At 61.8% G+C, this 230,686-nt stretch carries 183 protein-coding genes, 2 tRNA genes and 1 pseudogene (2 of these 186 only partly in view); 45 read left to right on the top strand and 141 right to left on the bottom strand.

Annotated elements, in window-relative coordinates:
* The 8 genes from LAN61_05975 to LAN61_05940 all read right to left on the bottom strand — a co-directional run.
* A protein-coding gene (locus tag LAN61_05975) for a S8 family serine peptidase (GenBank protein ID MBZ5540054.1) crosses the window boundary here: on the bottom strand, nt 1–509 show its 5' portion. 280 nt of this gene lie to the left of the window's left edge; 509 of the gene's 789 nt are visible here — the first part of the coding sequence; it begins with the start codon at nt 507–509; its stop codon lies off the left edge, out of view.
* Complete coding sequence (locus LAN61_05970) at nt 506–2,305, bottom strand: ABC transporter ATP-binding protein/permease (GenBank protein MBZ5540053.1); 1,800 nt, start codon at nt 2,303–2,305, stop codon at nt 506–508. Before LAN61_05970 ends, LAN61_05975 begins: the two co-directional genes overlap by 4 nt.
* A gap of 36 nt (nt 2,306–2,341) precedes the next feature.
* Entirely contained in the window at nt 2,342–3,316 is a 975-nt protein-coding gene (locus tag LAN61_05965) for a hypothetical protein (GenBank protein MBZ5540052.1), read from the bottom strand.
* A 143-nt stretch (nt 3,317–3,459) separates the two neighbouring features.
* A complete protein-coding gene (gene qhpC, locus LAN61_05960; GenBank protein MBZ5540051.1) occupies nt 3,460–3,789 on the bottom strand; it encodes a quinohemoprotein amine dehydrogenase subunit gamma in 330 nt (109 codons plus the stop codon).
* Nucleotides 3,786–5,213 carry a quinohemoprotein amine dehydrogenase maturation protein gene (peaB, locus tag LAN61_05955; GenBank protein MBZ5540050.1) on the bottom strand — a complete coding sequence of 476 codons (1,428 nt, stop codon included), beginning with the start codon at nt 5,211–5,213 and terminating at the stop codon, nt 3,786–3,788. Before peaB ends, qhpC begins: the two co-directional genes overlap by 4 nt.
* 201 nt (nt 5,214–5,414) lie before the next feature.
* The gene (gene peaA, locus LAN61_05950; protein MBZ5540049.1) at nt 5,415–7,013 is read right to left on the bottom strand and encodes a quinohemoprotein amine dehydrogenase subunit alpha; all 1,599 of its coding nucleotides are present in this window, start codon (nt 7,011–7,013) and stop codon (nt 5,415–5,417) included.
* Between the two features lie 156 nt (nt 7,014–7,169).
* Nucleotides 7,170–10,472 (bottom strand): TonB-dependent receptor, encoded by a 3,303-nt coding sequence (locus tag LAN61_05945; protein MBZ5540048.1) that lies wholly within the window; start codon nt 10,470–10,472, stop codon nt 7,170–7,172.
* 40 nt (nt 10,473–10,512) lie between these two features.
* Nucleotides 10,513–10,668 carry a hypothetical protein gene (locus LAN61_05940; protein MBZ5540047.1) on the bottom strand — a complete coding sequence of 52 codons (156 nt, stop codon included), beginning with the start codon at nt 10,666–10,668 and terminating at the stop codon, nt 10,513–10,515.
* 153 nt (nt 10,669–10,821) lie between these two features.
* Here LAN61_05940 and LAN61_05935 point away from each other — a divergent pair, with 153 nt between their 5' ends.
* A complete protein-coding gene (locus tag LAN61_05935) occupies nt 10,822–11,733 on the top strand; it encodes a phenylacetic acid degradation operon negative regulatory protein PaaX (GenBank protein MBZ5540046.1) in 912 nt (303 codons plus the stop codon).
* A 28-nt stretch (nt 11,734–11,761) separates the two neighbouring features.
* On the opposite strand, the gene LAN61_05930 is transcribed toward LAN61_05935, so the two are convergent.
* From LAN61_05930 to LAN61_05915, 4 genes are all read right to left on the bottom strand, one after another.
* Nucleotides 11,762–13,486 carry an AMP-binding protein gene (locus LAN61_05930; GenBank protein ID MBZ5540045.1) on the bottom strand — a complete coding sequence of 575 codons (1,725 nt, stop codon included), beginning with the start codon at nt 13,484–13,486 and terminating at the stop codon, nt 11,762–11,764.
* Nucleotides 13,487–13,561: 75 nt separating this feature from the next.
* Nucleotides 13,562–14,647: a hypothetical protein gene (locus LAN61_05925; protein MBZ5540044.1), complete on the bottom strand. Its 1,086-nt coding sequence runs from the start codon at nt 14,645–14,647 to the stop codon at nt 13,562–13,564.
* Nucleotides 14,644–15,660, bottom strand: coding sequence for a U32 family peptidase (locus tag LAN61_05920; protein ID MBZ5540043.1), 1,017 nt, complete (start codon nt 15,658–15,660; stop codon nt 14,644–14,646). The genes LAN61_05925 and LAN61_05920 overlap by 4 nt, the downstream gene beginning before the upstream one ends.
* Before the next feature lie 4 nt (nt 15,661–15,664).
* Nucleotides 15,665–16,594, bottom strand: coding sequence for a hypothetical protein (locus LAN61_05915; GenBank protein MBZ5540042.1), 930 nt, complete (start codon nt 16,592–16,594; stop codon nt 15,665–15,667).
* A 183-nt stretch (nt 16,595–16,777) separates the two neighbouring features.
* Between LAN61_05915 and LAN61_05910 the strand changes: the two genes are divergently transcribed.
* Both LAN61_05910 and LAN61_05905 read left to right on the top strand, forming a co-directional pair.
* Nucleotides 16,778–17,665 carry a phenylacetic acid degradation operon negative regulatory protein PaaX gene (locus LAN61_05910; GenBank protein MBZ5540041.1) on the top strand — a complete coding sequence of 296 codons (888 nt, stop codon included), beginning with the start codon at nt 16,778–16,780 and terminating at the stop codon, nt 17,663–17,665.
* 55 nt (nt 17,666–17,720) lie between these two features.
* On the top strand, nt 17,721–18,482 hold the full coding sequence (locus tag LAN61_05905) for an enoyl-CoA hydratase/isomerase family protein (protein ID MBZ5540040.1): 762 nt from the start codon (nt 17,721–17,723) through the stop codon (nt 18,480–18,482).
* Between the two features lie 62 nt (nt 18,483–18,544).
* Here LAN61_05905 and LAN61_05900 read toward each other — a convergent pair whose 3' ends face one another.
* From LAN61_05900 to LAN61_05865, 8 genes are all read right to left on the bottom strand, one after another.
* On the bottom strand, nt 18,545–19,114 hold the full coding sequence (locus LAN61_05900; protein ID MBZ5540039.1) for a 2-oxoacid:acceptor oxidoreductase family protein: 570 nt from the start codon (nt 19,112–19,114) through the stop codon (nt 18,545–18,547).
* A 6-nt stretch (nt 19,115–19,120) separates the two neighbouring features.
* The gene (locus LAN61_05895) at nt 19,121–19,939 is read right to left on the bottom strand and encodes a 2-oxoacid:ferredoxin oxidoreductase subunit beta (GenBank protein ID MBZ5540038.1); all 819 of its coding nucleotides are present in this window, start codon (nt 19,937–19,939) and stop codon (nt 19,121–19,123) included.
* Nucleotides 19,932–21,077, bottom strand: coding sequence for a 2-oxoacid:acceptor oxidoreductase subunit alpha (locus LAN61_05890; protein MBZ5540037.1), 1,146 nt, complete (start codon nt 21,075–21,077; stop codon nt 19,932–19,934). Before LAN61_05890 ends, LAN61_05895 begins: the two co-directional genes overlap by 8 nt.
* Before the next feature lie 23 nt (nt 21,078–21,100).
* Nucleotides 21,101–21,949 (bottom strand): 2-oxoacid:acceptor oxidoreductase family protein, encoded by an 849-nt coding sequence (locus LAN61_05885; GenBank protein ID MBZ5540036.1) that lies wholly within the window; start codon nt 21,947–21,949, stop codon nt 21,101–21,103.
* Nucleotides 21,950–21,959: 10 nt separating this feature from the next.
* Nucleotides 21,960–23,783, bottom strand: a complete 1,824-nt coding sequence (iorA, locus tag LAN61_05880) for an indolepyruvate ferredoxin oxidoreductase subunit alpha (GenBank protein MBZ5540035.1) — start codon at nt 23,781–23,783, stop codon at nt 21,960–21,962.
* Nucleotides 23,784–23,927: 144 nt separating this feature from the next.
* On the bottom strand, nt 23,928–24,827 hold the full coding sequence (locus LAN61_05875) for a phenylacetic acid degradation operon negative regulatory protein PaaX (GenBank protein MBZ5540034.1): 900 nt from the start codon (nt 24,825–24,827) through the stop codon (nt 23,928–23,930).
* A gap of 273 nt (nt 24,828–25,100) precedes the next feature.
* On the bottom strand, nt 25,101–26,075 hold the full coding sequence (locus LAN61_05870) for an alpha-ketoacid dehydrogenase subunit beta (GenBank protein MBZ5540033.1): 975 nt from the start codon (nt 26,073–26,075) through the stop codon (nt 25,101–25,103).
* 3 nt (nt 26,076–26,078) lie between these two features.
* On the bottom strand, nt 26,079–27,095 hold the full coding sequence (locus LAN61_05865) for a thiamine pyrophosphate-dependent dehydrogenase E1 component subunit alpha (GenBank protein MBZ5540032.1): 1,017 nt from the start codon (nt 27,093–27,095) through the stop codon (nt 26,079–26,081).
* A 507-nt stretch (nt 27,096–27,602) separates the two neighbouring features.
* Between LAN61_05865 and LAN61_05860 the strand changes: the two genes are divergently transcribed.
* Nucleotides 27,603–27,679: transfer RNA gene (locus LAN61_05860), tRNA-Arg, on the top strand.
* Between the two features lie 337 nt (nt 27,680–28,016).
* Here LAN61_05860 and LAN61_05855 read toward each other — a convergent pair.
* From LAN61_05855 to LAN61_05845, 3 genes are read right to left on the bottom strand one after another with little or no spacing between them, the layout of a single operon-like run.
* Complete coding sequence (locus tag LAN61_05855; GenBank protein MBZ5540031.1) at nt 28,017–30,407, bottom strand: response regulator; 2,391 nt, start codon at nt 30,405–30,407, stop codon at nt 28,017–28,019.
* Nucleotides 30,404–31,189 (bottom strand): YfiR family protein, encoded by a 786-nt coding sequence (locus tag LAN61_05850; protein MBZ5540030.1) that lies wholly within the window; start codon nt 31,187–31,189, stop codon nt 30,404–30,406. Before LAN61_05850 ends, LAN61_05855 begins: the two co-directional genes overlap by 4 nt.
* Before the next feature lie 21 nt (nt 31,190–31,210).
* A complete protein-coding gene (locus LAN61_05845) occupies nt 31,211–33,319 on the bottom strand; it encodes a TonB-dependent receptor (protein MBZ5540029.1) in 2,109 nt (702 codons plus the stop codon).
* Between the two features lie 964 nt (nt 33,320–34,283).
* Between LAN61_05845 and LAN61_05840 the strand changes: the two genes are divergently transcribed.
* Nucleotides 34,284–35,459 (top strand): response regulator, encoded by a 1,176-nt coding sequence (locus LAN61_05840; protein ID MBZ5540028.1) that lies wholly within the window; start codon nt 34,284–34,286, stop codon nt 35,457–35,459.
* A gap of 809 nt (nt 35,460–36,268) precedes the next feature.
* Here the strand turns inward: LAN61_05840 and LAN61_05835 are convergent.
* The gene (locus LAN61_05835; protein MBZ5540027.1) at nt 36,269–37,945 is read right to left on the bottom strand and encodes a GMC family oxidoreductase; all 1,677 of its coding nucleotides are present in this window, start codon (nt 37,943–37,945) and stop codon (nt 36,269–36,271) included.
* A gap of 6 nt (nt 37,946–37,951) precedes the next feature.
* A complete protein-coding gene (locus LAN61_05830; GenBank protein MBZ5540026.1) occupies nt 37,952–38,566 on the bottom strand; it encodes a gluconate 2-dehydrogenase subunit 3 family protein in 615 nt (204 codons plus the stop codon).
* A 301-nt stretch (nt 38,567–38,867) separates the two neighbouring features.
* Between LAN61_05830 and LAN61_05825 the strand changes: the two genes are divergently transcribed.
* The 5 genes from LAN61_05825 (at nt 38,868) to LAN61_05805 (ending at nt 44,808) form a co-directional block, all read left to right on the top strand.
* The gene (locus LAN61_05825; protein MBZ5540025.1) at nt 38,868–40,220 is read left to right on the top strand and encodes a Gfo/Idh/MocA family oxidoreductase; all 1,353 of its coding nucleotides are present in this window, start codon (nt 38,868–38,870) and stop codon (nt 40,218–40,220) included.
* A gap of 93 nt (nt 40,221–40,313) precedes the next feature.
* Nucleotides 40,314–41,300: a DUF1080 domain-containing protein gene (locus LAN61_05820; protein ID MBZ5540024.1), complete on the top strand. Its 987-nt coding sequence runs from the start codon at nt 40,314–40,316 to the stop codon at nt 41,298–41,300.
* 39 nt (nt 41,301–41,339) lie between these two features.
* Entirely contained in the window at nt 41,340–42,404 is a 1,065-nt protein-coding gene (locus LAN61_05815) for an SIS domain-containing protein (protein ID MBZ5540023.1), read from the top strand.
* A 53-nt stretch (nt 42,405–42,457) separates the two neighbouring features.
* Nucleotides 42,458–43,405: an ROK family protein gene (locus tag LAN61_05810; GenBank protein MBZ5540022.1), complete on the top strand. Its 948-nt coding sequence runs from the start codon at nt 42,458–42,460 to the stop codon at nt 43,403–43,405.
* 137 nt (nt 43,406–43,542) lie between these two features.
* Nucleotides 43,543–44,808, top strand: coding sequence for an MFS transporter (locus LAN61_05805; GenBank protein MBZ5540021.1), 1,266 nt, complete (start codon nt 43,543–43,545; stop codon nt 44,806–44,808).
* A gap of 84 nt (nt 44,809–44,892) precedes the next feature.
* Here LAN61_05805 and LAN61_05800 read toward each other — a convergent pair whose 3' ends face one another.
* From LAN61_05800 to LAN61_05780, 5 genes are all read right to left on the bottom strand, one after another.
* Nucleotides 44,893–45,750: a glycoside hydrolase family 16 protein gene (locus LAN61_05800; GenBank protein MBZ5540020.1), complete on the bottom strand. Its 858-nt coding sequence runs from the start codon at nt 45,748–45,750 to the stop codon at nt 44,893–44,895.
* Nucleotides 45,751–45,810: 60 nt separating this feature from the next.
* Nucleotides 45,811–48,327 (bottom strand): glycoside hydrolase family 3 C-terminal domain-containing protein, encoded by a 2,517-nt coding sequence (locus LAN61_05795; protein MBZ5540019.1) that lies wholly within the window; start codon nt 48,325–48,327, stop codon nt 45,811–45,813.
* 85 nt (nt 48,328–48,412) lie between these two features.
* Entirely contained in the window at nt 48,413–52,066 is a 3,654-nt protein-coding gene (locus tag LAN61_05790) for a carboxypeptidase regulatory-like domain-containing protein (GenBank protein MBZ5540018.1), read from the bottom strand.
* A gap of 176 nt (nt 52,067–52,242) precedes the next feature.
* Entirely contained in the window at nt 52,243–52,875 is a 633-nt protein-coding gene (locus LAN61_05785; protein ID MBZ5540017.1) for a response regulator transcription factor, read from the bottom strand.
* Between the two features lie 7 nt (nt 52,876–52,882).
* Nucleotides 52,883–54,961, bottom strand: a complete 2,079-nt coding sequence (locus tag LAN61_05780; GenBank protein MBZ5540016.1) for a hypothetical protein — start codon at nt 54,959–54,961, stop codon at nt 52,883–52,885.
* A gap of 244 nt (nt 54,962–55,205) precedes the next feature.
* Between LAN61_05780 and LAN61_05775 the strand changes: the two genes are divergently transcribed.
* The 4 genes from LAN61_05775 to LAN61_05760 all read left to right on the top strand — a co-directional run bounded on the left by LAN61_05775 (nt 55,206) and on the right by LAN61_05760 (nt 60,848).
* A complete protein-coding gene (locus tag LAN61_05775) occupies nt 55,206–56,651 on the top strand; it encodes a twin-arginine translocation signal domain-containing protein (GenBank protein MBZ5540015.1) in 1,446 nt (481 codons plus the stop codon).
* 329 nt (nt 56,652–56,980) lie between these two features.
* The gene (locus LAN61_05770; protein MBZ5540014.1) at nt 56,981–58,666 is read left to right on the top strand and encodes a sodium:solute symporter; all 1,686 of its coding nucleotides are present in this window, start codon (nt 56,981–56,983) and stop codon (nt 58,664–58,666) included.
* Nucleotides 58,667–58,681: 15 nt separating this feature from the next.
* Entirely contained in the window at nt 58,682–59,245 is a 564-nt protein-coding gene (locus LAN61_05765; GenBank protein MBZ5540013.1) for a hypothetical protein, read from the top strand.
* Nucleotides 59,246–59,948: 703 nt separating this feature from the next.
* A complete protein-coding gene (locus LAN61_05760; protein MBZ5540012.1) occupies nt 59,949–60,848 on the top strand; it encodes a substrate-binding domain-containing protein in 900 nt (299 codons plus the stop codon).
* Between the two features lie 201 nt (nt 60,849–61,049).
* Here the strand turns inward: LAN61_05760 and LAN61_05755 are convergent, their stop codons facing one another.
* The 28 genes from LAN61_05755 to LAN61_05620 all read right to left on the bottom strand — a co-directional run bounded on the left by LAN61_05755 (nt 61,050) and on the right by LAN61_05620 (nt 93,660).
* On the bottom strand, nt 61,050–61,928 hold the full coding sequence (locus LAN61_05755; protein ID MBZ5540011.1) for a hypothetical protein: 879 nt from the start codon (nt 61,926–61,928) through the stop codon (nt 61,050–61,052).
* A 28-nt stretch (nt 61,929–61,956) separates the two neighbouring features.
* Nucleotides 61,957–64,575 (bottom strand): hypothetical protein, encoded by a 2,619-nt coding sequence (locus LAN61_05750; protein MBZ5540010.1) that lies wholly within the window; start codon nt 64,573–64,575, stop codon nt 61,957–61,959.
* Between the two features lie 74 nt (nt 64,576–64,649).
* Nucleotides 64,650–65,711: an LLM class flavin-dependent oxidoreductase gene (locus LAN61_05745; protein ID MBZ5540009.1), complete on the bottom strand. Its 1,062-nt coding sequence runs from the start codon at nt 65,709–65,711 to the stop codon at nt 64,650–64,652.
* A gap of 33 nt (nt 65,712–65,744) precedes the next feature.
* A complete protein-coding gene (locus LAN61_05740; GenBank protein MBZ5540008.1) occupies nt 65,745–67,322 on the bottom strand; it encodes an acyl--CoA ligase in 1,578 nt (525 codons plus the stop codon).
* Complete coding sequence (locus tag LAN61_05735) at nt 67,319–67,807, bottom strand: nuclear transport factor 2 family protein (GenBank protein ID MBZ5540007.1); 489 nt, start codon at nt 67,805–67,807, stop codon at nt 67,319–67,321. The genes LAN61_05740 and LAN61_05735 overlap by 4 nt, the downstream gene beginning before the upstream one ends.
* A gap of 14 nt (nt 67,808–67,821) precedes the next feature.
* Nucleotides 67,822–68,628, bottom strand: coding sequence for an SDR family oxidoreductase (locus LAN61_05730; protein MBZ5540006.1), 807 nt, complete (start codon nt 68,626–68,628; stop codon nt 67,822–67,824).
* Nucleotides 68,625–69,161 carry a hypothetical protein gene (locus LAN61_05725; protein ID MBZ5540005.1) on the bottom strand — a complete coding sequence of 179 codons (537 nt, stop codon included), beginning with the start codon at nt 69,159–69,161 and terminating at the stop codon, nt 68,625–68,627. Before LAN61_05725 ends, LAN61_05730 begins: the two co-directional genes overlap by 4 nt.
* Nucleotides 69,162–69,212: 51 nt before the next feature.
* Complete coding sequence (locus LAN61_05720) at nt 69,213–70,283, bottom strand: LLM class flavin-dependent oxidoreductase (protein ID MBZ5540004.1); 1,071 nt, start codon at nt 70,281–70,283, stop codon at nt 69,213–69,215.
* Nucleotides 70,284–70,350: 67 nt separating this feature from the next.
* Entirely contained in the window at nt 70,351–72,432 is a 2,082-nt protein-coding gene (locus tag LAN61_05715; protein MBZ5540003.1) for a hydantoinase B/oxoprolinase family protein, read from the bottom strand.
* A gap of 2 nt (nt 72,433–72,434) precedes the next feature.
* Nucleotides 72,435–74,684, bottom strand: a complete 2,250-nt coding sequence (locus LAN61_05710; protein ID MBZ5540002.1) for a hydantoinase/oxoprolinase family protein — start codon at nt 74,682–74,684, stop codon at nt 72,435–72,437.
* Complete coding sequence (locus LAN61_05705) at nt 74,681–75,019, bottom strand: acetone carboxylase subunit gamma (GenBank protein ID MBZ5540001.1); 339 nt, start codon at nt 75,017–75,019, stop codon at nt 74,681–74,683. The genes LAN61_05710 and LAN61_05705 overlap by 4 nt, the downstream gene beginning before the upstream one ends.
* A gap of 9 nt (nt 75,020–75,028) precedes the next feature.
* Nucleotides 75,029–76,981: a hydantoinase/oxoprolinase family protein gene (locus LAN61_05700; GenBank protein ID MBZ5540000.1), complete on the bottom strand. Its 1,953-nt coding sequence runs from the start codon at nt 76,979–76,981 to the stop codon at nt 75,029–75,031.
* Nucleotides 76,982–77,019: 38 nt separating this feature from the next.
* Complete coding sequence (locus tag LAN61_05695; protein MBZ5539999.1) at nt 77,020–77,790, bottom strand: hypothetical protein; 771 nt, start codon at nt 77,788–77,790, stop codon at nt 77,020–77,022.
* A 16-nt stretch (nt 77,791–77,806) separates the two neighbouring features.
* Entirely contained in the window at nt 77,807–79,006 is a 1,200-nt protein-coding gene (locus tag LAN61_05690; protein ID MBZ5539998.1) for a thiolase family protein, read from the bottom strand.
* A 188-nt stretch (nt 79,007–79,194) separates the two neighbouring features.
* Nucleotides 79,195–79,956 (bottom strand): SDR family oxidoreductase, encoded by a 762-nt coding sequence (locus tag LAN61_05685; protein ID MBZ5539997.1) that lies wholly within the window; start codon nt 79,954–79,956, stop codon nt 79,195–79,197.
* Nucleotides 79,957–80,018: 62 nt separating this feature from the next.
* The gene (locus tag LAN61_05680) at nt 80,019–80,987 is read right to left on the bottom strand and encodes an alpha-ketoacid dehydrogenase subunit beta (GenBank protein ID MBZ5539996.1); all 969 of its coding nucleotides are present in this window, start codon (nt 80,985–80,987) and stop codon (nt 80,019–80,021) included.
* A gap of 27 nt (nt 80,988–81,014) precedes the next feature.
* Nucleotides 81,015–81,989, bottom strand: a complete 975-nt coding sequence (locus LAN61_05675) for a thiamine pyrophosphate-dependent dehydrogenase E1 component subunit alpha (GenBank protein MBZ5539995.1) — start codon at nt 81,987–81,989, stop codon at nt 81,015–81,017.
* Nucleotides 81,990–82,018: 29 nt separating this feature from the next.
* Nucleotides 82,019–82,780: an SDR family oxidoreductase gene (locus tag LAN61_05670; protein ID MBZ5539994.1), complete on the bottom strand. Its 762-nt coding sequence runs from the start codon at nt 82,778–82,780 to the stop codon at nt 82,019–82,021.
* Nucleotides 82,781–82,834: 54 nt separating this feature from the next.
* On the bottom strand, nt 82,835–83,068 hold the full coding sequence (locus LAN61_05665; protein ID MBZ5539993.1) for a biotin attachment protein: 234 nt from the start codon (nt 83,066–83,068) through the stop codon (nt 82,835–82,837).
* Between the two features lie 38 nt (nt 83,069–83,106).
* Entirely contained in the window at nt 83,107–84,966 is a 1,860-nt protein-coding gene (locus tag LAN61_05660; GenBank protein MBZ5539992.1) for a PQQ-binding-like beta-propeller repeat protein, read from the bottom strand.
* A complete protein-coding gene (locus tag LAN61_05655; protein ID MBZ5539991.1) occupies nt 84,947–85,984 on the bottom strand; it encodes a hydrolase in 1,038 nt (345 codons plus the stop codon). Before LAN61_05655 ends, LAN61_05660 begins: the two co-directional genes overlap by 20 nt.
* Before the next feature lie 41 nt (nt 85,985–86,025).
* The gene (locus LAN61_05650; GenBank protein MBZ5539990.1) at nt 86,026–86,475 is read right to left on the bottom strand and encodes a nuclear transport factor 2 family protein; all 450 of its coding nucleotides are present in this window, start codon (nt 86,473–86,475) and stop codon (nt 86,026–86,028) included.
* A gap of 64 nt (nt 86,476–86,539) precedes the next feature.
* Nucleotides 86,540–87,262, bottom strand: a complete 723-nt coding sequence (locus LAN61_05645) for an EthD domain-containing protein (protein ID MBZ5539989.1) — start codon at nt 87,260–87,262, stop codon at nt 86,540–86,542.
* A 50-nt stretch (nt 87,263–87,312) separates the two neighbouring features.
* Nucleotides 87,313–88,044 carry an EthD domain-containing protein gene (locus tag LAN61_05640; protein ID MBZ5539988.1) on the bottom strand — a complete coding sequence of 244 codons (732 nt, stop codon included), beginning with the start codon at nt 88,042–88,044 and terminating at the stop codon, nt 87,313–87,315.
* A gap of 24 nt (nt 88,045–88,068) precedes the next feature.
* Nucleotides 88,069–88,530: a nuclear transport factor 2 family protein gene (locus LAN61_05635; GenBank protein MBZ5539987.1), complete on the bottom strand. Its 462-nt coding sequence runs from the start codon at nt 88,528–88,530 to the stop codon at nt 88,069–88,071.
* Nucleotides 88,531–88,620: 90 nt separating this feature from the next.
* Nucleotides 88,621–89,097 carry a nuclear transport factor 2 family protein gene (locus LAN61_05630; protein MBZ5539986.1) on the bottom strand — a complete coding sequence of 159 codons (477 nt, stop codon included), beginning with the start codon at nt 89,095–89,097 and terminating at the stop codon, nt 88,621–88,623.
* Between the two features lie 39 nt (nt 89,098–89,136).
* The gene (locus tag LAN61_05625; GenBank protein MBZ5539985.1) at nt 89,137–90,102 is read right to left on the bottom strand and encodes an alcohol dehydrogenase catalytic domain-containing protein; all 966 of its coding nucleotides are present in this window, start codon (nt 90,100–90,102) and stop codon (nt 89,137–89,139) included.
* A gap of 171 nt (nt 90,103–90,273) precedes the next feature.
* Nucleotides 90,274–93,660 carry a TonB-dependent receptor gene (locus LAN61_05620; GenBank protein MBZ5539984.1) on the bottom strand — a complete coding sequence of 1,129 codons (3,387 nt, stop codon included), beginning with the start codon at nt 93,658–93,660 and terminating at the stop codon, nt 90,274–90,276.
* Nucleotides 93,661–94,331: 671 nt separating this feature from the next.
* Between LAN61_05620 and LAN61_05615 the strand changes: the two genes are divergently transcribed.
* The 3 genes from LAN61_05615 to LAN61_05605 all read left to right on the top strand — a co-directional run bounded on the left by LAN61_05615 (nt 94,332) and on the right by LAN61_05605 (nt 98,595).
* Nucleotides 94,332–94,964 (top strand): methyltransferase domain-containing protein, encoded by a 633-nt coding sequence (locus LAN61_05615; protein ID MBZ5539983.1) that lies wholly within the window; start codon nt 94,332–94,334, stop codon nt 94,962–94,964.
* Nucleotides 94,965–95,617: 653 nt separating this feature from the next.
* Nucleotides 95,618–98,443, top strand: a complete 2,826-nt coding sequence (locus LAN61_05610) for a cation-translocating P-type ATPase (GenBank protein MBZ5539982.1) — start codon at nt 95,618–95,620, stop codon at nt 98,441–98,443.
* Nucleotides 98,413–98,595, top strand: coding sequence for a hypothetical protein (locus LAN61_05605; protein ID MBZ5539981.1), 183 nt, complete (start codon nt 98,413–98,415; stop codon nt 98,593–98,595). The genes LAN61_05610 and LAN61_05605 overlap by 31 nt, the downstream gene beginning before the upstream one ends.
* Before the next feature lie 46 nt (nt 98,596–98,641).
* Here LAN61_05605 and LAN61_05600 read toward each other — a convergent pair whose 3' ends face one another.
* From LAN61_05600 to LAN61_05575, 6 genes are all read right to left on the bottom strand, one after another.
* On the bottom strand, nt 98,642–99,109 hold the full coding sequence (locus LAN61_05600; protein ID MBZ5539980.1) for a MarR family transcriptional regulator: 468 nt from the start codon (nt 99,107–99,109) through the stop codon (nt 98,642–98,644).
* Between the two features lie 91 nt (nt 99,110–99,200).
* Nucleotides 99,201–101,594: a glucan 1,4-alpha-glucosidase gene (locus tag LAN61_05595; GenBank protein MBZ5539979.1), complete on the bottom strand. Its 2,394-nt coding sequence runs from the start codon at nt 101,592–101,594 to the stop codon at nt 99,201–99,203.
* Nucleotides 101,595–101,647: 53 nt separating this feature from the next.
* The gene (gene pgl / locus LAN61_05590) at nt 101,648–102,439 is read right to left on the bottom strand and encodes a 6-phosphogluconolactonase (protein MBZ5539978.1); all 792 of its coding nucleotides are present in this window, start codon (nt 102,437–102,439) and stop codon (nt 101,648–101,650) included.
* A gap of 15 nt (nt 102,440–102,454) precedes the next feature.
* Nucleotides 102,455–103,981, bottom strand: coding sequence for a glucose-6-phosphate dehydrogenase (zwf, locus tag LAN61_05585; protein ID MBZ5539977.1), 1,527 nt, complete (start codon nt 103,979–103,981; stop codon nt 102,455–102,457).
* A gap of 64 nt (nt 103,982–104,045) precedes the next feature.
* Nucleotides 104,046–105,065 carry a decarboxylating 6-phosphogluconate dehydrogenase gene (gnd, locus tag LAN61_05580; GenBank protein ID MBZ5539976.1) on the bottom strand — a complete coding sequence of 340 codons (1,020 nt, stop codon included), beginning with the start codon at nt 105,063–105,065 and terminating at the stop codon, nt 104,046–104,048.
* Between the two features lie 379 nt (nt 105,066–105,444).
* A complete protein-coding gene (locus LAN61_05575; protein ID MBZ5539975.1) occupies nt 105,445–107,049 on the bottom strand; it encodes a choice-of-anchor D domain-containing protein in 1,605 nt (534 codons plus the stop codon).
* Nucleotides 107,050–107,941: 892 nt separating this feature from the next.
* On the opposite strand from LAN61_05575, the gene LAN61_05570 reads away from it, so the two are divergent.
* Complete coding sequence (locus LAN61_05570) at nt 107,942–109,003, top strand: aldo/keto reductase (protein MBZ5539974.1); 1,062 nt, start codon at nt 107,942–107,944, stop codon at nt 109,001–109,003.
* Between the two features lie 21 nt (nt 109,004–109,024).
* On the opposite strand, the gene LAN61_05565 is transcribed toward LAN61_05570, so the two are convergent.
* Nucleotides 109,025–109,627 carry a class I SAM-dependent methyltransferase gene (locus LAN61_05565; protein MBZ5539973.1) on the bottom strand — a complete coding sequence of 201 codons (603 nt, stop codon included), beginning with the start codon at nt 109,625–109,627 and terminating at the stop codon, nt 109,025–109,027.
* A 269-nt stretch (nt 109,628–109,896) separates the two neighbouring features.
* Between LAN61_05565 and LAN61_05560 the strand changes: the two genes are divergently transcribed.
* Entirely contained in the window at nt 109,897–111,576 is a 1,680-nt protein-coding gene (locus LAN61_05560) for a hypothetical protein (protein MBZ5539972.1), read from the top strand.
* A 94-nt stretch (nt 111,577–111,670) separates the two neighbouring features.
* On the opposite strand, the gene LAN61_05555 is transcribed toward LAN61_05560, so the two are convergent.
* The 5 genes from LAN61_05555 to LAN61_05535 form a co-directional block, all read right to left on the bottom strand.
* Nucleotides 111,671–112,135 carry a hypothetical protein gene (locus tag LAN61_05555; GenBank protein ID MBZ5539971.1) on the bottom strand — a complete coding sequence of 155 codons (465 nt, stop codon included), beginning with the start codon at nt 112,133–112,135 and terminating at the stop codon, nt 111,671–111,673.
* Nucleotides 112,136–112,379: 244 nt separating this feature from the next.
* On the bottom strand, nt 112,380–112,835 hold the full coding sequence (locus LAN61_05550) for a DNA methylase (GenBank protein ID MBZ5539970.1): 456 nt from the start codon (nt 112,833–112,835) through the stop codon (nt 112,380–112,382).
* A gap of 137 nt (nt 112,836–112,972) precedes the next feature.
* Entirely contained in the window at nt 112,973–114,124 is a 1,152-nt protein-coding gene (locus LAN61_05545) for a P1 family peptidase (protein ID MBZ5539969.1), read from the bottom strand.
* Between the two features lie 86 nt (nt 114,125–114,210).
* A complete protein-coding gene (locus LAN61_05540; protein MBZ5539968.1) occupies nt 114,211–115,233 on the bottom strand; it encodes a zinc-dependent alcohol dehydrogenase in 1,023 nt (340 codons plus the stop codon).
* Nucleotides 115,234–115,430: 197 nt separating this feature from the next.
* Nucleotides 115,431–115,913, bottom strand: coding sequence for a hypothetical protein (locus LAN61_05535; GenBank protein MBZ5539967.1), 483 nt, complete (start codon nt 115,911–115,913; stop codon nt 115,431–115,433).
* Between the two features lie 407 nt (nt 115,914–116,320).
* On the opposite strand from LAN61_05535, the gene LAN61_05530 reads away from it, so the two are divergent.
* The 9 genes from LAN61_05530 (at nt 116,321) to LAN61_05490 (ending at nt 127,635) form a co-directional block, all read left to right on the top strand.
* Nucleotides 116,321–117,136, top strand: a complete 816-nt coding sequence (locus LAN61_05530; GenBank protein MBZ5539966.1) for a hypothetical protein — start codon at nt 116,321–116,323, stop codon at nt 117,134–117,136.
* 247 nt (nt 117,137–117,383) lie between these two features.
* Nucleotides 117,384–117,890, top strand: coding sequence for a bidirectional hydrogenase complex protein HoxE (gene hoxE, locus LAN61_05525; GenBank protein MBZ5539965.1), 507 nt, complete (start codon nt 117,384–117,386; stop codon nt 117,888–117,890).
* Complete coding sequence (gene nuoF / locus LAN61_05520) at nt 117,880–119,523, top strand: NADH-quinone oxidoreductase subunit NuoF (GenBank protein ID MBZ5539964.1); 1,644 nt, start codon at nt 117,880–117,882, stop codon at nt 119,521–119,523. Before hoxE ends, nuoF begins: the two co-directional genes overlap by 11 nt.
* Nucleotides 119,493–120,239 carry a bidirectional hydrogenase complex protein HoxU gene (gene hoxU, locus LAN61_05515; GenBank protein MBZ5539963.1) on the top strand — a complete coding sequence of 249 codons (747 nt, stop codon included), beginning with the start codon at nt 119,493–119,495 and terminating at the stop codon, nt 120,237–120,239. Before nuoF ends, hoxU begins: the two co-directional genes overlap by 31 nt.
* Nucleotides 120,236–120,766 (top strand): NADP oxidoreductase, encoded by a 531-nt coding sequence (locus LAN61_05510; GenBank protein ID MBZ5539962.1) that lies wholly within the window; start codon nt 120,236–120,238, stop codon nt 120,764–120,766. Before hoxU ends, LAN61_05510 begins: the two co-directional genes overlap by 4 nt.
* Nucleotides 120,767–120,775: 9 nt before the next feature.
* Nucleotides 120,776–122,200, top strand: a complete 1,425-nt coding sequence (locus tag LAN61_05505) for a Ni/Fe hydrogenase subunit alpha (protein ID MBZ5539961.1) — start codon at nt 120,776–120,778, stop codon at nt 122,198–122,200.
* Nucleotides 122,197–122,676: a hydrogenase maturation protease gene (locus LAN61_05500; protein MBZ5539960.1), complete on the top strand. Its 480-nt coding sequence runs from the start codon at nt 122,197–122,199 to the stop codon at nt 122,674–122,676. The genes LAN61_05505 and LAN61_05500 overlap by 4 nt, the downstream gene beginning before the upstream one ends.
* A 355-nt stretch (nt 122,677–123,031) precedes the next feature.
* Nucleotides 123,032–126,265 (top strand): acyl-CoA dehydratase activase, encoded by a 3,234-nt coding sequence (locus tag LAN61_05495; GenBank protein MBZ5539959.1) that lies wholly within the window; start codon nt 123,032–123,034, stop codon nt 126,263–126,265.
* 62 nt (nt 126,266–126,327) lie between these two features.
* The gene (locus tag LAN61_05490; protein ID MBZ5539958.1) at nt 126,328–127,635 is read left to right on the top strand and encodes a hypothetical protein; all 1,308 of its coding nucleotides are present in this window, start codon (nt 126,328–126,330) and stop codon (nt 127,633–127,635) included.
* Nucleotides 127,636–127,745: 110 nt separating this feature from the next.
* On the opposite strand, the gene LAN61_05485 is transcribed toward LAN61_05490, so the two are convergent.
* From LAN61_05485 to LAN61_05455, 7 genes are all read right to left on the bottom strand, one after another.
* Nucleotides 127,746–128,288 carry an Hsp20/alpha crystallin family protein gene (locus LAN61_05485; protein MBZ5539957.1) on the bottom strand — a complete coding sequence of 181 codons (543 nt, stop codon included), beginning with the start codon at nt 128,286–128,288 and terminating at the stop codon, nt 127,746–127,748.
* A 315-nt stretch (nt 128,289–128,603) separates the two neighbouring features.
* Nucleotides 128,604–128,822 (bottom strand): hypothetical protein, encoded by a 219-nt coding sequence (locus tag LAN61_05480; GenBank protein ID MBZ5539956.1) that lies wholly within the window; start codon nt 128,820–128,822, stop codon nt 128,604–128,606.
* 36 nt (nt 128,823–128,858) lie between these two features.
* Entirely contained in the window at nt 128,859–130,352 is a 1,494-nt protein-coding gene (locus tag LAN61_05475; GenBank protein ID MBZ5539955.1) for a CoA-acylating methylmalonate-semialdehyde dehydrogenase, read from the bottom strand.
* A gap of 111 nt (nt 130,353–130,463) precedes the next feature.
* Complete coding sequence (locus LAN61_05470; GenBank protein ID MBZ5539954.1) at nt 130,464–131,012, bottom strand: hypothetical protein; 549 nt, start codon at nt 131,010–131,012, stop codon at nt 130,464–130,466.
* 86 nt (nt 131,013–131,098) lie between these two features.
* The gene (gene glk / locus LAN61_05465) at nt 131,099–132,085 is read right to left on the bottom strand and encodes a glucokinase (GenBank protein ID MBZ5539953.1); all 987 of its coding nucleotides are present in this window, start codon (nt 132,083–132,085) and stop codon (nt 131,099–131,101) included.
* A 46-nt stretch (nt 132,086–132,131) separates the two neighbouring features.
* A complete protein-coding gene (locus LAN61_05460; protein ID MBZ5539952.1) occupies nt 132,132–132,653 on the bottom strand; it encodes an HAD-IA family hydrolase in 522 nt (173 codons plus the stop codon).
* A 199-nt stretch (nt 132,654–132,852) separates the two neighbouring features.
* Nucleotides 132,853–134,592, bottom strand: coding sequence for a hypothetical protein (locus LAN61_05455; GenBank protein MBZ5539951.1), 1,740 nt, complete (start codon nt 134,590–134,592; stop codon nt 132,853–132,855).
* A gap of 204 nt (nt 134,593–134,796) precedes the next feature.
* On the opposite strand from LAN61_05455, the gene LAN61_05450 reads away from it, so the two are divergent.
* Nucleotides 134,797–135,066: an oxidative damage protection protein gene (locus LAN61_05450; protein MBZ5539950.1), complete on the top strand. Its 270-nt coding sequence runs from the start codon at nt 134,797–134,799 to the stop codon at nt 135,064–135,066.
* Here LAN61_05450 and LAN61_05445 read toward each other — a convergent pair.
* Together LAN61_05445 and LAN61_05440 are read right to left on the bottom strand one after the other, a co-directional pair.
* Nucleotides 135,063–136,394, bottom strand: coding sequence for an ATP-grasp domain-containing protein (locus tag LAN61_05445; protein MBZ5539949.1), 1,332 nt, complete (start codon nt 136,392–136,394; stop codon nt 135,063–135,065). The genes LAN61_05450 and LAN61_05445 overlap by 4 nt on opposite strands.
* A gap of 88 nt (nt 136,395–136,482) precedes the next feature.
* The gene (locus tag LAN61_05440) at nt 136,483–137,859 is read right to left on the bottom strand and encodes a radical SAM protein (GenBank protein ID MBZ5539948.1); all 1,377 of its coding nucleotides are present in this window, start codon (nt 137,857–137,859) and stop codon (nt 136,483–136,485) included.
* Between the two features lie 84 nt (nt 137,860–137,943).
* On the opposite strand from LAN61_05440, the gene acnA reads away from it, so the two are divergent.
* Nucleotides 137,944–140,634 (top strand): aconitate hydratase AcnA, encoded by a 2,691-nt coding sequence (gene acnA, locus LAN61_05435; protein MBZ5539947.1) that lies wholly within the window; start codon nt 137,944–137,946, stop codon nt 140,632–140,634.
* 81 nt (nt 140,635–140,715) lie between these two features.
* Nucleotides 140,716–141,996 (top strand): amidohydrolase family protein, encoded by a 1,281-nt coding sequence (locus LAN61_05430; GenBank protein MBZ5539946.1) that lies wholly within the window; start codon nt 140,716–140,718, stop codon nt 141,994–141,996.
* A gap of 71 nt (nt 141,997–142,067) precedes the next feature.
* Here LAN61_05430 and LAN61_05425 read toward each other — a convergent pair whose 3' ends face one another.
* Genes LAN61_05425 through LAN61_05415 form a run of 3 tightly spaced genes read right to left on the bottom strand, consistent with a single transcriptional unit; the run spans nt 142,068 to nt 146,157 of the window.
* Nucleotides 142,068–143,987: a glycosyltransferase family 39 protein gene (locus tag LAN61_05425; protein ID MBZ5539945.1), complete on the bottom strand. Its 1,920-nt coding sequence runs from the start codon at nt 143,985–143,987 to the stop codon at nt 142,068–142,070.
* A gap of 12 nt (nt 143,988–143,999) precedes the next feature.
* On the bottom strand, nt 144,000–144,779 hold the full coding sequence (locus tag LAN61_05420) for a prolipoprotein diacylglyceryl transferase (GenBank protein MBZ5539944.1): 780 nt from the start codon (nt 144,777–144,779) through the stop codon (nt 144,000–144,002).
* 52 nt (nt 144,780–144,831) lie between these two features.
* Nucleotides 144,832–146,157 carry an APC family permease gene (locus tag LAN61_05415; GenBank protein MBZ5539943.1) on the bottom strand — a complete coding sequence of 442 codons (1,326 nt, stop codon included), beginning with the start codon at nt 146,155–146,157 and terminating at the stop codon, nt 144,832–144,834.
* 389 nt (nt 146,158–146,546) lie between these two features.
* Between LAN61_05415 and LAN61_05410 the strand changes: the two genes are divergently transcribed.
* Both LAN61_05410 and aksA read left to right on the top strand, forming a co-directional pair.
* Entirely contained in the window at nt 146,547–147,389 is an 843-nt protein-coding gene (locus LAN61_05410; protein ID MBZ5539942.1) for a fumarylacetoacetate hydrolase family protein, read from the top strand.
* Between the two features lie 10 nt (nt 147,390–147,399).
* On the top strand, nt 147,400–148,605 hold the full coding sequence (aksA, locus tag LAN61_05405) for a homoaconitate hydratase (GenBank protein MBZ5539941.1): 1,206 nt from the start codon (nt 147,400–147,402) through the stop codon (nt 148,603–148,605).
* 90 nt (nt 148,606–148,695) lie between these two features.
* Here the strand turns inward: aksA and LAN61_05400 are convergent, their stop codons facing one another.
* The 10 genes from LAN61_05400 to LAN61_05355 form a co-directional block, all read right to left on the bottom strand.
* Complete coding sequence (locus LAN61_05400) at nt 148,696–149,778, bottom strand: LLM class flavin-dependent oxidoreductase (protein MBZ5539940.1); 1,083 nt, start codon at nt 149,776–149,778, stop codon at nt 148,696–148,698.
* Nucleotides 149,779–149,854: 76 nt separating this feature from the next.
* On the bottom strand, nt 149,855–150,784 hold the full coding sequence (locus LAN61_05395; protein MBZ5539939.1) for a 2-dehydropantoate 2-reductase: 930 nt from the start codon (nt 150,782–150,784) through the stop codon (nt 149,855–149,857).
* Nucleotides 150,781–151,917, bottom strand: coding sequence for a M24 family metallopeptidase (locus tag LAN61_05390; protein ID MBZ5539938.1), 1,137 nt, complete (start codon nt 151,915–151,917; stop codon nt 150,781–150,783). The genes LAN61_05395 and LAN61_05390 overlap by 4 nt, the downstream gene beginning before the upstream one ends.
* 20 nt (nt 151,918–151,937) lie before the next feature.
* Complete coding sequence (locus tag LAN61_05385; protein MBZ5539937.1) at nt 151,938–153,179, bottom strand: M20/M25/M40 family metallo-hydrolase; 1,242 nt, start codon at nt 153,177–153,179, stop codon at nt 151,938–151,940.
* Between the two features lie 45 nt (nt 153,180–153,224).
* Nucleotides 153,225–154,400, bottom strand: a complete 1,176-nt coding sequence (locus LAN61_05380) for a Xaa-Pro peptidase family protein (GenBank protein ID MBZ5539936.1) — start codon at nt 154,398–154,400, stop codon at nt 153,225–153,227.
* A gap of 11 nt (nt 154,401–154,411) precedes the next feature.
* Nucleotides 154,412–155,359, bottom strand: coding sequence for a ketopantoate reductase family protein (locus LAN61_05375; GenBank protein MBZ5539935.1), 948 nt, complete (start codon nt 155,357–155,359; stop codon nt 154,412–154,414).
* Nucleotides 155,360–155,390: 31 nt separating this feature from the next.
* Entirely contained in the window at nt 155,391–157,937 is a 2,547-nt protein-coding gene (locus tag LAN61_05370; GenBank protein MBZ5539934.1) for a xanthine dehydrogenase family protein molybdopterin-binding subunit, read from the bottom strand.
* Nucleotides 157,938–157,952: 15 nt separating this feature from the next.
* Nucleotides 157,953–158,393, bottom strand: coding sequence for an SRPBCC family protein (locus LAN61_05365; GenBank protein MBZ5539933.1), 441 nt, complete (start codon nt 158,391–158,393; stop codon nt 157,953–157,955).
* A 3-nt stretch (nt 158,394–158,396) separates the two neighbouring features.
* The gene (locus LAN61_05360) at nt 158,397–158,891 is read right to left on the bottom strand and encodes a (2Fe-2S)-binding protein (GenBank protein MBZ5539932.1); all 495 of its coding nucleotides are present in this window, start codon (nt 158,889–158,891) and stop codon (nt 158,397–158,399) included.
* Nucleotides 158,878–159,729 (bottom strand): xanthine dehydrogenase family protein subunit M, encoded by an 852-nt coding sequence (locus LAN61_05355; GenBank protein MBZ5539931.1) that lies wholly within the window; start codon nt 159,727–159,729, stop codon nt 158,878–158,880. Before LAN61_05355 ends, LAN61_05360 begins: the two co-directional genes overlap by 14 nt.
* Before the next feature lie 264 nt (nt 159,730–159,993).
* On the opposite strand from LAN61_05355, the gene LAN61_05350 reads away from it, so the two are divergent.
* Nucleotides 159,994–160,587, top strand: coding sequence for a nucleotidyltransferase family protein (locus LAN61_05350; GenBank protein ID MBZ5539930.1), 594 nt, complete (start codon nt 159,994–159,996; stop codon nt 160,585–160,587).
* Nucleotides 160,588–160,620: 33 nt separating this feature from the next.
* Here the strand turns inward: LAN61_05350 and LAN61_05345 are convergent, their stop codons facing one another.
* The 4 genes from LAN61_05345 to LAN61_05330 all read right to left on the bottom strand — a co-directional run bounded on the left by LAN61_05345 (nt 160,621) and on the right by LAN61_05330 (nt 166,472).
* Nucleotides 160,621–161,112 (bottom strand): hypothetical protein, encoded by a 492-nt coding sequence (locus LAN61_05345; GenBank protein ID MBZ5539929.1) that lies wholly within the window; start codon nt 161,110–161,112, stop codon nt 160,621–160,623.
* The gene (locus LAN61_05340; protein MBZ5539928.1) at nt 161,109–162,239 is read right to left on the bottom strand and encodes a hypothetical protein; all 1,131 of its coding nucleotides are present in this window, start codon (nt 162,237–162,239) and stop codon (nt 161,109–161,111) included. The genes LAN61_05345 and LAN61_05340 overlap by 4 nt, the downstream gene beginning before the upstream one ends.
* A gap of 124 nt (nt 162,240–162,363) precedes the next feature.
* On the bottom strand, nt 162,364–165,387 hold the full coding sequence (locus LAN61_05335; GenBank protein MBZ5539927.1) for a TonB-dependent receptor: 3,024 nt from the start codon (nt 165,385–165,387) through the stop codon (nt 162,364–162,366).
* A gap of 290 nt (nt 165,388–165,677) precedes the next feature.
* On the bottom strand, nt 165,678–166,472 hold the full coding sequence (locus LAN61_05330; GenBank protein MBZ5539926.1) for an RDD family protein: 795 nt from the start codon (nt 166,470–166,472) through the stop codon (nt 165,678–165,680).
* Here LAN61_05330 and LAN61_05325 point away from each other — a divergent pair.
* From LAN61_05325 to LAN61_05315, 3 genes are all read left to right on the top strand, one after another.
* Nucleotides 166,471–167,433: a stage II sporulation protein M gene (locus tag LAN61_05325; GenBank protein MBZ5539925.1), complete on the top strand. Its 963-nt coding sequence runs from the start codon at nt 166,471–166,473 to the stop codon at nt 167,431–167,433. The genes LAN61_05330 and LAN61_05325 overlap by 2 nt on opposite strands.
* Before the next feature lie 787 nt (nt 167,434–168,220).
* Complete coding sequence (locus LAN61_05320) at nt 168,221–168,505, top strand: GIY-YIG nuclease family protein (GenBank protein MBZ5539924.1); 285 nt, start codon at nt 168,221–168,223, stop codon at nt 168,503–168,505.
* Between the two features lie 752 nt (nt 168,506–169,257).
* The gene (locus tag LAN61_05315) at nt 169,258–170,223 is read left to right on the top strand and encodes a protein kinase (GenBank protein ID MBZ5539923.1); all 966 of its coding nucleotides are present in this window, start codon (nt 169,258–169,260) and stop codon (nt 170,221–170,223) included.
* Nucleotides 170,224–170,438: 215 nt separating this feature from the next.
* Here the strand turns inward: LAN61_05315 and LAN61_05310 are convergent, their stop codons facing one another.
* The 8 genes from LAN61_05310 to LAN61_05275 all read right to left on the bottom strand — a co-directional run bounded on the left by LAN61_05310 (nt 170,439) and on the right by LAN61_05275 (nt 178,818).
* Entirely contained in the window at nt 170,439–171,845 is a 1,407-nt protein-coding gene (locus LAN61_05310) for a putative DNA binding domain-containing protein (GenBank protein ID MBZ5539922.1), read from the bottom strand.
* A gap of 603 nt (nt 171,846–172,448) precedes the next feature.
* Nucleotides 172,449–173,846, bottom strand: a complete 1,398-nt coding sequence (locus LAN61_05305) for a DUF58 domain-containing protein (protein ID MBZ5539921.1) — start codon at nt 173,844–173,846, stop codon at nt 172,449–172,451.
* Nucleotides 173,847–173,872: 26 nt separating this feature from the next.
* Nucleotides 173,873–174,826, bottom strand: coding sequence for a MoxR family ATPase (locus LAN61_05300; GenBank protein MBZ5539920.1), 954 nt, complete (start codon nt 174,824–174,826; stop codon nt 173,873–173,875).
* Nucleotides 174,823–176,016 carry a DUF4350 domain-containing protein gene (locus LAN61_05295; protein MBZ5539919.1) on the bottom strand — a complete coding sequence of 398 codons (1,194 nt, stop codon included), beginning with the start codon at nt 176,014–176,016 and terminating at the stop codon, nt 174,823–174,825. The genes LAN61_05300 and LAN61_05295 overlap by 4 nt, the downstream gene beginning before the upstream one ends.
* Nucleotides 176,001–177,035, bottom strand: a complete 1,035-nt coding sequence (locus LAN61_05290; protein MBZ5539918.1) for a DUF4129 domain-containing protein — start codon at nt 177,033–177,035, stop codon at nt 176,001–176,003. The genes LAN61_05295 and LAN61_05290 overlap by 16 nt, the downstream gene beginning before the upstream one ends.
* A 40-nt stretch (nt 177,036–177,075) precedes the next feature.
* Nucleotides 177,076–177,939 (bottom strand): hypothetical protein, encoded by an 864-nt coding sequence (locus LAN61_05285; GenBank protein MBZ5539917.1) that lies wholly within the window; start codon nt 177,937–177,939, stop codon nt 177,076–177,078.
* Nucleotides 177,940–178,087: 148 nt separating this feature from the next.
* On the bottom strand, nt 178,088–178,624 hold the full coding sequence (locus LAN61_05280; protein ID MBZ5539916.1) for a hypothetical protein: 537 nt from the start codon (nt 178,622–178,624) through the stop codon (nt 178,088–178,090).
* The gene (locus LAN61_05275; protein ID MBZ5539915.1) at nt 178,621–178,818 is read right to left on the bottom strand and encodes a hypothetical protein; all 198 of its coding nucleotides are present in this window, start codon (nt 178,816–178,818) and stop codon (nt 178,621–178,623) included. Before LAN61_05275 ends, LAN61_05280 begins: the two co-directional genes overlap by 4 nt.
* Nucleotides 178,819–178,957: 139 nt before the next feature.
* Here LAN61_05275 and LAN61_05270 point away from each other — a divergent pair, with 139 nt between their 5' ends.
* Nucleotides 178,958–180,256 carry an FAD-binding oxidoreductase gene (locus LAN61_05270; GenBank protein MBZ5539914.1) on the top strand — a complete coding sequence of 433 codons (1,299 nt, stop codon included), beginning with the start codon at nt 178,958–178,960 and terminating at the stop codon, nt 180,254–180,256.
* Nucleotides 180,257–180,438: 182 nt separating this feature from the next.
* Here the strand turns inward: LAN61_05270 and LAN61_05265 are convergent, their stop codons facing one another.
* The 10 genes from LAN61_05265 to LAN61_05220 all read right to left on the bottom strand — a co-directional run bounded on the left by LAN61_05265 (nt 180,439) and on the right by LAN61_05220 (nt 189,624).
* Nucleotides 180,439–181,743, bottom strand: coding sequence for an APC family permease (locus LAN61_05265; protein ID MBZ5539913.1), 1,305 nt, complete (start codon nt 181,741–181,743; stop codon nt 180,439–180,441).
* 178 nt (nt 181,744–181,921) lie between these two features.
* Nucleotides 181,922–182,164 carry a hypothetical protein gene (locus LAN61_05260; protein ID MBZ5539912.1) on the bottom strand — a complete coding sequence of 81 codons (243 nt, stop codon included), beginning with the start codon at nt 182,162–182,164 and terminating at the stop codon, nt 181,922–181,924.
* Nucleotides 182,165–182,194: 30 nt separating this feature from the next.
* Entirely contained in the window at nt 182,195–182,506 is a 312-nt protein-coding gene (locus LAN61_05255; protein ID MBZ5539911.1) for a cytochrome C oxidase subunit IV family protein, read from the bottom strand.
* 30 nt (nt 182,507–182,536) lie between these two features.
* Nucleotides 182,537–183,166, bottom strand: a complete 630-nt coding sequence (locus LAN61_05250; GenBank protein MBZ5539910.1) for a cytochrome c oxidase subunit 3 — start codon at nt 183,164–183,166, stop codon at nt 182,537–182,539.
* Between the two features lie 22 nt (nt 183,167–183,188).
* The gene (locus LAN61_05245) at nt 183,189–183,803 is read right to left on the bottom strand and encodes a cytochrome c oxidase subunit 3 (GenBank protein ID MBZ5539909.1); all 615 of its coding nucleotides are present in this window, start codon (nt 183,801–183,803) and stop codon (nt 183,189–183,191) included.
* Nucleotides 183,804–183,879: 76 nt separating this feature from the next.
* Nucleotides 183,880–185,655, bottom strand: coding sequence for a cbb3-type cytochrome c oxidase subunit I (locus LAN61_05240; protein MBZ5539908.1), 1,776 nt, complete (start codon nt 185,653–185,655; stop codon nt 183,880–183,882).
* Between the two features lie 68 nt (nt 185,656–185,723).
* Entirely contained in the window at nt 185,724–186,527 is an 804-nt protein-coding gene (locus tag LAN61_05235) for a cytochrome C oxidase subunit II (protein ID MBZ5539907.1), read from the bottom strand.
* 98 nt (nt 186,528–186,625) lie between these two features.
* Entirely contained in the window at nt 186,626–187,339 is a 714-nt protein-coding gene (locus tag LAN61_05230; protein ID MBZ5539906.1) for a carboxypeptidase regulatory-like domain-containing protein, read from the bottom strand.
* A gap of 38 nt (nt 187,340–187,377) precedes the next feature.
* The gene (locus LAN61_05225; protein MBZ5539905.1) at nt 187,378–188,208 is read right to left on the bottom strand and encodes a cytochrome c; all 831 of its coding nucleotides are present in this window, start codon (nt 188,206–188,208) and stop codon (nt 187,378–187,380) included.
* Between the two features lie 12 nt (nt 188,209–188,220).
* Nucleotides 188,221–189,624 carry a hypothetical protein gene (locus LAN61_05220; GenBank protein MBZ5539904.1) on the bottom strand — a complete coding sequence of 468 codons (1,404 nt, stop codon included), beginning with the start codon at nt 189,622–189,624 and terminating at the stop codon, nt 188,221–188,223.
* A gap of 544 nt (nt 189,625–190,168) precedes the next feature.
* Here LAN61_05220 and LAN61_05215 point away from each other — a divergent pair.
* Nucleotides 190,169–191,101: a hypothetical protein gene (locus tag LAN61_05215; protein ID MBZ5539903.1), complete on the top strand. Its 933-nt coding sequence runs from the start codon at nt 190,169–190,171 to the stop codon at nt 191,099–191,101.
* Between the two features lie 41 nt (nt 191,102–191,142).
* Complete coding sequence (locus LAN61_05210) at nt 191,143–192,489, top strand: hypothetical protein (GenBank protein MBZ5539902.1); 1,347 nt, start codon at nt 191,143–191,145, stop codon at nt 192,487–192,489.
* 93 nt (nt 192,490–192,582) lie between these two features.
* Here the strand turns inward: LAN61_05210 and LAN61_05205 are convergent, their stop codons facing one another.
* From LAN61_05205 to LAN61_05180, 6 genes are all read right to left on the bottom strand, one after another.
* Nucleotides 192,583–193,875 carry a hypothetical protein gene (locus tag LAN61_05205; protein MBZ5539901.1) on the bottom strand — a complete coding sequence of 431 codons (1,293 nt, stop codon included), beginning with the start codon at nt 193,873–193,875 and terminating at the stop codon, nt 192,583–192,585.
* A 60-nt stretch (nt 193,876–193,935) separates the two neighbouring features.
* The gene (locus LAN61_05200; GenBank protein MBZ5539900.1) at nt 193,936–194,850 is read right to left on the bottom strand and encodes a serine O-acetyltransferase; all 915 of its coding nucleotides are present in this window, start codon (nt 194,848–194,850) and stop codon (nt 193,936–193,938) included.
* A 39-nt stretch (nt 194,851–194,889) separates the two neighbouring features.
* Entirely contained in the window at nt 194,890–195,846 is a 957-nt protein-coding gene (cysK, locus tag LAN61_05195) for a cysteine synthase A (protein MBZ5539899.1), read from the bottom strand.
* Nucleotides 195,847–195,953: 107 nt separating this feature from the next.
* Nucleotides 195,954–197,150, bottom strand: coding sequence for a DEAD/DEAH box helicase (locus LAN61_05190; GenBank protein MBZ5539898.1), 1,197 nt, complete (start codon nt 197,148–197,150; stop codon nt 195,954–195,956).
* A 507-nt stretch (nt 197,151–197,657) separates the two neighbouring features.
* Nucleotides 197,658–198,167: a hypothetical protein gene (locus LAN61_05185; GenBank protein MBZ5539897.1), complete on the bottom strand. Its 510-nt coding sequence runs from the start codon at nt 198,165–198,167 to the stop codon at nt 197,658–197,660.
* Between the two features lie 200 nt (nt 198,168–198,367).
* Complete coding sequence (locus tag LAN61_05180) at nt 198,368–198,838, bottom strand: nuclear transport factor 2 family protein (GenBank protein MBZ5539896.1); 471 nt, start codon at nt 198,836–198,838, stop codon at nt 198,368–198,370.
* Between the two features lie 266 nt (nt 198,839–199,104).
* On the opposite strand from LAN61_05180, the gene LAN61_05175 reads away from it, so the two are divergent.
* Nucleotides 199,105–200,262 carry a pyridoxal phosphate-dependent aminotransferase gene (locus LAN61_05175; protein MBZ5539895.1) on the top strand — a complete coding sequence of 386 codons (1,158 nt, stop codon included), beginning with the start codon at nt 199,105–199,107 and terminating at the stop codon, nt 200,260–200,262.
* Nucleotides 200,263–200,382: 120 nt separating this feature from the next.
* On the opposite strand, the gene LAN61_05170 is transcribed toward LAN61_05175, so the two are convergent.
* Nucleotides 200,383–201,807, bottom strand: a complete 1,425-nt coding sequence (locus tag LAN61_05170; protein MBZ5539894.1) for an aspartate kinase — start codon at nt 201,805–201,807, stop codon at nt 200,383–200,385.
* Nucleotides 201,808–202,049: 242 nt separating this feature from the next.
* On the opposite strand from LAN61_05170, the gene LAN61_05165 reads away from it, so the two are divergent.
* Nucleotides 202,050–202,616: a rhodanese-like domain-containing protein gene (locus LAN61_05165; protein ID MBZ5539893.1), complete on the top strand. Its 567-nt coding sequence runs from the start codon at nt 202,050–202,052 to the stop codon at nt 202,614–202,616.
* A 219-nt stretch (nt 202,617–202,835) separates the two neighbouring features.
* On the opposite strand, the gene LAN61_05160 is transcribed toward LAN61_05165, so the two are convergent.
* The 5 genes from LAN61_05160 to LAN61_05140 all read right to left on the bottom strand — a co-directional run bounded on the left by LAN61_05160 (nt 202,836) and on the right by LAN61_05140 (nt 211,146).
* Nucleotides 202,836–205,997: an efflux RND transporter permease subunit gene (locus tag LAN61_05160; protein MBZ5539892.1), complete on the bottom strand. Its 3,162-nt coding sequence runs from the start codon at nt 205,995–205,997 to the stop codon at nt 202,836–202,838.
* Nucleotides 205,998–206,003: 6 nt separating this feature from the next.
* Nucleotides 206,004–207,380 (bottom strand): efflux RND transporter periplasmic adaptor subunit, encoded by a 1,377-nt coding sequence (locus tag LAN61_05155; protein ID MBZ5539891.1) that lies wholly within the window; start codon nt 207,378–207,380, stop codon nt 206,004–206,006.
* The gene (locus LAN61_05150; GenBank protein ID MBZ5539890.1) at nt 207,377–208,786 is read right to left on the bottom strand and encodes a TolC family protein; all 1,410 of its coding nucleotides are present in this window, start codon (nt 208,784–208,786) and stop codon (nt 207,377–207,379) included. The genes LAN61_05155 and LAN61_05150 overlap by 4 nt, the downstream gene beginning before the upstream one ends.
* A gap of 127 nt (nt 208,787–208,913) precedes the next feature.
* The gene (locus tag LAN61_05145; GenBank protein ID MBZ5539889.1) at nt 208,914–210,389 is read right to left on the bottom strand and encodes a HAMP domain-containing protein; all 1,476 of its coding nucleotides are present in this window, start codon (nt 210,387–210,389) and stop codon (nt 208,914–208,916) included.
* Entirely contained in the window at nt 210,382–211,146 is a 765-nt protein-coding gene (locus tag LAN61_05140; protein MBZ5539888.1) for a response regulator transcription factor, read from the bottom strand. Before LAN61_05140 ends, LAN61_05145 begins: the two co-directional genes overlap by 8 nt.
* 338 nt (nt 211,147–211,484) lie before the next feature.
* Here LAN61_05140 and LAN61_05135 point away from each other — a divergent pair, with 338 nt between their 5' ends.
* Nucleotides 211,485–211,901 (top strand): Rrf2 family transcriptional regulator, encoded by a 417-nt coding sequence (locus LAN61_05135; GenBank protein MBZ5539887.1) that lies wholly within the window; start codon nt 211,485–211,487, stop codon nt 211,899–211,901.
* Between the two features lie 16 nt (nt 211,902–211,917).
* Here LAN61_05135 and LAN61_05130 read toward each other — a convergent pair whose 3' ends face one another.
* The 10 genes from LAN61_05130 to LAN61_05085 all read right to left on the bottom strand — a co-directional run bounded on the left by LAN61_05130 (nt 211,918) and on the right by LAN61_05085 (nt 224,294).
* The gene (locus tag LAN61_05130) at nt 211,918–212,241 is read right to left on the bottom strand and encodes a carboxymuconolactone decarboxylase family protein (GenBank protein MBZ5539886.1); all 324 of its coding nucleotides are present in this window, start codon (nt 212,239–212,241) and stop codon (nt 211,918–211,920) included.
* A gap of 306 nt (nt 212,242–212,547) precedes the next feature.
* The gene (locus LAN61_05125; protein MBZ5539885.1) at nt 212,548–213,786 is read right to left on the bottom strand and encodes an ABC transporter substrate-binding protein; all 1,239 of its coding nucleotides are present in this window, start codon (nt 213,784–213,786) and stop codon (nt 212,548–212,550) included.
* 5 nt (nt 213,787–213,791) lie between these two features.
* Nucleotides 213,792–215,129 (bottom strand): ABC transporter substrate-binding protein, encoded by a 1,338-nt coding sequence (locus tag LAN61_05120; protein ID MBZ5539884.1) that lies wholly within the window; start codon nt 215,127–215,129, stop codon nt 213,792–213,794.
* Between the two features lie 106 nt (nt 215,130–215,235).
* Complete coding sequence (gene aroF, locus LAN61_05115) at nt 215,236–216,132, bottom strand: 3-deoxy-7-phosphoheptulonate synthase (protein ID MBZ5539883.1); 897 nt, start codon at nt 216,130–216,132, stop codon at nt 215,236–215,238.
* Between the two features lie 38 nt (nt 216,133–216,170).
* Nucleotides 216,171–216,689, bottom strand: a complete 519-nt coding sequence (locus LAN61_05110) for a hypothetical protein (GenBank protein ID MBZ5539882.1) — start codon at nt 216,687–216,689, stop codon at nt 216,171–216,173.
* Nucleotides 216,664–217,767 carry a regulator gene (locus LAN61_05105; GenBank protein ID MBZ5539881.1) on the bottom strand — a complete coding sequence of 368 codons (1,104 nt, stop codon included), beginning with the start codon at nt 217,765–217,767 and terminating at the stop codon, nt 216,664–216,666. Before LAN61_05105 ends, LAN61_05110 begins: the two co-directional genes overlap by 26 nt.
* Before the next feature lie 86 nt (nt 217,768–217,853).
* Nucleotides 217,854–219,764, bottom strand: a complete 1,911-nt coding sequence (locus LAN61_05100; protein MBZ5539880.1) for a beta-propeller fold lactonase family protein — start codon at nt 219,762–219,764, stop codon at nt 217,854–217,856.
* Complete coding sequence (locus tag LAN61_05095) at nt 219,761–221,470, bottom strand: CRTAC1 family protein (GenBank protein MBZ5539879.1); 1,710 nt, start codon at nt 221,468–221,470, stop codon at nt 219,761–219,763. Before LAN61_05095 ends, LAN61_05100 begins: the two co-directional genes overlap by 4 nt.
* Before the next feature lie 100 nt (nt 221,471–221,570).
* Entirely contained in the window at nt 221,571–222,989 is a 1,419-nt protein-coding gene (locus tag LAN61_05090; GenBank protein MBZ5539878.1) for a hypothetical protein, read from the bottom strand.
* 615 nt (nt 222,990–223,604) lie between these two features.
* On the bottom strand, nt 223,605–224,294 hold the full coding sequence (locus LAN61_05085) for a Crp/Fnr family transcriptional regulator (protein ID MBZ5539877.1): 690 nt from the start codon (nt 224,292–224,294) through the stop codon (nt 223,605–223,607).
* A gap of 419 nt (nt 224,295–224,713) precedes the next feature.
* On the opposite strand from LAN61_05085, the pseudogene LAN61_05080 reads away from it, so the two are divergent.
* Nucleotides 224,714–225,022 (top strand): annotated as a pseudogene (locus LAN61_05080) (site-specific integrase).
* A 181-nt stretch (nt 225,023–225,203) separates the two neighbouring features.
* Here the strand turns inward: LAN61_05080 and LAN61_05075 are convergent.
* Nucleotides 225,204–225,280: transfer RNA gene (locus tag LAN61_05075), tRNA-Ser, on the bottom strand.
* 359 nt (nt 225,281–225,639) lie between these two features.
* Here LAN61_05075 and LAN61_05070 point away from each other — a divergent pair.
* Nucleotides 225,640–226,002 (top strand): hypothetical protein, encoded by a 363-nt coding sequence (locus LAN61_05070; protein MBZ5539876.1) that lies wholly within the window; start codon nt 225,640–225,642, stop codon nt 226,000–226,002.
* A 245-nt stretch (nt 226,003–226,247) separates the two neighbouring features.
* On the opposite strand, the gene LAN61_05065 is transcribed toward LAN61_05070, so the two are convergent.
* The 4 genes from LAN61_05065 to LAN61_05050 form a co-directional block, all read right to left on the bottom strand.
* Nucleotides 226,248–226,931, bottom strand: a complete 684-nt coding sequence (locus LAN61_05065; GenBank protein MBZ5539875.1) for a hypothetical protein — start codon at nt 226,929–226,931, stop codon at nt 226,248–226,250.
* 93 nt (nt 226,932–227,024) lie between these two features.
* The gene (locus tag LAN61_05060) at nt 227,025–227,177 is read right to left on the bottom strand and encodes a hypothetical protein (GenBank protein ID MBZ5539874.1); all 153 of its coding nucleotides are present in this window, start codon (nt 227,175–227,177) and stop codon (nt 227,025–227,027) included.
* A 27-nt stretch (nt 227,178–227,204) separates the two neighbouring features.
* Nucleotides 227,205–227,597, bottom strand: a complete 393-nt coding sequence (locus LAN61_05055; protein ID MBZ5539873.1) for a nuclear transport factor 2 family protein — start codon at nt 227,595–227,597, stop codon at nt 227,205–227,207.
* 64 nt (nt 227,598–227,661) lie between these two features.
* On the bottom strand, nt 227,662–230,686 hold the 3' portion of the coding sequence (locus LAN61_05050) for a carboxypeptidase-like regulatory domain-containing protein (GenBank protein MBZ5539872.1). It continues 473 nt past the right edge of the window; 3,025 of the gene's 3,498 nt are visible here — the last part of the coding sequence; its start codon lies beyond the right edge, outside the window; the stop codon is at nt 227,662–227,664.

Here is a 230,686-nt window from a genome sequence, read left to right as displayed (position 1 = left end):
TCATCCCCGGCCACGGGGATCACGCCCGGCAGACAGGCGGGGAACAGTTCCGCATCCGGACTCTCGCACGCGGCCACAACGAGGACGCCCTTCCCCGCGGCATATTCGCAAGCCCCTTGCAGCAGTGGCCGGTGGGCTGCTTCCGCCGTGCCCAGACTGCAATTGGCTATGTCCATCCGATTGTCGGCGGCCCAGCGGATGGCCGCAGCGACGATCTCCGCCTGCGTCCGCAATTGCCTGTCGAACACCTTCACGCTGTAGAGTTCCACGTCCGGCGCCTTGGCCCGCAAAACTCCCGCGATGGCGGTGCCATGTCCCAGGGAATCGCGCCAGTCAGGCAGGAACTCGAGCGCACCCCCGGAGCCGAGGAGAATGTGCACTCCACCGGCCACGCGCTGCACGTGCGAATGCTGCGCGTTGATGCCGCTGTCGATCACGGCGACCTTGACGCCCTTGCCGCTGCCCGCGCCGAGGTTTATCGGCGGTGGATTGGTCCGCAGTTCGGTCATGTCCATCTCGGCTCGACTGCGGAGATGCCGGGCAAGCCGGCCGCTTGGTACAGACGCTGGTAAAGGCCGGCTTCCCCGACGAGCCCCGCGTGGCTTCCTTGTTGCACGATTTGCCCGCGGTCGAGCACGAAAATCTGGCTCGCGCCGAGCACTGAAGAGAGGCGATGGCTGATCGTCAGCGTCGTGCGGCCGGCCAGGCATTTTTCGAGGGCCGTCCAGATGTGCGATTCCGTGAGCACATCGAGCGCTCCCGTGGCTTCATCGAAGACCCAGACCCGCGCATCGCGGAGCGCCGCGCGCGCGATGGCCATCCGCTGGCGCTGCCCCGTGGAAAGCTTCAAGCCCCTTTCGCCGACCATCGCCGCCATGCCGTCCGGCAGGCCGCGGATGAATTCCTCGAGGTCGGCCAATCGCACCGCGGCCCAGACGTCTTCCTCGCTGGCGCGCGGGTTGGCGTAGCGCAGGTTCTCTTCAATACTGGCGTGGAACAGAAACGGCTCGGCGCTGATCACCGCGAAGGACTCGCGCAGGCTGCTCAACTGCACATCCTTCAGGTCGTGCCCCGCGAACATCACCCTGCCCTGCTGAGGATCGTAGAAACGCAGCAGCAGATCCACCAGGGTGGACTTGCCGGCTCCGCTGGGCCCGACGATGGCCACGCGGCTGCCTTCCGGTATGCGCAGATTGATGCTCCGCAGAACCGGCTCCCCGCTTTGATAGGCGAAGGAGACATCGCGAAATTCGATCTCGCACTTGGGCGGCGAAAGCCGGAAGGCGTTTTCCCTTTCCAGCACTTCCGGCTGGAGGTCGAAAAATTCGAAAACGCGATTCAGCGAAACCCTGGCCCTCTGCACACTGAGGTAAAGACCGATGATATTCTGCACCGGATTCAACACGCGCGCCTGGTAGGCGGCAAAGGCCACCAGGCTGCCCAGGGTCATCCGCCCGGCAATGACCTGATTGCCGCCGTAGAGCAAAAGCACCAGCGTGCTCAAGCTGAGGAAGGCCATAGGGAGGGCATTGGCATAGGCGGAAACAACCTGGTAACCCAGAAGGGCCGCAACGTAGTCCTCGTTCTTCTGCTTGAGTTTATCCGCCTCGGCGCCTTCCGCCCCCACCGTCCGGATCCACTTCATCCCCTGCAAGGATTCGACCAGGGTGCTGCTAACTTCGGCGTTGCGCTCGCGGACAGTCCGGGCCTGCCCGGCGATCCGCTGGCGGAAGCGAACCAGGAGCTGTCCGCTCAGGGGCAGGAAGAAGGTGCACAGGAGGAACAACTTCCAGTTCAGGTAAAGTTGTATGCCGACCGTGCCCACCAGAGTGAGCAAGCTGAGAGCCAAGCTGAACACCCCATCGGTGGCGAGCGACTGGATCTCCGACACGTCGCTGCTCAAGCGCGACAGAATTTCGCCCGTTTTCGTTTTGGCAAAAAAGCGCGGGGAGAGGTTCTGCAGGTGCCGGAAAAGAGACAGCCGCATGTCCATCAGGATGCGCGCGGAAACGAGGGTGTACAGATAACGGGTCAGAGCACTGAGAAGAAAGCCCAGGAGCACTATCCCCGCCAGCACAAACGTGACTCCGACAAGCAGGCGCAGGTTTCGCGCGCCCAGCACATTGTCGATGAGGAACCTTGCTCCCAGCGGATAGACCAGCCCAATCAGCGAGGAAAAAACCGTCAGGAGAAAGACGAGGGAGAGTTTCCGGACATACGGACGCACGAAAGGCAAGAGACGGCGAAACTGCGGCAGCGGCGGCAAGCCGGGATTCTGACTGCCTGGATTGGGAATGCCTTGCACTCCGTTTGGCCCCTCCTGCTGGCGATTGGCGACGCCTTACTGCATAGCGTTCGCAGGCAGGGCGCGGAACGAGGATACGCCGGGATCGCCGGAAAGCTCCACAGTTTTGATCCGTTTCATCGTGGCCGTGTCGAAGACTTCGATGCTGCGCCCCGCCCCGGCCGCGTAGAGCTTCTTGCCGTCCTTGCTGATATTGAGAACATAGTGCGTGCGATTCACGTCCAAAATCTGCAGCACCCGTTTTTGCTGGAGATCCACGACGACAAGCACGTTCATCACGGCATAGGCGCGCTTGCGGTCGGGAGATACGACCGACGAATAGAGCGGGACCGGCGCCCCCAATTCCACCAACTGCATCTTTCCGGTATCCACATCCAGTTGCGCCAGCCCGAACAGTTCTTTCTTCGTGACGGGATCGACCGTGTAGTACGGCACGCTGGCGATCCCGCTGCGCTCATACAGCGGCCAGACTGGCAGGGTGTTGTATTCGCTGTGACCCGCTTGGCGGACGGTCATCAAGGGAAAGGTATCTACGATGCGCTTCTGGGCAAGGTCAATGTAGTAGAGGTCGCGCCCCCAGGCGACCAGACGGCGATCGTCAGGGGTCAGAGTCAGCATGCAGATTCCATGCGGCACTTCGAGGACCTTGCGGGTCTCCCCGGTGTTCACGTCCACCGTCCATATTTCCGGGGGAAGCACCTTAAATTCGTCGGCCAGCAGCTGCACGGGTTTCACATGAACGTACAGCCGGTCGCCCTTGTGGCTGAGGACCATCCCGAAAATGATCAAGCGCTGCCCCGGGGGCGTTATCTTGAAGACCTTTTCCACCTTGCGTTCCTGCAAATTCACGACCTCGATCTGCGTGCGCGCTTCGGAGGTCACATACACACGCTTGCCGTCGGGGGAGGGCTCGATATCCTTGACGGTACGACCCTGCGTGGGAATCTCGGCCAGGATTTCATCCCGGCTGCCATCCAGAATGGCGATTCCGCGAGGATGGATGCCGATCACATACAACTCAGGAGAAGAGCTCTGGGCGCTTGCAAAAGGAGCGAACAAGACGAGAAAAATAAGAACGAGCAACACTGCGCCGCGCCATGGAGAAGGAGCAGTGGCAGGCATCATGGGAATCACGAAAACCTCCCTCACTTCGACTATGGATAAATCAGATCCAGCTGGCGCCAATCCCGTTCTGCCGCCGCACACTTGTCCGCCCACTCCAGGTAGTTGGTGAGCTGGTCGGGCAGCTGAGCCGGCCACCAGCAGTCGTCATAACAACCGTACAGATCGGACTCCACCGGCTGGCACAGGCCGGTCACACCGCCGGTGGAATCGGTTTCCCACCCGGGATCGAAGACCAGGGAGCAGCCCAGCGTCTGGTTCTGCATGGCGCGCACGTCGCCCTCTTCGGCCGCCGCCGCGCGTTCCTGCTGCTTCTCTTCGAACATTCTTGCCTTCTTATTGAGCGCCTTCACGTGTTTCATGATCTTCCTGCTCCTCGCTTCTCGATATACCGCTCGATGAACCCGGGATTCTTGTCCATGATTTCCACGTAGCACTCCAGCCCCAGGTTGATCCAGGTGCGAATCCATTCACAGTAATGCGAATTGGCCTCATACATCCGCCCGTGGCGGGTGTACGCCTCGTGGTGGCAGCCACCGGAACAGATATGCCGCACCCAGCAGGTCTGACAGCCGGTCTTGTTGCTCAAATGGGCGCGACGCAAGAATTCGGACTGTTTCTCGAGGTCCAGGCCCTCGCGCACATTGCCCATGCGGTGCTCACTCGACTCGAGAAAGCGGTGGCACAGATGCAGGTCTCCGCTGGCGCCCACACCCAGCAGTCCGAGACCCGCACCGCAGGGATAGGCCTTTACATAGCCCGCGTGCAGTTCCGAAAGGAGATTGGTAAGGTTGGAAAAGCCCAGGTACTCGTTACGGAGCGCGCGTTGCACGTAAATTCCGGCGAGGTGCCGGAATTCGTCCAGCACGTCCCACAATTCCTCCGGTGTCAGGGCATAGTCCTGCTGCGCGGCAGAGGTGACTGGAGCGAAGCCCGCTTCGTGGAACCCCATCTCCATGAGGTGCCAGAAACATTCCCGCACTGCGGTAACCCCATGGGTGAGGGTCGCACGCGCCGCAACCTGGCGGGTCTTGTGGTTGCGCAGCAGGTTCAGAATGCGCGGGTGGATAAAGTCGTAGGACCCGTGCCCATCCTTATAGGTCCGCCGCAGGTCATGGTATTTTTTCGGTCCATCAATGCTTACGCTGACGCCGATGGCATTGTCGCTTAGAAAGCCGATGACCTCGGGGGTGAGATACGTGGCGTTGGTGGTCATCGTGAATTCCACCTGCTTGCCAGCCTTGCGTCCGGCCTCGTTCGCGTAAGCCACCAGCCGCTTGATCTCCGCCAGATTCATCAGCGGTTCTCCACCGAAGAAAACCAGCGTCACGGTCTTGTGCTCGCCGGAATTGGCGAGCAAAAAGTCCACGCTGCTCCGCGCAGTCTCCTGACTCATCATGCGCCGCGGTCCGCCGTAGTCGCCCTGCGCGGCGAAGCAGTAACTGCAGCCGAGATTGCAATCATTGGCCACGCTGAGGACCAGGGTGCGCTGCGGGAAAGGAAGCGGCGGAAGCTGCGGGGGCGGCTCTTGCAGTCCCTGATCCCGAAAGCCCAGAAAGCGCAAGGCCCCGATCCCGCGGAGTTCCTTCAACGTTTCCACGATCTGCTGCCGTGTGTAGCGCGCCCGGAATGTGGAAAAGATTTCCCGGAGAGAAACGTGCCGGGACGCGGGCACCTGAATTGCCGCGGTCGCCGCCAGTGTCCCGCTCTGCGGCCGCAGGAATTGCAACAGTTCCGCACCCAGCTCATCCAGGCCGAAGATCGCCGTAACCGACGCAACAAACACGTACGGCTTCCCTCCTGCGCGGAACTCCCGAACTTCACCCAGCTGCACGCCGGGTTGCGAAGGTTCTTCCAATTGGGACAAGCCGGGGATCTTTTCGGCAGGGAGGACAGGCTCCGCCGGCGGCATCCGGGGGACGAGCCCCGAGAGCGGAAAAAATCCCTGGGGAATGTGCGCTCTCAAACTCATCAATTGCGCCTCGCGTCAGGGTATGAGGTTCATCCGGTAGACAGGAACGCTGACCAGCAGGAATGCCCGGGCCTTCAATTCCTGACTAGCGCCCACCGGTGTATAGCTGGCCTCCGCCCAGACATCGCCGGCATTGTTCGTACTGCGCCGGCGCGCCGGGTTCGGCCCTTCGACCGCGGGGGTGAACAGGCCGTTCTGGTCGATGCTGCCGACAAAAAGCAGATCGTTGTCATCGTAGGAAGTAAAGGCTTCCCCCAGTTTCCAAGAAGCCTTCACCGGGCCCAGGTCCAGATCGTCGGCCGATCCGGCCACACCATCGGCCCCATTGCTGAACGCATGCGCTTCGAACTGCGCGAACTTCTTTGGATAACGCTCACCGCCCACTCGGGCCAAAATGCTCTGCGGGGAAACGCGGAGGTAATCCACGGCGTCATAGACGGCCAGCAATCCCGCGCCGGTAACCGCGCCGGCGCGCACGTCCCGTAAACCGATCTTGGCATCGGGCGAGACTTTCGCCTGAACGATGATCTTCTCCGCTGACGCTTCGCTGATTTTCTCGATTGTGATGCCATCGCCCAAGTTCAGAGCGCCGGGTTTCATGACATCCGGCAGGTTTGCGCCGTAGATCATGAGCGCCACAGTGGCTCCCCGCTTCACCGCCTGGGGGAAAACTGCCGCAAGGCGCGCTTGGCCCTCCTCGATCCGGTAGCGAACCTCCTCCGCGCCCAATTCCGTGTGTTGCAGGATAAACCACCGGCCGCGCAGGACCTTCCCATCCGCGGAGAGATGCATCACCTCGCGCGCCTTGCGCCCGTCCTGCCATTCGGAGCTGCCTCGCCAAGAATAGCCGCCAAACCACCGCCCCTTGCCGGAGCTGCTCATCCTGGTGCCGTCGGCAAACTCCACGGAGGTCTGCGTCTGCCGGCCTCCATCGGGGGTATCCGTAACACGGATGATACCGGCGTAGTCACCTTGACCCGGCTGGTGGCCGATTACCAGCCAGCGGCCCGCGCCGGGAGGAGGCTGTCCCTTTTCGCGCCGCCATTCCGGGGTCTCCAGAGGGTACTGATCGGCCAGCCAGGCCAGGGCTTCGTCGGCCGTGTGCGTCCAGTCGATTTGCCGGTGCTGGTAAACAATGGTGGGAAACATGGCCAGGAGGAAGTCCTTCAGCTTGAACCATTCCTCCCTGCTGCGCCGCTGCGCCGCTATTTTGGCGTAGCTATGGCACGTGGCGCAGGCGGCTTTCACGGCATCGTTCGGAATTTGCTCGGTCTGCTCACGGAACTCCAACGCGTAGGAGATCTTGTCCAGTTCGGAAGCAGTCAGGCCTTGATTGTCCGCAAGATACTGGACAACCTGACGGGCGTCTGCCGGCGAGATCTGCAGCTTGTGAAGCCGCACCATGCGCCTGATCGTCTCCTCCCATCCTTCCGGTGTTTTCCGGACGTAGGAGATGCGGCTCATGCGCTGCTCGGAATCAACCTGGTGACACGCGCCGCACGTATCACGAACCAACTGGCTCTTAATAGGTAAGCCCTCGGCCTGCACCGCAACGGCACAGGCGAGCAGACTCCAGAGAAGCGTGAGCAAACCAATCCCTTGCTTCCGGTTCATGAGGTTACTCCGGCTTTGAAGATTCCGAATCGTTCCGGATCACTCCGCTGCATCTTCCCGGAAGGAATCTGAAACTTAGCCATCTTGGCGGTGGAACTCATGAGATTCTCCCTGCTCTGCAAAGTGCCGCATGCGCAGCAAATAGCGCTTCGCGCGTTACCAGGTGAGCTTCAATCCGAACTGCAGTTCGCGCGGCGTGTACGCCTGCGTGGACTTGCCAAACGTGGTTTGGGTCGCCTGCAACAGGGCGACGCCCAAATCAGCATCCGGCAGAAACAGGTTTACGCGATTGAAGGCATTGAACGCTTCCGCCTTGAATTGAATCTTGCCCCGCTCGCCCATGAAGGGGACATTGAAATTCCGCACCAGGGAGAGATCCAAGGATTTGAAGTTGGGACCGCAGAATGTGTTGCGTCCCAGGGTCCCGTTCGAACCGTTCCCGTTGATACTCACCGGCGGCGTTGGAAAATCGGCAGGGGTAAAGAGACCATTCACGTAATCGTGCGGCGAACGGCATCCCACGCTATTGCCAAAGGCCGGGGTGTCCGGGCGATCGTAGGCAGATCCCTGAGGAGGGGCCTGCGCCGCTCCTCCGCCATCGGTGTTGTAATCCACGACCGAGCTGGAGACCGTAAACGGTCTTCCCGACTCGTACGAGGCGATGGCGTTGAGCTGCCAGTCGCCCAGGATGGTGTGCACGACGGATCCGTACTTGGAGAGCGGTCCGATTTCCCACACGCCATTCACGGTGATCCGGTGCCGGACGTCAAAGCTGGAACGCCCGTAGTCGAGATGCACATTCGAGGCGTCCTGCGTCCCGTTGTATCCGGTTCCCGCGCCGCTGAAGTCGCCGGCATTGGCGTCGTCCTGAATATTCAGCACTTTCCCGAAGGTATAGCTGCCCTGCAACAGGTAGCCATGGCTGAAGCGCTTCTTCAGCTGCACCGAAGCCCCGTTGTAGTTGGAGTATCCGGTGGTACTCAGGTAATAGAGATTGGCCATGGTGTTGTTGGGACGGTTGTACGGAAACCCCCCATAACCTCCGGTTACGCGATTGGGGTCGTTGCTGAAGGCGAGCCTGTGGCCCTGATTTCCAGCGTAACTCAATTCCAACATCCAGTCGTTCGCCAAACCATACTGCAGGGTGAGGTTCCACTGCTCCACGTAGGGAGTGCGGAGGTTGCGGTCAATCAACATCAACCCGCCGGACAAGCAGGAGCCCAGGAATCCGTTTGCATCGAGTCCCCCGCCAAAGCCGGCAGGCAAGACCGGCGGATACTGGAACACATTGCTGATCGTGTAATCGGGCATGGGACAGGTTACTGGGTCTGTATAATCAGCGACGCTCACCGCGAACGCGCCGTAGGGCGGCGTAAAGCGGGCCGGCTCGCTCATCAGATCGTTATGGATGCGGTCGAAGTTGATGGCCCACCCGGCGCGCACGGAAAATTTCCCCTTGCCCGTGGGGTCCCAGGCCAGGCCGAGCAGAGGACCGAAATTCTTGTAGTTGGGAGAGTACATTTCGCTCAATGGGCCGACACTGGCCCCGACGAGCTGATCCTGGATGTTATTCCCCGGTCCCAGGGTCATACCGGCTTGCTTGCCGTTGGTCTCTTTGATCACGCCAAAATATTCCCAGCGGACCCCTGCGTTGATCGTCAGGTTCTTCATTGGCTTCCAGTCGTCCTGGAAGAACCAGGCCACGTCATTGCGCCGGAAATTCCGCACGTCATTGGGGCTATTGACGATGCTGGTTCCGGCCACCGGATCAATTTGGACCAGGTAGGCAAGGGGAGAGTCATTCACCAGGTCGGGAAGCCCCAGAAAGACGAAAACACCGCGGCCGGCCGCATCGAAAGTGCCGTTTTCCCGATCGTTGTTAAATTCCACTCCCATTTTCAATCCGTGGTTTCCGCGCGTGGCGAAGAGGTTGTCTTTGAAGTTGATTTCATTGTTCCGGAAGCTGATCGGCAAAAAGAAGTCCGAGCCAAAGCCCAGCGTGAAGTCCAGCATCACCATGTTGGGGACTGTTTCGGGATAGGCGCTAGTGGTGGCTTGATTTCGCAGGTAACCAAAACGGAAATCGTTCACCATGCTCTGGCCGAACATGTGCGTGTAACCTACCGCCAGGTTGCGGACAGTGCCGTCCGCCGGGCGCCGAAAGCCGCGCATCTGCCGCCCCAGCCCGCCGATGGTGGTGAGTTCACCCGCACCGCTGGTCCGGGGGTAGAAGTCCGCCCAGCGGACAAACACTTTGTCCTTGATCCCGAAGTTGTGATCGACACGGATGATGTATTCGTCATTGGTGGTGTAATTGACAGCCTGGCCCACGCCAGTCCCAAGATCGGGAAGGCCACCGCCCTGGATGTCCAAGCTTACGCCGGTGCCCGGAAGAATAGTGGAGGGCCCAGGAAAATTTGTGAACAGATAGTTGGCGACGCTATTCGGAGCGTTCTCAGCCACCCATTGGCGCAACTGCGGGGTTTCCACCTGCACATCGCGGGTCGTGCCACGTTTTTCGCGAAAGCTTTCATACGCCATGAACCAGAATGTTTTATCTTTCTGAATGGGCCCGCCCAGGGTGAATCCAAACTGGTTCTGGATCAGCGCCGAGGGGTTCTCTGCGTCAAAAAAGTTTTTCGCGTTCAGGGCGGCATTGCGGTGGAATTCCCACGCCGAACCGTGGATCAAATTGGTTCCCGACTTGGTGGCCACGTTGATATCGGCGCCAAAATTGCGCCCGAACTCGCGGGCGAAATCGTTGGTGGAAACCTGAAACTCCTGCACCGCATCCAGGATGGGGGCAATCGCCGGCACCCCTCCGAGGCCATTGTCATTGTTGGGCGCGCCGTCCAGCATGAAATTGGTCGCCCGGATGCTCTTCCCGTAGGTGACGAAGCTCATGTCGTAGGAGGAGTTGCTGTAGTAGGTCGGCACCTGAACGTGCGTCGGGGTCGTCCCCGGCTCCATCACCGGCAACTGGTAGATGTTGCGGCGCATCAGCGGAAGCTCTTCCACCTGCTTCTGTTCGACGATATCCGTCGTGCCGGCGTCCTCCGTATTCACCAAAATCGCGCCCCCGGTCACCTCCACCGTCTCCGCCACGGTACCGACCTGCAGGGTCACATCGACTCGCGAAGTCTCCCCCACGTGCAATGTGACGCCGGACGTGATCACATTCTTGAAACCAGCCTTACCCACGCGCAGTTCATAGACCGCGGGCGGGAGATTGGGAATGCGATACATTCCGTCGGCATTCGTGGTGTCGGAACGGCTTTCGTTAGTCGCCGTATTGCGAGCGCTCACGGTGGCGCCAGCAACCGGCGCCCCGCTCGTATCTTGCACCGTCCCCACTAGCGTGGAGTTGGTCAACTGCCCGTGGCATACATCGCCCCAGAACAAAATCACAGCCAGTGCAGCAATTACACAGGTGAAGCTCCGACGATTACACGAAGGCATGAGTTCCTCCTCTGGCAAGCATTCCCGGGTATGGAAAGTTTCAGGCGCACATGAATTGCGGAGAGATGGGGTTTGACGAGCGCGGATCGAGGGCCACGGGTGTCAACCAGGCCGTTGGCTTGCGGCGGTGCAACCACTCCACGCCCCCCATGTCCGAAGCAGCCGGCGAGGGCGGAGCTTCGGTCTGACGTTGCATTTGGTACACGCTTCTCGGTTGGAGCGTAATGCTATGGAAAGCGCCTAAACATGTCAAGAGGCATCTTAGGCTTAATTTTATTGCTGATTTTCCTTTCCCTGAAACAGGGAGGATGTATCATGGGTGCGCTTTTCTCGTAGCGTGCATTGCGTAATGAACACGACCTCGTCCGTGACATCATACAAAGCACACCGGGCTATTTTCGAAGTCTATTTCGACTACGTGCAACATTACGGCGGCTCCATCTACATCGCCAGCTTGCTCCAGCTGACCTCCGAGCTGGGCCTGCCCGTAAGTACGATTCGCAGCGCACTGTGCCGAATGACTTCCCAAGGTTGGTTCGAACGGAGCGTCGAAAACAACCGCAGTTACTACGCACTGACAAGAATGGGGCGTGAGCGACTCGAGGAGGCGCGTCCCAGAATCTTTGCTCATCACAGCAGCCGGTGGGACGGGCAGTGGACGATTCTGACCTACTCCCTGCCGGAGAGGCTGCGCCATCACCGGGACCGCCTTCGCCATGAATTGAACTGGCTGGGCTTCGGTCCTCTAAACTCGGCCACCTGGATCAGTCCAAAAGCTGTCGTCGAGGTCACCTTGCGGCACCTGGCCATCCGCAAGCTGGATGCACACGTACAGATCTTCCGCGGCCACCAAGTGAGCGGCCTGACAAATACCGCGTTGGTTAGAAGGTGCTGGGATCTGGACGCCATACAGACTCAGTACCGTCACTTCATTAATGCTTGGGAACCTCGCAGGCAGGATTACGCGGCTAAATTCCGCCGCGGCCAGCCCCCGCCAGAGAACGTCTGCTTCGCCACCCGAATCCATCTGCTGCACCAGTTCGGCGAGTTTCTGCACAACGATCCCGAGCTCCCCTCCGAACTCCTGCCCGAAGGCTGGTTAGGCGATGAAGCCTGGCACATCTTCCGTGATTGTTATCTTTTGCTCGCCGAGCGGGCGTTGCACTATTTCGAACACATCTTTGTGGGGCCGTCTCATACTCAGAAAGAGCAGCAAGAGGGGCGCCAAAGGGTGCTACAAGGATTTTACGAGGCGGTATAGCCGGAGAGATCGGCTTGTCGTATCCTCCTCAGGAACTCCCCGTATTAGCCGTTCCCTTCAACTGTAGTTCCTGGATGGTCATTTCGCGCATCTTGAACTTCTGGATTTTCCCGCTCAGGGTCATCGGGAAAGAATCAACAATCTTGACGAACTTGGGAACCTTGTACGCGGCGATTTTGCCTTCGCAGAACTTCATGATCTCTTCCGCGGTCAACTTGGCCTCGGGTTCCAGTTTTACCCATGCGACGATGCGCTCTCCATACTTCGCGTCCGGCACGCCGATCACCTGCGCGTTGCTGACGCCGGGACATGTGTACAAGAACTCCTCGATTTCCCCCGGATAAATATTTTCCCCGCCCCGGATGATGACGTCCTTGGCTCGTCCGGTGATCCTGAAATATCCGTCATCGCCCAGCGTGGCGAGGTCTCCCGTATGCAGCCAGCCGTCTTCGTCAATCGCCAGCCGGGTGGCCTCGGCGTTCTTGTAATAGCCTTTCATCACCATGTATCCGCGAACACACAGCTCTCCCTGCACGCCAACCGGGACAGTCATCCCTGTCCCTACATCAATAATCTTCACTTCGGTGTGCGGCAGCGCCTGGCCCACAGTCGTAACCAGGAGTTCCACGGAAACGCCGGTGCTGGTTTGTGTGATCAGGGGAGAAGCCTCGGTGAGGCCGTAGGCAATCGTTAAGTCCCGCAAGTGCATGGACTGCACCACGCGCTTCATCACCTCGATCGGACAGGGGGAAGCGCCGACAATTCCAGTGCGCAGCATGCTCAGATCGAAGCGGCTGAACTCGGGGTGCTCCAGTTGCGCGATAAACATGGTCGGCACACCATGCACTGCCGTGCAGCGTTCCTCGGCTATTGCCCGCAGAGTTTCCAAAGCGTCGAAATGCGCGGCGGGAAGAACCATCGTCGCTCCGGACAACACGCACAGCAGGTTGCTCAGGACCATGCCGAAACAATGGTAGAAAGGGACCGGAATGCAGAGCCGGTCACGGTGTGTCAAGTTCATGCTGGCACCGGCAAAAAAAGCATTGTTGACCATATTATGGTGGGTGAGCATGGTCCCTTTGGGCATGCCGGTAGTGCCTGAGGTGTACTGGAGGCTGATGGGATCGTCGAACTCCAAGGATGCTTCGCGTTCCTGCAGCTCTCCGGCGGGTAAAGCTTTCCCCATATCGGACAGTTCTTCCCAACGATACATGCAGTTCGGGACTGGCCCCTCTCCGATCAGGATCAGATTCTTCAGGCTGGGCAGCCTGGCGGACTGCAAGCCACCGGGCCGGCTGCGAACCAATTCCGGACAGAGACGCCACAACGTCTCCAGGTAGTCGCAATCGCGAAAACTCCGGGCCAGCACGAGTGTCTGGCATTCGGAGTGCCTCAAGACATGTTCCAGTTCGAATGCACGATTGGCGGGATTGATGCTGACCAGGATCGCCCCAATCTTGGCCGCGGCAAACTGTGCCACCACCCATTCCGCACAGTTGGTGGACCAGATTCCAATCCGATCACCCTTCTGTACTCCCAGCCGCAATAGTCCTCTTGCTGCCTGTTCAACCTCGCGCAGGAGTTCCCGGTAGGTAAAGCGCTTGTTCTGGTGCCGGGCGATGAGCGCCGGATTGTCCGGGTGCGCTTGGACCGTATCGTCCAGCACCTGCCCCACACAAAGCCCCAGGAGGGGAAGCGGCCCCGTTCCGTGACAATAGCTCAAACGATTATTGGTTGAGTTTCCCACCGTCATAATTGGCTCATCCCGCACGCAGATTTATTACTTCTTTCCCCCGCGGCTTTCTTTCCAGGATGAAAACGCCGCGCATCAATGCACCGCGGCCGCTGGTATGGCGCTGAAAGCGATGCTGGCATCACCGGACAGTTTAATTGTCTTGATCAACTTCAATGTCCCGGTATCGTAGACATGGATGAAATAGGATGCACCGGAAACATAGAGTTTCTTGCCGTCCCGGCTGATATTGGTGATGTACTGGGTGCGCTCCAGATCCTGCACATTCAGGACTCTTCCTGCAGGCAAGTCCACCGCCACCAACTGGTTCATCACCCCGTAGGCCCGCTGGCGGTCCCCAGACACCACGCTCGAATAGAGCGGGATGGCCGGGCCCAGTTCTACCAGATCCAACTTGCCGGTGTTCAGATCGAGGTTTGCCAAACCAAAAAGAGTCTTCTTGAGAATCGGATCCGTCGTGTAATACGGGCAGCTCAGGACGCCGCTGCGCGCATATTCAATGAACAGCGGCAGGGTGTCGAGCGGTCCCTGGCCGGGCAGATTGCGGTTGAACAAAGGAACTGTTTCCATGATGCGGCCCTGGGCCAGATCAATGTAATAGAGATCGCGCCCCCACGCGATGAGGCGCCGTCCGTCTCTTGTCATGACCAGCGCGGCCACGCCCTGCGGCACTTCCACGATTTTCTCGCTCTTTCCCGTATGCACGTCCAGCGACCAGATCTGGGGAGGATCCACTTTGTACTCGTCCACCAGTTCGCGCACCAGTTTGACGTGCAGGTACAACCGGTCTCCCTTGCTGTTGATCGCTACTCCATAAATCGTCAGCCGGTAACCTGGAGGCGCGAGGTTGAAAACCCGCTCCACTTTGCGAGTCTGCAGATCGATCACCTCCAACTGGGATCGCCCTTCTGTGGTCGTATACACAAACCTGCCATCCGGGGACGGGACAACCTCTCTCGGATTGCGCCCGCGAGTCTGGATCTCCCCGATAATTTCATCGCGGCTGCCGTCGAACAGGAGCAGGGAGCGAGGATGCATGGCGACCGCGTACAACTCCGGTCCTTGCGCTTGCGCCGGCGTCCCCGCGGAGACGAAGAAGAACGTGAGCATCACCGCCAGCAAGGCAAACACCGTTGAATAGTCTCCAGTTCCCCTTTTCATGCAGTTTCTCCAAGGTCGTAATAGCACATTTTGCCTGGGACGCACGCTGACGCTCCGCCGCGAAGGGCCTGCGCATATTGCTGCACGGCCGCTTCGGGAATCCCGCGCCGCACCTTATCTACAACGGCCCGCACCAGTTTCAGGCTCATCAACTTTCGCAAGGCGGAGGCTTCGCGTCCGACAATCTTGAGAGAGGAGATACCGGCACGCTGAAAGAAGGGAATCGCACATAGCCCGCAGGGCCCGGGGAGTCCTGCTGCCTGGGTGGCATCGGCATTGGTAAGCATATGGATTTGCTGATGAAACTCTTCGAGGAGCGCGTCGACGATTTCCTTCTCCCCGGGAAGCCAGGGGGCTCCGGAAATCTTTACCGGCCGAGAATCCATCCGGGCCAGGCCGGTGCAGAATGCGCCGACGGAGTGATGATGCGTGGTGAGGCAGTTCCCTTCCTCGAAAATGCATCCATCGTTCAGAATAAATGCTTCGAGCTCAACTTCCGGACCGACACTGGAGGACATTTGCCTGATTTCCCCCAAGGTCACAGAACGCGGCAGAATGACACGGCGGATACCCAAGGAGCGGAAGAAGCGGATGGCTCCCACATTCAAGGACGCAGCAATAGAGCTGAGATGCAGGGCACAGGCCAGGCTCTCTTCTGCCAAGGCCACGATTAGTGCCGGATCGGACACGATCAAAGCATCGACGCGGGCTTCTTCGACATAACGGCGGGCCAGCTCCAGGACCTGGGGCAATTGTCCCGCCGTGTAGCCCTGCGCGTTCAGAGTCACGAAGACGGGAACGGACCACGCATGGGCCTCTTCAACCACTCGCGCGAGATCGGAAAAACTGCGCAGGTTGCCACCCGCCGGGCTGCGCCGGTTCAACCAGAGGGCACCGGTGTTGCGGGCCACCCATTCCTCGGGCACCAGTCCGCAATAGAGCTCCTCGGCGCCGTTGGCCAGGAGCATCTGCGTCTCGTCAGGGGAATTCAAAGGCGCCAGGATTTTCATCATCCACTCACATGGGCAAGCCAGGTTCATACACCACACGGCTCACCCCATTTTTCTCAGCCCGTTCCAAGAAATTCTCGAGCACATCTGGCTGGGGGCAATAAAAAAACGTGTTTCCGCGCTGAAAAAACAATGTTCCATTGGTCTCCAGCGTGGTACCGGAAAACCGATGTTCCGTGAGGTACAGCCGGCACTCACGCTGGCAGGAGAGGCCGGGCTGAAATCGCCCGGCAGTCTTCAGGCGGAGCGAACCCGTCATGCATTGCCGCCCTGTCGTAACAAAACCGTAAGGAAAGTAGAAAGACACTGCAAAGGGCAGGTGGCGAAAGTCCGCATCCGGGCTGAGCACCAGGATGTCCAACTCCACGGTTCGTACTCCGTACCGGCTCATCAAGTGCTGCAGAAACGGCGTATCGAGACTGCCTGGCTGCAAAGCGGCTCGTATCCCCGCAGGTGCAGCCGGCGAATTGTACAGAGGAGTAACACGAGGATCGCGCAGAATTTTGTTCAGGAGGCGGCCGCGAACGGGGTCCAGCTTTTGAAATTCCTGATGCAGCAGCTCCAGCGCGCCCCAGTCGTTGAAGACAACTTCGATGGGGTGTTCCTGCCGGACCAGCCAGGAAAATAAAATTCGCAATTTATTCAGGCCTTCATCCGTGACCGGAGGGGTCAGAAAGGTTATGTCCACGCCCGACTTCCAGAGAGTGCGGCAAATCCGGGAAAGATGCTCCGGCGTGGGAATCAAGCTCTGGCAGAATTCGTTCCCGACATAGGCGCGCCGCGGGGAAATTCGGCCGGCCACCCGCTCCAGCAATTGGGCAACAGCTGCTGGAGACTCCAGTAGCGGAGATTCCCACGAGCGCGGGGGCCGGCCAGGGAAAAGTTCGCCCCAATCTTTCGCCCGACTGCCGTCGCCGAGGTGGATGGCCCACTCCATCGTTTCACACCCACAAGCCTGCTCAAATTTGTTACAAACTTTATGTGTACACGTGGAGGAATGCAACGATATAATTCCGAGCATTTCGTGTCAAGGAGCTTCTCTGCGGTGCCGGTACTGGAATGCTGCGAGGCACGCGGGAGCTGGAATGCCGGCTGGTGTTGCACGCGTTGAAGGAGAGTCATGGTGAAGGCGCGCAGGGCTGTTTTTGAGATCTATCTCGATTACGTCCAGCATTACGGCGGCGCCATCCACGTGCGGAGCCTGCTGCGGCTCTGCGAAGAGATGGGATTTTCTGCGGTGGCCGTACGTGCCGCCCTCTGCCGCCTGGCCCAGCAGGATTGGCTGGAGCGTTCCGTGTTTGACAAGAAGAGCTACTATGCGCTGACGCAAATGGGCCGGGACCGGGTGGAAGAAGCCGCCCCCCGGATTTTTGCTCCCCGGGCCGAGAAGTGGGATGGCCAGTGGACAATCCTGAGCTATTCGCTGCCGGAAAAGCTGCGCCAGCATCGCGAGCGGCTGCGGCGGGAATTGATCTGGCTGGGCTTTGGTTCGCTAACCCCGGCCAGCTGGATCATACCGAAACCCGCGGTGGAGCTTACCCTCAAGCATCTCGCGGAGCGGCGTCTCGATAAGTACGTCAACCTGTTTCGAGCACGACACGTCAACTCGCAGGCCGGCACGGATCTGGTCGCCAGATGCTGGGATCTGAGCGCCGTGCAGGCGTGCCACCGCGACTTCATCAGAGCGTGGAAGCCCGTGTGGCGGTCTTACCAATCGCGCTTCAACGCCGGTCACCCGCCCTCCGACAATGTGTGTTTCGCTTCCAAAATGCGGCTGCTCTATGAATATGGCAGATTCCTCTATCTGGACCCGGGACTGCCTTCGGAACTTCTGCCCGAAGGCTGGCTGGCCAACGACGCTTGGCGGGTCTTTCGCGACTGTTACTTCCTGCTGGCCGAACGGGCTCTAGCCTTTTTCGAAGAGAATTTTCAAGGTCCACCTCACACGGAAGCGGAAAAGCGCAAGGGGCACGAGAGGGTTATGCATCGTGTGCTCGAACTGACCTAGCGCAGGCCTGCCGAGAACTTACAGGAAAGCTAAAAACCACGAGGAGTGACAGACGATGGAACTGACCACCATGCACTGCAAGATTGAAGGCGCTGTCGCGCAGCTAACCTTCAATCGTCCGGAAGTCATCAATGCCATGAACGTACCCTGGCCACAGGATTTCCTGAAGATTACGGAAGCGCTGGCCCGCGAGAAGCAAGTGCGGGTCCTGGTCATTTCCGGAACCGGACGGGGATTTTCCAGCGGGATCGACCTGAAGGTTCTCTCGCAAGGCGGGTTTCCCCTGGAGTGGTTTCGCGATGTCGAGCGCGCCCTGCGCTCCTTGGAATTGCTGGATAAGATCGTGATCAGCGCGATCCACGGTTACTGCATCGGCGGCGGCATGCAGGTGGCCCTGGCCAGCGACATCCGAATTGTTACCGAGAACACGAAGTTTGCCTTGACGGCCGTCAAGGAATGCCTCGTTCCCGGAATGGGGACCTATCGCCTGGCCCGTTATATCGGCCTGGGACGAGCCAAACGCATCATCCTGTCCGGTGATTTCATTGACGCAAGAGAAGCGCATACCATGGGCCTGGTGGATTATCTGGTTCCCGACGCCGATTTCAAGCGCCGCGTGGAGGAAATCACGGAAGTCTACCTGCGGGCGGCCTCGGAAGGGCAGCGGCAGTCCAAGCGGCTCCTCGACCTGGCATTCAAACTGGACTGGGCCTCTTTTCTGGAAGAGTACATGATCAGCCAGATCGCGGCGGTATCCTCGGAAAACCACAAAGAGGCCATGCTGGCGCAACGCGAAAAAAGGGAGCCCCGCTATTAAGAGCGGTATTAAGAGGGGGAGGGCCGCGCGGTAAATACGGAGGGCGATCTTGGCCGGCGGAACTACGGGAGAGGTGCGTGTGTCAGCGCGGGGGTAAGAGCACCGGTTAGTCCATATCCCGCTTCCAACGCGCGCTGATTGATCTGTTCGGTCCCTTTGGGAATTCTTTCCAGAAGAGCTTTCTGGAGCGCCTCGCGGGGGATGAGGCCGGAAAGATTGGCGATCACGCCGAGGCATACCATGTTGGCCACGACTTCCCGCCCCAGCGTGACACTGGCCGTCTGCAAGATGGGGACACTGGCCACTTCGAACGAACCGGAGGGCAAGCGGGTCACCCGCGTCGAATCAACGATGAGCAACCCGCCTTTCTTGAGCTGGACCCAATATTTGTCGCAGGCCTTCTGCGTCAGGCATAAAAGCAAGTCCAGTTGCGAGCAGATCGGATAATCAATGGGCTGATCGCTGATGACCAGATCGGAGCGGCAGCCTCCACCACGGGACTCCGGCCCGTACGACTGGGTATAAGCCACATGCTTGCCGCAATGGATGCCCATTGCTTGGGCCAGTATGGCCCCCGCCAGGACCAGACCTTGTCCGCCTTCTCCACTCAGTCGAATTTCGTAGCGATCCATATCCCCTCACCGGGCCTGTGCGCCCAGATGCGCGAAGCTCTCCTGGTAACTCGCCGCATATTCGGGCCGGGGTTCGTGATGCAGGATGCCCGTCAGCATTTTTCCTTTGAGTCTCTCCGGAGGCAGAGTGGCCGCGGTCTTGGCATCCACGACGTTCTGCTTCTGGGCGAGAATTTGATCCGCCGGGTTGCCCATCCGGTTGAAGCGCCCGAAGAATTCCGGACAGTCGCTGATGATTTCCAGGAAAGAGAACCCCGGATTCTGAATGGCGGCGACGATCAGTTTTTCCAGTGTAGTCGGCTCATAGGTGATGCCCCGCGCCACAAAACTGGCTCCCGCCGCCTCCACCAGCCGGCAGGAATCAAAGGGAGTCTCAAAGGGACTCGTTGGACCCGTAGTACTGTTCTTTCCCTGGGGGGTTGTGGGTGCAGCCTGACCGCCCGTCATTCCGTAGATTTCATTGTTCAGAAGCAGGCAAGTCAGACCCACATTCCGCCGGGCCGCATGGATCAGGTGGTTGCCGCCAATAGACAAGCCGTCGCCGTCCCCCGTGATGACAATCACGGTGAGCTCCGGCCGCGCCATCTTGATGCCCGTGGCAAACGCCAGGGGCCTCCCGTGCGTCGTGTGCAGGGTATCAAAGTCCACATAGCCGGAGAGCCGGCTGGAACAGCCAATCCCGGAAACGACCACGACTTCATCCTGACTGAGCTTCAGGGAGTCGATGGCCCGCAACAGAGCTCCCAGTACAATGCCGTGTCCGCATCCCGGACAGAGCATGTGCGGGAACATTTCCAACCGCAGGTACTTTTGAATATCAAACATGGCAGGCATCCTCGGCTTGCAGTGCGGAAAAAATCTCATCGGGGGTGATGGCTTCTCCGTTCGCCTTCAAGCAGGTCTTGACCGCCTTCTTCTTTCCTACCGCCCGCTCCACTTCTCCCGCCATTTGCCCCAGATTCATTTCCGCCACCACGATGCGGGTGGCGGGCTTCACCGCGGCGACTAACTCTTCCCCCGGAAACGGCCACAAGGTGATGGCGCGAAACAATCCCGCCCGAATCCCCCGTTCCCGCGCCTGCCGCACCGCCTGTCGCGCCGCCGCGGCCACAATTCCGTAAGCAAAGACGATTACCTCGGCATCCTCGCACTGCAGGAGCTCGTAGCTGACAATCTCCTTGCGGCAGCGGTCCACTTTCAGCTGCAAGCGCCTTTGCGTCGTCTCCACAATTGCGGGATCCTGCGTCGGATATCCCCGCGAGTCGTGGGCCAGGCCGGTCACATGGTAACGATAGCCCTCTCCAAAAGGCGCCATCGTTGGTACTCCATCCTCTCCGGCGGCATAGGCTTCCAGCTTCCCCGGCGAGCCGTTTGGTTTCCTGCGATTTTCCACGGGAAGCCCGGCCAGGCGGCCCAGGTCCACCTTCTCGTACATGTGCGCTACGACTTCATCGAGGAGCAAGATCACCGGCGTGCGCAGCCGCTCGGCCAGATTGAATGCGCGCACGGTGAGTTCGTAGACTTCGCTGGGCGAGCTGGCGCACAGGGCGATTGCCGGATGGTCGCCGTGCGTCCCCCAGCGCGCCTGCATGACATCGGCCTGGGAAGGAGAGGTGGGCAATCCGGTGCTCGGGCCGCCCCGCATCACGTCCACCACAACACAAGGCACTTCGGTATAGCAGGCAAAACCAATATGCTCCTGCATCAGGGAAAACCCCGGACCGCTGGTGGCCGTCATGGCCTTCATGCCCGCCAGGGACGCGCCGATGACCGCGGCCAGGGAAGCAATCTCATCTTCCATTTGAATGAACTTGCCGCCCGCCCGCGGGAGAAGCTTGGCCATGGTTTCCGCGATTTCCGAGGAAGGACTGATGGGGTAGCCGCCATAGAAGCGGCATCCCGCGGCGATCGCCGCCCGCGCACAAGCCATGTTCCCCTGCAGCAATTGAACTGGTTTGGTCATCTTCTCCATGGGACTCTCGGTGACTAGTGGACGCTGACCGCCAGATCCGGGCATAACCATTCACAAAGCATGCACCGGATACAGGTTTCGGCCTTGACCACTTCCGCAAGTTTACTGCCGTTCATTGCCAGACAGTTCTGCGGGCAGATGCGCACGCAGATTTCGCATCCCTTGCACCAATTCTGCCGAATTTCAATGAACGGAGCTTCGGCGTGGGCCGCTTCCCTTCTCTCGAAGAGCGGCTCCTCGGCTTGCGGCTCCCCGGCACAGGGAAACTCCACGCTGCGGCCAGCCAGGAACGCGCGCCGGTTCATTTCCGCGGTTTTTGGCTTTACGCTTTTTTCAATGGCGGAAAGCCATTCCTCGGCGGAAAATTCGCAAACCCGGGAGAGCGCGCCAAGAAGCACGGTATTGCACATCCGGAGGTCGCCCAATTCGAAGGCCAGCGATTCCGCATCGAACCGCCGCACATCCTCAATCTGGCTTCGCAGCGTCTGTTCAATCCCTCGCGGGTAGCGCGTGAGCGCGTCGGGACGGCGATCCTGACAAGCGGCCGGGGGGATGCGCTTCTGGGTGTTTACGATCACCGTGCCGGTCGGCTTTACGTACTTGCTCCAGCGCAGGGCTTCGGCCGGCTCGAAAGCCAAAAGCACATCGCTGGTACCCGGTTCGATCGTCGGAGAAAGGACTTGGGTGCCGTAGCGGACATGGCTGTAAACCACACCACCCCGCTTGGCCATGCCGTGCACTTCGCTCTTCTTGACCTGATAACCGCGCCCCAGACAGACGGTTCCCAGGATGTCGCTGGCCAGCAGAACTCCCTGGCCTCCGACGCCTACGATGAGCACGTTTTGTGTTGCCGGGCTTTCCATACTCTCCTGCTCAGACGGCGCGCCGTGCCGGATCATTCGCAAGGGCCACAATGGCTTCGGTGGGACACAGCAACGCACAGACCGCGCAGCCCATGCAGGTCCGCGCGTCAATCGTCACCTTGTGCTGCCCTTGGTAGATCTCTTCGGTCCAGACGATCGCCGGGCAGCCGAGATTCATGCAGATCTGACAGGCATCGCAGTCTTTCGCATTCACGGCATACGGTATGGTTCGTATGGTTACCGGAGATACCACACACGGACGATTGGTGATGACCACGGAAACGCCGTCATGGTTGATGGCTGATTTCAATGTACGGTAGACGGTTGCGACATCGTAAGGGTCCACCACCTGGACGTGTTCCACACCCAGCGCTTTGCAGAGCTTGGCAATCTCGATGGTACGGACCTTTTCTCCCCGAATGTTCTTGCCCGTTCCCGGATGCTCCTGGCCACCGGTCATGGCCGTGGTCTGATTGTCGAGAATGAGAACGGTAATCCTGGCGTTGTTGTAGAGCGCATCGATCAGAGGAGGGATGCCCGAGTGAAAAAACGTGGAATCGCCGATCGTGGCCACGATCGGCCGGGCACCATCCCCGCCTTTTTGCAGACCCACGGCCATGCCGATGCTGCAACCCATCGCCAAAGTAGTCTCGATGGCGGCCAGAGGTTCGTAAACCGCCAGCGTGTAACACCCGATATCGCCGACCACCAGCGCATTCAGCTTTTTCAAAACCAGATACGGCACGGTATGCGGACAGCCGGGACACAGAGCCGGAGGCCGGAACAGATTTTCCTGCACCGCCAGGCTCTTCTCCGGTTCCGCATTTCTGGGGGGGCTAGGGAGCACGCCGGCCTTCTGAAATCCCTGGCGCACGCGTTCCGGACTGAACTCACCCAGGCGCGGGAAAAACTCTTTCCCTTCCACCGCGATGCCGGCGGCCTTCAATTGCTCTTCAATGACCGGTTCCAGCTCTTCCACGACCAGCAGGCGCTGCACGCTGCCGGCAAACTTCCGCAGAAGATCGAGCGGCAGCGGGTGGATGAGTCCGAGTTTGAGAATACTGGCCTCCGGCAAAACCTCCTTGACGTACTGGTAGGCCATGCCGCTGGTGATCACGCCCACGGCGTTGCCACCCCGCTCCCAGCGGTTCAACGAACTCTCTTCGGCAAACTCGCGCAAGCGCGCCGCTCGCTCCAGCACCTTTTCGTGCCGGACCCGCGCATTGCTGGGTACCAGCACGTTTTTGGCGAGATTCCGCTCATAGCCGAGTACCGCGGGAGGTGCGATCGGTCCCAGAGTAACCATCCCCTTGGTGTGAGAGAGTCGCGTGGTGCTGCGCAACAGCACGGGAGTATCAAAGCGCTCGCTAATCTCGCAGGCCTGCTGCACAAAATCTTTGGCTTCCTGACTGTCGGAGGGTTCCAGCAAGGGGATTTCCGCAAACCGGGCATAAATGCGGTTGTCCTGCTCGTTCTGGGAACTATGCACGCCGGGGTCGTCCGCCGTGACGATGACCAGGGCGGCGCGCACCCCGGTGTACGCTACGCTCATCAGGGTGTCCGCAGCCACGTTCAGGCCCACATGCTTCATGGTGACCAGTGTCCGGGAGCCTGCCAAAGCGCCGCCTACCCCGACATCCAGCGCCACCTTCTCGTTCGGCGACCAGGAGACGTAGTGTTCCGTATCGTACCGCGCCAGGGTTTCCAGAATCTCCGTGCTGGGCGTCCCGGGATAGCCGGTAGCCACGCGGATTCCGTTTTCCAGGGCTCCCCGCGCTATGGCCTCGTTGCCGGAAAGCAGCTCTTTAGCCGGTGTCAAAGTCGTGGTCGCCATCGCCTGACATTCCCCGAGAAGAGCGTTTAGTATATTACACTTTTCTATTTGTACTTATATTTCTGTAACATACTTTCGCGCAGAGCATCCCCCTTGTCAAGTACAAATTCACTCTCCAGCCTTTTCCAGAACATCGCAGCCTGCTCAGCGTACGGACACGGTTTCTGCTTTTTCCCAGGAGGTTTCAAATGGGTTCTGGAGGGCCCGCAGGCGTGCCTGTGTGGCATCCCAGCGGGTTTCGGAGGGCGCTTTATAGACCTGCTCAAAAAAACCAAGGGCCCCGTCGACGAGAAGTTGGTAGTAGTCCCGGAACAGGCGCCAGGCAGCAGCTCCGGCCCATGCTTTGGGCAGCAATTCGGCAGGCAAGCCGGGGTCTATGAACAGAAATTTGCGATACTCGTGCACCAGCCAGGTCTTGTCCGCAAAGCAGATCCGATTGGACACGGAAGCGCCGCGAGCCACCTCCCCCTGGCAGGCCTTCCAGCGCGGCTGCCAGGTTCGGATGAACTGTTCGTAGCTGCGGTTGATCGCCGAAATGTCCCAGCATCGCCGCACCAGTTCTTCGCTGCTGGCATTGCCAATGTGCCGGGCGGTGAAGACCTCTACGGAGGCCTTCATCCCCTGTAAGCGAAGGTGGTTCAGGGCAATCCGCCCGAGCGGATTGGGCGATATCCACACTCCCGGAATCAAACGGCCGAATCCCAGCCACTGCAGTTCGCCCCGCAAGCGCCCGCGCTGCGCCGACTTTGTTTCCGGCTGGCCATAGGTGATGACGGTCCATTGCCCATCCCAAACGCCCGAGCGCGGATGAAAGATTCGCCGGGCTGCTTCTTCCATGCGCTCTTCCCCAAGTTTGGTCAGACTGTAGAAGCTATTCTTGCCGTCGCGGACGGCTTTGAGCCAGCCCTGCTGGCAGGTCCTCGACAGCGCCGTTCGAACCGCACCGGAGGAAAATCCCAACTCCCCCATGAGGGTGACCAGACTCCCGCTCCAGATGGTGCCCCCAAAGTGGCGGATGTAATCCCCGTAGAGAGTAAACACCATAGAGCGGGCTTTCACGTAGTTTCACCTCTGCGATTTCAGCCCAATAGCCCCTTTCTTTGGCCTGCAAAAAAAAGGGCCCGGCTGAAGCGGCGCCGAACTCCGCTTCTTAAAATCAATATAGCATTATCTTAGCTCTAGTTCATACGGTGTAATACGTGCGGCACTCGCAGCGGGCAAGAGACAGGCCGGTTCCAAAGAGCGGCCGGGAAGCCTCGCAAGTTGCAGTGATCGTTTCTGCCAGCGAGGACCGCATTCCTGATCCGGCGTATGGCTCTAATAGGCCTTCAGCTGGCGTGCGGCCTCGATGACATCCTTCGCTTGCGGAAGAAAAGCTTCTTCCAGGGGAGTGCTGAAGGGCACGGGGCAATCCGGCGCGGTCACGCGCATCACCGGCGCTTCCAAATCCGCAAAGGCATGCTGCGCGATCCGGGCAGCGAGCTCTCCGGCAAACCCGCCATTCCGGGTATCCTCGTGCAACAGGATCGCGCGATTGGTTTTCCGGACACTGGCCAGCACTGCCGCTTCATCCAGTGGAACGAGGCAGCGAAGATCGATGACTTCCACGTCCAGGCCTTCCCGCGCCAGCGCCTCCGCCGCTTCCAGGGCAACAAATACCATCGCGCCGTAGGTGATGACAGAAACGTCTTTGCCCGCACGCGCAATCCTGGCCTTGCCGAGAGGGACTACGAAGTCCTCGCGCGGAATCTCTTCCTTAATCCTGCGGTAAAGCAGCTTGTGTTCAAAGAAGAGCACCGGATCGGGATCACGGATGGCCGCCTTGATCAGTCCCTTGGCGTCGCAAGCACTCGCCGGAACCACCACCTTCAAACCGGGCGTATGCACAAATGGCATTTCCGGGTTATTAGAGTGAAATGGTCCGCCATGCACTCCCCCGCCAGAAGGACCGCGAATCACCATGGGAACGCCCGCACCCCAGCGATAGCGTGCTTTGGCGGCATAGTTCACGATCTGGTCGTAGGCGGTGGTAATGAAGTCCGCAAATTGCAATTCAACGATGGGACACAACCCCATCATGGCGGCCCCAATGGCCGCTCCCAAAAAAGCATTTTCCGCCAGAGGAGTATCTACAATGCGGCGCGGACCAAAACGCTCCAGCATTCCGGCAGAAAGTTTGAAGGCCCCCCCATAGGCCCCGATATCCTCGCCCAGCATGAAGACGCGGTCATCTCGCTCCATCTCCTCCCAGATTCCCTCGCGGATTGCCTCCAGATAGGTAAGCTCCGACATACCTCAGTTCCCTTCTGCCTTCGGCATGGCAACCGGCGATTGCGTCTCACTTCCATCCGCAAAAACGTTTAGCAACAATTCCGCGGGATCGGGGTAAGGAGACAGTTCGGCTCGGCGGACCGCTTCCTCCACATCTGCTGCCACGCGCTGATCGATCTGCTCTATTTCGGCGCGGGAAAGGACCGACGCCTCCAGCAGAACCTTCTCGAAGTGAACAATCGGGCACTTTCGGGCCCATTGCTCGAACAGTTCCTTGGGCACGTATTCCGCTCCGTCATGTGCGGAATGCCCGCTCATGCGAAATGTTTCGCACTCCAACAGCGTCGGCCCTTCCCCGCGGCGTGCGCGCGCCATCGCTTCCTTGGTCGCTTCGTGAACCGCCAGCACATCGTTGCCATCCACGCGGTGACAGGGGAAACCATAACCAGCGGCCCGGTCCGTAATGTGTGGAACCGCCATCTGCCGGCTGACCGGCGTCGAATACGCATACTGGTTGTTATTGCAGATGTAGACGATGGGCAAATTGAAGACGGCGCCGAAATTCATCGCTTCGTGCCATTCTCCCCGGCTCGTTGCTCCGTCGCCGAAGTAGCAAAGCACGACATTGGGTTGCTTCCGATATTGGAAGGAGAAGGCCACTCCATTGGCCACCGGAACGATGGCCGCCATCGAGCTGATATAGGAAATGATATGGTGCTTTAGCGATCCCATGTGCGTGTTGCCGTCGCGCCCGCGGGTCGGCCCGTCGCGCCGCCCCAGATAATGGGCGACGATCACCCACGGTTCCATGCCGCGAATCAAGAACGCCGCCAGATCCCTGTGCGAAGGACAGACGACGTCGGCGGGCTCGGTGAGAATGGCACTGCCCGCGGAGATCGCTTCCTGACCGCGTCCAAAGAAGACGCCGCCTACGATCTTTCCTTGGCGATAAAGCTTTTCAATCCGATGCTCCAATGCCCTCATGAGCTTCATGTAGTAAAGCAGCCGACTGCCCAGCTCGCCCGAGACTATTTGCATCATGGCACCTTAACCTGCACAAGTTGACCGGAGACTTCTTTGTCCGCCGCAGCGAGCAGCAAACTGGGAAGAAGACCGCCGGTCCCGTGAAGCAAGGAGTATAAGCCGCAAGAATTCGCGACGCTAGTGAGGCGCATTGAACCGCAGAGGATGACGGGTGTAGTGCTCCTCCATAATTTGGACAGTCAGGGCCTCGGAAGTCGGTACCGCTGCAAGAACCAGGAGCGCCTCGCGCCGGGTGCGATTCCCCATGCGGCGATGAGGGCGGCCGTGATTATACTTCTCGATCCACCGGGCGATCGCACGCTTGTTGGAACGCTCATGAATGTACGGAGAAAGGCTACAAGCAGAACGTGAAGTTCCGCGAGGAAATCGGGGAAGCAATTGGGTAGGGTTCAAACTACGCGACTTGTTTTCGGCTTCAGATGTACCGAAGGTACCGAAAACGGGGGTTTATGAAGCAGAAGAGGTTCTGGTGTAAGTGCTTGTAATGTGAGAAATTAAGGGAGAGCGCCCGTAGCTCAGCCGGAAAGAGCGTCTGCCTTCTAAGCAGAGGGTCGGGAGTTCGAGTCTCCCCGGGCGCGCCACTTCCAACCTTTGCCAATGATGGAATTACGACTTCTGCCTCTGCCCGTTGCACTTCGGATTTGGGAGCAGAACGGAGCAAAACGCTGGAGATCTTACATGCCAGCAGCTTCTGCGCTTCCGGCATCGGTTGCGTATACACCGAAAGCGTGAGTCGCGAATCCGTATGCCCCAACTGCGCTTGTAATGCCTTGATGCTCTCGCCAGACGGATTCGCCCAAGTGGAATACGAGTAGCGAACATTATGCCACGACACCCGGGGAATCCTTGCCCCCTTGTCTCCGGCACAACTTCTACGTGCCCCAGTGTGTAGGGATCTGGAGGCCCACAGATTGCAGGCTACTTGGTATTGAGCACCTCAGGCACTGAAATCCGCCGATTCACATAACTCTCCAGGATCTGATCGAGTTCCTGCGGCCGGATGGGTTTCGTCAGGTAACCATCCATTCCCGCGGCCAGGCATCGATCGCGGTCGCCTGTCATGGCATGGGCAGTCAAGGCGATGATCGGTTGGTGCTTCCCGGTCTTTTTTTCTTTTTCCCGGATGATCGCGGTCGCCTCAAGCCCGTCCATCTCCGGCATCTGCACGTCCATTAGAACCAGGTCAAAGCTTCCTTGGTTGAGTGCCTCGATGGCTTGTCGCCCATCGACCGCCAACACGACGCGATGTCCTCTCTTCTCAAGCAAACGTATCATCAGCAGTTGGTTCACGGGGTTGTCTTCCGCGGCCAATATTCGCAGGACCGTCATGGGGTCGCGCGCATCTTGCAAGGAGTACCGCGTGACCAGTGGAATCGCGCCAGTCTGTTCGCGCGCGCCCAGGACTTGGGCAATGGCTTCGCGCAATTCCGATTGGCGGATGGGTTTCAATAGGTAAGCCGCAACACCCAACTGTTTGCACCTCTCCGCATCTCCTCGATGACCCGCGGAGGTCAACATCATGATCGTTGCCGTGGCCAGCTCCGGCCTCTGCCGGATCCGCTCTACCAAGGAAAAACCATCCATTTTCGGCATATGCATGTCCGTCAAAATTAGCCCGTATGGCTCCACAGCTTCTCGCGCAGCAGACAATTCCGCGAGCGCTCCTTCTCCCCCTTCAACCAGAGTCGGCCTCATCTCCCAGCGCCTCAGCATCCCATCCAGAATTCGCCGGTTCGTGCTGTTGTCATCTACGACCAGGACCTTTACCCCGCGCAGGATCTCAGGCGGAGCGATGTTTCCAACCGCGCTTGGCATTTCTGAACTCTTCAGCTGCACGGTAAAGAAGAAGTGAGTTCCTCGCCCAACTTCACTTTCCAGCCAAATCCTCCCCTCCATCAGTTCTACAAGGCGCGCCGAAATCGTCAAGCCTAATCCCGTTCCGCCATACTTCCGTGTCGTCGAGGTATCCGCCTGGGAAAACGGAGCAAAGATTAGAGCTTGCTTCTCCGGGGGAATCCCAATCCCTGTGTCAGACACAGTGAATTGCAGTGTGCGGTTGTCGTCGCCTTGCGACTTTACCTCAACTTTCATCGCCACTTCACCTTCATTCGTAAACTTGATGGCGTTTCCTACCAAGTTAGTCACAATTTGTCGAAGCCGGCTGGAATCTCCCCGCACCACCTCCGGAACTTCCGGAGCTATCTCGCACAGTAGCTCCAGCCCTTTTTCATCTGCACGGAAGGCGAGCATCTTCATTGTAGATTCCAGGCAATTGCGGAGATTGAAGTCGACCACTTCAAGATCGGCTTTCCCCGCTTCGATCTTGGAAAAGTCCAGGATGTCGTTAATGACAACCAGCAGTGAATCAGCTGATTGTTTGACCGTATCCAAATATTCGTGCTGTTCCGTGGTAATTTCTGTTCCGAGCGCCAAATCCGTCATTCCCATGATGCCGTTCAACGGCGTCCGGATCTCATGGCTCATGTTGGCCAGGAATTCACTCTTTACGCGGCTGGCTTCTTCGGCGGCGTCCTTTGCCCTTCGCATCTCTTCTGTTCTCTTCAAGACACGATTTTCCAGCTCTTCATTCGCACTCTGCAGGGCAGCATCTCGCTGCTGAATGTCCTCTAACATTTGGTTAAATGAGCTTACAAGCGTGCCGACTTCGTCATTTCCCCGTGGCACCGCCCTTAATGAGTAGTCTTTCTGTGTGGAAACCCCGCCGGCAATCCTGGCAAGCTCGAGAATTGGCGCCGTGATCACCCGGAGAAGCTGGGAAGAAACAACAAACGCCAGGAATATTGACACCACGAGAACGAGCGCGGAAATTCGAGCATATTGCCGAAATGCGGTATGAAGCAGACCAAGATCCGAAATGATGGTGATCGAACCCACCTTAGTCCCCTGGAGTGAAACATTCCGTGACAGCCTCAGATGCTCCGAGTCAAACTGCGCGCCATCTCCCTGCGATGCCGGCATCTCAAAAGAATCTGCGAGTTCCGGTCGGCGGTATTCTGTAAAAATCTTTCCTTCGTTATCGTATAAGCAAGCGGCAATAATATGTTTCTCACCTCCCAGCGCACCAAGCATGTCGTGAGCCGACTTCCGGTCGTTAAACATTAGTGACGCAGCCGTATTGGCACCCAGAGTGTCTGCCAGCGTTGAAAGCTCGCTAATCATGGTGGTGCGAAAGCTGGCACGTTGGTAAATCACAAATCCCACGCTCGCCAGAGCAAGTGCCAAACAGCTCGTCGCTAAGATCACTGCTGCTAATTTCCGCTGGATCGACAAATTCCGGAACAATTTCATTTTTGTTGGCTCCCGGGCGTCTTACCTGCAGTGTTCGCGAACGTCTCGCCACCTGCCCCATGTTCCGGCCCGGCGGATGGCGGGAAGAAGGCGCTTGCCATTGCCACTGGCGCGGCAGCCGCGAGTTCTCCCGTGCCATCGGGATCATGCCCTTGGTCTTTGATGATTCGCGCCAGCACCAGCAGCCTTGAGCTGATCTTGAGCTTCGCCTGGGAGGCCGCATTCAGGTTGATATCGAAGCGCACCTGTTGATCTTCCAGGGAGAATTGAATCATGCCGCCATGCGCAGCGAACTGCGTCATCTCTCCGACCGTGAGGACGCTGGATCCTTTCAGAGTTGAGAAGATCTGAGCGGTGGTTTTCCTCTCGGAAGAGCTGATGTAGAGGACGTGGCAACCCCGGACTTCCTTGCCATTTTGAGGGTGGCGAATCAGCACAGGCCTGCCGTTAAGGGTTTGTTTGGAGACTATGGATGTCAAAGAGCTTCCGAATGGATCTCTCCCAAGGATGCACAGAAGGATCGGGGCTTGCGGATCGAGGTAGGCCGAGGGTGGCCATTCAACGAAGCGCATTAGATTATAGAGCATAGCAGCTTTCAATTCGTACTCACCCGCGTAGTCCCCCTGGCCGGCGGCCATCCTGGGAGCCATGACCTGCACCAGAAGCAGGCAGAAAACCAGGGGCACGCGGAGCAGTCCACGTATCGGGCGGGCAGGAAGTTTGCCCGCTGGCCGTGCGCGCGGCTTGTTCACTGGGTTGCTTTGCTGCTGCATTTTGCTCACGTGGCTGATATTTTTCCGTTCCTATTTCGTACGCAAATGAGGCCGATAGGTCAGTTTTATCCGAAAGCTTCGCCCGTCTTGAGGAATCGAGGTTTGCACATGTTCGAGGCCCCCCGAGTCGGCGTACCGCTTATCAAGAAGATTGTAGAAACCGCCGGAAAAGTCGAACTTCTCCGTTATTTTGCGGGTGAAAAAGGTCAGGTTTATGATGAAGAAGCCGCCCAATTCTGTTTGCGCGATCGTTCTTCTCCGGCTCACGTATTGGGCATCGACGCTGGCAAAGAGCTTCTTCTTCACCAGAGGAACGCTGAGATTCACCTTGGCCAATTGCTTCGGAGAATTAGTCAGCACGTCTCCGGTCACTACGTTCCGCGAGTCTTGTAAGGAATGCGATATTGCACCTTCCAGACCGCCCGGCCATTTTGCTCCCAGCTCGACTTCGATTCCCTTCGTTTGCACTGGGGCTGAATTCGTATAGACAGGGCGGTCTGTGACTAGGTCCTCTTCCTGCTCGATCAGATCGTCAATCCGATTCAAAAAGCCCGCACCCGACACGTAATACGTCTTCCCGAACCGATGCTCGACGCCCAATTCCCAGCTGCGAATCCTCTCCGGTTTCAATGAAGGGTTTGGTGTATTGCTCTTGTTGCCGGCATAGAAGCTTTCATAGTTGTTAGGTGCACGGAACGCCCAGCTGTAGCTCGCCTTGACGTCCGTGTTCGGCTTTGGCGTAAAGAGTAGACCTACTCGTGGACTCAGTGTGTTTTCAAATTTTTGATGCCAGTCGCTGCGCAGGCCCGCCACCAAGGCCAGGTTCTTGCGAATGGAGTACTTGTCCTGAAAATACAATGCCCAGACCCGGGCAGAACGGTGATCGTCAAGGTAGAGATAATAAGGCTGGATATCGTAGTTCACCTGCTGCTGCTGAATATCCTGGCGGAGTTCGGTGCCGAGCGTGACCTTATGTCGTTTGAAAAAGACTCTGGAAGCATCGCCCTGAAAATCCCACCAGCTTCCGCTGGCAGCGTCGTAGTTCTCCGTGTACGGCGGGATGCCTTTGCCCGCATAGTCGTAAATGTAGATTCCGTGATAGTCGTACCAATCGTAGGAGGCCCGTCCCAGCGTCTCCCATGATCCAAACGTGTGGTGGTACTGGAGATCGACATAAGTACGGGCATCTGTGGTTCGGGTCCGTGAATCGTTGAAAACGGTGCCGAATGAGGCGGTCGGAATGTGCTTGGTGCGAGAGACTTGAACGACATGGATGTTGAAATCCCGGTAGATGATGTCAGCAAACATGTTGTAGGACTTGTCTCCGTCGGCGTTTTCAGCAATCCCGTTGTTGGTGGTAGGGCTGTCAAATTCCGGAAAGAAGAGTCGTCTGTGCCCTTGGCTGTTGACGAAAGAGCCGGAGAGGAGCGTTTCAAGGCCGTTGTCAAAACGGCCGCCGTAACTCACTCGGCCTTTGTAGGAATTCCAGCTTCCGGCTTCGGTAGAAAGTTCGATGGCGTTCAAATCGCGGCCTCGCATTGTGATCACGTTGATGACCGCGACAAATGCTCCCGTGCCATAAACCGAGGAATTAGGTCCCCGAATGATCTCAATGCGCTCAATCAGATCGACATCGACCGGGAATTCTGTACCTACATAAGCTCCATCGAAAATATTGTCGTTTACCCGATGGCCATCAAGTAGGAAGAGAATGCGCGCGTTGTAATCCCCTGGCATTGACAATCCGCGTACCCCTACATAGCTGTAATTGCGGTCGTTAATCACGTAGAAGCCGCGAACGCTCCGCAGCACGTCTGCCAGGGTCCGATACCCGTGTTTCTGGATCTCCTCGGCCGTGACCACGGTTATCGAGGCGGGCGCATCCGCAGCCTTCTCGAGAAACTTAGAAGCACCGTAAACCGACTCCACCTTCAACTTCGCAAGATCTTCGATGCTCAGTCCGCCCAGGTCGACTTGGCCTGATTTCTGCGCCGCGACTGAGCCAGCACAGAGCATCACGAGCGAGAGAAGCCAGTAGGCTGCGCGGATTCGCCGCGAAAGTCGGCTTTCGGAGCGATGGGGAGCCCCGACAGCGATGCGGCTCTGGTCCCTTGAGTCAGATACTCGAACGGGGTCCACCCTCCGCCTGCTAGTTCTTTGGTTCCTGATGCACATCATGACGATTGCTCCGCCCTCGTATCTGGGCACGCAAATGCCCGAAGTGCACTCCGGAGCGGCTAATTTGAGCTGTAAAATCAAGAATTTAACTGGGTTCAACACGAGATGACGGAGTCACCCCTTAATGACTGTTCCGAATCCGCCCATGTGTGCCTGAATCGAACTCTGTCTGCCACCTCATGCTCGGATCGGTGAGAGCGTGTGAGTGTCATCGATTCGCCCATCTTGAGCTGCAATCCTTTCTCTGGCCGATGGTTATTACGGATTATAAACTTAACGTTTGGAGAGACCTGAACCGCTATAATAGGTTTTCGCTGATACTGGGAATTTAAGATCTTGTGACCACTGAGCGCGTTCGAGAAGCAAGCGAAGCGAGCGCCTCCACGTGGCGGAGACAATTCGCTGCAGCGGGACACGAACTCCCGCTGCGATGCGTAGTACACGCGGGGCTTCAATGATGGCTTCACACACAAAGCATACAGTTCCTGTCCATACTGATGCGTTTGGGCCAAGCCCACCATGTTCGACGGCTTTTCGGCCCGGCCCTCTCAAATTTGATCTAGGGAATCGCTGCGATTTTGGCGCTGGCGCGCGTAATCGCGAAAAGGACGTATTTACTGCGATCCAGAGCGATCAAGAGGTCTATCAGAGTTTCCTCGAACTCTGAGGTTGTTCCAAGTCTGCTTGACTGAACCAGATCGAAACATCCCCTCCAAAGCTTCCTCTGATTCTGAACACTTTACAAGCACACCCGTGGTTTGAGAATTGCTCCATCTCCCCACAAGTATGTCTTCTGCACTTCGGCCTATGGCCTTCTTCGGGATCGCTGCTTTGCCGTTGCTGGCAGTAGTTCTGACATCCCGTTCCGAACACTTGCGCCCAGCACAGTCCCTCGCCCTTTTCCCACAAATTGGAGGTCGCGCGCATGACCACCCTTGACGAAGTTATGGCCCCGGGACCGGAAAACGCAACGAACAAAGCCACCTTGGATCATTGCCCAGCCGAGCGTGTCCTGATCGTTGATGATGAACCCGCAGCCTGTAAGCTCTTGGCCACCTTGTTGTCGGCGGCCGGTTTTGCCTGTGGAACGGCGTCGAGTGGTGAAGCAGCGCTCGGTCTCTTGCAGAGGGAGAAACCAGACGCTGTGATCTCGGACCTCAACATGCCCGGGATGACCGGCATGGAGCTTCTGGCTGCGGTTCGCCGTCAGTATTCCTACCTGGCTTTACTGGTCACCACCGGAGTGGATGATGTGCGGATGGGCATACAGGCGATGAAGTTGGGAGCCGACGACTACCTCGTAAAACCCCTCCAAGAGGAAGTGGTCATCGCCAGTCTCAAGCGCGCCCTGCAAAAAAAGCGTCTGGAACAAGAAGTCGAAGGCTATCGCCATCACCTGGAAGAGATAGTCACCGAACGTACCCAACAGATCGAGCGCAGCTATGAGGACACGCTGGGAGCGCTCGGCGCAGCCATTGATCTCCGCGATGCCTCAACCGAGGGCCACTCACGGCGCGTATGCCGTTATTCTCTCGAAATTGCCAAAACCTTGAGCCTTTCCGACCTGGAACTCAGAAATATCGCGATGGGAGCCTACCTTCACGACATCGGAAAACTCGCGATCCCCGATGGCATTCTTCTCAAACCAGGACCCCTCACCCCGGAAGAGCGAAAAATCATGCAGAAGCACGTGATGACGGGATATGATCTGGTCAAGCAAATCCCTTTTCTCGTTGCTGCAGCAGAGCTCATCCTGAATCACCATGAGCGATGCGACGGCAGTGGCTATCCACGGGGCCTAAAGGTGGAACACATTCCCGTTAGTGCCAGAATCTTCGCCATCGCGGATACCTTCGACGCAATCACTTCCGACCGGCCTTATCGTCGCGCCCTTTCTTTCGAGGCAGGACTCAGTGTGATCCGCCACGCGTCAGGACGCTTGTTCGATCCGCAGGTCGTCAGTGCATTCGTGGGCATCCCGCCGGAAACCTGGCTGACTATAGCTCGCCATCAACGCCAAATCGCCGCACTACCCTCATGGGTGCGCGGTGGCGGCTCGATGGGGCCGTCCACCTCACGGGAGTCCCCATCGCACAGCTAGCCGCTTTTCTCGCAACAAGATTCCGCCGCAGGCACTTCTCGCGCTGCTTCTCTGCCCATGGACGAACGGTTTCGAGTTCTTTGCGCGTTCGCGGTCGTATACTTCCTGGTGGGTTCGATTATCCTGAGTTCCTCGAAACTGGCAAATCCGCGTGGCTCATAGATATTTTCCTGGTTTATGAGGACTAACCACCTCAAGTACCGCGGCAAGTTGACGTATAAAAGGCTACTCGTAGATATGAATGCCGCGAAGCGAGCCAGAAGTCCGAGTCTGGGAAGTGAGGGTGACCGGCTGCGCCCCCGGCTCGGTTCCAATCGGATTACGGCGTACTCGGCAGTTGAGCTGTTTGAAAATCACATGTATTCCGAACCCTGAAAAGCCTTCTACCTCGACCTGGAATTTCAATCATTTCCAAGCCGCCCCGCTCTAGGGTTTTCTGAACGCATGGTGATCGGACGGGATTTGTAAACAGGAGCGCGTTATCGAGAACCTATCTGCTGGTAGCCAAGTGAATCTTGCATTTCCCACAACGGGACTTCTGGACCGTTTCGCAGAACTGGCAGCCCAGTGCCGAGCGAGTGCGCCGTCATCCGTTCAAGTGGACAGAGCGTTGTGGCGGAGAGCGATTCCAAACGCTGGGCCACCCGCGCATTTTTGACCGAGCGCGGTTGCTTTGAAGAAAATTGCGCCCAATCACGACCTTTATGCGGTCGCCAAACCAGCATGGGGTCAAGGAAGACTACTGCGAGTAGTTTTCGCATCGGTCGGTACCACTCACTCCAGTCTTGAGCAGATCGGAGAATCTTGACTCAGGTGCGTTTGTGCGCTCCCCGGCGAAAGTTTTCGATCAGGTGGTCGCACGTTCGCAGCGTAAACGCCATTATGCTGATCGTGGTCGTTTTGTCCGTACAGTTCAGAAATACGCTCGCGTCGCACACATAGAGATTGGACACGTCGTGAGTCTGCCCAAAGCGGTTGGTCACAGCGCCCTTTGGATCGTTGCCCATCCGGCAAGTTCCGGTCTCATGCAAGCTCCAGCCGGGAATGTGGGGCTCGCTCGCCGATCCCTCGTACACTCCTCCAGCCGACCGAATTACCTCCGCGCATACTTCTTTTGAATGCTCCCACATTTTCAGAACATTTTCATCCCATTGGAAATGAATGCGTGCAACGGGAATTCCATAGGCATCCTTTACTTCGGGATCGATGTCCACGTAGTTGGTATCTGTCCGCAGTGTCGGCGCCTGAATGGTGAAACTCACAGGAGTGGGATACCGTCGTTTGACTTCGCGCTTGTACCCTAAACCGAATCCCTCCGCTTGGATTGCGTACCACGGAAATTCCGTGCAACCACCCCCGGGGTACACTGAATACCCACGAATAAACTTTTCTTCCCGCGGATTCTTCAGGTTCTGCCAGCGCGGCATCCACACCACGGTGTTGTCGCCGACGCTGTCCGGGAAGCTCGGTTGCCCCAGCAATTGCGGCAAATAGCCGCGCGCTGACTCTCCATAGAGATGGTCGCAGAGGTTTCGTCCCAACTGGCGGCTCGAGTTAGCTATGCCGTTCGGCCATTGACGTGATTTCGAATTAAGCATAATGCGCGTGGATTCAATGCAGGACGCGGCCACGATGACTGCTCGGCCGTAGACCTCGACTTCCTGCTTCGTTTTGCGGTCGATGTACGCCACGCCCTTGGCCATTCCGTTCTCATCCACGAGAATGTTTCTTGCCAGCGCATTCGTCCGCAGTTCGAGATTCTTGGTCGCCTCAGCCTTCGGCAGAAAGCGCCAGGGCGTGGAGAAGAACGAGCCGGTATCGCATCCAAAGGTGCACGCCCCGCAGAAGTGGCACTGCGGATGTTCGTCATGATCTTCCGTGAGCTGTGCGATGCGGTCCGGCAGGTACGGCACTCCGATCTTTTCCGCGCCCTTTTGAAGAATGTGATCCAAGCAGCGAAAGTTGAACGGCGGCAGGTACTCGCCATCGGGGTTGCTGGGCCGGTTCTGCACTGTGCTGGACACGCCGATCATCCGCTCCACACGGCTATAATAAGGAGCAATCTCCTCATACGTAACCGGCCAGTCCACGTCGTACCCATCGAGCGACGCTGCACGGAAATCGATATCGCCGAACCGCGCCGACGACCTTCCCCAGAAGTTTGTCTTTCCACCGACGGCGAAACACCTTGGCCACATCCACACTGTCCCCGGAGCCGTGGTGAAAGTAATTTCGTGTTCCCAGACACCTTCCCCCCACTCGGCGTCCACGAACCCGGGGTCATCAGACCGCTTGTCGGGATTGCCGAACCCGCGGAACTTCATCTCCCAGGGCATGCGGTGATTGCGGAAGTCCTTCTGCGGATCGAGTCTCCGTCCAGCATTCAGGGCACAGACCTTCAGGCCTGCTTCGCACAGCGTCTTGATCGCCATGCCGCCGCCAGCCCCTGTTCCAACCACGATCACGTCATACAGTTGATTCGGCATGCCGGTTCACCATTTCGGAGGTGGAAGATGTTTGTGCTCCGGATCGTCCGTATGCGGGCACGCCGGAGATATCTGGTAGAACTTCAGCGCGGGATTGTCCAGTTCTTTGTACCCGATTTCGCTACTATAGAAACCCATCGCCGTCAGCTCCTTGATGCTGCTAAAAAACTCACGCCCATCTTCCTCCCTCTCCCGGTACTTTGCCTTGTACGCGAGCGGTTCAAGAATTGACACTTGCTGTTCCTCAGAAAGCTCCACAAACGGTTGACCCCGCAGCCGCTCCGAATGCGCATTCAGCCACGTGATTCCGGTGCGGAACTTGTATTGCCTTTCGCGGTCATATGCCACCATGAAGTCCACAAATTCGGCCACGCCGGCCTCGCGCGCTCCTGGCCTCTCATCACTCGGAATGATCAGCTCCGTTAGACGCTCGACCAGGGCGTACTCCTGCGCGGAGCAGAACTGTGGCGTGTACTTCGCCGGCTTGATCTTCTGTGTGCCCGCCGCCCCCGGGTGGGCGCAGGCAAACACCCATTTCGTGAACCCGGGATAGTGTGACGCGACCGCAGCTATAGCCAGGATGCGCAAGATTTCACGGCGTTGGAGGTCCTGCCCTGCCATTCGTCACCCCTGAACCGAATCATCTTGAGGAATGGGCCGGACAGATTCTCTCCAAAAGCCCTGAACCGTGCAAGCGGTTGGCTCGTCGCGCACCGGGAGCGGGCCCTGCTGGGTGGCCCGTCTGCGGATGCAAACGTTGGTAGAGGAGCCTTGACAAGCCATGGCGAGTGCCTATAAAAAGAGCGAAAGAAACCGGTTTTCGAGACCGATTGCAAATTTTCAATTCAAACATTAGGCGAATATCACCGGTGTGCGCGCAAGGAGCACTGAAGCCGCAAACAGCGCCAAAGGAGATCGCAGGATGACCAAGTCTGGTTACTCGCGCCGCGAATTTTTGCAAAGAAGTGCAGGATTAGCTGGTGCTTCACTTGTCGGCGGCTCCGCTCTGCTGGAACCTGAACCCGTGATTGCTTTACCTCGATTGACTGCCCCCAGTGACAGAGTTCGCTTTGGGATTGTAGGAGTTGGGATGGAGGGCACTGGGCTCCTGACAACTGCCGTTCAGCTCCCCGGGGTAGAGTGCGTAGCCGCTTGCGATCTTTACGATGGCCGTCACGAACTGGCGAGGGAAATTGTCGGAAAACCCATACGGACAACAAGACGCTACAAAGAGTTGCTCGACGACAAAGAGATAGACGCTATTATTATTGCAGTTCCCGACCACTGGCATAAACAGGTTGTGGTGGACGCCGTAGGCGCGGGTAAGGATGTGTACTGCGAGAAGCCCATGTCGCACAGCCCTGCGGATGGCGTGGCAATGGTCGCAGCCGCAAAGAAGACTGATCGTATCGTGCAGATTGGCGCACAGCGGACGAGTTCCGTGTTGTGCGCCAAAGCTAAAGAGCTTTACGCAAGCGGAGCCATCGGTGAACTAAGTCTTGTCGAAGGGAGCTTGGGCCGCAACGATCCCACCGGGGCTTGGGAATATCCACCACCCGCAGATTTGTCTCCCGAGAACCTGGATTGGGAAACGTGGCTGGGTACCGCACCGAAGAAGCCGTTTGACCCGTATCTATTCGCGCGCTGGCGTTGCTGGAAGGAATATGGAACCGGGGTGGCTGGAGACTTGCTTGTTCACTTGATCAGCGGGATGCAATTTGTCCTTGGAATCAATGAAGCTCCCGAACGAGCGTCGGCGTTTGGCGGCATTTACCGCTGGAAAGACGGGCGCAACACGCCCGACGTCCATCCGGTTCTCTTTGAGTACGCCAATGTCCCGGTGTATATGCGCTTGACGCTGGGGACGGAAACTCCCGAAGTCACCCGGTTCATGGGATCCAAAGGCATCATCGAACTTACGGAGTTTGGCCTGAGCTACACCCCTCAACCTGGGATTGACCTGGCGCCCAGCTATTACTGCTACGGACTTCCGAGTCGTCTGAGGAATGCCTATTTCAAGCAGTGGCATAAGGAGCACGATCCCAAACCCGGGGATGAGCCTGCTCCGCAGACGTTAAGCTATCACGGGAACGACTATGACGATCTGCGGCCGCATCTTTGGAATTTCTTCCAGGCCGTCAGGTCGCGGAAACCGGTTGTACAGGACGCTGTGTTCGGTCACAACGCAGCGCTCGGCTGTCACATGGCGAACGAGTCTTACTACCGAAAGAGTCCGGTATATTGGGATTCCGTTTCGCAGACTATTAAGTCCTAATGCGCTGACAAGCACAGCTTGATTGCGAAGTGGAATGGAAGCAAGCTGAATCGGCAGCCATAGTCCGGCGCTAAAGAGAAGGGATTCATCGTTATGAAGCTTCGGAGAGTCGTCTTCTTCGCGCTAGTGCTGGGCGTATTGTCATTGTCCGCTGGGCGGTATTCCCATCGCCGCAATTCCGAGATGAGTTCCTCCTCGGCGTCAGCCGAGTCCATTAATGCGTTTCTGGGCCGCTGGGATTTGACGTTGAAAGCACCCGATCGGGAATACCCCTCCTGGTTGGAACTACGTGAGGAAGAGGGACAGTTGAAGGCCCAGATGGTGAGCCGTTGGGGGAACGCAAGACCGCTTCCCAAAGTTGAGCTGTCGAATGGCCACCTCACTTTCGTTTCTCCCAAAGAGGAGGAAGCCCGGCCCGAGGATATGGTCTTCGAAGGAACGCTAGTTGGGAAGACGCTGTCGGGGACTACCAACGGGCCGAACGGAATCACCTGGCAATGGACCGGCCAGAGAGCGCCGGCTCTAAAGAGAACCGCTGCCCCGGAGTGGGGAAAGCCGATCCAGTTGTTCAACGGAAAAGATCTGGCCGGATGGAAGATGAACAAATTAGGTGCGGCAGTGTGGAAGGTCGAAGACGGTAACTTGGTGAGCCCTGGGAATGGTTCTGAACTGATCAATGATTCCAAATTCCAAGATTTCAAGTTGCATATCGAATTCAACTGCCCTGCCAATTCGAATAGTGGCGTCTATTTGCGGGGCCGATATGAAATCCAGGTCGAAACAGACTCCATCGAGGAACCACCCAGTCACCACATGGGTGGCGTCTACGGTTTCTTGGCTGCTTCGCCGGAACTGCCTCGCAGACCCGGAGAATGGCAGAGCTTCGATATCACGCTGGTCGGACGCTGGATTACCGTCGCCCAAAACGGCCAGACTATCATCGATAACAAGGAAATCCCGGGTATTACGGGTGGTGCCCTTGACAGCCACGAAGAATTGTCGGGACCCATTTACCTTCAGGGAAGTGAAAAAGGACGCGTAGCTTATCGAAATATCGTCATCACACCAGCGAGGAACTAGCAGGGGCGGCACGCTCCTAAACGACCAATGACTCATTTCTTGCGCGACATTCTTCGCCAGCCGAGAGAGTTGCAGCGGACGGTCGACTTTCTTTTGGGAGCGGGCCGGCCCGCTTTAGACAGGGCGGCAACTGCAATTCGTAACGCTCGCCACGTCTATCTGACTGGAATGGGCAGCAGTTGGCACGCGGCTCTGGGTGCTGGGCCCCTATTTCACCTCGGTGCCCGTCCGGTTTATATGCAGGACGTTTCCGAGTTACTCCATTTTCCTACTCTTCCGCCGGATTCGGTAGTTATCGTAATTTCGCGCAGCGGTCGCAGTATCGAGGTTGTCAATCTGCTTGCCAAAGTGCACAACAGCCGCGTGACCGTCATCGGCATCACCAATTCGGAGGACGGGCCGCTTGCGCGAGAGGCCCAGATTTCGATTGTGGTTTCCACCGAAATGGATCACGCAATTTCTGTTAACACCTTTTCCACATTAGCCGCGACAGCAGGGGTTCTGGCCAGCGCCGTACGGGGCTCCTTTGATGCCCATCTCGCAACCTTGCTAACACGCGCCGTCGAAAAAACCGCCTGGGCCATTGCAGGCTGGCAGGCACAGATTGCACACACACCTTGGCTTGCACCCCGAGCCGTTCCTTACTTTCTCGCTCGTGGTTCAAGTCTTGGGAGTTGCCATGAGGCCAAGCTCCTTTGGGAGGAGGGCGTCAAATCGCCTGCGACCGCTATGGGCACAGGCAGCTTTAGGCATGGCCCGCAGGAAATGGTTACCAAAGATGCGCGTTTTGGCATGTGGATAGACGGAGAGCGTATGCGCGGCCAAGACTTGGCCGTGGCGAGGGACCTGAGGCGACTTGGAGCCTCCGTCATGCTGATAGGCCAAGATCTGCCAAAGGATGCTGCGGATTTGGTGTTCCAACTTCCTGCTACGCCACCCGATTGGCAGTTCCTGATCGACATCATCCCGGTGCAACTCGCGGCTGAACGCCTGGCGCAGCTCTCCGAAGTTGATTGCGATTCCTTTCGTTTTTGTTCCTTCATTGTGGAAGACGAGTACGGGCTGTTACGCGAAGAAGGCAGGGCCCCCAAGGATGAGAAGTAGCACACGCGCCCTCGGGGGGACCACTGAATAAGACGGAATGAGACTCAAAAAGGATGATCGTGATTGGAGCCGTTGATATCGGTGGAACAAAGATCGCGGTTGGCATGGTGGATGACACCGGGAGGGTGTTGTCCAAGTTGGAGTCTCCCACCGATGCCGAACATGGCTACTCAAACGGACTCGAGCGAATTGTTGGCATGCTCCGAGAAACGGCGCGAGATGCCGGCGTCGAAATCTCCGGCGTCGGAATTGGATCCACTGGTATGGTGTACCCCTTCAGCGGCGCGTTTGGCGATGTCGACTTTCTACCGGGATGGAAGGGGAACAACATGGTGGAAGATCTGGCGCGGGCATTCCACGTGACCGTGGCCCTGGAAAACGACGCGGATGCCTCGGCCCTCGGGGAGGCAGGCTGGGGCGCTGGAAAGAATAAGTCGCGATTGGTCTATGTGACGGTCGGTACGGGTATCGGCGGCGGGATCATCTTGGATGGGCAGCTTTACCGCGGCGCGGATATGGCCCATCCCGAAATTGGTCACCATGTGGTCGACCCGTCTGGGCCGCTTTGCACTTGCGGTTTCCGGGGGTGTTGGGAATCACTAGCGGCCGGTCCGGTCCTGGTTGCATGGTTCAAAATGAATGCAGCAAGTAATCACGGATATCCCGCAGAGCTCACCTCCAAACAAATTTGCCAGCTTGCGCAACAGGGAGATGAGCTGGCCCGCCGGGCGGTTGAGCGGGAAGCTTACTACTTGGGTCTCGGTCTGGCTAATCTGATCAATCTCTTTGTGCCGGACATGATTGTCTTAGGTGGCAGCGTAATGAAGAGCGCGGCCCTTTTTCTTGACGGCATCCGAAGGGTAATTCGCCGAGGATGTCGATTCGTTCCGTTTGAAAAGACGGAACTGGCTCTGGCTTCGCTGGGCGAAGACGCCAATCTCATTGGAGCAGCGCGCGTCTGGCACCATCGGTTCAGGAAGGGAGTCGGCCGAGCTTCCTGATTTCCAGTTGCGAGCGACGAGCATTTGCGAGACATAATTCAGTCAATCCCCGGCGTTGCTGGACACGCCGCAATCCGTTGGCAGAGCGTCACGACGTTGGACCGCACTTCCACGAACGATGAGGTAAAAGGTAGCAGATGGCGAGAAGCCGGTATACGGTCAGCTTGGTCTTCCTCACTTTTTTCGTGATCTCCTTGCTGACCAATATTCTTGGTCCCCTTGTGCCGGACATCATCAGCAGCTTTTACGTGAGTCTGACTGCAGCGGGATTTCTGGCCTTCGCTTTCTTCATTGCTTATGGAGTGATGTCCATCCCCGCCGGTTTCTTAGTGGAACGATTCACTGAAAAACCCGTGATGGTGCTGGCTTTTTTGGCTGGGACGCTGGGATCGCTGAGTTTCGCTCTATTCCCCGGGTACCGCGTAGCCATCATTTCCTACTTCACGATCGGCGCCGGGATGGCCGTTCTGCAGGTGGCCATCAATCCGTTGTTACGGGTCGCCGGCGGGGAAGAACACTACGCATTTAATTCGACTTTGGCCCAACTGGTTTTCGGCAGCGCATCATTTATTAGTCCGCGCATTTATTCGCATCTTGTGCTCAACCTCAAGGATCCTTCGCCCGATCAGAATATCGTTTTGCGAATCCTGCAAAAGCTGACCCCGGCGGAGTTGCCGTGGGCCTCGATTTACTGGATTTTCGCTGTTTCCGCAATGCTGATGGTGGTTGTTTTGTCCTTTTCCAGGTTTCCAAAAATTCAGTACACCGCCGAAGAACACGTGGGCTCTTTGGACATGTTTCGGGCCTTGGCGCGCCAGCGGGTCGTGTGGCTCTACTTTGCAGCGATGTTTGCTTACGTCGGTTGCGAACAAGGAACCGCTGACTGGATGTCGAGTTTTCTGCGCCAGTATCACGGTTTGGACCCCCATTCCGCGGGTGCGGCGGCGGTATCCTGGTTCTGGGGCTTGCTCACGGTTGGGTGTCTGGCAGGAATGTTATTGCTGAAGATATTCGACAGTCGTCATGTGCTCATCGGTGCATGCGTAGGGGCTCTGTTCTGTCTGTCTGCAGCTTTGTTTGGCCCCGCAAAGATTTCCGTCATTGCGTTTCCCGCAGTCGGCCTGTTTGCTTCGGTGATGTGGCCTATCGTAGTGTCGCTTGCGCTCAATTCCGTCGCGGAGTACCACGGTTCCCTCTCTGGCATTTTGGGTACGGGAATCATAGGTGGCGCCGTGGTACCGGTGATCATTGGACGCATCGGAGACTATTGGGGACTACGCAGCGGCTTGGCCTTTCTCTACGTCACGTTTGGGTTTGTCCTCAGCGTTGGCTTCTGGGCACGACCGATGATCAACAATGCCACCGTTCGTCTCAAGAAAGCGTCTGCTGAGGTTGCTGATTGATCGAGGCTGCTCCGTGGAGATGAGCCCAGAGACCAACCGTGTTGACCTGACCCGGGATTCTTGTACCCGTCCCCGGCGCGTGTGCTACCGGGCCGATAGCTGATACACGCGCACATAATCCACGAGCATGGCTTGCGGAAAGACGGTGGAGGGGTCGGGATTCCCCGGCCAGCCCCCGCCCACGGCCACATTGAGGAGCAGGAAAAAGGGATGATCGAAAACCCACTTTTGGCCCGGGTGGAGGTCGGCGCGGAGGCGCGTGGCATAGAGGAGATCGTCCACATAGAAGCGGACGACACCGGGCTCCCACTCCGCGGCAAAAACATGGAACTCATCGGCGAAACGCTGAGTGCCAGGCAGGGTGTAGGGGGCTCCGAGGCCACCCGCTCCGGAATATCCGGGTCCATGGATGGTTCCATGGACCCGGGAAGGCTCCTTGCCGACATTTTCCATGATGTCGATCTCGCCGCAATCGGGCCAGCCGGTTTTATCCATATTCTCGCCCAGCATCCAGAAGGCCGGCCACATTCCCTGTCCGAAGGGGAGCTTGATGCGCGCCTCGAAGCGCCCGTAGGCTTGCGTGAATTTACCGAGGGTTTTCAGTCTGGCTGAAGTGAAGTTCCAGGTCACGCCATCGGCCGCGGTGTAATTTTCCCGATCCGCTTCGATCACCAAGTGGCCGTTCTCGAGGTGCGCGTTCTTCAACCGGTCCGTATAGTATTCGAGTTCCTGGTTTCCCCAACCACCTCCGCCGAGGTCGAACACCCACTTGGAGGGGTCCACGGGCGAGCCATTGGGACCATTGAACTCATCGCCCCATGTCAGGGCCCACTTGCCATCGCTGGGACGGGCACCGTCTTGGCGGGCCTGGCAGACAATGCCCAGAGATACGGAGAGAGCAAGGAGGCTGGTGGCGGCCGCGTGAGCGGATGGGCGTCTCATGGAGACCTCGAAGGCAATCCGGGCTGCCGTGGCCGCCCGGAGGAACTGCGTTGCAGGGCCTCAGGGCGTGCGCAGCGTGAGCTTGCCGGTCAACTCGATCTGCGCGGCGGAACTCCCTATATAAATGTCGAAATCGCCCGGTGCGGCGGTCCAGCGATGTGCTTTGACATCGTAGTAGGAGAAGGCCCGGCGATCGAGCAGAATCGAGATGCGGCGGGTCTCCCCCGGCTGGAGATAGACTTTGGCGAAGCCCTTGAGTTCCTTGACGGGCCGGGGGACGCTGGCGTGGCGGTCGCCCACGTAGAGCTCGGCCACTTCCGCGCCGGCGCGCTTGCCGGTATTGCTCACATCGAAACTGACCGTGACCGTCTGTTCGCCTTCAACCGTCTGCGGGGTCACGGAAAGATTTTTGTAGGAAAAGGTGGTGTAGGAGAGCCCGAAACCAAAGGGAAATAAGGGCTTGGTAGCAGATTTGTCGAAATGCCGGTAGCCGAGAAACAGTCCTTCGCTGTACGCGACTTTCTTCTCGCTGCCCGCGGGGTAATAGCTGTGGTAAACGGCGCTGTCCTCCCAGCGGCGTTCGAAGGAGATGGGCAGTTTTCCCGAGGGGCTGTAGTCGCCGAAAAGTAGTTGGGCGAGGGCCGTGCCGCCCTCCTGTCCGGGGTACCAGCAATGCAGCAGGGCCGGAACATGGTCGAGCCAGGCATTGGTGTCCACCGCGCCGCCCGCGGTAACCACCACAATGGTATTTTTGTTCGCCGCGGCGACGGCGTTGATGAGCTCGGCTTGACCGGGAGGAAGCTGGAAGGTGCGATCGCCGCCCTCACTCTCGCTCTCTGGATCGAAGCCCACCGCGACGACGGCGGCATCGGAATGCGCGGCCAGTTCCCTGGCTTCGGCACTGATGAGTGTTTCCGGGCGCACAATGCCCAGTCTTACGCTGGGCCCGCCCCAGCTCCAGTGCACAAAATATTCGAACTTGATTTTGTGCGGGCCAGCCCGCAAAGGCACGCGGATCTGGCTGAGCAGCGCATTGGCCCGTTCCCAATTGTCGATGACCAGCTTGTCGTCCAGGTACAGCCGGGTGCCGCCGTTTTCCCCCGGTCCCTGCACGAAGATCAGGTACTCCCCTGGAGTGCTCGGCGTGAAATAACCCGCCCAGCGCGCCGACACTTCGTTCTGGGACGTGCCGTCGCCAAAGCTGTGGTCGGCGTTGATGTGCTGGTCGGTCCGACGGATTGCCGGGGCGCCGCTGAGATTGGGATTGTTGAAGTACTCCGCTTCGATTCCGGCCTGTCCGCCGCTCGCAGCGATTGTGAATGTGGTCCCATCGGCCATTTCCGAGGGAGTGGGTAGGCCGCGCTGGTAATACACTTGGGCGCTGCCGTCGAGGTAACTCGTCAAACCCTCCAGGAAACTCACCGCGGCGAAGGGTTGCACTGCTGCGCTGCCCCCGCCGACAACCTGAGCGGGATAGGCGTCCGGTCCAATGACGGCGACGGATTTGATGGTCTGCTTACTCCACGGGAGGAGATTGCCATCGTTCTTCAAGAGGACCATGGCGGAACGGGCCGCCTCGAGGGCCACGTGGCGGCCCTCCATATTCAGGAGGGGAATGGACAAGTCGGTCTGCTCGTGGTCGAGCCAGCCGAAGCGGGCGGCGGTGCGCAGGATGCGGCGGACCTTGTCGTCGAGGGTGGCCAGGCTGAGCTTGCCGGAGCGCAGCGCTGGCAGCAGCGTCTCCCGGTTCATGAATTTTCCGGAGGGCATTTCCAGATCGAGTCCGCCATTCGCGGCCGCCACGCCATCGTACGTGGAATCCCAGTCGGACATCATGATTCCGTCAAAGCCCCATTCTTTTTTGGCGACATCCGTGTTCAGGTAGCCGTTCTGGCTCATGTGGATGCCGTTGGTGAAGTTGTAAGAGTCCATGATGGCGCCCACGTGGGCTTCCTTCACGGCGGCCTCGAAGGCGGGGAGATAGATCTCGCGCAGGGTGCGCTCGTCGATCTGGGAATCCATATTGTGGCGGTCATATTCCTGATTGTTCCCCATGTAGTGTTTGATGGTGGCGCTCACGCGCTGGCTCTGAACGCCGCGGATGTAGGCGACGGCGGTGCGCGCGGCCAGGAACGGGTCTTCGCCGAAGTATTCGAAATTCCTGCCGTTCATGGGAGCCCGGTAAATGTTGACGCCCGGGCCAAGCAGGAAATGCACGCCGCGGGCGCGGGCGTCCTGACCGATGACGGCGCCCAGACGCTGAGCGAGATCGGTATCCCAAGTGGCGGCCAGGCCGATGCCGCCGAAGGTGGTGGAAGGGCCGTAGTTGCGGACACCGTACGGGCCATCCGCCATTTTCAACCGTGGCAGGCCGATGTGTTTGATCTCTCGAATGTAAAAGTCATCCACGCCACCCAGCAGGTCAACTTTCTCTTCCACGCTCATTTGCTGCAGCATGGAGTCGACCCGGGCTTCGATGGCCGCTGGCGCCGCTGAAGGCGTCTGCGGCGCCTGGCAGTGGGCCGGCCACGCAGCGAAGAGCAGGAGCACAAGAACCGACTGGAGTATGCGTTTCATAGAAGGCCTCGATTGTTAGAGCGCGCAGGAGTAGCAGGCCCGCAGGGGGTGGCTGCGGGCCCGTGCTGATAACAGCGACTACAGGTTAAAAGTACAGCTTGGCGCCAAGTTGAACGACGCGCGGGCCGCCGAGGCCACTGTAAGTGTCCACGTTGGTCCCCCAGTTGGAAGCCTTCGATATGGAGAAAGAGTTCGGCGACCATGAGGCCGGCCCGCTCCCCGCCTGCGAACCGTACGCCCACTGCCACGGCCCGTCGACGTTCAAGTTGTAGCTCTTGTTGTTGAAGTTGGGATGATTGAACGCGTTGAACGCTTCCAGGCGGATCTGGAGGTAGCGCCGTTCATTGGACCCGAGCGGGATGTTTTTGAACAAGGACAAGTCCCAGTTCTGCATGCCGCCGGTTCGCAACAGGTCCCGCGTTCCCCGTACGACGGTGCCGATTGCAGGCAGGACCGGGTTTCCGCTGCTGTCGAGCGAGTAGTAATACTGGATGGCTCCCCACATGTTCGAGCCATCCGCGGCACCCGACTCCCACCCCCAATGATTGGTCATATCAATCGGCGTTCCGCTCATGAACTGCGTCACGCCGCTCAACTGGTAGTTATCCGTGATATAGGACAACCACTTCGATCCGCCAAAGCGTTTCGCCAATTTCGGCAGGTCGTAAACATAATTGGCAGCAAAGACGTGCGTGCGATCCCAACCAGCGGCCCGGTAATCGACCGAGCGGGGGAGGAAGGGATCCTGCAGGTCCTCGTCGGAATTGGCCGTGGTCAGCGCTTTCGACCAGGTGTAGACCGCCCCGAAGGTCAGACCCTTGGTGAAGCGGCGCTGCAACGAGACTTGCAACGAATTGTAATTGGAAGTGCCGTCGAACTGGAGATATTCAATCTGGCCATACCCCTTAAAGGGGACCAGCGGCGCATTCGAGTACGACTGTCTTCCGTAAGCGTAAGCGCCGCTGAAATTGTAACCCGCCGCCGCGTAGACCGGCGGAAGCCCCGGCTCCACCGCGGGAATCCCGTTCGTGCAGGGATCGCCCGGCAGCGGGCTTGCACAGTAGTCCGTATAGTTAGCCGGATCCTGAGCAGCGGCAGTGAATGCATAGCCGTAGGGAATGGCATTGATGTCGCGCGCAGTCACCAGGTGGCGCGAGAGCGTCCCAACGTAGGCCACATCGAGAGTGGTGCCGCGGGCGATTTCGCGCTGCACGCCGAGGCTGAAACTGTACACCGTGGGAACCTTGCCGTCCCGGGCGGCGCCATAGACGTTGCTGAGGGGCTGCGTAGCCAAGCCAGCAGCAGCGGCGGCGGCCAAGGTGGGTAGGTCGGCGATGTTGCTGCCATACACGACCGGAGTTTGCACCAGCGCCGCGTTTTCGAAAACGGTGTTATAGATCAGATTGCCCTGGGTGCGGTCATGCATCATGCCGAAGCCGCCGCGCAGGATGGTCTTGTGAGTGCCGAACAGGTCATAGGCAAAGCCCAGGCGCGGCTCGGGCATGATGCCGTGGCTGTTCCATCCACCCACGGGGGCAGTGCCGTTATTGGTGAAGGTCATGCCGTTGAGCGGATCGCCGCCGGCCGCAGTGTTGATCGAGCCGTCGGTATTGATCGTGACCGCGTTGGCCGGAATATAGGAGGCCGGGTCGAAGAGGGCGATCTGGTTCTTGGCATCGGTCTGCGGGGGGATCCAGGCAAATCTCATGCCGTAGTCCAGCGTGAAACGCGAGGTGACCTTCCATGTGTCCTGGACGTAAAACTCCAATTGATTGTAGCGGAAGTAGCCCACTGGACGCGCGTTAGTCTGGATGAATTTATCGAAACTCCCCAGCAGCATACTGGCAAACGCATCGCCACAGGAGGTATTCGCCGGGCAGGCTCCCGGGGAGGTGGGGCCATTTCCAAATTGGAACTCGCCGTTGTTGTTGCCCCAGGCGACTTGATCCTTACGGTTGCGCTGGTAGAAAAGACCAAACTTGAGAGTGTGAGAATTCTTCACCCAGGTCAGGTTGTCGTTGACGTTGATGGTGGTATTGGCCTGGTACCAGGGAGTGGCGCCCAGATAGTTCCAATTCCATTGGCTGTTCTTTTCATCCCACCATTGCACGTCCGGAATGTTATCGCCGGTCGTGAGCGGATAGAACAGAGGCATGGTGATGTTGTTCACGCCGCGCGACAAAAAGTCGCTATCGGCGCCCGCACGGGTCTTCGTCACGCTCGGTCCGACAGAGAATTCATTCAGTAAGTTCTGCCGGATCGTGCTCACCAGGTTCACCGAGAGGTTCCAGCCGGGATGCTTCGAAGAGCAAGTGCCGGTCATGGAGTAGCCGCTGGCGCAGCCCAATACGCCAAGCCCCCCGGGGAGAAGACCGGAGGTCGCAGTGTCGGAGTTGTGGATCCAGCGGCCAAAGAGACGGTGGTTGGAGGTGATCTGATAGTCCACGCGAAGAATGTCTTCGCGGCGCGGGTTGCTGTAGGACGGATTGACCGAGTAATTGTAGTTATTTCCGTTGCTGCCATACCCTGGAACGTTGGGCAGGGGAAAAAGGTTCAGCAAGGTCAGCATCTGGTCAAACACCACCTGTTGCGTGGGATCGAGCAGATTGCGATCAATCTTGTTCGTGCCGGGAACGATTCCCGCTCCCGCGATCGCCACAGGATTCCCGCCCTGGTCAACCGACTGCGAGAAGTCACCCGTACGCTCCAGCGCCGTCGGCGTGTAAAAAGAAGAACGCCCCACCGGAATGAGCTGACGGTAGAACTCCTGGTTCCAGAAGAAGAACAGTTTGTCCTTGTTCTTGTTGAAATCCGCGCCGGGAATGAGCACTGGGCCGCCCAATTGATAGCCGATGTAATTGTAGCGGTACTTGGCGATGGGCGTTTGATCTCTATTGGCGAACCATTCGTTGGCGTTCATGCCTTCGTTGCGGTGAAAGAGGCGCACATTGCCGTGAAAGTCGTTGGTGCCACCCTTGGTGACGATGGCGATCTGGCCGCCGGCGGCCTTGCCGAATTCGGCCTGGTAGTTGGAGGTCAGAATTTTCACTTCTTCAATGGCGTCCGGGTTGATGGTGACGTGGGTGCCGCCGTTGTTGCCGGTGTCCACGTTGGAGGCGCCGTCAATGGTGAACTCGTGCTGATTGGCGCGGGTGCCGTTAATGTTCATGGAGTCCAGGCCGCCGGTGCCGGAGGCGTGGCCGTCAAAGCCGCTGATGACTCCGGGAATCAGCTTCATGTAATCCAGCACGTTGCGGCCGTTCATGGCCACATCATTGAGCTGCTTGCTGGAAATCAGGTCGGAGCGCTCGCCGGAGTTGGACTGCAACTGCATCTGGGCGGCTTCGGCGGTGACGACGACCTCTTCCGTAGCCACGCCCACCTCAAGCACAAATTCACCGGCGTTGAGGCGGTCCGCCGCGCTCAGAACGATGCCGGTCTTTTCCATTTTTTTGAATCCCGCCGTTTCGACCGTGATGGCATAGGTGCCCGGGGCGAGATTGGGCAGCACGAACCCGCCCTCCTCGTTCGTGGACACGGTGCGGGTGATGCCCGCCGCGGCATTGGTGGCCGTAACCGTGGCATGCGGAACCATGGCTCCGCTGGGATCCTTGACGGCCCCGAAAATCGTGCCGGAAGTAACCTGCGCGAACACGACCGCTCCGCAGGCGCTCAGCACCAATGCCAGCACCAGGCTTTGACGGACGATCCGTGTAATTTTGCTTTGATCGCTGAACATCCCACCCTCCTATGAATGCTTGCGGCGAACCGCGCGGGAATTGCCACCAAGCGCTCGCCAGCCCCACCCGTGCCTTCGAATGGCGCATCCTATTGCGGGGGGAAGGGGAAAGTCCATAAGGCAGTGGGCGTGGTTGGACATACTACTTTCGTATAGGTCGAAAATCAGGAGGAAACCTATCCCAGGGAGATAATGCCCCGCTGCAGGGCGGCCGTGGCCGCTTCGGTGCGGTCTTTGACATTCAACTTCTCCATGACGTGGCTGACATGGAGCTTCACGGTGGCTTCGGCGATGTCCAGGGCCGCAGCGATCTCCTTGTTGCCCAACCCTTTGGCGACCATGCGCAGGACCTCAATCTCGCGGCTGGTCAGGGAGCGATGCCCGGCGCGGGAAGCCAGCACGGAAGCCACGCTGGGGTCGACATAGCGGCGGCCCGCAAACACCTCCCGGATGGCATGGAGCAGCTCCTCGCGCAAAACGCTTTTTAGGACGTAGCCGCGGGCACCCGCCTGCAGGGCGCGATAGACCTCTTCTTCCCCGGCGTGCGTGGAAAGCATCAGGATGGCGGCGTCCGGAAACTCGCGGAGAATGGCGGCGGCGGAATCACCACCGCTCATCACCGGCAAGCGAACATCCATGAGGATTAGAGTGGGACGGAGTTTGCGATAGGCGCTCAGGGCCGCCTCGCCGCTGCTCACCTCGCCCACAACCTCCATGTCGGCTTCGATGTTGAGGGAAGCCGACAGCCCCATACGGACCATGAAGTGATCGTCCACCACCAGAATGCGGATTGGCTTGGCGCTTTTCATCGAAGGGCTAGTGTTCCTTCACGGGAACTTCCACGGCGATCTTGGCGCCCTGGCCGGGCCGACTGTCCACGCGCAGGGAGGAGCCCATGGAGTGGGCACGCTCGCGCATGTCCAGAAGACCGAAGTGACCCGTGGAGGAAGACTGCTCGGCGCTGAATCCGCAGCCGTCATCACTCACGCACAGGCGCACCGTGGCGGTATCGTAGTCGAGGGAAATGGTGATGTTGCGGGCCTGGCCGTGCTGGACGGCATTGGCCACGGCTTCCTGCCCGATGCGCAGGAGGTTCATTTCGACCGAGCCGGGCAGGCGCACGGGACGGCCGACAATGCGAAGGTCGAGCTGGGAACCGTTGCGGGCGAGCAAGGGTTGCACGATTTCGGTGAGTGCGGAGCCCAGGTCGCCTTTCTCCAGCAGGTGGCAGCGCAGGTCCCATACGGAACGGCGCGCCTCAATCATGCTGTGGCGGCTCATGTTGCGGGCCGCATCCACGGCCTGGCGGGCAATCTGCGGGGCCTGCTGAAAGCAATCGGCGGCCAGGTCCAACTGCATGCTGATACCGGCCAATTCCTGTTCCAGGTTGTCGTGCAGCTCGCGGGCGATGCGGTTGCGCTCCTCGAGCACCGCCCCATGCTGCAATTTCTGGCGCAGGACGGACATCTGCTCACGCAAGCGCCCGCCCAGCACGACCACCCAGGCCATCACCAGCAGCAGCCCTGCCGTGGTGATTCCCAGGAGCCAAAGGGTATGCCGCAAGTTCCACCAGGAAGGCGCGCGCAGAACGAGGGCGTCCTGTGGAGAGCGCAACAGCACGCGGAAGGACTGCGGCAAGGACCACAGGCCCCCGCTGCGCACTAGGCAGATTCCGGTGATACGCACTTCGCTGTTGAGCGGGATGGAGGAGAGACGCACGGCCAAATCCGCGGGCTGCACGGTGGCGTCGAAGAGGTTTTCGCCCGTGCGCAGCACCAAGCGCAAACCACCGGTCTGCAACTGGCGGCCGAGTAGGGTGGCGTCCGTGGTGATTAGAGCTCCGTCGTACTGCTCCCAGGGAGAACTCAGGTTCAGCTTGACCGGATCGGGAGGCCCGCTGTGTTCGATGCGATGGAAAACCGCGTCGGTCAGGACCGGAGCGGATTCTCCCATCACGGGGAAACCCATCGCGTCCACGATGTCGCCAATTTCCAGACGCGTGTCCTGGGGGCTGAGCACACGCAGGCCCCTGCCCTGCGACTGCAGGAATAGGGCGGTGCCGACCTGCTGATAGCTGACCACACCGCGCACGCGCACGCGGTGCCGGACGCCTTCCGTGGGGGAAAAGCGCAATAAAGCCGAGAAGGGGACCTCCTGGGCAGGCGCATCCACTTTGATGAAGCTCAGGCGCGGCACATAAAAGAGTACGCCGCTGAGCTGGCGCTGGTAATTAAAGAGGCTGCCGCAAACGCCCTCCAAGAGTACTTCCCTGTCCGTCCATGAAGAGAAATCGCCTTCCTTGGAAATGGGCACGCGGACGGTGAATTGCCCGGCTCCGGAGACGACGCGCATGGCCAGGGTGATTTCCTGCCAAGAGGTGCGGTCGATGGAAACCGAACGGACAATTCCGCGCACTTGCACCCATTGGCTGTCCATCTGGCCATCGGCCAGCTCACTGAAGGAATAGAGCCTGGACTTGGGCAGGGCACCCTTACCCAAGACACGCAACTTGCGCTCGCGGATGACCGGAGCAAACTTCCCGGGACCGGTGATGCCATCGATTTCAACCCGGTCGCCGAGGTGGTGCGGGAAAAGATGCGACTGGTCGCCCTCGACGTAGACGCCGGCGGTGGAATCCTGGACAAAAAAATCGGGCGAGGGCACATCGCCGGTAATGACGCCGCGGACGTGCACGGGATAGCCGCGCGCGGCTTGCTCCGGGCTCAATTGGCGCACTTGACCGGCCTGGGTCAGGACCGGGAGCGATTTCGGGGCCAGTTGCGCCTGGGCAACGCGTCCCGACGCGCACAGCAGCAGGACAAGTTGCAACAGCAGACGCGCCGCGGCCGCACGCGTGTGAAGGTGCGCTCTTCGCGCTGCTTTCTGCTTCACCATGAATCGAGACCGCGGGCCGTTCATTTTGGATGTGTTGCCTGATTCCAACACCGTAGGGCTAGGGTAGCCGAAAAGCATGACCGCGGAAAAGACTAAACCTTGCTTCAGCTTCGCAGCCCCAGCCGGTCCTCCTTTCCGGGATCCCCCCGAAAAAAGGCTCAGGAAGGCCTCCGGGATTTCAAAGCACCGTTGCGCTTTGAAATCTTTGCATGTAATGTGCTCCGTCTTCGGGGAAGGAGGCAAAATGGGCAGAGACCGTACGCGACGCGGATTCCTGAAAGCATCGGGTGGGGGGATCGCTGCCCTCGCAGCCGCGCACGCCTTCCCGGAATTCTCGCCGGCAACGGAACAGGCCGGAACCAGCCCGGCCCCGAGCGACTTGGCGCTTTGGGTGACAAGTGAAAATCGGAGGTTCTCGCGCGCTCCTTCGATTTCCTGGCGGCCGGCCTCCGGCCCGGCGGCCGGTGATGCTGTCGTTCTGGATCCCGGCAGAAAGTTTCAATCGATACTGGGCTTCGGCGCCGCATTCACCGATGCCGCCTGCTACATGTTCAGCCAGCTCTCTTCTTCCGCGCGGGAGCGCTTGTTTCATGAACTGTTCGACCCTTCGGAAATGGGGCTGACCGTCTGCCGCATCTGCATGGGAGCGAGTGATTACTCGACCGCGCTCTACAGCTACGACGATGGCGATGCGGATCCCGGCTTGGCGCGCTTTTCCATTGACCACGACCGCGCTTACATCCTCCCGGCGCTGCGCGAAGCACGCAAGGTGAATGCGGATTTATTTCTTTTTGCCTCCCCGTGGAGCCCTCCGGGCTGGATGAAGGCCAATGGCACAATGCTCGGCGGCTCCATGCGCCGCAAATACATGCCATCCTATGCCGACTATTTCCTGAAATTCCTGCAGGGCTATGAAGCCGAAGGCGTCCTGGTGCAGGCGGTCACCATTCAAAATGAAGTCGATACCGACCAGGACGGCCGCATGCCAGCCTGCATCTGGCCGCAGGAATACGAGGCCGATTTTGTCCGCCATTATCTGGGCCCGCTCTTTGAATGCAATGGCGTCAAGACGAAGATCTGGCTGATCGACCACAACTACAACCTGTGGGGGCGCGCGATCGCGGAACTGGAGACCCCCGGGGTCCGCAAGTATGCCAGCGCCATCGCCTGGCACGGTTATGCTGGCCAGCCGGAATGGATCGGTAGGGTCCACGATGCATTCCCTGATGTGGAGATGCACTGGACCGAAGGCGGTCCGGACTACACCGCCGAGGATTATTCCAAAGACTGGAGTGAGTGGAGCAAGACCTTCACCGGCATTCTCCGCAACTGGTCCCGATCGGTCACCGCCTGGAACTTCGCCCTCGACGAAAAGGGCCGCCCCAATATCGGGCCATTTGACTGCGGGGGACTTCTCACGATCAACTCAACTACCAAGGAAATCTCCCATAGCGGCCAATTCTGGGCATTGGCCCATTATTCGCGGCTGGCTCGACGCGGCGCCCACCGCTTCGACTCTCAGAGTGCCGCGGAAGACTTATCTCACGCCGGCTTCGAGAACCCGGACGGACAATGTGTGCTGGTACTCACCAATCCCGGGCCCACCAGAAATTGCGAGGTTCGCATGGGGCACTGGGCAGCCGTCGTTCCCCTCGAACGAGATTCTGTAAATACCCTGGCTTGGCGCTGACACGCACATCACGGCGGGAAGATTGCCCTGAGGTAACTTTCCATGAACGGGCTACGTCATGAACTTTGAGAATTCTTGAATCTCTTTCAAACACCCGTGGAGAAATCCAGAAAAGCTGTTCCGCGGCGGGAATCGGGGATTGAGCTTGCTGCCCAGTTGGTATAGAGTTCGGGAACTTTTGGAAAAGCCTGCATGCGCGGAGAATCGGCAACTGAAGCGTCACTCCGCGCGGGCCCTCGAAGGCCCGGAAACGTCCGGGAAAATTCCTTTCTCCCGAGCGCAACGGAACCCAGCCGGAACAGCGACCGGCTGATGGGAAGGAGGTTGGCATGCTTGCAGCTTCGGCGGTGGCCATCACCCACAGGACTCTCGCCCCTGTGGACCTTACAATCATCGGAATCTACTTCCTGATCGTCTTCGGCATTGGCTTCTATTTTTCGCGGAAGGAGCGCACCTCGGAAGACTATTTTCTGGCGAGCCGTAACGTGGGCTGGTTCGCGATCGGCGCCTCGCTCTTCGTGTCGAACATTTCGACTGAGCATTTCATCGGGCTGGCGGGCTCCGGAGCGAGCTCCGGCCTGGCCGTCGGACACTTCGAATGGCTGGCGTGCCTGATTCTTCTGATTCTCGGCTGGGTCTTCGTCCCCTTTTATTTGCGCTCGAATGTTTTCACCATGCCGGAATTTCTGGAGCGGCGCTTCAACCGGCACTGCGCCACCTACCTCGCCAGCATTTCCATCATCGCCTACATCTTCACCAAGATTTCCGTGCACCTCTACGCCGCCGCCATCGTCCTCGAGCGCGTCGTCGGCTGGAGCCCTCTCACCGCCGCCGTCATTCTGGTCATCGCCACCGGCGTTTATACCATCGCCGGCGGCCTCGCCGCAGTCATCTACACCGACCTGGTACAGACCCTGATCCTCATCGCCGGCGCCGTCATCCTCACCGTCATCGGCATGGACAAAATCGGCGGCTTCGCCGGCCTGCGCGCCGCCGTCCCCGCCGATTACTTTCACATGATAAAGCCCGCCGCCAATTCGGAATTCCCCTGGACGGGTATCTTCTTCGGCGCGCCCATCCTCGGCATCTGGTACTGGTGCACCGACCAGGTCATCGTGCAGCGTGTACTCTCCGCCAAGGATGAGGGCCACGCCAAAGCCGGCACCATCTTCGCCGGCTTCCTGAAGATCCTCCCGGTGTTCATCCTGGTCCTCCCCGGCCTCATCGCTTTCGCCCTCTACCCGGCCCTTTTCCATCTCGATCACGGCCACGTCACCAACGGCGACATTGCCTATCCCACGCTCATCGTCAACCTCCTCCCCGTCGGCCTCGTCGGCCTGATGATCGCCGCGCTTCTGGCCGCCCTCATGGGCGCCATGAGCTCGGTCTTCAACTCCGCCTCCACCATGGTCACCCTCGATTTCTACAAGAAGTTCCGCCCCCAGGCCACCGAGGTGCAGCTCGTCTTCTTCGGCCGCATCGCCACCGGCGTCATGGTCGTTCTCGGCATTCTCTGGGTGCCCTTCATTCACCTCCTCAGCGCCCAGCTCTACATCTATCTGCAGAGCGTGCAGGCCTACATCAGCCCGCCGATTGCGGCGTGCTTCATCTTTGGAATCCTATGGCCCCGCCTGAACGGACAAGGAGCAATCAGCTCGCTCCTTTTCGGCTTCGTGCTGGGGGCAACGCGCTTTGTTCTTGAGGTGCTGGATAAGACGCACCACTTCACGTCGCCGCTGGTGCGCTGGACCGTGGATATGAATTTCCTGCATTACGCCATTTTCATGTTGGTGGTGTGCGCGGCGGTGCTGGTCGGTGTGAGCCTGCTCTATCCGGCGCCGTCACGACAGAAGATCGCCGGATTGACTTTTGCCACCATGAATCAGAAGCTGGAAACTACGGATCTGCGCACGGTTTATCTCGCGAAGGAGACCCGCCGGGAACACACCTTGAATCTGGCGTTCACCGCGCTCCTGATCGCGGCCGTTTTGGGTCTGTGGATCTATTTCCGGTAGGTACGGGTCCGCGCGATGCAGCCAGCGACGATTTACACCCTAAAACCGAACGTCACGCGGGAAGAGGCCATTCGCATCCTTGAACCGCGCGGCTTGCGCCGGCTGCTGGCTCCGGCACTGCGGAATTTTCTGCTGCAGGTGGCCGACGCGTACGTGCCCTACCGCCTCTATCAGGTGCGCCTGGCAGGGATGAGCGGGAAGGCGCCCGCGCAGACACGCCTGTTTGCGCTCGACGCGGCCCAAGGCACGCTCGATCTTTTCGAGTTTCCACGCATTCCCGGCGAAGAAGACCTTCTCCGCGTGGAGACGCGAAACCGGCTGGAAGCAAGCCTCGAGGAAGCCCGCGGGCAGGCGTTGCTGGCGGAAAAAGTGCTCCGGATCGTATTTCAGCAAGGCTTTTTCCGTGTGCGCGAGCCGAGGCTTGAAATCCAGCGGATGCCGCTGGATTTCCACATGCCCTACTGGCTGGGTTTCTACGGCGCGGACGGCGCGCTCAAGTGCCACGTGCTGGACGCGGTGCGGCGCCGGATGGAAGGCGCCAAGGCACGGACCCTATTCGAAGACTGGCTTGCCGCCTGACAGCAGCGTTCCCTCCGCCCGCCGGGCTTACGGCTTGGCTTCCTTGCTGATAGGCTCCCTGACTTGCCGGAGCGATGCAATTCCGGCTTCGCCTTCATGGACTCAACTCAGCGGCTGTCTCAAAATGCGGGGCAGGTCACAACGGCAAGTGTGCCCCTCGAAATCTGTCTCATCCGAGGGGTGCAGTCGGCCAACTTGAAAACAACTTGAGAACAAACAGTGCCAAATACTGTGCCAAACCGTGATGCAAGACATAGGAAAATGCTAGACGAACCAACTACTTAGCGTTTCTGCGTCTACCTTCTAGGCAGAGAGTCGGGAGTTTGAGTCTCCCCGGGCGCGCCACTTCCTTGCGCAGTTTGTTTCAACGATTTTCGTTGATACCCTTTGGTTCGTTTCGAACTCAAAATCCACCCTCCACCCACATGAAAACAATCCAGCATTCAATTGTCCGGTTTGCGCGTTAACCAGGACTCAATTCGCTTCAAGCCAGAGGTCCAAATCGCAAATTCCGGCATACTTCTAGGTACAAACCCGAGGGTTTATGTCTAGTCCGCCATCTTCCAAGTTCAGGCAGCGGCACGGCACGCTCGTTTTCAGCAGCGAGCACGTTAACTTTTTCGCGGCGATGACGTTCCAGAGTTCAGGATGATGCAACCGGACGACCTATACTGTCGATGTTGACTGCCTTGCGGAACAGCAAATGAAAAAACTGCGAATCGTCGTTTCACTTCCCAATGACAACGCGTACCAGCGCGAGCAGGGAGTGGTCGCGAAGTCAGCCGGAGAACGCCTGGGGCTCGATCTGCAAGTCATCCACGCCGACGATGATTCCATAACTCAAAGCCAGCAGTTACTGGAAATAATCCAATCCAGTCCGGAAGCCCGGCCCAGCGCATTTTTGGTTGAGCCCATGACCCGAACGGGGCTGCGCCTTGTCGCCGAAGCGGCGGTTGCAGCGGGGATTGCATGGGTGATAAGTAACAACGATGTTGATTATGTCAAGCAACTCCGCAAGAGCCCCCTGGTTCCAGTATTCACGGTGACCCAAGCACAACACGAAATTGGCCGGCTTCAAGGCAAACAGCTTGCCGCACTGTTGCCTCAGGGGGGATCTGCCTTATACATTCAGGGGCCGAGCATGAGTTCCGTTGCGGCCCAGCGACACGAGGGCATGGAAAGCACCAAGCCGCGGAATGTGCAGCTAACAGCGCTCCGGAGTAAATGGAGCGAGGAGGGCGCTTGTCAAAGTGTAGGCACCTGGCTGCGGTTGGCGACTTCGCGCGCAGAAAAGTTTGACTTGGTGGCCGGCCACTCTCATGAACTTGCGTTAGGGGCCAGGAAGGCATTCCAAAATATCGACAATCAAGAACAGAAGAAAAGATGGCTAGGATTGCCATTCGTCGGCATTGGTATTTCAAGCCAAGTGAAACCTTTGGTAGACGAGCACGTCCTGGCCGCCGCCGTGATCACATCACTCACTATGGAACTTGCTCTTAGGATGTTGGTTCGCGCAATCGAAACACAAGTCCAGCCGCCCGAATGCACCTTCGTGGAAACGTCGTCATATCCCGAGTTGGAGAAACTGAAGGCAAGGCGATAAAAGTTTTTTCCTCAACTGGAAGCGGGGCAGAAGATCTTCTCTGCTATGGCGATGGGTGGAATCTCAAAAAAACTGAAGAGAAGGCCCTCCGCAAGGTTTCCGAATTGCTCTCCGCTGTCGCCGACAAAGAGTCATCGACCCATCCACCCGGGCCGGATTGTGCGGTCCCTGACAACGACGAAGGCTCTCCTTCGCTTCATATCATCGACTTCGCGCTGTAAAACCGTACTCGATGATGCCTGCCGTGGTGACGCCTCCGCACGTAAAGGTGCCGAAGGACTCTCCCACCGTGCATCTCCCAAAGGCCAGCGGAGCAATCACGCGCACTTCCCCCACAACCGGAATGATGTGCCCCTGGACGTCTTCGATCCTCATGAGAAAGCGGTGGGGAAATCTGCGTCCTGCCAGGAAATCGAGCTCGATATCGGCATCCTTCAACGCTATGTTCTTTCCCTCATGGTAGAGGAAGCCGTGCCGCGTCAATCCGGTGTTCTGCTCGTCGAACTGTTCGACGTGAAGAAATGATCCTCCTCCGAAGGGCGCCATGAAGGCGATCCAAGAACGAAATCCCTCCCAGTCGCGCACCCCCCAGGAATGATCGCGATGACCGGCGCCTTCGATGGCGTAGCTTCTGCCTTCATAGAGGAGGTTGCCGGACACCTGCCCCGACTGCTCGTAATGAGCACTGGCCAAGGAAGGCGGCAGAGGCGCAAAGCAGTCCTTGTAGTCGAAAACGGGGGTAGCCGCCTGCCAGGTGACATCGAACTGCAATTCGGGATTGTGGAACGAAAGGGCATACTGTTTCATGGTCTTCAGCGTGCGAATCGAGAAGCCGCTAACCTCGATCGCGTCCCAATCCGAGTCGGGGAGAGACAGGTTCACAGCGAGATCCTTGTAAATGACCGTGCCATGATTGGCGACCACCAGCCAGCGATTTGCCGTGCGCCGGTTCGGCTCCAATCCGATTCGGGAGGATATCCAAATGTCCCTCGCCTGGTCGTAAAAAGAGAACCATTTGCTCTCGCTGTAATTCTGCTCCGGAGAAGGCGGGTGCCGTAAGTCGTCGGTCAGTCGGATCATAGTTGCTCTGCCTGAATCAAGCCGGGGGTCAAGCGGGCAGGGTTACAGTGCCCTGGGAGCCGTCCACGGTAATCAGTTCTCCTTCCTTGACGAGAGCAGTTGCGTTTTTCACCGAGGTCACGGCGGGGATGCCATATTCCCTGGAAAGCACCGTGCCGTGAGCGAGGATGCCACCCGTTTCCAGAACCAGGCCACGGATCAGCAGAAAGACAGGAGTCCAGCCGGGATCTGTGCTATTGGTAACCAGGATGTCACCGGCGCGCACGCGGCTCAGTTCGCGAATATCGCGAACAATACGCGCCACTCCAGAGGCTCTACCTGAACTTGCCGGAACACCCGTGAGGAATTTGGCATCTACGGCATTCACGGCTTCCGGAGCAAGATCCCACTCCCGGTCTCCCTGCAAAAACATCGGAGGCGGAGTGTGCAGATAGCGGCGATACTCGGCCTTGCGGGGCAGAACCCTGATACGGGCATCCTGCGGCGTCATGCGGCGGCACATCAAGTCGAACACCTCTTCCTTCGCAAGGAACCAGATGTCATCCGCATCCGCCAGAAGGTTCATTTGCACAAGCCGCCGGCCGATGGCCAGGAAAGCTTTCCTCTGGCCATAGAAGACGCGGTCCACCTCGAATCGCTGATTTTCCCGGAACAGCGAGTAAATCTGTGCGTATTTGAGCAGGAAGCCGAAGACCCGCTTTTTCAGAAATCCCCACGGCCGGTTTGAAAGCTGCTGCACAACGCTGCGCGTGGTCGCCTCACGCCGCCGGTGGTTCTTTTCCAGCGCAGCATCGGGCGCCGCTTCGTCCCCCGCCTGCACGAACAACTTCAGCATATTCAGCAGCAACTCCGCATCGTCCCCCCAGCGAGGGAAGGACAGCTCCCGGTCCTCCGCGCCGCGGAAATCGTACGTCCGACAGAGGCTTTTTAGCTCGGCGGCGAGCGCTCTACCTTTTTCCGAGTCTTTCAGCCGCGCGAAAATCTCTGAGACCGGATAGTCGGTGAAAGCACCCACCAGCTCCGGTGCATGCTTGATGCGCCGCGAAAGATTCCACAACTCCTGATTGAGCTCCACCGTGCTGTTGCCCGGAAGTCCGCTGAGCAGCGTGCTGGCTGCGGCATCATCGCCCAGCCAGTGTTTCAGCAGCGTGCTCAGCAGGGAAACCGACGCGAAGGTATGCACCATCACGCCGATGCCGATCGGCTCGCAGTGCTGCTTCATCAGCCGGTCCATGCCCTCGAAATAGGTCTGCAGCTGCTCTGGCGCGGCGCTTTCCAGGTCGAGTGCGTTCAGCTCCTGGACGCGGCGGCATAACTCTGGAAGCCAGTCTTCGTAATAGGTTTTGTGGCACTTCGTGAAGGTGTAATTGCGGTGCAGAACGGCGAGACGCAACTCGCTCATGATCTTGCGCCATACCAGGAAGGGCATGGTTTTGACGTCGTCTTGCTGCTCGGGGGTGAAGAATTTCAGCGCGTCGTTGGTCCGCGCGAATTGCGGCGCGTAACGCAGGCACTCCTTCAAGTACCGCGTGCTGAAGTAGCCGCGGTTCTTGTGGAAGCGCATCAGCTTCAGTGGCAGGAGGTCTGTCAGGCCGTAGCAGCGATAGATGAAGTCGTAGGTGACGGTGATGAGGTCGGCCTGCACGGAGTAGAAGAGCGGCGTGATGGCCCGGGTGAGCACTTCATCGCTCCACGCCCGCGTCCAGACGATCTCCGCCTCATCGGCCTCCGTCGGCTTGTTCCAGCGCTCCAGACCCGCATAATCCGGATCCGCATCTTTCTTCTTCACCGCGCGCGACTGCAGCGCATACAGCTTTCCCCCGGCGTAGGCCCACTCGACGTCCTGCGGCTTGCCGTAGTGCTTTTCGATCTCCCGCGCCATCCGCGCGACCTCCAGGATTATCCCTTCCGGCACTCCGGACTTCTCCGGCCGGCTGGTCAGCTGCAACTGCTCCTTCGAAACCACATACGCGTCGGGGTCCACTTTGCCGGAAACCAGAGCCTCGCCCAGCCCGGGTATCGCTTCAATCACGATCTCTTCGGCCAGCGTCACCGGATTCACCGTAAACGCCACACCGGAGAATTCGGAAGGGATCATTTTTTGCACCAGCGCGCAAACCTTCACCCGGAAATGATCGATACCTTTGTTCCAGCGGTTGGCCGTGGCACGCGCCGTCCACACCGACGTCCAACAGAGCTTCACTTGCTGGAAAATCTCTTCCAGCCCGCGCACGTCGTAGAACGTGTCCATCTGCCCCGGAAAGGAGCTCACCTGCATCTCCGGCACCGCCGAGGACGAGCGCACCGCCACCAGCGCGTTGGATCCCAGCTTTTCGTACGCCTGTCGGATCTCCGCAGCCACCGCTTCTGGAAGCGTTGCGGCAGCCATGCGCTCGCGGATCCGCGCCGTAATCTCCTCAACGCTGCTCTGATCGGTGAAATCAATGGATGCGGCCAGTTGCCGCAACGGCGCATTCAGCTGGTTGGCCGAGAGAAATGTCTCGTAAGCGGCGGAGGTCACTCCGAATCCGGGGGGCACGGGAAAGCCGGCGGCGGAGAGTTCGCCCAGATTCGCGCCTTTGCCGCCCATCAACGCGACATCCTTCAGGCGGCACTCATGAAAAAACAAAATATAGGGTTCGGGCATATCTTGATCTGTTTATCCGCCCTTCGGGCGTTCACTTCCCTGCTTGCCCCGGCTACTCGGCTTGCGGCCGGTCCTCAGCGAAAGCGGCTGAGCACCGATTCGCCGAACCGTTCCATGCAGCGCCGAGTTTCCTCGCGCGATGGGCCCCACGCCGAGCGGAAGCGCATCACGATGTAATCCGCCTGATACTCCGTGCGGAAGCGCTCGATGGCCTCCACGCAGTCCGCTGGGCTGCCCACCACCAGATGCCGCCGCATATTGGCAATAGATACGTCGCTGCGCCCCTGAATCGTAGGATCCTGCTGGCTGAGCACCCCGGCATCGAAGTAGTACAGCCATTCCGGCATGTACGCGCTGCTGCAGATGCGCTCCGCCTCTTCCCTACTTTTGGCCACGAACCCGTCGCGCATCAGAACAATCTTCGGGTTCTCCACGCCGTGCGCGCGCGCCTCGTCCCGGAACAGCTTCACTTGCCAGTCCCACACGTCTTTCCTGATCGGAAACGGCGTGCTGCACCAGCCCGTCGCATACGTTCCCACACGCTGGATGGCCGCATCGCTAAGCCCGCCGCCCCAGATCGTCGGGTGCGGGTCCTGCTGATACGGCTTCGGCGTGAGGAAGACGTTGTCGAACTGAAAGCGCTTCCCGGCAAAACTGAATGGATCGTGCGAGGTCCAAGCCTTCTTCAGAATCTCGATCGATTCGACAAACGTCGAGAGCTTCTTCTTCGGGTCCACCCCGAACATCCGGAACGATTCCTCCACCAGCCCTTGCGCCACCACCAACGTCAGACGCCCTTTCGAAAGCTGGTCCACCAGCGCCGTGGACTCCGCAAGATGCATGGGATTCCAGCCGTAGGTCGGAATCAGCGCGTAGGTGGCCAACCGCAGCCGACTGGTCCGGCCCGACAGCGCCGCCAGCAGCATCAGCGGATTCGGAAAAATGGTCTCCGTGCGCATGTGACTTTCCGGAACGAACACCCCTTCAAATCCCACCTGCTCGGCTAGCACGCCTTCCTCAACGAGTTGGTCCGTGGCCTTCTTGACGCGCTCGCGCCCAGGCACCGGCTGGTTGAACGGCCCGAAGTTCGTGTCCAGCAGGCATCCAATTCCGAAATTTACCAGTTTGTCTCGCATTCCACTTTTCCCGGCCGCCAGATTTATTCTTCTTCAATCCCCCGCAGCAGAAGGCGCACGCGTCTTTCGCAATTCCTGCCGCTGGATTTTCCCCAGCGGCGTCTTGGGCAGCATTTCCACGAAGTGGATCACCTGCGGCACCTTAAAGTCCGCCAGCTTCTCCGCCGTCCACCGGCGAAGCTCCTCGGCATCCACTTCGGCGCGATTGCTCTTTACCACATAGGCTTCCACGCGCTCGCCCAGCAGCCCGTCTTCGGAGCGTACCCCGATCACCGCGGACTCCAGGACGCCCGGGTGTTCGTTGAGCACACGCTCGACCTCAGCGGCGGCCACGTTCTCGCCCCGCGTCTTGATCATGTCCTTCTTGCGGTCCACGAAGCTCAGATACCCGCTGCCATCCATGCGCGCCAGGTCGCCCGTGCGCAGCCAGCCTTCTGCGGTGAAGGCATTGCGCGTCGCTTCCGGATCGTTCAGGTAGCCGGCGAACAGGCTGGGCGAGCGGTAGAGAATCTCGCCCGGCTCCCCCGGCGCAACGTCGGAGCCGTCCTCCCGCACCACACGGATCTCCTGCCCCAGCGTCGGAAAGCCGATGGCCGTGGTCGTCGGAATGGGCAGCGCACGCAGATTTGGATGCAACGTGCCTAGGCTGACTGTCTCTGTCATGCTCCAGGCGGGAAATAGTCTCACCCCGAAACGCGCCGTGAACTCTTCTACCTCTTCCAGGCTGAGAAACGTTCCGCCCACCGCAAAGCGCAGCTTGTGCTGTCCTTCCTCCGCGCTCTTCGCCTGGCGCAACAGCAGGCGCATCAGCGGCCCGGTAATACCCGGCGTCCAAGTGGCCCCCGCTTCGCCGACCTGTTCCCAGTAGCGCGACACGGAAAAACCCGGCAGCAGTCCGATCGTGCCTCCGAGCACAATGGCCGTGAGCACGCCATAGAAGAGCGAATTCGCGTGAAACAGGGGAAACGCCAGCGCCGGCACGTCCTCCGAACAAAGGCTCAGGCACCGGATCGTCACCTCGGCCGAATACAGCAGGTTGCCGTGCGTGATCATCACGCCCTTCGGCCGCGCCGTCGTCCCGGAGGTATAAAAGATGCCGGCGATATCCTCCGGAGCGAGTTGCGGCTCGGCCACCCCGCTCCTCTGCGCGGGCATGCTTCCATCCTGCGCGCGGAATTGCAGCGCCGCGTCGTCGCTCGCCAGAAACAGCGGAACAGGCGTCCGAGTGCGTTTGCAGACGCCGGCGAGCGCGGTTGCGAACGTCGCCTCCGTCACAACCACGCAGCAGCCCGCATGATCCAGCGCATACAGATATTCGTCGGCCTTGTAGGAAGTGTTCAGCGGCACCGCGGTCGCGCCGCAGCGCAGGATTCCCAGAAACGCTGCAAGAAAAGCGGGCCGGTTAGCCATGGCAATCGCCACCCGGCTGCCGTGGCCCGCTCCGGCGGCCTGCAATACCCTGGCAAACTCCGCCGAAGCCTGCTCCATTTCGCCGTAGCTAATCTCGCGCCCCGCAAAACGTAAGAAGGCCCTCTGCGGAGAGCTCCGCGCGGTCTCCCGCAACAGATCCACGATCGTGTGTCGGCCCCAGCTTTTTAGGATCGCACTCATAGCGGCATGATCTTGTCCGCCATCGCCCAGCCCCGCGTGATCGGCGTCAGCGCCATGACCGTGATTAGCCGCCGCCCGATCTTCCAGCGCCCCTCCTCGAGGACGAAGCGATCTTCCCACGTGCCCCAGCCCATCACCGAATCCTCCCCGCGCGCAAGCGTTTCGTGGAAATAGCAGAACGAGTGATACCCCTCGCCCTCGGGGGTGATGCTTTCGTTGGCGCAGTTGTGCCGCGGCTCCTTCCAATCCGACCGGAAGTACTGCACGAAAAACTCCATGACCCCCTTATGCCCCTTGATGTCCACATTCCAGGGAACGACCACCAGTTGCACATCGCGGCTCAGCAGTCCACCCATGGCCTGCGCGTCGCGCGCATCCAGCGCCTTGCAATACTGACCCAGCACCCGGCGCACCTCTTCGATGTTCTCCAAGTTGCGCACCCGCGCTTCCATCTGCTGCAGCCGTTCTTCAATCGGTGAGCTCACGGGCTTCTCTCCGTCTACGGAATCAATCCAGTGGACGCTCCCACCAGCAGGCTGCGCCCAGTGATGTATCGCGCGTCCTCGGACGCCAGCCACACAACGATCTTGGAGATATCTTCCGGCGGAATGACGCCGCTCGCCAGCCCGCTTCCGCCCCACTCCTGCTCCGCCTGCTCGTGCGTGATCCCCAGCAGCTTGTAGCTTTCATTGAGCATGGGCGTATTCACCGCGGCGGGGCAGATGGCGTTCACGGTGATGCCATGTGGCGCCAGTTCCACGGCCAGCGTCCGCGTCAACCCCACTACCGCGTGCTTCGAGCAGTTATACGGCGCCAGCGTGGCGATCCCCACCAGCCCGCAGTGCGACGACATGTTGATGATCCGGCCGCCGCGCTGCTTGATTAGGTGCGGCACCGCATATTTGGAGCACAGCCACGGCCCCTTGGCGTTCACGTTCATCATCCGGTCCCACTGCTCTTCGGTGACGTCCTGCACCGGCACGCCGATCAGCGCCACGCCGGCGTTGTTCACCAGAATGTCCAGCCGCCCGAACTCCCGGACCGCTGTCTCCATCAGATTGCTGGCGTCCGCAGCCTTGGTGACGTCGGCAACAACGGCGATCGCCTTGCCACCCTGGGCCCTTACCATTTCCACAGTTTCATCCAGCTCGCTTTTCTTCGCGAGCGAATACGGGACAGCGGACATGTCGTGACAAATGTCGCTGGCGACGACCGACGCACCCTCGGTCGCCAGCGCTAGGCAATCCGTCCGGCCCATGCCGCGGGCCGCTCCAGTGACCACAGCCACTTTCCCTGTGAATTTCACGGGTTGGCCTTTCCCGCAACCTTGCGCTCAATCTGGTAGCCGCAGTGCGATTGCCCCTTGGTGAGCCAGCTATCCTGCACGATCGTGCAGCCCATCTTCCCGTAGAACTTCTGCCCGATGTTGTGGCAGTAGATGGTGCACAGCGCAGTCGGCCCTTTGTCCTTGAATTGCTCCGGCGTTGTGGCGTGAATCGGGCAGTGGTTGATGGATTCGTGCCCCTTGTTCACGCCGTCCATCTTCCATTCCGGCGTGGACCCGCGCGTCTTGCCTTCATAGGCCACCACACGGTGCACCACGTCCAGCGCGCGTGTCATCTCCTGCAGGTTGTTGAACTCCCCACCCCATAACGCCTTCATCGCCGTCACTTCCAGGTCGGAAAAACTGTCGGCCAGTTGATCGAGAATCTTGTGCGTCGCCGCTTCCCCTACGGTCTTCAGCGAAGCCTCGTACCAGGCCCAATACGCCCCGCCGAAGAAGTCCTGGCACATCCGCAGCAGCTCTTCCGAGCTGTATTCCTTGGCATCCTTGAACATGGCTTCCTCCTCCTAACTCTTCCTCACCGCGAAGACCACTGCGTTGGCACCCTAACGGCCGCCGTGAAAATGCGGAAGAACAGTCTCCCCGAACATCCGGATGCAATTCCGCGTGGCTTCCCAGGACGGCCCCAGCGGCATCCGAAAGCGCATCACCACATAGTCCACGCGATACTGGTCGCGGTACATCTCCAGCGCCTCGATGCAGTCCTTCGGGCTGCCGATCACCAGCGACTGTCGCAGCTTCTGCATGGTCACGTCGCTGCGCGACTGGATGTTCGGGTCGTGATGCGCGAGGATCCCTAGGTCGTAGTAGTACAGCATTTCGGCGACAAACGCTTCGCCGTAGATCTTTTCTGCCTCTGCCCGGCTGTCGGCCACAAACCCATCGCGCATCAGGATGACCTTCGGGTTTTCCACGCCGTTGGCCCGCGCCTCTTCCCGGAACGCATCCGTCTGCCGGTTCCAAGTCTCCATGTTCAGCGGGAAAGGATCTCCGCACCATCCGCTGGCGAAGGTGCCGCAACGTTTGATCGCCGGCGCCGCCTGCCCGCCGCCCCACAGCGTCGGATGCGGATCCTGCTGGTAGGGCTTGGGCGTCAGATAGACGTTGTCGTAGTGAAAATGCTTGCCGTGGAAGCTGAAGGGTTCGTGCGACGTCCAGGCCTTCTTGAGCACCTCGACGCATTCCAGAAAGCGCGACAGCCGGTACTTGCCGTCCACCCCGAACATGCGCCAGGAATCCTGCAGCACGCCCATGGCCAGCACCAGGCTGAGCCTACCTCCGGAGAGCTGATCGATCAACGCGGACGATTCCGCCAGGTGCATCGGATCCCAACCGTAGGTGGGGACAAGAGCGTAAGTTCCCAGGCGCACACGCTTCGTGAGAGTCGCCAGAGTGGCAAGAAGAATGAGCGGATTGGGAAACATAGTCTCCGTCCGCATGTGACGCTCCGGAATGAAGACCCCTTCAAACCCCGCCTGCTCCGCCAGCAGCGCCTCGGCCACGAGCTGGTCCACGCAACCCTTGATGGTCTCGGCATCGGGTTCCGGCCGTCCATACTGCCCGAAGTTCGTGTCCGGCATATAGCCGATGGAAAACTTCTCCAGCCGATCTCGCATCACGCAGCTCCTCGCTTCGCGTCGAACTGCTCTCCCGGTTTTGCCGGCGAGCTCTACCGCCCGGTGATCAGGTGGTGACCTCTTCGATCTCCAGCTCTTTATGCTTGTCTTGGGGAATGGGCCACGTACCGTAAAACTTCAGCGCTTCCGCGGGAGGCTGCAATCGCGAAAACTCCCGCACGAACTCCTCGTATGGCTTGGCCTCGGCCAGCCGTTTCCGCCGCTCTTCGCTGTGGCGCTTTTCGGTGGCCTCCTTGTCCAGCGTGCCGTCCTCGCGCAACTCCACGCAATAGACATGCTCCGCCGTCCACCGCGTGACGATTCCCCGCACCACATCCCGCGCCACGGCCTCCGGCTCGCGCTCCAGCACATCCCCGTACCCGGAAGCTCCGGACCCCACCACTCCCACGAAGTCCCCTTCCTTGAACAGCGACCCGGGAATCTGGATGGGCGTGAGCTGCACCTCCATGCCTAGCTCCCGCGCCACGCGCAACAGTTCGAAGTCGTTGCGCGGAGGCGGAACCTTGGCATTCTCGTCCAGCTTCTTCCAGTCCGCCCTCACAATGCGGATCCCCGGCCGCACATTGGCAGCGTAGCCCCCGAACAGCCCCGGATTCGCCGGGAAGCGGCTGGCCAGACCGAACGTCTGTACATAAAACGCCGGCGTGTTGTGCATCCGGATGCCGTAGGTCAAGCTCGAACCCCCGCGGAATTTCCCCGGCCCGGAATTATCGGGCGCAAAATTGCAGTACTCCCCCATGTAGGGATAGAGCAGCTCTTCATGCTCCACATCCACCGCGTTGCCACGCCCCACCCACCAGAACGAACCGCAATCCACGCCGTCCTTGTCCGGACGGGCGCCGATTCCCGCAGTGTTGCCGGGCCGGAGAGAAACGCCCGCCACTTCCTTGCCGAACTGGTTGATCCCTCCGAAGAAAAATGCGCGCACGCTGGCCCCGGGCGGCACCGCGATATTCGCTGAAATCTCCGGCTGATTCGCAGCGTACATGGCCTTGTTCAGACAAAGCATGAAAGTGTTTCCGGTGATCGGTGCCATGGCCGTGCAGCTAGAGATGGCCGCTTGCGAATTGGCGTTAAGGAAGGAGTCCTTCGGACAGGTGACGTCGAAGGGCACCAGCGTCCCCGAGCTGCCGGGCAGATCCGAGAAGTAATACTGGAAGAGCATGCACGTCAGGTGCGCGTAAATGATGTGCTCGAAGGCGTTGTACGGGCCGGGCAATTCCGGCGACGCTCCGGAGAAATCCGCCACCATCGAATCATCTTTCTTGATCAGGGTGCACGGCACACGGATCAGAGCTTCCGCCGGGCCATAAGTATCCAGAAAAGTCACGCAGCGATACTTCCCGTCGGGCAGGCTCTTCACCCGCTGCCGCGCGGCCACCGCGCTGTCCTCGATCACCTTGCGGCACAGCCCGATCACGAACTCCTTGCCCCGCTCCTCGGCGATCTCCAGCAGCCGCGTGCGCAGCCGCAGGCATGACGACAGCTTCACCGCCGTGTCGATGGCAATCATCTCCGGATAGCGCACCATGTTCTCGAAAAACTCGATCATGTCCCGCCGCAGCCGAAACTTTTCCCCGATGCGCACCGGAGGCACCTTCAATCCCTCGGCGTAGCGGTCGCGCGCGTCGGCCGGCTGCCCCCCGGGTTCGGTCGCTCCGGTTTCTGGCTCGTGCCCGGCGGAAGAGACCCAGGCGATGAGTTCTCCTTCATAAAACACGGGCAAAAAGACGATCTGGTCGGGATTATGCAGCCCGCCATACACCGCCTCATTGCAGAAGAACACGTCGCCGTCGTGGATCCCCACCGTGGGCTCATCGCGATAATGCTTCAGCACGAACTTCATCGGCACGGCCGCGGTGATAGCGTGCAGAAACGTGCCCATTTCCGCCAGCGCCAGGTCGCCCTCCGCCGTGTGAAAACTCAGGCATACATCCCCGGACTGCAGCGGCCCGGAGATTCCCAGCCGGATCAGGATCTCCTTCCCTTCCTCGCAGGCGCTCGCCAGCCTCTGTGTGAAGATGCTGTAGTCCTCGTGCGAAACAAGCTGGATGGCCCGCGCCTGCCGCACCGTGATCGGTTCCGGCTTATACCGCCGGTTCAGCAGAAAACTGATGTCCAGGGCCATGGCTAACGCCCCCTCTTCCCGGTCGTTTTGGCTGACTTGCTCTTCCCGGCGGCGCGTTTCGCAGATCCTACGGACGCCAATGGCTTCCCGCCGGCGAGCGGTGTCATCTCGCAGACTTCGTCCTTCAGGATTTGCATCTCCCAGCCGGGCGGTACGACGTAAGTCGTGTCGCGGGCCTCGCCGATTGCCGGGCCGGTGAGAACGTCGCCTTCCGACAATCCTCCCACCGCAAATACCGGAGTTTTCACTCGTTGCAGTGTGGCATCCCAGATCGCCTCGCGGTGCCCGACCGGCGGAGGCTGCTGCCTGCGCCGCTTCGCCGGCGTCGCGTCGCGCGCAACGGCAGCACGCCCCGGCGTCGGGATGCTTCCGTGCAGCACGAAGGTTTCGATGCGCACCAGCGCTTCCGGAAGGTCGATCCCCAGGCTGAGCCCCAACAGGTGCTCGCGGAACTCCTGGTAGAGCTCGCGCGCGCTCTCCTGGTCCCGCAGCCGCAACTCCTTGCAGTGGATCCTCTGCGTGACCGGCGAAGAGCCGTAGCGCAACTCCAGTTCCAGCGACATCTTCATCCCGGAGAGATCCAGTCCTTCGGCCTGCATGTCGCGCCGCAGGTCGCTCTCCAGTTCCTCCACCGTCCGGTTAAACGCTTCCAGATCGCTCAAGTATGCCCGGGACATTGGATCGTAGAGCGGCATCGGTCGGGCCCGCTCGTACACGTGCGTCACGTCCAGCGTCGAAGCCCCATATGCGCAGAACACCGAGGACTCCGAAAACAGCAGGATCCTCCGGATACCCAGCGCTTCCGCGTACCCGCAGCAGTGCGTTGGTCCCGCTCCACCGTAGGCAAACAGCGCGAATTCCCGCGGGTCGAACCCCTTCAGCACCACTTCCTTGAAAATCTCCATGCCCATCTTCCCGTCCACCACACGCTTGATCGAGTACGCCGCTTGCTCCACGGAAATGCCGGCGGGCTTGGCGATGTGCCGACGAATGGCTTCCGTGGAGCGCTCCGGCTCCAGTTTCATGCGACCGCCGAGAAAATTGTCCGGAGGGACGTAGCCCAGCACCACGTCGGCATCGGTCACCGTAGGACGCGTGCCGCCCATGCCGTAGCAGGCTGGACCGGGCATCGAACCGGCGCTCTGCGGACCGACCTCCAGGCGGTTGCCGAATGCCGTATTGAGCCAGGCGATGGAACCCCCGCCCGCACCGATGGACTTCACCTCGAGGAGCGGCAGATCCACCGCCCAGCGGTCAATCACCGGGCGCACGGAATAAAAGCGCGGCTGGCCGCGAACGATCAGGCCGAGATCGAAGCTCGTGCCGCCCATATCCGTGCAGACGGCACTTTCAATGCCTAGCGAGCGGCAGCGGTAGGCGCCGCCCATGACGCCCGCCACAGGACCCGATTGGTAGGTATCCACCACGCGGGTGCGCGAGAGCTTGGCCACGCCGCCCGTGTTCTGCACCATCTGCAACGGTTTTTTGTAACCGCCATCCCGCAGGCGATCGCCAATGCCAAGCAGTTGGTTGGTGAGCTCGGTATGCAGGAAGCCAGTCAGAAGAGAGGTCGTGGCCCGGGTGTATTCGCGCCACTTGGGGACAATATCGCTCGAGAGCAGCACCGGAATGTTTCCGAGGTAAACGTCAGGGTACTCCTCGCGGATGATCTCGCGTACCTTGCGTTCGTGATCGGGATTGGCCGAGCTCCAGAGAAGAACAACCACAATGCCCTGCACGCCGCGGTCGACCAGATATTGCAGTGCTTCCAGCACGTCGTTCTCATCCAATGGACGGATGATCTTGCCGAACGAGTCCACGCGCTCGCGAAGCCCCACCACCATATCGCGTTCGACCAATCCTTCCGGCATGCGCGCTTGCGCGACTTTCCGCTGCTCCGCGATGGGCAGGCCATCGCCCCAGGCGCGGCCATTGCCGATAAAGAGCATATCTTCATGTCCGCGCGTGGTGATCAGCCCGAGCCGCGGGCCACTGCGTTGCAGAAGTGCGTTGAGGGCCACGGTCGTGGAATAGCGCAGGATATCGGTGGCAGTGAGCATCGAGCCAACCCCGATGCCCAGAAGCTTGCAGGCATCCAGAAGTGCGTTGAGGAAGCCGCGCGAGAGGTCATCGGGGGTCGTCGCGGCTTTACCCCAGGAAACACGTCCGCCGCAGGTGACATAACAGTCTGTGAAGGTTCCGCCGACGTCGATACTGATTGTGGCGCCGGAGTCTGTCTTCCGCATGCTCATCGCTTGCTCCGGGCCTGCTCCGCCGCTTTCAGCACGTCAATATCGATTTCAATGTCGTACGTGATGGGATGGCCGGGCGGCAGGTATTCGACTTCGATCAGCGTCGCGCATCCGGGGCAGAACATCTCCACCAGCCGGCACCACTGCGGGTCCGGCGTGTAGCGCACTTCACCCAACCCGGAAGAGTGCACTTCCCCGGGATCGCGCTGGCGAAAGACCAGCCCCAGCTTGTAGTTCTCCCGGGCGCTGCCCAGGTCGCGCTGGCAACGCCGGCACATCCAGCGCTCTTTCTCCAGGTCGATCGCCAGGTATTCGGTGATGACTCTCTGGCTCATGGTTGGGCCTCAATCCCGCTGCACGCGTATCGCGCCGTACGCATCTTTCTCCGCGCTCCATCCCGCCGGCACCACGCACGTCGTTTCTCCGGTCTCGATGGTCAGTGGCCCTTGCCGCTTCTTCCCCGCCTCCATGGCCCTCAGCGAAACGACCGGCGTCATCTTTCGTCCGTCGGCCCACGCGATATCCCGCTGCCCGGAGCCCGTGTGTCCTCCGCCGGACCCCTGTACCGGCGCGATCGCCTCCTCCCGCTCGGAGCGCGGCAGTGTGACCGTCAGCCTCACAATGGCGTCTTGCAGCCCGCCGAGTTCAGGCCCGCCCCCGCTCCCATTCAGGGGAATGATCTTGCCCTGCATGGTTTCCACCACCGCGCGCACCGTGGCCTGTTCCGGATTGAATCCTTCGCCGCGAATGTCCCGCTGCGCGCGGAGCCTCAGCCCGCGGACCGTCTCCTCCAGCACCTGCGTAAAGCTGCGCCCGGAATGTGCCCGCACCCGGCTCTCATACAGGTGCTCGACGTTCATCGTGGAAGAGCCCGCCGCGCTGAACACCGGGCTTTCCGGGAACATGTAGAACGTGCGGATGCCCAGCGCCGAGGCGATATCCATGGCATGCAGCGGCCCCGCACCTCCGTAAGCGAACAGCACCGCCTCCGCAAGCGGATACTTCCGGCTCTTGGCTTCCTCGCGGATTTCTTCCGCCAGCGTTCCCGCCAGCACCTGCCGCACGCGCAGCGCCGCTTCGTCCACGCTCACGCCCAGCGGACCTGCCAGCGCACTCTGTAGCGCCTGCCGCGCGCGCTCGGGATTGACCCGCCGCCGGCCCCCCAGAAAATTCCCCGCGTCAATCAGCCCCAGCGCGAGATCCGCATCGGTGACCGTGGGCCGCTCGTTCCCTAGGTCATAACACGCCGGCCCCGGAACCGCACCCGCGCTGTCCGGCCCCACGAGCAGCTTGCCGTTCTCGATGCGCGCCAGCGACCCGCCGCCCCCGCCCAGCCCCAGCACATCGATCATCGGCAGGTTCACCGGAATCCCTTCGATCTGGACGTCGAAGGAAAGCCGGACCGTGCCGCTCTCGATGAACGCCACGTCCGTGCTCGTTCCGCCCATGTCCATGGTCACCACGTGCGGAAACGCATAGCGTTGGGCGATGCGCGACGCCCCGAAAACGCCCGCAGTCGGCCCCGAGTTGTAGGTATTCAGCGCTTTGGTCTTGGCCACCCGCGCCAGCCCGCCGCTCGAGTGCACCACCAGCAGCGGATGCCGGTACCCGCGGCTGCGCACCGCGTCGTCGCACTTGTAGAGATACACCACCAGCTGCCGGTGCAGGTAGCCGGAGATTACCGCGCTGTTCAGCCGCTCCGCATCGCCCGAGCGCGAACTCACTTCGTGCGACAGCAGCAGAAACGGCGTCCCCAGGTAATGGCTCGGAAACCACTTGCGAAAAAGTTCGTGCGCGCGCCGTTCGTTGGCCGGATTCAGCGCGGCGTTGCGGAAGGCGATCACCAGCAGCCGCGCTCCGTTGTCCAGAAGCTCCTCGGCCGCGCTGCGGAAGCTGTCCGCATCCAGCTCCGTGCGCAGCGTTCCGGAACCGTCCACCGTCTCGCGCACCCCGCGCACTAGCGTCTTCTCCACCAGCGGCCAGATCGGCGAGCCGCCCTGCCCTTCGAAGTACAGCCCCTCTTCCGCCCCCGCCGTGACCAGCAGCCCGATGCGCGCCCCCTTGCGCTGGATGATGGCATTGGTCGCTGCCGTGGTCGAATAGCGGATCAGGTCGGTGGCCTGCAGCAGATCCTGTATGTCCTTGCCCATCAGCCCCGCGCCCGATTCGATGCAGTCCACAAAACACTGCACGGGATTGTGGGGCGTCGTGTCCACTTTCGTGGTTACCACCGTGCCCTCGAAGCGAAAAACTCCGTCCGTGAATGTTCCGCCCGTGTCCACATCAATGGTGTTCATGCTCGCTCCGCAAGGCCCGCTTGTTTGGCTTCCATCCTTCACCTGCTGTTGTGCAGCACTTTCTCGCGCAAATCCTTGAGCTGCTCTAGCGGCGTATCCGCGGGCACATCCCCCGCCGTCGTCACCGGCGTCTTTCCTTCCGTGGGGCCAGTGCCCTGCACCGCACGGCAGGCATCTCCGCCGGATTCCAGAAAAAACGTGCAGTGCGCCGCGGTCGCCGCCGCTTTTTCTGTCCCCGGTAGATGAAACACCATCTGTGTGCCGTCGTAGAACTCCGCCAGCTTATTTGCGCTTCGGTACAGAGCCGAGAGCTCCGGTGGAATCTCCGGCATGCGCTTCTCCATCACCGCTATGCCGTGCGCCTCCGCATCGAAGGCCGCCCGCACCGAGCTCAGAAACACGTCGCCGGCGTAGTCCGCATCCACTGCGTCACCGCCATTCTCCCGCTTGGCCAACTCGGAAAGCAGCAGCCTCGGACCCGCGAAGGTAGCGAAGACCGAGATGCTCGGCGGCATCTGCCGGCGCAGCGCGCGCACTGCCTCCAGTACCACCGCCATCTTCCCGGAGCGCGGCACGTCGTCCGCCGCGCGCAGCCGTAGCGGCCCAGAGGCAGATTCAATGCATGCCTCCACCAGCACCGGCGGGTGAAACAGGCACAGCACTCCGTCGTGGCCGACCACCTTCTGCGTGTCTAGAAGCGCCCGCGCGAGTCCCGCGCTGGAACCCAGCAGCGGTTCCAACTCCCGTCCGCTGACGCGGACTGCGTACGAGGTCAGGATGGGCACGAATTGTGGCAGCGCGCACGCCATCGTCCACAGATCCCGCTCAGGCTCCTTCCGAATGAACCACCAGCGCGACTGCGTCCGCCTGCCCCAACGCTCCGCAGATCGAGGCCACGCCACGCCCGCCGCCGCGCGCGCGCAACTCCAGCGCCAGCTGCAGCACCAGCCGCGCGCCGCTAGCGCCCGTGGGATGTCCCATGGCCACCGCCCCGCCGTTCGGATTTATGCGCTCCAGGATGGCCTGCTCGATTTTCTTGTCGCCCTGCGCCAGATGCCGCGCCGTGACCAACGGTACCGCGGCAAACGCCTCGTTCACTTCCAGCGCATCCAGGCCCTCAGGTTGCCAGCCGAGCTGCGCCGTCACTTTGCAGATGGCGGGACCGGGTGCCACGGCGATCTCCCGCGGCGCACAGGCGATGCTCGCGAGTCCCACAATCGTGGCCAGAGGTTTCAGGCCCTGCTGCAACGCCGCATCGCGCGTGCTCAGCAGCAGCGCGGTCGCTCCCGTATCCAGCCCCGGCGCGTTCCCAGCGGTTATCGTGGGGCTGTCGTAGACCGTCTTTAGTTCGGCCAACGATGCCGCCGTCGTTTCCCGTCGCGCCAATTCATCGTGATCGAGACTCGCCTTGAACTCCGGAAACGAGACCGGCTCGACGTGGTCGGCATAGAAGCCCCGGGCTTTGGCTTCGAAATACTTGCGATGCGAGCCGGCCGCCCACTCGTCCTGCATCTCGCGACTCACGCCCCATTCCAGCGCGACTTCACCCGTATCCACGGCCACGGGCTTGCTCCCGATATCCGCGCCGAGCCGATACAACGGATCCTTGAAGGTGATAGGCCCGCTCTTATGGCCGAAGCGCAGACCGGGAGGCGCCAGGAACGCCGCGCGACCCATGTTCTCCGCCCCCGCCGCAATCACCCACTGCGCCTCCAGGGAACGCAGGCTGCGCGTGGCCAGATGCACCGCGGTCATCGACGAGCAGCAACCGCGATCGATCGTCAGCGAGAGCGTGGTATCCGGCAAGCCTGCGCGCAGCATCGCCTGCCGGCCGGACGTGGGGCCCTCGAGCGCCACCTCCGCTGGCAGCGTCACCCCGTAGTACACCTCGTTCACCGAAGACCCCGGCAGTGCCGTGCGCGCCAGCAGCCGCCGGATCGCATGGCTGCCCAGCGTCACGCTGGGGACGCTTCGCAAGGCCCCGCCCAGCTTGGAGAACGGCGTGCGCACGCCAGCAACCAGCACTATGTCCTTCGCGTTTGGCGATGGAAGGGATGACATCCTGTAGCCCCTGTCTGCAAAGCCTGCTTCAACGCAATATACTTCTTTGGTCTACCGCGCACATTTATCTGCTAAACCGCATGTCCATTCACGAAAGTCCAAACAGAATCAAGCAGCCGACTCTCCGGAAAGGTTCGCAGCATCCCGGCACCTCAGCGGCCGACCGCCAGATTCCCGCCGTCCAGAATGAAAATCTCCCCGTTCGCGAAAGAAGCCTGATCGCTGGCCAGATACAGCGCTAGCCAGGCGACATCCGCGGGCTGACCCATGCGCCCCACGGGAATCCCGGCAATCATCTGCCGGCGAACTTCCTCGCTCGGGATGTGGCTCCGCGACAGCGGCGTATCGCAATGGCCCGGCGCGATGCAGTTCACGGTGATACCATGCCCCGCCAGTTCGATGGACATTGCGCGTGTCAGCTGCCGCACCCCACCCTTGCTCACCGCATAGACCGAGGCCTGGGGGAATGGCGATTCGCCCGCAGTCGAACCGATGTGCACGATCCGTCCGCACGTCCCGGCTTCCACCATGGCCCGCGCCACTGCCTGCGAGAGAAAGTACATCCCGCGGATATTCGTGCGCATGACCCGGTCATACTCGTCCTCGGAAACTTCAAGGAACGGCTTGACCACCGCGATCCCCGCGCAATTCACCAGGATGTCGATTCGCCCGTACTCTTCGACCGCCCGGGACACGGCCGCTCGCGCCGCTGCCGTGTCCGCGAGGTCCGTCTGCAGCGGCAGCCGCTGGCGGGCACTGCCATCCAGGCGCCGTTCCGTTTCCGCGAGGCCTTCCTCGCGGAGATCGAGAAGCGCCAGATCCGCGCCGGCGCGGGCGAACAGCACGGCCACGCCCTGCCCGATGCCCGATCCAGCGCCGGTGATCATCGCAACTTTCCCGTCCAGCCGAATCATCGCTTCACGATCTCCAGACTCGCGGATGGGGCCTGCCGCCAGGCCCCATCCGCCGCAGGACTCTAGGCCAGCACCTGCTTGACGGCCGCGTAAATCTTCTCTGCACTGGGAATGACGAAGTTTTCCATCGTCGGCGCGAAAGGGATCGGCACATCGTGGCTGGCCACGCGCCGGATCGCCGCGCGCAACGAGGAAAACGCCTCTTCTGCGACGATGGCGGCGATTTCACTGCCCGCGCTGCCGGTTTTATGCGCTTCGTCCACCATCACCAGCCGCCCGGTCTTGTGGACCGAACCCAGAATCGTCTCGCGGTCCAGCGGAGCCAGACACCGCACATCAATCACTTCCGCGGAGACGCCCTCGCCTTCGAGCTTCTTCGCCGCTTCCAGCGCCAGGTCCACCATCCACCCGATTGCTATGATGCTCACATCCTTCCCTTCCCGCACCACGGCCGCCTTCCCGAGCGGCACCAGATACTCGCCTTCTGGAACCGGCCCCTTCTTCCCTCCCAGCCGCATATGTTCGAAGACCAGCACCGGGTTGTTGTCGCGAATCGCCGATTTCAACATCCCTTTCACGTCGTACGGCGTCGTCGGAACCGCGATCTTCAGTCCCGGCACGTTCAAAAACGACGAGTACAATGTCTCCGAGTGCTGCGCCGCGCCCGAACCGATCACCCCGTAGAGCGAGCGAATCGTCAGCGGCAACTTGGCCTGCCCGCCGGACATATAGCGGATCTTGGAGGCCTCGTTGCACACCTGATCCATGGCCACCCAGAAGAACGACGCAATCTGGATTTCCACCACTGGCCGGAACCCCGTCAGCGCCGCTCCTACTCCCGCGCCCACAAACCCCGCCTCGCTGATCGGCGTATTGCGCACGCGAGCTGCTCCGAACTTCTCCACCAGCCCGGACGTCGAGCCGAAAGCCGAAAGCTGCACGTCTTCACCCATCACGAAAACGGTGGCATCCCGCTCCATTTCTTCGCGAAGGGCCTCATTGACCGCTTGTATGTAAGTAATCTCTCGCATGATTTTCTCCTTGGCTCCCTCCGGGGCTTATGCCTCCGCGAACAGATCTTCCAGTGCGTTCTCGCCCGTCGGCATCGGGCTCTTCTGCGCAAACTCCACCGCGGCGTTCACCTTGTCCGTGGTGATCTTTTCCAGCGCCGCTATCTGCTCCGCCGTGAGCACCTTCTCCTTCTCCAGCTTGGTCTTGTACCGCGCGATCGGGCAGAGCTTCTTCCAGCGCTCGATCTCCTCCGTCTCGCGGTACTTGCGGGTACCCAGCAGCGCCTCTTCGCCGTGAAAGTGGCCGTGCCACCGGTAGGTCATGCACTCCAGAAGCGTGGGCCCTTCCCCGCGCCGCGCGCGCGCCACGGCTTCCGACGCCGCCTGATAGACGACCTCCACGTCGTTGCCGTCCACCGTCACGCCGGAAATGTCGTAGGCTGCCGCGCGCTGCGAGATCTTCGCCACCGCCGTCGCTTCCTTCAGCGGCGTGAATTCCCCGTACTGGTTGTTCTCGCACACATATACCACCGGCAGCTTCCAGACCGCGGCGAGGTTCAGCGCTTCATGGAACGTTCCCTCGTTGCTCGCGCCGTCGCCGAAAAAGCACATCGCCACACGGTCCTTCCCCTCCAGCTTCGCCGACAATGCACCGCCCGTGACGATGGGGATCCCGCCGCCCACGATGCCGTTGGCCCCCAGCACGCCCTTCGATTTGTCGAAGACGTGCATCGACCCGCCCTTCCCGCGGTTGAACCCGTCCAGCCGCCCAAACAGCTCGGCCATCATCCGGTTCAGGTCCACTCCCTTGGCGATGATGTGCCCGTGCCCGCGGTGCGTCGTCCCGATGTAGTCCGTATCTCGCAGCGCCGCACAGGAGCCCACCGAGGTTCCTTCCTGCCCGATCGAGAGATGGATGAATCCGGGAATCTGCCCCTTGTAAAAAAGCTTGCCGATCGTGTCTTCGAACGCGCGGATCGTCATCATCCGTTCGAGAAGCAACTTACGGAAATTTGCGTCCATGGCTCTCCTCCGGTCCTCTGCAGTTTTCTTCAGCTGGCCGTCAGGCCGCCGTCAATCAGAAGCGCCGCGCCGTGTACCACGCGGGACTCATCCGACGCCAGAAAGACGGCCATATCGGCGATGTCCTCCGGCTGCTGCATTCCTCCGAACTGATTCTGGATGAAACTTTTCACCTCGATGCCCTTCTTCCGGAACTCCGCGTCCAGATATTCGAGCATCGCCGTATTCACCCCGCCCGGTGCAATCGCATTCACCTTCACGCCCGCCGCTCCGCATTCCAGCGCCAGCGCCTTCGTGAACTGGTGCACGGCCCCCTTCGAAGCGCAATATACCGTCTGAAACGGGGCCCCGATGTAGCCCGCGGAAGAGCCCATATTGATGATGTTGCCCTTCCCGGCCTTCTTGAAGTAGGGCAGGGCGTGTTTGCAGCACAGGAATACCCCGCGGACGTTCACGGCCATCACCCGGTCCCATTCCGCCACGGTAATCTCTTCGATGGATTTCAGCAGCTCCACGCCCGCGTTGTTCACCAGAACGTCGAGCCGGCCCATCATGCCCACGGCCCGCCCGATCATGGCTTGCACGCTGGCCTCGTCGGTCACGTCGCACTGATCGGCATAGGCTTTGCCGCCCTCGGCCTGAATCAGCGCCGCCGTGGCTTCCGCTCGTTCCTTGAAGTAATCGGGAACCCACACCACGGCGCCGTGCGACGCGAATTTCCGTGCTATGGCCCGCCCGATGCCCTGCCCGCCTCCGGTAACGATTGCTGTCTTTCCTTCGAGTCGCTTCATCTCCGCTCTCCCGGGAAACTCCATCCTCTGGAATTCCGCAACAATCTATTCGTCCTATCCGATGATCGCCATCGCGCCGCCCACCGGCACAACCGTACCCGCGGGCGTCAGTATCTTCTGCAGCCGACCGCTGGCCGGCGCAGGGATCTCTACGGTAATCTTCTCCGTCTCGATCTCCACCACCACTTCGTCCGCCTGCACCGCGTCTCCCTCGTTCTTCAGCCAGCGGACAATCGTGCCTTCCGCCATCGTTAGTCCAAACTTGGGCATCGTAAGTTCAACGGCCATCCGGTCTCCTCGTTCCTAAAGTCCCGCGCAGGGACCTCTTATTTCGGCGCGGCCGGGGCAAAAGCCAGAAATACATTCCCCGCCATGCCCAAACCGTACGCAGCATAACCCGCGGTCTGATACACAAATCCATTAGCCAGCGTCACACCCGCGGCATCCACCGACCCGCCACGCCCCACAATCCCATTCAAGCCCGTGAAATCCTGCACCACGTCGAAATCCCACAAGACGCCTCCGGAACCCGCATCATAAGCACGCAAGTGCCCGTCGAGCGACCCTACGAAGACCACGCCGGGCATCACCGTGACCGGTGCGGCCATGGCGATCGAACAGCCCCTCGGGCGATCCTTGCACGTCTCCGGCGGGTTCGGCGTCCGCCACAGCAGTTTCCCTGTGCCAAGGTCCACGGCGTTGAGCGCCCCGTCGGCCTCATAGCTGCCAACATCCTGATCCGAAATGGCGACGTAGGCGCGCTCCCCGTCCGCTGCAAATCCCCACAGGATACCGCCCACCGAGCCGCCCTTGCCCAGCCGCCGCTCCCACAGCAGTTCACCGCGCCGCTGCGGATCGAGCGCGTAGAGCACTCCGGATTTTTGCCCGGCGAGAACCATGTCGCGCCCGCCGGGCCTGTGCACCAGCACGGGCGAAGATCCGAAATCAAAATCGGGTCCTTCGTTCTCCGGACAATTAGCGCTTTTCTTACCGAGACACGCGGCGTTCCACACGTCGCTCGGACGCAGGGCGCGGTGCCAACGGATCGCGCCCGTGCGCAGATCGAGAGCCAGAATCGCATCCGCGGTCTGGCTGTCCGGATTCGAATAGTTGTTGCCCGTCACGGCGTAGAGCACGCCGCGCTTTTCATCCACCGTCGGTGCCGACCAGATCGCCGCGCCGGAGGGCCCTCGCCACTCCACGCCGCACGCGTTCACTCCCTGCTTCGCCGCCGGCTTGGCAATGCTGTACGTCTTCCAGACCTGTTTCCCCGTGGCCAGCTCCAGCGCGACGATGCTTCCCCGGAACGTGCAACAGACATACGCCGGATCCGCTGCCACGCCCTCTTCCAGCGAAGAGACCGGCACGTATAGCAGTCCGCCGTGCGCCGTCGGCGCGCCCGTAATCCGTGCGTTCACGTGCTCTTCCACCTTTTGCTTCCAGCGCAAGGCGCCCGTCCGGCCATCCACGGCGTAAACGTTCGCCTCGAAATCCCCGAAGAACACCAGGCTGCCTTCGATTCGCACCGCGGTGCGCACCCCTGTGCCGGCCTTGTAGGTCCAGCGCGCGCAACCTGTCCGCGGATCCAGCGCGTAAATGGTGCCGTCCTGTGCCGCCAGGAACAACCAATCGCCCGTCACGGTCACTTGATTGGCCAGCGTCGACGCGTTCGGAATGACTAGCGCCCAGCGCAGCTCCAGCCGCTTCACCTCCTCTGCCGTCAGACCCGCCACCTTTGCGTTCTGGAACCGCGTATTCTCCTCATCCGGCGACCAGCCTTTCCACGCAGCCCCTGGCCCGCTTCCCGGAAACTCCGGCACGGCACCCGCGCACGCCGGGACCGGCGGCGCAGCAACCGTCTTCTCCGCACCCGCCAGGAATTCCGCGATTGCCCGGCGCTCTTCCTCCGTCAATCCGGCAGCCTGCTCCTTCATCACTCCGGTGCTGATCGACTGATAAATGGCTTCGGCGCCCAGCTTGGCCAGCGCCTCCCGATGCGTCGCCCGGCCCGCCGGACCGTGGCAAATTAGGCAGCGGCCTTCGAACAGTCCTCCGCCGTCCGCCTTTGCCGCGCCGGAGGCCATTCCCGGATGCTCCTGCCCAAAAATACCGGCAGCTCCGAGAAGCAGCACCGCAATTCCGGCCCATGTGCCGGCACGAAAACGGTCAGCGCGATGGAGGAACATAGACTCCTTCCTTCTGCAGTTTCCGTATGTTCTCGCGCAGAATTTCGCTTTCTTTCTCGTACAGCGCCGCCGCATCCGGCATCTTGCCGCCCATGCGCGTGTTCATCGGGTAGATGGGTTTGTCGTAGATCAGCCGGAACTGCTCTGTCCGCAGGTCCTTCACGAAGTTCCCGATGCCCAGATTGTTCTGCCGGTATTCGCGCAGCGCTTCCACGTTGATCGTCGCGCACACGAAGGAATCATCGGTCGTTTCGTGCCGCCCGATCACCATTCCCTTGTAGTCCACGATGAGATTCACGCCGCCGCAAATATCGAACGGCGCATCGAAATGCGGAAATTTGTACGGTCCCGAGTTCGGCGAGATCACGTAGCAGGTATTTTCAAACGCCCGCGTTCGCGTCACCGCCTCATATACCCCGTTCCCCACAAACGGCTCGTGATACGTGGAGAGATACAGGATCTCCGCGCCGTTCATCGCCAGCCCCCGCGCGATCTCCGGATACCCGCGCTCCATGCAGACGCAGCACCCGATCTTTCCGATCGCCGTGTCCACTACCGGATAGAACGAGTTCAAGTCGTCGCCGTACGCCTTCACCCAGGCGTCCCACACGTCGTGCGGCACTGACGTCCACTGCGCCTCGATCCGCTCCAGCTGCAGCTTCGCCCGCCGGTAGATCATCTTCCCTTCGGGGCTGACGATGAACAGACAGTTGAACAGCCGGTCTTCCGGTATCCCCGGTATCTTCACAAACAGCAGCTCGCCGATGATGTACGCGTTCAGCGCCTTGGCCTTGGCCGCGAAAAACTCCGTCTCCGGCCCGGAAATCTCCGTGATCGGCGGTTTGTCCACCGGGAAGCCCTGTATCGCGGATTCCGGCAGGCAGATCAGCCGCACCGGCAATTCCTGTGACGCCAGCGTGTAGGCCATGTCGATGCAGTTCGACAAATGCTTCAGGTTCTGTTGTACATCGCAGAACTGGCGTACCTGCAGTCCGATGGCGTTATATTGCGGAATCATGCTGGCTCCTCCCCGGCGATCACACAGCCGTCCGCGCCGGCCTAGGCGCGGTTTTCCTTTGCACAGAGCACGTCCATGATCAACTGCGTATCGTTGTACTCCACGAACTCCACGATCTTCCCGTTGCGCACCCGCCAGAGATGGCAGTAATGGTTGTCGTAGTTCTTCCTGTGCTTCGTCACCCCGTGCCCGTCCGCACGCGTCACCACCCACTCTCCGGCCGCCAGAAAAAAAGTCGCCCGGATCGTGATCAGCACACTCAGGTACCCGGCCACTTTCGTCACCAGCTCCGTAAAGTCCTGCAACCCCTTCGTTTTCCCCGAGACCGGCGTGTACCCCGGCATTTCGAAATGCAGATCATCGGAAAAGCTGCCGAGGAATACGACAGCGTCTCCACGATTCAGCGCGTCGATCGACATTTGCACCACGCGCCGGCTCTCCTCGGTCTGCGCTTTCCAGGCTTCATACTCTGCGGCGGATGAAACACTCATGGCAATTCTCTCCTGACTGCTGTTCGTGTACGCCGCGCAGCGCGCGCACCCGCGCTGCCCCGGTTCAACGCGTGCATGAACGCAGCACATGCCGCCGCGCCAGCACGCTTCCTAGCTTCTTCTGATCCGTAAATTGATCCTCGGCCTGGAAGGCGTCCCTGGCCACGATCGGCAGTGACGCGCACGCAATTAACTGCGCCACGCTGTGATAATACGCAAATCCCACTCCGTCGAACGTCTTCTGATCAAAGCCCAGCGACGCCGCAATCGCCGGATCCAGATCCACGATCTGGTTCTGCAGATATCCGGGCATCAGTCCGGTCTTGTATATTTTTCGCCCGAAATCCCCGTGTACGCTCAGCCACGAGGCATGAAAATCCGCCCGCGTCTGTCCCGCCCGGTGCATGTGACATTCCACCAGCGCCATCTCCGCCGGCGGCTCCAGCTCCACGATCACCTTCTCCGCGACATACGCGGTGAATGAGCGCTGCGCATCCATAAACAGTTTCTGGTCCCGCTTCGCCGCAATGTAGTTTTCATCCCCCGCCGCCACTTCCCGCAAGGCATCCAGGCTGTCCCAGTAGAACACTTCGAAACCGTCAAACGGTTCTGCCGCTCCCACCTTGGGGCGGGACATCGGGTTCGTGCCCGCGGTGTGGTACTGCACGTAGGCGCGCAGCACGGGAATCTCCAGCAGCAGCTGCGCATAACGCTCGATGAAATGCGCCTGGAACTCCTCCCGGGAGAGAGACGGCAAGCGGTGCAAGCAGGAAACAACTTTAATCATCTTGCTTTGTCCTTTTTGAAAAACTGGAGTTTCTCTTCGCTCCCGCTCTGTTACCTCTCTACGTCCCGGATCACATGCCGCCGCGTCAGCATGTCCACCGAACGGCTGTGATCAATGAACTTCTTCTCGTCCTCGTACGATTCCTGCGACGCCAGGGGCGAGGCCACCAGCGCTTTGAATGCCGCCACACTGTGAAAATAAGCGGTCACGACTCCGTCGAAGGGTTCCTGCCCGGTGCCCAGTTCGGCCACGCGCCCCGCATCCCCGAGCAGCGTATCGTTCTGGATGTAACCCATCAGCAGGCCCATCTCGTGGGCCCGCCGCCCGATATGCTGGTGGTGCCGCCAGTGTTCGCGGAACTTTTCCCGCGTGATGTCCGCGCGCCGCTGCAGGCATTCAATCAGCACAACCGGCGTATGCGCGTGCGGTTCGACCACCACATGTTCTTCCGTGACGCAGGCTAGCGACCGCGCATGATCGATAAAGTGCTTCTCATCCTCGAGCGCGGCCTTCACGATCGGGTTGCCTTCCAGCAGCTGGCGCATGCTCTCCATGCTGTCCCACCAGGCGATGGCGATGCCGTCAAACGGTTCGACCTTGCTCACCCCGGCCTGGGCCATCGCTTCCCGGATGGGGTCATTCCCGAGGACGTGGTATTGCACGTAGCGCCGCAAGCCCGGCAACTGCCTCCCGAACCGCGCGTGCGCCTCGATCCAGTGCTCCTGAAATTCCCGCAGCGACAATGTTTTCAGTCGCCGCAAGCAATAAACAAGTTTGATCATTTTCCATCTCCCGCGTGCCGGCGCTCATCCCGGCACTTCATACTTGATGGATTCGTGGTAGTGCACCACAAACCAGCGACTGCCCCGCTTGCGCAGCACAAACGTCGCCCGCGGATGCACCACATATTCCTTCCCGTTCACCACAAATCCGATGTCGATGTCGCAGGTGGAGTACGCCGCCGTCCCGACCGGCACGATCCGCACATTGCGAATCTCCATGCTCGTGATCGGATACATCCCCAGCGCTTCCCGGTAGTACTTGCGCAGCGCGGCCATTCCATAGATCGGCGCGGGCTGCTCGGAAGCCTGATAGGAGATCGTCCGATCGTCCTGCATCCACGTGGACTCCAGCACCGCCGCGTCCGCCTCCCGCCAGCCCCGCGCAAATTCATCGAGCACCGCGGCTACCTTGGCGTGATCCGTCTTGCTCAGCTGCGCACCTGCCCGAGCTTTCTTTCCGCGCGTCTTCTTGGGATGCCTCTTCATCGCTGCTCGCTTCCTAGTCTGGCGGAAACTGGCTTTCCGGACCGTTTTTCTGCCTGCCTGCCCCGCTCCTGCCGCGGCAACCCTTCCCGCTCAGCCCATCTCCTTGCTTAAATCCAGAAACGGCGTGCGCGCCCATCCTTCTTCCAGCGGCGAGAGGTAGGCGATCGGCGCCTTGCGCGCCGCGCACAGCCAGCGCCCGTTCAGATTCACCCACTCATCCTCATACTTTCCGGAGCTGATCAGCGCCCGGGACTGGAAGATGAGATGCGCCTGCCAGTAGCAGCGTACGCTAGCCTTGTCGCCGCGCAGCTCAATCACCAGGTTCGACGTGCGGTGCTCCCGCAGACGGAAGCTCGCATACACCTGCTCGAAAAACTTGCGCAACTCCTCCCGGCCGCGAAAGACGCCGAACGCGCCCACATCGTACGCCACGTCTTCCGTGTAGAGCGCCGCGTGCCCCACGGCGTCCCCCGCGTCGGAGAGCCAGTTCATCCGCGCGATCGTTTCGCGAATCGCTTCGCGGTCTTCCTGCGCGCAAACCCGGGCTTGGAGCTCCTGAAGATCCATCGTGTCCCTCTTCTGGGTCAGCTTGCTGTTCACGGCCGGTTACCGCGGACGGACCACGATTTTCACGTTGGTATTGTCCACAGCCGCAAAGGGCTCGAACCCGCGCGGCACGATCTCATCGATGCCGATTATCGCGGAGATCAGCGGCTTGGCGTTGATCCGCCCGTCAGCCACCAACACCATACACATTTCGAATTCCCCGAAATAGCCCGCCGTGCCGATAATCTCCCGTTCGTGCAGCAACATCTCCAGAAAGCTGAATGGCTGCGCTTCCACCGACACGCCGACCACCACCGTGCGTCCATGCACCCGCGCCGCGCGCACCGCCAGGTCTACCGTCCGGCTCGACCCCACGCATTCGAAGCTGAGGTCCACCCCACCTCCCGTGGCTTCCGCGATCTTCAGCGCCACGTCGCCATCGGCCGGGTCCAGCGCCATCTCCGCGCCCAATTCCAGCGCCAGTTTCCTCTTCTGCGCAATGCGCTCCACGGTGAACACCCGGCTGGCCCCCGCCGCCCGAGCGCAGAGCAGCGTGCACAGCCCGATCGTGCCGGTCCCCACGATGGCCACCGTCTCTCCGGCCAGGATCCGCCCGCGCCGAACCGCATGCATCGCCGAAGCGAGTGGTTCGATCATCACCGCGTCTTCGCCCGTTAGCTTGTCCGGAACCTTGTGGCACACCGCCGCCGGCAGCGTGCAGGTGTCCGCAAACGCGCCGTCCCAGGCAAACCCCAGGTACGCCGCCTGCCGGCACAGAATGTATTCGCCTTTCAGGCAGTGGGAGCAGACCCCGCAGGACAGGCTGGCTTCCGCCACGATGCGGTCCCCCGCGCGCAGATGCTTTACCGCGGACCCGGCGTCAACAATGCTTCCGGTGAATTCGTGACCCATGGTCACCGGCGCACACCGCCCCGTCAGCGGATGCGGTTTTGTGGCAATAAACTGGGGGCCGTGCGTGTATTCGTGCAGGTCCGTGGCGCAGATGCCCGCAAGGTCCACGCGCACGCGTACTTCCTGCGGACCCGGATCACGGGAAGAAACCTCTTCAATGCGGATGTCTCGCCGACCATGCCACCGGGCTGCCTTCATGCAAGTCCGTCTCCTGTGGGTGCCCGGAAATTAGGGGTGAAGCGGGAGGAGGCCGGGTGTTTCTCCTCCCCCCGCTCCGGGGGCAAACTAGAAGGTGTACTTCAGACCAAACTGGATCTGCCGCGGGATGCCCACGGTCGCGGTGATCAGCCCCGCCTGCGGGTTGCACGACGTGGTCAGCGACTGCACAGCCGTCAACACACACGGCAGCGCATCCAACTGTGCCTGCGTCGGCAACGACGCGAACTGCGGCGTAGGTACATAGAGCTGGTTAGCGGGCAGCCCGAAGTTCGGGTGGTTCAGGAAGTTGAAGATCTCCGCGCGGAACTGCAGGCTCGACCGCTCGCCGATCTGGAATTTCTTCCCGAAGCTCATATCCCACTGCATGAATCCGGGGCCGACAACCGAGTTGCGGGTTGCCGTGCCAAGGTAGCCCGGGGCCTGCAGGGCATAGGCTTTCGGATCGAAATACATATTTGGATCCCCGATCACCGGATTCGGCCTCAACTGGTTTGGCCGGTCCGGGTAGGTCAGGGCGTCACCCACATTGGTGATCCCAAAGCCAGCCAGGACGGAGAAGGGCGCGCCATCACGCACTTCCGCCAACATATTGAACTGCCACCCGCCGAAGATCCCCTGCGTGATGCCGTGCGCATCCTTCAGGTACCGTTGGCCACTTCCGAACGGCAGCGAATAGACCATGTTCCCGGTAAACCGGCGGCGGAAACTGATCAGCGATTCCGAGCGGTCCACGTGCCGATTGAGCGGGTCTTCACTGTGCGACGCGTTCCCCAGCAGGATGGCGCCGCTGTTGTTGGTGTCGGATTCGGAGATCGCCTTGGCCCACGTCAGGCTGGTATTGAACCCCAACGACTTGCCGAAGGTACGGCTCAGGCTTAGCGTCCCCGCATGGTAGAACGAATGCGCGTCAAACACGACGGCATAGAGCGTAAATGCCTTGCTGAGAATTGCCGGGGCCGCCGTCCCGCACGCCCCAACCGTCGGGCCGAAGTACGGATTGCCATTGGCATCCACGCTGCATGGCAGGCTGGAATTGCCTTCGACACCGCGCATGATGTTCCACGTGGACGAGCCCGTATACGTCAGGCCTACCTTCACTCCTCCGGGCAGCTGCCGTTCCACTCCCAGGTTCCACTGCGCCGAGGTCGGTGCGCGCACCGGCTCCAGCACGCCAACCAACAACCCCGGGTAGCCCGTAGCCGCGGTGCAGTTAAAGGTCAACGTCACGCAATTCGGGAACGGGATCTCCGGAAGATATCCCGGAGCAATCGGCGCCCCGAAAAATGCGTTCAGCGTGGGGTTCGGGTCGTTGTAGCTTAGCTCGCCCGCCACCGCTTCCAGCGGGATGAAGTCGTTGAACAGACCGAAGCCCGTCCGCACCACCGTCTTCCCGTCCTTGAACGGATCCCAGGAGATCCCGATGCGTGGCTGGAACTGCTTCAGCGAGTAGTTGTGGTACGGCGCTCCCGCGACGACGTCCGCGGATGTGCGTGAACTCGTATTCCCAAGCCGCCCGTGCGTTTCCGAAAGAACCGGCGCCTGGAATTCGTGCCGCAATCCCACCGTAACCGTCACGTTGGATTTCGCTCTCCAGGTATCTTCTGCATACCAGGCGAACTGCTTGGTCCGGAACTTCCAGTGCGGGTTGGCCCCATCCACGCGGATAATCAGCACCGCTGGATTTCCGGCGAGCAGATCGTTCAGTGAGTTAAACGTCCAGCCACCGCCGATCAGATTGCCCTTATCCCAATTCCACTGGTGCGGCACGATTTCGCCACCCACCCGCACCGTGTGCTTCCCGTGCGTATAGATCAGGTCGTCGTTGATCGGGAACGTGTTATTGGCCCCCCGGAATGGCCCCCAGTTATCCAAGCCAATCGTCGAGACCGACCCGCTCGTATTTCCCGATGTGGCGGAGCCTACGGAAATCGTCCCCACCACTTCTCTTGCCGGATTCCCCGTGTACGCGTTGGGATCCAGCGGCGAGGTCGGCGTCACCACCGCTTGCGTCAGCGAGCGCACAAATCCGAAGCTCGCCGTGTTCGTCAGGTTGTTGGTGATCGTCCGCGTCCATTTCAAAATCAGGCTCTGCAGCCGGTTGTACTTGGCGAACGAATAGCTCGGCAGGAAGTACACATTCGAGCCTTCCGCGTCGGTCACCGAGTACCGGCCCATGAAGTTATCCTTGTTGCTGATGGCATGGTCAAAGCGGATCAGTCCGAAATCCTGCCGCACCGGCTGTGCATTGGCGAAAATATACTGCGCGATACCGTTCCCGAAGTCTGTCCCGTTGGCATGCGGATACATATTCAAGATGGATTGAACTCCAGGGGAAATGGCTACCGGATTGCCCAATTCATCCACAACCGGGAACGCGCAGGTGCCGCCCACCCCGCCATTCCGCGCGCAATCTGTCGGCACGTTGCCGATACCCGTGGTCGTCAGCCGTTGCCGCAGCGCTTCGTAATTCGTGAAGAAGAACGTCTTGTCCTTCTTGATCGGGCCGCCGATCGTGCCTCCGAACTGGTTGCGCTTGAAGGGCGGCTTGGGGATCTGCTGTCCGTTGATTACCTGATGATCGAAGAACGCCAGCGCATCCAGTTTGTCGTTGCGCAGGAATTCATACAGGTTGCCGTGGAAATTATTCCCACCGCTGCGCGTCGCGAAGCTGACCACCGCTCCCGCCGACCCGCCGTACGCCGCACTGTAGTTGTGGCTCAGGATCTGAAATTCCTGGATCGATTCCACGCCCGGGATGTCCCCGCCTGCCGCCGTGCCCGGCGCTCCGAATCCCGTGTTGTTGATGTTTACGCCGTCCACCAAGTACGCCATGGACTGCGACACCTGCCCGTTCGCGCTGATCTGCGAGCCCTGCGCAAACGCCACGCTCGTCGGCGTCTGGTTCGAGTTCCCCGACGTGTTGGTCAGCGATACGATCCCCGCTTCCTGCGTCACCAGCGCCGTGAAGCTCCGCTGGTTCAGCGGCAGCTCGCGCACCTGCTGCGACTGGATCACCGTGCTCACTTCCGTCTTCTCTGTCTCGATCGGCGCGATCTGCTCCGCGCTCACTTCCACGCTCTCGGTCACTCCGCCGATCTGCAGAGCCTCCGGCAGCGTGATCACCGAGCCCACGTTCACCACGGTGTCGCGAATCACGGCCTTCTTGAACCCTTTGGCCTCAATCGTAATCTCGTACCTTCCCACATTCAGCAGGGAGAAGACCGCCCGGCCATCCTGGTCGGTCGTGCCTTCGCGCGTCTGGCTGGTTTCCTGATTTTTTGCCGTCACCCTGGCGCCGGCTACCGCCGCGCCGTTAGGGTCCGTGACGTCCACGCTGATCGTGCCGGTCGTGACGGAACCCTGCCCTCGGGCAGATGGCGCTGCTCCGCATAGGATCACGAAGCACGCAAAAACCGGAAGGACCATTGCGGCGAACGATTTACTCAATCTCATTTGCATACCCCCCTCTTACGCATCAAGAATCTGCACGCTGATCGAATTGGCCCCCGCCCAGACAGGGAGCAATAGCAAAGCCCAAGTGAGTACACCTGTAGGGAAGACCGCAGAACTGAACAGCCAACTGTGTTCGGAAAGTTTCCGTGCCAAACAGGACCGTACCCCCCACTTCCAAGGACCGGCGGAACTCCCGTCTAAAAACCACTGCTCCATATTCAAACAACCGTTTGGATGGTGCTGTTTATACCCGAAAGATAAATGATGTCAAGCATTTTTTGCTGGCGGGAAAGGCGTTCACATCTATCAGGCTGATAACACAGACATTAGCGCCACAAAACAACCGTCTGGTAGAGCCATTGCCAAAACGGAGACTTTACTTTGTGGGTCTTTTTTCAATCACTCTGCGTTGGCCCGAATTGGGTCTAGTCCTAAAGCGGCACTCCGGAACTTCTGCACTCGATAGCGCCTATGCGGGCGTGGGGAAAGCGACCGGCGTGGGAGAAAGCGCCACTCGGCAGAGGGTCGGAAGTTCGCGTCCTCCCGGACGCGCCACTGTGCCTTCCCGGAAGGCCGCATCAAATCCAATTTCACAACCTCGATTGTGATGTAGACTCTCACTCACGCTGATTCAATATTGTGGTCAGTGCAGGCGGGATGGCCATACGAAGATGGATCTGACGACTTTTGCCATGGAGGCTGTGGCTGACTTTCGCACCGTTGGCGCGGTTGCTCCCAGCTCGCGTTACCTCACTCAGGCCATGCTGGGACCACTTCCGTTGGAGAAGGCGCGGGTTGTTGTGGAAGTAGGCCCCGGCACCGGGGCTATGACGCAAGCATTGCTCAACCTGATTCCATTTGACGCTACTCTGCTTGCCTTCGAGATCAATTCCCGTTTTTCCCGGTACCTGAAGTCAAATGTCCATGACTCGCGCTTGGATGTCATCAATGCCAGTGCAGAGATGCTGCAGAAGGAGGTACACCGCCGCGGGTACAAGCGTGTCGACGCGGTAGTCTCCTCGCTGGCCTTGGGTCTTATGACCGACTGGCAGAGGCGCGCCTTCCTGGGTGCGCTCGGGAGTCTTCTTGGCGATGCGGGCGTCTTCACCCAATATCAATATTTCCACCGCTTGCAGCTGAAGAACGGGCAGGTGAGGAGGTTCGATCTCGCCCAAGTCCTGCACCGGTATTTCAGCTCAGTGCAACGGAAAATCATCTGGCGCAATCTGCCTCCCGCGTTCGTTTTTGCGTGTCGAGGACCGTTGTCCTCTGGAACTAGACGCTTATCGCGCCCAAGAGTCTAGCCGCCAGGGCCAGGCTGAATCAAAGAATACAAAGGGCGAACTCTCCGGAGACCTGGCAGGAGCGTCTGCGGAGACGGACCCCTTTGTGGATATCAATCTTCGGCGGACTTCCTGTAGGTCTCCAGGACGTTAGGGAGGGAGATGACTCCTTCCAGGCGTTGAAGATTTGCGCGGCTTACAACCGGCAGCAGCGGCCGGTCTCATCCTCGACCTGCAAGTGGATAAACTAAGATACGGGCGGGGAAATCGAGAGCGAGGGAGCTCCTTCTCCTTGGCGACGAAATCGGAATCTGTCACAATGCCGGAGAGGTCGCCCTTCTCGTTCACGACCGGGAGGCAGCCGATGTTGCCGATCCAGCACGAGCTTGGCGGTATCCTCGAGAGGGCAGTTCTCGCGAACAGCGATCACCGGGCTTACCATGATTTCCCGCACGATCATCGGAAACAGTCCCCATCCAAATCAAGCAGCAGAACTAGCGGCGGGTTTCAAGTTATTCCAGCGCATATCATTCCCGCAGATTTCAGGACCGCGGGCAGCAGCTTCCTCCGCCTGGAACAGTGATGTGGCCTAGAGAATACGCCACCGATGCGTCAACCCTCTCGCGGCCTCTTGCGTAACCCTGAGAACAGTTCCCAGCTGGGCAGTCACGACCATGGCAACCATCCCGCCGTCCCGCAACAAATCGGATTCAACTGACGCGCAAAGGCACGCCCCGCCCAAAGCAGTGCGGGAATCCAGCCTGTCACCGGAGCCTATCAACTGGCATCAACTGGATTTCCAGAAAGTGTTGCAGGAGCTCGGAGTCGACCCAGCCGCGGGACTGAACGATGCGGAATCCGCGCGCCGGCTCGCGGAACACGGGAGCAACGATCTGGTGGGAAGCGGGATCAAGAGCTGGTGGCTGATTTTGGGGGAACAGCTGACGGCGCTGATGGTGGTGATTCTAATCGTCGCGGCCGCGGTGTCCGCGCTGCTCGCGGATTATAAGGACGCCATCGCCATCATCGTGATCGTGGTTCTTAACACCATCCTGGGTTTCACGCAGGAGTACCGCGCGGAACAGGCCATGGCTGCGCTGAAAAAACTGGCCGTGCCTTCCGTGAGGACTCGGCGAAATGGAGGAGAAGTCCGGGAGATCCCGGCCATTCATGTAGTGCCGGGGGATATCGTTCTGCTTGAAGCCGGAAGTCTAGTGGCCGCCGATTGCCGCGTGATCGAGAGCGCAGATCTCCAAGCGCAAGAGGCCACGCTGACCGGCGAGTCACAGCCGGTCCGGAAGATTTCCGGGGCGCTCGAGGAGCCAGACCTGCCGTTAGGGGACCGGCGGAACATGGCCTACATGGGCACGTTCATCACCTCAGGGCGCGGACAGGCGGTGGTCACAGAGACGGGCATGCGTACGGAACTGGGACGGATCGCCAGAATGATCCAGAGCGTCGAGCGGGAACCGACCCCGCTGCAACGGCGTCTCGCGCAACTCGGAAAGGGATTGGCGGCAACCGCGCTGATGCTGGTGGGGATGATCTTTCTCCTCGGGTTGCTCCGCGGGGAGGGGCTGAAGCTCATGTTTTTGACTGCGGTGAGCATCGGCGTTGCCGCGGTTCCCGAAGGACTGCCTGCCGTCGTGACCATCGCTTTGACTCTGGGCACACAGCGGATGCTCAAGCGAAGAGTGCTCATCCGCAGGCTGACAGCGGTTGAGACGCTGGGATCGGTAACCGTCATCTGCTCGGACAAGACAGGAACGCTCACTGAAAATCGGATGACCGCCGTAATTCTGCAAACCGCTGGCGCCGAGCTGGACCTTTCCCTTTTGCCAATCAGCGATGGAAACAACAAGGTTGCGGGCTTCGCCCAATCTGGATTGGGCCTGCTGCTGGCCGGCAGCGCACTCTGCAATGACGCCATGATGCAGTCCACGGGAGGCGAAGGTAATTCACCGACATCTCTGGGTGATCCTACCGAAGTTGCATTGCTCGTGGCTGCAGCGCGTTTCGGATTATCGAAGCTGGACTTGGAGCGGATATTACCGCGCATAGCGGAGGTCCCTTTTGCATCGGAACGAAAGCGGATGACCACGGTTCACCGCGTTCCTTCAGATTCCACCAGGATTCCCGCAGAAATCAGGATCGCTGTCGAAAGGGAGCAGCCTGCGTATCTTGCGTTTACGAAGGGAGGTGTGGAGGCACTTCTGCAGGTGTGCACGACAGTGTGGGTCAACGGAGAGAAGGAGCCGCTAACACCGGAATGGCGCGATCGTCTTATAGCCGCGAACGAGAATCTCGCGAGGAATGGCATGCGGGTTCTCGGCGTCGCATTTCGCTGTTTGGAGTCGGCGCCGGCCGCGGGCGACGAGAAAACGACAGAGCGGAAGCTCACCTATGTTGGGATCATCGGCATGATTGACCCGCCGAGGCCGGAGGCAAAGGCCGCAGTGTCCACGTGCAAGGCTGCGGGGATTCGTGCAGTGATGATCACCGGAGACCACCCGCTGACGGCGCAATACATCGCCGGACAGCTGAGCATCCTTGGGAATGGGAAAAGTCTCACAGGGGCGGAGCTGGAAAGCATTTCTGCTAGCGAATTGGAGCACGCGGCTGAATCGGCGGCACTCTACGCAAGAGTTTCTCCGGCGCACAAACTGAAGATCGTTGAAAGTCTGCAACGGCTGGGCCACATCGTGGCGATGACCGGAGACGGAGTGAACGACGCACCGGCGCTCAAGAAAGCGGACATTGGGGTCGCCATGGGACTGAGCGGCACGGACGTCACCAAAGAAGCCGCCGACATGGTTCTGCTGGATGACAATTTCGCCACGATCGTTGCGGCGGTAGAAGAAGGGCGAGTCATTTATGACAACGTCCGCAAATTCATCCGGTACATTCTGGCAACCAACTCCGGAGAGATCTGGACCATGCTGCTCACGCCCTTTCTCGGAATGCCGTTGCCATTGCTGCCGCTGCAGATCCTGTGGATGAACCTGGTGACCGACGGCCTGCCCGCACTCGCGCTGGGAGTGGAGCCCGCGGAATCCGGCACGATGCGCCGGCCGCCTCACCGCCCAAATGAGAGCATATTTGCGCGTGGCCTGGGGCGGCACGTGATGTGGGTAGGCTTGCTGATGGCGTTTCTTTCGCTGGGCACAGGCTACTGGTATTGGCATGCGCACGATGCAAAATGGCAGACGATGCTTTTCACCACGCTGACCCTGTCGCAAATGGCGCATATTCTTGCGATTCGATCGGAACGCAGCTCGCTGTTCCGAATCGGCCTATTTTCAAACAAGCCTTTGCTGGGCGCGATCACTGTGACAGTACTGCTTCAACTGGCCCTGGTTTACGTGCCGTTTTTGCAGGGGGTCTTCAAGACCACATCGCTTTCCCCCCGAGATGTGGGTATCGCAGTGACCGCCTGTGCCGCCGTTTTTTGGGCCGTGGAGCTGGAAAAGTGGCTGATGCGCATCAGCAAAAAGGAGTGATGAGAAATGTTCGCGCTGGCAGCCTGGTTTTTCAGGCGATTGCCGGTTTTTGGGCTGGCTCTGTTCGCGAGCCGCTGGCAGGACTGATGGTCCGGCACGCTTCTGCTGATCCTGTATGCAGCAACCTCTTTTTCCTGTTCGCCCGTTCCTGAGGAGCCCGGTATGCTAACGGGATTGTGTGAGGGGATTGACCGCCGATCAGCGGCTGACTTTGTGCTTTCGAGCGCGTTTCTTCACCCGCTGTATTTTTCCACTGCTCTCCAGCAGAGCCGTGAGCGCCTTGACCAGGATGAGTCCGGACGAGCGCAGCTCTTCGAAACGCAACCGGGCGACATGTTCAAGCAGGCGTTCCCCGCGCGGGAGCAGGGAGACCAGCACCTGGCGGCGGTCCTCACTGCTGCGGGCACGGACAATGTATCCCTTGGCTTCCAGGCGGTCGATCAATTCGACCGCGCTATGGTGCCGCAGGAAAAGCTGTTCGGCGAGGGTGCGGATGGTGGCCGCCTGCCCCGGGGCGAGCCCGCGGATTGCCAGAAGCATTTGATACTGCCGCGGCTCGAGCCCCGCCTCTTCCGCAGCAGCATCGCTTCCGCGCAGAAACTGGCGAATGCGGTAGCGGAACTCGGCGAGCGCCTGGTACTGCCCGTTTTCTACAGTCTTCCCCACATCATCACTATATCGTATTACGATATACGTTGCCAGCGAAAAGACAACCTGCGTGACAGCGGGCTTCGTGGCGGCGCCGATCTACATCGGATCATTCGACAGCTACCGCATAGTCTTGACCCTCCCAGCGGTTTTCCCCTGGCCAGAAGAAGGTAAAGCGAATCGGTGCCCGCCGGGCAGAGAGAATGGGGATGTCCGCGAAATCAATCCCTAGAGACGTAGTGGAAGAGGGGGCATCGTTCGCGGTTTGCCAGTCGTCATCCGACCAACGGACCCGGAATGGGGCTGGAAGCTGAATGCGGAGGGTGGCACCTCGCTTCACGCTGCGCACCTGCCGGCTACGCTTCCAGATTTCGAGCAACCGGCGTTTTTTGCGGTTTGTGCTGTAGCGGCTTGCGACGTCAGGGAGCAGATCAAATACTTGTCCATCGGAAACCGAGCGAAGCAACTTGATATACTCGGCATGAGCCCACATCAGGGGCATGGCCGAACCCGTCGGCTGGCCGAGAAACATATAGGCTTCCGGGCGGTCGGGTTGGTCCCACACCTGTTCAGGCAAGAGACCAGTGGCCGAGGCGAAACTTTCTATGGCCCGGATAAACGGCTTTACGTCCCGTCCAGCAGAAAATTCGTAGTGAGCGCGTTCTCCCGTCAGGAGCGGCCACGCCCTGCCTTTGCCCCATTCGTCGAATGAGCTTCCGTCTTCTCGCTGGCCGTAGCCATCGTGGTTGTAGCGGCGCCAGCAAGGACCCGAGGGCGTCTCGACTTTCAGCACGGCATCAACGACTTTGAGCGAATCTACGATAAGCGGATCATCGAACCTTCTGATTCCATAACGAACCAGCTCAAGGAACCCGGCGTCAACGATGTCCTTTGCGGGGAATAAATTTGGTGCGCCCGGAGGAAGGTTTTTGATTTGAACGAATTGCGAATCCGGCCCTTCCACCGGAATTGGGTTACCGGCATCCTCGGGCAAGATCCGTATATAGTGCCGGGGGATTCCCGGGACAAGTGAGCTCTTTGTTGTGACCGTCCAGGCTTCGAGGTGCGCTTCCAGAAAGTCAGCGTATTCCTCCAGGAATGTGGCCGTTGCCTCATCGCCTCGTTGGCGGACAAACCATGCCGCACCGACGAGGCCAGCAATGTTGGATGCCAGCGTGGAAGGCGAATATCCGCTTACTTCCTCCCAGCGTTCCTGCTGAGTGACAGGTCCGTGCCGGACCAGGTAGCCAGCGGCCCGGAGGACCAGCGGGTAGGGATCGAAATCCTGAAGGGCGTCCCGCCGCCGGAGCTGCCACGCGAGCAGGATCGGAAAAGCCACTTCATCTAGTTGGATTCCCTTCCAATAGGGCTCCCCGTCGATCCAGAAGTTCTGCGAGAAGCCTCCATCTTCCTGCTGAGAGGCAGCCAGATAGATCAACGCTCGCAGGGGGGTGATCGTATTCCCGGCAGCGAGCATGGCGGAAGCGCTGTTGACCAGATCGCGAGTCCAGACCAGATGATATCCGCCCTGGTCATCGTCACTTTTTGCTTCGCCCCAGGGGATGGAGAGCGAAGCGATAAAGGCGCCCGGATAGGACTTGTCCTCGTGAGCGAGGAGCAGGCTGAAACTGCAGTGATACAGATTGCCCTCATCGCCGGAAACCTTGCCCAAGGGGAGGATGTTCGCGCAAGCGCGATCCCACTGATCGGTGTATCGCTTATGGTGCTCTTGGAAGGGCACTGCCAGTGCCTGCAGAAGAGTTGTAATCGCATGGTGCTTGGTATCACCAAGGGCCAGTCCCAGGGTGAACTCGCGGCGACCGCTCAGGTCTAGTTCGCCCGTAAGGGCGATGTTGCCGCCGGTGGCTTGGTCGAACTCCCAGTCCATCTGGAAATTGTCAGCCAGGTCCGTCCAGCCATCGCTCCGGCCTACATAGCCGCACGAAAGGCGGGAAAAGGGTACCGTAGCGGCGAGGGCCAGCCATCTTCCTTGTTTCTCCGCCATGAGGATCTTCCGGCCGTCTGCCTCGACCACGTAGCCGTTGTTCCCCCACCCACCAACTTCCAGATGAGGCGCACAGAGAGCATAAAGCCGCAGCTTGGAAAGAAAGGATTCGTCTCCGGTGAGCCGCGTGCGCTGAAGAATGCAGGCAAAGTGAGGCTCGGCGATGATCTCTTTTTCGATGGCGTAGCGGCCGTCGGGATCGCGGTTCGTGCTGCGGTAACCCAAAGTATGATCGGAAAGACGCACGAGCTCGGATTGCAGATGCCGCTTTTCCTCATGGAAGAAGCTTTCCCCATCGGTGATCAGATACTGAAGGTCCCTAAGTTGCGGGCGATCTACCGTGGGATAGTAAACCTCGGTCACGATGCCATTCCAGAAGGTAAACCAGATCCGGCTGGAGGAAGCGTATGCGGTTCCCACACCGTCTTTTCCGCCATGAGTCCACCGGGGCTCGATGCCGGGTCGTCCGAAAGCTTCTCCTCTGTTCCCTGGGATCAAACTGCGCCTCCCTGACACCGAAACCTTAGGCTGGATTCATTTCTCTTAGACACCTATGGCTTTTGCTTTCCTGACAGGACCGGTGCAGTTTGCTGTGCGGCAGGGGAGAGAAGGCGGGCGGCCGCCTTGTCCACCAGCCACAGCAATTGACCATTTGCTGGATGAATGAGCTGTGCCGGAAGGTGTCCGGGATTGCGGGGGCCGTCCAAGACGGCTTTGAGCGCGGAGGCCTTTTCCTCGCCCTGCACGAGGAAGAGGATGCGCACGGCGTTGTTCAGGACCGGTACAGTCATGGTGATCCGGTCGGTACCGAGCTTCTCCACCCAGTTCGAGACGACCAGGCGCTTCCCTTCCCGCAGTGCTCTCGTGCCGGGAAAGAGGGAGGCGGTGTGTCCATCTGGTCCCATGCCGAGAAGCACCAGGTCGAAGCGCGGCAGTTGTCCTGCGGCAAGGTGGAAGAAATCGCGCAGTGTTTGCTCGTACTCGCCCGCGGCCTGCCGGGCATCGGGGTATTCGCCCTTGATGCGGGCCGCCTGCTGCGGCGCAAGAGAGACTTTGGAAAGCATGGCCTCTTGCGCCATGCGGAAATTGCTATCGGGATGGTCCGGGGGAACGTGCCGCTCGTCGCTAAAAAAGAAATACAGCTTGTCCCAGGGAATCCGGGCGCGAAGTTGCGGATCGGTTGCGAGCATCGCGTAGAGGCCCCTCGGGGTGGAGCCGCCGGCCAGCGCGACGCGGAACGATCCGTGTTCCCGCACGGCATCCGCCACCGCTGACAGAAACTCCACCGCGGCGGCTTCGCAGAGTGCGTCCGTGCTTTCCAGAATTCGAAGGATGCCCTTCATGTGCTGCGTTTCCCCCTAGGCGCCAGAGACTTTTTCGGAAACAGGCAGAGGGCCCCGGCGGTCCAATTCCTCTTCGCCGATACGTCTCCATGCGCGCTGTTCACGCTGGAGGAGGTCCTCCGCCGCGTCCGGACCCCAGGAGCCCGCCGCATAGTTGGGAAAGGCGCCGGCCGGCTGCGCCCTCCAGGCATCGAGAATGGGCTGGACCACGCTCCAGCCGGCCTCGACCATGTCCGCGCTGCGGAACAGCGTGGCGTCTCCGGCCATGCAATCGTGCAACAGGCGCTCGTATCCGGTGCTGTGCTCGCAACCGAAATAGGTGGCGTAGTCGAAATCCATGTTCACTTGTCCGATGCGCATCACCGCGCCGGGTATTTTGGCGCTGAGGCTGAGCGAGATGCCTTCCTCCGGCTGGATGTGAATAAGCAGGCGATTCACATCGAGATCCCGAACTCCCGTGTTGCGGAAGAGCACGAACGGAGTCCGCCGGAACTGGATGGCGATCTCCGTGACGCGGCGAGCGAGGCGCTTCCCGGTGCGCAGGTAGAAGGGCACGCCAGCCCAGCGCCAGTTGTCGATCATGAGCTGGAGCGCGACGAAAGTCTCGGTGTTCGAATCCGGCGAGACGTTCGGTTCGCTCCGGTAGTCCGCGGCACGCTCGCCGGCGATCATGCCTACGCCGTACTGGCCGCGCACGGCGGCAGTGGGCACATCTTGCGGACGGAACGGCTGGATGGCGTGCAGAACATCGGATTGTTTGTTGCGCACCTCGTCCGCGGCGAAGGAGATGGGCGGCTCCATGGCGGTCAGGGTCAGGAGCTGGAAGAGGTGATTGGGCACCATGTCGCGTAGCGCCCCGGCGGTCTCATAGTAACCGCCGCGGTGTTCAACGCCCACGGTTTCGGCGGTGGTGATCTGGACGTGGTCCACATAGTTGCGGTTCCAGAGCGGTTCGATGATGCTGTTCGAAAAGCGGAAGATCAGCAGATTCTGAACGGTCTCTTTGCCCAGGTAGTGATCAATACGGTAAATCTGCTTTTCCTGAAGGACCTCCTTCAGTTCGCGATTGAGCCGTATGGCGGAATCCAGGTCATGGCCAAAAGGCTTTTCGACGATGACCCGCGTCCAGCGGCTATTTTCTTCCTGCGCAAGGCCGGCCGCCCCAAGTTCCCGAACAATCGGAGAGATGAACCGCGGGGCGACGGCCAGATAGAAGAAGCGGTTGCCCTGCGCGCTGTGGAGCTTGTCCGCTTCCGCGATCTGTGCACGAAGACTCTGGTAGTCGGCCGCATCCTGGAAGTCTCCCCGAACGTAATAGATGCGCTCGAGAAACCAGTTCCAGAGCTTGGCTTCGAGCGGCGCGGACGCAAAGCGCGGAATCTCTTCGGAGAGCGTCTTGCGGAAAGATTCCGTCGTGAAATCGTCGACGGCGAATCCGATGATGGCGAACTGCTTCGAAAGGAGCCCTTGCTGCGCGAGATTGTAGAGCGCCGGGAGGAGCTTGCGCTTCGTGAGGTCGCCGGAGGCGCCAAAAATTACCATGACGCAGGGAGCGGCATGATCGTTGTTGTTCACGGGATTCGAGTCCACGGGGTCCTCGCTGACCTTAGTCTCCGGATGGCTTTTCGATGTGGCCGCCAAACTGAAAGCGCATGGCCGAGAGAACCTTCCCGGCAAAATCGTCCTCGCCGCGCGAGGCGAAGCGCTGGTAGACCGCGGCACTGAGCACAGGCGCGGGCGTCGCGGATTCGATCGCGGCAAGAATCGTCCAGCGACCCTCCCCGGAATCCGAGACGCGGCCGGAGAAGCCATCGAGCGCCGGCTGCTCGAAGAGGGAGGCGGCCGTCAGATCCAGCAGCCAGGAGGCCACGACGCTGCCTCGACGCCAGACCTCCGTGATGTCCGCGAGATTGAAGTCGTATTGGAAGTGCCCGGGATTGCGCAGCGGAGCCGTCTCCGCATCCGAGGCGTTCGACTGCTTGCCGGCGTTGGCGTGCTTGAGGATGTTCAGGCCTTCGGCATAAGCGGCCATCAATCCGTATTCGATGCCGTTGTGGACCATCTTGACGAAGTGGCCCGCCCCCCAGGGTCCGCAGTGCAGATAGCCCTCTTCCGCCGTGCCGCTGTCCTTTTGGCGGCTTGGTGTGCGCGGCAGGTCGCCGCGGCCGGGGGCCAGCGTCCTGAAGATAGGGTCGAGATGCTGCACGATGCCGGCTTCGCCGCCGATCATCTGGCAATAACCGCGCTCGAGTCCCCAGACGCCGCCGCTCGTGCCGACATCCACGTAGTGAATGCCTCTTGCGGAGAGCTCCTTCGCACGACGGATATCATCGATGTAATAGGAGTTGCCGCCGTCGATGAGCAGATCGCCCTTCTGCAGCCTGGGCGCAAGTTCGGCGATCGTGGCGTCCACGGCTGCTGCAGGAACCATCAGCCAGATAGCGCGCGGGGCGTTGAGTGCCTTTACAAATTCGTCGAGCGAGTTTGCGCCTCTGACGCCAGCACCGGCAAGCTGTCGGACTGCGTCCGCGTTGCGGTCAAAGACTGCGCACTGATGACCGCCGCGGGTCAGACGCCGCACCATGTTCGAGCCCATCCGGCCGAGACCTATCATTCCAAGCTGCATGTGAGAGAAAGCTCCTTCCCGGAAATACGAAGGCTTGCGGGCTCCGAAGCGCACGACTTCCGGTAGCCCGGTTTTTCTACCCGCTCAAGCTATACTCCTCACCCGGCCAGCGCAAGCCATAGAGGGAACGCTCGTTTTTATGAGATGCAAACGGGGGGAAACGCGATGTCCGGTGCGGGAAGACACCGAGGACCGTCTATCGTATTACGATATATCGGCCAAGGAGCGCTGGCGCGCGGCGCCAGGAACCGCGTGCAGGTAACTTTCGTGCTGTTGTCAGCGTCAAGCCCACCTCACGGCTGCCCGCAGACAGCCGTCCTATCCCGGCCAGCTCCACCGCAGGTGGAACTGGCCGGCCAACTTTCTCCGAGTACTGCGATTACGGAATTGTTGCGAAGGCTTCGTTTGAATAGAGACTCTCGACCCCGGAGGAATCCACGTCCGTGGTCACATAGTAGTAGGTCAGCCCCGAGAGGACATTCGTGTCCGAATAGGTCATGGAGGTCTCCAGACTGGAGTTCAGTCTAGTGTATGGCCCGCCTGCCTGCGTGCCGCGGTAAATATTGAAGCCCACCACGGAATACGTGCCAGCCGACCAGGAAAGATTGACCGAATGGGTCGCTAGAGCGGCGCCCGAACCAGAGAGCGGGATCGTTGTGGGTGAATTGGTCGCGTTGCTGACTACAGTGGCCGTACCGGTCAGGCTGCCGGACGTGGCCGGGGCAAATGTCACGTTGAAGCTTGTTGACTGTCCGGCAGAGAGAGTGATGGGCAGCGCAAGGCCACTGTAGCTGAAGCCTGTGCCGGCCACGCTGATCTGAGAGACGGTCACCGCGGAGTTTCCTGTATTTGTGACCGTTACAGTTTGCGTTCCGCTGCTGCCGATGGTGACGCTGCCAAAACTCAACGCAGTCGGACTCGCCGAAAGCTGCAGAACCTGGGACACGCCCGTGCCGGAAAGCATGACACTGAGAGGCGAATTCGGCGCATTACTGACCAGCGTTAAAGCACCCGTGGTGCTGCTGGCCGAAGCCGGCGTGAAGCTCACGGTCAAAACAGCGGAACTGCCCGGCACCAGTGTAAGGGGCAAAGTTACTCCGCTCAACGCGAAGCCGGTGCCGCTAACCGTCGCTTGCGTGATGCTCAGATTGGCGCTGCCGGGATTGCTCACGGTTACTGATTGCGTGTTGGTCATGCCGACCGTGACATTGCCGAAATCAACGCTTGTGGGGACAACGGAGATCTGGGGCTGCACACCGGTGCCGGCTAGCGAGATCGTTGCAGGCGAGTTGCTCGCATTGCTCACGACGGTCACACTTCCGGTCGAGGCCCCCGCCAGGCTGGGAGAAAATCCGACAAGCAGCGAAACGCTCTGGCCGGCCGACAGGGTAACGGGCGGGGTGGCTCCGCTAACGGCGAAGCCGGTCCCACTCACGCTAATCTGCGAAATGCTCACGCTGGAGTTTCCGGTGTTTGTCAATGTGACGGTTTGAGAAGCGGAGTTACCGACGAGGATATTCCCGAAACTCAGACTGCTCGCACTTGGCGTAAGCAAATAGGTCGGGCTCGACGTCCCGGAGGAGGCAGTCAAAGCGACACCCGTCCCGGTGACTGGCACCGCCAGTGTGCCGCCAGAGCGACGGCCCATCGTGAAGACAATGTTTGCGGAAAACAAAGTCGCCGCATTTGGCTGAAAGAACACTTGGAAGGAAACGCTTTGCTTGCCCTGCAGAGTGAGCGGCAGAGACGGGCCTGCCACGATGAATTGCGCGAGGGTGCTCGAGACTTGCTGGATCGATACGTTTCGATTTCCGTTGTTGGTCAGTACGAGGACAGCCGGGGAGCTCAAGGAATTGACAGTTACTGAGCCGAAATTCCAGGAAGAGGGACTGACTCCGACGCCCGCCACTGCCGGCGAAGCAAAAAGACCGCAACCCATCAGGAAAATCAAAACTCCGGAACACACCAATCCCTTTTTGTGCATGCGCTTCCTTATCTTTCGGATTCGAACTAGGAGCGGAACCACAAGGGGCCGGGGGCGTGGGGTTCAGTGCTCTCTACATTTCTGTGGTCAGGATATGCAATCCACCGATTTCAAACTACTGGTCTGAAGTCCAGTTTTGGTGTAGGGACTTGACCGGATAGGGATTGTGTACCAGCGGGCGTGAGAGAAAATCTTCTGAATTTTGTTCGCTAGAACTTTGGGGGCGTAAACCGATAATCGTCGGGAAATCCCCTGGTCATCCGCGAGCTGACCGGGCGGACTCGCCTAACGCTTTGGGGAGCAAAGGGGGAGAAACTTACGTCCGCTAACGCTTGCGCTCAGGAGCCCGGCGCGCCTTCCTCGTGCAGAGGATTATTGGAATCGTGCTCGTCCCGGCACTCTAAGCACACGAATGCCTGGCACCAGCTGCATATCTCAATGTGATTGTCGCAGAAGTATCGGGAGCACTCGACACATTGCCGAGGCGCTTCTTGCGAACAGCCCGCGACGGTGCACTTCATAGCACGATGCTACACTCCCAGCGTGAAAACAGTCTATCGAAAACTTCCCCATGCCCCCTGTCGGCGTATCGGTCCGCTGCATCCAACCGAGCGAGCATGCCGTTCCGGACGCGCGGGCGCAGAGGTGCTCGAAACTGTCGTTGCAACGGCCCGCGGCCCTCTCAGGACGGTAGCGGATCCTGCAGCGGCTGCCCGTTTAGATGGGGTCGCATGGGCCGGGCGCAGGGAATCATGCATATTGCATTTGCAACGCATACCGACACGTCTTATCCTGTGCACAGTGCCCCGGGATTCCTGCGCAGGAGAGGGTCAGGGCTTGAATTTTTCCGGGCGCGTTACTTCTTCCTCGTTGTGCTGGCTGGAGGTCCGTCATGCAAGACAACTCCGAAGAAAAAACTGGATCATCGCGGCGGGATTTCCTCAAAAAAAGCGGGGCGGTGACCGCGGGCATTGTTGCGCAGGGACTTCTGGACAAGGGGGCAAGCGCGGCACCGGCGCCGCCGGCATTTCCCGACAACCCGGCTACGGCGGAGGCCATGCCCACACGCAACCTGGGACGTACGGGCTACCGCACGGGAATTTTCAGCCTGGGTGGGCAGGCGGCGATCGAGGAGCCGCACAACGAAGAGACGGCCGTAGCCATCGTGGAGCGCGCACTGGACCTGGGCGTGAACTACATCGACACGGCCGCGCAGTACGGCGGCAGCGAACGCTGGAGCCAGCGCTACATCGGGCAGGTGATGAAGCGGCGGCGCAACCAGACATATCTGGCCAGCAAGACGCACGAGCGCACGCGCGACGGGTCGTTGCGGCTGCTGGAAGAATCGCTGAAACTGCTGAACACCGATCACCTCGACGCCTGGCAACTGCACCACGTGACCACGCAGGACGATGTAGACCGTATTTTCGCGAAGGGCGGGGCGATCGAGGCGCTACAACAGGCGCGCGAACAGAAGCTGGTGCGCTACCTGGGCGTGACGGGGCACACGGACCCGGAGCTGCTGATGGAATGCTTGCGCCGCTTCCCTTTCGACCAGATCCTGCTGGCGCTAAACGCCGCGGACAAACACCACCTCAGCTTTATGGAGAAACTCCTGCCCATGGCCGTGGACAGGAAGATGGGCATTATCGGCATGAAGATACCGGCGCGGGGGCGCATCCTGACCGCGTGGAAGCCGCACCCGGGCGGGTACTCGCCCTTCGAGGGCCCGGCCAAGGGGCCTGGGACGCTGACGATGAAGGAAGCGCTGTACTACGTTCTTTCGCTGCCGGTAAGCACGGTAATCATCGGGTGCGATAGCGTAGCGCAGCTGGAAGAAAACGTGAAACTGGCGCGCGAGTTCACGCCGCTGAGCGAGCAGCAGCTCGCGGCACTGGCGGAGAGGACCGAGGCGATTGCGCGGCAGGCGCTCTTTTTCCGCCGGTGGGCGTAGAACGGGCGGCGCTGCGCGCCGCTACCCGTCTTTCTTTTCCAAAAGTGAAATGAAGTGCAAGCCTCTGCCGAAGAGCCAGGAAAGAGGGGGCGGGTAAAGATCCAGGTGCGTCTGCGTGGAACCCGGCACTAGGGAGGACTGGTGAAAGGCGCCGTCCCACTGCGCGCGCGAGAAGTAGTTATAGGGGAGGGACACGCCGTGGGGCGCATTCCCCACCCAATCCATAAGGCGCAGGGTCCAGTCGTCGAAGCGAGATTCCGAAAGATGGTCCTTGATGAGAACGAATTTGCGGCTGACCCGGCAGGCATCCTGCAGGATGGTGACCGGCGCCGGCGAATGATGAAGAACATCGACGAAAAGGCAGACGTCGAAAGAGTTGTCGGGAAAAGGCAGATGCCGGCCGTCGAAGAGCTGGAAAGGAACGGCGCAGTCCGGGCGAGCATGGACTTCGACGCCCTCCACGTGCAAGCCGGGGACCAGGCTGCGGAGCAGCGCCCCCAGAGAACCGTCGCCGCAGCCCACATCCAGAAGACGGCTGCCGGGGGGAAGTAGGGCGGCGAGTCGCCGCGCCAGAACGTTTCTGCGCCGGTCAAAAATCAGGCGCGAGTGAATCCTGCCCGCCAAGTGCGTGAAAAAACTGCTGGCTTTGCCGTCGATCGCTGTCACCTGTGTATGTGCCCCCGGACGCAAGCAACTGTCTGTTCCCTATCCGGTGGACTCGCTGCTGCGAAAAGGAAATCGAGAAAAGTCAGTATGGGCATCAGGAAGGCCGCCGTCAAACCACCATGAACATCTGGCATTCAGACGGAATTGGTGATACCACATTCCAACGCAGATTTTCCACCGCGATCTGATGTTGCAGTTCTGCAGCTCCCGGGGAACGAACAAAAAGAATGTTTCGTTATTTCTCTCGACTCGATCTGGTGCTTGACCTGGCCTTGCTGGGCTGCCTCGCAGCAGCCTGCTGGGTCCCGGATTTCGGCGGGCGCACGCTGCGCGCGATCGAGAGAATAGGGGCAAACCTGGCCCGGAGAAAAGGACTGGCGATTCTCGCGATTGTACTTGCGGTGCCGCTGGTACGGATCAGCCTTCTCAGCGTCAGCCCTGCGCCCGTCCCCGCGGTGCACGACGAATTTAGCTACCTGCTGGCCGGAGATACGTTCGCGCACGGGCGGCTGAGCAATCCCCCACACGCGATGTGGAGATTTTTCGATACGTTTCATGTGAACCAGCAGCCGACGTACATGTCGAAATACCCGCCGGCGCAGGGCGCGCTGCTGGCGGTGGGGCAATTGTGCGGGCATCCGTGGATTGGCGTGGTGCTGAGCGTGGCGTTGATGTGCGGAGCGCTGCTGTGGATGCTGCAAGGATGGATGCCGGCGCGATGGGCTTTTCTCGGTGCGGTGCTGGTATTCCTGCGGCTGGGAATCTTCAGCTACTGGATAAACAGCTACTGGGGAGGAGCGGTCCCGGCTGCAGGGGGAGCGCTGGTGATGGGGGCCCTGCCGCGAATTGTGCGGCGGCTGCGCATCGGCGATGCCTTGCTGTTGGGAGTGGGCGCAGCCATCCTTGCCAACAGCCGTCCGTTGGAAGGACTTCTCCTGTGTCTTCCCGCCGCAGTGTTCCTGGCGGTGCAGTTGTCACGGCGAGGAACCGCGACTGGGCGTGCCGTGCTGGCACGAGTTGTGCTGCCGCTGTGCGCGGTGCTGTTCCTGACGGGCGCGTTCCTCGGCTATTACAACTGGCGGGGCACAGGCAACCCGCTTCTCTTCCCGTATGTGCTGAACGAGCGCACATATATGAGCACGCCCCCGTTTGCGTGGCAGAGCTTGCAGGCTCCCCGCCATTACGAGAACCCGCAGATGGACTATTTCTACAATCAGTGGGCGCGGGAATACTGGTCACGGATGCGGTTCGCGGTGCAGTGGCGCGTGGCGAAGTTCGGCTATTTTTTCCTGTGGCCGGAACTGTGCATCCCGTTCCTGGCGCTGCCGTGGCTGCTGCAGGAGCGAAAATACCGCTTCCTGGTGTGGCAGTTTCTCTTCTGTTTCGCGGGCATGATGACGATCGTCTGGTTTGAACCACACTATGCGGCGCCATTAACCGCCACTCTGTTTGCGCTGGTGATCCTGGCTCTGCGGCACGTGCGCCTATGGAAATTCCGCGGCCAGCCGGCGGGGATTGGGGTGACGCGGGTTCTGGTGCTTTTTGCGGTGGCCATGAATCTAGTGTACGTCGGCGAGGCAAGGAGCAATCCGCGGGCCAGCTCGCTGGTCGCGCCAGCGGGAGTCTGGGGAACGCCGGGCAACTGGGCCCGGGCACGGATCGAGGCCCAGCTCGAGGCTCTTCCCGGGCAGCACCTGGCCATCGTGCGCTATTCGCCGGAGAGCAGCGGGGGCGAGTGGGTTTACAACCATGCGGAGATCGATCAGGCCCGGGTGGTATGGGCGCGGGAGATTCCCGGTGTGGCGATCGAGCCGCTGCTGAACTATTTCCGGGGCCGCCACGTCTGGCTGGTGGAACCGGGAGCTTCCGGTGCGCGGCTCAGTGTCTATCCTGGAACGCACGAATAGATGATGGGCTGCCTGCCGGTACCGAGAGCAGGTTCCGGAGGTTTGCGGCCATCCCGCAATCCTTGCACCTGCGTTGGGAAGCGGAGTCGGTCTACTACTGCGCGGTGGCTTTCGCGCCAGTAATCTTGAACTTGAACCAAGCGGTGCCGTTGGGGTAGAGGGCGTCGCGAACTTCGCGGTTTAGTTCTTCGCCGGGGCCGATCGTGATGGGGATGGTGCCCTGGTTGACCAGGATAGGCTTGCTGTCGGCGCCGATGTAAGTCGTCTCGTACTGGATATTGCTGTAGGCATAGGAAGAGGAGCGGTTTTCGATGCTCACCAGCCACACGGCGACGGTTCCGGTGGGATCCTTGTCCATGGTGGCGCGCTGGATCTTCAAATCGTGCACCGGATCGGCAGGGCCCGTGGCCGCAACGGGCGCCGTGGCCGCCGGAGCCTTACCGCCATGCTGGGACATATAAAACAGCGCTCCGCCGGCTAGGACGGCTACGACCACCGCCACGCCGATCCAAAGCGATTTCGAACTATCTTGCTGCTGTTCCTTCGGTGCCTCGAACATGGACCCTCCATATTTTGGCTTCCTGCACAGGAAGCCTCGATCGTCTTCGGGCAAAACAGTCGAGAGGAAGTTACGGTCCTCACTCCTGCGCTCACTCCGCGCGGAAAGAGACACCCTCCACTCCTGCAGGCCGCGCCGCCAGGGAAAAGTGATAACAGAGAAGAGCCGAGAAGTCCATACGCGAGGTGCCACTCACATTGATCTTGAGCCGGGCCGTGCCGGATACGTCCCGCGGCCGTCAAGTCTATTTCTTCCTGGGCGGTGCGGACCGCGGATACCAGATGGGACGGACTTCGCGCAGGAAAATGCGCGCGGTGACCGGACCGATGTGCTTGAACTCCTGCAGCTTGTGCAAGAGATCCGCTGCGGTCTTTGCCTGCGCCAGGAGATTGGTCAGAGTGCCGTAACGGCGCTGCAGCTCCCGGCAGACCTCCAGAAGTTTAGTCGCCGTGGAAAAGTCGTACCGGACGTAGTGCGCCTGATCCAGCAGGAACACAAGTTTGTCCCAACCGGCGCGGAGAATCGCGCCGGGACTGGTCAATCCCGCAGCCACAAGCGCCTGGCAGGCCTGTCCGGCAATCTCCGCCTGAATTGGTTTGCCGAAGAGCAGACACGCCAGAAACCATTTGAAGAGCTCGCTCTCCCGCTTGGATGCCAGGTCGATGCGCAAATCACGGGCCGATGTTGCTGGCTTGCTCATGAACGGCGCGAATGCGGGAGCCTGCCGAAAGATCGACGAAACGCCCTGCTCGGCCAGGCAATTCCTCATTCTAAATGGATTATGAAGGACGGCGCAGAGCAATACAAACACGGCTCGCGCGGAAGCCCGTTTCGAGGCTACCGCGGGTGTCGGGGTAGGAGTTCGCGAACTCTGGCGATGGGGAGAGCTTCGGCGGTGTGGCCATCGCGGCCGCGCACTGTGGTGGCACGGAGAAGGGAGTTGTCGATGGCTTCCTCGGTGGCTTCGATGGCGGCTTCGAAGAGCGGGGAGAGGTCGTCGTCGCGGAGAAGCGTAATGGGCTGGGATACAGCGTCCGTGGCGATGCGGTTCGTGGTGGAGAAGGCGATAACGAAGTCGCCGCTGCCGTTGCTGCCGGAAGAACCGGCGCGGGCCATGCCGAAGACGGCGCGGGCCGCGAGGCGACGGAGCTGGCGGGCGTCGAGGGGCGCGTCGGTGGCCACGACGATCATGCAGGAGCCATCGCCGGACTTTGCGGGCTGTTCTGAAGAGCGGTGCAATGCCGCGCGCTCCTGCGGCGGCTGGAGTTCGCGCCAGACGGGGACGCCGTCGATGGTGAACGAGCCGCCGAAGTTGGTCTGCACCAGCACGCCGACGGTATAGCTGCTCTTTGCGGCCGCGATGCGGCGCGAACTGGTGCCGATGCCCCCCTTCCAGCCGAAGGCCATGGTGCCCGCGCCGGCGCCAACCGAGCCTTCCTCGACTGCGCCGTCGCGGGCGCTTTCAAGGGCCTGGCGGACGTGTTCGGGCTTCACGTGGCGGCCGCGGATGTCGTTGAGCCAGCCGTCGTTGGTTTCGCCAACGACGGGATTGATGCTGCGCACCTCTTCGTTGCCGGGGCGGGCGAGCATCCAGCTGGTCATGGCCGCGGCGGCGTCCCAGACGCTGAGGGTGTTGGTGAGAAGGATGGGCGTTTCGAGCTGGCCGAGCTCCTGCACCTGCGTCGAGCCGACTAGTTTTCCGAAGGCGTTGTAGACGTAAACCGCCGCAGCCACTTTTTCGCGGAAGAGATTGCCGGGATGCGGGAGGATGGCAGTGACGCCGGTGCGGACGCTGTCGCCCTCGGTGACGGTCACCTGGCCGACGCGCACGCCAGGCACGTCGGTGATGGCGTTGAGCGGGCCGGGATCGAGGACGCCGGGGCGGATGCCCAGATCGCGGGCACGGGGACGCAGCTCGGCGGCGGGTTTGGCCTGCGCCGCAGCGCGTGCGGGCAGAAGCAGAAGGAACGTAGAGGCGCAGAGTGCGATCCATTTGATATTCGTCGAAGTATCCAAGGTGCCCTCTCCCGAAACAGCGAATTCCCTTTCCAATAAACGCACCCCGACGCGGTGGCTCAGGCGCGGACAACGACGCGGCCGAGGATGCGGCCGTGGCGCATGTCGTCGAAGACCTGGTTGATTTGCGCGAGGGGGCGGGCTTCGCTGCGGCAGCGGACTTTTCCGGCGGCTGCCAAATCGAGCAGTTCGCGCAAGTCGGCACGCGTGCCCACCGACGAGGCCACGATGCGCGTCTCGCGGGCCACCATGACGATGGTCGGAAACGTGAGATCTTCGGCGGGCAGGCCGATGACGGCCAGGGTGCCGTCCGGGCGGAGCGAGGAAAAGGCCAGGTCGTAGGCGGCTTTGGCGGCCGAGGTGACCAGAGCGATGTGCGGACCGCCCACTTTCTTGAGCTGCGCCGCAAAATCGCCGGCCGCGGCATTCAGCACGTGGTCCGCGCCGAGAGATCGCGCCAAGGCCAGCTTTTCCTCCGTGACATCGATGCCGATCACCTCGGCCTGAAAACTTTTCGCGACTTGCACGGCCAGGTGGCCGAGCCCGCCGATGCCGAAGACGGCCACGCGCTGGCCTGGGCGGATGCCCGCCTTCTTGCTGGCGCGATAGACGGTCAGACCGGCGCAAAACAGCGGGGCCGCCTCCTGCGCAGAAAGAGTTTCAGGAACCCTGGTGACATGGCTGGCCTTGGCCTTGACGAACTCCGCGTAGCCGCCATCGACGGTGACGCCGGTGATGATCTGGCGCGGGCAGAGATTCTCCAGGCCTTCCTTGCAGAGCCGGCACTGGCCGCAGCTCCAGTAGATCCAGGCCACGCCCACGCGGTCGCCAAGCGCGACCTGCGCGACGTCGCGCCCCTTCTCCACCACGCGGCCGACGGCTTCATGGCCCATAATCAGCGGCATCTTCACGGTGACCGCGCTGAGCAGTTGCGGCCAGCCGCCCTCGGCGAGATGCAGATCGGAGTGGCAGACGCCGCAGGCTTCGACCTGAATCAGCACTTCGTCCGCGGCGCATTCGGGCCGGGGGACGTCCTCGATGCGGAGCGGCTGATTGTAGTCGTGCAGGATTGCGGCCTTCACGATGCGCCTCCGGTGGGGCGCAGAGATGCTATCCGATTTCAAGGGGATGCGGAAATAGGAAGAATCTCACCTGCGTGGGGGGGGCTGCACAAGCCCGAATGCGGGTGCAGTTCCGGGCGGAGGTAGCCTCGCATCTGAAACCTCCGCCCGGACTGCTTTCCCTCTCCGCGTGGTCCTGCGAAGAAGCGGCTGGGGGGCTAGCCCTTCGCGGCGGGATTGGGAATCATCTGCCAGAACCAGACCACCAAAATGCCGTAGTAGACGATCACGACGCCGAAACTCACCAGGAAGGTGCTCAGGCCTTTGCCCAGACCGGCAAAGGAGCGCTTCCAGTGGTAGGCACAGACGCCGAACATCGCCACGGCCAGGAGCGCGGTGAAGGCGGCGAGCAGGCTTACTTGATTGCTGGGCCACTGCCTCTGCGCCAGACGGAAGAGCTGGCGCAAGGCCCCGCCAAGCAGGCCCGTGGCAAAGGCCATGACCAGCCACGCGGCCGGAGCCAGCATGCCGATCATATATGCCCAACGGTCCTCCATGTAGAAGAGCATGAGCAGGATGGCCATGTAGATGATGGTCTGATAGAGGTGCAGGAGGAAAAAGTCAGGTTCCAGATAGGTGAGCAGAAGAAAACAGATCACCTGGAGACTGGCCAGGGTAGCAACATCTCGATAAGCTTTCATAGAAAACTCTCCCTATCTTTCATCGGTCAAAAAGGTACAGTCCTTTAGGCCTCCGGTGCCTTTCTATGGCGCAGGCTATAGGGCGAATGCACCGTCAACCTGCAGAGATATGGGGCAACTCTCATGCCACAGCCCCCTTAGGCTATGTTACAGATAAGCAAGAGGATGCTAGCGGTGAGGGCTCTCTCGGGGACTTCCACTGCGCCAAATGGCCCTTTCGCAGCGGTCTATGCCACACTACGGCCTAAGCGAATGGAAATGCTCGTGCTTCTTGGAAAAATGGCTGGTATGGGAAGGATTACCGTCTGCGCCAGCTTCACATTCAGTTTCGCGGCTCGCTTCGAGTAGAATGACCCGCTTGAAGTACGCAACTCAAAACACTTGGCGCTAACTGCCCCGGAGGAATTTTGAAGCGTTCAGGGATACCGCAGGCCGCGATCGCGATTCTTCTCCTGGTTGCGGCGGCACAGGCTGGCGCGCAGGCTCCTGTGCAGCCGGGCCAGAGTCAGGAGCCCGCAGCAAAGAAACAGGAGCCGCCAGCGAAGTCCGGCGAAGCGCCGGCGGCGAACCCGCCGCAGCATGAGGAAAATCCCACGCATATCTTCGGGATCATCCCCAACTACACGACTGCGAACGACGTTCCCGGCAAGCAGCACCCCCTCACTGCCCGGCAGAAATATGTCCTGGCCTGGCACCAGATGTCCGACTTCAGTGCGCATGTGGGAAATGCGTTTCAGGCCGGCATGCAGCAGGCCTTCAACGGCTCGCCGCACTACGGCCAGGGCTGGGACGCCTACGGCAAGCGCTTCCTGGCCGCGGAAGGCGACCAAGCTACTTCGAGCCTGTTCATCGTCGGCGTGCTCCCGGCCGTCCTGAAGGAAGATCCGCGCTATTTTCGGCGCGGCAAGGGCTCGCTGGGCGGGCGCATGTGGTATGCGGCGGGGCGCACGTTCATCACGCGGCGGGATTCCGGCGGAGCAACCTTCAACACCCCGCAGGTGCTCGGGCAGCTCATCTCCGGCTCGATTTCCACGGCATATTACCCGCGCCAGGACCGCTCGGCTGGCAGGGTCTTCCGGAGTTGGGGCGTGGGGCTCGCGTACACCAGCGGATACAATATGCTGCGCGAGTTCTATCCGGACATCCGGCGCACACTTTTTCACCGCCGCCGCAAAGCCCCCGTCGCCCCGACCGCCGCGCCGGCACCCCCTCCAGCGCATTAGCCCGCCTCCAAAGAAAGCCTGCGCCGGGCGCGGCCAATGCGCGCTATAATTAAGACGTATCCTAGCGAGCTCGCCACCCCGGGCGGACTGGGAGTACGGAGCCGGGAACGAACCCTTCGCCCTTCCTGTTGTTAACCGCAGAGTAGCAATCCCGGCCGCGCGTAGTGAACTGTTGCTCTACGCGCATGAGACTCGCCTCTCAAGTGAAGCGCCTGCTTCGCGGAAAGGGAGCGAGAAGGAGGGGCCGATGAGCGTCCACGTGGCACCACCGCCACTGCCCTCGGACGACCAGCGCTGGCAGATCGTGAACGGCACCATGCGGCGCCATGGGCACGCGCGCGATGCGTTGATCGAAACGCTGCACACCGTCCAGGAATTGTTCGGATATCTGGACGAAGAATCTCTGAAGTTCGTCGCCAACTCCCTGCGTGTCCCCCTCAGTCAGGCCTACGGCGTAGCCACTTTTTATCACTTCTTCAGCCTGCAGCCCCCCGCCAAGCACACGTGTCACGTGTGCATGGGCACGGCTTGCTATATCAAGGGCGCAGCCCAACTGCTGGCGCGGGCGAAAAAGATTCTCGGCATGAAACCGGGGGAAGCGACGCCTGATGGCAGCGCTTCCCTGCGTGCCGAACGCTGCATGGGCTCGTGCAGCCTGGCGCCGGTCGCGATTTTCGACGGTGAGGTGACCCGCGAAGCCACGGCGAACGAAGTGCAGGAACGCCTGGAGAGGTGGCTGGCCCATGACGCGTGAAGGGCTGGAACGTATTGCGGCGGGCGCGAAAAGAGCGCGGGCGGAAGGCGGCCACGAGGTGAACGTCTGCCTGGCCGCGGGCTGTCTCTCGCAGCACAGCGACGCGCTGAAGGAAGCGCTGGAAAAGGAAGCGAAAGAGGCGGGCGCGTCCTGCCGGGTGCGGGGAACGGGCTGTATGGGATTGTGCTCAGCGGGTCCACTTGTCAGCGTGGAACCCGATGGCGTTCTGTACTGCAATGTGAAGCCGGAGGATGCTCCGGCGGTCGCCCGGAGCGCCGGGGGCGAGCCGGTGCGGCGGCTGCAGTGCTCGCGCGACCAGGCTTTTTTCCAGCGGCAAGTCCACATCGTGACGGAAAACTCCGGAAGGCTGGATCCGGAAAAAATCGAGGAATACATCGCGGCGGACGGCTACAAAGGAATGATGCGCGCGCTCACGGAGATGACGCCGGCCGCGGTGATTCAGGAGATTTCGCGCAGCGGCTTGCGCGGGCGTGGCGGAGCAGGCTACCCCACCGGGCTGAAGTGGGGGACGGTGGCAAAGACAGGCAGCGGCGTAAAGTACGTCGTCTGCAATGGGGACGAAGGCGACCCGGGCGCATTCATGGATCGCAGCGTGCTCGAAAGCGATCCGCAGCGGGTGTTGGAAGGAATGATCATCGCGGGATACGCCGTGGGTGCGAGCCGCGGATACCTGTACGTTCGCGCGGAGTATCCGCTGGCCCTGAACCGTCTGGAAACGGCCATCCGCGAGGCCCGGCAGTTCGGCCTTCTGGGAAGCAATATTTGCGACACCGCATTCAGCATCGACATCGAATTGCGGGTCGGCGGGGGAGCGTATGTCTGCGGCGAGGAAACCGCGCTCATGGCCTCCATCGAGGGGAAGCGCGGCACGCCGCGGCCGCGCCCGCCGTACCCGGCGCAGTCCGGCATCTGGGGCATGCCCACGCTGATCAATAACGTGGAAACCTTTGCCAGCGTGCCGGCCATTCTCCGTCGTGGCGCGGACTGGTATGCGGCCCTGGGCACGCCGAAGAGCAAGGGCACCAAAGTGTTTGCCCTGAGCGGAAAAGTGAAACACAACGGCCTGATTGAAGTGCCGATGGGCATGACCCTGCGCGAAATCATCTTCGAGATCGGCGGCGGCGTGCCCGAAGGGCGGAAGTTCAAGGCGGTGCAGACCGGCGGCCCCTCTGGAGGCTGCATCCCGGAGCAGTTTCTGGATCGTCCGGTGGACTACGAATCCCTCCGCGAGCTCGGCTCGATCATGGGTTCCGGGGGGATGGTGGTGATGGACGACACGTCGTGCATGGTCAACGTGGCGCGCTTTTTCATGGAGTTCTGCATGGCGGAGTCCTGCGGGAAATGCATCCCGTGCCGCGCGGGAACCGCGCAAATGCATGAACTGCTGACGCGGATCTGCGACGGGCGCGCCACACACAAAGACCTGGAGATGCTGATCTCCCTGTGCGACATGGTGGGCGCGACGAGCCTCTGCGGGCTGGGCCAGGCGGCCCCCAATCCCGTTCTCAGCACCCTGCGCTATTTCAAGGACGAGTATATCGAGCACATCGAAGCGAAACGCTGCCGTGCCGGCGTCTGCGAATGCGCAGCGGCCACGGAGGTGGGTGCGTGACTCCTGCAGCGGACGTCAAAACCCTGGTCATTAATGAGCGGGACGTCAGCGCCCGCGCCGACCAGACGATTCTGGAGGCCGCGCGCGAAATCGGCGTTTGGATTCCGACGCTCTGCCATCTGGACGGCCTGGGCGATGTCGGTGCCTGCCGCATGTGCCTGGTGGAGATTAAGGGCAGCCATCGGCTGCAGCCTGCTTGCGCCACTCGCGTGGAAGAAGGCATGACGGTGACCACGCACTCCGAGCGGCTGGAGAAATACCGCCGGATGACTCTGGAACTCCTTTTCGCCGAGCGCAACCACGTGTGTGCCGTTTGCGTAGCCAACGGCGCCTGTGAGCTGCAGGCGCTGGCACAGTTGCATGGCCTGGACCATGTGCAATTCCCATACCGCTTCCCCGCTCTGTCGGTGGATGCCAGCCATGAGCGCTTTTCGAAGGACCACAACCGCTGCATCCTGTGCACGCGCTGCGTGCGCGTCTGCAGCGAGGTCGAAGGCGCGCGCACCTGGGACGTAATGGGCCGCGGCGGGGATTCCCAGGTGATCACCGACCTGAATCAGCCCTGGGGAACCTCGGAGACGTGCACGAGCTGCGGGAAATGCGTGCAGGTCTGCCCCACCGGCGCTCTCTTCGAAAAGAGCAAGGTCGGCACGCTCTTTCCGAAGAGCCCGGAGTTTCTGACGTACCTCAGCTTGATGCGGGATGGAAGGCGATGAACAGGATGAAGCTGGCCACCGTCTGGCTGGACGGCTGCTCCGGCTGCCACATGTCGATTCTGGACATGGATGAACGGCTGCTGGAGATCGCCGGACAGTGCGAGTTGGTCTATAGCCCGCTGGTGGACCTGAAGACCTTTCCGGCGGATGTGGACATCACGCTGGTGGAAGGCGCGGTGAGCACCGATGCGGATGCGGAGAAGATCCGGCGGATCCGCGGGCGGACGCGGACGCTGGTTTCCCTGGGCGACTGCGCGGTGACCGGAAACGTGCCGGCGATGCGCAATCCCTTCGCCGCGGACAAGGTGCTGCACCGCGCGTATGGAGACGCGGCGGCGCTGCTGTGGATCTCGGGGCAGGGCGTGCCGCACCTGCTGCCGCAGGTGCGGCCGGTGCATGAAGTGGTTTCCGTGGATGTCTATGTGCCCGGCTGCCCGCCTTCCGCGGACACCATCTACAGCGTGCTGCGCGAGCTTCTGGCGGGGCGCATGCCGGATGTGACCAGCGCGACGCGGTTCGGGGCATAGGAGAACGGAATGGCGCAGAAGATTGTCATCGACCCGGTGACGCGAATCGAGGGGCACGCGAAGATCACGCTGCAGACCGACGACCACGGCGTGGTCCAGAAAGCTTATTTTCATGTGACGCAGCTGCGCGGTTTCGAAACCTTTTGCGAAGGGCGCCCATTCTACGAAATGCCCAACCTGATGTCGCGCATTTGCGGCATCTGCCCTGTGAGCCACCTGCTCGCTTCGGCCAAGGCCTGCGACGCGCTCCTGGCCATCCGCGTTCCGCCCGCGGCGGTGCAGCTGCGGCGGATTCTGAATCTCGCGCAGGTGATCCAGTCTCATGCGCTCAGCTTCTTTTACCTCGCCTCCCCGGATCTTCTGCTGGGAATGGATGCGGACCCCGCGGAGCGTAACATCTTGGGCGTGGCGCGCGCCAATCCGGAACTGGGCCGCAGCGGAATTCGCCTGCGCCAGTTCGGGCAGCAGATCATCGAGCTGCTGGGCGGAAAACGCATTCATCCGGGCTGGGTGGTCCCCGGGGGTGTGAGCGAGCCGCTCTCCGCAGAGAAGCACGGGCGGATGCTGGCGATGATCCCGGAAGCACTGGGAACGGCGCAGAGGACGCTGGTGTGGTTCAAGCAGAACATCGAAAAGTACCGCGAGGAGATCCGCACGTTCGCGAATTTCCCGAGCCTGTTCCTGGGGCTGGTCACGGCAGAGGGCCAGGCGGAATACTACGATGGCAAGCTGCGGCTCACCGACGCGCAGGGCGCGATTGTGGCGGATCAGCTCGATCCCGCGCGCTACGCGGAGTTCATCGAGGAAGCGGTCGAGCCCTTCACCTTTCTGAAGTTTCCCTTCTACAAGCCGCTGGGCTATCCCGGGGGGATGTACCGCGTGGGCCCGCTGGCGCGGCTGAACATCGCGGAGCGCTGCGGCACGCCGCTGGCGGAGCAGGAGTGGGTGGAGTTCCGGGAGATCGAGCGCGGGGCGGTGCTCAGTTCGTTTCACTATCACTATGCGCGGCTCATCGAGATCCTGCACGCCATCGAAAGCATCCGCAGCATTCTCGACGACCCGGAGATTCTCAGCCCGCACGTGCGCGCCAACGCCGCACTCAACAACGCCGAGGGCGTGGGCGTGGCGGAAGCCCCGCGCGGCACGCTGCTGCACCATTACCGGGTGAACGAGCAGGGGCTGATCACCTGGGCCAACCTGGTGATCGCCACCGGCCACAACAACCTGGCGATGAACCGCGGCATCCTGCAGGTGGCCAGACAGTATGTGCGCGGCGACAAATTGACCGAAGGGATGCTGAACCGCGTGGAGGCGGTTATCCGGACGTTCGATCCTTGCCTGAGCTGCTCGACACATGCGGCCGGCGCCATGCCCCTGGTGGTGCGGCTGGTCGGTCCGGATGGCGCGCTGCTCCAGGAAGTGCGGCGGGATTGATGGAACGCGTGCTGCTTCTGGCGTGCGGCAATCCGCTGCGCGGCGACGATGCCGCAGGCTGGTGGATCGCCGAAGCGGTCAGAGAAAGGCTCTCGTCTGCGGAGATCGAGGTTGCGGCCTGCCAGCAATTGACCCCGGAGATGGCGGAACGTGTAAGCCACGCCGAGTGCGTGATTTTTGTGGACGCCACCGCCAGCGCACAGCCGGGTTCCGTGTCATTCGAGCCCCTCGCTGAGGCCCGCGCCGCTCCGGCAGCGCTAACTCATCATCTGCATCCCGCGGCGCTACTCGAACTGGCGCGCTTGCTTTATGGCCGGACGCCGCGCCGCGCCTTCGCCTTGCTCATTGGCGGGCAGTCCTTCTCGCTGGCGCAAGAGTTGTCTGAACCCGCGCGGCGCGCCCTGCCCGAAGCGATTAGGAAGATAGAAGCCTTTGTGACGCAGCGCACAGCAAAAAGCCTGGCAGATGGGATTTGATTCCAGGGAGCGCATTGTTCCCCTGGGGTCAATCGGTTTGGAATCAGTCAAATGCCACACTCGTGCGCAATTCGGCGCAGCCGCGACGCGGATGCGGTCTTGGGCCTGCCCAGAAAGCCCGCAGAGGGCTTCGTTGGGGCAATAAACCACGTCTTTCTATCATCGGGGTACCAGCAGGCAGACGGATTGATTCTCCGCATAGAGAACTTTTGGCCTACAAGTTGCTGCTTACTTCTATGGGCATTCATAGTCCTAGTACCGGGACTCGTGGCCGGACCTGGATTTCATAATTTTCCATTCGCTCCACCTACCTTGATGCCATTACGCTGCGACTTCTGAAAGTGAGGCCACTGCGATGGGCATTTTCCTCGGACTGGATCTCGGCAGCGTCAGCCTCAAATGGGCCGCCGCCGCACCGCCGGAAGATGCAGACCTGCTCGGCGCACTGCTGGCCGCGGGGTGCGGATTCCAAAGCATCCCCGGCCAATCCGCGGACGCTCCGGAATTGTCCCTGGCCGTCTCCAGCTATCGCCGCACCCTGGGCAATCCGGTGCAGTGCGTCAGCGAATCGTTGCAGGCGATCTACCGTTGCGTGCCGCGTACGCGTCTGAGCGGCATCCGTGTGACCGGTTCGGGTGCGCGGCTGGCCGCGCGCGTGGCGCACGCTCCCGTGGAAAACGAATTCAAGGCCATCGCCTGCAGCGTGGCCCGGCTGTATCCCGGCGTGCGCACGGTGTTCGAAATTGGCGGGGAAAGCTCCAAATACCTGCGGCTGGGTGGAGTGGGTGCCTCCAGCGGCAATGGCGGCAACCACGGGGACGGCGCGGCTTCCGCGGGCATTGTGGACTATTCGACGAGCGGAGAGTGCGCTGCGGGCACGGGCTCGTTCCTCGACCAGCAGGCGACGCGGCTGCGCTACCGCGTGGAAGAGATCGGCGCAGTGGTGGGCGAAGCGAAGCGCGCGGCGCAGATTGCCGGGCGCTGCTCGGTCTTCGCGAAGTCGGACATGATCCACGCGCAGCAGCGCGGCTACGGCACCGGGGAGGTGCTGAAAGGGCTGTGCGAGGCGGTGGCGCGGAATTTCAAGAGCAACATCGTGAAAGGTAAGCCGGTGGTGCCGCGGGTAGCGCTGATCGGCGCGGTCTCGCAAAACGCCGGGGTAGTGCAGGCCCTGCGCGACGCCTTTCATCTGGCGCCGGAAGAGCTCTTCGTGCCGGAGTGGTATGCGTGGCTCGGTGCGCTCGGCTGCGCGCTGCTGGAATACGAGGAGAGCCGCAGGCCATCCACCGTGTGGAGCAGGCATACAGCAGGGGGAGACAGCACCACGGCGGAGGCCAGCGCGCCGCTCGAGCCGCTTTCCATGCAGCGCGTGCTGCTGCTGCGCGATCATCCCGAAGCTTCGCGCACCGAGCCGCTGCCGGAAGCGGGCCGCGGGCGGCTTCCCGCCTATCTGGGGATCGACATCGGCTCGGTGAGCACGAATCTCGCGGTGCTGGACGAAGACGGGCGCCTGCTGCACCAGATCTACCTGCGCACTGCAGGGCGGCCGATCGAAGTAGTGAACGAAGGGTTGCACGAGATCGACGGCCTGCTCGGCGCGCGCATCACCATCTGCGGCGTGGGCACAACGGGCTCCGGGCGGGAGCTGATCGGCGAACTGGTCGGCGCGGACACCGTGAACGATGAGATCACCGCGCACAAGACCGGCGCGCTGTACGTGCACGAGCGGCTGGTGCGCGGCCGCGCGCTGGGTGAAGTGCGCGAAGAAGAGCGCAACGCCACGGTGGACACCATCTTCGAAATCGGTGGGCAGGATTCCAAGTTCATCTCCATCGACCGCGGCGTGGTCGTGGACTTCGCGATGAACGAAGCCTGCGCCGCGGGCACCGGCTCGTTTCTGGAGGAGCAGGCCGAGCGCATGGGCATCTCCATCAAGGAGGAGTTCGCGCGGCTGGCGCTGGCTTCGGCCGCACCGGTGCACCTCGGCGAGCGCTGCACGGTGTTCATGGAGCGCGACGTCACCGCCTGGATGCAGCGCGGCGCGCGGCTGGAGGACCTGGCGGCGGGGCTGGCCTACTCCATCGCCCTGAATTATCTCAATCGCGTGGTGCGCAACCGCAAGATCGGCAAGGTGATCTATTTTCAGGGCGGGACGGCGTACAACGACGCCGTGGCCGCGGCCTTCTCGCAAATCCTCGGCCAGCCCATCATCGTGCCGCCGCACAACGGCGTGATCGGAGCCATCGGCATGGCGCTGATCGCGCAGGAGGTCTGCCGGGCAAAACCGCGCGCCGTAGCGGTTGCCGCCTCGGCCGGAGCCGCCGGTGCCGCGCGCGGGGGTCCGCGCATTGACTCCGTCTCTACTTTCCGCGGCTACGACCTGAACCAGGCCCATTTCGAAACCCGGGAGTTCACCTGCAAGGCCTGCTCCAACTATTGCGAGATGAAAGAGATCAAGGTGGACGGGCAGAAGACCTACTGGGGCGACAAGTGTTCGGACAAGTTCCGCAAACGCACGCGCACCAGCCACAAGCCGGTCCTGGAAGACTTGCTGGCCCTGCGCGAGCGCCTTCTGGACGACGGGCATCCCGAAGCAGAGAACGGCCGGCGGCCTGGTTCCGTTCGCGGAGTGCGCATCGGGATTCCCCGCGCGATGTATTTCTACGATCGCTTCCCGTTTTGGCGGCGCTACCTCGAAGAGCTGGGCTTTGCGGTGGTCGTTTCCCGGCCGGTGGAGCGGCAGAGCGCGGAGCTGAGCGTGGCCGAGCCATGTTACCCGGTGCAATTGGCGCACGGCCATGTGCACGCTCTGCTGCACGGCTGCGCGGACTATGCGCCCGCCGACTACGTTCTCCTGCCCAACGTACTGGACCACGAAGCGCCGAACACCAAGGTGGCCTCGCACCTCTGTCCGTGGAACCAAACGCTGCCCTTCGTCATCCGTGCGGCGCCGGACTTCGCGCCGCAGGCCGAACGCTTCCTCGCGCCCACGCTTTATTTCCGGCTAGGGCGCGGGCACGTCAAGAAGCAGCTCGGCGAATATTTCTCCCGGCTGGGCGTGCGGCGCTGGGCCAGCGATGCCGCCGTGGAAGCGGCCTATGCGGCGCAGGCGGAGTTCTCGGAAAGGATGCTGGAGGCGGGCCGCGCGGCCTGGGACACGCTGGAGCGCAGCGGGGAACCAGGCGTGCTGCTCGTGGGGCGGCCGTACAACCTGTACGACCGCAACAGCAATTGCGACATCCCGCGCAAGCTGCGCGATCATTACGGCGTGAACGTGTTGCCGATGGACTTCCTGCCGCTGGACGCGCAGCCTACCGACACTCTTCACCCCAACATGTTCTGGAACTCCGGGCGGCGCATCCTGGCCGCGGGGAACCTGGCGCGCCGGAATCCGCGCCTGCACATCATCTACATCACCAATTTCAAATGCGGCCCGGACTCCTTCATCAAGCATTTCCTGCGCGAAGTGGCCCAGGCGCCGTATCTGGTCCTGCAATTCGACGGGCACGGCAACGACGCCGGCTACCTGACGCGCTGCGAAGCCTATCTGGACAGCAAAGGAATCCTGCGATGCGCAACAGCCCACTGAAAAACCCAAGACAAATCCCGGCATCCCACCCCCTCGCCGGAAAGAAAGTGTGGATTCCGCGCATGAGCGACGGCAGCACGCAGATTTTTGCGGCCATGCTGCGCTCGCTGGGGCTGGATGCGGAAGCGACTCCCCCGTCGGACGAACGCACGCGTGCCCTGGGCGCGCGCCACACCTGCGGCGATGAATGCTATCCCGCACGGGTCACCATGGGCGACTGCGTGAAAATTCTGGAGCAGCCGGGAACCGATCCGGACAAAGTGGCTTTTTTCATGGCCACCGGCCAGGGACCCTGCCGCTTCGGGCAGTACGTTCCTCTGATGAAGTCGACGTTCGCAACCCTGGGCTACTCGGGCGTCACCATCCTGGCCCCGACCTGCGAGACCGGCTACAGCGACTTCGGGCCGGCCTCCAACCTGTTCGCGCGCAGCGCCTGGCGCGCCCTTGTCGCCGGAGACCTGCTGCTGAAATGCCTGTTGAAGACACGCCCGTACGAGACGATGCCGGGCGACGCTGACGCGGCGCACGAGGCCAGCGTCGCGGACGTCTGCCGCTGCCTGGAAGTTCCCTGGCCGAACGACGGGATGCAGATGCGCAAGCTGCAGGCGAGCCTGCGCCGGGCGCGCCGCCGCTTCCGCATGGTGCCGGTGCGCTTCGATCCGGAGCGGCCGCTGATCGGCGCGGTGGGCGAGATCTACTGCCGCCTGAACATCTACAGCAACCAGGAGCTGGTGCGCCTGCTGGAGCGCTTTGGCGCGGAAGTATGGATGAGCGACATCTCGGAGTGGATCTGGTACACGAATGCGGACGAGCGGCGCGTGCTCAAGCTGAAAGGCAAGCGGATTTCCGGGCAGATGCTCCGCTCAACCATCCGCACGCATTTCCAGCGCAAGGACGAAGAGGAGCTGCGCGCGCTCTTCACCGCAGATTTCCGCGGCTATGAAGAGCCGGAAGATATCGGCGAGGTGCTGGAGCTTGCCGAGCCGTATCTGCCCGCGGACGGCGCGCTGGGGGAGATGACGGTAAACGCCGGGCGGAGCATCTACCTGGCCAAGAAGGGCGTGGACGGCATCGTGGATATCAGCCCGTTCACGTGCATGAACGGAATCGTCGGCGAGGCCATCTACCCGCTGATCAGCAAGGAGCACGCCGAGATCCCCATCCGCAACTTCTACTGCGACGAGACGCAGTCCGACCTGGAACGCGACATCGGCATCTTCCTCGAGCTGGCGCGCAACTACCGCCGCCGCAAACCCTGGCCGCGCACTCTCCCGCACTTCCCCGCCGAGGAGAGCGGCGGGGAGCGGGCCTCCGGAACGAGCGCGGCCCCGGAAATCGCCGAGTGCTATCCGCGGACCAGCTCCGTTTGACGCGAAGAAAAATCTGCCCTCTGAAGAGAGCGGCTACAAAAACACACACCCTATAGGAAAAAGGGCGCAGCCCCTGACTGCGCCCTTCGAAGCACTCTGTTTTCCGGTTTTTATGCGGTCTTCACTTCCACGTGAACCTTTTTCACTGGGGCCACCTTGGGCAGTGTGAGCTCCAGGATGCCGTTCTTCAGCGTGGCCTTCACGCCTTCCGCCCGGATATCCATCGGCAGTTTCACGGAACGATAGATCTGGTTGACGTACCGTTCCTTGTAGTAAGGGGTCAGTTCCTTCTTCTCTCCCTTGGTTTCCTTGAATTCCTTCTCTTCCTTGTGCTCGCGCTTGCCCGCGATGATTATGCGGCCAGGCTCGACCGTGACGTTCAGATCCTTCTCGGTGAAACCCGGGACTTCGGCGTGGAGCACCAGATCTTCGTCAGTCTCAAACAGCCGGACGTGCACGGGATGCAGCACTTCCGCATCCGGCCGGAAAAAGCTTTCGAACTCCCGCCACATACGCGGCCGTGTCTCCAGAAGCTCGAACGGCCTGCGGGCGATCATGTCAAAAAATTCCTGCATGCGTGCCGGCCAATCTTCGATTTCCTCGAAGGGCACCGGCAACAAGCTGGCAGACTTCCTTTCCGTGGTCTCGATCATGGCAACCTCCCTCGCTTCGGGGAGTATCTGGGAAAGAAAGAGGCAGGCAGGACAACTCGTGCTGCGAGTCGGCTTTTCCTGAGTTCGTATGGGAAGCAGAAGCCGCGGGTGTACGTACCAGCTGCTCCATCATTCCATAACTCCCCATAATATTTCGAGCATGCCGCGTACCGAACCGGGCAGTACGGAAAAGGATTGAACCTGCGGTAGATAGACAATGCCGGCGCAGGGCCTCACGCCGTGGGTGGGTGATTTGGCCCGTTCCGGCTGAGAACTTTCACCCAGTCGCAGTGCTTTTCCGCAAAAGGCACGGGTTCAGCGCGGTCCGAGGAACTCGCTCAGCAGCGAGTGGAAGTGGTGCATGCCGTTCTCGCGCTTGACGGAGTAGCGCCCGCGGTCATACGTCGCCGAGCGCAACCCGCGCTGCACGGATTCGCAGAGGAAAATATCCTCCTGCTGGACTTCGTCGCGGAAGGCCACGGCGCGGCGAATGCGTTCGCGCGCCGGCTCCGAATCCGCGCCGTGGAAAACCATTCAAAGAGAGACAATCGTCACTCATTGGGCGGCTGGCTAGAACTTGCGCGTCTCTTGTCGCGACCAGCGCTCGATCACGACCTTGGACTCGGTGTAGAACTCCACCGCGTCGCGCCCCTGCCCGTGCAGAATCCCGAAGAAGCTTTCCTTCCAGCCGCTGAACGGGAAGTAGGCCATGGGCGCGGCCACGCCGATGTTGATGCCGATGTTTCCGGCGGGCGCTTCGTAGCGGAAACGCCGCGCGGCGGCGCCGCTGCCGGTAAACAGGGACGCCTGGTTGCCATACGGGCTGCGGCGGAGGAATTCGAACGCTTCGTCCATGGAGTTGGCATGGATCAAGCTCAGCACCGGACCGAAAATCTCCGTGTGCGCGAGGCTGCTGGTCGCGGAAAGGCCGTCGAGAACCGTGGGCTTCAGAAAATGTCCTTCCTCGTGGCCGGCGACTTTGGCGTTGCGTCCGTCCACCAGCGGCTTGGCGCCTTCCTGCACGCCCGTGCCGATGAGCGACTCGATGCGCTGTTTGCTCTCTTTGGAAATGACCGGCCCCATCTGCACGCCGGCGTCAAGGCCGCTGCCGATGCGGATGGCCGCGGCGGCATCCGCGATGGCGTCGCGGAACGTCTTCTGCGCTTCACCGATGGTGACGGCCACGGAAACGGCCAGGCAGCGCTGCCCCGCGCAGCCGAAGGCGCTGTCACTGATGATCTGCCTGGCCAGGTCCATGTCCGCGTCGGGCAGGACGATGACATGGTTCTTGGCTCCGCCCTGGCACTGCATGCGCTTGCCGCTGGCCGCGGCGCGCAGGTAGACGTGCTTGGCCACCGGCGTGGAGCCCACGAAGCTGATGGCGCGCACCTGCGGGTGATCGCACAGCGCGTCCACGACGCTCCGCCCGCCATTCACCAGATTGGCCACCCCCTTGGGCAGGCCGGTCTCTTCCAGGAGCTCGTAGGCGCGGATCATCGTGAGCGGCACGCGCTCCGAAGTTTTCAGCACGAAAGTATTGCCGCAGGCAATGGCATAGGGCAGAAACCAGAACGGAATCATCGCCGGAAAATTGAAAGGAGTAATAGCCGCGACGACACCGAGCGGCTGGCGGATGAGCGTCTCGTCCACGCCGGGAGTGACGTCTTCCAGGTTGTAACCCTGCATCATCATGGGAATGCCGCAGGCTACTTCCACGTTTTCGATGCCCCGGCGCAGCTCAGCCTTGCCTTCGGCGAAGGTCTTGCCGTTTTCCAGCGTGATGAGCCTGGCCAGCTCGTCGATGTGCTCTTCGAGCAGGTTTTTCAGCTTGAAAAGGTACTGGATGCGTTCGCCGGGGGGCGTGCGGCGCCAGGCCGGAAAGGCCGCGGCGGCTGCCTCCACCGCGGCGTCCACGTCGGTGGCGGTGGAAAGCGGGGTGCGCGCGAGGATCTCGGCGGTAGCCGGATTGGTGACACTGGAATATTCGGCGGCGCTGGAGCGCTGCCAGCTCCCGCCGATGTAATTCTGCAGTTCTTTCACTTGCGTGGTAACGGCACTGCTCATGAATGACTCCCGGACGCGCACCGGTAAACGTGCGATAGCGGCGAACCGCAAAAGAGTAAAATCACCTTAGTTTATCAAAGATATGTAAGGTTTGAATACGCCCGCGGAGGGTTACAACTCCGGCCCGCCCTGTTCCCCACGCGGGCTTTGCCACAAGCGCCACCCCAGCCAGGCCGCCGTGCCCAGCATGCCCGCCCAGCCCACGGCGGAGGTGAAGCTGCCGATGGCGCGGTCCTGCGGCAGGAGTCCCCACTGGCTGAACAGGATGTTCCAGTCGTGCTCACCCGAGCCGACCAGCGGCAGGGCCTCCGCGCGCGCGTCCGCCATGTAGGTGCCGATGTAGGGGAAATTCTCAAAGAACCAGAAACTGCAGAAGGCCGCGCCGGTCGTCTCGCGCTGCCAGGCAAAATAGGCGGCGCAGAGCAGTGGCACGAGCAGTTCCCCGAGCGTTCCGCCCAGAATCATGACGGTGTAGCCGGCCCAGCCGAAAAACATATGCCCAGCTTCGTGGATCAGCAGGTTCACGTAATCCAGAAACAGGAAGCCGCTGCGGTCGTTGGCGGCATAAAGAAAAAACAAGCCATAAACGCAGAGCCAGGCGATGCCCGCGATGCGCGAGACCGGTTTCCACTCCCCCAATTTTTGGCGCAGGAAGCTCACGCGGACAGCCTAGCAAGCACTCGGGAAAACGGAAAGGCTTGCGGCGCTCCGGTTTTCCGGGCCGCCACTTCCCTTCCCCTGCGCGGCTACTTCCGGGCGGCCGCCAGGGCCTGGTAGGCCGCGCCGAGCAGCGGCGCATCCTCATTGAGAACGACCGAAACGGGAATATCTCGCATCATCTCGTCAAACTTCTCTTCCCGGTCGCAGAAATTCTTCAAAAACGTCCCATCCTTGATTTTTTCGATGATCTTCGCGGCAATGCCGCCGGCCACATACACGCCGCCGAGCGCGAGCACCTTCAGCGCCAGATTGCCCGCTTCGCAGCCATAGATGGCGGTCCAAAGATCCACGGTGGCGACACAAACGGGACAGGACTTCTCGAGGCCCCTTCGGGTGATGCCCGGCGCCGGGTCGGCGGCTGGATCGTCGAAGGATGGATGCCGCACCCCCGAATTCAGAAACTCGTGAATTGTCTTGAAGCCGCGCCCGGAAAGAATCAGCTCCCAGGTAACGTGGGAAAAGCGCTGGCGCATGAAGCGGAGCAGTTCGATCTGCTGGTCGGTGCGCGGCGCAAAGTCGCTGTGGCCTCCCTCGCTGGGGGCGACGCGGTAGCGCGCGCCATCCCAGAAAAGGATGGCCTGCCCGAGACCGGTGCCCGCCGCAAGCAGGGCCTTGGTGCCTCCAGGCTCCGGGGTCCCGGCGTTGAGGATACAGAAGTCCTCCGGCGAAAGATGCGCGAGGCTGTGCGCGGTCGCGCCGAGGTCGTTCAGGAGTACGACATGCTCGAAGCCGAAGGTTTTCTGCAATGCGGAGCCGTCCACCACCCACGGCAGATTGGTGGCATGAACGCAGTTGTGCACTACCGGGCCGGCCACCCCGAAACCCGCCGCGACGATGGGTTCGCCGGCGCAGTGCGCCGCCGCCTGCTTGGAAAAATCCGCAACCAGCTTGTCGAATTGCGCGTAATCCTTGCTCGGAAACCGCCTCTGCAAGACGGGGGTGAGTTTGTCGTTCTTCTCCGCAAACAGCGCGAGATTACACTTTGTACCGCCAACATCGCCCGCCAGAATCACGATCCCTCCCTTTTCCAGCAGCAGGGCATGCCGCGCGCTGCCGCGCTTAGCGGTGCGGAACCTCGACGCCCAGCCCGGCCAATTCCGTCCGTAACTGCCCGGGGTTTTGATAGTGAATCACGTTCAGTCCCATGCGGCGCGGGCTTTCCAGGTTGAGAGGACGATCATCGATGAATACGCATTCCTCGGGCGAGCGCTGGCTTGCCTGGAGCGCCACCCGGAAAATGGCCGGATCGGGCTTGCGCACGCCGATGAAACACGAGCTGAAGAATACAACGAAATCCTTCCGGAGTTGAAAAGTCTCGATGCGGTACTGGTTCAGCTCCAGAGGCTCGTTATTGATCGCACCGATGAAATAGTTCCCCGTGGCCGCTAATGCGGCCAGGATTGCGCGGCTCTCGGGATACTCCTTCGACTGGGCAAACATGAAGGCCGTGAATTCTTCCCGAGTGAAGGGACGCGGACGATAGAACAGGGTTTGATCGAGATATTCGTTTAGAGTTGTCCCTCCGCTATCGAAGGCGGGGAAACTCCGCTCGTGGCGCTCCTGAAAGTCCTCCCCGTCCAAGTGGAATACCTCCGCTGCCTCCCGGCGCGAAACAGCATCCCACCCATTGGTGAGGATAACTCCACCGATGTCCCAGAACAGTGTTGTAATCTCAGTCGAGATGGTCCATTTCCTTTTGCCGGCGGGCGCCCCTTCCGGGAAACGAAAAACCGGCCAGGCGTTCCCGTTTTCCTGCGCTGATTTCAGCGGGTCGCGCGGACTATCCCTGGGCGCGCCGGGCCTGCGTCAGGGCGCGGTTCACAACTTTCTCCACTTGCGCAAGCCCTTGTTCGGCTCCCTGCGTTAGATGCAGCCGGATGACAGGCCGCTGCAGCCGCACCAGCGAGTCCAGATCGCCCAGCGCCTGGGCCATTTGCAACTGCCCGAAGGTATAGCCGGCCCCGGGAATGGGCACATCCTGGTCGTGGGCCGCTGTCAGCATCAGAAACAGGCCGCTGGGCGGACCGTCTTTATACATCTGTCCGAGGGAATAAAGGTAGCGCGGACCGAAACTAAGCAGGACAGGAATGTCCAGCGTTCGGGAGAGCTGCCCGCGCAGAGCCCATAGGCTTTCGGCGACCTGGGCACCGTTCGGGAGGAAGCTGAGGATCGCCAGGTAGGAGCCCGGCTGGCGCAATTTGAAAAAGGTCTGCAGGGCATCGACCAGGCTGAGCGTCGAAATCTGCTGGCGCGCCACACCTTCCGCGTAAAGCTCAAGGCTGCTCTCACAAACGCGCGGCGTCGCCGCCGGAAGTCCGCGGTTCGTCTGCACGCGCTCCAGCATCTCGGTGGTCCGCGCTTCACTCTCCCGCACAGCGGGGATTTCGAATGGCGCCACGCCCAGCAGGTAAGCCGCAAGCGCCGTGGCTACCTCCCACTTGTAAAATTCAGCTCCCACTTCCAGAGGCGAGTTGAGGAGAATCTCCACGAAGGGCTGCCTGGATTCCCGTGCGCTGGCCATGCGGCGTTCGAGTTCCGGAGAGCCTTCTTCTTGCAAGCGCAGAAGCGCCGTGATGCCCCGCGTAGCGATGGAATCCCCATCGATTTCGCAATCCCCCACTACAGGCACGATTCCGCTTCCCTGCTTCCCTGTGCCGGCCGCAATGAGCTGTTCGATTCTCTGGCTGAGCCAGGCGATTCGCGGACTCGCAAAAAGCAACAGCTTGTCGCGCCCGGCCATGACTCCCGCGGCAAGCAGCGCACCGAGAGCCAGTGCCGGATTCTGATCCGGGGGGGAATCCGGACCGCATGCCTGATGCATGGCGGCCCCCGCGGCAAGATAAGCCGGCAGGTCCAGTCCCCACAGCGCCGCCCGCACGAGCCCAAAATAGGAAAAGACGGAATAACGCACTCCCAGCCCTGGTGGGTCCAGAAACTTTTTTCGAAACCCATACTGCGTGGCAATTTGATCCAGATATGAGTGTTCTTCCGCAACGGCCGCGAAGTGATTGCCCGGGCGTTTCACTCCAGCCGACTTGAGGCGGTCCAAAAAGTAGAGAAAATGAATATGGGCGTCGGGGGACTTCCCCGATTTTCCGGCCACGAGGAACAGGGTCTTCCGAAGATCGATGGTCTCGGCTACGTCACGAACGGAAGCGGGATCGGTGCTGTCCAGCGCGAAGAACCTGCGTCCGGCTGGCGCTGGAAAAACCAGCGTAACCACTTCCGGGGCAATATGGGAAATGCCAAATCCGAGATTGACGATGTCGTGGATACCGTCCTTCTCGATTTCCGCGGAAAACTCCGCCAATTCCCGCAGCTTCGTCCCCATGCGCACCGGCAGGTCCAGCCAGCTCAGCCCTTCCTCGGTCGTTGCGCTTTTTTCAGAAGGAGGCGGCCAGAGCGTGGAATCTCTCGCCCAGAGCCGGGCGAGAACGTTTTCCGCGAGAAGCGCTTCGAATTCGCGGCGAAAAACGGATTCCAGAACTCCAGGAATGATCGTCTGCGTGGGAAGTGCCACCACAGCCTCCTGGGGCCCCGCGGGGAAATACCCGTTCTTTTGTCTCAAAATCGGGCTCCCGGCGCAAGTCCGCCCGCGCGCGGGCTAGGAATTTTGGCCCAGTTGCAGTATGTTCAGAGTTTGGGTCCCCAGGAGGAGAGCATGGCCAACGATTGTTGCGGTTCGCAGCCCCCCGCGCCGGAGCCGGTCAAGCCGGGCACGCGCATGGTGAAGTGCGTGAAGATCGGCAAAGAATTGCCGGGGCTGGATCGCGTTCCCTGGAAGGGCGAACTGGGCCAGCGCATCTACGAGAACGTTTCGAAAGACGCGTGGAAGATGTGGGTAGAATATTCCAAGATGCTGATGAACGAGTACCGGCTGAATCCCCTGGACCCCAACTCCCAGAAGATCATGGAAGAACAGATGGAGCAGTTTTTCTTCGGGGAAGGCGCCAAACTGCCGGAAGGCTACGTGGCCCCCAAGGCCAAGGGCTAATCCTGCTGCCCGGCCCCGGTCGCTGTTGACCGTGCGGCCGGGTGCTCCACCGGCAGGCGCGGCGCCAGCGTGAAGTGCAATCGCGCATGCGCCTGGCGCAATGCGGCTTCCGCATCGGCCGCGCTGCCGCCTCGCGCGAAGAGAAATCCCAGATAGCTCGACCCTTCGGGCCATGCGGCGATGTAGTCGTACAGCCGCGCGGTGATCTGCAGCTCGGTAATTCCCGGGGTGGCCCGCGCCGCCTCTTCTCCCTCCACCTTCCCCAGCACGCCGCTCTTTGGCACCGGAATCATCATCACCCCGGAGGCTGCGCGCTCGCGCGGCCAGTCACTTCCCGGCAAGCCCAGGGCATGGCGCAGCAGCAGTTCCTCCAGGAAAATGGGTTCGGCCGCGGCGTCCGCCTGAAAGCGCAGAGCGCGCGAGCACAGGCCGCCGATCGGCCGCGGCGCCACTTCCAGCGGCCATACCCCATCTTCATTCACGCGCAACTCCACGTGCACCGGCCCGTGCAGCAGCCCCAGGGCGCGCACGGCTTCCTGCGCGGTGCGCGCGATGGTGCGCTGCTCGTCCGCGCTCAGGCGCGACGGCGTCACGTAGATCGTCTCTTCGAAGAAGGGGCCTTCCAGCGGCTCCGGCTTGTCGAAAATGGCCAGGACGCGCAACGCGCCCTCCGTCAGCAGGCCCTCGACGGAAACTTCCCTGCCCGGGATGTAGCCTTCCACGAGTATGCGGTCGAGATGCGGCTCGTGGGTGGCCTGCACCTCCGGCGATTCCAGCAGGCGGCGGATGCGTTCCGCCGCGGTGAGAAACTCCTCGCGCGAATTGGCGCGGATCACGCCGGTGCTGGCGGAAAGCGAGAGCGGCTTGAGCACGCAGGGAAACGTAATACCCGCCAGCGCGGGCTCCGGCGCCGGCGTGAGCGGCAGCGCGCGGAACCACGGCACGCGCATCCCCGCCTCGCGAAAAACTTCGCGCATGCGCTGCTTGCTGCGGCAGGCTTCCACCGACGCGGGGTGGTTGTGCAGCACGCCGAGGCCCCGCGCGGCATACGCCGCGGCCAGCGCGGGGCGGTCGCCCAGCGCCAGCACCCCGTTCAGCGCCTGCCCGCGCTGCGCTTGCAGTACGGCTGCCGCGGCGGCTTCCGGCTTTTCGAAATGCACGGGAATAGCGTGGTCGCCCCAGGGATCATCCAGCCGGCCGCAACGGTCGGTCACGAAGACCAGTTCCGCTCCGAGCTTTTGCGCGGCTTCGGCGAAGCTGCGCGTCTGGTAGCCCAGCTTGCTGGTGAAGAGCAACAACCGCTTCTTGTTGTTTGCGTCCTGATGCATCGGTGACCTTCTAGACGAACGACTCGGCCTTACTCAACGCTTCCCTGGCTTGCGCGATGGGGACCAACTGGTCCCGCGACGGCTCGGCTCAACAGTACCAGGGCTCGTTGAGATAGGGGATGGCGGCGCGGGCCACAAGCACCGGCTGGGCCGCCTCCGCTGCCCGCACGCCCGCCGCAGCTTCCGCCGCGCGCAGGACGCGTTCGAAAATGGCGTGGCGCGGCCGCTTCAGCTTCTCGCTCGCGGCGACGATCTGCTGCAACTCATCGCACAGCGCGTCCACGCGCGGATCGCGATGCCGCCAGGGATGCACCAGGGCCTGGGCATCGAACGGCGTGACGAGCTGCTGGATGTCCCGCAGCTCGAGCAATCGCGAGCCCGCCGGGATCAGCAGGCGGATGGCCAGCTGGATCGGGGCGACATGCGCGGCGAGCTCCTGCTCGCGCAGGACCTGCAACATGTGGAGATAGCTTTCCAGCGTCGTCCAGGGCGTGAACGGCACAAAGGTGGGCTGCAGCGCCAGGCCCAGCCGGCGAAACACCTCTACCACGCGCAGGAACTCCGCGCGCGTGTGGCCCTTGGCCAGCTTTTCGAGGACAGCGTCATCGAGCGATTCGACGGCGCTGGTGACGAAGAGGCAGCCCGTATCGCGCAGCGTAACCAGATGCCGCTCGTGCTGCAGCAGGTGCTCGACCTTGATGGTCACGTCGTAGCTGAGCTGCGGGAACTCGCGGTGCAGGCCTTCGACCAGAGCCAGGGCGTGGCCGGGGCCATTGAAAAAGTCGGGATCGCCGAAGGTGATGTGCCCGGCGCCCGCGGCCACCTGCTGGCGGATGTCGGCCAGGACCACGTCGCGGTCCACGACGCGGAAAACGCCATTGTAGACGGGGACAATCGGGCAGTGGCGGCAGAGATGTTTGCAGCCGCGGCTGGCTTCGGTGTAGCCGGCGATGCGGTGCTCGTCTTCGGAGAGCACGACGTGGGCATAGCCGCGCAGCGGCGGGAGACTGCTGCGGTCCGGCACAGCGAATTGCTGCCGCGCCCGGGAGATTACCGGCTCGGCTTGCGGTTCGCAGCCGGCCGCCGCGCCGCTCCGCATCTGCGCAAGGCGCTTCGCTAATTGGGTCAGCCCTTCCTCGAACTCTCCGCCAAGGATCGTCGCGACGCCGAGTGCGCGCAGGTGCGCTTCGTTCATCGGAGCGTAGAGGCCGTAGAAGCAGAGATGGGCCCCCGGATTCAGCCGGCGCACCGGTTCGATCAGGGGAATGGCCAGCCGCGCTGCGGTATGCATGGGCACATGGAAGGCGACGAGTTCTGCCGCGCGAATGGCCTCCTCGTCAAATGCTTGCCGCGACAGATCCAGGCAGGCGACGCGATGGCCGCGCTCGCGCAGCCAGGCCGCCGGGGAGGCCAGGCCAAAGGGCTGCCGCCCCAGCTCATACGTGGCGATGAGGACGATGTTCACAACAGATTCAGTATAGCTCGCCACCCGCGGAAACGTTTTCGGTTATGATAGGGGGCTGCTGACCCGACCGAAAGGATATTGCGGATGCCGCTGCCAGGAAACTCGTTTGGAACGCGCGACAGACTGAATGTCGGCGCACGGACGTTTGAGATTCACCGGCTGGAACTGCTGGAAAAACAGGGCTTCACCGGCATCGCGCGCCTGCCCTTTTCACTGCGCATTCTGCTGGAAAACCTGCTGCGCATCGAGGACGGCCGCTTCGTGCGCGCGGACGACATCAAGGCGCTGGCCACCTGGAAGCCCGGCGCGCCGAAGAAGGAGATCGCCTTCATGCCGGCGCGCGTGCTGCTGCAGGACTTCACTGGCGTGCCCGCGGTGGTGGACCTGGCGACGATGCGCGAAGCCGTGGTGAAGATGGGCGGCAATCCCAAGCGCATCAACCCGCTCTTCCCCGCCGAACTGGTCATCGACCACTCCGTGCAGGTGGACACCTTCGGTAACGTCCACGCTTTCGAAACCAACGCCAATCTCGAATTCGAACGCAACGTCGAGCGCTACGCCTTCCTTCGCTGGGGGCAGAAAGCTTTTCAGAACTTCAAGGTGGTCCCGCCGGACACCGGCATCTGCCACCAGGTCAACCTGGAGTACCTGGCGCGCGTGGTCTGCACCGTGCCTTCCGGCAGCAAGTTTCAGGCCTATCCCGATTCCCTGGTGGGCACCGATTCCCACACCACCATGGTCAACGGCTTGGGCGTGTTCGGCTGGGGCGTGGGCGGGATTGAAGCCGAAGCCGCCATGCTGGGCCAGCCCTTCTCCATGCTGATCCCCGATGTGGTCGGCTTCAAGCTGCGCGGACGGCTGCGCGCAGGCGCCACCGCCACCGACCTGGTCCTCACCGTCACGGAGATGCTGCGTAAGAAGGGCGTCGTCGGCAAGTTCGTGGAGTTTTACGGCCCCGGACTCTCCAGCCTCAGCGTGCCGGACCGCGCGACGATCGCCAACATGGCCCCGGAATACGGCGCCACCATGGGCTTCTTCCCGGTGGACGCGGGAACGCTCGCCTATCTGCAATTCACCGCGCGCGGCGCCGAACAGATTGCCGTCGTCGAAGCCTACTGCAAGGAGCAGGGACTGTTCCGCTACGATGAAACGCCGGACCCGGCTTTCTGCGACACGCTGGAGCTGGACCTGGCCAACGTCGAGCCGACCATTGCCGGACCGAAGCGCCCGCAAGACCGCGTCGCGCTGAGCCAAGCCAAGGCCTCGTTCCAGAAAGTGGCCGAAGGCGCCGGGGCCAAGCAGGTCGCGGTGCAAAGCGACGGCGAAAAGTTCGAGCTGGCCAGCGGCGCGGTGGTCATCGCGGCGATCACCAGCTGCACGAACACCTCCAACCCCTCGCTGATGCTCGGCGCGGGCCTGCTGGCCAAGAAGGCCGTCGAACGCGGGATACAGACCAAGCCTTGGGTAAAGACCAGCCTGGCGCCGGGCTCGAAAGTCGTCACCGACTACCTGAACGCGGCGGGGCTGACGCCGTATCTGGACAAGCTGCGCTTTAACCTGGTGGGCTACGGCTGCACCACGTGCATCGGCAACAGCGGACCGCTGCCGGATGCGATCGGCGCGGCCATCAAGGAGAACAACCTCATCGCGGTGGCCGTGCTCAGCGGCAACCGCAACTTCGAAGGGCGCATTCACCCGCTGGTGCGCGCCAATTACCTGGCCTCGCCCGCGCTGGTGGTCGCCTACGCCCTCGCCGGGCGCATGGACCTGGACCTGACGACCGAGCCCCTGGGCACGGACAGCGCGGGCAAGCCCGTGTATCTGCGTGACATCTGGCCGGCGCCGCAGGAGATCGAAGCGACGGTGCGCAGCGCGGTCACCACGGAGATGTTCCGCAAGGAATACAGCGAGGTGTTCGAAGGCGACGCGCACTGGAAGTCCATGCCCACGCCCGAAGGCGATCTCTACCAGTGGGACGCCAAGTCCACCTACATCAAGATGCCGCCGTATTTCGACAATATGCCCAAGACCGCTCCGGCGCTGGCCGATTTGCACGGGGCGCGCGTCCTGGCCATGCTCGGCGACAGCGTCACCACCGACCACATCTCCCCCGCCGGCTCGATCCCCGCGGATTCCCCGGCCGGAAAATACCTGATTGCCAACGGCGTGAAGCCGCAGGACTTCAATTCCTACGGGGCGCGGCGCGGCAATCATGAGGTAATGATGCGCGGCACGTTCGCCAACATCCGCCTGCGCAACCAGCTGGCGCCCGGAACCGAGGGTGGCTGGACGCTGCACCTGCCCGCTGGCGAGAAGTCGGCCGCTTCGCGGCCGCCTGAGAAAATGACCATCTACGACGCCTCGGTGAAATACCGCGAAGCCGGGGTGCCGCTGCTGGTGTTGGCCGGGAAGGAATACGGCTCCGGTTCCTCGCGCGACTGGGCGGCCAAGGGCACGCTGCTGCTCGGTGTGCGCGCGGCCATCGCCGAGAGCTACGAACGCATCCACCGCAGCAACCTGATCGGCATGGGCGTGCTGCCGCTGGAGTTCACCCCGGGGCAGAACCGCGAATCGCTGGGGCTGACCGGCCACGAAGTCTTTGACGTCACAGGCATCGCTTCGCTGGCCCCGCGCAAGACCCTCACGGTGAAGGCCCGCTCCGCCGACGGGAAGGAAAAGACCTTTTCGGTGATCGCGCGCGCGGACACGCCGGAAGAGGTCGCTTACTATCAAAACGGCGGCATCCTGCAGTACGTGCTGCGGCAGATGCTCTAGGGCTGTTTCCTTACGCTGGCTTTCCGGTTGCCTCGGAGAGTCCGCCTTTCCATCACCTGGAAATCAGAAGAGGAGCTTCGCATGAGCAAGAGCAGAATTGGCCGGTCTTTGCTTCTGGGTCTGACGATGGCGGCGCTGGCGGTGCTGCCCGCGGCGGCGCAGCAAACGGAAAAGCCGCCCGCGCCGCAAATCACGGCCATCAAGGCCGGAAAGCTGGTGGACCCGGAGACCGGGAAGACGGCGGCGAATCAGATCATCCTGGTCGAGGGCAGGACGATCAAGGCCATCGGCGAAAAGGTGGCCATTCCGGCGGGCGCGAAGGTCGTGGACCTGTCGCAGGCCACGGTGCTTCCGGGCCTCTTCGACGCGCACACCCACCTGTGTATGTCGGTGCAGCCCAAGCGCGACGCCGGCAACTACTTCATCACCACGCTGCTGGACACCACGGCCTATCGCGCGATCGAGGGCGTGGCCAACGGCCAGGCCATGCTGGCCTCCGGCTTCACCACGGTCCGCGATATCGGCAATGCCGGCAACTACGCGGACACCGACCTGCGGCGCGCCATCGAAGCCGGCGTGGTACAGGGGCCGACGGTCGTCAACGCGGGAATCATCATCGCCCCCTATGGCGGACAGTTTCACCTGCAGCCGGAAAAGAAGGACCTGGCCACGCCCGAATATCTCTTCGCCGACACCCGCGACGAGATGCGCAAGGCCGTTCGCCAGAACATCCACTTCGGCGCGAAGTTCATCAAGATCGTCGTGGACGACCAGGACTACATCTACTCGGTGGACGACATCCGCTACCTCGTCAGCGAGGCGCACGCCTCCGGATTGAAGCTCGCCGCGCACTGCTGGACCCACGCCGGGGCGCACAACGCCGCGGAAGCGGGTGTGGACTCGATCGAGCATGGCTTCCAGATGACCGACGAGGATCTGCAACTGGCAAAAAAGAACAACGTGACGCTGGTGGGCACGGAGTTCAGCGAGAAGCTGACGCAGGCGCTGGGCAATCCCTGGGACCACAAAGTGTGGGTGGACCGTCTGCGCCGCGCCTACAGGATCGGCGTGAACCTGGCTTTCGGCACGGACGTGGACGTCGAGCTGCCCGGGGAAACGCGCGGAACGCTGGCCATTGATTACATCAACAGCTGGGTGGAAGCGGGCGTTCCGGCCGCGGACACCCTGCGGGCGATGACCATCAATGCGGCGCGCCTGCTCGGCGTGGACAAGGAACGCGGTGCGCTGAAGCCGGGGATGGCGGCGGACATCATCGCCACTCCGGAAAACCCCCTGGACAACATTCAGACGCTGCGCAAGGTTGCCTTCGTGATGAAGGATGGCGCCATCGTCAAGCAGTAGGCGTTTCGAACGGATGTGTCAATTCGACTCCCGGAATCCGGAAAAATTCCGAGGAAAGGCAGCCGCTGGCTTTATCGAGGCGGAGAAGGAATGCGGCAATAGCTGCGGATAAAGAAGACCGGGCTGCCGATGGACAGGCTCGGGTCGGGGCGCGGCCCGAAGACGCCGCACAGCCGGTAATTCTGCTCAATCCACGAGAACAGGCGCTGGTTGTAGTCCACCCCGAAAATGGTTTGGGCGTACTCACGCGTCGGACGGTTCGCGATGAGCACCAGCGGAACGCGCTGGCTGCGCAGCCGCTCGATGGCCCGCTCTTCGCCCGCCGCGTCCACATAGCCGGGCACGATGATCTCCTCGCGAAGCGGATTGCGGCGGTCGGTGAGGAAGTTGAGCGCGGAGCCTTCCGGCAGAATGGCGACGGCGTCTCCACGCGCCGTGTTCTTCTCGATGAACTGCAGCGCCTGATCCATCGCGAGACCCAGTTCAGGATACGTGCGCCAGGTTCCCCGGGGCGTCACGATGGGATAGGTGAATTTGCGCCGGTAGCGCACGCAGAGCGTGCCCGCCGTAACCAGCAGGGCCGCTACCAGGACGGAAGAAGCCAGCTTCCCGGCCAGGCGGCGGCTCTCCGGCTCGGGTAGAAATAGGGGGAAGATCACCAGCCAGGCATAGACGAAAAAGAGCACCGCGCCCGGCAGAAGGAACGAGCTCAGCGCTCCTCCCGTGGACACGCGGAGGACAATGCGCGCCAGGCTGCCGAACGAGAACACAGCCAGGATCACCAGCGTGCCGGCATTGCTTCGTGCTTCCAGGGCGCCCTCGCACGAGCTCTGCACAAAGGCGGCAAGTCCGGCGGCGATGAACGCCAGCAGGATAAAAGGCATGGCCATGAAGGGTCCCAAGTCCGACAGGCCGATGCTGGTCACCACAATCCCCGCCAGGGAAACCGCGAGGAGCTTCCACGCCCCGCCCGGCCCCCCGGACGTAGGAGCGCTCGCGCCTTGCGCGTCCTTGCGGCGCTTTTCGAGCAAGAGAGCGGCGGAAGCCAGAAGGCCGGCGAAGGCGATTAGGCGCGCGAGCGTGGCGGCCATCAGCCCCAGCGAATGCCAGGGGCGGTCCAAACCGAAACGCCATTTATTGAAATACATGATTTGCCACGGCACGTGGCTGAAGAAGAGATAGCTTTCGTTCGCGAGCGTGTGCCAGCCCACTCGCGCGGCGAGCCACGTGTAGACCACCGCCGGTATGCCCAGTGCGGGCAGCAGAAAGACCACAAGCCACGCCGCGATTCTGCGGACGCGCGGGTAGCCAGCGAGGGCGGTGGCCACAAAACCCGTGCCCACCGCGGTGATTCCCATCTCCGTCTTGGTCACCACCGCGAGCGCTGCCAGTACACCCGCGGCGAATAGCCAGCGAAGCCTCTCCTGCCGCAGAAAGATGATCAGCAGCGCCGTGGTTGCCAGGGCGAAAATGTTGCCGTCGAGCCCCGCGTAGGCGTAGGGCATGATGTAGTTCCCCTGGGACTTCAAGGCGCAGACCCAGGTGACCGCCAGGCAGGTGAGCGTCGCGGGGAAGCGGCCGGTCACCTGGCGTCCCAGCCAGTAGACCAGCCCCAGAATAATGAGGGTCGAGACGATGCCGCGGCCCCAGAGCACCCACAGAGAGGGCTCGAATATCCGGTAGAGCGCGGCGTCCACGTAGGGAGAGAGCGGGCCGTAGTGGTAGCGCACATCGGAATAGAGCATCTCGCCGCGAAGCAGACGCAGCGGCGCATTCAATTCGCGCCCGCTATCCACCAGCGGGTTCCCCCAGCGTTGCCAGGTGGAGGCGAGCCCCGCGGCAAAGGAAGCAAGAATTAACAACAGGCCCGGGAGATCTTTTCGTCCCATGGCTTGCTGCGGAGCGCCGGAAAGGGCGTCGAGAACGGCGCGCCACACGCGGTTGGCGTAAGAGAGATTCCGGTTCCCTGCTTTTGCCTGGCTGGCATCCATGGAACGGCGGCCCTACGAATTCCCGGAAGCGGCAGGAGAGTCCTTCAGCACACTGCGAATTCGCCACAGCAGCAGCGCGCCGAAGAGCATGGAGAACAAACTGGCCGCCTGAGCGTTCGAAAGGCCGAAGAACGAGCGCGGGTTGATGCGCAGAAATTCCACCAGGAAGCGCGCCAGCCCCGTGAGCAGCAGGTAGTAGCAGAAGATCTCGCCGCGGACCTTCCGGCCGCTCAGGGCTTTGGTGCCCAGATGCCAGAGAAAGGCGGCGATGGCGCACCAGACCAGGAATTCATAGATCGGCGTGGGATGCACGCGCTCGGTGGTCGGCACGAGGCCGTTCGGGAAACTCATCCCCCAGGGCAGCGAGGTCGGAATGCCGTAATCGCCGTCGCCGGAGAGCAGGCAGCCGATGCGTCCGATGGCATAGCCCACGGCCCCGGCGGGCGAGCAGGCGTCGAGAAATTCCAGCAGCGGCAGGTTCTCCCGCCGCGCCAGGAACAGCAGCGCCGCGAAGCCCCCGAGGAAGCCGCCGAACCAGGCGAACCCAAAGCGGCTAAAGAGCAGCGGCCAGGGATCGGCAAAGAGCTGCGCCGGGCGCTCCAGCACGTGATAGAGCCGCGCTCCCGTAATCCCCGCTAGGCCGGCGATCCCGATGATCATAAAGGCGTCGGCGCGCAGCCGGCGGCGGCGAAAATCGGCGTCCAGGATGTAGGCCGCGGCAAGCAGTGCGGTCGCGACCATAAGGCCAAACGTCGGAATCGCCAGCGGACCTAGATGGAGAAATGGAAGCATGGAGAGACGTCGCGAATCTGCCGGGAGCAGTATACACGAGCGCGGCGATGCTTTACGCGGCTTTGCGGGCAAACCCCCGCAGGAAGAAGCCCAAAGCCAGCCACAGCGCCAGGGAGACCCATTCCCACTGCGTAAAGTGGCCCGGGACGCCCGGCAGAAACTTCATGAGCACCAGCGCCAGCGAAGCCAGCGCACCCGCCGAGGCGATAAGCCGCAACCGCACGCGCGGCTCGACCAGGAAAAAGGAAACGCAGGCCGCCAGCCAGCCCAGCGCCGAAGCCGCCGAGCCGACCTCGGTGACCGGCACCAGGATGGCGTCGCCGAGGATCAGCCCGGCCAGCGTCCCCGCGCCAATCGCCAGCACCGCCACGCCCGGAGTCTGAAACCGCGGATGAATCTGGGCGAAGCGCGGGCTGACCGTATTGCGGCGGCCGTAGGCAAAGAGCAGGCGGCTGGAGGCCACAAAATTGCCGTTGAACACTTCGAACAGCGCGAACAACGCCATGGTCAGGATCAACTGCACGGGCCAGCGCGCTCCCACCGCGTGTTCGAAAGCGACGGCCGTCGCGAAGCGCTTGCCCAGCAGGCTCTGCCACGGCGTGATGTAGGCCACCGCAGCGATGGCCAGGGCGTAAAAAAATGCGCCGACCAGCAGCGCCAGCGCGATGGCATGCAGAAAGCTCTTCTGCCGGAACTCCGGATGGGCCTCCTCGGCGGATTTGGCCACGGATTCGAAGCCGGTCATGAAGTACGGCACGATCTGCAGCGTCAGCAGGATGGAAAGCGCTGGCGCCGCATGAAACAGGGGGTGGAAATTGGCCGGGGCTCCGTGGCTGGCGCTGATGCCCAGCACAAATACGAAGAGAAACAGGACCATGCCGGTGCTCCAGTTCTGAAAATTGGCGCTGAAACGGATGCCGCGATAGTTCAGCAGGGTGAGGAACACTGTCAGGCCCATGCCCAGCAGCAGCCGCGGCAGGTAGACGGGATGACCGCCGATGCGGTACAGCTCCAGCGAATCGAGCGCAGGAAAGATGTACGCCGCGATCTTGCCGAAGGCCACCGCTTCCCAGGGGCAGACGATGAAGTAGGCCAGCAGCATCAGCCAGCCGGTGACAAAGCTGACCAGGGGCGGAAAGACCTGCGCCGTGTACGCCGCTTCCCCGGCGGCGTCCGGCAGCCGCAGCACCCACTGGCCATAGACATAGCCGACCGGCAGCAACAGCAACGCGCCCAGCAAAAAGCCCAGAATGGCCCCCAGCGGCCCGCCGCGGCCCAGCCAGTCGTCCATCAGCACCAGCCAGCCGACGCCGATCATGGTGCCGAAGGCCAGCGTGAAGTAATCGCCAAGACGCAGCTTGCGCGCGAGTGTGGTCATTTCACCCCGCCCGGCGGAAGTGTAAGCCGCTCCTCCGGGAACTGGATTCTTATCACATCTGGCCCCCTTGCAGCAGGCGATTGCACCCCGCGCTTCTCCACGGGGCGCGGGCCGCATTTCGCTGCGGGCTTTCCCGTAGACAGCCTCGCGCTGGACAGTTAAACTTTTTGGTTGCGGTCCTGCGCGATTCGCCGCACATAGACCGAGAGACGAGGAACCCAAGAATGAAACTGGTCACTTTCAATGCCGGCAGCCGCGAGGACCGCATCGGCGCGGTCGCTGCGGACGGGCAGATCGTCGATTTGAACGCGGCCTACGCCCTCTACCTGCGGAACGTCCAGCAGGAAGGGGCCTTCTACGCCCTGGCCGATGCCCGCGTTCCCGCCAACATGCGCGGTCTCTTCGAAAACGGCGACCGCGGTCTAGACGCCGCCCAAACCGCTCTGGAATACGCGCGCCAGGAAGGCCCGGAGGCCCGGGGCGCGTCCGGCGAGGCCATCTTCTTCCGCCGCGACGCAGTGCAGATCAAGGCTCCCATCCAGCCTAAGAAATTTTTCCACACCGCGGGCAATTTCCGCGAACACCATGAAGAGGCCCAGAAGTCCGGCTTCTCGCACCCCGTGCTTCCGTGGATCGTCTTCTTCCAGAACGTGGACGCCATCATCGGCCCCGATGCGCCGATCATTTACCCCGAGCACCTGACCCAGGAGCTGGACTACGAGCTGGAGCTGGCCCTGGTGATGAAGAAGAGCGGCAAGCATTTCGGCGAGAGCGAAGCCAGGGACTACATCGGCGGCTACGTCATCTTCAACGACATCACCGCGCGCGACATCCAGCGCCAGGAGATGAAGTCCGGCGTGTTCAGCTTCTGCAAGGCCATTGACACCTTCTGCCCGCTGGGGCCGCACATCGTCACCGCCGACGAAATCCCCCAGCCCAACAACCTGAGCATGGAGCTGCGCGTCAACGGCAAGATGCGCCAGAAGTCGCACACCAGCAAGATGAGCGTGACCGTGCCGGAGATCATCGCCCACTACTCCTCGATGGGCTACACCGCGGGTGACGTGCTGTCTACCGGAACGGTTTCCGGCGTGGCTGCCTTCAGCGCAGACCCCAAGGCGCTCTACCTGAAGCCCGGCGACGTGGTCGAGTGCGAGATCGAAAAGATCGGCGTGCTGCGCAACCCCGTGATCTCCTGGAAGCAGGGGCACCCGGACAAGGCCAAGGCGTAAGCGGGAAACCATGAGCGCAAACGGACGGGACAAAGGCATCTGGATCAGCGCGCTGAACGAGCGGCCGGAGATTCGCGGACCTTTCGCGAAGAGCGGCGCCGTGCACTTCTACGACACCACGCTGCGCGACGGCGAACAGACCGTCGGCGTGGTGCTCACGCCCCAGCAGAAGCTCGAAATCGCGCAGGGGCTGGACGCCCTGGGCATCGAGCGCATCGAGGCGGGCTTCCCGCGCGTTTCCGCGGACGACGCCGAGGCCTTCCAGCGCATCGCCAACGCCGGGCTGAAGGCCGAAATCTGGGGTTTCGCCCGCGCCGTGCGCGCCGACGTGGACGAACTTCTGCGCCTCGGCTCGCGCGCCGCGGTCATCGAGACGCCCACCAGCGCCCTCAAGCTCAAGGCCTACGGCCTCTCTCCCGACGAAGCCAAACGCCGCGCCGCCGACGCCATCAGCCACGCCGTGAAAAACGGCGTAAAGGTGGCCTTCTTCACCGTGGACGGCACGCGCACCGAGCTGGAATCGCTGCGCAGCTTTTACCAGAACGCGCTGGATGCCGGCGCCAGCGAACTGGTCGTCGTGGACACCATCGGCGTCTGCGGCCCCGAGGCCGTGGAGTTCCTGATGCGCCAGGTGCGCGCGTGGGTCGGCCCCGGCGTGCCGCTGCACTTTCACGGCCACGACGACTTCGGCCTGGCCACGGCCTGCGCCATTGCCGCCGTGCGCGGCGGTGCGCAGTGGATCCAGGGCACCATCAACGGCATGGGCGAGCGCGCCGGCAACGCCGACCTCGGCGAGATCGCCATGGCCCTCTACGGCCTCTACAACGTGCCGGTGGCGCTGAACCTGAAGAAAATCCGCGAGGTCTCCGCGCTGGTGCGCCGCGCCTCCGGCTACGCCATGGAGCCGTGGAAGCCGGTCGTCGGCGAAAACCTCTTCATGCGCGAAAGCGGCGCCGTGGCCAGCCAGTTCCACATCCCGGAAGCGATCGAGCCGTTTTCCGCGGACCTGGTGAACGCCGAGCGCCGCATCGTCCTCGGCAAGAAGAGCGGCATCGACAGCATCGCCATCAAGTGCCAGGAACTGGGGCTGGATCTGAGCGCGGAGCAGCAGCAGGCGGCGCTCGCCGCTGTGAAGCGCCTCGGCACGGAGCAGCGCCGCCTGGTCACCGACGACGAACTGCGCGCCATCGCCACCCGCGTCAAGCGGCCTGCCTGACGCGCCCTCGCTTTAACGAAACACGCTGCCACAAAAAAGTAGGGGCACGATGGTTCGTGTCCCTCTTTTCTTTCCGGCTTGACTGAAAACCTAACGCTTCTTCTTGCGGAAGTGCGGCAAGACTTTTTTGCCGAAGAGCTTGGCCTGGGCGGGACGATCCTTGCCCCACAGCTCGAGCATCATCTGCGTGCAGCCCGCCGCGCGGTACTCTTCCAGCTTTTCGATGCACTGGGAGGGCGTGCCGGCAACCGGGCAGACCTTGTCGAGAATAGCGTCGCTCACCGCCTTCGCGGCGGCCTTGCGCCCGCCCTGCTCCATGGCTTCGGCGATCGGCGCGATCTCCTCCATGGTCAGCCCGGCGCACTCGAGCAGCGTATCGGCGGAGCCCCGGATGTTCTGCACCTTGTTGGCCAGGTACATGGCAGCCATTTCGCGGGCGCCTTCCCGCGCGGTCCGCGGATTTTCGCCGATGCTGCCGACCACCACGCAGCCGAGGTCCAGCTTCGCGGGGTCCTTGCCCGCCGCGATCGCTCCCTCCTCCATCGCCTTCTTCGAATACGCGGCGAATTTCGGCGTCGTGATGCTGGCGGTCAGCAGCCCGGCGGAATGCGAACCGGCAAGGCGCTGCATCACCGGGCCGGTGCCCGCCACGTAAATGGGCACGGGCCAGCGCGGCACGTGCGCGTCGGCCTTGATCGGCGGGGCGTAGGTCTGGAAGGCCTTGCCCTCGTACTTCACTTCGTTGCCCGCGAGCAGCGCCTGGATGATTTCGATGCTCTCGCGCATCACCGTCGCGGGGCCGACCTCCTTGCCCTTCTCGCCCTCGCCGATCTCCTTCATGAAGATCTTCGACGCGCCCAGCCCAAGCAGGAAGCGCCCCTTGCCGGCGGCTTCTTGCAGAACGCGCGCTTCCATGGCGATCTGCACGGGATGCCGCGTGTAGGGCGAGATGATGCCCCAGCCGATGGCGATCTTCTTCGTCTCCCGCGCGATGATCGCCGTTTCCGCCGTGGACGAACGCGCTTCCATGGAATGCTTGCGCCACCACGGGTAGGCCTCCGCCAGCCAGAATACGTCGAAGCCCGCGGCGTCGCAGGCCTGCGCCATGTGCACGGTTTCGTCCAGCGGCTCCATGCTCAGTTGCAATACTCCGATTTTGAACGGCATGCTCATATGTATTTGCCTTCCCTTTCCCTGAATAAAAAACCAAAAGTTTCCGGCAGATAGCCGGCGCTGCGCAACCACCCGCTCAGGCCGGGTCCGTCCAGGAATGCTCAAGCCCCTTGATCAACTGCCACACCGCGCGGTTGAGCGGCGTGGGCACACCCGCCTTCTCGCCCCAGTTCGCGATCGCGCCGTTCATGAAATCCACTTCGGTCTGGCGCTTCGCCAGAATGTCCTGCAGCATGCTGGCTTTGTGCTTGCCTGGCGCGCTGGCGCCCTTCTGCACCAGCGCCCGCGGATCGCCGTGCAGCGTGATGCCCAGGGCCTTGGCCACGGCTTCGCCTTCGGCAATCAGCGCGTTAAAAAGCGCGCCGGTCGGAGCGAAGCGCGTGGCCGCTCCGTGATGCAGCAGCGTGAGCGCGCCCACAGGATTCGTCGCCGCGTTGAAGATCAGCTTGGTCCACTGCGCCCCGCGGGCATCCTGCAGCGGCACGACTTTCATCCCCGCGCGGTTCAGCAGCTCGGCGAGCTTCTCGACGCGCGCATAGGGGGTCTTGGTCGGCTCGTACGGCCCGATCCAGGTGTCCCCGTTGATGTCGAAGCCCACGTGGCCCGGCTCGATCACGTGCCCCGCGGGAAACGTCGTGCCGCGAATCACGTATTTCACCTGCTCGGCGATGATCTCTTCGTTGCCCACGCCGTTCTGCACCGAGCAGACGGCGCTGTTCTCCCCGAAGAGGTGCGCGGTCTGCTCGATGGCGCCGCGCGTGTGCGTGCTCTTGGTGGCCACGATGCCGAATTCGCACGGCGGAATTTCCCGCGCGTCGGTCGTGGCGTGCAGCTTGGCGGTAAAGTCCGCCGCGCCGCTGATGCGCAGCCCGCGCTCGTTGATGGCCTTGGTGTGCTCCTTCGAGACGTCGTAGGCGTGCACTTCCACGTCCGCGAGCTTGGCCAGGTGCGCTGCGAACAGGCTGCCGATGGCGCCGCAGCCGACGATGCAGATTTTCGTGCTCATGCTTTCCCCACCGTTTCTGAGCCGTTATAAAACTTCCACGGAATGTTCACCAGGCACTCGCCTTCGCTCTTGCCCACGCGGAAGGTGTCCTGCGTGTACAGGCAGACCTGGCCGTCCTGATCCACTACCTGCGGATGAAAGCTGAGAACCATGTTCTCCTTCAACTCGACCTTGGTGTTCGCCCCGATGGACGGATACTCGAGCATCGTCAGGCCGATGGAGTGCCCGGTGAGATGGCCCAGGGTGAATCCCGCCTTGGCGAAAATGTCCGCGGCGGCCTTGTGCACGTTGCAGGCCAGCTCGCCCTCGCGCATCAACCGCCGCGCGGCCTCCATGGCCTCGGGATAGACGTCGCTCATGGCCCGGGTGCGCGGGCTGGGGTTGCCGCGGATCAAAGCGCGCGAAAACTCCACCCAGTAGCCGTCCACGCCGGTGATTTCCAGCGAGTAGAGCAGCAGGTCGTCGGCAGCCACCGCGCGCAGCGACGGCACCTTGAAGTGCGCCTCGGCTTCCCCGCGCGTTCCGCACAGAACGATGTTCATCATGCGCGGCCCGGCTCCGCGCGCGAAAAAGCGCTCGACCGCCGGGGCCATGATCTCCGCCTCGCTCTTCCCCGGCTCGTAACCCTTCAGCAGCGCGCGGAAGCCGTCGAGGATGATGTCCATGCTGTCGCGCACGCCGGCCAGCTCTTCCTCGCTCTTCACCGCGCGGGCCATGTCGAAAGGCACGTCGAAGGGCACCAGGTCGAACGAGCCGATCTCCAGCTCGCGGTAATCGCGCACGGCCATGACGAAGTCCAGGCCGTGGACCGCGACGCGCGACCACTGCTTCTCCTCGGCCTTTTCCCGCAGCCACTTCCCGGGAATCTCCGCCCACACGTGCTCGCGCACAAAGGTTTTCTTCTTGTCCCCGATCCAGCGCGCCTCGCGCGGAAACACCAGCGTCGGGTCGCCCTCGAGGGGGATCAGCACGTAGACGTAGCGGTGCACGATTTCGAAGTCCGAGGTGTAGCGCACGGCGCCTTCGAAACCGGCGTACTGGTTGCCGCACACGATAAGCGCGTCCACCTTCTCGGCGGCCATCGCGGCGCGAATGTTCTTGTAGCGGCGCTCGATCTCCTGCGGACTAGGCATGGTGTCCTGCGTCTCCCTCCTCAGCGCGCGCCGCAGAGTTCGGCGACCGCCAGCGCGTAAACTTTCGTCGTGTTGACCAGCGTTTCGATGGCCACCTTCTCGCCTTCCGCATCGCGCGGGCCGCTCGAAGGGCCGTAATTCAGCGTTTCGATGCCGAAGCGCGTCATCACCGAAGCGTCGGAATCCCACAGCACGGTGGTGTGCTTCGGCGCCGTGCCCAGCACCTTCTGATGGCACGCCTCGATGGTCTTCACCAGCTCGTGATCCTTGCTGATCTCCGCGCCGGGCACGGAAACGAAAATCTCCTGTTCGATGCCGTAGTCCGGATGCGCCTTGCGCAGCTCCAGCACCAGCTGCTTCAGCGCCTTGCGCGCTTCCTTCAGCGGCATGGTCGGCGGCACGCGCACGTCCAGGAACACGTCGGTGCGATCCGGCGTGCGGCTCACGCGCCAGGGGTAGCCCCCGCGGATGCAGCCCACGTTCACCACTCCCGGCTGCCCCTCGTACACGGCCTTCTTCTCCCACGCCGCGATCCAGTCATAGACCGCGGGGAGAATCTTCGTCATGCGGAAGACCGAGCTGTGGTCCTGCTTGCCGCGCGTGAACGCCGTGTGCACGTAGTGGCCGTGCGTCGAAATGCGCGCCCACATCGTGCCGTAATGCCCCAGAACCAGTTGCAGGTCCGTCGGCTCGCCGAGGATGCACATGTCCGGCGTCACCCCGTGATTCACCAGGTGGTGCGTGCCCACGCCGTAGCCGCGGTACTCCTTGCCGAGGAACTCATCGCTCCACTGCGTCTTCTCGATCTCCCCGGCCACCGCCGCGATGCTCACATCGCCGTCCAGCTTCACCCCCGCGCGCATCAGCGCCTTCACCGCCTGCGTGTAGCAGACTAGCGCGCCCTTCATGTTGTAGATGCCCAGGCCGTAGATCAGGCCCTTTTCGATGATGGCCTTGGCCTTGTAGCCTCGCCCGGTCAGGTACGTCTCCCGGCCGGTGTTGGAAGTGTCCATGTGCCCGTTGAACATCACGCTCTTGCCGTTTGCCGTGCCTTCCCACAGGCCCACCACGTTGGCGCGGCCTTCCTCGACCTCCTGCCAGGCCACCTGCAGTCCGGCCTCTTCGAAGGTGCGGCGCATGTAGCGCGCCATCTCGCCTTCTTCGCCCGTGGGGCTCTGGATATTTACCACGTCACAGCTCATCGCCACGATCTCTTCCTCGCGGATTTGCGCGAGGATTGTTTTAGCCAGGTCGGGATTCATTTCGTCATCCGTCTCCATTGTATGTGTGCCCGCGAAGCAGTCAGTTCAGCGGCGAAAATCGTCCGGGTAAGGACAGAGTCGTTCGCAGCCGTTCGCGGTCACTAGAAAATTGTCTTCCAGACGCAGCCCGCCGCCGCCTTCCCAGTACAGGCCCGGCTCGATGGCCAGCACCATGCCCGCGCGTATCGTGCCCGGCGCGGCCTGGTGCGAATACGGCGGCTCGTGCGCCCGCGCGCCCACGCCGTGCGCCACGGGATGCGACGGCTGCCCCGGATAGCCCGCGGCGGCGATCCCTTTGCGGATACTGCGGTCGATCTCCCCGAGCGGCGCGCCGTCGCGCACGCAGCCGATGGCGTCCTGGTAGATCTTCAGCAACTGGTCGAGCAGAGTATTGTACTCGGCGGTGAGCCGCCCGGGGCACAGATTCTTGGTCAGGTCGGTCCAGTAGCCGTCCGCGCACACCCAGATTTCCACCAGCGTCGGCTCGTTTTCGACGACCGGGCGGTGGCTGGTGGCCGTGAACGTGGCGATGCCCCGCCCGGACCACACCAGCGTGAACGCCCGCGCCATCTCCACCTTGTCCTTGTAGCCCACGCCCACGGCGTGGATGTGGCCTTCGATCATCGCCGCCACTTCACTCTCTTTCATTCCCGGGCGGATGTTGTCGCGCGCGTGCTCCATGCCGATGGCCGCCAGCTCGTTGGCCAGACGCATGCGCTCGATCTCCTGCGGCGTCTTGATCATGCGCAGCTCGGCGAGGATCGTCGCGGCGTCTACCACCTCGCGGCAGGCCGCAAAGAACGCGTCGTAGAAGCCCTTCCAATACACCGTCGGCTCGCCCACCATGCGGTCGCAGATCTGCGAGCTCTGCGAGAGCTCAATGCCCACCCGCCCTGTGAGCTTGCGCTCACGCAGGACGTCGATGGCCATCTCCAGCGAGCGGATCATCGGCGGGCGGGGATCTGCCGGATTGTAGAAGCGGAAGAACCGCACATCCTGGTTCCAGGCGGTGCGCTGCGCCTCGCGAAACTGCGGCTCCACCACCACCAGCGTGGGGTCGCCCTCGCGCGGGAAGATCGCCAGGTCGTAGCCCTTCATCGTCCAGTAGTTCGTGAGGTAGAGGACGTTATCCGGCGCGCGTACCACGATCGCGTCCAGATTTTCCTTCGCCATCCGCTCGCGGATGCGCCGCCATTTTTCCTGGTCCAGTGGAAACGCCATCGCTCCCCCGCTCATCCCGCCGCCCCCTCTTTCTTCCCGCGGTAGGTCCAGGACGCTTCCTTGCCCCGAATCAGCCGGTACAGCGCGCTGTGCAGCGGAGCGGGAATGCCGGCACGGTGCGCCTCGCGGGCGATGGCCCCGCCGAGAAAATCCACTTCGGTGCGCAGCTTGTGGCGGATGTCGTAGAGCATCGAAGGCGGGTGATCGGTCCGCGCGCCGATCTTGTTCATCTCCCAGGGATCCTCGCGGAGCTTTACGCCGAGGCCCGCGGCGACGCACTTTCCTTCCTCGATCAGGTCGTGCAGCAGATGCCCGAGGTCGTCGAACTTCTTCTCTTCGGCATAATGAAAGCTGTGCACCAGCTCCGTCAACGCAGCGACGGAATTGACCGAGGCGTTGAAGATGAGCTTGGACCACTGCGCCGGCCGCGCGTCTTCCAGCGCGACAGCTTTCAACCCGGCCGCATTGATCAGGTCGGCGGCCTCTTGCACCAGCGAAAAAGGTGTGTTGGTCGGCTCGAACGGCCCTATCCAGGTCTCAGTGTCCAGTTCGAGCTGGACGTGGGTGTCGCTGTGGCGGGTGCCGCTCATGAACGTCGTGCCGCGGATGACATAACCCTTGGTCAGCGCGGCGATGATCTCTTCGGAGCCCAAACCGTTCTGCGAAGAGAGCACGGTGCCGTTGCGGAACAGATGCGCCACCGGCCGCATCGCGTCCTCGGTTTGCGTGGCCTTGCAGCAGACGATGCCCAGGTCGAACTGCGGCATCTCGGCGGGCTCGTTCGAAGCGCGCAGTTTCACGTGGAACTCGTGCGTGCCGGTAACGCGCAGCCCCTGCTCGTTCAGCGCGCGGGCGTGCTCGGGGCGGCGCACAAAGGCCCACACCTCCGCGACGCGCGCCAGATGCGCGGCGTACAGGCTCCCGATTGAGCCCACACCAATGATGCAGATGCGCTTCATCCGAGGATCACGATACGGCTTCCGGGCAGTGTCACCGGGCGCGCGCTGCCTTGCGGTGCTCGACGCGCACCACGGAGGCATATTCGCCGGCGCGGGCGCGCTCCAGCGCGCGGTAGATGGAATCGCCGTTGTTGTGCGACTCCTCGATGATGACTCCGTTCGAATAGAGGGCATCCTGCAGTGCCGCGGAGATGGTGTGCACCGGCGCCGCTCCGCCCTCGCCCATGCCCTTGGCGCCGTTAAACGAGAACGGCGAAGGCGATTCGATGTGCCCGTACAGCAGATCGGGCATGTTCATCACGGTGATCGGCGTGTAATCGCTGAAGGTGGATGCCAGAAGGTTGCCGTCGGCGTCGTAGGCGCAGTTTTCCATGAGCGCCGCGCCAATGCCGTGCGCCGTGCAGCCATGCACCTGCCCCTGCACGATGCGCGGGTTGATGGCCCGGCCGCAGTCGTCCACGCAGGCATAGGCCAGAATCTTGGGCTGGAACGTCTCCCGGTCCACTTCGACGACCGCGAGGTGGATCTGCGCCGCGTAGGTCAGCGTCAGGTTGCCGAATTTCCGCTGGAGATCCGGCACGTGGAACGGCGCGTGGTAGACGTGCCGGCAGTTCAGCGTCACGTCCCACAACTCTTCCGGCATATCGGCGTTGTTGACGTTGACGATGTTGGCGAGCGCCCAGTAATTGATCGACTTCCCCTTCTTCCCTTTCACCCGGACTTCCGGCCCCTGCTCCCCGACGCCGAACTCCAGATTTTTCTCCTTGGCCTTGAGCACCCACGCCGCCAGCCGCGCCATTTCCTTCTTCAGCTTCTCTGCCGCGCCGTTGATCGCGGAAAGCCCGGTGACCGCGAACTGGCTGGCATACGTGCCGGTGTGCCCCGTGTAGACGTTCTGCTCGGTGTCGAAGCCCGGTTTCACCTTCACCAGGTCCGGCGGAATGTTCAGCACTTCCGCGACGGTCTGCGCCGCCGTGGTTTCATGGCCCTGCCCCTGCGGCACCGAGCCCATGCTCACCACCACTTCGCCGTAAATGTCCAGCTTGGCGATGGCCGCCTTGGACTGCCCGGAAAACGGTGCGCCGGCGTTGATGATGCGCGCCTGGCCGAAGTTGTTCGTGCCGGAATCGAGCGTCGAGCCGATGCCGATGCCCAGCCAGCGCCCTTCCTTGCGCGCCGCGGCTTGCTTCTTCTTCCACTCGTCCCAGCCGATCAGCTTCTTGCCCAGCGCCAGCATCCCGGCGTAGTCCCCGGAATCGTAGACGCAGCCGTTGGGCGTCTCGTAGGGCATCTCCTCCTTGCGGATGTAGTTGCGCACCCGCATTTCGTCGGTGGGAATGCCCAGCGTGTGCCCGCAGATGTCCAGCACGCGCTCCATGAACCACAGTTGCTGCATGCGCGAATAGCCGCGGTTCGGGCCCACCGGGCACTTGTTGCTGACGATCTGGTTCATGTCGATGCGCACGTTACGCAGCCGGTAGGCCCCGGGCAGCACCTGCGCCCAGATGACGCAGCCCAGCGGCTCGTAACGCGGGTAGGCGCCGCAATCGTCCACGTGCCGCGAATCGAGCGCGGTGATCACCCCGTTCTTGTCCAGCGCCACCCGCGTGTCGTAGAAAGTGCGCTCATTGCCGTGCGCGCTCGCCAGCATGTGCTCGGTGCGCGTCTCCGTCCACTTCACCTGCTTGCCCCCCAGCTTGCGCGAAGCCAGGGCGCACAGCGCCATGTACGGGTAGTTGGTGATCTTGATGCCGAAGCCCCCGCCGATGTCGAAACTCTTCATGTGAATCTGGTCGATGCGCACGCCCAGCGCCGGCGAGAGAAACTGCGCCGCAAACGCCGGAAACGTGTTGTTGGACCAGAACTCGATGCGGTCGGCTTTCGAATCCCACAGCGCGATGATCCCGTTGGTCTCCAGCGGCGTGGACGAGAAGCGGTGAAAATGCATGCGCCCGATGTGCACCACGTGCGCGGCGTTCTGGAAGGCCTTCTCCACGTCGCCGTATTCGAACATTCCGTGCCAGTTGCGGTTCGTGCCCATCGTGGGATGCACGAGGGTTTCGTCCTTCAGCGCATCCTCGGCGGTCATCACCGGCGGCAGCGGCTCGTAGTCCACTTCCACCAGCTCCGCGGCGTCCTCCGCGGCCATGCGCGTGTCCGCCACCACCGCGGCCACCGGCTCGCCCTGGTACACCACCTTGTTCACGCCCATCGGATAATCGGCGACCTTCTGGCCGACGTCCGGGCCGATCTCGATAAACGGCTGCACCATCCCGGCGACTTCCGCGCCGGTCAGCGTGCACAGCACTCCCGGGGCTTCGGCGGCGCGGGAAACATCCACGCTGCGGATATTGGCGTGCGCAAAGGGTGAGCGCACGAAGCGGATGTGCGCCATCCCGGGCATCTTCTGGTCGTCCACATAAATGCCCTTGCCCCGCACCAGGCGGTCTTCTTCCTTCCGGCGGATCGGCTGGCCCACCCACTTCCCGGGCCCCTTGGCGCTGAAGATTGCGCCCGCAAGTTTCGTGGCCGTCTTCTTGCCTTTGGCGCGCACTGCCTTGGTTTTCTTCCTGGCCATGGTTTATCCCTGCGCTTAGGCAAGCGCCTTTTGCAACTGGTCAATCATCTTTTGGATGTTCTTCTTGGCCAATGGCTCGAGCAGGCCCCCAGCCAACGAGGCGATGCGCCCCACGATATTGGACTGCCCGCTCCAGACCACCTTCGTGCCGTCCGGCGCGGTTTCCAGCTCAAAACCGGCGCGCAGCGTCGCCGAGCCGCCCGGAACATCGGCCTTCCCTTCGTACACGGCGTGCTTCGCTCGGTCCGACTCGATCAGCCCCAGCTTCACCGTAGCCGTGCCGCGGATGTGCGAGATGCCCACGCTGAGCTTCACCACGAAATTCTTGTCGTCCACGATTTCCTTGCTCTGGTAATCGGGCAGCAGCGGGCAGAACCGGTTGGGATCCACCAGGAAGTCGTAGACCTGCTCGGGCGTCTTGCGCACCACAAAATCCCCGCCAAACTTGATCTCCATGGCTTAGCGCTTCTCCATCGCCGTCGCGGCGGCGCGAATGGCCTTCAGAATGTTCTGATAGCCGGTGCAGCGGCAGGTGTTCCCGGCGATGCCCTTGCGGATTTCCTTCTCGCTGGGCTTCGGGTTCTTCTCCAGCAGGTGCAGCGTGGACATCAGCAGCCCGGGCGTGCAGTAGCCGCACTGCAGGCCGTGGCAGTCCGCGAAGGCCTCCTGGATGGGGTGCAGCTTCCCGTCGCTGGCCAGGCCCTCGACCGTGGTGATCTCCCCGCCGTCGGCCATCACCGCAAACAGCGTGCAGGATTTCACCGAGCGCCCGTTCAGCAGTACGGTGCAGGCCCCGCAGTAGGTCGTGTCGCAGCCGATGTGCGTTCCGGTCAGGCTGAGTTCCTCGCGCAGAAAATCCACGAGCAGCGTGCGCGCTTCCACGCGCGCCTCGCGCGGTTCCCCGTTCACGCGGATGCGTACGGTCACTTTCTCGGTATGTTCAACGGGCGGCATATTCGTGTCCGGCCTCCACCTGTTCCCCGCGGGCGCGCCGCGCGGCAATGCCGATCGCGCGCTTCACCAGCGCTCCGATCAGCACGCGTTTGTAGTCGGCCGACCCCCGCAGATCGCCCTGCGGCTCGGCGGCGGCGCGCGCGGCTTCCCCGGCGGCCTGCAGCGCTTTTCCCGTTAGCGGCCTGCCGCGCAGTTCGGCTTCCGCTTCCCTGGCGCGAATGGCCATCAGCCCCACGCAACCCAGCACGATGCGCACGTCCTTGCAGGTGTCCTTGTCGCCCAGCGTCAGCTGCACCGCGGCGTTCGCCGTGGCATATACCGGCGCGCTGCGCTTGAAGGCCACGAAGGCCCCGCCGCTGTGCTTTGGCGGAATCCGGACGATCACTTCGCGCACCAGTTCGTCGTGCCCCAGCACCGTGGTGTAGGCGTCCTGGATGAACTCTTCCAGCGTCACGGTGCGCTCGCCCTGCGGCCCGAAGGAGCGCACCAGCGTCTCCAGTGTGAGCAGCACGGCGCCCCAATCCCCGCTGGGATCGGCTTCGGCGATCGATCCGCCGATGGTGCCCTGATTGCGCACTTGGATGTCGGCAATCCCTGCCGCGCAATCGTGCACGATGGGTATCGCCGCGGCCACGCTCGAGGCTTCAATGTCCGCGTGGCGCGCCAGCGCCCCCAGACGGATCTCCCCGTCGTGGCGCTCGATCCCGCTCAAGCCGGGAATGTGGTTGATGTCAATCAGCGCGGCCGGACGCGCCAGGCGCATCTTCATCAGCGGAATCAGGCTCTGCCCTCCGGCAATGAGCTTGGCTTCCTCCCCAAGCTCCTGCAGAAGCTGCACGGCGCTCGGGAGCGTTTCTGCCCGGTGATAGCGGAATGGATGAGAGTACACAGTGATCCCTGTCGGCCCCATGCCGGAGCCAGTGCCCGCGGACTCGGTTGCAAGATGAGGACTGCAGAACGCGGCGCCAAAGAATTCTAGTGCGAATGCGGCCAAGAGGCAAGGGCGGAAAGGCCGGAAAGAAACGCGCGTTTCAGAGCGTTCCCCGGCGGGCTTTTTGCTATTCGCCGGAGCCTCGATTATAGTGCCCTTTCTCGCACCGCCATGACCCAGGAAAAAATCGTCCCCGTTCTCCTCGCCGCAGGCAGCTCCGGGCGCCTCGGCTTCCCCCGGCCGCTGGCCGTTTTCGGCCGCAAGACCGCGCTGGCCATCGCTGTGGAGAACTGCGCCGGCCTCGCGCATCCCATCGTGGTGCTGGGTTGCGACGCGGAGCAGATCCGCCCGGCGGTGCCGCGCGGCGCGCGCCTGGTGGTCAACCGGCGGTGGCGTTCCGGCCAGCTGAGTTCCCTGCTCTGCGCCCTGCGGCGCGTCCCCGCCGGCGCGGCCATTCTGCTCTACCCGGTGGATCAGCCTCTCTTGCGCCGCCAGACCATCCAGCGGCTGGTGCGGGCTTTCCGCGCCCGCAATGCGCGCGAGGCCATCGTCCTGCCGCGGCACCGGAGCGCGACGGGACACCCGCTGCTCATCGCCGCCAGCGTCCTCCCCGAGTTTTTCCGGGCAAGAACCGCGCGCGAAGTCATCTACCGCGAGCCGCGGCGTGTGCGTCAGGTGGACGTGCGCACGGCGGCCATTTTCGCGGATTTCGCGACGCCGGAGAGCTATCGCGCCTGCCTGCGCAAGTTCCTCGCCCGCCGGTAACCATCCCGGCTTGTCTCAGCAGAGAGCGTCCCGTCAGGACGCCGTGCGCCCGCGCGCGAAGCCCAGCGCCATGCCCCCCAGCGATCCGATCACCAGCGCCGCCCCCAGCGCGGCCACGGCGCGCGGCCCGGCACCATGGTTCAGGGTCTGCAGCAGAACGCCCAGCGGAAAAATCACCGCGCCCAGCAGCAAGCCCACCGCCAGCAAATAGCGCAGCCGCTCGCCCAGCGCCACCCGCTCGTAGGCGATCCCCAGCACGATGAGCAGCATCGCCAGCCCGATCCAGTGGCTGTGAATGTCCACCTGGCGGTCGTAGACGTACTTCACTTCTCTGTACCGGCTCAGCGCCGCTTGCGCCGCCGCCCCGTCGTGACTGGCGGCTCCGGCAAAGCCCGTGGCCAGCGACGCCCCGATGCCGTCGAGCGCCTGGTGCTCCGCAAAGACGGCATACCAGAGGCCATAGCCCATGCCCCAGATGATCAGGGCCAAGCCGCCGAGAATCAGCAACCGCCGCGCCCCGCTCATCGGACACCCCCCGTCTTCCCTGCAGCGCTTCCCGGCGCGGCGTCCAGCTCACCCGTGTAGCGCACAATCCCGATCCACATCGCGAACAGCGCGACGATCACCAGCAGCCCGCCGCTATCCGCAAACCCGCCCGCCAGCAGCCCGTAGCGCAACTCCAGCAGCACGCAGACCGGCAGCAGCAGCGAGCCTAGCAGCAGCACGCCGGCCCAGCGCCGCCTCCAGACGTCGCGCAGGTCCACATAGGGCTGGAAGAAAGCCAGCAGAATCGCCAGCAGCCCGAATTCGATGCTGTGCGCATGTGCCGCGATGTTGACGGCCTTCTCGCCCTGCAATTGGCCGTACTCGCCCAGTGCCTTGTTCACCACGGCGGCATCGCGCGCCGCGGCTCCGGCGGCCATCTGCGAGAGCAGGTTGTAGTCGGTGCTTTCGTGCCTGTAGAGGTCCGCGGCCGCATACCAGGCGCCATGCAGAAACCCAATCAGGATGAGCAGCACACCGCCGGTCAGCAACAGCCGGCTCGCCGCATTGCGATTCGTCAGCAGCGCATCCTGCACCGCCGGCCGCGCCGCATCCGAAAAATGCCGCCACAGCCCCCACAAGGACACCGCGGCCGCCACCAGCACGAAGAAGCCGCCAAGGTCCGCGAAGATGCTCGCCCAGCCAATGCTCTCCAGCGGGCTGTAGGCCAGCCCCACGTAATGAATCAGGAAGACGCCGGCCGGGAGCAGCACCGCGCCGAAGAGAAACAGCGCGGCCAGGCGCTTCCTGGCCGTCTCGCACAGCGCGATCCACGGCTGCACCACCGCCAGCATCAGCGCCAGATAGCCGAAGCCGATCATGTGCACGTGGGTGTCCACCTTGGTGCCGCGATTTTCCAGGAAGCCCCCGACGCTGTGGAAGTTCGCCAGTACGCCCGCGGGATCCCCGGCCAGCGCGGCCTGCGTTGCGCCGGCGAGGCTTTCGCCGACCCGTGCCGCGTTCTGGTGCAGCAAGAAGACCGCAAAGATGTCGCCGAAGATCATTCCGGCGAGGATCAGCCCAATGCCGCCGAGAACCAGCAGGCGGCGCGCACTGAGCGGGGCGAACTCCGCGGCGATCGCGGGAGAAGCGCTGATTTGTGGTGTCATGGCAGAACCCGGTGGGACCTCCGGCGGACGGAACAAGGCCCGGCTGCCTCACCGCTGCAGCCGGGCCTCCTCCATTCCATTCTCGTGTTCGAACGGCCCTCGCGAACTGCCCTTGCGCGAGGGGTTAGAAGCTGAACTTCACCGCCAGCTGCAGTTGCCGCGGGTTGTTTACCGCGCGCGGCGTGCCGTAGAACTGGTTCGGCGAACCTTCCGGATAGGGGGTCGGCCCGGCGCATCCGAACGCCGTCGGATTGACCGGGCAGAAGTCCGACGCCCCATACACGGTGTTGAAGAAGCGGACATTCAGCGTGTTGGCCAGGTTAAACGCTTCAAACATCAGTTCCACGCTCTTCTTTTCCTTAAAGACAAACGACCGGGAGATGCGCAAATCCACCGTGCGGAAATTATCCCCGGCGAAGGTATTGCGCGGCTCGATGCCCACGCGGTCGTTGTTGCCGAAGATGTCCCCGTTGGCGTCAAAGCCCGCGAACTTCGTGAAGCGCATCGGCGACTGGATCGTCACGATGGTGCTGAGCAGGAAGTCGCGCCCGGCCATGCCCCAGCTCTTGGGCGTGGAGACCGTGCCGTTCAGCACCAGCCGCTGCCGCACGTCGTCGCTCGAGAGGGCGCGCTCGGCCCGGAAGTTCTGGCTGTCCTGCGGGATGAGCACGAAGCTCGGGTTCGGCCCGTCGTCGATGCTCTTGGACCAAGTATAGCTGGCTCCGTAAGCAAAGTTGTGACTCAGCCGCTTGTTCACGTTAACCAGCAACCCGTCGTAAATCGAATCCCACCGCGAGGTCGCCTCGAAATAGATCCCCCAGCGTGGATCCCGCGCCCCTGGAGTGAAGGGGCAGGCCGGAGCAAAGCTGCAGTAGATGTTCTTCTCGCCCGTATTTCCCTGCGAGTCATGCAGCGTCATGGTGCCCGTCGGATCCGGCTGGTTGACGTTGTAAAAGCTGCCGAGATGCACGCCGCGCACATGGAGCCCGCTGATGCTGACCGAAGTATCCGGCAGCGGTTCGAACTCGATCGCCAGGCTGGCCTGGATGCCGTAGGGGTTCTTGTGATCCTGTATGAAGCGCACGACCGTGGCATCGCCGAAGAACGCGCACTGCGCCAGCGTCGTTTCCCCCGGGAAGCAAACGTCCGGGAAGGGCACCGCGTCAGGATATGTGCCGGTCGTCAGCATCTGTGTGAGGCCGTAAGCCGTGATGTCCGGTGCGCTGGCAAAGGCGAACAGTCGCGTCGCCGCGTCCAGCGAATTCTCAAACGGACGATTCGGATACTTCCCCAGCGTCCCGCCGCACGACGGCCGCTGGCAGGCCAGCAGTGGCGAGGGAATCATGCCGTGGAACAGACCAAAGCCTCCGCGCAGCACCACGTTGCGCTTCGTGCCCAGGTTGTAGGCCATGCCCACGCGCGGATCGAAGTTCTTCCACTGCGTGTTCAGCACGTTCGAAGGCCAGGTCTCCCACTCCCAGCGGATGCCGCCGTTCAGCGTCAGTTTGCTCGTGGCCCGCCACTTGTCCTGCAGGTAAAGACCGTCGTAGGTGTGGTCCAGCGAGCCCTCCGCCTGGTTGCGGATCGCCGGCGCAAATGACGTGCCCTGATACACCGAAGTGTTGATTGTCGGCTCGGTGTAGTTGGACGCCGCGTCAAAGCGCTCGAAGAAAATCACGTTGGGATGCTGGCAGCCCGCCGCGATCACGCCGGGCGTGCATCCGGTGACGGCCCCGTCGTTGCCGAGGAAAGCGTCGATATTCGGAAAATCGGCCTCGAAGGGATAGAACAGCGGGAAGGATTCCACCGTGCGCACCCAGTTGTAATTTCCGCCGAAGGAAAGCGTGTGCTTATCCATGGTGCGCGTGACGTTATCCACGACCTCGAACCGCGACTCCCGGTAAAAATCCGGGTTGCCGCGGTTCACGCCTACCGCAAAGATATTGGAAACTTCCAGGTGCGGCTGCGTGGTGACCGTCGGGAAGTCGAACGAGCGCCGCGCAAACTGCACGCGCAGCTCGTTCACCAGCTTCGGCGTGAAGACCGAGGCCAGGCTTCCGGCCAGCGACTGGTCGCGGTAAAAGCTGTTCTTGTAGGCCGACGGCAGGTCGAACCCGTCGTTGAGCGGCGACTGGTTGAGCAGCCGTCCCTCGTTCACGAAGTAACGCACGTACAGGTTGTGCTTCTCGCCGAAGCTGTGGTCCAGCCGGGCGAAACCGTTGTCGCTGTCGTTGGTGCGCAGGACGCTGCCCAGCACCGGTTCCGCCGGCAGGCCATACACCGTCGTCTTCACCAGGTTGATGGCATCAATATTCGCCAGCACCGCCGAGTTGTAGAACGGCGATTCCCCGCGCCGCTGCCCTTCGTAGTTGGCGTACAGGAACGTCTTGTCCTTCTGCACCGGCCCGCCGATGGCCGCGCCGAACTGGTTCTGCCGCAGCACGTGCGCGCCCGTCGCCTGCAGCAGGTTGACGGCGTCCATCTTGTTGTTGCGGAAATATTCGTACAGTGTGCCGTGCCAGTCGTTGGTGCCGCTGCGCGTGATGATGTTCACGATGCCGCCCACGGCCCGCCCGAACTCCGCCGAATAATCCGAGTTGATCACGCGGAATTCGCGCACCGACTCCTGCGGCGGCGTGCCGCGCTGGATTCCCGACGCCGTCGAGATGTCGTCCGCGCCGTCCACGGCGATGAAGTTGTAGTGGATGTTCTGCCCCGCGAAGGACAGCTTGGTCACCGGCTCCACGATCACGTCGGTATTCCCGGCGGTGGTGTCCCCGATGGTCACGGCCGGGGAGAGCAGCGCGAAGTTGATGAATTCGCGGCCGTTCACCGGCAGGTTCACGATCTGCCGCTCGGTGATCACCGTGCTCACCTGCGTGCGCGTGGGCTCCGCCAGTTCCGAGGTCGCTTCCACCTCGACCTTCTGCGCTACTTCTCCGGGCGACAGGCTGAAGTCCAGCTCCGCCGTCTGCCCCACCTGCAGCGTGATGTTCTTGGTCTGCTTGCGAAAGCCCGTGAACTCGACGCTGACGCTGTAGTCGCCGGCCGGCAGCGCCGGGATAAAGTATTCACCAGCGTCCGAACTCTGAACGGTGCGCGTAAACCCCGTCGCCGTGTTGACGATGGTAACCGAAGCCTTGGCCACACTTCCGCCGGAGGCGTCCAGGATCCGGCCGCTCAGCGTTGCCGTTACTCCTTGTGCGTGTGTGCTGCCTGGCGAACCCGCTAGAACGAACATAACTACGAATACGAATGAAGCCGCCAATGCGGCTAATTTCTTCTGAGACATGGAATTACACCCCTCCGCAGCGCTTTTTAAACTGCAACGCGCGTTTCAAGTACCTCTTGGTTTATCTCAGTGGGGTGTGACTGTCAAGCAAATCCCTGCAGTGTGCCGTGCGCACACTTGCAAATACGGTAAAATCCACCCGTCGCCTACCCGTAGCGCGCCGCGGAGCGCCGCTCGTAGGCCACCGCTTCCAGCAGTTTCTCGTTGGAAATCAGCCTCTCGTCCGGCAGCGTGAGTTTCGGCTTGATCTGCCCGGCGATCTGCATCGCCAGGCGATGGCGCACGTCGGGCGCCAGCGCCTCGCGCCGGTTGAGAAAGCTCTCGACCAGCGCGAACTCCTCCGTGCTCAGAGCCGCGGCGCCGTAGCGCACGGCCCCGGCCGCCTGCGGCGCCTGCCACAGCGGCCGCAGTTCCTCGAGCGCTTTCTCATGGACCACGATCGTGCCCGCGACAAAATCACCCAGCCGCTTGTTCTGCCGGCTGAGCACCACGCTGGCCATCCCCACGGCATAGAAGCCCGGCATCTGGTCCACGATGCGCAGCAGATTGCGCGCCACGGACTCCGCAGGCGTCAGTGGGCGCCCCGAATCCTTGATCACGCGAATCCCGACATAGCGTTTCCCCGGCGTCTGCCCGTTCCAGATGGCCTCGAAAAAAGCGAAATAGCCGAAATACAGCAGAAAGAAAAACAGGATGAGCAGCGCCACGTACCAGACCGAGCCTTTCACGAATGGGAGAGGAACACTGCTCAACAGCAGCCCGCTGCCGATCATCACTGTCAGCCCGGTCACGATCTGTATCAGGGTATCCACGGCCAGCGCGAGAAAGCGGCTGCCGATTCCGGCAATGGCAAATTCCAGCGCGGTCTGTTCCGGCGTGTCAATGGTAAGCTTGTCGGCCAGGGCGCCGGGGAGCGGGTTGGGAGCCGGTGCATTCATCATGATCTCCACACGCTGGCTGGAAAAACGCAAGCCGTACTGGTCGCGCCTCGAACAGCTCGTGGATCGCTCGGGCCGGCGCGGCACCGGCTCGCTCAATCATCACGAGCTGCAGGAGCTCGGCCTATTATATCGCCAGACGGCCTCCGATCTCGCCGCCGTCCGCGAAGACGTCACCAGCCGCCAGCTCGCCTTCTATCTCAACCAGCTCCTCGGCCGCGCCCATAATCTCATCTACATGGGCCACCGCCAGAAGCTCAGCGGCTTGCTCCGCTTCTACACCGAAACCTATCCGCGCATTTTCCGCGAGACCCTCCCGCAAACCCTGCTCGCTTTCGCCCTCTTCGCCGTCGCGGCTATCGCCGCCTGCGCCGTCACCCTGCGCGATCCCGCCTTTGCCCACCGCCTGCTCGGCGCGCAGATGATGGAAACCATCGAACGCCGCGAGATGTGGACCCACTCCATCGTCTCCGTGAAACCCCTCGCCGCCTCCGGCATCATGACCAACAATCTCACCGTGACCTTCACCACTTTCGCCCTGGGCATTACCGCGGGTCTCGGCACCATCTGGATGCTGCTCTTCAACGGCATCTTGATCGGTGTCATCGGCGCGGCCACCTGGCGCGCGGGCATGGCCGGCCAGCTCTGGAGCTTCGTCGCCCCCCACGGCGTCCTCGAGCTCCCCGCCATTTTCATCGCTGGCGGCGCCGGCCTCGAGATCGCCCGCGGCCTGCTCTTCCCCGGCCTGCTGCCGCGCCGCGACTCGCTCGCCCAAGCCGGCGGCCGCGCCGCCCAGCTCCTCCTCGGCACCATCCCCATGCTCATCGTCGCCGGCGTCATCGAAGGCTTCCTCTCCCCCTCCAACCTCGCCCCCAAACTGAAATTCCTCTTCGCCGCCGTCCTCTTCTCTCTCCTGCTCGCCTACCTCCACCGCGCCCGCCGCCCGCAACGCGACACCGCCTAGCAAGCATTTCTCACAAGAGTCACTCTGTAGGGGCGGGGCTTGCCCGGCCATGCCCCGGCCATGCGCCGGCCACGCCCCGGACAGCAGTCGGGGACAGCCGTCGGGGCCGCGCTCCGGACAGCAGTCGGGGCCCCGCCCGCTCTGCAGTTATTCCCAAAAAAGTTGGAATCCATCTTTCTCGCACGTCCATTGAAACTATCTCGCCCTTCTTCTCTACGTACCCTCCGCGCCCTCTGCGTCTCTGCGTTATCTTTTTCTTCTCCCGCCCGCTCAGCACGAGCACGCTTGCCGGTCCCAGCTCTCCCGCCGCCATGCCAGAAAAACTCTTCTTCCTCCCGATTATGTAGATGCCGGGCTTTAGCCCGGCCTCTTGTCTTCGATGCTTTGCCCGCCTGGAAACCGCCGCCACCCTTGTTCTAGCCTTTTTTCCGCGGTCTGGCAGACCCCGCCTCCTCACTCCCTTGCCGCCTCCCTCGAATCGCCAAGGAAGAACGATGAGACCCCTCCACCCCGTCGAAACCCGCACGGGCCACTCCAAAACTTCTCACTACTTCAAGCATTGGCCACCCGCTCCCATTCGCCCACCCGCCCGTCATTTGCGCATTTTGCATCCCGGACGCTTCTACGGGACCGAACGAAGCAGGCCAACGCTTTCTTTCCCTTTGCTCCTGCGATCGAAGATTCCGGTCCGATCGGAAAGGGTTGGCCTGCGCAGTGAGAAATCTCTCTTCGTTTTGCCTCTCTTTGTATTTGAAGAGCCCGTCTCCCCGTGGCACAATCCGCCCCCATGGAGCGCACCTTCCACGTCTACATCATGGCCAGCAAATCAGGAGCCCTCTACCTCGGTGTGACCAGTAACCTCGCCAGGCGCGTCAACCAGCACAAAAACAAACTCATCTCCGGCTTCACGCAAAAGTACAACGTCACCAAGCTCGTCTGGTTCGAACCCCACGCCACCATTCGCGCGGCAATCTCCCGCGAAAAGGAAATCAAAGCCTGGCGCCGCGCCAAAAAGATCGCCCTGATCGAATCCCTCAATCCACACTGGAAAGATCTCAGCCTCGGCCTCTAAACCACGCCGTCATTTCGAGCGAAGCGAGAAATCTCTCTTCGTTTCGTCGCCCCCACCACCCGTCATTTCGAGCGAAGCGAGAAATCTCTCTTCGTCTTCGCCCGCCTTGTATTTGAATCCCCCGCCCCGGCGGGAAGCCCACCCGCACCCATTCGCCCCCCACCCACAACCCGTCATTTGCGCATTTTGCATCCCGGACGCTTCTACGGGACCGAACGAAGCGTAGCGCAGCGAGGAACCGCCGCTGCTTCGCCCGCGCTAGTGGCGGGCGAAGAATCTCTCTTCTTCTCGTCGCCCACCCCACGCCGTCATTTCGAGCGAAGCGAGAAATCTCTCTTTGTTTCGTCGCCCCCACCACCCGTCATTTACGTTCTTTGTATCCCGGATGCTTCTACGGGACCGAACGCAGTGAGAAATCTCTCTTCGCATTGCTCTCACTCTATCGGCGAAAAACGCGAACCCGCGCGCGCGTAGCCCCGTCTTAGCGCCCGCCGCACTACTTCCTCAACGCATCCCTCGAATCGCCAAGCAAGCGCAAAGAGAAAAACCCCACCCCTGCGAACCCCGCGTTGACGGCTTTGCGGTCACCCAGAACGAGGGCCACCCGAAATCTTCTCACTGCTTCAAGGGTCGCCGCCAAATTGTGCCACTTACCCTGATCCCGTGCGCAGGTCCACACAATGGGTTTCCATAGTGGTATCCTCCCGACCAAGAACCTGCGCTTGAGCCACTAAGCTCTGCGCTGAGGTCACATGCCTGAATCAACCACGCCAATAACACCACTCATCGAGCCACCGGCCAAATCCGTCATTCCACCGACCCCCGGAGAGGTCATCACGAGCACTCTAACCAACTGCAGCTACATCATCGGCGAGAAGATTGGCGAGGGCTCCTTTGGCGTGGTCTACGGCTGCGTGGACGATTGGAACAACGACTTAGCAGCCAAGATCTTGAAACCCAAACGATCGTACGAAGAAGTGAAGGCATCAGGTATCGCAGAAATGCAAAAACTCTTCCTACTTCGCCACCCCCACATCACCTACTTTTTTGATGCGTTCGAGTACCGCGACACCTTTTATATCATCACGGAACGATGCCGATACTCACTCGCCGATTTCTTCACAATGGATTGGTTCGAGGGTCATCTCTGGATAAGCCCACTTGCCCGCTGTCTTCTGCAGGCTGTGCATTTCATCCACCTTAACGGGCTTGTCCACCAGGACATACATGCGGGCAATGTGTTCGCGCTCTCCGCAAGAAACGAAATGGACCCGGGTGACCATGGTGCAACCCAATTCAGATTAGGAGATCTAGGAGTCGCCAAACTCCTAAGTGAGATAGACCCCGCAAATACAAGAGCCCCGTGGATGCTTCCACCAGAGGTCATCGACCAATCCGAGTTCGGCGCACTCGACCACCGCATTGACATTTACCACTGCGGCCTACTCTTTCTTCAACTCGCACACTCCAAGGAGTTGCGATTCACCACCGAAGAGATCAAAGCCGGAAAACCTCGGCAGATGGCTCTGCAGCTACCAGCCCCCCTTAACTTTGCATTGGAGAAGGCCTTAAGGCGGCATGTATCGAAGCGCACCGAAAGCGCCAAGGAACTCTGGCGAGACCTGAATTCCCCAACGCAGCCTGCGCAAGGCGAAGCAGAACAGCCACAAGCCCCAACCGCTTCAGAAGCCCCGCCTCCTGCGGCAGACCAGGGCTAAGACGAAGCCGGGTGGCCCAAGCGTGATGCGCCAAATGGATTCGGGTGCCCCTCGACTGGGTCGGGGCGTCTGCGGCTTTTGACATTTGGCGGGTGGCAGTTCCTCAATGCTTCGGACCCACCTTTTGCAAAAACTAAAACCGCAAAAAGTAAGCCACCCAAAGAGTCTTAGCGCGTCAAGGGTGCGCCATCCGCCTGATTATAGTTGTTGCGTTATTATGTTGATTTTCGCTTCTTCGGCCTAGCCTTTCTCCAGGCCGCTTTGCCACCACTTGTTTTCCCGGGAACCGGTTCAATCATTCCACGTTTCTTGAGAGACAGAAATACGCTTTTCATGGAGTTTTCGGACCGGATTCCGGTCAGGTCTCGGGCAATCATGTTCGTAATTTCATCATTATTTTCTAGGTAGGCTAGGACGGTATCGTGAGGCGATGCCAAAGGGGTGTGCCGGATGTATACCGTCACGGAATGCTCGGTTTCCTCGATCACCGGTTCCTTCAGCCGCAATTGTTTCATTGCCTCGAATGCCGTGTTCAATCCCTCTCCAACGTCTTTGTTGGGAGGGTCGGGAAATTTATTTATTAGCCGAACGATCTTCGGATTACGGGCGGACTGCTCGTCCAGAATATTTTCTCTGGTTACGTGACCGGGTAACCGACCAGGGCTCTCAACTTCGATACGATCGTCATAGATACGGACATGGACATCAACCGCGATGCTGTAGTCTCTATGAAGAACCGCATTTGTTATAATCTCGTGCAATGTCTCGTGCGGGTAAGTAACGGAGTCCAGACCGTGCGGGCCTAGCCGCCTAATTTCCTCGACCAGTTTCTTGGTGCGGACGACGGCTTTCCGGATTTGTTGATCCAAAGGCCCTTCAATTGTGATGGGGTCGAACGCCAACGATTCGCGCTTACCCTCAGCATCTTTTGTCTTATAGCGATAAAGTTTAATCGCGGATCGCTTCGGGAGTGTCGCTTGCGGTTCATCCGCAAAAAGCAGGAGGCCAGCGACTGTTGGCTTGCCGCCGACAATGAGATTTTGCTTTGCGAGCCAAGTGTCTGGTTCGGCAGTCGGAACGACATTCAACATAAATTGGATGACGGCAGCGGAATTGGTGATTGCCGCCGGGTCTAGGGCGAGAGTCTCATCTTCAAAAGAGATGATTCCCTTATCCAACCGGAGTCTATGGAGCGCCTCTTCACCTTTGACTGCTTGCTTCTGCGCACCGCGACGCACGTAGGCGACTCCATCGCTCGCGTACAAAATATCTTTCGTCTTAAAAATGATGAGATGCAGGACATGGCCGGTTTGGCCCGGAGCACTAAGAAAGCTCGCCCGATAATGTGTTCCCAATGGCGACATTGCTTCAATCACCTGAATATGCGGATTCGCTTCCTCGATGTCCGCAAATCCGCGCCAGCGACGAGGCTTCGCGCCACTGCGGTCACTTTCCTCTATACCAATGAAAAGCTCGCCGCCAGCAGTGTTCGCAAAAGCGGAAACGGCCTGTGCGAGCTTGGCTGGCATAATCTCGGCGCGCTTCAAGTCTAAGTAATGACCCTCTTCTAACGCGAGGATACGGTTAGCCTCGGCCTCTTCGATCTTCAATTGTTCGATCATCGTTATGCCCCAATCATTTCGGCGGGATAGGCGGGTGGCCCACCTTTTCTCCCCTTTTCTTCCTGACGGCAACAAGCGATGAGAAGATACCACTTCTGCAATTCACCGTGGAGTATTAAGACGAGGGTTCCCCATCCTTGCGGGTTTTGCAAGGGTGGGATCTTTCTCTTTCCTTCGTTCTTTCTGAATCTAGACGCATAAAGTATTCGCGCGCACCTTTCGAACGTACTATCTCCATCCCATTCGAAACTAGTACCACACAGTACTGATACTTTACTGACCACTATTTCCGTGCTACCATGCCCCGTGACACTCGCACCCCGCCCCCGCGAACTCACCAACTCCCGTCTGCCATCCTCATTGCCTCGCTACGCCTTTACTTCTCTACTTCGCTTTATCCCCTTTCTTTCCCATCACTTCCCCACTCTTTCTTCCCACGGCCCCACAACAACTCCCTTATCATCAACCACTTCCGCACTCTTTCCTGCACAACGGGGGGTGGGTACCCCTCCTGCCCCTCCCCTCGTGCCTCAAAATGAGAAAGAAACGCCCAACTCCATCCCCGCCAGCGGCTTCCCCTGCCGCCTCCGCATCCCTCGCGCCCTACAGCAGGCTGCGATCCTTGATGTCCAGATACTGATTCACCAGCGCGCTGGCCAGCAGCCCCGGCATCAACTCCAGCGCCAGCACGCCCCGCTGCCGCAGCCCCCGCAGCAGCAACTCCCGCCGCTGGCTGATCTCCAGCGCCGCCACGTGCTGGAACATCTCTTCTTCGTTCTCCGGCGTCTTCTCCGCCAGCGCCGTCAGGTCCGGCTGGCCCATGGCCGCAAAGACCACCAGGTGCCGCGGCGTCATCTGCATGGCGTATTCGATGACCTCCGGCAGCGTGGCCGTCTCCGCGAAATCGGTGATCCACACGATCAGGCTGCGCCGCTTCTGCGCGCTGAGCAGCGCGTGCGCCGCGCGTCCGTGGTCCGCTTCCCCGGCCTCCCCGCGCACCTGCGCCAGCGCCTCCACGATCGCGCGCACCTGCCGCGGCCCGCGCCCCGCGTTCACGTTCTGCTGGATGCGCCGCCCGTAGGCCATCAGCCCCACGCGGTCGCCGCAGTGCAGCGCCACCTGCGCCAGCGACAGCGCCGCGTTCACCGCGTAATCCAGCTTCGCCAGCCGCAGCGCGCTCCCTGGCTCCTGCACCTGCGCCCGCAGCAGCCGCCCCGCATCCAGCACCAGCCACACCGCCTGGCTGCGCTCGATCTGAAACACCCGCGTCACCAGGTGGTTGTGCCGCGCCGTGGCCTTCCAGGAGATATCGCGCATCTCGTCGCCTTCGCGGTAGTCGCGCAGGCTGTCGAACTCCCGGCCCAGACCGCGCTGCCGGCGCCGCCGCTTTTCCAGTTCCACCTGGCGGCTGCGGATCAGGTACAGCGTGTGCTGCTTGGCCTGCTCCAGGTTCGGCAGCACGCACACCGTCTGCGCCGCGTCCGCCACGCCCCAGCGCTCGGCCAGACCCAGCGCGCTCTGGTAGCGCAGGTAGATGCGCCCCAGCGGCGCATCGCCGCGCTCCGCGGGCAAAATGGCGTAGCTCGCTTCCGCGGACGCCCCGGCGCGCGCGGCCATCTCCATCTCCGGCGGCTCGCTGCGCAGCCGCAGCGGGGTTTCGTCCGTCACCCGCAGGCGCACCGCCCTCTTCCCAAAATTGCGCAGCTCGATCCCCACCGTTCCGGGCACGCTGAGCGCCGGCCGCGCCCGCCACACCCGCCGCACTTCCAGTTGCCCCGGCGCCGGCAGCCGCTGCAAATCCCACACCCATGCCGCCAGCACCAGCCCATCCCACAGGAACATCGCCCCGATGAGCCGTGGGGACCACCATGCCGGCCCCAGCCACACCAGCCCCAGCAGCAGCCCTACGAAGAACCGCGGGCCGAAAGCAAACCCCGCGCGCCCCAATGGCCGCGCGCGCGCGGAGACGCCCGGAGGCAGCAATGATTGATCCTGGTGCACTCCGTCTCCTTACTGCCGGTGGAATTTCACTTGGGCACCGCGACCCCCGCCAGCACTTCCTGGATCACCTGGTCCGCTGTCAGGCCCTCCAGGTCGGCCTCGGGTTTGAGCAGCAGGCGGTGCCGCAGCACCGGCGGCGCCGCCGCTTTGATGTCGTCGGGGATCAGGAAGTCCCGCCCCTCCATGCCCGCCAGGGCCCGGGCCACGAAGAACAGTCCGATAGCTGCGCGCGGGCTGGCTCCCAGGGACAGCGCCGGCCAGTCCCGCGTGCGCCGCACCAGCGCCACGATATAAGGATAGAGTGTCGGCTCCACGCGGATCTTCTCGATCTCCCGCCGCGCCGCCGCCAGCAGCCCGGGCTCCAGCGGCGCGAGCGCCATCTGCTCCAGATGCCGTGGATCGAAGCCCTGCTCGTAGCGCTCCAGGATCGCCGCTTCCTCCTCCGCCGAGGGATACCCGATGCGGATCTTCAGCAGGAAGCGGTCGAGCTGCGCTTCAGGAAGCGGGTAGGTGCCTTCGAACTCGATGGGGTTCTGCGTCGCCAGCACCGTGAAGTTTTCCGTCAGCGGGTAGCGCACCCCGTCGATCGTCACCTGCCGCTCTTCCATCGCTTCCAGCAGCGCCGCCTGGGTCCGCGGCGAGGTGCGGTTGATCTCGTCCACCAGCAGCAGGTCGGTGAAGACCGGCCCGCGATGCAGCGTAAACGCGCTGGTCGCCTGGTTGAATATGTTTGTGCCCATGACGTCCCCGGGCATCAGGTCCGCCGTGCACTGCACGCGCTGGAAGTCCAGCCCGCAAATGCGCGCCAGCACTTTCACCGCCAGCGTCTTGGCCAGCCCCGGCACTCCTTCCAGCAGCGCGTGGCCTCCGCAGACCAGCACCAGCAGCAGCTGATCGACGGCCTCGCGCTGGCCAATGATTACCTTTCCCAGTTCAGCCCGTACCTGCGTTGCAAGACGCGACAAGTTTTCCACGGTCAGGTTTTCTCCTCTTTCCGGCGTTTCTGCAGTCCCATCCGTTGCTCCAGCGTTTCCATCTCGCGCACCAGATTCAGCGCGTCCGCCGCCGCGAGCTTGGAAGCGCGGCTGGCTTCCGCCGCGCGCTGCAGCGCTCCGGAGAGCTCTCCGGCATTCTGTCCCAGGCGCTGCCCAGCCGCCTGCGCCAGGCTCGCGTCCGCAATTTCGGGCGGCAGCCGCAACTGCCGCGTCAGCAGCCCGCGGAATCTCTGGTACGCCACGCCCACCGCCGCGGGCCCCGCCCCGGCCCGCTGGTACAGCCCGCCCAGCGTCTCCACAAACTCCAGCGGCGAGAGCCGCGAGACTCCCGCCGGCTGCGCGATCGGCCCGCTGCGCCGGCTGAAAGTGAACAGCACCGCGAATCCCAGCAGCGCCAGCTGCACGAGCCCCATCGGCACGGGCGTCTTCGCCACGTAGCTCCACAACGAACTGCGCTGCCCGTGGAAATATTCATCCCAGTACAGCCGCCGCGCACTGGCTTCCCGGCCAGGCGGCCGAACTGCCTCCAGGAACAGGCCGAGATTCCCTTCCTTCGTGATCCCCGCGTTGGTCAGCGGCGTGGCTCCCGCCCACCACAGCACCTGCCCCTCGCCGATGCGCCAGATCACCACCACGGCTCCCTGCGCATCTCCGTAAAGCGCCAGTTGCGTGGCATCCAATTTGTTCCACACCGCCTGGGGACGCAGCGTGATCTTCGCGGCCCCGCGCGTGTACCGGCTGGGCAGCTGCGCCTCATACGTCCGCCAATCCCGCATCGGCCGTTCGGATGTGAGTTTCGCCTCCGGGAAAAATCCCTCGAGCTGTCCTCCGGTGAACAGCACCTGTCCGCCGCCTTCCACGAATCGCAACAGCGCTTTCTGCTCTTTCGTGGAGGGCGTAAACAGCGGGTCTGCCAGAATCAGCAATGCGCCCTTGGCATCTCCGGGCAACTCGGTCGGCGGCTGCTCCCAGCGCTGCACATTGTTGTGAAGTTCCTGCAAAAGCAGATAGGCCGCGCGCGCCCCGCCCGAGCCGGAGGAGTAGGTCGAAGGCAGACCGCCGCGCGGCTCCCCGGCCGGCGGGGCCGCGGCCACAAACACCGCCAGCATCCCCAGGAGCAAGGCTCCCGCGATCAGCAGGAGTTTGCGGTCCGCAGAATCTATTCCAGCCGGCATCCCAGCGCCTCCACTTGCTCCAGGCTCACGCGAAATTCCTCCGGTGTGGCGGTGCGCCGCCCGTACCAGACCCGCTCCAGCCGCGCCGTCAGCGCCTCCAGCGATTCCCGCTGCACAGGCGGCCCCGCCGGCACCCCGCCCGGCGCCTGCCCCAGCAAACGCAGATACTCGCGCGGCGTATGCGTGCGTTCCCGCGGCAGCGCCCCGCGGTCCTCCAGATGCGCGATTCCCGCCCAGTACACGGAGTGAATCGCCTCCCGGAAATCGCCGCGCCCCGCCGCTTGCCGCCCCGCACGGATCCACTCCTGCCACGTGCGCGTCGCGGCAAAGCTTTGCGGCGTTTCCAGTTCGTCCAGCTGCGCGCGCTCCATCCAGAAACGGAACACCAGCATCGCCAGCCACACCACCGCCCCCGCGATCACCAGCCAGAATAGAATTTCGCCACCCATGGGATGCCGGCCCACGGCGGAGAACAGGCGTTCCAGCAGGCGCTGGAACTGCGCGGCGAGCCATTCCTGAAACTTCTCGAAGGCGCCCGGCGGGCGCACCGCGGAGAATTCCGAACGGCGCAGAATCTTCTCCAGCATCGGCCGCGCCGCAGCATCCTCCGGCGGCTCCTTCGCCGCGTAGCCCTCGGCCTGCGCGGCGAGCGTGGCGACCCACTCCTGCGCCTCCTGCACGCGGGCGCCGCGCTGTGCCGTGTCCTTCTCCGCGGCGTCGAGCAGCGTGCGCAGCGGCGCGCTCGCGATTTCATACTGCCGGCCGCCGTTGGCGACCTGCCAGCGCTCCGGCAAAGCCTCGCGCAGCGCCGCAATCCGCTCCTCCGCGATGTTTTTTTCTGAGAGCGCAGCGCCCAGTGCGCGCAATTCGGAGGCAAAGGCGGCGGGATCCAGCGAAACGGAGGCAGCAGCACGCGGGTCGGCACTGCCGGACTCCTGGGCCCCCGGAGACGCACAGAGGGCAGCCGGCAGGAGCAGCGCAAGGACCAGCCACACCCGGCAGAGGAAGCATTGTTTCATCTGCACGCGCCAGGGCCGCAGCGCATTCGGGCCCGGAGGGTTACGATAGCATGCTCGGCACCCCGCCGCTGACCGCTGCGCTTCCCCCCGCGGCTTTCATCATTACCTGCAAGTCGAACGCTTCCTTGCGCACCCGCAGGTCGTAATAAAACAGCGCGGTGGCGATGGTCAGCACCGGGGTCACCAGAATGCCAGCGGCGGATCCCCCAACCTCCATGAGCGCGTTCCAAACGCGAACCATCGCGGGATCATTCCGCGACAGCGCCAGGCCATACAGAAACGGCCACTGAAACAGGCTTGCTGCCGCGAAGATTATCACAAAGTACAGTACATAGATGAGGAAGGCGCGCCCCGCAAAACCCTTCGTCAATCCGTAGCTGCGCTCCAGCGCGCTGCGCGGGCCCAGGTTCTCCAGCAGAGCCGCGGGCACGGAAACCGCGAAGCGGCAGACGAGATAGATTCCCGGGATCACCAGAAGAATGAGCCCCGCCATGACTGCCAGCCCACTTAACACCAGGACCCCAAACAAGGCCCCCAGTTCCCCGCGCATCCGCCGCAGCGCCTCCCGGATGGTGATCGTGCGCCCCAGATACAGCTCGGAAACCGCAAACACCGTGGCCCCGGTCGAAAGGAGGATGGCCACCACGTAGACGATCGCCCCCAGCAGCCCCAGCAGAATCCCCAGGCCCAGCAAGGCCCCGGAGGCTTGCAGTTGTTGCGTGACCGGGGGCGCCACTGGCGCCGGCGCGGCCTTCAGGAAAATCTCCAGGAGCTGCACGCCCAGCACGAGCAGCTGCGGGATCGCCGCAATGCCCATAAAGAGCAGGAAGTGCCGCCGGTACACCGTGAATGTGCGGTCCAGGATTTCCCCGAGCGAAAGCGGGCGCAGCTCCAGGTTTTCCATGACGGCCTCCCGGGCCAACACCCAAAAAGCGTTGGCTGGCGCGGCACTGTATCAAAGAATCAGCCGCGGGGATACGTCTTCTTTCCGGGCCCACCGGGGTACACCCGGGCGCAGCCGGAGTCTGACTCCGGCGGCGCTCCCTTCCACTCTATGGTTTTTTTTGCGGTGCGGGCTGCGCGGAGCCGTCGATCGGAGGATGACCCGCGGGCAGAGCGCCTTGCGGCGCGCTCGGCGCCGCGCCTGTCACGGGCGGGTGGCCCGGGGGCAGAGCGCCGGTCTGCGTCTTGAAATTCTGCAATGCGCCGGAAACCGCAGACGTGCCGTTCGCCGGCCCGCCCGGCGCGCCACCCGCTCCCGAGTCCAGTCCGGGATGCGTGAAGTCGCTGCCTACGGCCTTCGATTCCACCACCGCCCAAGCCCCGTCGCGTTTTTCCAGGTTATAGCCCAGTTGCATCGAGCCGGGGCCGTTCTTCACCTTGAAGACCACCTCCGCCTGCGCGTGGTCCCCCTGCAGCGTCACCTGCTTGAGTTCCGTATCGAACGCCGCAAGATTTAACGTGCCCCGCGCCTCCAAATGCTTCAGGATCGCCGCGCGAATCTCCTCGTTGGGATTCGCGGCCTTCTTGCAGCCCGCTGTCAGCGCCAGCACCGCCACCGCGCAAATCCAGACTGTCCCGAATTTCATTGTGCCTCCGTCGAGCGCCGCACGCTATCTGACGCCCCCTGTATTCCAATGTTCCTAGCGTACCACGCGGCGCCGCGCTGTGCGCGCCGCTGCGCGGCCGATTTGACGTGCGTCAGATATTTCTGCGCGATCTCGTGCAGCCCTTTCCAGCGGTCCCGTCCTTGCTGGCGCAAGGCGATACGCTCCGTTTCCATGAGACCTCCGGACCCCGTGAGACGGGACATTCCTACATTGCACAAACCGGACATTCTTACTTTGCGGCGCCACCGGCCACCCCTATGTTTCTCTCCGCACAATGAAGTGTTAAGATTCGTGCCGCTCCCAGGCCCACTCATGCCAATCCAGGAAAAAAACTACTGGCTCGAAACCGCCTCCATTCCCGCGGGCGACCCCGCGCGGCCCTTGCCGGAAAGCGTGGATGTCGCCGTTGTGGGCGCCGGCTTCACGGGCCTCGCCGCGGCCCTGACTCTCGCCCAACGCGGCGTGAGCGCCGCCGTTCTCGAAGCGGAAACCTTCGGCTGGGGCGGGAGCTCGCGCAACGGCGGCATGGTTCTCACCGGCATGAAGCTGCCCGTGCCCACGCTCATCTCCCGCTATGGCCGCGAACTCGTCCACCGCATGTACGCCGCCTCGCTCGCCTCCATCGACTGCGTCGAACGGATCGTCCGCGAGGAAAAGATCGACTGCGACTTTTCCCGCTGCGGCCATCTCGAAGTCGCCTGCAAGCAAGCCCACTTCGACGGCTATGCCGAGTCCGCCGCGCTTATCGAGCGCGAATTCAACCACGCACTGCGCATCGTCCCCAAGAGCGAACTGCAAAGCGAGATCGGCTCCCGCATCTACCATGGCGGCATGGTCGACGAGATCAGCGCCGGTGTTCATCCGGCGCGCTACGTGGCCGGCCTGGCTGCAGCGGCGCAGCGCGCCGGCGCGGCTCTCTTCGACCGCACTCGCGTGCTGAACGTGGCGCGGGAAGGCAGCAACGGCGCGCAAAAATTCCGCGTGCGCACCTCCAAAGGAACCCTTACCGCGCGGGAGGTCGTTCTCGCCAGCGGCGCCTACACCACCGCCGCCACCCCGGCCCTGCAGAAGAAAATCATTCCCATCGGCTCCTACATTATCGCCACGGAAGTCCTGCCCGCGGACCTGGCCCGCGAACTCAGCCCCAAGAACCGCATGATCTACGACTCCAAGCATTTCCTCTCTTACTACCGGCTCACGCCTGACCGCCGCATGCTCTTCGGCGGCCGCGCTGCATTTTTTCCAGACGACGACAACACCGTGCGCCAGAGCGCCAAGATCCTGCGCCGCGGCATGATCGAAGTCTATCCCCAGCTGCGCGACACTAAAGTTGAATACGTGTGGGGCGGCACGCTCGATTTCACTTTCGACGTCATGCCCCACTCCGGGCGGCTCGACGCCATGCACTACGCCGTCGGTTACGCCGGCCACGGCGTCGCTGCCGCCACGCATTTCGGCGTGCAACTCGCCGGCATCATCTGCGGCCAGCCCAGCGAAAACCCTTTCGAGGGCATTCCCTTCCGTGGCGCGCCCATCGGCCTGCGCTCCGGCCACACCTGGGCCCTGCCCCTCGCCGGCGCCTACTACAAGGTTCTCGACTGGCTCACCTAGCCGCTTTTCTCACACGAACGCATCTCCTAAATACAAAAACCAAAGAGAGATTCCTTCCGACCGGGTCGGAATCTTCGATCGCTTCGCCCGGAATGACAGTGTTTGGATAGCCGTCAGGGCAGTCAGGAGATAGCTTCACCACAAAAACGCCTGCTTCGGCTTTGACGGAGTGCTTTCCGTGTTTAACTTTTGTTTTCCGCCATCGCCACGCTCCAACCCATCTTGCGCACGACCAAATACGCCACCGGCCCCAGCAACATGGCCGGCGGTCCCCAGCGCAGCCCGAAGCGGTCACTGCCCAGCAACGCCACGCAGCTCATCGCCAGCGGAGCCCCCACCACATAGAGAAGCCCGGTCCGGCCCCAGGGAATGCGGAAGGGCCGCGGCAGTTCCGGGTGCGTCTTGCGCATGCGCCATCCCGCCAGCACCGTGAGGACCGTCGTCCCGATGCGCAGCCACATGTAGACGCTGATGAGCTGCGTCAGCGTCTGGAACGCCAACAGGGCGTAAATGACCGACGAAATCAGAATGGCGATCCACGGCGTGCCGTACCGCAAGTGTTTCCGGGTCAGCGCCTGCGGCAGGTAGCCATCCTCGGCCATCGCGAACGGCATGCGCGTCGTCGTCAGCACCGTGGCGTTGAGGATGGAAATGTTGGTCACCATCGCGGCCATGGTCATCCAGAAGCCCAGCCAGCGCCCGCCGATCAGAAACGCCGCATCCGAAAAATAGCGCGTGTGCCATTCCTGCCAGTTGCCGAGCGCCGCCAGCGACAACAATGTCGGGAGAAAATAGGTGGCGATGGACAGCGGCACCACCACGGCCAGCGCCAGGGGATAGCTGCGCTGCGGATTGTCCACTTCTTCCGCGACCGTGGAGCACTGCTCATAGCCGGAGTACAGCCACAGTCCCAGCGCGAGTCCCACGCCAAAGACTTGAAAGGGCGGAACGTGCGGGGGCACAAAGGGCGTGAACGGGTTGTGGCGCCATTTCGTTGCCGCGATGACGCACAGCGCGGCTACGGGCAGGAGAATGAAAATCTCCAGCACCGTCGCCACAACCCCTACCATCTGAATCCCGCGCACGTTGACGTAGCCGATAAGCGCGATCAACGCCACGGATACCAGATAGTGTTTCCAGCCCACCAGCCCCGGAAAATAGAAGCTGAGGTAGTCGGTGAAAAGCACCGCGTACGCGCCGCCCAGAATAAAAGACGCGGACCAGTTCCACCACCCAGCCAGGAAGCCCCAGAAGTTCCCGTAGCCGGCCCGCACCCAGCGGTAGAAACCTCCCTGCACGGGCATGGCCGTCGTCAGTTCGGCGGCGACCAACGATACCGGTATGCACCAGAAAAACGGTATGACCAGGTGAAAGAGCAGCGTCAGCCCGGGCCCGCTGGTGGTGATCTGGTCTTCGAGGCCAAACGGCCCAGCCGTGGCGTACGCGTACATCACGAAGACGAAGTAGAACAGCCCCGCCTTGCGCACCTGGGCGCGCGTCCTGCTCGCCTTGCTCGCCGTGGACTCGGTTGTCAGGGCCGCCTCGGGTGAACCACGGGATGGGACCGGGCATCATAGCGCAGAACTTCCGGCCTCCGCAGCACCTTCCCAAAATAGAAAAGCCCCGCCAAGAGGGCGAGGCTCGATTCCCTGCAGGGGATGGCAATCAGTCTTCGTTGAACTGATTGCGCTTGCGATAGGCGGCCACCGCGATGGCAATGCAGATGGCCATCGGCGGGAAGATCAGGACGAGAATGCCGCTGCGCAGCGCCTGTATCAGCCGCGGACCCGCCCCCGCCGCCTGCGTGTAGCACAGCGCGCAGTTCTGCGCGAACGCCAGCGAAGGCATCAGCAGCGCCCCCAGCAGCGCCATGCCCTTCCCGGCACCTCGAATTCTTGCCCGTATCATCGCTTTCCGCTCCTCGCGCCGCGCGCCCCGCTACTTCGCTAGCAACCGGAAGTGCAGCAGCCGGAAGCTGTCCGACCAGATCATGTTCATCATCAGCAGCACGAAGATCGTGGCCGGGATCAGCGTCAGAAACAGGCTGCGCCGCTCTTCCGCCAGATGCATGAAGTACATGACCGCAAGCGCGGCTTGGATCAGAGCCACAGCCAGCATGCGCACCAGGAGCTGCACGCCTTCCACATGCTGGTAGGCAAGGATAAACTGCACACTGGCGAGGGCGAGAAGAAAAAAATAGATAATGAGGTACCGCTTTACCTGGCTCTTCGGCTGTTCCGCAGTATTCATGAGCGCTCCTCTTTTTACCGTTTCCGCGCACTAACGCGCAACATTCACCAGATACACGAGCGGCACGACAAACATCCAGACCACGTCCACGAAGTGCCAGTACAGGCCCACGGTTTCCACGTGGCCCGCGGTAAGCCTGCCCCGGGCAAAGCCGCGGGCAATGACGGATAGCGCGATGACACCGCTGATGACGTGCAACAGGTGCAGTCCGGTGATACTGAAGAACGTGGCCCCGAACAGCGACGAGCCCCAGGGATTCTGGAACAGCCGCACCCCTTCATGAATCAGGCCCACCCACTCGCGAATGTGCAAGCCCGCGAAGATCGCTCCAAGAAGCATGGTCAGGCCCATCCACCGCATCGTCCTGGGCTTGTCGCCGTTCTTGGAGGCATCCACGGCCATGAGCATGGTCAGGCTGCTGGTCACCAGAACGAAGGTCATAATCATGACGTTCAGGATGCTGGGAAAAAACTTGAAGGGCTCCGGCCAATTGGGGCTCGCGGTGCGCACATACCCATAGGCAAACAGCAACGCTCCGAACGTCACCGCGTCCGAGATAATGAACAGCCACATGGTCAGCTTCCGGGACGGAATCGCGTACGGCGATCCTTCCATCAAAGCGGCGTGGCCCGCTCCCATGCTGAGATTCGATTCGCTCACAGCGCCTCCCCGTCGGTTTCGCTTACAGCCTCATCCGCATGACCATCAGAAGATAAACCCACAGCCCGCCCATGAAGTGCCAGTAGACGCACATGGCCTCGTAGGTACTCCTCCGCAACGCCGGCCGCGCTCCTGCCAGCTTGCGCAGCACATACGCCAGCGCCACCAGCCCGCCCAGCACGTGCAGCGCGTGCATGGCCGTCAGCACGTAGAAGAACGAACTGCTCGGATTCGTCGCCAGAAAAATCCCCTGCGCAGCCAGTTGCTGCCAGGCCACATACTGTCCGGCCACGAACAGTAGCCCCAGCCCCAGCGTGCCGTAGAGCCAGCGCAGGCTCCCTGCCGCAACTTCCCCGCCTTCTTTCGTTCCGCTACCCGCCGTCAGCGCGCTGATCCCCCGCCGCGACATCTCCAGCGTCACGCTGCTGCTCAGCAGGATCAGCGTCGTGAGGTACAGCACCGGCGGCAGCGCGAGGTGCCGCCAGGATGGATCGCTGCCCTGGCGCACGATGATGGCGCTGGTGAACGCCGCGAAGGACATCGTGATGGCCGCAATCCCCACCCAGATGCCGCTCTTCGCCGCTTCCGCGGCTCCGCTCTTCCCCACCGCTGTGATTGTGCCCGCCTGTGTGTTCATTCCTGGATCCCCCGGCATGCTCTTGCCATCGCCATCCGGCACGGCGGCAGCCCCTGTCGTCTCTACACCCTGGCTCTCAGGATCCCGGAACTTCCGGCTCCGGAGAATCCTGCATCACGTAATCGCCCAAGGATCCCTTCACGCCGTACTGATAGGGATCGTGATAGACCACCGGGTGCTTCCCGCCGAAGTTATCCCACGGCGGGGGCGACGGAATCGTCCACTCCAGCGACGTCGCTTCCCACGGGTTCACCGGCGCCGGCTTGCCCCAGAAACGGCTGTGGATCAGGTTATAGAGGAAGAGGAACTGCGCCGCTCCGGTAACGAACGCCGCGATGGAGATGAATTTGTGCAGCGGCATCAGCGGCAGCAGGAAGTCGTCCACAAACGCCGAGTACCGCCGCACGTTGCCGATGAGTCCGAGGTAGTGAAAAGGCATGAAGATGCAATAGGTGCCCACAAAGGTCAGCCAGAAATGCAATTTCCCAAGGCTGTCATTCATCATCCGCCCGGTCATCTTCGGGAACCAGAAGTAGGTCCCGGCGAATACCCCGAAGATCGCCGCGACGCCCATGACCATGTGAAAGTGTCCGACGACAAAGTACGTGGCGTGCAGCACGATGTCGAGGGACGGCTGCGCCAGAAAGAAGCCGCTTACGCCTCCGCTAACGAACATGGAGATGAAACCCAGAGCGAAAAGAGACGCGGCGGTGATGCGTATCTTCGAGCCGTAGAGGCTCCCCAGCCAGATCAGGGTCATGATCGTCGCCGGAATGGTGATGGTCAGCGTGGGAAAGGAAAACATCAGCGACGAGAACGGATTCATTCCGCTCACGAACATGTGATGTCCCCAGACCATGTAGCTCAGGAACCCGATGGACATCATCGAGTAGATGACCACCTTGGCGCTCAGCAGCGGCCGCCGGATGCTGTTGATCAGGACGTGGGAAACGATGCCCATGGCGGGCAGAATGGCGATGTACACCTCGGGGTGTCCGAAGAACCAGAACAGATGCTGCCAGAGCAGCGGCGAACCGCCGGCATGCGGCTGCAAACGGTCGCTCACCACCAGGCCCGCGGGAATGAAGAAGCTGGTTCCCGCGGTGCGGTCCAGAATCAGCAGCACGCAGGCCGGCAGAAGCACCGCAAAGGCCAGCAGGCTGATGCACGAGGTGATGAACCACGCCCAGGTGCAAATCGGCATGCGCATCAGCGTCATCCCCTTGGCCCGCAGATCCAGCGTGGTAGCGATGAAATTCAGCGAGCCCAGCAGCGAGCCAATGCAAAAGATGGCGATGGAGATGCCCCAAAGGTTCTGGCCCCAGCCCAGGCCCGGCCCGGCATCCGAACCCACCGCGCTGAGCGGCGCATAGGCGGTCCACCCGGAGATCGGCGGGCCGTCCGGAATGACGAAGGCCGTCACCAGTACCAGGAATGCCGCAAGCGTGGTCCAGAACGACATCATATTGAACCGCGGGAAGGCCATGTCTTCCGCGCCGATCTGAATCGGCAGGAAGTAGTTCCCGAACGCGGCGAACGGCGCGTTGGTCAGCACGAAGAACACCATCAGCGTCCCGTGCATGGTCAGCAGCGACAGGTAGTACTCCGGCGTCATCACGCCGCCGGGAGCGCCGACCTTCGAGAGCAGTTCCAGGCCGAAGATTTTGGAATTCGGCCAAATGAGATGGAAACGCATCAGCCAGGACAGCGCCATGCCCATAAACACGGCCACCAGCGCCAGGGCGTAGTATTGCTTTCCGATCACCTTGTGATCGAGGCTGAAGACATACTTCCGCAGGAATCCTTGCGGGGGTGCGTGCTGATGTGCTTGCTGCGCGGATGCTTCTTGCATGTGCTCACCTCACAGGGGAACACCGGGCGCTCGCTGCTGCTGACCTCCGCAGCGTCGTCCGGGCTGGGTTACTGTTCCGACGCCTTCTCCTTCATCCACTTGTCGAAATCTTCCTGCGACATCACGTTCAGATACGCCTTCATGTTGTAGTGCCCGAGCCCGCAGAGTTGCGTGCACACGATCTCATAGCGTCCCGTCTTCGTGGCCGTGAAATGCACCGCCAGATCCAGCCCGGGCACGAAATCCTGCTGGATGCGCAGTTCCCGCACGTAGAACGAGTGCCCCACATCCTTCGCATGCATCATCAGGTTCACTTCCCGGTTTACCGGAATGGCCAACTCGCCCGTCACGATGTCGTCCCGCGCCTCTACTTCGTTCTCCGGATCCAGTCCGAAGTAGTTCTGGTTGCCTTCGTCGATCTTGTCCGGATGCAGCGCCCCGAACTTCCCGTCCGCCCCCGGATACCGGAAGTAGAAGGCAAACTGACCCGCCTGCGCCTGCACCTGCAGCGCGTTGGCCGCCGGCGCCGTGAAATAGACGCTGGCCCAGGCCTTTTGTCCCAGCACTCCCAGCGCCAGCATTTCTGTGCCTACCAGGATGAAGGCTGCCACCACCAGCGCTTTCGCCCCGCCCGGAAACGTCCGGATCTTCCCGTCATCCTTGCGGTTCGAAAACTTCCACACGAAAAAGGCCAACAGCAGCTGGGCCGCCAGAAACGAGAACCCCGCTTCCGCCATGGTCTCCGACATCTGCTCGTCGATGGCGTGCCCGTGCGTGGAAATATCCTGCGGCATCCACCACGTGTGCATCACGATCGGCACGGCGGAAACCAGCGCGATGATGGTCAGGATTACCGCAAACAATTTACCCATGATGCCTCGCCTCTGCGGACCCGCTCCTGCGGGCCCGCCTGTGCTCTTCGGCAGCCAGCCTGCATGCTCTTCTTGCGTAGGGTTACCGTCTTGCGGGTCTAATACGCCTTGGCCTTGAAGACGAAGTCGACGCTCTTCGTTTCACTGCCGGTGATGGTCACGTCCTGCGTCTGCGTCCCGTAGGATTCGTGCCATGCCGTGATGGTGTACTTGCCCGGAGGAAGATTCGGCAGCGTGAATCCGCCGTTGTCCGCGGTCACCGCGTAGTGCGTGGTCTTCAGCACCGCGAACGTCCCGTGCATCCACGGATGGATGTTGCACTTCACCGGGATGAACTCTTCTTTCTCGAACTTTTCCGTAATCGCCGGCGAGCCCGGCGGCTGCGACTTGTTCCACTCCCGGTTGAGCTTCGCCAGCGGGTGAATATTGTGCGAGGTCTGATCGTCGTTGACCACTTTCAGTTCCTGATTCACCTGCAGCACCGCCACGTGCGGGATGTACCGGCAGCCCTTCTGCGCGAAAGTCACCGCCTGCGCCGGCGCCGACGCACCGTCCGGCGCTCCGGCCGAAATGTACACCACTACGTTGTGCAGCGAGTTGCCTTCGCCCGTCACCACCGTTTCGCTCACGGGCGGCGTCGTGTACTGCTTCGCGCAGCTCGGCTCCTTGGACATGTCGATCGGCTTCTGCTTCGCCGGCGTCCCTGTGTAGGTCACCTTGCCGCTGATCGTCCCGCCGCTCGGCGCCGCGACCGCCATCACCGACGCGGCCAATACCGCTATACCTGCCATGAAGACATGTTTGCATCTCATACTAGTAGTTCCTCCTGACCCTTATAAACGTTCGACCGCTACTTTCCGGACTTGTCCGCCGGCTTCGCTGCCCCGCCGTGCGCCTTGAGGATGTCATTCTCCGGCCCCTTGCGCGACACCTGCAGGGTGCGCAGGTAATGCACCAGGTCCCAGGCCTCGTTCGGCTTGATCACGTCGGCAAAGGACGGCATCGGAGTCCCGTCCACCCCGGTGATGAAGATCTTATACAGATCCTGGTTCGTCGTCCCGCACTTGAAGCGCGTCCCCACCGAAAAATTGTACGGACGGATCGGCTGGTCGTTGCTGTCGGTCAGCGTGGACGCCGACGGGCCGTCTCCGCGTCCCTCCGGCCCATGGCACTTCCAGCATTCCAGCTTCTGGAACAGCTCCTTGCCGTGGTTGATGCTCTCCAGCGTCACCGGCGTCTCCGCCGGAACCTCGATCGGCGTCCCCGGCTTCTCCGTCTTCCAGCGCTCCGAGAAGGTCTTGATGTACGCCACCAGGTCCGCCCGCTGCTGTTCGGTCAGCGGATCCCAGGACGGCATGTTCGTGGTGTTGAATCCGCGGGTGATGGCGTTGAACAGGTCCTCATCCGTCGGCAGCATCCCCGTCACCGTCGACCGGCACTTAAACGTCGCGGCCACGAAATTGCGGGGCTGCGGCGTCACGTACGGCGCATTCTCGCCCTGCCCGTCCCCGCGGGGCCCGTGACACCCGATGCAGAATCTCCGGTACAACTGCTTCCCGGAATCGGCATGGCCGGTCAGTTTCCCGATGTGGCTCTCTTGCGCTACGGAGAGCGAGGGGAGCGCCAGAATTGCGAGAGCGCTCAGGCACAACAACCACTTCGATGGCACTTTCGTCTTCATGCGTCTCCACCTTTAGAAAACAAAGTCAAACCCGAGAAACAAACTGTTGGTCGTCAAATCCTGGCCCGGAAGCGGACCGGTTCCCCGCTGCCGCACCCGCGCGTATTCGTTGTGGAAGGCAAAGCCGGCGCGGCTGGTCATGAACGGGTAATAGCGGTACCCGAAGGTGAGCGAATCGATGTCCCCGAGATTCCCGGCGGTGCCTGGAAGCGCCTGTTGCGACATGCGGATCAGCTCGTAGCGCTGAATCAGGATGAACTGCGGATTCAGCGTGTAGTGCGTCTCGATCCACCCGCCGTTCCACGACGGATTCTTCGCCCCCACCGGCAGCGTCTGGTCGGCCGGCGTCCCCGTGCCCAGGTACGCGCTTTCCGACCCGTGCATGAAGAACGTCGTGAAGTCCAGTTTCTTGATGTACCAGAGACCAAAAAACCCGGTGCGGTAAAACATCTCGTTGCCCACGCCGGCTCCGGCAATCGGAGCGCCTCCGCTCGTCGGGAAGATCGTCGGCGCCTGGCCAATATAGGAATAGACACCCACCCGCTGCAGACCCAAGCTTCCCGCATCGAAGGCCTGGCTGAACGTCAGGTACGTGTCATACCCCCGCCCATAGGGCAGGTTCTCGGTCCCATCACTGCCGCTCAGCACCGCCACCGAGTACCGCGTATAGTCGTTCCTCGAATGCCCGCTGACTTCCACCCCGAGCTGGTTGTCCCCCAGTCCGAATCCCGTTGGCGTGGTGTCCCCCTGCGGCAGGAAATGGTAGAGCTGGAAGAGGCCGCCGTTCGCCGACAGGGTCATGATCCGCTTCTCGGAAACCATGTTGTCCAGCTCGAACTTCCCCACCTTCACGTTCAGCCAGCTGGTGTTCAGCAGGTTGCTGAAGCGCACGTTCGCCGATTCGAAGTGAAATGCCCCCGTATTGTCCGCGGACGGCACCAGCAGGAAGCTGATGTTCTTCGCCAGGGTCCCGGCGGTGAGCATGTCCATGCCGGAAAGATCGAACCCGTGCGTCGTGACCCCCTGGATGATCGTGCTCTCTGTTGCTGGATCATCCACGGGCACATGGTCGGTGTTTTCCCGGTGCCAGTGCGGCGTCATGCGCAGCGCGATCGGCCAGTACGTCGGCTGCTGCCAGATGGGAGCGTCCCGGTCGTTCCCCAGTTGGTACCCGTTGTCCTTGAATGTCTGTCCGAAGTTATTCAGCTTCGGCCACGCCTCGTGACAGGCCGAGCAGGGCAAGCCGTATTTCCGCGCGAACGCGGGGATCGCCTGCACCCTCGGCAGCGGCAGCGTATACGCCGGCCGGCTGTCCCCGAGGATGACCGCCACCACGAGCAGTGCAAAGCTCAGACTCGAGGTGAACAACGTCCACTTGTTTCTTTTGCCTAGGTCCTGGGAAGCCCCACCGAACATACTGCCTCCTGTGCAATCAGTTGACCGCTTGGCGGTCCCGCATACAGATGACCCGCAACTGCACCGTGTTGCTCTGGTCCTGCGAACTATTCCCCGCTGTGAGCGAAATGCGATGAAGCGCCTGGCGGTTTGATCGTCCGGGACGCGGAGCCCACAAGTGTGAAATCAGTACACCCGTCATTGTGATCAGAGTCACTTCGCTCCGCCACGAAGTTTCCCTGCCTGGTTTTCCTGCAACCAAAATCGGGCGGATGCTACTGCGCACGCAATTGCTTTGCAAGGAAATTTTGCAACTTTTCACGTGAATTTCGGACCTTTTTTTCTTGTTATTATTCTTTCCCAGCGCACACTCCGGCCTCCCGGCGAAGACGCTTGCTACTTTTTCTTTACTTCGTTTTTCGCAGCCTGCTATGGTGCACTCTGACTGTTGCCAGGACTGTTGGCCGCTTCGCGGTCACGGAAACACAGGAGAACGAACGTCTTCGCGCGCTGCCGATGCCGGAACGCCCGCACGCGCTCTTTGCGACGACCATCACCACGGACCATGGCCACTTCCAAAAATCCCACCACCCCCGCCGCTTTGCGCTCCCGGAAGACCTGCACCTCGGCAGTCCTCCGGCGCTTCCGGCTCGCCGCGTCCTTTCTTGCACTCATTCTCCTCGCCGCTCCGCCGCTCTTCTCTCTTCCTCTGCCCAAGGACAAGACTCCCCTTTCCCCGGGCTTCGCCGCGGAAATCGCGGCCCCGGAAGCCGACGTTCTGCAAGCTGTCCTGGAAGTCGTTCGTGACCAGACCATCCACGGCACCTATCAGTTTGAAAAGGAACAGACCCTCACTGGCGCCAACGAGGCCGACTCTTCTCCCTATTTCACGAAGTGGGAGGGAGCCGGGAAAGTCTTCTACAAAATCCGCACCGACGTGATCGCCCCGCGCCATTTCCGGGAAGCCGGCGATCAGGGCACCATCGCCGTCCGCTTCGTCGTGCAAAGCGTTGCCGCCCAGCGCACCCTCCTGCACATCGACGCCGTCTACGTCGAAGCCGCGCGGCGCATCGCCCATCCCTCCGACGGCACCGTCGAATCCAGCGAATACAAAGCGGTCCAGGAGCACCTGCAGGCGCTGCAGCTCCAGGCTCAGGAAGCCGAAGAGGCCCGCAGCAGCCGCGAACGCGCGGAGGCCGAACGCCAGCTCTGGCAGCGCCGCCGCGACGATGAATCCGCGCGCCTCGCCGCCGCGCAATCCTCCGTCCGCGAACTCGAACAGCGCGCCCAGGCCCTCCGCCATGCCGTCGAGGCCCGCGTCAAAGCTCCCGCCGGCGAGCTCAAGGCCGCTCCCTTCCGCAGCGCCACCACCCTGCAGCCCCTCACCGCCTATACCGAAGTCGTCATCCTGGTCCTCACTCCTTACTGGTACGGCGTGGAAATTCCCAGCGGCCAGCGTGGCTGGATCCGCCGCGACCAACTGGAGCCCCTGCCATGAGCGGCGTGAAGAGGACGGCCGCTTTGCGGTTGCACAGGTCAATGAACGTGCCAGCGACGAATCCCGCGAAGCGGCCGCCCCGCCACGCTTCCCGCTCTCTTTTCCGTTCGCTCTGCCTCTGCGCCCTCGCGCTCTTCTCCTGCTGCGCCGCATTCGCACAGGACGCTCCCATCGAGCGCACCTTCCTGCACACCAAGCCCGAAGTCGAGAAGGCTTTGCAACCCCTGCGCGCTTCCGCCAGCGGGCACCTGCCTCTCCTCGACGGCTTCGTCGGCACCGTAGACCAGCCCCTCGAGCGCTTCGAGCGCGCCTACTACCAGTGCACTTTTCAGCTCACCGCCCGCGTCACCGGCGACACCATCGTCCGCGTTCACGCCAAGATCTCCGCCTGGTACGCCGCTCCCAATCCCGCCGAGGCCGGCTATCGCGTCCTGCCCTCCAACGGCCGCCTTGAAAACGATCTCCTCGACCGCCTCGCGGAAGCTCTCGACGGCAAATCCGCTTCCGCCACCAGCGCCGCGTCCGCTGGCGGCCCTGCGCGCCCCGCCTATCGCCTGACCCTGCCCGTGCCCAATGTCCGCGGCTACGGCGCCGCCGGCTCCGCTCCCGAGCCTGCCACCGCTGCTTCCGCCGCCGAATCCCAGCCCGCTCCCTCCTCCGCCGCGGAACAAGAAATCGACTCCCTGCGCAAGCAGCGCGAAGCCGCCGAAAAGCGCATGCAGCAACTCAACGCCACGGTCCTCAACCTCCAGGAGATCCAGCGCACCCAGGCCCATCCCGCAAACCTCGCCGCCGTTCGCAAGACCGGCACGCCCATCCTGGCCAAGCCCGAGAATGGCGCGCGCGTCCTCTTCGCCGCCGAAGCCCAGGACCAGTTCGAAATCCTCGACCTGCAGCCCGACTGGGTGCACGTGCAGATTTCCGGCGCCAGCCGCGGCTGGATTCGCCGCGCGCAGCTCGAACTTCCCGAGCGCTATGGTGCTGGCAATTCCTCCTCTCCGACCGCGCCAAGCGGGCAGGACCAGCCGCTTTACCGCGTGACCCGCGAAGAAACCGGGCTCTTCCCCGGCAAGTGGGAACCCCTGCAAGGCAAAACCGTAAGAATCATCTGGGTGCAGCCCGTCCCGCAGGCCGAAAAAGTTTCCACCACCCAAGCCCGCCGCAGCTTCGCCAAATCGCTCTTCCTCAAAGCCGCCGCCGCATCCTCCTCTTCCGCCCAGCCTCTCGCCGGCATCCTCATCCTCTTCGACACCGCCGACGGCGGAGAAGTCGCCGCCACTCTCGGCCTCCTTCAGCAATGGCAATCCGGCTCCCTCGCCGACGATGCCTTCTGGCAGCAGTCCTTCCTCGATCCACCCGAAGCCTTTCGCGACCCCGCCCCCCACTGATCTCTCTTCCGCCGCTGTAGCCGCCGCCCAAAAACACAATCGCCGTGCCGGAGTCTTCCTCCAGCACGGCGATCCCTTGCCAATCTTATTTCGCTACTGCTTGTACCGCTTCTTGTAAAACTCGATCTGCTCCTGAATCTGCTCTTTGGTCATTCCTTTCGTCCACTTGTGGTAGTCGCTCTTCATCACCTCGGCGGTCACCCCGGGCAGCAGCCGCTCGGCATCCGGAATGAACTCCGTGTAGAACGTTTTGGCCACCTCGTAGAATCCGTGCCACTGCGTGTAGTCCGGCCCCATCATCGCCGTGCCCATGCGCGCGCGCCGCCCCTGGTGGTGCCACATTTCGTAGTAGGTCCACTCCAGCTTCTCGTCGAACGGCGTCCGGGTCAGCTTGCCCGCCGCATACAGCTTGTCCATGATGCCCTTCGCCGGCTTGGCAAACTTTTCGTTGTACAGCTCGATCGTTCCTTCGTACTGCTTGTAGAAGTTTTCCACCCAGCCCGTCGCGTGACAGGCCGAGCACACGTCCTGCATCGCCGCCCGCCGCTTCTCCCAGTTTTCCAGCTTGATGCTGACCACCGGCCGCAGCGTGTAGCTGATGCGGTCGCCCACGTCGTGCGTGATCCCTTGCGTGGACGTCGCGCTCATGTGGCAGGTGGCGCACGTCGGCGCCGCCGAATAGTCCTTCCCCACCACCCACGACTTCGATTCCAGGTTCATTTTCGCGATGTTCGCCCGGAACTGAATCCCGTGCTTCGATTCGTTGTAGATCTCGATCTGCGGATGGTCCGGACCCATGTGGCACTTCCCGCAGTTTTCCGGCTGCCGCGCCAGCGCCGAGCTGAAGCTGTGCCGCCCGTGGCAGGCCGCGCACGTGCCCAGGCTCTTGTCCGGGTTCACCCTCCCGATCCCGCTGTTCGGCCACGTGGCCGCATCGAACTTCCCGCCGCCCAGATATTTCACCTCGCTGCCGTGGCACTGCCGGCAGCCGTTCATCGCCGCCGGCCCGCCCTCCACGATCTCCCCCAGCATGTTGTCCAGCGACCCGATGAACTGCGCCGCCTTCGCGTGGTGGCTTTTCTCGAACTGCTCCACCTCTTTCTCGTGGCAACGCCCGCAGTAGTTCGGCGTGACGATCACGGCGATCTTCTGCCCGTAGTGATCAAACGCCGCAGGATCGCCTGCCGCGGCCTGGTGGCAGGAGTAGCAGTCCACGCCCTTTCTGGCGTGCGCGCTCTCACGCCACTGTTCCACCGCGCCCGGCGTCGTCGCCGCATGGCAGTCCAGGCATTTCTGCCCCTGCTCGGATACCTTCGGTGTCTGCGCAAAGATTGGAATACTCAGAAGTGCCGCAAATAGAAGACCTGCGAGGAATCGGAATCCCATGGAACAACCTCCTTGGAGAAAGAAGGGGGACACGGCCATCTCTCGCCCCGCCGCCCGCGTTCACTCCTGCGGATGATCGCTGCGAATGACCAACTCGGGATCCTTCATGGTCACCTTGCTGTAGGGCGCCACGGAGTGCGTGAGCCAGACGTTGCCGCCAATGATGCTGTGGTGCCCGATGCGCGTCTTCCCGCCGAGGATGGTCGCGTTGGGATAGACGGTAACGTGGTCCTCGAGGTCGGGATGGCGCTTATTCTCGCGCCCGCGCTGCAGCGTCCCGGTGGCATCCCGCAGCGTGGGATTGAAGGCCCCCAGCGTCACCCCGTGATACAGCGTCACCTTGTTGCCGATCACCGCCGTTTCCCCGATCACCACGCCCGTGCCGTGATCGATGAAAAACGACTCGCCAATCGCCGCGCCCGGGCTGATATCAATCCCCGTGTGGCTGTGCGCCACTTCCGTCATCATGCGCGGAATAAACGGCACATCCAGCAGATAGAGCCGGTGCGCCAGCCGCTGCACCGTGATTGCCTCAATATACGGATAACTCAGCAGGATGTCCTCAAAGCTGGCTGCCGCCGGATCGTTCTGATACGCGGACTGCAGATCGCTGGCCAGCAGCCCTGCCAGCTCCGGAAACTGCTCGAACAAAGGCCCCAGCACTTCTTCCACGCAATGCGCGGGATCCGCCGGCGAGGGCTTGCCCTTGCTCCGGCAATCGAAGCGCACCGCGCGGCAGATCTGATCCGTGAGCAGCGTCTGCATCTCGCGCAGGTAAGCGCCCACGGGCGGATGGGGCGCCGCGCCCAGCGGCGCAAAATAGATGGGAAAGAGAATTTGCAGATAGTGCCGGCAGACCGCCGCCACGACTTCCCGGCTCGGCAACTGGAACTCGCTGTGCTCGTCCCCGGCGAGCTGCGCGTCGAGGGCCATGCGGAATTCCCGGGCCAGGCGATTCAGGTTTTCAACGCTCATGATGATCTTCCGCCCGCAACGCTCCCCGCCGGACGCTGGTTATCCGAGGCCCTCGAACAGCACCGAAGAGATGTAGCGCTCTCCGGAATCCGGCAGGATGGTCACGATGGTCTTCCCGGCGAACTCCTCCATCCTGGCCAGGCGCACGGCCACCGCCGCGGCCGCGCCGCAGGAGATGCCGCTCAGGATGCCCTCTTCCTGCGCCAGGCGCCGCGCAAATTCAATGGCCTCGGCGTTGCTCACCAGCTCGACGCGGTCCACCAGCGAGAGATCGAGGTTCTTGGGGATGAATCCCGCGCCAATGCCCTGAATCTTGTGCGGCGCAGGCTTGAGCGGCTGCCCCGCGCGCTGCTGCGTGATCACCGGGCTGTCCGCCGGCTCCACCGCCACCGAAACGATGGCCTTGCCTTTGGTCTTCTTGATGTAACGCGAAATGCCGGTGATCGTGCCGCCGGTGCCCACGCCCGAAACCAGCACGTCCACGCCCCCGTCGGTGTCGCTCCAGATTTCCGGGCCCGTCGTCTTTTCGTGGATGTCCGGATTCGCCGGGTTTTCAAACTGCTGCGGCATGAAGTAGCGCTGCGGATCGGACTGCGCGATCTCCGCGGCCTTCTTGATCGCCCCGGGCATGCCCTCGGGCCCCGGCGTAAGATGCAGCGTTGCGCCAAACGCCGCCAGCACCCGCCGCCGTTCCAGGGACATCGTCTCCGGCATGGTCAGCGTGAGCTTGTAGCCGCGCGCCGCGGCCACGAACGCCAGCGCGATCCCCGTGTTTCCGCTGGTGGGCTCGACAATCTCCACGCCCGGCCGCAGCACCCCGCGCTTCTCCGCGTCCCAGATCATCGCCGCGCCGATGCGGCACTTCACCGAATAGGCCGGATTGCGCCCCTCGATCTTCGCCAGCACGGTCCCGCGCGCGCCCGCCGTCAGCCGGTTCAGCTTCACCAGCGGCGTCCTGCCGATGCTTCGTGAATTGTCCGCGTAGATATTGGCCATGAGCGTCCCTGCCTCCACTGCGTCTGCGTTGAACTGACCGCCGCCGTCCATTGCCGGCTGCCCGGCGGGGTAGATGATTTTACCCCACCTGCCGCGCGATGCGCTTCTCAGCGCCGCGCCGGAAACTCCCGCCGCCGGTCGGCCAGCAGATTCGGCACCGGCGAAATCTTCAGGCTTTTGCTGATCAGCCGCTCGATCTGCCGGATCTCCCCTTTTTGGTCCGGCGTCGCGAACGTGATGGCGTGCCCGCCCGCGCCCGCGCGCGCCGTGCGCCCGATGCGGTGCACGTAATCCTCGGGATTGGCGGGCAGATCGTAGTTCAGCACCAGCCCGATGCCCGCCACGTCGATGCCCCGCGAAGCGATGTCCGTGGCCACCAGCACGCGGTATCGCCCCGACTTGAAGCCGTCCAGCGCCTCGCGGCGCTGCGCCAGCGAGCGGTTGGAGTGAATCTCCGCCGCGTTGTGGCCCATGGCGCGCAGGTTCCTGGTCAGCGCCTTGGCCCCGTGCTTGGTGCGCGTGAAGATCAGCGTCGTCCCGGGGTACTGCTCCAGGAGATTCTGCAGCAGGCGGTTCTTGGCCTCTTTGTGAATCACGAATACTTCCTGGGTCACGCGTTCCGCCGGCGTTCCCGCCGGCGCTACTTCCACGCGCAGCGGCAACTTCATATGCGCCGCGGCCATCTTCATGATTCCCGCGGGCATGGTCGCGGAGAAGAGCATGGTCTGCCGGTCGCGCGGCACCGCGGCGATAATCTTCTCGATCACCGGCGCAAATCCCATGTCCAGCATGCGGTCGGCTTCGTCCAGCACCAGGATCTGCACGTGGTCGAGCTTCGCCGTGCGCCGCTGCATGTGATCCATCAGCCGTCCCGGCGTGGCCACGATGACGTGCGGCTTGCGCGCCAGCGCCTGCATCTGCGGCCCCATCCCCGCCCCGCCGATCAGCACCGCCGTGCGCAACGACACGCTCTGCCCCGCCTTGCGCAGCGCTTCATCCACCTGCAGCGCCAGCTCGCGCGTCGGCAGCACCACCAGCCCCTGCCCCTTGATCTGCGCCAACCGCTGGATCATCGGAATGCCGAAGGCCAGCGTCTTCCCCGTGCCGGTCTGCGCGATCCCTACAATATCTTTCCCCTGCAGCGCCGCCGGAATGGCCTGCTGCTGAATCGGCGTGGGCGTCACGTACCCCAGCCGCACCAGCGTGGCCAGCAACCCCGGAGCAATCCCCAGCCCCGAAAACCCCGAAATCGCCTGCTCCGCCGCCGCACTCGGCCCTGCTGGCAGCGTTGGTTGCGGCGGCACATGCGCCGCCTTGGCTGCCTCTTTTTCCTGGTTTGCGGGATGTGAGTGCAGTGCGTGGTGTCCGTGAAGGGGGTGATATTTCATAGCTGTAGGCGAACCAACCCATGATACGCCCGATTCCCCTGCCGGAGAACACGGCAACGATCTTGCGCAGGGTGAGGCCCTGCGGAAACATGACCGAGCGGGGGACGAGCTTGCGGGCTTGCGCGGAGGAACTGTCGAGGACGAAAATTCCGTTTTTTGCGCTGGCGCCGAGGCGCGGGAGCGTTGACCGCTTCGCGGTCACACATACAGCGGATAGGGCGGAACTTGGCGGCGCCTCCGCGAGGGATGCGGGCGAGGACATCGAGTGGCCGCAGCCAGCGGCACTCGCGAAGAGCAACGAGAGGAAAAGAAGCGCGAGCCGATCCGAGGAGCAGTGCCTGTTTATCTTTGTCTCCAAAGCACCTTGCGGCGCCGGCCCGCCGGCTGGCAAGCCAGCCGGCGCCGCGTAATGCGACGGGCCGACTAGCTGCCGGCCTGCTTGGCCGCCAGTGCGCCAATGATGGGCAGGCGGAACTCCTCGCCCTGGTAAGCCTTGTACATCAGGAAGATCCAGGCGCAGAAAGTGCCCAGCCAGAGGACCAAATGGATGGGCAAGAAGAGCAGGCCGAGAACGCCTCCGCTGACTGCCGCCAGGATTGCCTCGACGATGAAGGCGGCAATGAAAATAGCGATGACCACGACGTGGAAAAAGATCGACTGAAAGCAGTGGAAGCGCACTTTGCGGTCGTTCTTGTAGGGATCGAGCACCAAAAACAGAATGCCCGTGATCAGTCCCAAAACATAAGTCAGGGCATAGACGAGATTAATGGACAAGCCGGGATTGGCAGCCGCGGGCGCGCCCGCAGAAGCACCGGAGCCTCCGGTTGCCGAGCCGGCCGGAGCCGCGGAGGCAGCACCCACGCGGCCACCGCATTTACCACAGAAAGCCGTCCCGTCGGGAACTGCCGCACCACAATTTCCGCAAAAGGCCATAGTCAATCTCCTCTCAAAGGTGAAGATGCGAGCCCGTATGGGGCGCACTATAGCGCGTCTGGGGCTTGCGGGGCGCGTATATTTGATAGCCCGCGGGGAGCGCGAAGAAACTGGGGAGTTGCGCGGCTTCCTGGATGTTCCGCAATTCGGCCGCTACCTCCATGTCCTCCCTGCGGATGAAGCAGCGGAAACTGGCGGCGCTAGGGATGCGCCAACGTGAGCTGTTCGGCGACACATTGCCAGCGGCCATCGCGATGGATCCAGGTGTCGGTGAAGCGTTCGTAGCGGTGGGTGATCCGGCCGTCTTTTTCCTTGAGGGTGATATCGTCGAGGCCGGTGGCGATGACGGCGTTGGCAGCCACGGCGTGGGAGACCATGAAGTTCATCTTGATGCTGAGCGTCATTCCCGCCTCTTCCTTGTATCCCGCGAACATGGAGTCGCGGTTGCCCAGTTTGCCGTCGGACTCCGTGAGGATGAAATCGTCGGAGACCATGCGGGTGAGCTTGCCCCAGTCGTGCGCGAGCTGCAGGGTGAACCACTCCTGCTCGAGCTTGGTTACGGCCTGTTCCGCGGCGGCATAGCCGGCGGCTTTGGTCTGCGCGAGCGCCGCGCCCAGCACCAGCAGACCTGCCAGAACCGCCAGCAGACTGCGTTTCCATAGGAGTGACATGTTCTCGATCTCCCTCAGAGGATTTCCCGCGAAATTGAACCGGGCTTGTGCATGTTCAGGAAGTTTCTTCGAATGCGTAGAGTTCACCTTACTACAAATTCACGAGTGGAAACGCCGGTGTACGCTTAACTTGCACCCCCTGCCGGGAGCGGCGCTGCGGCGGGTGATCGGGCCGCGCGCGTGCTACCCTTTCGCGTGGCCGGGGCCGGGACAGGCTACGGCCTGCCCAGCCGCGAATGGCCGAGATATAGCGAGGCGCACGCACCATGTTTGCTGAGCGCACCAAGTGGAACCTGGAGACGAACCGGCTAAGCGCGGCGCTGGCGCGGCACCGCGCGGCCAGAAAGCCGCTGCTGGATTTGAGCGCGTCGAATCCGACGGCGTGCGGGTTCAACTATGACCGCGCGGCGATCCTGCGGGCGCTGGCGAATCCGGCGGCGCTGGTGTATGAGCCGGATCCGCGGGGGCTGGAGAGCGCGCGGCGGGCGGTGGCCGGGTACTACGCGGCGCGCAAGATAAATATTGCGGCCGAGGAGATCTTTCTCACCACCAGCACCAGCGAAGCCTACACCTATGTTTTCCGCACGCTGTGCGATCCCGGGGACGAGCTGCTGGCGCCGGAACCGAGCTATCCGCTCTTCGGCTTCCTCGCGGACATTCAGGATGTCCGGGTAGCGCGTTATCCCCTGCTCTACGATTACGGCTGGCAGATTGATTTCCATGCACTGGAGCAGGCGATCACGCCGCGCACGCGCGGCGTGATCGTGGTGCACCCGAACAATCCGACCGGGCATTTCTGCAAGGCGCAAGAGATGGCGCGGCTGAATGCGCTCTGCGCGGCGCGGGGGATGGCCCTGATCGCCGACGAGGTGTTTCTGGATTTTGCACTCGGGGGAGCGGCGCCGGCCAGTTTCGCCGGGAATGGGGGGGCGCTGACGTTTACGCTGAGCGGGCTCTCGAAAATTTCCGGGCTGCCGCAGATGAAGGCGGCGTGGCTGATCACCAGCGGGCCGGAACCGGCCAAGGGGCAGGCGCTGGCGCGGCTGGAGGTGATTGCCGACACCTATCTTTCGATGAATGCTCCCGTGCAACTGGCGCTGCCGGTGTTTCTGGAGCAGCGGCACGCGTTTCAGCTGCAGTTGCTGGAGCGGGTGCGCAAGAATCTGGCGGAGCTGTACCGGCAGGTGGCGGGACAGGAAGCGTGCGCGCGGCTGAACGTGGAAGGCGGATGGTATGCCGTGCTGCGGGTGCCGGCGACGCGCCCGGACGAAGAGCTGGCGATCGCGCTGCTGACGGAGAAGGACGTGTATGTGCATCCCGGACACTTCTACGACTTCCCTGCCGACGGCTACCTGGTGGCGAGCCTGATCACGCCGGAGCGGGAGTTTGCGGAGGGGATGCGGCGGCTGCTGGCGGGCTTTTGAGGGAGAACCGGAACGCCCCATCGAAAAACAGCTTTCGCCGGAAAGCTGCATGGGAAGCAAATCCGGAATACGCCGGCGCAGGTTCTTGCCGCTTTCACGTGCGACCGCGAAGCGGTCAACTCAATCGGAAAGCAGGGAGTGCAGGCCGAATTCGCGATGCGTGGCCAGCAACGCCGCTTTCATGGCCTGGTCTTCCACGACGAAGGAAATGTTGGTCTCCGAAGAGCCCTGCGCGATGGCGATAATGTTGATGCTCTCGCGCCCCAGGGCGTTGAAGGTTCGTCCGGCAATGCCCGGCGTGCCGTGCATTTTTTCGCCGACGACGGCCACAATGGCGATATTGGGATCGACGGTGATGTGTTCGACCACCTGGTGCGCCAGGTCCTGGGCAAACTCGTGACGCAGCGCCTCCACGGTGCGCTGGGCGTCGGCCGCGGAAACGATGAAGCAGATGTCGTTCTGGGAAGAGGACTGGGAGATGAGCAAAACGCTGGCGCGCAACTCCGCGGTAGTCGAAAAGGTGCGGCCCACGACGTCGGGAACGCCGACGATGCCCGGGCCGCCCACGCTGATGAGGGCCACGTCGCGGATCGCCGTGAGGGCCTTGACGCCCCCGCCGATGCGCCGGCCCTCGCGGGTAATCACCGTGCCGGGGCGCTCCGGGGCAAAGCTGTTGCGGATCCAGACCGGGATGGCCGCGGGGATGACTTCCCGGAGCGTCTTGGGGTGCAGGACTTTGGCGCCGAAGTAGGCGAGCTCGGCGGCTTCGCGGTAGGAAATTTCCGGAATGGTGCGGGCTTCGGGGACGAGACGCGGATCGGCCGTCAAAACGCCGTCCACGTCGGTCCAGATGATGATCTCGTCGACGCCCAGGGCCGCGCCCAAAATCGTGGCGGAATAATCGGAGCCGCCGCGGCCGAGGGTGGTCAGAATGCCCTCGGAGGTTGCGCCAATGAACCCGGTGACGACGGGAACGATTCCCGCGTGCAGCAAGGGGCGGAGGCGCGCTTCGCAGCGCTCGCGGGTGCGGACCATGAGAGGTTCGGCGCCGCCGTGGTAGGCATCGGTCATTATCAATTCGGTGGCTTCCACGGCTTCGCCGCGCACGCCGAGTTCGGCGAGAGCGCCGGCGAAGAGCGGAGCGGAGAGGCGCTCGCCCAGGCTGGAGATGGAATCGAGAGTGCGCGGCGTCAGCTCGCGGAGCAGCGCCGTGCCATCATAAAGCCGCTGCCCTTCCGCGAGAATCTCCTCCAGCCGGCGCAGGACCGGCTGGCGCGCTTCCTTGCCGGCGACCAGGGCGGCGAGCACGGCCTCGTGCTGCCGGCGCAAGGCGTCGACGAGAGCGGCACCCGCCTGGCGATCGCCGTTTTCCGCGCGCCGGGCGGCGTCGATCAGCCGGTTGGTCACGCCGCTCATGGCCGAAACCACCACCACGACGGCGCTGTCCCTCGCCGCACTGGCGACAATCTGCGCCGAACGGGCGATGCACGCGGCATCGCCGACCGAGGTACCGCCAAACTTCATGACCTGCACTTTTGCTTTCATGTCATCCCATCCGGGAGTGGAGCCCGTTGATTTCCCATTTGTATTTTCATTCAGTTGCCGCCCAATAGTCACACCTATTCTGCCGGTTCCCGGACGGGTCTTGCCGTTGCGCGCAACGTCCGCACACCGGCGCAGGCAGGGCCGGGCGGTCTTGCCGTTCTCCGAGCAATCCACAAAAGTCGAATATTGGGGAGAGGGCTCTTTCTTATATACTCATAGCTTCTTAAAAATGGAGAAACTGCATGAAGGAGACTAGTGTTACGGAATTGCAGGCGGCGAGCACGGGAAACTGCCGGGCGCAATGGGTGGATGTGCGGTCGGCCTCGGAGTATGCCGCGGGACACGTGCCAGGTGCGGTGAATATCCCGATGGACCAGATCGCGGCGCGCCTGGACGATATGAGCCGCGAGCTTCCGGTGGTGTTGATTTGCCAGGGCGGGACGCGGGCGCGGATCGTGGCGCAGCAGTTGAAGCCGTGCCGCGACGACGTGGCGGTGCTGAAAGGGGGCACGAACGCCTGGGTAAAGGCCGGACTGCCGCTGGTGGCCAGCGCGAGAACGCGCTGGTCGCTGGAGCGTCAAGTACGGCTGGCCGCGGGACTGCTGGTACTGCTGGGTGTGGTGCTGGGGTTGCTGGTGAATTATCGCTGGATGTATTTGTCGGGATTTGTTGGAACGGGACTGTCGTTTGCAGGGCTGACGGATTTTTGCCCGATGGGGATCCTGTTGGGGAAAATGCCGTGGAATGGAGCGCGGCATTGCAAGCAGCCAGCGGCCATCGTCGCAGGCCCCAGTGAGGCCGAGGGATAAGAAGTGTTTGACCGGCGGGTGATGCAGCCCGCTCCAAATTTTGGGCAACGGGCCGCACCTTGCGGCTCTTTGCTGCCCCTCGAAACCACCTGACGCAAAGGATGTTTTTCCCACAATCCACGGAGAGGTGCGGAGAGAAGCGGTGCCGCGCCTTGCCCGGCGAGACCCGCATTCGCGCCTGCCTGATTCCTTCCGCCCGCCAGCCACGCGAAGGGCGGGTCACTCTGCTTCAGCACTGCTCCTGGGCTGCAAGAAGAAGTGAATGGCCGGTGTGAAGATGAGCGATAAGACCATGGAACTGAAGAGTCCTCCGACGACCGTGATGGCCAGCGGCTGCAGCATTTGCGATCCGGCGCCGATGGCGAACGCCAGAGGCAGCATACCGGCGATGGTGGCCATGGCCGTCATGACAATGGGGCGAAGGCGGCGGCGGCCGGCCTGCAGCATCGCCTCTTCGGCCGAATAGCCAAGGGCCCGGAAGCGCTGCACGGCGTCCAGGAGCAGAATGCCGTTCTTCGCGACAATGCCGATGACCATGATCATCCCCATGAAGGACGCGACGTTGAAAGTCGTGCCGGTCACCAGCAAGGCGAGCAGGCCTCCGAAGGTCGACAGCAAGGCGGAAGCGAGAATCGCCGCCGGCGCGGAAAAGCTGGGGAATTCGAAGAGCAGCACAACAAACAAGAGCACCAGCGCGAGCAGGAGAACCATCAGCAGGTCGCGAAACGATTTCTGCTGCTCCTGGAACGTGCCGCCATACTCGACACGGATGGAGGACGGCAGGTGCAGATCCGCGACGGCCTTCTGCACCGCGGCGATGCCCGTGCCCAGGTCGACGCCTTCAAGCCGGCCGGTGACTTCGGTGAGGCGCTGCAGATTCTCCCGGATAATTTCGGTCTGACCGGGGTCGGTGCTCAGGGTAGCCAGCGAACCGAGTGTGGCCGTGCGCCCCGTGGAACTGGTCAAGAGCGTATTGCTGATGCGGTCGAGCGAGGCGCGGTTCTTTTCCGGAAAGCGGACGCGAATGGTATACGCGCGATCGTTGAGAATGACGGGCGTAGCCGCAGGCTCACCCTCCAGGATGGCGGCGGCGTCCGCGGCAACCTCTTCGGGCGCGAAGCCGGCGCGCGCGGCGACCACCGGGTCCACGCGAAAGGTCACCGCCGGACCACTGATGGTGTTTTCGATGCCGTCCAGAACGTCGACCACTCCATGCACCTTCCCGATGGCCCCGGCGACGCGCGGCGCCGTCTGCGCGAGAAGCTGCGGATCCTGGGAGAAGAGCTTGATGACAATGGGTTCGGGCGCGCTGGTCAGGTCGCCAATCATGTCCTGCAAGACCTGCACGAATTCCACCTTGGCGCCCGGCTCGGTCTGCTCGATCTGTGTGCGCACATCGGTGATGATGTCGTCGATGCCGCGCTTGCGGTCGCGCTTGAGCTTTACGGTGAAGTCCCCGCGATTGGCCTCCGTGACGGCCGCCAGGCCGAGCTGCAACCCCGTGCGCCGCGAAGTATTCTCCACTTCGGGAACCGACTTCAAGATCCGTTCAATGTGCTGCAGGATGCGGTCGGATTCGGCGAGCGAACTTCCCGGAGGCGTCCAATAGTCGAGGATGAATCCGCCTTCGTCCATCGCCGGCAAAAGATCGGAACCGAGCGCGTTGTAGCAGACGGCCGCAAGAACGATGAGCACCGCCGAGCTTGCCGCCAGGGTCCAGGGACGCTTCAGCACGGTCTTCATCGTGCGCACATAAAACTCCACGACGCGCCCGAACAGGCCGAACAGGTGCGCCTCCTCGGCGGACAGGAGCGCCGCGGAATCCAGGACGTCCGCCGGCACGCGCTCCGCAACGGCCATCTTGCGGCGAACCAGATATTGACTGAGCGTGGGCGTCCAGGTGAGCGCGAGCAGGAGCGAAGTGAACAGCGAAACGGTCATCGTGACCGCCAGCGCCCGGAAAAAGCTTCCCGTGACTCCGGTAATGGAGATGAGCGGGAGAAACACGACAATCGGCGTAATGGTCGAACCGATGAGCGGCACGGTCATCTCGCCGAGAGCGCTCTGAATCGCCTGCAGGCGGCTTTCGCCGGCGTCGCGGTGGAGGACGATGTTTTCGAGAACCACGATGGCGTCGTCAATGACCAGGCCGACGGCCGCGGCCAGGCCGCCGAGCGTCATCAGATTGAAGCTCTGGCCAGTAACTTTGAGAACGATGAAGGTAATGAGCAGCGTGGCGGGAATGACCAGGCCGGCCACGAGCGACGTTCCCCAGTCGCGCAGGAAGAGCACGAGAATCGCGGACGACAGCAGCAAACCTAGCAACACGGCGTCGCGAACGCTGGCGATCGATTCATGGACGATGGTGGACTGGTCGTAGAACGGTTCCAGGTGCACGCCCGGAGGGAGCGACGCGCGCAGCTCTTCGATCTGGGCATGCACTTCGCCGGCTACGGCCACCGTATTGCTGTCGGGCTGGCGATTGACGCTCAGCAGGACCGCAGGTTTGCCGTTGGCCGTGACAATCGTGTACACGGGCGCAACCGAGGGGGCGATCGTCGCGATATCCCCCAGACGGAGGGGTACGCCCGCAGGGGAATTCTTGAGGACGATCTGGCCGATCTGTTCCGGAGTGCGCACCTGGCCGCTGACCAGGCCCAGCACAAGCTGGTGGTTGTGTTCGAACAGGCCGGGCGAATCGATCAGATTGGTGCGGCGAATCGCATCGAGGATGTCGTTTACGGTGACGCCGGCGGCCAGCAGCCGGGCCGGGTCGGGCGTCACTTGAAATTCGGGGACGCGGCCGCCCTGCACCAGTACCGACGATACGCCGTCCAGCCGGTTGATGCGCGGCTTGATCTCGTAGGTGGCGATTTCCCAGAGCTTGTTCTGCGGCACGCTGTCGGAAGTCAGGCTGTAGCCCAGGATGGGAAATGTGGCGAAGGTGAGCCGGTGCGTTTCGATTTTCGCCGTGGGCGGAAGTTCCGACTGCACTCGCGAGACTGCAGCGTCCACGCGCTGCAACGTCTGGAACATGTCCACTTTCCAGTCGAAGAAGAGGTTGATCTCGGCGGAGCCCCGGCTGGTGATGGATTTTACCTGTTGCAGGCCCGGCACGATGTTGACGGCTTCCTCGAGCGGGCGCGTGATGGTGACCAGCATCTGGTCGATGGGCATGACGCCGTTGTCCACGCCGATCACGATGCGCGGAAAATCCGTGTTGGGGAAAACGGCCACGGGGATCGTGAACGCGAGATAAACCCCGACCAGAGCGAGGCTGACGATTAGAAACAGGATGGGGCGCGAGAGCCGCTGGAACCAGGGAGCCGGCGGCTTCTCGGGAGCCTGTGCTGCGCGGGTGGATTCGGGCCGGGGATCCATGCGCGCCTACTCTTTGTCCTTGCCGGCCGGCTTCGCGGAGCCGCCGGCCTGGTCCGCTTTGCCAGCCTGGCCGCCAGCATCCTTCTCCGCCGGAGCAGGGGGCGCAATCTTGATCTGCGTGTTGTCCGGCAGAGCGTAGCCGCCGGAGACGATCACCGGCTCGCCGGCGCTGATGCCGCTGACGATCTGCGCGAGCCCGGCGTTGCGGATGCCCGCTTGAACCGTCTTGAGGTGCGCGCGGCCATCGGAGCCAGCGACAAGAACGTAGTCGGCTCCTTCGCTATTCTTAAACAGGCCGGAAGCGGGCACCACGATCGCATCCTTGGCCGTCTTCGCGGTCATCGCCACTTCTACGGTCATCCCCGGCTTCAGCGCGGGGTCCGCCTTGAGCGCTTCGACCCAGACCTCGATCGTCGTGCTGCCCGGATCGAGCGCAGGGCTGACCAGGCTGATGCGGCCTTTCAGGGAGGCGTCGAGACCGGGAATTCTTAAATCCGCCGGATTGCCGGCCCGGAGCAGCGCGGCTTCCGACTGGGCGATGTGCGTTTTCGCGATGAGCCTGGTCGTATCCATTACCGTGAGAAGCGGCTGGTTCGCGGTAGCCAGCTCGCCGGGATACAGCGGCCGGTCGGTGACCACGCCGTCGATGGGACTCCTGATCTCCGAGTAGCTGAGCTGCGCCTTCGCTCCGAGGTACTTGCCTTTTGCCGCGGAGAGCTGGCCCGATGCGGATTTCAGCGCCTGTTGCTGGACCAAGCGCTGGAGGTCGTTCCATTGGCGTTCCGCCACGCGATACTGACTGCGCGCCTGCGCCAGCGCGACTTCCGCGGAATCCAGATCCCGCCGCGGTATGGCCCCCTGCTGAAACAGCTCCTTCCGGCTGTCGTAGACTTTCTGTTGGGCGTCAAAACCGGCCTTGGCAGCGGCGGCATCCAGCTCCGCTTTCTGCAGGTCCTGCGGGAGACTCGCCCCGGTCGTGGTCGTGTAACTCGCCTCCGCTTGCTCAAATTCGCCTTTGCCCTGTTCGGCGGCGGCAGCGAGATCCGCGTTTTCAAGCACCGCCAGCAACTGGCCCTTGCGCACGCGGCTCCCGCGCTGCACGAGAAACTTGCTGACCGTCGAGGTAATCTTGGGCATGATGACGGCCTGTTGCAGGGGATAAACCACCGCCTCGCCGGAAATAATCTGGGAGATGGGCCCCCTCCGCGCCGGCGTGGTCTGCACCGAGACGACAGGTTCCTTCTCTTTTTCCGGGCTGCCGCAGCCGCTCAGCACCGCAAACAGTGTGGCCATGGCGCCAGCCAGCGGAATTGCGGAGCCGAGGTTCAGCGTGCGCGTGATCGTGGACCGCTTTGCGGTCACGCCTAGAGTCGTAAGGTTCATGGAGAGGTCAGCACTCCCGTCAGAGTTTGCAAGTTTGCCAGAGCCACGCGGTAGCGGACCGCGCCGTCCTGATAGGCGTAATTCGCCTGACTGTAGGTGCTTTGCGCGTCCACCACTTCCAGAACGGTGGCTTCGCCGCCCTTGTAGCGCAGCATGGTCAACTGCAGGCTGTCGCCCGCCAGCACCGCCGAACGGTTCAGACCGCTGAGCTCGTTCAGCGCGGTTTCCGCCTCCGCATACAGCGAGCGGATCTCCGCCAGCAGCTTGCGCTGCGCCAGCGAGAGTTCCCGCTGCGCCTGGGCGCGGCGAAGCTCCGCCTGCTTGATGCGGCTCTGCGTGGCGCCCCAGTTCCAGAGGGGGAGACTCAAAGTGGCCGTCGCGGCAGAACCCAGGTTCGAGTTGCCGGCGGCGTCTTTTGCGGCAAATTGCGCCGCGTCGATGCCGTAGAAATAATCGAAACTCAGAGAAGGCAAATAGCCGGCCCGCGCGCCGGTGACGTCGTGCCCGGCCGCCTGCACGGAGGCCAGCGCGGCTCGGACATCCGGGTTGTCGCGCGCCGCAAGCTGCTGCACCTCCGCAAGCGTGGGCAGCGGGACCGCGGCATGCAGGTCGTCGGCGACTTCGTAATTGTCGTTGAAATCCGGAAAAAGCAGGACCGCCAGATCGAGCCGCGCGTTGAGCAGCGCCAGTTGCGCTTCCTGCAACTGGCGGCGGCGGTCCTGTGTCTGCAGTTCCGCCTTTATGACGTCGGAGTGCGCCACTTCCCCGCCGCGCTCCAGATCCTGCGTCAGTTTGAGGAAGCGCTCGCCCTCCTCCGCCGATTTCCGCGCCACTTCCAGCTTCTGCTGGGCCGCAGCCACCGCGTAATAGCCCTGCACGACCGTCACGACCAGCCCCCGCGAAGCAATCTCCTTGCGCGCCCGGGCTGCGGCGGCTGCCGCCGAAGCCCGCCTGAAGCTCGCGAACGCCGCGAGGTCGAGCACCTGATGCACGTTGCCCTGGCTGATGTATTCCTGCGGCCCGTTGGTCGCGATGAAACGGCGGACTCCACTGGCTGTGACGAAAGCCGGCGAGTACAGCGCTTGCAGGTTGTAGCTGGCCGTGGGCAGCAGCGCATCGCGCGCCTGCGTGCGGTCTTCGTGGGCGATGGCGGAATCGGTCGCCGCCGCCTGGAACTGGGTGCTGTACTTCCGCGCGCGCTCCAGAGCCTCCTGCAGAGACAAGCGCAGCGGCGCAGCGGCCGTGGCGCCTCCCTGCGGCTGGGCGACAGGATTCGGCGGGGCCAGCGCGGCCGCGGGCGCTTGCTGCTGTCCCGCGCGTGCGCCGGTGCAAGTCCCGGCGAGGATGCCGGCTGCCAGGAGGAGTCCCCGCAGCGCATGTTGCGTCAATCGAGTTCTATTTCGCATGGCGTTCGTCAGCGTGCTTCTTACGGCCACGGTGTTGTCCGCTGCCGCTGCCGTCTCCCGGCAGAAGCCCAAGTCTGCGGAAAGCAGGCTCACGAAGCAAGGTAACGATTTCCAGATAAACGCAGGATTAACGGCCCGGGGACGGCGCACCTGCCGCCGCGGCGGGCAGAAACGCGGTAAATGTGCTCCCGGAGGAGCCGGAGCGGGTGAGTTCCAGCCGGCCCTGATGCGCTTCCGCGATCCAGCGCGAGATGGAGAGACCGAGGCCTGCCCCGTCCCCGTCTTTGTCACCGCGGGACCGCGCTTCGTCCGCCCGGAAAAAACGCTCGAAGATTCGCGGCTGCAGCTCCGCGGGAATGCCCGGCCCGGTATCCGTGACGCTCACGGCGTATTCTTCGCCCTCGCGGCGGCAGGCGACGGAGACCCGGCCGCCCTCCGGAGTGTATTTGATCGCGTTATCCAGCAGATTCAGGAACATCCGGCGCAGCAAGGCTTCATCGGCATGAATGGGCAATTCCGCCGGCGCATCCACGGCCAGCGTGATCTGCTTCGCCAAGGCCAGCGTGCGGGTATTGCGGGTGCAGTCGGCAACCAGCTCGTCCAGATAAAAATCGCTTCGCGTCAGCGGATACTGCCCCGCATCCGCCCGTGCCAGTGTAAAGAGGTCCTCGACAATGTGCGTCAGCCGCTGCGCCTCAGCGCGCAGCAGCACCAGGGACTCGCGGTATTCCTCCATGGTTCGCGACGGCTGGGAAAGCGCCACTTCCGCCTCCCCCCGCAAGATCGCCACCGGCGTGCGCAGTTCGTGCGAAGCATCGGCCATGAAGCGCCGCTGGCGTTCGAAGGACTGGCTCAGCCGGTCGAGAAGACTGTTGAAGGCCCGCGCGAGGTGCCCGAGTTCGTCTTTCTGGTTGCGCACGGCCAGACGCTCATGCAGGTTCTCCGCGCCGATGCGCCCGGCCTGCGTGGCCATATCCACGACCGGGGCGAGGCTCTTGCGCGCCAGAAAATAGCCCCCGGCGCAGGCCAGCAGCACCGCCATGGGGATGACCCAGGCAAACGTCCGCGCAATCTCTTCCAGCAGCTCCGCCTGGCGGCGCAGGGATTGCAGAACGAGCAAGGTATGTTCATGTCCGTTCACGGGAAACTTGCGGACGAATCCCCGGTAGTTGTCCGGCCCGGCCGGCACATTCTGAAAAAAACGATCGCCATGCCTGGACGCTTCGATGAGCTCGCGGAAAGCCCCGGAGGTGAAGATCCCGGCCACATGGTCTCTTACCGGCGGGTTCGGCACGGGCAGGTCCTCGGAAGCGATGACGGGATTGCCATGCGGATCCAGAATCACGAAGAGATTGTCGCGATAGCGATGTTCAAACAAGGCTTGTGCCGCGGCGAGTTTCAAGGCGTTGGGCCCCGATTGATCCGTCAGTTCGGCCTGCAGGGTCGTGAGAAATGCGTCCGCGAGCTCGGTGAGGCTGCTGTCCGTCCCCCGCAGCGTGCTCTGGCGAAGAATGAAGTAGGCCGCCATAGAGAGCACGACGAGGACCAGCGCGAGGACTGCGGTGTACCAGAGCGTCAGGCGAAAACGGACGGACTCAAGCATCGGCCTTCCTCGAAGAAGCGCCGGAACCCTTGTGGCGCGAGGCACGGCTGGAGGGATGCGTTGCGGCCTCGGGTTCCCGCGTGTCTTCGGCGGAACCGAGAACGTAGCCAGCCCCACGGCGCGTATGCAGCAAGGGTTTCGCTGATCCCGCGTCAATTTTGCCGCGCACGCGATTCACGTAGACTTCGATAAGGTTCGAGAACGGGTCGAACGATTCATCCCAGACGTGTTCGGCGATTTCCTCGCGGCCCACGACCCGGCCCGCATTGCGCGCCAGAAATTCCACGAGCGCGTATTCCTTGGCCGTAAGCGATATTTTGCGCCCCCCGCGGGCGGCCGTCTGCGCGGCGGTGTCCAGCACCAGATCGGCCACAACGATTTGCGCCGGGCGCAGTTCCCCGGAACGCCGCAACAAGGCCCGCAAACGCGCCAGCAACTCGCGGAATTCGAAGGGCTTCGTCAGGTAATCATCGGCGCCGTGATCGAGTCCCGCGACCCGGTCTTCCACGGCATCGCGTGCGGTCAGCATGAGAATCGGCATGCGCCGCCCCGCTTTGCGCAGTTCCCGGCACACTTGGAAGCCATCCCGCCCCGGCAGCAGGACGTCGAGAATCACCAGGTCGTAGGTGTTGATCTCCGCCTGGTACAGGGCCTCGTCGCCCGTCGTGGCCACATCGACAGCATACGCATGCTCGCGCAGCCCCTTGGCCACGAAACGCGCAATGCGCGGATCGTCTTCCACCAGCAGCAGCCGCATGCTGAGATGATACGACGAGTTCTCGCTTTTTCCCTTCCCTTGTTCCCCGGCAAGGGGGGAGTTCCCGCCGATTCCCTCTGCTCGCCGGGGGTCTCGTTCCTGGCGGTGACCTGAGAGGCTTCGAGTTGACAAATCTCCATGCTAGAGTTTTTTATCTTGTATTCTTGTGTTCATTATTTGCCAAGTCTAATTTTCTTTTGCCTGTGAAAGAAACTTCTCCTAGTCTTCCATTCAAGGCGTTTTGGGAGGTTCTTGACGCGAACGCAGTAGGACTGGAATAATAGATATAGTTATCCACTATGATCTTTTCGCGCCAATGCCAATATGCGATCCAGGCGATGACCTCTCTCGTGGCCACTCCGGGCGGCGCCGCCCGCGCCGAGGAGATCGCACGGGCCGAGGATATTCCTCACCCGATTCTGAGCAAGGTGTTGCTGGATCTGGTTCGCAAGGGACTACTGGAATCCCGCCGGGGGCCCGGCGGCGGTTTTAGTCTTTCCCGGCGTCCGGAACTGATCTCGCTTCGCGATGTCGTCGCCGCCGTGGACGGACTGGACCACTTCTATGAGTGCGTCACGGGGCTCCCCGCCTGCTCCGACGAAACTCCCTGCCCGCTCCATGAAATGTGGAAGCAGATGCGCGGCAACCTGATCGAATCCTTCAATACCACCACGCTGGATGCCATGGCCCGCACAATCGTCCGCAAGAAGAAGTCTCTCACCCGCGCGAAACGGGGCGCACGCGAGCGCTCCTAAACCGCACGGTAGAGAGTCAGTCAACCCGGCGTTTCAGGATGTCCTCCGCCCAGCTCAATGCCGCCATGGCCCGCGGAAACCCGATGGTTGTGATGCTCAGCAAGATGGCGTGGCGAATTTCCTGCGCTGGAACGCCAGCGATTCTTGCATGCCGTACCGCGGAATGAACCGCTCCTTCGGACTGGGCCGCCGCGGAAATTCCCACTTTCACGAGGCGTCGCGCGCGTTCCTCCAGCGGACCCGCGCGATGGCACTGCTCTCCCAAGTCCTGGAAGCTCTTCCAGACCCCGGGGTAGCTCTTTCGCAGGGTTTGCGTCCGCTGTGGCAGCTTGTTTTTCATGGATACTCCTCTTTGTTCGTTCCGTCAGTTCCTGGCGGATTACCGCCACGATCTTACATCCTGTTCTTGTAATCAGCCATGCATCTGAAAACGATCTTAGCGGAGCCAGGTCTTAACGGCGCTGGCGCGAAATACCGCTTCGGCCGGCCATCCGCAATTGGTTCGCTTTGCCTTTAGCGCAGCCTTGTTAGCCGGTTTTCCTGAGTATTCGGCGCTTATTGTTTCGAAATTGCCCGACTGCACCCTTCTGATGAGACAGTTTTCGATGGACACAGGTTTGGGGAACCCTTCGGCGGGCTCAGGGGATCAGAAGGGGAGCCCCTGAGCCGAGCCCGTGGCGACCGCAAGGACGACGTAATCGCCGCGAGTATTTCCGGCGGGATCGAAGGCTACCGGAAACGCGCCCCCCGAAAAGATGGCCCCGGAGGCGAGTTGGTCGCGGAGCCGCGCCCGGTTCGGTCCCGACCGGCGCAACGCAGCGGCAATGACGCGGACCATATCGTAGACCTCCTCCGCCGCAGCGGTCGGCCGGATTCCGAGTTTCGTGTAGTAGCGCCGGTCAAATTCCTTTCGCGCGCTCATCCGTTCGCCGGAGCGAGAGTAGACGGACCAGATTCCGGGATCGTCCCGGCTGTCTTGTGCAAGGGAAACGGAGGAGGAGGGCGTCGCGCCGAGGGCTGCCTTGCGGCACAAGTAGATCGGGACGGAGGCATTCGTGTTCCTCATCTTCGGGAGCAGCCCCGCGGCGGTTTGCGCGTCCATCCAAAGAACGATGGCCCCCGGCTTGTGCGAGCGGATTTGCGCCGTCACGGCTTCCCAATTCGCCTCCCCAGAAGCGATGGCGAGGCGGGCAGGTTGCGGCGCGGCCATTCGCCTCGCGGCCTTCTCGAACTCGTCCCCGCCGGCGCGTCCGTCGTGATCCGCTTGGACAACCAGCAATACCCTTTGGAAGCGCCTCTCCTGGTAGATATCAAGGGCGAAGGCTCGCGCTTGGTCCGCGTCGCTCGGGCCCATGCGGAAGATCCAGGGGATGTTGGTTTCGGTCGTCGCCGAGTCGCTCGCAAGCGTCAGGATGGGCACGCCGACCTTGTTGGAGATTTGTTCGGCCTGGTGGGCGATGCTGCCGTTCGCGGACGTCACCAGGGCGACCGCTTGCTCCTCAAAGACCAGGCGGACGATTTCGCTGCTTGCCTGACCCCACGGCCCGCCTTCGTCGCCCGCGGCGAGCCTCAGGCGCAGCCCGCCTGGAGGAGGGCCGGCGGCTTCGTCCTCCACCGCCAACTGCGCGGCCTGGAGCAGGCCTTGGCCTTCTGCTGCGCGGGCGCCGCGGAGCGGCAGGATGATTCCAATCGTGACGGCGTCTCGCGGGAGATCGCTCGCCGCTTCGCGACCCGGGCCGGAGTAGCCGACGGCGTCCCGGTTGAGGGAGGCATAGGGCTGGGCACCAGCCGGAGTTGTCTGCGCCGCGCATGGCAGCGATGCCGCGAAAACGGATGCGCTCGCCAGAATAATGGCAAGCCCGCGGGCATGAGGGGAGGAGTCCACGATGGTCAGTTTCCTTGCGCCTTTTCGGTTGCAGAAGTTGGCTGGCGAGGGGTCGTCCAGTACACGAACTGGCCTCCCGAAACGCGGGCCATAGTCACGGGAGCGATGTTGTTCAGCGTGCGGTCGAAATGCGTCCGGCCGCTCACCCCTTCCACGTCCTTGAGCTGGTATTCCCGCAGGGCGTCCATGATTCTGCCGCGATTCAATTCTCCCTGCGCGATCGCGGTGAGCAGCAGGGTCATGCCGTCGTAGGCGCGGGCGGCATAGGCGTCCGGCTCTTCGTTGAACCGCTGGCGATACCGTTCCCGAAACGCCTGCCACTTCGGGTCCGTCCGGGAGGGATCCAGAGCACACGTGGTGACCAACTCCTCGGCCGCGGCTCCGGCGATCGCGAGGAGCTGCGGATCAGCGAGGCGGCTGGGGCCAAAAACCGGCAGCTCGATCCCCATCGCGCGCATCTGCTTGAGGATCCGGGCGGCTTCCGTTGACTCCCCCCAAATCACCACCCCATCCAAACGAGCGTTCTTCAACATCCGAAGCTGGTCCGAAAAGTCCTGGTCCCCTCTCTCGAATTTCAGTTCCTGGACGGGCGGATGGCCCAGGCGGCGCGCTTCATCGTCGAACTTCTGGACGCCGATCCGTGCGTAGCGCGATTGCGTGCGCAGGATGCCGATGCGCTTGAGCTTGCGCTGCTTGAAAATGTACCCGGCAAGGGCGTAGCCCTGCTGGCGGTCGTCGGGAAAATTGTGCAACAGCCAGGGGATGCGTGTCTCGGTCACCGTAGGATCGGTCGTGCCGGTGTCCACGATGGGGATCTCGAGTTTCAGGGTGACCCGCAGCGCAATGTGCGTGGACGCGCCGTCAATCGAGCCGAGCATGGCGACGACGTGCTCGTCGAAGTCCATGTTGACGAGTTCGGTGGAAGAAGCTCCCCACAGCGCGGCGTCATTGTGAATTTTGAGGGCGTAGGGCTTCGGCGCCGACATGCCCCGGGACTGATAGCCGCCCGCGGCGTTCGCTTCGTCAACGGCCATCTGCGCGCCATGAAGCATCGCGAGGCCGTACGCGGACTCGGGGTTGTTCTCGATCGGGCCGAGAAAACCGATATTCACCGTTGGCGGAAGGTACAGGTCCATCGAAAGGCGCGCCCTGGAAGCCCCGTTGTATTCCAGAGTGTTGGCCTCCGTGTACCACTCCTTATAAGGCTTGGTGAAATGGCGGTAAGGAACTGCCTCGTCGGGCATGTCGGCGTAGCGCGGCGGCACGGCAGGCTTGCTCTGTGTCTCCTGTGGCTTGGAATCCTGCGGCCACGCCGGAATCGCCAAGAGGAAGAGGGGAACCATCCAAGAGATCCGAAGCAACAGCATGTGTCTTGCTCGCCGGGGCGCTGGCGAAGCGAAGATGCATAAAACGAAATGGATCATGCCGAATCCCCCTGCGCGGCGCCGCTCACACCGCGTGTGCTTTCTTCTTATCGAGGCGCCTTGCTCGCGCATCAATGAACTCGACGATGCTTCTCAAAGTGGCCGGACCGATTGCCTGCGCCGCGTCGCACTGGGGCCTAGCGGCACCCGGCCGGTCGCTGGCCACCTCGATGATCAGGCCCTGGCTGCCAAACTCGATGGCCGCACGGCTTGCAGGCTCCACCAAGGACGAGACTCCGGTGGCATGGCTCGGGTCCACAATCACGGGCAGGAACGTTTCCGCCCGGACTGCCGGTATAACGGCGAGATCGAGGAGGTAGCGCGAGTACTCGCCCGAGGGAAAAGCCTTGATCCCGCGCTCGCAGAGGACGATTTCGAGATTTCCTTCCTTGGCGATGTACTCCGCCGCGCCTAGCCACTCGAACAGGCTGGCAGCCATGCCCCGCTTGAGCAAGACCGGCTTCCCGCTGCGGCCTGCTTCGGCGAGCAAGGGATAGTTCTGCATGTTGCGCGAGCCGATCTGGAGCATATCGGCGTATTCGGCCACTTGCTCAACCAATCGCGTGTCCATCACTTCGGTGACGACCGGAAGGCCAGTCTCCCGGCTGGCCTCGCGCAGGATCTTCAGTCCGTCGAGCCCCAGTCCCTGGAAATCATAAGGGGAAGTGCGGGGCTTGAACACGCCGCCGCGGAGCATGTCCGCGCCGCAAGCTTTCACCGTGCGAGCCACCTCGAGCGTCTGCTCGAGGCTCTCGACGGCGCAGGGGCCGGCAATCACGACGGGGCATTCCCCGCCAAAACTTACGTGCCCGACGCGGACGGCGCGCGTCTCGGTTCCATCATTGCCCGGGTTCGCCCTGCGACTCAGCAGGGAGCACACCTTGGAGAGATCGCTTGATGAGATGTGTCCCGCGATTTTCATAGGCAACCTACCTTCGGCATGGACTTGAGGTCCGCCCTTTACTCGCGGTTATCGTTCTGCTTTCTATCGGAATCAAAAATGGCCATCGCCTCGATCTCGACCAGCAGGTCCGGCCGGCAGAGGATCGCCTGGATGCCCGTGGAGGCCGGCAGAGGATCGAGTCCCTGCTCCTTTAAGAACTGCGTGCGAATTTCGTTGAAAAGGGCGTAATCGCGCTCGATGTCGCGCAGGTAACAGGTGGTGCGAATGATATCTTTCCAACTGGCGCCCTCGGACTCCAGCAGGGCCGTGATATTGCGGTAGGTGCGCCACAACTGGGCCGCGAAATCGCCGACATGGAGGGTCGCACCGTTTTCGTCGATGCTCGCCGTGCCGGAGATGAGAAGGATGGTGACGCCTTTGATGTCCAGCCGCAGGGCCCGCGAAAAAGACGACGGGCGCGGATAGTGATAGGCTTCGTTCAGGACTTGCGGCGCGCTGATCGCTCTCTTCTCCACCAAGCTTTGCTGTGTGCGGCGCGATGGAGTAGTGTCAACGGCTATTTTCGGTGTGCTCATGGGGCTTCCTCTCCTTGTGAGTTTCGTAGGTGCCGTGGCTCAGTCCCTTAGCTGTGGCCACCCAGACGTCCTCGCCCTGAAAATCCATGTTCACAATGTAGTTGTGAGCGAGGGAAGCTGGTGATTCGAGTTTGCGGACCTTGTTGCCGGGGCCAGTGATGATAATCTCTCCGCGGCCGGTTCCTGCATTGGGCCGATACGTGACCCAGGTGTTGGTTTTGTAGTTGAGAACGCTGAGGCCTTTGTCGGTACACGCCCAGACTTCGTCGCCGCGAGACTGGGTAGCATTGATGAAGTCGGACGCCAGGCCGCTATCGGTCGAAAGATAGTTGTGCCAGTTCCGGCCGTCGTAACCGCTGAGGCCGAAGTACGTGGACGCCCAGAACATTTTGGTGTCCGGGTTGAAGGCAACGTTGCTCACGATGATGTGAATTAGTCCCTGATTGCGGAACAAAACGATTTCCATCTCCTCATCCGGGTCCGTATACGGTTTCCAGTAACCCCCGGCGATGTCGTACTCGAGCACGCCACCGCCCCACACGGCGAAGTAGACTTTTTTTTCGGCCACGGCAATTCCGTAGGACCAAGGCTCATGCATGGGCGCGTTCTTATCGCTGAAGATGGACCACTCACCTGTGCGGGTGTTCAAGCGGCTGATGCCGGCGGTGGTCGCGGCCCAGATGTATTCGTCCTGGACGGCAACGGCGTAGACGATGTCGTTGACCAGGCCGCTGGTCAGGTTCGTGAAGTTCTGGAACACACCGCCACTGTAGCGGCTGAGGCCGCCAAACGTGGCGATCCAGACGTCGCCGGTCCTGCGATCCACGGCAACGCCGGTCACGACGCGATGGGCCAGGCCGTCCTCCGGCGTGAACACTCGCTGGATCTTTCCCTCGGCGATCAGGACCAGCCCGCTCTCCGTGCCCGCCCACACGCGTTGGCCATCCACGGTTACGCACAGCACCTTGTCGTCCGGCATGCCGTTGACTCTCGTGTAGTTCTCCCACTTCGTGTACAGGCGAGGATGCTGGGCGGCGACGGCCGGGACGCAAGCCAGCAGCCATGCGACAACGGGCACCCAGAAGCTCCAGCGTTTGGCTCCTTGCATCGGATTCCCCCGTCTCATCGCGTTCCTCTGTTCCTCTTCCGTGGAAGACGCGGCAGCTACAGCGTCTTCAGGTACTCGATCAAATCGTTCAACTGCTCCTTGGTCATATTGGAAGTGACCCCGTGCTTGTCCCCGGGATTGTAGAGCGTCCAGATCTCTTCGAGGGTCAGGGCCTCGCCGTTGTGGAGATACGGCGCCGCCTGATAGACGCGGTCGAGTTGGGGAATGTCGAACAGGCCCGAGGTGTCGTATTTCGTGGCGCTGCCGACGTCGGTGCTGTACTTGGCGGTGTAATGCGTTGCGGGGGGGTGGCAGGTCTCGCACTTCTTCTGAAAGAAGACGGCCTTGCCCCGTTCTTGCGCCGGCGTGAGCTGACCGTCCGCCGCAAGGTGACGGTTAGGCGGCAAAGGAATGGATTTCACGTACGCCACGAGATCCTTCAGCTGCCCGGCATTGAAGCCCTCGGAGTGAAACAGGAACTTGGCTGTACGCGGGCCGCACTGCGTTTCGATGTCGGGGTTGTGTCCGTTCCACTTGTACGGCGGGGTCTCGGCAATCCCGCGGAGGGTGCGGTTGGCGACGCGATCGCGGCCGAGTTGCGGCGTCTCCAGGTTCCAGGCGACGCCGTCGAGATGCTCGTCCGGGTGGCAGGTGGCACAGGCAAACTGCCCCTGGAAGCAAAAATGCGCATCGTGGAACAACTGTTCGCCGTGGCGCAATGCGGAAATTTCTTTCGGTCCGCCCAAACGCAAGACGGACTGGACTTCGAGACGGCGGACGTTCACGACCGTCAAGGTGTCGTCCAGGCGGTTGGCGATGAACGCGGATTGGCCGTCCGGAGAAACCGCGACCGCGGCGGGATTCAATCCCGTCCGAAGACGGCGAACCACGAACTCCCCGGCCGAATCCAAGCGATTGGAGAGATCCGCATCCTTTTTCCGGCGGAGGAAGCGCTCCAACCGTGCGGTGTCAATCACGGAAACGATATTGGCTTCGGACGAGGTCACGAAGGCGTAGCGGCCATCGGGCGTGAAGACCGCTCCATTCGGGCCGGCGTAGTAGGAATCCAGGTCATCGAGAAGGACCTGCGTCACCTGTGGATGCGTTTCCGAAGAAGGACCACCACCGCGCAACCGGACGACCGCCATGCCATGCGTGAGAAACCATCCCTGGGCCACCTGAATGAGTGGATTGAGATTTTTGGGACGGAGGAAAGGCACCAGCAGATAGCTCGCGGGTTTTCCAGGCGCCTCCGCGATGTGGCGGAGCTCGATGACCCCTGGAATAAGAACTCGCGCGCCGACCACTTGCTTGGCAGTGTCAATCACCGTGAGCTCGGAGACGGGAGGCTGGTCGTAGGGGCCCAGGTGGGGGAGCAAATTCGAGACGTACACGCGGCGGGCGTCCCGGGAGAGAGCAACGTAGTGCGGGGAGCGCCAGGCGGCGAGGCGCTTGATCTCCACACCCCGCGGAAGGTCAATCAGCGAAACATCGTCGCCGATGCTGTTGGCGACGTAGAGAATCGTGCCGGTACGGTCGGTCGTCAGGCCGATGGGGCCCCAGCCAGTCTGCAGCGTGCGGCGGATCTTGAGGGAGGCCGCGTCAATCTCACTGACGGTGTCGCTCCACTCATTGGAGACGTAGAGAGTTTTGCCGTCGGGTGAAACGGCGACGTCTCTCGGTTTGTGTCCAACCCTGACCCTTCCGATGACGCGCCTGGCATGCGCATCCACGGCCAGGAGCGCGTCACTCCCTTCACAGACGACGTAAAGCCGTGCGCCATCGGGTGAGAATCTCAGTTCCCCTGGCGTGAGGTAGCTGGGCTCGAGATTCCGTGCCTCGCGTGTTTGCGGCTGCGCGGCATCCATCCAAGGGCTCCCCAGCGCGAGGGCCAAAACGCCGGCTGCCGAGAGCGCAACCCAGGACCACCCGCTCCGGATTCGCTGCCGCATACGGGCCGCGCTCATGGATTCACTCCCCCTGGCTGTGCGGGGTTCGCGCTGGCCGGCTCGGTCACGGTCAGAATCCGGTCGGCCTTCACGTGCTGGAGCGTTTGCACCGTGCCGCTCGGCCAGCGAATCGTGAGCCGGTCCACTTCGCCGTGCTGCCCCAAACCGAAGTGCGGCCGCGGATCGTTCTGGGAGAGATAGCCGGACTGCGGAGTGTTCTCCACGATTTGGCGGAGATCCCCAGCGACCGCCTCAATTCGCGCGCCAAAGCCATCGCGGTTGCTCCGCGTGCCGACAAGCTTGAGGGTGAGCCAGTGGTTCCTGGGACCGGCGGGGGGCGCCTTGGCATGCAGGAGGATCCCCCGGCCGCCCAGGACGACGATGAAGGCATCGGTCAGGCCGTCGTTGTCGTAATCGGCAAAAGAGGCGCCGCGCCCGACCTTCCTGGAACGGAAGTAGCTCCCGGCCTGCGTGGAAACGTCGGAAAACGATCCGTCCCCGTTGTTTCTCAGGAGCGAATCCTCCATGGGCACGAGCCAGTGCAGGCCGCCGTTGACGACAAAGATGTCTTTCCAGCCGTCGTTATCGAAGTCGAAGATTCCGTCGCCCCAGGCGACGTATTGGCCGGAGACCCGAGCGATGCCCGCCTGGACGGTCATGTCCACGAAGTAGTGCTTTTCCCCCGCGTTTTGATAGAGCCGGTGATAGCGCACGTCGGTGACAAACAGGTCCAGCCAGCCGTGGTTGTGGAGGTCGGCAAAGACGGGTCCCATCGCCGAGGGGGTCTCGCCGTTCGCGCCGAAGGCCACGTTCTGTTCCTGGGCGAGGTTGGTGAACGTCCCGTCGTGATTGTTGTGATAGAGATAGCTCTCCATTTGATCGTTGGCGACGTAGATGTCCGGCCAGCCGTCGTTGTCGTAGTCTCCGACGGCAACGCCCATAGCGCGGCCGGGCGGGTCGGCAATCCCCGCGCGATCGGAGACGTCCGTGAAGGTTCCGTCGCCGTTGTTGTGGAAGAGGCGGTTGGACTCGGCCTCATAGTCCAGGGGCCCCGCGAAGGCGTCTGCGGAATAATAGGGTTTGCGGGCAGCGGGGTCGAATTTCAGATAGTTTCCGACAAACAGATCCAGCCGGCCATCGCGGTCGTAGTCCAGAAAGGCGGCGCCCACCCCAAAGTGCTTGTTTTGCACCCCGGCTTTGACGGTGACGTCGGTGAACGTGCCATCGCCGTTGTTGTGATACAAAATGGCCGAGTCCCAGTTGGTGACGTAGATGTCTTCGTAGCCGTCGTTATCGTAGTCGCCGACGGTCACCCCCAGGGCGAAACCCGTGCCGCCGACGCCGGCCTGTGCCGTGACGTCGGTAAACGTGCCATCCCCATGGTTGCGGTAGAGATGATTCGTGGCCCCCACGCCATCCGGCTTGGAATGGTTGGTCACGCCTTCGAGGTGGCGGCCGCTCAGGACATACAGATCGAGCAGGCCGTCGTTGTTGTAGTCAAACCAGACGCAACCCGAGCCGGTGGCTTCCAACACCGAGCTCAGGTTGTGCTCGCCGAAAGAATGCTGAAAATGAATGCCTGCTTTCTCGGTGATGTCTTCGTAGGCGGGGCGCTTCGGCGCGGATGGGGATGGAGGGCCGGGCTTCTGGGGAAAACCAGCCGCGCCGCTGGCAAAGAGCAGGAAGGCCGCCAGGAGGACAAGGGCCTTGAGGTTTCGGTTCATCCGGCCTTCCTCATGGCGCGATCGAAGGGCGCGCGTTCGGGCATCGTCTGCATGTCGTTTTTCCCGGCGGGATGTTCCTGAAAACTCATGGGCTCCTGTTCTAGTGATGACACAACGAGCAACTGGTGAGGGCCTGAACGCTGCGAATCCCGTACTGGGCGGCAAGCTTCCGCCCCAGCTCGGCTTGATTCTGAGGTGCGCGCCAATCCATGCGGGAAATCTGGTCGCGCGGGCGCAGATAGAGTTCGGGATTGCTGTGGCAGCCAAAACACCACTCCATCCGGAGAGGAATGGCCGGCGCGACTTGCGGCAATTGGCCGCTTTGGCCGTGGCAGGTGGAGCAGCCGATGCCCTTGCTTGAGTGAAGACTGTGATTGAAATTGACGTAGTCGGGCAGGCGATGTAAGTCCACGGGCCCGGCGGATTTTCCGGCGCGGTTGCTAACGGAGATAGGCGTGTCCAACCGCCGCAGGGTGAGCGGCCAGCGGTTCTCCGGAGCGACGGCCTTGTCCTCGTGGCAGCCCGGGCATCCCCGCTGCTCGTTGGGGCGAGCCCAAATCCAGCTCCGCTGCTCGCGGATCAAATTGCCTTTCGAGTCGAACAGCGCGAAACGCACCGGCAGGTCGGGCGGAACGGATACGTAGAAGGAGCCGTCTTGCTCGACCGGGGCAATGCCCAAGGTCTGTTCCCGGTCCGCCGCGAGATCCAGGGCGAACACACGGACGCTGGCGATCGGGACGGAGAGCGGTCCGCTCACGTTGCCCGCGCTGAGATAGCTGTCTAGACAGATGAAGTAGCCAGCCCGGGCCTCTGGATTCACCAGGCTCCAGAACTTCTTGGGCACATCGCGAGGCGCCAGCGGAACGGCCTGGATGCTCGAAACCTGCGGGTCTTCGTAAATCCTTTCCCCGAAGGTGCGGCTCTGGAGGTCGAATGCATACAGGGCAAATCTCCCGGGCGCGTTGCGGAGCGCCGGAATCCACTTCGATACGATCAGCGTGCCGGCCGCTAATTGCCGGGACGACCAGGAGATCGTTCGGGGCGGACTCAGAAGGGCATTGTGCGGTGCGCCGCGGCGGATCACGGCAAGCGCGCCACCGGGGAGACCATCCACAGGCGCGCTCTTTACGAAGACCACGGAGCCGTCTTCCAGTTCTTCGGCCTCGGTGCGCACCGCGCGTTGCTGGTGCTCGCAACGAAAGGAGTCGAGCGCGGTGCCGTCGGGCTTAACGGTGTAAAACTGGCGCGAACTGGCGGCGTCTGCTTGCGCGTCCAGAGGCCACGAGGCTGAAGCGAGAATGCGGCCATCGCGCAAAACCGTCTCGACCTGAAAGTCCCCGGGACCAAACGTGATGCGCTGCGCATGAGAACCGTCAAGCTTGGAAACCATCAGATGGGAGGACCAGCGCCCTTGCTGGACAGTTGCGGCCGTGTAGACGATTTCGTTTCCGGGGAGATAGGCCGGGCGAAGGCACTGTTGAGAGCAAGTTGTCACCTGGCGCAAGTTCGAACCGTCCACGTTCATCTCCCAGACCTGCCATGTTCCTTCCCGAGCTTTCCGTCCGGAGAAGAGGACTTTGGCACCATCAAAGGAGACTTGGGGATCAGCGGCAGCGAAGAGATCGAGCGTCAGGCGTCTCGCATGACTCGGCTTCCCTGCGCCGCGGAGGAGCGCAAGCCAGCTGCCTTGAGGGAAGCGCTCCGCAAGGACTCCTGAAGCAACCGCGGGAGCTTGGACAAATAGGAGATCAGGCGGCACTGCCCCTTGCACCTGATGCCGCGGCCGCACTGCGCCCTCCGGCGCCATCGCAGAAACGAGGCCGAAGAGAAGGATGCATGCAGTGGCTACGGCGGAGGATCGAAGACAACCCACACCCTGGCTCGAGATCACTTCCCACACCCCGCGTCAGGATGAGTGAAATGCGGTGAGGGGGCTATGACAGGGCGCAGAAAAAAAACCGTCAGGCGTCAATTTCCTTCAGTAATCCTTTCTTACTAGGCGGGTTGCAAACGGAGACCGCGGGGAACAAGCGCGCGAATCGGCATTTGTCCGGCGGCGAATCGGAACACACGCCGGGAAGATTCCTTGGCGAAGGAGATGGTGATATTCAAGCTCGGGCGGATCGACCAAGGCTCATCTTAGGCCCGCCTTTTCCAGGCCAACGCGGTCGCGGATGGTCAGACGGCGGCCGCTCGCTTCAATGAACCGCTCTTTGCGGAGCAGGCCGAAGACGCGGCTGATGGTTTCCGGGGAAAGCCCCAGGATTTCGCTGATTTCCTGGCGCGAGAAGGGCAACCTGAGCGACGCGGCCCTGGCGTGGGTGCCGTTCGAGCGAGGCGCCATGGAAAGAAGAAACGTGGCCACCTTCCTGCGGGCGTCCTTGAAGCTCATTTCCGCAACCTCGCGTCGCGCACGGCTCACTTCTCCCACCAAGAAGCGGACCATGCCTAAAGCAATCTCGGGATTACGCCGCAGGACATCAGAGAGCTCATCGGGAGCCGCCGCGCAGATTTCGCTGTCTTCCAGGTTGATCGCCGACAAGGTGTAGGAAGACTCCGTCAGGACCTCCAAGCCAAACATCTCGCCGGGGAAAATGATGCGGACGATGCGCTCCTTGCCGTTCTCGAGCGACTTGATGAGCTTAATGAGACCTGAGCGGAGGGCGAAAACTTGGTGGGCCGGCCCGCCCTCGGAGTAAACCACTTGGGTCTTGAGATAGTGCGCCGGACGAAAGACACACAGGAGGTGAGCCACTTGATTGGCCGGCAAGCTGGAGAAGAGCGCGCTTCTCAGAACTGGACACTCGGAGCATTCATTCTTCACTCGTGCTCCCTTCGAGCGCGGCCCGGGCCATAAGCGAGGTTAAGCCCAGAATCGTACCCGCGGCGGCGGGACGTGCGTCAAATCGGCCGTGCACCCCAAAACCAACCCCGTGGCCAAAGACGCGCAGCGCACCGCGCCCACTTAGGTTACCTGAAGGCGGGCAAGGTGCCAATACGCGGCGCATGGAACGAGTTGAGCGGTGGTGCGAGCGTTTTTGAGTTCTCGCCGCGCCCGATGCCTTTCCTCCACCTTTGCGTATGCCCCCGTCGACAGGATTTTATCCCCAAAACGGTTTGCCTGAAGCAATCTGCTGGTGAATACGGATACGAAATGAAGAACAATCAAAAATCCGGCGACAGGTGTAACGAAACGTCCGCCTCGGATCAGACGCCGAATTGCAAACCCGGAGGGATGCGGTGATGGCTCTCGGACGGCTCCTGCAACAGGTGTCGTACGAACCACGCGCGGAAGCATTCCTTTTCGCTCACGATTTCATTGAGCGGGGATGGAAGCCCCGCGTGCTATCAACGCTGAAGTTATCCACACAAAGCTCCTATCATGCCAACCTAAATCGCTATGTCGTGCCTTGGTTGCAGGGCCGGCGGTTGCGAGATGTAAGGAGGAGCGATGTCCAAGGATGGATCGCCGCACTCTCTCAGAGTGGTCTAGCCCGTCAATCAATAAAAAATGCTTGGTCCGTTCTCTCTGCTGTGCTCCGCACTGCGATGGATTGGGGCGACATCGAGGACAATCCCGCACGCGGTATGCGACTTCCTTCCAAACAATCGAAGCAGAAACTCTTTCTGCCATCTCCCGAACAGGTCGCGAAGATCCTCAAGCAACTGTGTTCCGAAGTCGAGGGCCGAAGGGCGTGTGCAGTGAATTCTCTGCTTGATTCCAGGAGAGTTATGGCGCGCCTGAGAGGGTTCGAACCTCCGACCTCTGGTTCCGGAGACCAGTAGAAAATATGTATCCTGTTGGTTCGCTTTGCCTTTAGCTATCGGTTGATAGCCTGTTTTGGTGGGTGTTCGGCGCTTATTGTTCCGAAATTATTCCGAAGCGTACCCCAAAAAGCGCGTGCGCTTCACGCGGAATATTATTGCTATCTGTCATTGTTCTCTTGCGCGTACCAAAGGTTCGAGAGCATTCCGCTTAGGAACGACTTAATGTGCGTCAGCGTTCTGCGGCCGACTGCGATCTCCCGCAAGATACGTTGTCAGTGGACTGTTCTGAAATCCCGAAGCCGAATGTCCTTTACACGCTTTTTCAAATACGCTTCGTAGATGAATTCTTTGTGCCCTTTGAACATTGACGGCCGCAACTCGTGTTCGACCACGGGGGAATAATGGTCTTCGATATGTCCAGTAATCTTCAGAGACGATTCTGGCTGGAGTTGTTTCCTGTTGTGTGGTGCGAGGATTTCGTCGGCGAGATACCCAACGCTGTTCTTGCTCGGGTATTCAGCGAGATTTGCCAGCTGCTTGCTGACGCGAACCCGGACCTCCTTGCCGTCACGATATTGGACATGGTAGTAGAACAGCGTCCACGACGTGAGACAGCAAGTGGGTTTGCCTCGCTGGGAGAGCATAAGAAAGAGGGCGGCGCACCTCCTTCAACTTTTTCCGGAAGCAAGTGGATAGAGTATACCGGTGCGCCGCTCGGCGAGCGATCTGATCTGGCGATTTTCCAGGAAACGCCATTTTCTTAGGGAATTTTCATTTTTCGTCGTCTGCAACTATTGTCGTCGGCCATCATAGCCGCAAAATACTTAAAGCAAGGGGCTTATTTCGATGAGCCCGCCCGACACCTGCCCATTGACAGCATCTGTGACGGTTATGCCACGTCCGTGACCGCAGCTATGACCCAGAATCAATCCAGAATCGCTGAAAATGGTCCGTCAGGCCTCCTTTGAGCCTCTCGGAGCACTGATATTGGAAAAGATTTGTCTTACTGTCACCACAATTGGTGAGGGAGCGGCAGCCCCTCGAAGTCGGCGTTGGCTAGCGGATCTTTCGGCATGGAGCCCATGCCTTCGATTAATGCATAGAGCTGGCGCAAGTGATGAGCTGCATGCCACACCGTTCTCTCAAGCAACTCGGGTCCTGTCTGGCACCCATAGTAAGTCACGATGTTGTCTTGGCTTATGTCCGTGCGTGTCCACCATGCCGTCAACTGCTTCCTGACCCCCTCCCCGTACCGTGCGAGAGCGGCCCCGTCGTGCATTTCCGGCGGGGCAGTTTCTTGCAGCCAGCTTTCGGGAAAATATCGGGTCTCAACTGCATCGCGATACGCCAGGCTCAGCCGGAAGAGATGAAAAGCAAGGTCGCATACCGTGCGGTCACGATTTGGAACTTTGACTTTTAACCCTTTCGGAGGGACTTCGAGAATCGCGCGTTCTGCAGCTGCGAGGATTCGAAGCAGCCGACACGCCAGCTCTGCGGTTTCCAATCGCTTAGCTTCGCGATGTTCTACACCGACAAAGCGTGCAAGTTCCTTCGGGTTCCAGCCGTGGAAAAAGCGTTCGCCGTCCGTGAGCACGGGCACAAGCCGCAGGCCGCGACGCTCAAGCTCTTGGAGTGACGACGGATTTCCTTCCACGTTTATAGCGTCAAACGGGATTCCCCACGACGAAAGCAACTCTTTCGTTTTCGCGCAGGAGCTTCAACCCGGCCGGTAGTACAGGCAAAACGTCATCGGTGCTCATTCTCCGCCATGATTCGCAGACCATATCTAATCAATCTTAAGAAGTTTGTAATTGGCCCAGATCACCGAGTCCTGGAGATTGCTTGTCGGTAGTCTCACCCCGCCGGGCTTTGGTTCGGGCGCATCTTCGTAGCGGAGCACGCCGGGGCTGCCACGCTCGTGGAATCGTACGGCCTTCAAGAGGTTTCTCCGGTTGCGACAGTTTGCCTATTTCAGCACATTCTCGCCGCTCATCCACACGTAGACGCGCTGAAACTTGTCGTTCTTCACATACCAGTGGTTGACGTTCATGAGGTGCACGTGCGGCCCGCTGACCGGGTCGAGCTCCACGCGGAAGCGCGAGGAGATGGCTTCGCTTTCGACGTCGACAATGTGTTCGAAATCCGTGTGCAGAATGGTCCGGTACTGGAAAAGCTCCTCGAACATTTTGCGGATGCCGGTATCCCGCCCGCGATGCTCCGAGAAGTGCGACTGGATGGTGAACACCGCATCCTCGTTTAAGCAGTCCAGAACCCCCTGCAGATTCTTGCGATCCACGTTGGCGAAGTACTTCTTCACCGCCAGGTCCACGTACCAATCCCGCGCATGCTTTATGGCCATTTCTCCTCCTTCCAATAAAAAGAGGGCGCTCTCGCAAGCGCCCTCTCCCGGAGCCTGCCCCACATTAGAACGTGAACTTCAGCCCGAACTGAACGACGCGCGGCAGGCGCGCGCTGGTGACCTTGCCGAAGTTGGGGTTGGAGTTCCGGCACTGCGCATTCGGATCGAAGACGTTGCAGCTCGGATCCGGCACGAAGACGCGGTCGGGCAGATTGAAGTTCGGATGGTTGAAGAGGTTGAAGATCTCAGCACGGAACTGGACCTTCAAGCGCTCGTTGATGGCCGTGTCCTTCTGGAGAGTAAAGTCCACATCCTGGTAGCCTGGGCCGATGAGGCTGTTGCGGCCTGCGTTGCCCGAATAGCTTGTCGGGCCGACCAGGGGATCGGTGAAAAAGCTGGCCGGTGCGTAATACACATTGGGATCGAACCACTGCGCAGGATCGCGCTGGCCGGCGGGCAGGTTGCCGTTGCCATCCTGGCTGGGGCGCGGGAAGCGGAAACCTGCGCCTGCCCCGCCGGGATACTGCGGGGTGAAGGGCTGGCCGCCCTGCAGGGTGATGATGCCGCCCGCCTGCCATCCGCCCAGAAGCTTGGCCAAGGCGCCGGTCACGTCGTGGCCATAGGCGCGGCCCGGACCGAAGGGCAGATCGTAGGTGAAGCTGGTGACGAAGCGGTGGCGGATATCGAAATTGGAAACCGCCTTGTCGCACACCAGGCAGAAGGCATCCTGTTCGCGGGTCGGCGCTCCGCCGTTTTCACGGGCGGAAGAAACCGTATCGAGCGATTTCGAGAAGGTATAGGAGGAGACGAAGCCCAAGCCGTTGCTGAAGCGCTTTTCGGCGCGGAGGAATCCGCCGTTGTACCAACTCGTCGCGCCGCTGGCCTCCTGAATGAAGAAATTGAATTTCGGGTCATCGCGGTGGCCTGCGAGCGGCCCCGTGACGTGCTCCTGGTTGGTGGTGGTCAGGCGGTTGAGGTTGATCCCGTGGACGCCCACATAGGCCGCCTCAATCGAGAAGTTTTGCCCGATCTGGTGCTGCAGGTTGACGGTGTACTGTTCGGTGTAGCCAATGGGCATGTTGACCTGCGGGCCGATGCCGCTGCCGGGAACGTTGCCCACCGGAGCGACCTGAGAAGGAATGAAGGGAGTGAAAAAGCCCTGATACATATAGTCGTAGGTCAGCGGAGGCAGGCCAGTGCCGAGGCGGTTCAAGTCGAGCAGAACCGCCTGCTGGGAGAAGGGGAGCATGTTGCGCGAGTCGCTGGAAGCGGAATAATCGCGCAGGGCGTTGAAGATGCCGATGGCGCCGCGGAGCACGGTCTTGCCCTTGCCGGTGAGGTCATAGGCAACGCCGAGCCGCGGAGCGAAGCGTTTGAAATCGGTCTTGGTGATGGAACGGCCCAAGCCCATGGAATCGCCGGTCGCGTAAGTGATCGGAGACATCCCAAAGAAGGCCAGCAGCAAGTTATATTGCTGGGCCAGGCCGTTGGGATCGGTGACCTCGGCCGGCAGAGTGCTGCCGGGGATGATCACGCACTGGCAACCCGTGTCATAGACGGCGATGCGGTTGCGCTTTTCGTAGATCGGCGGAAAGATTTCATAGCGCAGGCCCATGGTAAGGGTGAGCCGGGAATTGACGCGCCACTCGTCGTTGGCGTACATGCCCCATAGGTGCGTCACGAAATTGCCGGTGGTGTCGCCGACGGTGCGGACGATCGCCGAGGGCCGGTCAATCAGGAAATCCGCGACATAGTTCCCCGTCAGGTTGAAGCCCACCAGGGAATCGAAATTGGGGAAGCCGCGGGTAAAGAAATTGCTCAGGGTGTCGAAGCGGACATCGCGGATGTCCCCGCCGAACTTCAGGGAGTGGCGCCCCTTGCTCCAGATCAGGTTGTCGCTGATCTGCAACACGCGGTCCTTGCGGAAGAGCGGGTTGAAGACGTCGGAATCGCCGAACTGAGAGATCCCCGCGAGGTGGAACGCTGGGTAGCCGAGGTCGCGCTGGGCGATGTTGGTGTACGTCCCTGCCGGGAGACCCAGAACATCCTGGGGAAAGTTGACGTTGTTCCCGGCCATGCGCTTGCCATTGTAGTAGTTCCAGCCAATGCGCAGCTCATTGAGCAGGTTGTTGCGCAGTACCGAGGTAAAGCCCAGGGCTATGTTCTGGCTCTTGTCCGGCACGGGAGTCGGGAAGCCCGGAGGCGGTGCGGGATCGAAGGTCAGGATGTTGTCGCCAAAGGGGAACGACTGATCGGAACGGGCCCAGATGTAGCGGGCAAAGAAAGAATGCTTGTCGTTGATGCGATGATCGAAGCGGGCGACTACCTGGTCGCGGTCCTCGAGGCGCTTGGCCACGCTGACGTTGTTAAGTCCCGGGGTATTGGGGAGCAGATTGGGCACGGGGAAGGCTTTGGCAATGATGGCATTGGCCACGGGGCCGAAGCGCCCTAGAGGAATCTGGGTCTGAAAAGTGCCGGGGCCAGGTCCGCCCGTGCAGACGAAAGGTCCCGCGGGATCTGCGGGATTGGGATCGTTCAAGCAGGCATTCAGACCGGTGAACAGGCCATTGCGCTCGTCAGCGGTGGGCAGGGAGGAGAGCACGGTCTGCGCCTGCCGGACGCGCAGGCCTTCATAGGCCACGAACCAGAAGGTCTTATCCTTCTTAACGGGGCCGCCCAGGCTGAAGCCAAAGCTATTCTGATGAAAGGCCGGCTTGTTGCGGTCCGCCAGGTCGAAGAAGTTCTTGGCATCCAGATGGTCGTTGCGCAGGAATTCGAAGACCGACCCGTGGAGACTGTTGGTGCCGGACTTGGTGCTGATGTTGACCTGCCCCGAGCCGAACATCCCGGATTCCGCCGAGTACGAGTTCTGCAGCACCTTAAATTCCTCGATGGCGTCGATCGATGGCGTAATCGTCAACGAGTTGAAGTAGTGGTCGATGACGTTGATGCCGTCCACCAGGAAGTTGTTCTGGTCGTCGCGCCCGCCGTTGACCACGAACCCGATGCTCCCCGCGGCCGTCCCGAAGAAGTCCTGCGTGCCGCCCTGCTGCCCGGACGCCGTGCCCGCCGTCAGCAGCGCCAGTTGC

Source organism: Terriglobia bacterium, from assembly GCA_020072785.1.
Lineage (GTDB): Bacteria > Acidobacteriota > Terriglobia > Acidiferrales > UBA7541 > Acidiferrum.
Note: the sequence above shows the minus strand (reverse complement) of the source record. Positions and strands in the feature narration are given on the sequence as shown.

Coding starts and splice junctions, on each gene's coding strand:
- qhpC (MBZ5540051.1), bottom strand. CDS start 3,789: ATGAAACACGTGAAGGCGCTCAATAAGAAGGCAAGAATGTTCGAAGAG.
- peaA (MBZ5540049.1), bottom strand. CDS start 7,013: ATGAACCGGAAGCAAGGGATTGGTTTGCTCACGCTTCTCTGGAGTCTG.
- LAN61_05945 (MBZ5540048.1), bottom strand. CDS start 10,472: ATGCCTTCGTGTAATCGTCGGAGCTTCACCTGTGTAATTGCTGCACTG.
- LAN61_05940 (MBZ5540047.1), bottom strand. CDS start 10,668: ATGCAACGTCAGACCGAAGCTCCGCCCTCGCCGGCTGCTTCGGACATG.
- LAN61_05935 (MBZ5540046.1), top strand. CDS start 10,822: ATGAACACGACCTCGTCCGTGACATCATACAAAGCACACCGGGCTATT.
- LAN61_05930 (MBZ5540045.1), bottom strand. CDS start 13,486: ATGACGGTGGGAAACTCAACCAATAATCGTTTGAGCTATTGTCACGGA.
- LAN61_05925 (MBZ5540044.1), bottom strand. CDS start 14,647: ATGAAAAGGGGAACTGGAGACTATTCAACGGTGTTTGCCTTGCTGGCG.
- LAN61_05920 (MBZ5540043.1), bottom strand. CDS start 15,660: ATGATGAAAATCCTGGCGCCTTTGAATTCCCCTGACGAGACGCAGATG.
- LAN61_05915 (MBZ5540042.1), bottom strand. CDS start 16,594: ATGGAGTGGGCCATCCACCTCGGCGACGGCAGTCGGGCGAAAGATTGG.
- LAN61_05910 (MBZ5540041.1), top strand. CDS start 16,778: ATGGTGAAGGCGCGCAGGGCTGTTTTTGAGATCTATCTCGATTACGTC.
- LAN61_05905 (MBZ5540040.1), top strand. CDS start 17,721: ATGGAACTGACCACCATGCACTGCAAGATTGAAGGCGCTGTCGCGCAG.
- LAN61_05900 (MBZ5540039.1), bottom strand. CDS start 19,114: ATGGATCGCTACGAAATTCGACTGAGTGGAGAAGGCGGACAAGGTCTG.
- LAN61_05895 (MBZ5540038.1), bottom strand. CDS start 19,939: ATGTTTGATATTCAAAAGTACCTGCGGTTGGAAATGTTCCCGCACATG.
- LAN61_05890 (MBZ5540037.1), bottom strand. CDS start 21,077: ATGACCAAACCAGTTCAATTGCTGCAGGGGAACATGGCTTGTGCGCGG.
- LAN61_05885 (MBZ5540036.1), bottom strand. CDS start 21,949: ATGGAAAGCCCGGCAACACAAAACGTGCTCATCGTAGGCGTCGGAGGC.
- iorA (MBZ5540035.1), bottom strand. CDS start 23,783: ATGGCGACCACGACTTTGACACCGGCTAAAGAGCTGCTTTCCGGCAAC.
- LAN61_05875 (MBZ5540034.1), bottom strand. CDS start 24,827: ATGGTGTTTACTCTCTACGGGGATTACATCCGCCACTTTGGGGGCACC.
- LAN61_05870 (MBZ5540033.1), bottom strand. CDS start 26,075: ATGTCGGAGCTTACCTATCTGGAGGCAATCCGCGAGGGAATCTGGGAG.
- LAN61_05865 (MBZ5540032.1), bottom strand. CDS start 27,095: ATGATGCAAATAGTCTCGGGCGAGCTGGGCAGTCGGCTGCTTTACTAC.
- LAN61_05855 (MBZ5540031.1), bottom strand. CDS start 30,407: ATGAAATTGTTCCGGAATTTGTCGATCCAGCGGAAATTAGCAGCAGTG.
- LAN61_05840 (MBZ5540028.1), top strand. CDS start 34,284: ATGACCACCCTTGACGAAGTTATGGCCCCGGGACCGGAAAACGCAACG.
- LAN61_05835 (MBZ5540027.1), bottom strand. CDS start 37,945: ATGCCGAATCAACTGTATGACGTGATCGTGGTTGGAACAGGGGCTGGC.
- LAN61_05830 (MBZ5540026.1), bottom strand. CDS start 38,566: ATGGCAGGGCAGGACCTCCAACGCCGTGAAATCTTGCGCATCCTGGCT.
- LAN61_05825 (MBZ5540025.1), top strand. CDS start 38,868: ATGACCAAGTCTGGTTACTCGCGCCGCGAATTTTTGCAAAGAAGTGCA.
- LAN61_05820 (MBZ5540024.1), top strand. CDS start 40,314: ATGAAGCTTCGGAGAGTCGTCTTCTTCGCGCTAGTGCTGGGCGTATTG.
- LAN61_05810 (MBZ5540022.1), top strand. CDS start 42,458: ATGATCGTGATTGGAGCCGTTGATATCGGTGGAACAAAGATCGCGGTT.
- LAN61_05805 (MBZ5540021.1), top strand. CDS start 43,543: ATGGCGAGAAGCCGGTATACGGTCAGCTTGGTCTTCCTCACTTTTTTC.
- LAN61_05800 (MBZ5540020.1), bottom strand. CDS start 45,750: ATGAGACGCCCATCCGCTCACGCGGCCGCCACCAGCCTCCTTGCTCTC.
- LAN61_05795 (MBZ5540019.1), bottom strand. CDS start 48,327: ATGAAACGCATACTCCAGTCGGTTCTTGTGCTCCTGCTCTTCGCTGCG.
- LAN61_05790 (MBZ5540018.1), bottom strand. CDS start 52,066: ATGTTCAGCGATCAAAGCAAAATTACACGGATCGTCCGTCAAAGCCTG.
- LAN61_05785 (MBZ5540017.1), bottom strand. CDS start 52,875: ATGAAAAGCGCCAAGCCAATCCGCATTCTGGTGGTGGACGATCACTTC.
- LAN61_05780 (MBZ5540016.1), bottom strand. CDS start 54,961: ATGGTGAAGCAGAAAGCAGCGCGAAGAGCGCACCTTCACACGCGTGCG.
- LAN61_05775 (MBZ5540015.1), top strand. CDS start 55,206: ATGGGCAGAGACCGTACGCGACGCGGATTCCTGAAAGCATCGGGTGGG.
- LAN61_05770 (MBZ5540014.1), top strand. CDS start 56,981: ATGCTTGCAGCTTCGGCGGTGGCCATCACCCACAGGACTCTCGCCCCT.
- LAN61_05765 (MBZ5540013.1), top strand. CDS start 58,682: ATGCAGCCAGCGACGATTTACACCCTAAAACCGAACGTCACGCGGGAA.
- LAN61_05760 (MBZ5540012.1), top strand. CDS start 59,949: ATGAAAAAACTGCGAATCGTCGTTTCACTTCCCAATGACAACGCGTAC.
- LAN61_05755 (MBZ5540011.1), bottom strand. CDS start 61,928: ATGATCCGACTGACCGACGACTTACGGCACCCGCCTTCTCCGGAGCAG.
- LAN61_05750 (MBZ5540010.1), bottom strand. CDS start 64,575: ATGCCCGAACCCTATATTTTGTTTTTTCATGAGTGCCGCCTGAAGGAT.
- LAN61_05745 (MBZ5540009.1), bottom strand. CDS start 65,711: ATGCGAGACAAACTGGTAAATTTCGGAATTGGATGCCTGCTGGACACG.
- LAN61_05740 (MBZ5540008.1), bottom strand. CDS start 67,322: ATGAGTGCGATCCTAAAAAGCTGGGGCCGACACACGATCGTGGATCTG.
- LAN61_05725 (MBZ5540005.1), bottom strand. CDS start 69,161: ATGTTCAAGGATGCCAAGGAATACAGCTCGGAAGAGCTGCTGCGGATG.
- LAN61_05720 (MBZ5540004.1), bottom strand. CDS start 70,283: ATGCGAGATCGGCTGGAGAAGTTTTCCATCGGCTATATGCCGGACACG.
- LAN61_05715 (MBZ5540003.1), bottom strand. CDS start 72,432: ATGGCCCTGGACATCAGTTTTCTGCTGAACCGGCGGTATAAGCCGGAA.
- LAN61_05710 (MBZ5540002.1), bottom strand. CDS start 74,684: ATGAGCATGCGGAAGACAGACTCCGGCGCCACAATCAGTATCGACGTC.
- LAN61_05705 (MBZ5540001.1), bottom strand. CDS start 75,019: ATGAGCCAGAGAGTCATCACCGAATACCTGGCGATCGACCTGGAGAAA.
- LAN61_05700 (MBZ5540000.1), bottom strand. CDS start 76,981: ATGAACACCATTGATGTGGACACGGGCGGAACATTCACGGACGGAGTT.
- LAN61_05695 (MBZ5539999.1), bottom strand. CDS start 77,790: ATGGCGTGCGCGCTGCCACAATTCGTGCCCATCCTGACCTCGTACGCA.
- LAN61_05685 (MBZ5539997.1), bottom strand. CDS start 79,956: ATGATTCGGCTGGACGGGAAAGTTGCGATGATCACCGGCGCTGGATCG.
- LAN61_05680 (MBZ5539996.1), bottom strand. CDS start 80,987: ATGCGAGAGATTACTTACATACAAGCGGTCAATGAGGCCCTTCGCGAA.
- LAN61_05675 (MBZ5539995.1), bottom strand. CDS start 81,989: ATGGACGCAAATTTCCGTAAGTTGCTTCTCGAACGGATGATGACGATC.
- LAN61_05670 (MBZ5539994.1), bottom strand. CDS start 82,780: ATGAAGCGACTCGAAGGAAAGACAGCAATCGTTACCGGAGGCGGGCAG.
- LAN61_05665 (MBZ5539993.1), bottom strand. CDS start 83,068: ATGGCCGTTGAACTTACGATGCCCAAGTTTGGACTAACGATGGCGGAA.
- LAN61_05660 (MBZ5539992.1), bottom strand. CDS start 84,966: ATGTTCCTCCATCGCGCTGACCGTTTTCGTGCCGGCACATGGGCCGGA.
- LAN61_05655 (MBZ5539991.1), bottom strand. CDS start 85,984: ATGATTCCGCAATATAACGCCATCGGACTGCAGGTACGCCAGTTCTGC.
- LAN61_05650 (MBZ5539990.1), bottom strand. CDS start 86,475: ATGAGTGTTTCATCCGCCGCAGAGTATGAAGCCTGGAAAGCGCAGACC.
- LAN61_05645 (MBZ5539989.1), bottom strand. CDS start 87,262: ATGATTAAAGTTGTTTCCTGCTTGCACCGCTTGCCGTCTCTCTCCCGG.
- LAN61_05640 (MBZ5539988.1), bottom strand. CDS start 88,044: ATGATCAAACTTGTTTATTGCTTGCGGCGACTGAAAACATTGTCGCTG.
- LAN61_05635 (MBZ5539987.1), bottom strand. CDS start 88,530: ATGAAGAGGCATCCCAAGAAGACGCGCGGAAAGAAAGCTCGGGCAGGT.
- LAN61_05630 (MBZ5539986.1), bottom strand. CDS start 89,097: ATGGATCTTCAGGAGCTCCAAGCCCGGGTTTGCGCGCAGGAAGACCGC.
- LAN61_05620 (MBZ5539984.1), bottom strand. CDS start 93,660: ATGAGATTGAGTAAATCGTTCGCCGCAATGGTCCTTCCGGTTTTTGCG.
- LAN61_05615 (MBZ5539983.1), top strand. CDS start 94,332: ATGGATCTGACGACTTTTGCCATGGAGGCTGTGGCTGACTTTCGCACC.
- LAN61_05610 (MBZ5539982.1), top strand. CDS start 95,618: ATGGCAACCATCCCGCCGTCCCGCAACAAATCGGATTCAACTGACGCG.
- pgl (MBZ5539978.1), bottom strand. CDS start 102,439: ATGAAGGGCATCCTTCGAATTCTGGAAAGCACGGACGCACTCTGCGAA.
- zwf (MBZ5539977.1), bottom strand. CDS start 103,981: ATGGTAATTTTTGGCGCCTCCGGCGACCTCACGAAGCGCAAGCTCCTC.
- gnd (MBZ5539976.1), bottom strand. CDS start 105,065: ATGCAGCTTGGAATGATAGGTCTCGGCCGGATGGGCTCGAACATGGTG.
- LAN61_05575 (MBZ5539975.1), bottom strand. CDS start 107,049: ATGCACAAAAAGGGATTGGTGTGTTCCGGAGTTTTGATTTTCCTGATG.
- LAN61_05570 (MBZ5539974.1), top strand. CDS start 107,942: ATGCAAGACAACTCCGAAGAAAAAACTGGATCATCGCGGCGGGATTTC.
- LAN61_05560 (MBZ5539972.1), top strand. CDS start 109,897: ATGTTTCGTTATTTCTCTCGACTCGATCTGGTGCTTGACCTGGCCTTG.
- LAN61_05555 (MBZ5539971.1), bottom strand. CDS start 112,135: ATGTTCGAGGCACCGAAGGAACAGCAGCAAGATAGTTCGAAATCGCTT.
- LAN61_05550 (MBZ5539970.1), bottom strand. CDS start 112,835: ATGAGCAAGCCAGCAACATCGGCCCGTGATTTGCGCATCGACCTGGCA.
- LAN61_05535 (MBZ5539967.1), bottom strand. CDS start 115,913: ATGAAAGCTTATCGAGATGTTGCTACCCTGGCCAGTCTCCAGGTGATC.
- hoxE (MBZ5539965.1), top strand. CDS start 117,384: ATGAGCGTCCACGTGGCACCACCGCCACTGCCCTCGGACGACCAGCGC.
- nuoF (MBZ5539964.1), top strand. CDS start 117,880: ATGACGCGTGAAGGGCTGGAACGTATTGCGGCGGGCGCGAAAAGAGCG.
- hoxU (MBZ5539963.1), top strand. CDS start 119,493: ATGCGCAGCGGCCACGGAGGTGGGTGCGTGACTCCTGCAGCGGACGTC.
- LAN61_05510 (MBZ5539962.1), top strand. CDS start 120,236: ATGAACAGGATGAAGCTGGCCACCGTCTGGCTGGACGGCTGCTCCGGC.
- LAN61_05505 (MBZ5539961.1), top strand. CDS start 120,776: ATGGCGCAGAAGATTGTCATCGACCCGGTGACGCGAATCGAGGGGCAC.
- LAN61_05495 (MBZ5539959.1), top strand. CDS start 123,032: ATGGGCATTTTCCTCGGACTGGATCTCGGCAGCGTCAGCCTCAAATGG.
- LAN61_05490 (MBZ5539958.1), top strand. CDS start 126,328: ATGAGCGACGGCAGCACGCAGATTTTTGCGGCCATGCTGCGCTCGCTG.
- LAN61_05485 (MBZ5539957.1), bottom strand. CDS start 128,288: ATGATCGAGACCACGGAAAGGAAGTCTGCCAGCTTGTTGCCGGTGCCC.
- LAN61_05480 (MBZ5539956.1), bottom strand. CDS start 128,822: ATGGTTTTCCACGGCGCGGATTCGGAGCCGGCGCGCGAACGCATTCGC.
- LAN61_05475 (MBZ5539955.1), bottom strand. CDS start 130,352: ATGAGCAGTGCCGTTACCACGCAAGTGAAAGAACTGCAGAATTACATC.
- LAN61_05450 (MBZ5539950.1), top strand. CDS start 134,797: ATGGTGAAGTGCGTGAAGATCGGCAAAGAATTGCCGGGGCTGGATCGC.
- LAN61_05445 (MBZ5539949.1), bottom strand. CDS start 136,394: ATGCATCAGGACGCAAACAACAAGAAGCGGTTGTTGCTCTTCACCAGC.
- acnA (MBZ5539947.1), top strand. CDS start 137,944: ATGCCGCTGCCAGGAAACTCGTTTGGAACGCGCGACAGACTGAATGTC.
- LAN61_05430 (MBZ5539946.1), top strand. CDS start 140,716: ATGAGCAAGAGCAGAATTGGCCGGTCTTTGCTTCTGGGTCTGACGATG.
- LAN61_05425 (MBZ5539945.1), bottom strand. CDS start 143,987: ATGGATGCCAGCCAGGCAAAAGCAGGGAACCGGAATCTCTCTTACGCC.
- LAN61_05420 (MBZ5539944.1), bottom strand. CDS start 144,779: ATGCTTCCATTTCTCCATCTAGGTCCGCTGGCGATTCCGACGTTTGGC.
- LAN61_05415 (MBZ5539943.1), bottom strand. CDS start 146,157: ATGACCACACTCGCGCGCAAGCTGCGTCTTGGCGATTACTTCACGCTG.
- LAN61_05410 (MBZ5539942.1), top strand. CDS start 146,547: ATGCGCGGTCTCTTCGAAAACGGCGACCGCGGTCTAGACGCCGCCCAA.
- aksA (MBZ5539941.1), top strand. CDS start 147,400: ATGAGCGCAAACGGACGGGACAAAGGCATCTGGATCAGCGCGCTGAAC.
- LAN61_05400 (MBZ5539940.1), bottom strand. CDS start 149,778: ATGAGCATGCCGTTCAAAATCGGAGTATTGCAACTGAGCATGGAGCCG.
- LAN61_05395 (MBZ5539939.1), bottom strand. CDS start 150,784: ATGAGCACGAAAATCTGCATCGTCGGCTGCGGCGCCATCGGCAGCCTG.
- LAN61_05390 (MBZ5539938.1), bottom strand. CDS start 151,917: ATGCCTAGTCCGCAGGAGATCGAGCGCCGCTACAAGAACATTCGCGCC.
- LAN61_05385 (MBZ5539937.1), bottom strand. CDS start 153,179: ATGAATCCCGACCTGGCTAAAACAATCCTCGCGCAAATCCGCGAGGAA.
- LAN61_05380 (MBZ5539936.1), bottom strand. CDS start 154,400: ATGGCGTTTCCACTGGACCAGGAAAAATGGCGGCGCATCCGCGAGCGG.
- LAN61_05375 (MBZ5539935.1), bottom strand. CDS start 155,359: ATGAAGCGCATCTGCATCATTGGTGTGGGCTCAATCGGGAGCCTGTAC.
- LAN61_05370 (MBZ5539934.1), bottom strand. CDS start 157,937: ATGGCCAGGAAGAAAACCAAGGCAGTGCGCGCCAAAGGCAAGAAGACG.
- LAN61_05365 (MBZ5539933.1), bottom strand. CDS start 158,393: ATGGAGATCAAGTTTGGCGGGGATTTTGTGGTGCGCAAGACGCCCGAG.
- LAN61_05360 (MBZ5539932.1), bottom strand. CDS start 158,891: ATGCCGCCCGTTGAACATACCGAGAAAGTGACCGTACGCATCCGCGTG.
- LAN61_05350 (MBZ5539930.1), top strand. CDS start 159,994: ATGACCCAGGAAAAAATCGTCCCCGTTCTCCTCGCCGCAGGCAGCTCC.
- LAN61_05345 (MBZ5539929.1), bottom strand. CDS start 161,112: ATGAGCGGGGCGCGGCGGTTGCTGATTCTCGGCGGCTTGGCCCTGATC.
- LAN61_05340 (MBZ5539928.1), bottom strand. CDS start 162,239: ATGACACCACAAATCAGCGCTTCTCCCGCGATCGCCGCGGAGTTCGCC.
- LAN61_05325 (MBZ5539925.1), top strand. CDS start 166,471: ATGATCTCCACACGCTGGCTGGAAAAACGCAAGCCGTACTGGTCGCGC.
- LAN61_05330 (MBZ5539926.1), bottom strand. CDS start 166,472: ATGATGAATGCACCGGCTCCCAACCCGCTCCCCGGCGCCCTGGCCGAC.
- LAN61_05320 (MBZ5539924.1), top strand. CDS start 168,221: ATGGAGCGCACCTTCCACGTCTACATCATGGCCAGCAAATCAGGAGCC.
- LAN61_05315 (MBZ5539923.1), top strand. CDS start 169,258: ATGCCTGAATCAACCACGCCAATAACACCACTCATCGAGCCACCGGCC.
- LAN61_05310 (MBZ5539922.1), bottom strand. CDS start 171,845: ATGATCGAACAATTGAAGATCGAAGAGGCCGAGGCTAACCGTATCCTC.
- LAN61_05295 (MBZ5539919.1), bottom strand. CDS start 176,016: ATGCCGGCTGGAATAGATTCTGCGGACCGCAAACTCCTGCTGATCGCG.
- LAN61_05290 (MBZ5539918.1), bottom strand. CDS start 177,035: ATGAAACAATGCTTCCTCTGCCGGGTGTGGCTGGTCCTTGCGCTGCTC.
- LAN61_05285 (MBZ5539917.1), bottom strand. CDS start 177,939: ATGGAAAACCTGGAGCTGCGCCCGCTTTCGCTCGGGGAAATCCTGGAC.
- LAN61_05280 (MBZ5539916.1), bottom strand. CDS start 178,624: ATGAAATTCGGGACAGTCTGGATTTGCGCGGTGGCGGTGCTGGCGCTG.
- LAN61_05275 (MBZ5539915.1), bottom strand. CDS start 178,818: ATGGAAACGGAGCGTATCGCCTTGCGCCAGCAAGGACGGGACCGCTGG.
- LAN61_05270 (MBZ5539914.1), top strand. CDS start 178,958: ATGCCAATCCAGGAAAAAAACTACTGGCTCGAAACCGCCTCCATTCCC.
- LAN61_05260 (MBZ5539912.1), bottom strand. CDS start 182,164: ATGATACGGGCAAGAATTCGAGGTGCCGGGAAGGGCATGGCGCTGCTG.
- LAN61_05255 (MBZ5539911.1), bottom strand. CDS start 182,506: ATGAATACTGCGGAACAGCCGAAGAGCCAGGTAAAGCGGTACCTCATT.
- LAN61_05245 (MBZ5539909.1), bottom strand. CDS start 183,803: ATGAACACACAGGCGGGCACAATCACAGCGGTGGGGAAGAGCGGAGCC.
- LAN61_05240 (MBZ5539908.1), bottom strand. CDS start 185,655: ATGCAAGAAGCATCCGCGCAGCAAGCACATCAGCACGCACCCCCGCAA.
- LAN61_05235 (MBZ5539907.1), bottom strand. CDS start 186,527: ATGGGTAAATTGTTTGCGGTAATCCTGACCATCATCGCGCTGGTTTCC.
- LAN61_05230 (MBZ5539906.1), bottom strand. CDS start 187,339: ATGAGATGCAAACATGTCTTCATGGCAGGTATAGCGGTATTGGCCGCG.
- LAN61_05225 (MBZ5539905.1), bottom strand. CDS start 188,208: ATGAAGACGAAAGTGCCATCGAAGTGGTTGTTGTGCCTGAGCGCTCTC.
- LAN61_05220 (MBZ5539904.1), bottom strand. CDS start 189,624: ATGTTCGGTGGGGCTTCCCAGGACCTAGGCAAAAGAAACAAGTGGACG.
- LAN61_05215 (MBZ5539903.1), top strand. CDS start 190,169: ATGGCCACTTCCAAAAATCCCACCACCCCCGCCGCTTTGCGCTCCCGG.
- LAN61_05210 (MBZ5539902.1), top strand. CDS start 191,143: ATGAACGTGCCAGCGACGAATCCCGCGAAGCGGCCGCCCCGCCACGCT.
- LAN61_05205 (MBZ5539901.1), bottom strand. CDS start 193,875: ATGGGATTCCGATTCCTCGCAGGTCTTCTATTTGCGGCACTTCTGAGT.
- LAN61_05200 (MBZ5539900.1), bottom strand. CDS start 194,850: ATGAGCGTTGAAAACCTGAATCGCCTGGCCCGGGAATTCCGCATGGCC.
- cysK (MBZ5539899.1), bottom strand. CDS start 195,846: ATGGCCAATATCTACGCGGACAATTCACGAAGCATCGGCAGGACGCCG.
- LAN61_05185 (MBZ5539897.1), bottom strand. CDS start 198,167: ATGGCCTTTTGCGGAAATTGTGGTGCGGCAGTTCCCGACGGGACGGCT.
- LAN61_05180 (MBZ5539896.1), bottom strand. CDS start 198,838: ATGTCACTCCTATGGAAACGCAGTCTGCTGGCGGTTCTGGCAGGTCTG.
- LAN61_05175 (MBZ5539895.1), top strand. CDS start 199,105: ATGTTTGCTGAGCGCACCAAGTGGAACCTGGAGACGAACCGGCTAAGC.
- LAN61_05170 (MBZ5539894.1), bottom strand. CDS start 201,807: ATGAAAGCAAAAGTGCAGGTCATGAAGTTTGGCGGTACCTCGGTCGGC.
- LAN61_05165 (MBZ5539893.1), top strand. CDS start 202,050: ATGAAGGAGACTAGTGTTACGGAATTGCAGGCGGCGAGCACGGGAAAC.
- LAN61_05160 (MBZ5539892.1), bottom strand. CDS start 205,997: ATGGATCCCCGGCCCGAATCCACCCGCGCAGCACAGGCTCCCGAGAAG.
- LAN61_05155 (MBZ5539891.1), bottom strand. CDS start 207,380: ATGAACCTTACGACTCTAGGCGTGACCGCAAAGCGGTCCACGATCACG.
- LAN61_05150 (MBZ5539890.1), bottom strand. CDS start 208,786: ATGCGAAATAGAACTCGATTGACGCAACATGCGCTGCGGGGACTCCTC.
- LAN61_05145 (MBZ5539889.1), bottom strand. CDS start 210,389: ATGCTTGAGTCCGTCCGTTTTCGCCTGACGCTCTGGTACACCGCAGTC.
- LAN61_05140 (MBZ5539888.1), bottom strand. CDS start 211,146: ATGCGGCTGCTGCTGGTGGAAGACGATCCGCGCATTGCGCGTTTCGTG.
- LAN61_05135 (MBZ5539887.1), top strand. CDS start 211,485: ATGACCTCTCTCGTGGCCACTCCGGGCGGCGCCGCCCGCGCCGAGGAG.
- LAN61_05130 (MBZ5539886.1), bottom strand. CDS start 212,241: ATGAAAAACAAGCTGCCACAGCGGACGCAAACCCTGCGAAAGAGCTAC.
- LAN61_05120 (MBZ5539884.1), bottom strand. CDS start 215,129: ATGGTTCCCCTCTTCCTCTTGGCGATTCCGGCGTGGCCGCAGGATTCC.
- aroF (MBZ5539883.1), bottom strand. CDS start 216,132: ATGAAAATCGCGGGACACATCTCATCAAGCGATCTCTCCAAGGTGTGC.
- LAN61_05110 (MBZ5539882.1), bottom strand. CDS start 216,689: ATGAGCACACCGAAAATAGCCGTTGACACTACTCCATCGCGCCGCACA.
- LAN61_05100 (MBZ5539880.1), bottom strand. CDS start 219,764: ATGAGCGCGGCCCGTATGCGGCAGCGAATCCGGAGCGGGTGGTCCTGG.
- LAN61_05095 (MBZ5539879.1), bottom strand. CDS start 221,470: ATGAACCGAAACCTCAAGGCCCTTGTCCTCCTGGCGGCCTTCCTGCTC.
- LAN61_05070 (MBZ5539876.1), top strand. CDS start 225,640: ATGGTCTTCGATATGTCCAGTAATCTTCAGAGACGATTCTGGCTGGAG.
- LAN61_05055 (MBZ5539873.1), bottom strand. CDS start 227,597: ATGGCCATAAAGCATGCGCGGGATTGGTACGTGGACCTGGCGGTGAAG.